This window comes from Jeotgalicoccus halotolerans, from assembly GCF_003387165.1.
Taxonomy (GTDB): domain Bacteria; phylum Bacillota; class Bacilli; order Staphylococcales; family Salinicoccaceae; genus Jeotgalicoccus; species Jeotgalicoccus halotolerans.
On sequence record NZ_QUMW01000009.1, the window covers coordinates 288358 to 519043 of the forward strand.

At 41.7% G+C, this 230686-nt stretch carries 232 protein-coding genes, 1 other RNA gene, 4 pseudogenes and 2 riboswitches (2 of these 239 running past the window's edge); of the genes and pseudogenes, 62 read left to right on the forward strand and 175 right to left on the reverse strand.

Annotation, left to right across the window (positions count from 1 at the left end; all coding sequences use genetic code 11):
* Window positions 1-570, forward strand: partial view of a bifunctional folylpolyglutamate synthase/dihydrofolate synthase gene (locus tag DFR63_RS02695; protein ID WP_115884202.1) — the 3' portion only. Its footprint begins 696 nt before the window's first position; only the last 570 of its 1266 coding nucleotides appear in the window; the start codon falls outside the window, past its left edge; its stop codon occupies window positions 568-570.
* Window positions 571-951: 381 nt separating this feature from the next.
* Here DFR63_RS02695 and mscL read toward each other — a convergent pair whose 3' ends face one another.
* Window positions 952-1338: a large conductance mechanosensitive channel protein MscL gene (gene mscL, locus DFR63_RS02700; protein WP_115884203.1), complete on the reverse strand. Its 387-nt coding sequence runs from the start codon at window positions 1336-1338 to the stop codon at window positions 952-954.
* 276 nt (window positions 1339-1614) lie between these two features.
* On the opposite strand from mscL, the gene acnA reads away from it, so the two are divergent.
* On the forward strand, window positions 1615-4323 hold the full coding sequence (acnA, locus tag DFR63_RS02705; protein ID WP_115884732.1) for an aconitate hydratase AcnA: 2709 nt from the start codon (window positions 1615-1617) through the stop codon (window positions 4321-4323).
* A 154-nt stretch (window positions 4324-4477) separates the two neighbouring features.
* Here the strand turns inward: acnA and plsY are convergent, their stop codons facing one another.
* Window positions 4478-5068, reverse strand: a complete 591-nt coding sequence (plsY, locus tag DFR63_RS02710) for a glycerol-3-phosphate 1-O-acyltransferase PlsY (RefSeq protein ID WP_115884204.1) — start codon at window positions 5066-5068, stop codon at window positions 4478-4480.
* A 199-nt stretch (window positions 5069-5267) separates the two neighbouring features.
* Here plsY and parE point away from each other — a divergent pair, with 199 nt between their 5' ends.
* From parE to DFR63_RS02725, 3 genes are read left to right on the forward strand one after another with little or no spacing between them, the layout of a single operon-like run.
* On the forward strand, window positions 5268-7247 hold the full coding sequence (parE, locus tag DFR63_RS02715; RefSeq protein ID WP_115884205.1) for a DNA topoisomerase IV subunit B: 1980 nt from the start codon (window positions 5268-5270) through the stop codon (window positions 7245-7247).
* Window positions 7234-9654 (forward strand): DNA topoisomerase IV subunit A, encoded by a 2421-nt coding sequence (gene parC / locus DFR63_RS02720; protein WP_115884735.1) that lies wholly within the window; start codon window positions 7234-7236, stop codon window positions 9652-9654. The genes parE and parC overlap by 14 nt, the downstream gene beginning before the upstream one ends.
* A 31-nt stretch (window positions 9655-9685) precedes the next feature.
* On the forward strand, window positions 9686-11149 hold the full coding sequence (locus DFR63_RS02725; protein WP_115884206.1) for an alanine/glycine:cation symporter family protein: 1464 nt from the start codon (window positions 9686-9688) through the stop codon (window positions 11147-11149).
* 82 nt (window positions 11150-11231) lie between these two features.
* Here DFR63_RS02725 and DFR63_RS02730 read toward each other — a convergent pair whose 3' ends face one another.
* Window positions 11232-11900 carry a potassium channel family protein gene (locus DFR63_RS02730; protein ID WP_115884207.1) on the reverse strand — a complete coding sequence of 223 codons (669 nt, stop codon included), beginning with the start codon at window positions 11898-11900 and terminating at the stop codon, window positions 11232-11234.
* 232 nt (window positions 11901-12132) lie between these two features.
* On the opposite strand from DFR63_RS02730, the gene DFR63_RS02735 reads away from it, so the two are divergent.
* The 4 genes from DFR63_RS02735 (at window position 12133) to DFR63_RS02750 (ending at window position 14542) form a co-directional block, all read left to right on the forward strand.
* Complete coding sequence (locus DFR63_RS02735; RefSeq protein ID WP_115884208.1) at window positions 12133-12654, forward strand: NUDIX hydrolase; 522 nt, start codon at window positions 12133-12135, stop codon at window positions 12652-12654.
* A 29-nt stretch (window positions 12655-12683) separates the two neighbouring features.
* The gene (locus DFR63_RS02740) at window positions 12684-12989 is read left to right on the forward strand and encodes a TIGR04104 family putative zinc finger protein (protein ID WP_115884209.1); all 306 of its coding nucleotides are present in this window, start codon (window positions 12684-12686) and stop codon (window positions 12987-12989) included.
* A 96-nt stretch (window positions 12990-13085) separates the two neighbouring features.
* Window positions 13086-14321, forward strand: a complete 1236-nt coding sequence (locus DFR63_RS02745; protein WP_115884210.1) for an MFS transporter — start codon at window positions 13086-13088, stop codon at window positions 14319-14321.
* Window positions 14322-14347: 26 nt separating this feature from the next.
* Window positions 14348-14542: a hypothetical protein gene (locus DFR63_RS02750; RefSeq protein ID WP_115884211.1), complete on the forward strand. Its 195-nt coding sequence runs from the start codon at window positions 14348-14350 to the stop codon at window positions 14540-14542.
* Window positions 14543-14600: 58 nt separating this feature from the next.
* Here DFR63_RS02750 and DFR63_RS02755 read toward each other — a convergent pair whose 3' ends face one another.
* Window positions 14601-15563 carry a DUF1002 domain-containing protein gene (locus DFR63_RS02755; protein ID WP_115884212.1) on the reverse strand — a complete coding sequence of 321 codons (963 nt, stop codon included), beginning with the start codon at window positions 15561-15563 and terminating at the stop codon, window positions 14601-14603.
* Between the two features lie 275 nt (window positions 15564-15838).
* Here DFR63_RS02755 and DFR63_RS02760 point away from each other — a divergent pair, with 275 nt between their 5' ends.
* The 4 genes from DFR63_RS02760 to DFR63_RS02775 all read left to right on the forward strand — a co-directional run bounded on the left by DFR63_RS02760 (window position 15839) and on the right by DFR63_RS02775 (window position 21091).
* Complete coding sequence (locus DFR63_RS02760; RefSeq protein ID WP_115884213.1) at window positions 15839-16600, forward strand: gluconate 2-dehydrogenase subunit 3 family protein; 762 nt, start codon at window positions 15839-15841, stop codon at window positions 16598-16600.
* A gap of 12 nt (window positions 16601-16612) precedes the next feature.
* Window positions 16613-18358 (forward strand): GMC family oxidoreductase, encoded by a 1746-nt coding sequence (locus DFR63_RS02765; RefSeq protein ID WP_115884214.1) that lies wholly within the window; start codon window positions 16613-16615, stop codon window positions 18356-18358.
* 342 nt (window positions 18359-18700) lie between these two features.
* Window positions 18701-19714, forward strand: coding sequence for an LCP family protein (locus DFR63_RS02770; RefSeq protein WP_115884215.1), 1014 nt, complete (start codon window positions 18701-18703; stop codon window positions 19712-19714).
* Window positions 19715-19840: 126 nt separating this feature from the next.
* Window positions 19841-21091, forward strand: coding sequence for a cytochrome P450 (locus tag DFR63_RS02775; RefSeq protein WP_115884216.1), 1251 nt, complete (start codon window positions 19841-19843; stop codon window positions 21089-21091).
* Between the two features lie 61 nt (window positions 21092-21152).
* Here the strand turns inward: DFR63_RS02775 and DFR63_RS02780 are convergent, their stop codons facing one another.
* A complete protein-coding gene (locus DFR63_RS02780) occupies window positions 21153-21938 on the reverse strand; it encodes a hypothetical protein (RefSeq protein ID WP_245954108.1) in 786 nt (261 codons plus the stop codon).
* Between the two features lie 182 nt (window positions 21939-22120).
* On the opposite strand from DFR63_RS02780, the gene DFR63_RS11900 reads away from it, so the two are divergent.
* Both DFR63_RS11900 and DFR63_RS11905 read left to right on the forward strand, forming a co-directional pair.
* Window positions 22121-22351, forward strand: coding sequence for a hypothetical protein (locus DFR63_RS11900; RefSeq protein WP_245954109.1), 231 nt, complete (start codon window positions 22121-22123; stop codon window positions 22349-22351).
* Between the two features lie 15 nt (window positions 22352-22366).
* Entirely contained in the window at window positions 22367-22681 is a 315-nt protein-coding gene (locus tag DFR63_RS11905; protein ID WP_245954110.1) for a YdcF family protein, read from the forward strand.
* Between the two features lie 114 nt (window positions 22682-22795).
* Here the strand turns inward: DFR63_RS11905 and DFR63_RS02790 are convergent, their stop codons facing one another.
* Window positions 22796-23134 (reverse strand): ion channel, encoded by a 339-nt coding sequence (locus DFR63_RS02790; RefSeq protein WP_115884217.1) that lies wholly within the window; start codon window positions 23132-23134, stop codon window positions 22796-22798.
* Between the two features lie 133 nt (window positions 23135-23267).
* Here DFR63_RS02790 and DFR63_RS02795 point away from each other — a divergent pair.
* The 3 genes and pseudogenes from DFR63_RS02795 to brnQ (DFR63_RS02805) all read left to right on the forward strand — a co-directional run.
* Window positions 23268-23405 (forward strand): annotated as a pseudogene (locus DFR63_RS02795) (transposase); the annotation flags it as partial.
* A 238-nt stretch (window positions 23406-23643) separates the two neighbouring features.
* Window positions 23644-24015 carry a branched-chain amino acid transport system II carrier protein gene (locus DFR63_RS11975; RefSeq protein ID WP_115884219.1) on the forward strand — a complete coding sequence of 124 codons (372 nt, stop codon included), beginning with the start codon at window positions 23644-23646 and terminating at the stop codon, window positions 24013-24015.
* Window positions 23991-24962: a branched-chain amino acid transport system II carrier protein gene (brnQ, locus tag DFR63_RS02805; protein WP_115884220.1), complete on the forward strand. Its 972-nt coding sequence runs from the start codon at window positions 23991-23993 to the stop codon at window positions 24960-24962. Before DFR63_RS11975 ends, brnQ (DFR63_RS02805) begins: the two co-directional genes overlap by 25 nt.
* Window positions 24963-25053: 91 nt before the next feature.
* On the opposite strand, the gene DFR63_RS02810 is transcribed toward brnQ (DFR63_RS02805), so the two are convergent.
* The gene (locus DFR63_RS02810; RefSeq protein ID WP_115884221.1) at window positions 25054-26481 is read right to left on the reverse strand and encodes an NAD-dependent epimerase/dehydratase family protein; all 1428 of its coding nucleotides are present in this window, start codon (window positions 26479-26481) and stop codon (window positions 25054-25056) included.
* Window positions 26482-26694: 213 nt separating this feature from the next.
* Here DFR63_RS02810 and DFR63_RS02815 point away from each other — a divergent pair, with 213 nt between their 5' ends.
* Entirely contained in the window at window positions 26695-27969 is a 1275-nt protein-coding gene (locus DFR63_RS02815; RefSeq protein WP_115884222.1) for a M20/M25/M40 family metallo-hydrolase, read from the forward strand.
* A gap of 328 nt (window positions 27970-28297) precedes the next feature.
* Here DFR63_RS02815 and DFR63_RS11980 read toward each other — a convergent pair whose 3' ends face one another.
* Window positions 28298-28390, reverse strand: coding sequence for a type I toxin-antitoxin system Fst family toxin (locus tag DFR63_RS11980; protein ID WP_115884223.1), 93 nt, complete (start codon window positions 28388-28390; stop codon window positions 28298-28300).
* A 172-nt stretch (window positions 28391-28562) separates the two neighbouring features.
* Here DFR63_RS11980 and DFR63_RS02825 point away from each other — a divergent pair, with 172 nt between their 5' ends.
* The 3 genes from DFR63_RS02825 (at window position 28563) to DFR63_RS02835 (ending at window position 31767) form a co-directional block, all read left to right on the forward strand.
* A complete protein-coding gene (locus tag DFR63_RS02825) occupies window positions 28563-29825 on the forward strand; it encodes a Y-family DNA polymerase (RefSeq protein WP_115884224.1) in 1263 nt (420 codons plus the stop codon).
* Between the two features lie 22 nt (window positions 29826-29847).
* Entirely contained in the window at window positions 29848-30102 is a 255-nt protein-coding gene (locus DFR63_RS02830; RefSeq protein ID WP_115884225.1) for a hypothetical protein, read from the forward strand.
* Between the two features lie 243 nt (window positions 30103-30345).
* Window positions 30346-31767 (forward strand): sodium:solute symporter family protein, encoded by a 1422-nt coding sequence (locus tag DFR63_RS02835; RefSeq protein ID WP_115884226.1) that lies wholly within the window; start codon window positions 30346-30348, stop codon window positions 31765-31767.
* Between the two features lie 141 nt (window positions 31768-31908).
* Here the strand turns inward: DFR63_RS02835 and DFR63_RS02840 are convergent, their stop codons facing one another.
* Entirely contained in the window at window positions 31909-32589 is a 681-nt protein-coding gene (locus DFR63_RS02840; protein WP_115884227.1) for a TVP38/TMEM64 family protein, read from the reverse strand.
* 117 nt (window positions 32590-32706) lie between these two features.
* Between DFR63_RS02840 and DFR63_RS02845 the strand changes: the two genes are divergently transcribed.
* The 4 genes from DFR63_RS02845 to DFR63_RS02860 all read left to right on the forward strand — a co-directional run bounded on the left by DFR63_RS02845 (window position 32707) and on the right by DFR63_RS02860 (window position 37241).
* Window positions 32707-33267: a DUF488 domain-containing protein gene (locus DFR63_RS02845; protein ID WP_115884228.1), complete on the forward strand. Its 561-nt coding sequence runs from the start codon at window positions 32707-32709 to the stop codon at window positions 33265-33267.
* Window positions 33268-33460: 193 nt separating this feature from the next.
* Window positions 33461-34303, forward strand: coding sequence for a hypothetical protein (locus tag DFR63_RS02850; RefSeq protein WP_115884229.1), 843 nt, complete (start codon window positions 33461-33463; stop codon window positions 34301-34303).
* Window positions 34304-34417: 114 nt separating this feature from the next.
* Entirely contained in the window at window positions 34418-35197 is a 780-nt protein-coding gene (locus tag DFR63_RS02855) for an acetoin reductase (RefSeq protein ID WP_026859791.1), read from the forward strand.
* Window positions 35198-35510: 313 nt separating this feature from the next.
* On the forward strand, window positions 35511-37241 hold the full coding sequence (locus DFR63_RS02860) for a GMC family oxidoreductase (protein ID WP_115884230.1): 1731 nt from the start codon (window positions 35511-35513) through the stop codon (window positions 37239-37241).
* Between the two features lie 171 nt (window positions 37242-37412).
* Here DFR63_RS02860 and DFR63_RS02865 read toward each other — a convergent pair whose 3' ends face one another.
* Together DFR63_RS02865 and DFR63_RS02870 are read right to left on the reverse strand one after the other, a co-directional pair.
* Entirely contained in the window at window positions 37413-37760 is a 348-nt protein-coding gene (locus tag DFR63_RS02865; protein ID WP_115884231.1) for a c-type cytochrome, read from the reverse strand.
* A gap of 191 nt (window positions 37761-37951) precedes the next feature.
* Window positions 37952-38431 (reverse strand): helix-turn-helix transcriptional regulator, encoded by a 480-nt coding sequence (locus DFR63_RS02870; protein WP_147302194.1) that lies wholly within the window; start codon window positions 38429-38431, stop codon window positions 37952-37954.
* Between the two features lie 562 nt (window positions 38432-38993).
* Between DFR63_RS02870 and DFR63_RS02880 the strand changes: the two genes are divergently transcribed.
* Genes DFR63_RS02880 through DFR63_RS02890 form a run of 3 tightly spaced genes read left to right on the forward strand, consistent with a single transcriptional unit; the run spans window position 38994 to window position 42794 of the window.
* Window positions 38994-40244 carry an aminoacyltransferase gene (locus tag DFR63_RS02880; protein ID WP_115884234.1) on the forward strand — a complete coding sequence of 417 codons (1251 nt, stop codon included), beginning with the start codon at window positions 38994-38996 and terminating at the stop codon, window positions 40242-40244.
* 15 nt (window positions 40245-40259) lie between these two features.
* Window positions 40260-41522: an aminoacyltransferase gene (locus DFR63_RS02885; RefSeq protein WP_115884235.1), complete on the forward strand. Its 1263-nt coding sequence runs from the start codon at window positions 40260-40262 to the stop codon at window positions 41520-41522.
* Between the two features lie 24 nt (window positions 41523-41546).
* Window positions 41547-42794 (forward strand): peptidoglycan bridge formation glycyltransferase FemA/FemB family protein, encoded by a 1248-nt coding sequence (locus DFR63_RS02890; RefSeq protein WP_115884236.1) that lies wholly within the window; start codon window positions 41547-41549, stop codon window positions 42792-42794.
* A 483-nt stretch (window positions 42795-43277) separates the two neighbouring features.
* Here the strand turns inward: DFR63_RS02890 and DFR63_RS02900 are convergent, their stop codons facing one another.
* Together DFR63_RS02900 and DFR63_RS02905 are read right to left on the reverse strand one after the other, a co-directional pair.
* Window positions 43278-44288: a lactonase family protein gene (locus DFR63_RS02900; protein ID WP_115884238.1), complete on the reverse strand. Its 1011-nt coding sequence runs from the start codon at window positions 44286-44288 to the stop codon at window positions 43278-43280.
* A 351-nt stretch (window positions 44289-44639) separates the two neighbouring features.
* Window positions 44640-44735: a type I toxin-antitoxin system Fst family toxin gene (locus tag DFR63_RS02905; protein ID WP_115884239.1), complete on the reverse strand. Its 96-nt coding sequence runs from the start codon at window positions 44733-44735 to the stop codon at window positions 44640-44642.
* A gap of 905 nt (window positions 44736-45640) precedes the next feature.
* Between DFR63_RS02905 and DFR63_RS02910 the strand changes: the two genes are divergently transcribed.
* Window positions 45641-45997, forward strand: a complete 357-nt coding sequence (locus DFR63_RS02910; RefSeq protein WP_115884240.1) for a YflT domain-containing protein — start codon at window positions 45641-45643, stop codon at window positions 45995-45997.
* A 111-nt stretch (window positions 45998-46108) separates the two neighbouring features.
* Here the strand turns inward: DFR63_RS02910 and DFR63_RS02915 are convergent, their stop codons facing one another.
* On the reverse strand, window positions 46109-46654 hold the full coding sequence (locus DFR63_RS02915) for an NADPH-dependent FMN reductase (protein WP_115884241.1): 546 nt from the start codon (window positions 46652-46654) through the stop codon (window positions 46109-46111).
* Window positions 46655-46843: 189 nt separating this feature from the next.
* Complete coding sequence (locus DFR63_RS02920) at window positions 46844-47167, reverse strand: hypothetical protein (protein ID WP_115884242.1); 324 nt, start codon at window positions 47165-47167, stop codon at window positions 46844-46846.
* 134 nt (window positions 47168-47301) lie between these two features.
* On the opposite strand from DFR63_RS02920, the gene pepF reads away from it, so the two are divergent.
* A complete protein-coding gene (gene pepF, locus DFR63_RS02925; RefSeq protein WP_115884243.1) occupies window positions 47302-49107 on the forward strand; it encodes an oligoendopeptidase F in 1806 nt (601 codons plus the stop codon).
* 340 nt (window positions 49108-49447) lie between these two features.
* Here pepF and DFR63_RS02930 read toward each other — a convergent pair whose 3' ends face one another.
* Window positions 49448-50320 (reverse strand): CvfB family protein, encoded by an 873-nt coding sequence (locus tag DFR63_RS02930; RefSeq protein WP_115884244.1) that lies wholly within the window; start codon window positions 50318-50320, stop codon window positions 49448-49450.
* Between the two features lie 187 nt (window positions 50321-50507).
* Here DFR63_RS02930 and DFR63_RS02935 point away from each other — a divergent pair, with 187 nt between their 5' ends.
* The 8 genes from DFR63_RS02935 (at window position 50508) to lysA (ending at window position 59265) form a co-directional block, all read left to right on the forward strand.
* Window positions 50508-52109, forward strand: a complete 1602-nt coding sequence (locus DFR63_RS02935) for an ABC-F family ATP-binding cassette domain-containing protein (protein ID WP_115884245.1) — start codon at window positions 50508-50510, stop codon at window positions 52107-52109.
* A gap of 62 nt (window positions 52110-52171) precedes the next feature.
* Window positions 52172-52350, forward strand: a riboswitch (Lysine riboswitch).
* An 86-nt stretch (window positions 52351-52436) separates the two neighbouring features.
* The gene (locus tag DFR63_RS02940; RefSeq protein WP_115884246.1) at window positions 52437-53414 is read left to right on the forward strand and encodes an aspartate-semialdehyde dehydrogenase; all 978 of its coding nucleotides are present in this window, start codon (window positions 52437-52439) and stop codon (window positions 53412-53414) included.
* A 13-nt stretch (window positions 53415-53427) separates the two neighbouring features.
* Window positions 53428-54315 (forward strand): 4-hydroxy-tetrahydrodipicolinate synthase, encoded by an 888-nt coding sequence (dapA, locus tag DFR63_RS02945; protein ID WP_115884247.1) that lies wholly within the window; start codon window positions 53428-53430, stop codon window positions 54313-54315.
* Window positions 54312-55025: a 4-hydroxy-tetrahydrodipicolinate reductase gene (gene dapB / locus DFR63_RS02950; protein ID WP_115884248.1), complete on the forward strand. Its 714-nt coding sequence runs from the start codon at window positions 54312-54314 to the stop codon at window positions 55023-55025. The genes dapA and dapB overlap by 4 nt, the downstream gene beginning before the upstream one ends.
* A 14-nt stretch (window positions 55026-55039) precedes the next feature.
* Window positions 55040-55756 carry a 2,3,4,5-tetrahydropyridine-2,6-dicarboxylate N-acetyltransferase gene (gene dapD / locus DFR63_RS02955; RefSeq protein ID WP_115884249.1) on the forward strand — a complete coding sequence of 239 codons (717 nt, stop codon included), beginning with the start codon at window positions 55040-55042 and terminating at the stop codon, window positions 55754-55756.
* The gene (locus DFR63_RS02960; RefSeq protein ID WP_115884250.1) at window positions 55756-56907 is read left to right on the forward strand and encodes a M20 metallopeptidase family protein; all 1152 of its coding nucleotides are present in this window, start codon (window positions 55756-55758) and stop codon (window positions 56905-56907) included. Before dapD ends, DFR63_RS02960 begins: the two co-directional genes overlap by 1 nt.
* 17 nt (window positions 56908-56924) lie before the next feature.
* Window positions 56925-57995: an alanine racemase gene (locus DFR63_RS02965; RefSeq protein WP_115884251.1), complete on the forward strand. Its 1071-nt coding sequence runs from the start codon at window positions 56925-56927 to the stop codon at window positions 57993-57995.
* Window positions 57985-59265: a diaminopimelate decarboxylase gene (gene lysA, locus DFR63_RS02970; RefSeq protein ID WP_115884252.1), complete on the forward strand. Its 1281-nt coding sequence runs from the start codon at window positions 57985-57987 to the stop codon at window positions 59263-59265. Before DFR63_RS02965 ends, lysA begins: the two co-directional genes overlap by 11 nt.
* A gap of 296 nt (window positions 59266-59561) precedes the next feature.
* Here lysA and DFR63_RS02975 read toward each other — a convergent pair whose 3' ends face one another.
* The 3 genes from DFR63_RS02975 to DFR63_RS02985 all read right to left on the reverse strand — a co-directional run bounded on the left by DFR63_RS02975 (window position 59562) and on the right by DFR63_RS02985 (window position 61477).
* Complete coding sequence (locus DFR63_RS02975; RefSeq protein ID WP_115884253.1) at window positions 59562-60542, reverse strand: nuclease-related domain-containing protein; 981 nt, start codon at window positions 60540-60542, stop codon at window positions 59562-59564.
* Window positions 60543-60864: 322 nt separating this feature from the next.
* Window positions 60865-61065: a cold shock protein CspA gene (cspA, locus tag DFR63_RS02980; protein WP_026859816.1), complete on the reverse strand. Its 201-nt coding sequence runs from the start codon at window positions 61063-61065 to the stop codon at window positions 60865-60867.
* Window positions 61066-61180: 115 nt separating this feature from the next.
* Window positions 61181-61477 (reverse strand): DUF1033 family protein, encoded by a 297-nt coding sequence (locus tag DFR63_RS02985; protein WP_115884254.1) that lies wholly within the window; start codon window positions 61475-61477, stop codon window positions 61181-61183.
* Window positions 61478-61600: 123 nt separating this feature from the next.
* On the opposite strand from DFR63_RS02985, the gene DFR63_RS02990 reads away from it, so the two are divergent.
* Both DFR63_RS02990 and DFR63_RS02995 read left to right on the forward strand, forming a co-directional pair.
* Window positions 61601-62332: a 5-bromo-4-chloroindolyl phosphate hydrolysis family protein gene (locus tag DFR63_RS02990; RefSeq protein WP_115884255.1), complete on the forward strand. Its 732-nt coding sequence runs from the start codon at window positions 61601-61603 to the stop codon at window positions 62330-62332.
* Entirely contained in the window at window positions 62325-63515 is a 1191-nt protein-coding gene (locus tag DFR63_RS02995) for a toxic anion resistance protein (protein ID WP_115884256.1), read from the forward strand. The genes DFR63_RS02990 and DFR63_RS02995 overlap by 8 nt, the downstream gene beginning before the upstream one ends.
* Before the next feature lie 52 nt (window positions 63516-63567).
* On the opposite strand, the gene brnQ (DFR63_RS03000) is transcribed toward DFR63_RS02995, so the two are convergent.
* The 28 genes and pseudogenes from brnQ (DFR63_RS03000) to DFR63_RS03135 form a co-directional block, all read right to left on the reverse strand.
* Window positions 63568-64881: a branched-chain amino acid transport system II carrier protein gene (gene brnQ, locus DFR63_RS03000; RefSeq protein WP_115884257.1), complete on the reverse strand. Its 1314-nt coding sequence runs from the start codon at window positions 64879-64881 to the stop codon at window positions 63568-63570.
* A 94-nt stretch (window positions 64882-64975) separates the two neighbouring features.
* A complete protein-coding gene (locus DFR63_RS03005; RefSeq protein ID WP_115884258.1) occupies window positions 64976-65170 on the reverse strand; it encodes a DUF6501 family protein in 195 nt (64 codons plus the stop codon).
* Between the two features lie 69 nt (window positions 65171-65239).
* Window positions 65240-66490, reverse strand: a complete 1251-nt coding sequence (gene odhB / locus DFR63_RS03010; protein ID WP_115884259.1) for a 2-oxoglutarate dehydrogenase complex dihydrolipoyllysine-residue succinyltransferase — start codon at window positions 66488-66490, stop codon at window positions 65240-65242.
* Window positions 66491-66508: 18 nt separating this feature from the next.
* A complete protein-coding gene (locus DFR63_RS03015; RefSeq protein ID WP_115884260.1) occupies window positions 66509-69307 on the reverse strand; it encodes a 2-oxoglutarate dehydrogenase E1 component in 2799 nt (932 codons plus the stop codon).
* A gap of 109 nt (window positions 69308-69416) precedes the next feature.
* Window positions 69417-70790 carry a HAMP domain-containing sensor histidine kinase gene (locus tag DFR63_RS03020; protein WP_115884261.1) on the reverse strand — a complete coding sequence of 458 codons (1374 nt, stop codon included), beginning with the start codon at window positions 70788-70790 and terminating at the stop codon, window positions 69417-69419.
* A complete protein-coding gene (locus DFR63_RS03025) occupies window positions 70787-71461 on the reverse strand; it encodes a response regulator transcription factor (protein ID WP_115884262.1) in 675 nt (224 codons plus the stop codon). Before DFR63_RS03025 ends, DFR63_RS03020 begins: the two co-directional genes overlap by 4 nt.
* Window positions 71462-71875: 414 nt before the next feature.
* Window positions 71876-72496: a GNAT family N-acetyltransferase gene (locus DFR63_RS03030; protein ID WP_115884263.1), complete on the reverse strand. Its 621-nt coding sequence runs from the start codon at window positions 72494-72496 to the stop codon at window positions 71876-71878.
* Between the two features lie 93 nt (window positions 72497-72589).
* Entirely contained in the window at window positions 72590-73213 is a 624-nt protein-coding gene (locus DFR63_RS03035; protein WP_115884264.1) for a phosphatase PAP2 family protein, read from the reverse strand.
* Window positions 73210-74286 carry an undecaprenyldiphospho-muramoylpentapeptide beta-N-acetylglucosaminyltransferase gene (locus DFR63_RS03040; RefSeq protein ID WP_115884265.1) on the reverse strand — a complete coding sequence of 359 codons (1077 nt, stop codon included), beginning with the start codon at window positions 74284-74286 and terminating at the stop codon, window positions 73210-73212. Before DFR63_RS03040 ends, DFR63_RS03035 begins: the two co-directional genes overlap by 4 nt.
* Before the next feature lie 101 nt (window positions 74287-74387).
* On the reverse strand, window positions 74388-75953 hold the full coding sequence (locus DFR63_RS03045) for a S41 family peptidase (protein WP_245954111.1): 1566 nt from the start codon (window positions 75951-75953) through the stop codon (window positions 74388-74390).
* Between the two features lie 94 nt (window positions 75954-76047).
* Entirely contained in the window at window positions 76048-76761 is a 714-nt protein-coding gene (deoD, locus tag DFR63_RS03050; RefSeq protein ID WP_115884267.1) for a purine-nucleoside phosphorylase, read from the reverse strand.
* Between the two features lie 13 nt (window positions 76762-76774).
* Entirely contained in the window at window positions 76775-76996 is a 222-nt protein-coding gene (locus tag DFR63_RS03055) for a YozE family protein (RefSeq protein ID WP_115884268.1), read from the reverse strand.
* A 1-nt stretch (window position 76997) separates the two neighbouring features.
* A complete protein-coding gene (gene msrB, locus DFR63_RS03060; protein ID WP_115884269.1) occupies window positions 76998-77432 on the reverse strand; it encodes a peptide-methionine (R)-S-oxide reductase MsrB in 435 nt (144 codons plus the stop codon).
* Complete coding sequence (gene msrA, locus DFR63_RS03065; RefSeq protein ID WP_115884270.1) at window positions 77432-77953, reverse strand: peptide-methionine (S)-S-oxide reductase MsrA; 522 nt, start codon at window positions 77951-77953, stop codon at window positions 77432-77434. The genes msrB and msrA overlap by 1 nt, the downstream gene beginning before the upstream one ends.
* Window positions 77954-77966: 13 nt before the next feature.
* Window positions 77967-78518: a DUF2140 family protein gene (locus DFR63_RS03070; protein ID WP_115884271.1), complete on the reverse strand. Its 552-nt coding sequence runs from the start codon at window positions 78516-78518 to the stop codon at window positions 77967-77969.
* Between the two features lies 1 nt (window position 78519).
* Window positions 78520-78996, reverse strand: a complete 477-nt coding sequence (locus DFR63_RS03075; protein WP_115884272.1) for a dihydrofolate reductase — start codon at window positions 78994-78996, stop codon at window positions 78520-78522.
* A gap of 10 nt (window positions 78997-79006) precedes the next feature.
* On the reverse strand, window positions 79007-79960 hold the full coding sequence (locus DFR63_RS03080) for a thymidylate synthase (RefSeq protein WP_115884273.1): 954 nt from the start codon (window positions 79958-79960) through the stop codon (window positions 79007-79009).
* Between the two features lie 202 nt (window positions 79961-80162).
* Window positions 80163-80603 (reverse strand): BrxA/BrxB family bacilliredoxin, encoded by a 441-nt coding sequence (locus DFR63_RS03085; RefSeq protein WP_115884274.1) that lies wholly within the window; start codon window positions 80601-80603, stop codon window positions 80163-80165.
* A gap of 1 nt (window position 80604) precedes the next feature.
* Window positions 80605-81716 (reverse strand): annotated as a pseudogene (locus DFR63_RS03090) (conserved virulence factor C family protein).
* A gap of 16 nt (window positions 81717-81732) precedes the next feature.
* Entirely contained in the window at window positions 81733-81903 is a 171-nt protein-coding gene (locus tag DFR63_RS03095; protein WP_115884275.1) for a zinc-finger domain-containing protein, read from the reverse strand.
* A 33-nt stretch (window positions 81904-81936) separates the two neighbouring features.
* A complete protein-coding gene (locus DFR63_RS03100; protein ID WP_115884276.1) occupies window positions 81937-82344 on the reverse strand; it encodes a ribonuclease HI family protein in 408 nt (135 codons plus the stop codon).
* A gap of 5 nt (window positions 82345-82349) precedes the next feature.
* The gene (locus DFR63_RS03105; protein ID WP_115884277.1) at window positions 82350-83225 is read right to left on the reverse strand and encodes a 5'-3' exonuclease; all 876 of its coding nucleotides are present in this window, start codon (window positions 83223-83225) and stop codon (window positions 82350-82352) included.
* A 16-nt stretch (window positions 83226-83241) separates the two neighbouring features.
* Window positions 83242-86625: a dynamin family protein gene (locus DFR63_RS03110; RefSeq protein WP_115884278.1), complete on the reverse strand. Its 3384-nt coding sequence runs from the start codon at window positions 86623-86625 to the stop codon at window positions 83242-83244.
* On the reverse strand, window positions 86626-87750 hold the full coding sequence (locus DFR63_RS03115) for a THUMP domain-containing class I SAM-dependent RNA methyltransferase (RefSeq protein WP_115884279.1): 1125 nt from the start codon (window positions 87748-87750) through the stop codon (window positions 86626-86628).
* 102 nt (window positions 87751-87852) lie between these two features.
* Window positions 87853-88245: RNase P RNA component class B (gene rnpB, locus DFR63_RS03120), an RNA gene on the reverse strand.
* A gap of 47 nt (window positions 88246-88292) precedes the next feature.
* The gene (gene gpsB, locus DFR63_RS03125; RefSeq protein WP_115884280.1) at window positions 88293-88619 is read right to left on the reverse strand and encodes a cell division regulator GpsB; all 327 of its coding nucleotides are present in this window, start codon (window positions 88617-88619) and stop codon (window positions 88293-88295) included.
* Window positions 88620-88630: 11 nt separating this feature from the next.
* On the reverse strand, window positions 88631-89170 hold the full coding sequence (locus DFR63_RS03130) for an SLOG family protein (RefSeq protein ID WP_115884281.1): 540 nt from the start codon (window positions 89168-89170) through the stop codon (window positions 88631-88633).
* Window positions 89167-89493, reverse strand: coding sequence for a DUF1798 family protein (locus DFR63_RS03135; RefSeq protein WP_415708145.1), 327 nt, complete (start codon window positions 89491-89493; stop codon window positions 89167-89169). The genes DFR63_RS03130 and DFR63_RS03135 overlap by 4 nt, the downstream gene beginning before the upstream one ends.
* Window positions 89494-89588: 95 nt before the next feature.
* On the opposite strand from DFR63_RS03135, the gene recU reads away from it, so the two are divergent.
* The gene (gene recU / locus DFR63_RS03140; RefSeq protein WP_115884282.1) at window positions 89589-90179 is read left to right on the forward strand and encodes a Holliday junction resolvase RecU; all 591 of its coding nucleotides are present in this window, start codon (window positions 89589-89591) and stop codon (window positions 90177-90179) included.
* Window positions 90180-90190: 11 nt separating this feature from the next.
* Window positions 90191-92602 (forward strand): transglycosylase domain-containing protein, encoded by a 2412-nt coding sequence (locus tag DFR63_RS03145; RefSeq protein WP_115884283.1) that lies wholly within the window; start codon window positions 90191-90193, stop codon window positions 92600-92602.
* Here DFR63_RS03145 and DFR63_RS12065 read toward each other — a convergent pair.
* From DFR63_RS12065 to DFR63_RS03345, 40 genes and pseudogenes are all read right to left on the reverse strand, one after another.
* A pseudogene (locus DFR63_RS12065) lies at window positions 92553-93722 on the reverse strand (transposase). The gene DFR63_RS03145 and the pseudogene DFR63_RS12065 overlap by 50 nt on opposite strands.
* Before the next feature lie 342 nt (window positions 93723-94064).
* The gene (gene brxL, locus DFR63_RS03155; RefSeq protein WP_115884284.1) at window positions 94065-96107 is read right to left on the reverse strand and encodes a protease Lon-related BREX system protein BrxL; all 2043 of its coding nucleotides are present in this window, start codon (window positions 96105-96107) and stop codon (window positions 94065-94067) included.
* 15 nt (window positions 96108-96122) lie between these two features.
* Window positions 96123-98675 carry a BREX-1 system phosphatase PglZ type A gene (gene pglZ, locus DFR63_RS03160; protein ID WP_115884285.1) on the reverse strand — a complete coding sequence of 851 codons (2553 nt, stop codon included), beginning with the start codon at window positions 98673-98675 and terminating at the stop codon, window positions 96123-96125.
* A 26-nt stretch (window positions 98676-98701) separates the two neighbouring features.
* Complete coding sequence (gene pglX / locus DFR63_RS03165) at window positions 98702-102298, reverse strand: BREX-1 system adenine-specific DNA-methyltransferase PglX (RefSeq protein WP_115884286.1); 3597 nt, start codon at window positions 102296-102298, stop codon at window positions 98702-98704.
* 12 nt (window positions 102299-102310) lie between these two features.
* Window positions 102311-105871: a BREX system P-loop protein BrxC gene (gene brxC / locus DFR63_RS03170; RefSeq protein WP_115884287.1), complete on the reverse strand. Its 3561-nt coding sequence runs from the start codon at window positions 105869-105871 to the stop codon at window positions 102311-102313.
* Window positions 105868-106461: a DUF1788 domain-containing protein gene (locus DFR63_RS03175; protein ID WP_115884288.1), complete on the reverse strand. Its 594-nt coding sequence runs from the start codon at window positions 106459-106461 to the stop codon at window positions 105868-105870. Before DFR63_RS03175 ends, brxC begins: the two co-directional genes overlap by 4 nt.
* Window positions 106462-106466: 5 nt before the next feature.
* Window positions 106467-107057 carry a DUF1819 family protein gene (locus tag DFR63_RS03180; RefSeq protein ID WP_115884289.1) on the reverse strand — a complete coding sequence of 197 codons (591 nt, stop codon included), beginning with the start codon at window positions 107055-107057 and terminating at the stop codon, window positions 106467-106469.
* Window positions 107054-107290 (reverse strand): annotated as a pseudogene (locus DFR63_RS03185) (TIGR04540 family protein); the annotation flags it as partial. The gene DFR63_RS03180 and the pseudogene DFR63_RS03185, both read right to left, overlap by 4 nt.
* Before the next feature lie 440 nt (window positions 107291-107730).
* Complete coding sequence (gene nth, locus DFR63_RS03190) at window positions 107731-108369, reverse strand: endonuclease III (protein ID WP_245954130.1); 639 nt, start codon at window positions 108367-108369, stop codon at window positions 107731-107733.
* Window positions 108370-108379: 10 nt separating this feature from the next.
* Window positions 108380-109003, reverse strand: coding sequence for a DnaD domain-containing protein (locus tag DFR63_RS03195; RefSeq protein ID WP_115884292.1), 624 nt, complete (start codon window positions 109001-109003; stop codon window positions 108380-108382).
* Window positions 109004-109060: 57 nt separating this feature from the next.
* Window positions 109061-110350 (reverse strand): asparagine--tRNA ligase, encoded by a 1290-nt coding sequence (gene asnS, locus DFR63_RS03200; RefSeq protein ID WP_115884293.1) that lies wholly within the window; start codon window positions 110348-110350, stop codon window positions 109061-109063.
* A gap of 13 nt (window positions 110351-110363) precedes the next feature.
* Window positions 110364-111548: a pyridoxal phosphate-dependent aminotransferase gene (locus DFR63_RS03205; protein ID WP_115884294.1), complete on the reverse strand. Its 1185-nt coding sequence runs from the start codon at window positions 111546-111548 to the stop codon at window positions 110364-110366.
* Window positions 111549-111580: 32 nt separating this feature from the next.
* Entirely contained in the window at window positions 111581-114097 is a 2517-nt protein-coding gene (locus tag DFR63_RS03210) for a helicase C-terminal domain-containing protein (RefSeq protein ID WP_115884295.1), read from the reverse strand.
* Window positions 114098-114109: 12 nt separating this feature from the next.
* A complete protein-coding gene (locus DFR63_RS03215) occupies window positions 114110-115066 on the reverse strand; it encodes a biotin--[acetyl-CoA-carboxylase] ligase (RefSeq protein WP_115884296.1) in 957 nt (318 codons plus the stop codon).
* Window positions 115020-116240, reverse strand: a complete 1221-nt coding sequence (locus tag DFR63_RS03220; RefSeq protein ID WP_162842263.1) for a CCA tRNA nucleotidyltransferase — start codon at window positions 116238-116240, stop codon at window positions 115020-115022. The genes DFR63_RS03215 and DFR63_RS03220 overlap by 47 nt, the downstream gene beginning before the upstream one ends.
* Window positions 116218-117381: an N-acetyl-alpha-D-glucosaminyl L-malate synthase BshA gene (gene bshA, locus DFR63_RS03225; protein WP_115884298.1), complete on the reverse strand. Its 1164-nt coding sequence runs from the start codon at window positions 117379-117381 to the stop codon at window positions 116218-116220. Before bshA ends, DFR63_RS03220 begins: the two co-directional genes overlap by 23 nt.
* A gap of 252 nt (window positions 117382-117633) precedes the next feature.
* A complete protein-coding gene (locus DFR63_RS03230) occupies window positions 117634-118332 on the reverse strand; it encodes a zinc metallopeptidase (protein ID WP_228063404.1) in 699 nt (232 codons plus the stop codon).
* Between the two features lie 55 nt (window positions 118333-118387).
* Entirely contained in the window at window positions 118388-118969 is a 582-nt protein-coding gene (locus DFR63_RS03235) for a DUF1405 domain-containing protein (RefSeq protein WP_115884299.1), read from the reverse strand.
* Window positions 118970-119014: 45 nt separating this feature from the next.
* Window positions 119015-119815: a menaquinol-cytochrome c reductase cytochrome b/c subunit gene (locus DFR63_RS03240; RefSeq protein WP_115884300.1), complete on the reverse strand. Its 801-nt coding sequence runs from the start codon at window positions 119813-119815 to the stop codon at window positions 119015-119017.
* Between the two features lie 15 nt (window positions 119816-119830).
* On the reverse strand, window positions 119831-120505 hold the full coding sequence (gene qcrB / locus DFR63_RS03245) for a menaquinol-cytochrome c reductase cytochrome b subunit (RefSeq protein ID WP_026858063.1): 675 nt from the start codon (window positions 120503-120505) through the stop codon (window positions 119831-119833).
* A gap of 11 nt (window positions 120506-120516) precedes the next feature.
* Window positions 120517-121017, reverse strand: a complete 501-nt coding sequence (locus DFR63_RS03250; protein ID WP_115884301.1) for a QcrA and Rieske domain-containing protein — start codon at window positions 121015-121017, stop codon at window positions 120517-120519.
* 145 nt (window positions 121018-121162) lie between these two features.
* The gene (locus tag DFR63_RS03255) at window positions 121163-121591 is read right to left on the reverse strand and encodes a DUF2487 family protein (RefSeq protein ID WP_115884302.1); all 429 of its coding nucleotides are present in this window, start codon (window positions 121589-121591) and stop codon (window positions 121163-121165) included.
* A gap of 5 nt (window positions 121592-121596) precedes the next feature.
* Window positions 121597-122073: a YpiB family protein gene (locus DFR63_RS03260; protein ID WP_115884303.1), complete on the reverse strand. Its 477-nt coding sequence runs from the start codon at window positions 122071-122073 to the stop codon at window positions 121597-121599.
* Window positions 122054-123325, reverse strand: a complete 1272-nt coding sequence (locus DFR63_RS03265; RefSeq protein ID WP_115884304.1) for a tetratricopeptide repeat protein — start codon at window positions 123323-123325, stop codon at window positions 122054-122056. Before DFR63_RS03265 ends, DFR63_RS03260 begins: the two co-directional genes overlap by 20 nt.
* Before the next feature lies 1 nt (window position 123326).
* Window positions 123327-124616, reverse strand: a complete 1290-nt coding sequence (gene aroA, locus DFR63_RS03270) for a 3-phosphoshikimate 1-carboxyvinyltransferase (RefSeq protein ID WP_115884305.1) — start codon at window positions 124614-124616, stop codon at window positions 123327-123329.
* Window positions 124613-125659, reverse strand: a complete 1047-nt coding sequence (aroB, locus tag DFR63_RS03275) for a 3-dehydroquinate synthase (protein WP_115884306.1) — start codon at window positions 125657-125659, stop codon at window positions 124613-124615. Before aroB ends, aroA begins: the two co-directional genes overlap by 4 nt.
* Window position 125660: 1 nt before the next feature.
* Entirely contained in the window at window positions 125661-126827 is a 1167-nt protein-coding gene (aroC, locus tag DFR63_RS03280) for a chorismate synthase (protein ID WP_115884307.1), read from the reverse strand.
* A 79-nt stretch (window positions 126828-126906) separates the two neighbouring features.
* Window positions 126907-127353, reverse strand: a complete 447-nt coding sequence (ndk, locus tag DFR63_RS03285) for a nucleoside-diphosphate kinase (RefSeq protein WP_115884308.1) — start codon at window positions 127351-127353, stop codon at window positions 126907-126909.
* Between the two features lie 65 nt (window positions 127354-127418).
* Complete coding sequence (locus DFR63_RS03290; RefSeq protein WP_115884309.1) at window positions 127419-128372, reverse strand: polyprenyl synthetase family protein; 954 nt, start codon at window positions 128370-128372, stop codon at window positions 127419-127421.
* Window positions 128369-129073 (reverse strand): demethylmenaquinone methyltransferase, encoded by a 705-nt coding sequence (locus tag DFR63_RS03295; protein WP_115884310.1) that lies wholly within the window; start codon window positions 129071-129073, stop codon window positions 128369-128371. Before DFR63_RS03295 ends, DFR63_RS03290 begins: the two co-directional genes overlap by 4 nt.
* Entirely contained in the window at window positions 129073-129579 is a 507-nt protein-coding gene (locus DFR63_RS03300; protein WP_115884311.1) for a hypothetical protein, read from the reverse strand. The genes DFR63_RS03295 and DFR63_RS03300 overlap by 1 nt, the downstream gene beginning before the upstream one ends.
* 58 nt (window positions 129580-129637) lie before the next feature.
* Complete coding sequence (locus tag DFR63_RS03305) at window positions 129638-129910, reverse strand: HU family DNA-binding protein (protein ID WP_115884312.1); 273 nt, start codon at window positions 129908-129910, stop codon at window positions 129638-129640.
* A 116-nt stretch (window positions 129911-130026) separates the two neighbouring features.
* Complete coding sequence (locus DFR63_RS03310; RefSeq protein ID WP_115884313.1) at window positions 130027-130746, reverse strand: hypothetical protein; 720 nt, start codon at window positions 130744-130746, stop codon at window positions 130027-130029.
* Window positions 130739-130945, reverse strand: coding sequence for a DUF2768 family protein (locus tag DFR63_RS03315; protein WP_194194244.1), 207 nt, complete (start codon window positions 130943-130945; stop codon window positions 130739-130741). Before DFR63_RS03315 ends, DFR63_RS03310 begins: the two co-directional genes overlap by 8 nt.
* Window positions 130946-130959: 14 nt before the next feature.
* The gene (locus DFR63_RS03320; RefSeq protein WP_115884314.1) at window positions 130960-132012 is read right to left on the reverse strand and encodes an NAD(P)H-dependent glycerol-3-phosphate dehydrogenase; all 1053 of its coding nucleotides are present in this window, start codon (window positions 132010-132012) and stop codon (window positions 130960-130962) included.
* Window positions 132013-132028: 16 nt separating this feature from the next.
* Window positions 132029-133342 (reverse strand): ribosome biogenesis GTPase Der, encoded by a 1314-nt coding sequence (gene der / locus DFR63_RS03325; RefSeq protein ID WP_115884315.1) that lies wholly within the window; start codon window positions 133340-133342, stop codon window positions 132029-132031.
* A gap of 91 nt (window positions 133343-133433) precedes the next feature.
* Complete coding sequence (gene rpsA, locus DFR63_RS03330; protein WP_115884316.1) at window positions 133434-134684, reverse strand: 30S ribosomal protein S1; 1251 nt, start codon at window positions 134682-134684, stop codon at window positions 133434-133436.
* Between the two features lie 69 nt (window positions 134685-134753).
* Window positions 134754-135335 carry a lysophospholipid acyltransferase family protein gene (locus DFR63_RS03335; protein ID WP_115884317.1) on the reverse strand — a complete coding sequence of 194 codons (582 nt, stop codon included), beginning with the start codon at window positions 135333-135335 and terminating at the stop codon, window positions 134754-134756.
* Window positions 135336-135989, reverse strand: a complete 654-nt coding sequence (gene cmk / locus DFR63_RS03340; RefSeq protein WP_115884318.1) for a (d)CMP kinase — start codon at window positions 135987-135989, stop codon at window positions 135336-135338.
* 18 nt (window positions 135990-136007) lie between these two features.
* Window positions 136008-137072, reverse strand: coding sequence for a LysM peptidoglycan-binding domain-containing protein (locus DFR63_RS03345; RefSeq protein ID WP_162842264.1), 1065 nt, complete (start codon window positions 137070-137072; stop codon window positions 136008-136010).
* 179 nt (window positions 137073-137251) lie between these two features.
* Between DFR63_RS03345 and DFR63_RS03350 the strand changes: the two genes are divergently transcribed.
* Window positions 137252-137506 carry a ferredoxin gene (locus DFR63_RS03350; protein ID WP_115884320.1) on the forward strand — a complete coding sequence of 85 codons (255 nt, stop codon included), beginning with the start codon at window positions 137252-137254 and terminating at the stop codon, window positions 137504-137506.
* A 222-nt stretch (window positions 137507-137728) separates the two neighbouring features.
* Here the strand turns inward: DFR63_RS03350 and DFR63_RS03355 are convergent, their stop codons facing one another.
* The 9 genes from DFR63_RS03355 to DFR63_RS03395 all read right to left on the reverse strand — a co-directional run bounded on the left by DFR63_RS03355 (window position 137729) and on the right by DFR63_RS03395 (window position 146188).
* On the reverse strand, window positions 137729-138283 hold the full coding sequence (locus DFR63_RS03355) for an ECF transporter S component (RefSeq protein WP_115884321.1): 555 nt from the start codon (window positions 138281-138283) through the stop codon (window positions 137729-137731).
* Window positions 138284-138298: 15 nt separating this feature from the next.
* Window positions 138299-139939, reverse strand: a complete 1641-nt coding sequence (locus DFR63_RS03360) for a sensor histidine kinase (RefSeq protein WP_245954117.1) — start codon at window positions 139937-139939, stop codon at window positions 138299-138301.
* A gap of 44 nt (window positions 139940-139983) precedes the next feature.
* Window positions 139984-140694 (reverse strand): response regulator transcription factor, encoded by a 711-nt coding sequence (locus DFR63_RS03365; protein WP_115884323.1) that lies wholly within the window; start codon window positions 140692-140694, stop codon window positions 139984-139986.
* Window positions 140695-140712: 18 nt separating this feature from the next.
* A complete protein-coding gene (gene ccsB, locus DFR63_RS03370; RefSeq protein WP_115884324.1) occupies window positions 140713-141918 on the reverse strand; it encodes a c-type cytochrome biogenesis protein CcsB in 1206 nt (401 codons plus the stop codon).
* Between the two features lie 10 nt (window positions 141919-141928).
* On the reverse strand, window positions 141929-143566 hold the full coding sequence (locus tag DFR63_RS03375) for a cytochrome c biogenesis ResB family protein (RefSeq protein ID WP_115884325.1): 1638 nt from the start codon (window positions 143564-143566) through the stop codon (window positions 141929-141931).
* 11 nt (window positions 143567-143577) lie between these two features.
* Entirely contained in the window at window positions 143578-144108 is a 531-nt protein-coding gene (locus tag DFR63_RS03380) for a redoxin domain-containing protein (RefSeq protein ID WP_115884326.1), read from the reverse strand.
* Window positions 144109-144219: 111 nt separating this feature from the next.
* Entirely contained in the window at window positions 144220-144942 is a 723-nt protein-coding gene (locus DFR63_RS03385) for a pseudouridine synthase (RefSeq protein WP_115884327.1), read from the reverse strand.
* On the reverse strand, window positions 144942-145475 hold the full coding sequence (scpB, locus tag DFR63_RS03390; RefSeq protein WP_115884328.1) for an SMC-Scp complex subunit ScpB: 534 nt from the start codon (window positions 145473-145475) through the stop codon (window positions 144942-144944). The genes DFR63_RS03385 and scpB overlap by 1 nt, the downstream gene beginning before the upstream one ends.
* A gap of 2 nt (window positions 145476-145477) precedes the next feature.
* Window positions 145478-146188 (reverse strand): segregation and condensation protein A, encoded by a 711-nt coding sequence (locus DFR63_RS03395; protein WP_115884329.1) that lies wholly within the window; start codon window positions 146186-146188, stop codon window positions 145478-145480.
* 21 nt (window positions 146189-146209) lie between these two features.
* Here DFR63_RS03395 and DFR63_RS03400 point away from each other — a divergent pair, with 21 nt between their 5' ends.
* Window positions 146210-146755, forward strand: a complete 546-nt coding sequence (locus DFR63_RS03400; protein ID WP_162842265.1) for a DUF309 domain-containing protein — start codon at window positions 146210-146212, stop codon at window positions 146753-146755.
* A 612-nt stretch (window positions 146756-147367) separates the two neighbouring features.
* Here DFR63_RS03400 and deoB read toward each other — a convergent pair.
* The 4 genes from deoB to DFR63_RS03420 all read right to left on the reverse strand — a co-directional run bounded on the left by deoB (window position 147368) and on the right by DFR63_RS03420 (window position 150526).
* On the reverse strand, window positions 147368-148540 hold the full coding sequence (deoB, locus tag DFR63_RS03405; RefSeq protein ID WP_115884331.1) for a phosphopentomutase: 1173 nt from the start codon (window positions 148538-148540) through the stop codon (window positions 147368-147370).
* Window positions 148541-148551: 11 nt separating this feature from the next.
* Window positions 148552-149439 carry a site-specific tyrosine recombinase XerD gene (gene xerD, locus DFR63_RS03410; protein WP_115884332.1) on the reverse strand — a complete coding sequence of 296 codons (888 nt, stop codon included), beginning with the start codon at window positions 149437-149439 and terminating at the stop codon, window positions 148552-148554.
* Entirely contained in the window at window positions 149432-149890 is a 459-nt protein-coding gene (fur, locus tag DFR63_RS03415) for a ferric iron uptake transcriptional regulator (protein WP_115884333.1), read from the reverse strand. Before fur ends, xerD begins: the two co-directional genes overlap by 8 nt.
* 81 nt (window positions 149891-149971) lie before the next feature.
* On the reverse strand, window positions 149972-150526 hold the full coding sequence (locus tag DFR63_RS03420; RefSeq protein ID WP_245954119.1) for an NUDIX hydrolase: 555 nt from the start codon (window positions 150524-150526) through the stop codon (window positions 149972-149974).
* Between the two features lie 109 nt (window positions 150527-150635).
* Between DFR63_RS03420 and DFR63_RS03425 the strand changes: the two genes are divergently transcribed.
* A complete protein-coding gene (locus DFR63_RS03425; RefSeq protein ID WP_115884334.1) occupies window positions 150636-151580 on the forward strand; it encodes an alpha/beta hydrolase in 945 nt (314 codons plus the stop codon).
* Here the strand turns inward: DFR63_RS03425 and rnz are convergent.
* A complete protein-coding gene (gene rnz / locus DFR63_RS03430; protein WP_115884335.1) occupies window positions 151531-152457 on the reverse strand; it encodes a ribonuclease Z in 927 nt (308 codons plus the stop codon). The genes DFR63_RS03425 and rnz overlap by 50 nt on opposite strands.
* Window positions 152458-152562: 105 nt before the next feature.
* Between rnz and DFR63_RS03435 the strand changes: the two genes are divergently transcribed.
* Entirely contained in the window at window positions 152563-153408 is an 846-nt protein-coding gene (locus DFR63_RS03435; RefSeq protein WP_115884336.1) for a helix-turn-helix domain-containing protein, read from the forward strand.
* A 328-nt stretch (window positions 153409-153736) separates the two neighbouring features.
* Here DFR63_RS03435 and DFR63_RS03440 read toward each other — a convergent pair whose 3' ends face one another.
* Entirely contained in the window at window positions 153737-154861 is a 1125-nt protein-coding gene (locus DFR63_RS03440; RefSeq protein ID WP_115884337.1) for a M20/M25/M40 family metallo-hydrolase, read from the reverse strand.
* Window positions 154862-154945: 84 nt separating this feature from the next.
* On the opposite strand from DFR63_RS03440, the gene prli42 reads away from it, so the two are divergent.
* Complete coding sequence (gene prli42, locus DFR63_RS12070) at window positions 154946-155047, forward strand: stressosome-associated protein Prli42 (protein ID WP_162842266.1); 102 nt, start codon at window positions 154946-154948, stop codon at window positions 155045-155047.
* 49 nt (window positions 155048-155096) lie between these two features.
* Here prli42 and DFR63_RS03445 read toward each other — a convergent pair whose 3' ends face one another.
* The 8 genes from DFR63_RS03445 to DFR63_RS03480 form a co-directional block, all read right to left on the reverse strand.
* Window positions 155097-155534 carry a BrxA/BrxB family bacilliredoxin gene (locus DFR63_RS03445; protein WP_115884338.1) on the reverse strand — a complete coding sequence of 146 codons (438 nt, stop codon included), beginning with the start codon at window positions 155532-155534 and terminating at the stop codon, window positions 155097-155099.
* 80 nt (window positions 155535-155614) lie between these two features.
* Window positions 155615-156874 (reverse strand): dihydrolipoamide acetyltransferase family protein, encoded by a 1260-nt coding sequence (locus DFR63_RS03450; RefSeq protein WP_115884339.1) that lies wholly within the window; start codon window positions 156872-156874, stop codon window positions 155615-155617.
* 12 nt (window positions 156875-156886) lie between these two features.
* Window positions 156887-157870 (reverse strand): alpha-ketoacid dehydrogenase subunit beta, encoded by a 984-nt coding sequence (locus DFR63_RS03455; RefSeq protein ID WP_115884340.1) that lies wholly within the window; start codon window positions 157868-157870, stop codon window positions 156887-156889.
* The gene (locus DFR63_RS03460) at window positions 157863-158858 is read right to left on the reverse strand and encodes a thiamine pyrophosphate-dependent dehydrogenase E1 component subunit alpha (protein WP_115884341.1); all 996 of its coding nucleotides are present in this window, start codon (window positions 158856-158858) and stop codon (window positions 157863-157865) included. The genes DFR63_RS03455 and DFR63_RS03460 overlap by 8 nt, the downstream gene beginning before the upstream one ends.
* Window positions 158859-158871: 13 nt before the next feature.
* Complete coding sequence (gene lpdA / locus DFR63_RS03465) at window positions 158872-160284, reverse strand: dihydrolipoyl dehydrogenase (protein WP_115884342.1); 1413 nt, start codon at window positions 160282-160284, stop codon at window positions 158872-158874.
* The gene (gene buk / locus DFR63_RS03470; protein WP_115884343.1) at window positions 160277-161359 is read right to left on the reverse strand and encodes a butyrate kinase; all 1083 of its coding nucleotides are present in this window, start codon (window positions 161357-161359) and stop codon (window positions 160277-160279) included. The genes lpdA and buk overlap by 8 nt, the downstream gene beginning before the upstream one ends.
* Before the next feature lie 2 nt (window positions 161360-161361).
* Window positions 161362-162459, reverse strand: a complete 1098-nt coding sequence (locus DFR63_RS03475) for a Glu/Leu/Phe/Val family dehydrogenase (RefSeq protein WP_115884344.1) — start codon at window positions 162457-162459, stop codon at window positions 161362-161364.
* 1 nt (window position 162460) lies between these two features.
* Window positions 162461-163366 (reverse strand): phosphate acyltransferase, encoded by a 906-nt coding sequence (locus DFR63_RS03480; protein WP_115884345.1) that lies wholly within the window; start codon window positions 163364-163366, stop codon window positions 162461-162463.
* Between the two features lie 237 nt (window positions 163367-163603).
* Between DFR63_RS03480 and DFR63_RS03485 the strand changes: the two genes are divergently transcribed.
* A complete protein-coding gene (locus tag DFR63_RS03485) occupies window positions 163604-163861 on the forward strand; it encodes a DUF2627 domain-containing protein (protein ID WP_115884346.1) in 258 nt (85 codons plus the stop codon).
* On the opposite strand, the gene recN is transcribed toward DFR63_RS03485, so the two are convergent.
* From recN to DFR63_RS03560, 15 genes are all read right to left on the reverse strand, one after another.
* On the reverse strand, window positions 163858-165522 hold the full coding sequence (gene recN, locus DFR63_RS03490; RefSeq protein WP_115884347.1) for a DNA repair protein RecN: 1665 nt from the start codon (window positions 165520-165522) through the stop codon (window positions 163858-163860). The two genes, DFR63_RS03485 and recN, sit on opposite strands and share 4 nt — an antisense overlap.
* A 14-nt stretch (window positions 165523-165536) precedes the next feature.
* Entirely contained in the window at window positions 165537-165989 is a 453-nt protein-coding gene (gene ahrC / locus DFR63_RS03495; protein ID WP_115884348.1) for a transcriptional regulator AhrC/ArgR, read from the reverse strand.
* Window positions 165990-166077: 88 nt separating this feature from the next.
* Complete coding sequence (locus DFR63_RS03500) at window positions 166078-166863, reverse strand: TlyA family RNA methyltransferase (protein WP_115884349.1); 786 nt, start codon at window positions 166861-166863, stop codon at window positions 166078-166080.
* A complete protein-coding gene (gene dxs / locus DFR63_RS03505; protein WP_115884350.1) occupies window positions 166841-168733 on the reverse strand; it encodes a 1-deoxy-D-xylulose-5-phosphate synthase in 1893 nt (630 codons plus the stop codon). The genes DFR63_RS03500 and dxs overlap by 23 nt, the downstream gene beginning before the upstream one ends.
* 94 nt (window positions 168734-168827) lie before the next feature.
* The gene (locus tag DFR63_RS03510) at window positions 168828-169706 is read right to left on the reverse strand and encodes a polyprenyl synthetase family protein (protein ID WP_115884351.1); all 879 of its coding nucleotides are present in this window, start codon (window positions 169704-169706) and stop codon (window positions 168828-168830) included.
* Window positions 169696-169905 carry an exodeoxyribonuclease VII small subunit gene (gene xseB, locus DFR63_RS03515; RefSeq protein ID WP_115884352.1) on the reverse strand — a complete coding sequence of 70 codons (210 nt, stop codon included), beginning with the start codon at window positions 169903-169905 and terminating at the stop codon, window positions 169696-169698. Before xseB ends, DFR63_RS03510 begins: the two co-directional genes overlap by 11 nt.
* A complete protein-coding gene (xseA, locus tag DFR63_RS03520) occupies window positions 169898-171238 on the reverse strand; it encodes an exodeoxyribonuclease VII large subunit (protein WP_115884353.1) in 1341 nt (446 codons plus the stop codon). Before xseA ends, xseB begins: the two co-directional genes overlap by 8 nt.
* Window positions 171239-171243: 5 nt before the next feature.
* Window positions 171244-171627: a transcription antitermination factor NusB gene (gene nusB / locus DFR63_RS03525; protein WP_115884354.1), complete on the reverse strand. Its 384-nt coding sequence runs from the start codon at window positions 171625-171627 to the stop codon at window positions 171244-171246.
* A 27-nt stretch (window positions 171628-171654) separates the two neighbouring features.
* Window positions 171655-172005: an Asp23/Gls24 family envelope stress response protein gene (locus DFR63_RS03530; protein WP_115884355.1), complete on the reverse strand. Its 351-nt coding sequence runs from the start codon at window positions 172003-172005 to the stop codon at window positions 171655-171657.
* A gap of 282 nt (window positions 172006-172287) precedes the next feature.
* Entirely contained in the window at window positions 172288-173019 is a 732-nt protein-coding gene (locus DFR63_RS11715) for an Ltp family lipoprotein (RefSeq protein WP_245954120.1), read from the reverse strand.
* Between the two features lie 149 nt (window positions 173020-173168).
* Window positions 173169-173708, reverse strand: a complete 540-nt coding sequence (locus DFR63_RS03540) for a hypothetical protein (RefSeq protein ID WP_115884357.1) — start codon at window positions 173706-173708, stop codon at window positions 173169-173171.
* A 101-nt stretch (window positions 173709-173809) separates the two neighbouring features.
* Complete coding sequence (gene accC / locus DFR63_RS03545; RefSeq protein WP_115884751.1) at window positions 173810-175156, reverse strand: acetyl-CoA carboxylase biotin carboxylase subunit; 1347 nt, start codon at window positions 175154-175156, stop codon at window positions 173810-173812.
* Window positions 175156-175590 carry an acetyl-CoA carboxylase biotin carboxyl carrier protein gene (accB, locus tag DFR63_RS03550; RefSeq protein WP_115884358.1) on the reverse strand — a complete coding sequence of 145 codons (435 nt, stop codon included), beginning with the start codon at window positions 175588-175590 and terminating at the stop codon, window positions 175156-175158. The genes accC and accB overlap by 1 nt, the downstream gene beginning before the upstream one ends.
* A gap of 103 nt (window positions 175591-175693) precedes the next feature.
* On the reverse strand, window positions 175694-176251 hold the full coding sequence (gene efp, locus DFR63_RS03555; protein ID WP_115884359.1) for an elongation factor P: 558 nt from the start codon (window positions 176249-176251) through the stop codon (window positions 175694-175696).
* A gap of 27 nt (window positions 176252-176278) precedes the next feature.
* Window positions 176279-177334 carry a M24 family metallopeptidase gene (locus DFR63_RS03560; RefSeq protein WP_115884360.1) on the reverse strand — a complete coding sequence of 352 codons (1056 nt, stop codon included), beginning with the start codon at window positions 177332-177334 and terminating at the stop codon, window positions 176279-176281.
* Window positions 177335-177449: 115 nt separating this feature from the next.
* On the opposite strand from DFR63_RS03560, the gene DFR63_RS03565 reads away from it, so the two are divergent.
* From DFR63_RS03565 to DFR63_RS03580, 4 genes are read left to right on the forward strand one after another with little or no spacing between them, the layout of a single operon-like run.
* Complete coding sequence (locus tag DFR63_RS03565; protein ID WP_115884361.1) at window positions 177450-178010, forward strand: hypothetical protein; 561 nt, start codon at window positions 177450-177452, stop codon at window positions 178008-178010.
* Between the two features lie 5 nt (window positions 178011-178015).
* Entirely contained in the window at window positions 178016-178933 is a 918-nt protein-coding gene (locus DFR63_RS03570) for a DUF1385 domain-containing protein (protein WP_245954121.1), read from the forward strand.
* Window positions 178930-179148 (forward strand): SA1362 family protein, encoded by a 219-nt coding sequence (locus tag DFR63_RS03575; protein WP_115884363.1) that lies wholly within the window; start codon window positions 178930-178932, stop codon window positions 179146-179148. The genes DFR63_RS03570 and DFR63_RS03575 overlap by 4 nt, the downstream gene beginning before the upstream one ends.
* Window positions 179149-179175: 27 nt before the next feature.
* A complete protein-coding gene (locus DFR63_RS03580; RefSeq protein ID WP_245954122.1) occupies window positions 179176-179562 on the forward strand; it encodes a rhodanese-like domain-containing protein in 387 nt (128 codons plus the stop codon).
* Between the two features lie 166 nt (window positions 179563-179728).
* Here DFR63_RS03580 and gcvT read toward each other — a convergent pair whose 3' ends face one another.
* The 8 genes from gcvT to DFR63_RS03615 all read right to left on the reverse strand — a co-directional run bounded on the left by gcvT (window position 179729) and on the right by DFR63_RS03615 (window position 185095).
* Window positions 179729-180814: a glycine cleavage system aminomethyltransferase GcvT gene (gcvT, locus tag DFR63_RS03585; protein WP_115884757.1), complete on the reverse strand. Its 1086-nt coding sequence runs from the start codon at window positions 180812-180814 to the stop codon at window positions 179729-179731.
* 71 nt (window positions 180815-180885) lie between these two features.
* A riboswitch (glycine riboswitch) is annotated at window positions 180886-180977 on the reverse strand.
* A 66-nt stretch (window positions 180978-181043) separates the two neighbouring features.
* Window positions 181044-181550, reverse strand: a complete 507-nt coding sequence (locus DFR63_RS03590; protein WP_115884364.1) for a shikimate kinase — start codon at window positions 181548-181550, stop codon at window positions 181044-181046.
* 160 nt (window positions 181551-181710) lie between these two features.
* On the reverse strand, window positions 181711-182121 hold the full coding sequence (locus DFR63_RS03595) for a competence type IV pilus minor pilin ComGF (RefSeq protein WP_162842267.1): 411 nt from the start codon (window positions 182119-182121) through the stop codon (window positions 181711-181713).
* Window positions 182093-182350, reverse strand: a complete 258-nt coding sequence (locus tag DFR63_RS11720; protein ID WP_162842268.1) for a hypothetical protein — start codon at window positions 182348-182350, stop codon at window positions 182093-182095. Before DFR63_RS11720 ends, DFR63_RS03595 begins: the two co-directional genes overlap by 29 nt.
* Window positions 182340-182771, reverse strand: a complete 432-nt coding sequence (locus DFR63_RS03600; protein ID WP_115884366.1) for a prepilin-type N-terminal cleavage/methylation domain-containing protein — start codon at window positions 182769-182771, stop codon at window positions 182340-182342. The genes DFR63_RS11720 and DFR63_RS03600 overlap by 11 nt, the downstream gene beginning before the upstream one ends.
* Entirely contained in the window at window positions 182749-183072 is a 324-nt protein-coding gene (gene comGC, locus DFR63_RS03605) for a competence type IV pilus major pilin ComGC (protein ID WP_115884367.1), read from the reverse strand. The genes DFR63_RS03600 and comGC overlap by 23 nt, the downstream gene beginning before the upstream one ends.
* A gap of 12 nt (window positions 183073-183084) precedes the next feature.
* A complete protein-coding gene (comGB, locus tag DFR63_RS03610; RefSeq protein WP_115884368.1) occupies window positions 183085-184140 on the reverse strand; it encodes a competence type IV pilus assembly protein ComGB in 1056 nt (351 codons plus the stop codon).
* Window positions 184103-185095 (reverse strand): ATPase, T2SS/T4P/T4SS family, encoded by a 993-nt coding sequence (locus DFR63_RS03615; protein ID WP_115884369.1) that lies wholly within the window; start codon window positions 185093-185095, stop codon window positions 184103-184105. Before DFR63_RS03615 ends, comGB begins: the two co-directional genes overlap by 38 nt.
* A 226-nt stretch (window positions 185096-185321) precedes the next feature.
* On the opposite strand from DFR63_RS03615, the gene DFR63_RS03620 reads away from it, so the two are divergent.
* On the forward strand, window positions 185322-185570 hold the full coding sequence (locus tag DFR63_RS03620) for a DUF2626 family protein (RefSeq protein ID WP_115884370.1): 249 nt from the start codon (window positions 185322-185324) through the stop codon (window positions 185568-185570).
* A 58-nt stretch (window positions 185571-185628) separates the two neighbouring features.
* Here the strand turns inward: DFR63_RS03620 and DFR63_RS03625 are convergent, their stop codons facing one another.
* The gene (locus DFR63_RS03625; RefSeq protein WP_115884371.1) at window positions 185629-186240 is read right to left on the reverse strand and encodes an MBL fold metallo-hydrolase; all 612 of its coding nucleotides are present in this window, start codon (window positions 186238-186240) and stop codon (window positions 185629-185631) included.
* 98 nt (window positions 186241-186338) lie between these two features.
* Here DFR63_RS03625 and DFR63_RS03630 point away from each other — a divergent pair, with 98 nt between their 5' ends.
* The gene (locus DFR63_RS03630) at window positions 186339-186575 is read left to right on the forward strand and encodes a DUF2759 family protein (protein WP_115884372.1); all 237 of its coding nucleotides are present in this window, start codon (window positions 186339-186341) and stop codon (window positions 186573-186575) included.
* Between the two features lie 59 nt (window positions 186576-186634).
* Here DFR63_RS03630 and argH read toward each other — a convergent pair whose 3' ends face one another.
* From argH to DFR63_RS03685, 11 genes are all read right to left on the reverse strand, one after another.
* Window positions 186635-188008 carry an argininosuccinate lyase gene (gene argH, locus DFR63_RS03635; protein ID WP_115884373.1) on the reverse strand — a complete coding sequence of 458 codons (1374 nt, stop codon included), beginning with the start codon at window positions 188006-188008 and terminating at the stop codon, window positions 186635-186637.
* Window positions 188001-189209, reverse strand: coding sequence for an argininosuccinate synthase (locus DFR63_RS03640; protein ID WP_115884374.1), 1209 nt, complete (start codon window positions 189207-189209; stop codon window positions 188001-188003). Before DFR63_RS03640 ends, argH begins: the two co-directional genes overlap by 8 nt.
* Window positions 189210-189364: 155 nt before the next feature.
* A complete protein-coding gene (locus tag DFR63_RS03645) occupies window positions 189365-190774 on the reverse strand; it encodes a rhomboid family intramembrane serine protease (RefSeq protein WP_115884375.1) in 1410 nt (469 codons plus the stop codon).
* Window positions 190764-191336, reverse strand: a complete 573-nt coding sequence (locus DFR63_RS03650; RefSeq protein ID WP_115884376.1) for a 5-formyltetrahydrofolate cyclo-ligase — start codon at window positions 191334-191336, stop codon at window positions 190764-190766. The genes DFR63_RS03645 and DFR63_RS03650 overlap by 11 nt, the downstream gene beginning before the upstream one ends.
* 86 nt (window positions 191337-191422) lie before the next feature.
* Complete coding sequence (gene phoU / locus DFR63_RS03655) at window positions 191423-192076, reverse strand: phosphate signaling complex protein PhoU (RefSeq protein WP_115884377.1); 654 nt, start codon at window positions 192074-192076, stop codon at window positions 191423-191425.
* Between the two features lie 2 nt (window positions 192077-192078).
* Window positions 192079-192921, reverse strand: a complete 843-nt coding sequence (gene pstB / locus DFR63_RS03660) for a phosphate ABC transporter ATP-binding protein PstB (RefSeq protein ID WP_115884378.1) — start codon at window positions 192919-192921, stop codon at window positions 192079-192081.
* A gap of 21 nt (window positions 192922-192942) precedes the next feature.
* Complete coding sequence (gene pstA, locus DFR63_RS03665; protein WP_115884379.1) at window positions 192943-193821, reverse strand: phosphate ABC transporter permease PstA; 879 nt, start codon at window positions 193819-193821, stop codon at window positions 192943-192945.
* A gap of 2 nt (window positions 193822-193823) precedes the next feature.
* Complete coding sequence (gene pstC / locus DFR63_RS03670; protein WP_115884380.1) at window positions 193824-194750, reverse strand: phosphate ABC transporter permease subunit PstC; 927 nt, start codon at window positions 194748-194750, stop codon at window positions 193824-193826.
* A 71-nt stretch (window positions 194751-194821) separates the two neighbouring features.
* A complete protein-coding gene (locus tag DFR63_RS03675) occupies window positions 194822-195859 on the reverse strand; it encodes a phosphate ABC transporter substrate-binding protein PstS family protein (RefSeq protein WP_115884381.1) in 1038 nt (345 codons plus the stop codon).
* Between the two features lie 148 nt (window positions 195860-196007).
* Window positions 196008-198191, reverse strand: a complete 2184-nt coding sequence (locus tag DFR63_RS03680; RefSeq protein WP_170133373.1) for a peptidoglycan D,D-transpeptidase FtsI family protein — start codon at window positions 198189-198191, stop codon at window positions 196008-196010.
* A gap of 106 nt (window positions 198192-198297) precedes the next feature.
* Window positions 198298-198900, reverse strand: a complete 603-nt coding sequence (locus DFR63_RS03685) for a superoxide dismutase (protein ID WP_115884382.1) — start codon at window positions 198898-198900, stop codon at window positions 198298-198300.
* Window positions 198901-199032: 132 nt separating this feature from the next.
* Here DFR63_RS03685 and DFR63_RS03690 point away from each other — a divergent pair, with 132 nt between their 5' ends.
* The 4 genes from DFR63_RS03690 (at window position 199033) to DFR63_RS11730 (ending at window position 201434) form a co-directional block, all read left to right on the forward strand.
* A complete protein-coding gene (locus tag DFR63_RS03690; protein ID WP_115884383.1) occupies window positions 199033-199776 on the forward strand; it encodes a DUF1189 family protein in 744 nt (247 codons plus the stop codon).
* A 75-nt stretch (window positions 199777-199851) separates the two neighbouring features.
* Window positions 199852-200979, forward strand: coding sequence for a flavodoxin-dependent (E)-4-hydroxy-3-methylbut-2-enyl-diphosphate synthase (ispG, locus tag DFR63_RS03695; protein WP_115884384.1), 1128 nt, complete (start codon window positions 199852-199854; stop codon window positions 200977-200979).
* Window positions 200980-201094: 115 nt separating this feature from the next.
* Window positions 201095-201271, forward strand: a complete 177-nt coding sequence (locus tag DFR63_RS11725) for a hypothetical protein (protein ID WP_162842270.1) — start codon at window positions 201095-201097, stop codon at window positions 201269-201271.
* Between the two features lie 13 nt (window positions 201272-201284).
* Window positions 201285-201434, forward strand: coding sequence for a hypothetical protein (locus tag DFR63_RS11730; protein ID WP_162842271.1), 150 nt, complete (start codon window positions 201285-201287; stop codon window positions 201432-201434).
* Between the two features lie 62 nt (window positions 201435-201496).
* Here the strand turns inward: DFR63_RS11730 and DFR63_RS03700 are convergent, their stop codons facing one another.
* From DFR63_RS03700 to DFR63_RS03720, 5 genes are all read right to left on the reverse strand, one after another.
* Window positions 201497-201910: a Fur family transcriptional regulator gene (locus DFR63_RS03700; protein WP_115884385.1), complete on the reverse strand. Its 414-nt coding sequence runs from the start codon at window positions 201908-201910 to the stop codon at window positions 201497-201499.
* Window positions 201891-202736 (reverse strand): metal ABC transporter permease, encoded by an 846-nt coding sequence (locus tag DFR63_RS03705; RefSeq protein ID WP_115884386.1) that lies wholly within the window; start codon window positions 202734-202736, stop codon window positions 201891-201893. The genes DFR63_RS03700 and DFR63_RS03705 overlap by 20 nt, the downstream gene beginning before the upstream one ends.
* Window positions 202733-203515 (reverse strand): metal ABC transporter ATP-binding protein, encoded by a 783-nt coding sequence (locus tag DFR63_RS03710; RefSeq protein ID WP_115884387.1) that lies wholly within the window; start codon window positions 203513-203515, stop codon window positions 202733-202735. The genes DFR63_RS03705 and DFR63_RS03710 overlap by 4 nt, the downstream gene beginning before the upstream one ends.
* A 113-nt stretch (window positions 203516-203628) precedes the next feature.
* The gene (locus DFR63_RS03715; RefSeq protein WP_115884388.1) at window positions 203629-204534 is read right to left on the reverse strand and encodes a deoxyribonuclease IV; all 906 of its coding nucleotides are present in this window, start codon (window positions 204532-204534) and stop codon (window positions 203629-203631) included.
* 10 nt (window positions 204535-204544) lie between these two features.
* A complete protein-coding gene (locus DFR63_RS03720) occupies window positions 204545-205882 on the reverse strand; it encodes a DEAD/DEAH box helicase (protein WP_115884389.1) in 1338 nt (445 codons plus the stop codon).
* 141 nt (window positions 205883-206023) lie between these two features.
* Here DFR63_RS03720 and DFR63_RS03725 point away from each other — a divergent pair, with 141 nt between their 5' ends.
* Window positions 206024-206986, forward strand: coding sequence for a 4-hydroxy-3-methylbut-2-enyl diphosphate reductase (locus tag DFR63_RS03725; protein WP_115884390.1), 963 nt, complete (start codon window positions 206024-206026; stop codon window positions 206984-206986).
* A gap of 54 nt (window positions 206987-207040) precedes the next feature.
* Here the strand turns inward: DFR63_RS03725 and DFR63_RS03730 are convergent, their stop codons facing one another.
* The 7 genes from DFR63_RS03730 to ccpN all read right to left on the reverse strand — a co-directional run bounded on the left by DFR63_RS03730 (window position 207041) and on the right by ccpN (window position 213677).
* The gene (locus DFR63_RS03730) at window positions 207041-208120 is read right to left on the reverse strand and encodes a Nif3-like dinuclear metal center hexameric protein (RefSeq protein WP_115884391.1); all 1080 of its coding nucleotides are present in this window, start codon (window positions 208118-208120) and stop codon (window positions 207041-207043) included.
* Window positions 208104-208796, reverse strand: a complete 693-nt coding sequence (locus tag DFR63_RS03735; RefSeq protein WP_115884392.1) for a tRNA (adenine(22)-N(1))-methyltransferase — start codon at window positions 208794-208796, stop codon at window positions 208104-208106. Before DFR63_RS03735 ends, DFR63_RS03730 begins: the two co-directional genes overlap by 17 nt.
* Before the next feature lie 59 nt (window positions 208797-208855).
* A complete protein-coding gene (locus tag DFR63_RS03740; RefSeq protein ID WP_115884393.1) occupies window positions 208856-209242 on the reverse strand; it encodes a c-type cytochrome in 387 nt (128 codons plus the stop codon).
* Between the two features lie 97 nt (window positions 209243-209339).
* On the reverse strand, window positions 209340-210446 hold the full coding sequence (gene rpoD / locus DFR63_RS03745; protein WP_115884394.1) for an RNA polymerase sigma factor RpoD: 1107 nt from the start codon (window positions 210444-210446) through the stop codon (window positions 209340-209342).
* A 25-nt stretch (window positions 210447-210471) separates the two neighbouring features.
* Window positions 210472-212223, reverse strand: coding sequence for a DNA primase (dnaG, locus tag DFR63_RS03750; RefSeq protein WP_115884395.1), 1752 nt, complete (start codon window positions 212221-212223; stop codon window positions 210472-210474).
* 4 nt (window positions 212224-212227) lie between these two features.
* Window positions 212228-213052, reverse strand: coding sequence for a pyruvate, water dikinase regulatory protein (locus tag DFR63_RS03755; RefSeq protein WP_115884396.1), 825 nt, complete (start codon window positions 213050-213052; stop codon window positions 212228-212230).
* 7 nt (window positions 213053-213059) lie between these two features.
* Entirely contained in the window at window positions 213060-213677 is a 618-nt protein-coding gene (gene ccpN, locus DFR63_RS03760) for a transcriptional regulator CcpN (RefSeq protein WP_115884397.1), read from the reverse strand.
* A gap of 299 nt (window positions 213678-213976) precedes the next feature.
* On the opposite strand from ccpN, the gene DFR63_RS03765 reads away from it, so the two are divergent.
* Together DFR63_RS03765 and DFR63_RS03770 are read left to right on the forward strand one after the other, a co-directional pair.
* Entirely contained in the window at window positions 213977-215353 is a 1377-nt protein-coding gene (locus tag DFR63_RS03765) for a glycine--tRNA ligase (RefSeq protein ID WP_115884398.1), read from the forward strand.
* 68 nt (window positions 215354-215421) lie between these two features.
* Window positions 215422-216027, forward strand: a complete 606-nt coding sequence (locus DFR63_RS03770) for an SCO family protein (protein WP_211313776.1) — start codon at window positions 215422-215424, stop codon at window positions 216025-216027.
* A gap of 207 nt (window positions 216028-216234) precedes the next feature.
* Here DFR63_RS03770 and recO read toward each other — a convergent pair whose 3' ends face one another.
* From recO to hemW, 18 genes are all read right to left on the reverse strand, one after another.
* The gene (recO, locus tag DFR63_RS03775) at window positions 216235-216978 is read right to left on the reverse strand and encodes a DNA repair protein RecO (protein ID WP_115884400.1); all 744 of its coding nucleotides are present in this window, start codon (window positions 216976-216978) and stop codon (window positions 216235-216237) included.
* 14 nt (window positions 216979-216992) lie between these two features.
* Entirely contained in the window at window positions 216993-217901 is a 909-nt protein-coding gene (era, locus tag DFR63_RS03780; RefSeq protein WP_115884401.1) for a GTPase Era, read from the reverse strand.
* Complete coding sequence (gene cdd / locus DFR63_RS03785; protein ID WP_115884402.1) at window positions 217901-218308, reverse strand: cytidine deaminase; 408 nt, start codon at window positions 218306-218308, stop codon at window positions 217901-217903. The genes era and cdd overlap by 1 nt, the downstream gene beginning before the upstream one ends.
* 12 nt (window positions 218309-218320) lie before the next feature.
* On the reverse strand, window positions 218321-218665 hold the full coding sequence (locus tag DFR63_RS03790) for a diacylglycerol kinase family protein (RefSeq protein WP_115884403.1): 345 nt from the start codon (window positions 218663-218665) through the stop codon (window positions 218321-218323).
* A complete protein-coding gene (gene ybeY / locus DFR63_RS03795; RefSeq protein ID WP_115884404.1) occupies window positions 218661-219122 on the reverse strand; it encodes an rRNA maturation RNase YbeY in 462 nt (153 codons plus the stop codon). Before ybeY ends, DFR63_RS03790 begins: the two co-directional genes overlap by 5 nt.
* Entirely contained in the window at window positions 219119-220072 is a 954-nt protein-coding gene (locus DFR63_RS03800; protein ID WP_115884405.1) for a PhoH family protein, read from the reverse strand. The genes ybeY and DFR63_RS03800 overlap by 4 nt, the downstream gene beginning before the upstream one ends.
* A gap of 280 nt (window positions 220073-220352) precedes the next feature.
* Window positions 220353-221066 (reverse strand): hypothetical protein, encoded by a 714-nt coding sequence (locus DFR63_RS03805; RefSeq protein WP_115884406.1) that lies wholly within the window; start codon window positions 221064-221066, stop codon window positions 220353-220355.
* 13 nt (window positions 221067-221079) lie between these two features.
* Window positions 221080-222087 (reverse strand): flotillin-like protein FloA, encoded by a 1008-nt coding sequence (floA, locus tag DFR63_RS03810; protein ID WP_115884407.1) that lies wholly within the window; start codon window positions 222085-222087, stop codon window positions 221080-221082.
* 18 nt (window positions 222088-222105) lie between these two features.
* On the reverse strand, window positions 222106-222789 hold the full coding sequence (locus tag DFR63_RS03815; RefSeq protein ID WP_115884408.1) for an NfeD family protein: 684 nt from the start codon (window positions 222787-222789) through the stop codon (window positions 222106-222108).
* Window positions 222790-222914: 125 nt separating this feature from the next.
* Window positions 222915-223091, reverse strand: coding sequence for a 30S ribosomal protein S21 (gene rpsU, locus DFR63_RS03820; protein WP_026858185.1), 177 nt, complete (start codon window positions 223089-223091; stop codon window positions 222915-222917).
* Between the two features lie 101 nt (window positions 223092-223192).
* Entirely contained in the window at window positions 223193-223864 is a 672-nt protein-coding gene (gene deoC, locus DFR63_RS03825; protein WP_115884409.1) for a deoxyribose-phosphate aldolase, read from the reverse strand.
* 46 nt (window positions 223865-223910) lie between these two features.
* On the reverse strand, window positions 223911-224627 hold the full coding sequence (locus tag DFR63_RS03830; RefSeq protein WP_115884410.1) for an RsmE family RNA methyltransferase: 717 nt from the start codon (window positions 224625-224627) through the stop codon (window positions 223911-223913).
* Window positions 224627-225562, reverse strand: a complete 936-nt coding sequence (gene prmA, locus DFR63_RS03835; protein ID WP_115884411.1) for a 50S ribosomal protein L11 methyltransferase — start codon at window positions 225560-225562, stop codon at window positions 224627-224629. Before prmA ends, DFR63_RS03830 begins: the two co-directional genes overlap by 1 nt.
* 3 nt (window positions 225563-225565) lie before the next feature.
* Window positions 225566-226690 carry a molecular chaperone DnaJ gene (gene dnaJ / locus DFR63_RS03840; protein ID WP_115884412.1) on the reverse strand — a complete coding sequence of 375 codons (1125 nt, stop codon included), beginning with the start codon at window positions 226688-226690 and terminating at the stop codon, window positions 225566-225568.
* 84 nt (window positions 226691-226774) lie between these two features.
* The gene (gene dnaK, locus DFR63_RS03845; protein ID WP_115884413.1) at window positions 226775-228613 is read right to left on the reverse strand and encodes a molecular chaperone DnaK; all 1839 of its coding nucleotides are present in this window, start codon (window positions 228611-228613) and stop codon (window positions 226775-226777) included.
* Between the two features lie 27 nt (window positions 228614-228640).
* Complete coding sequence (gene grpE / locus DFR63_RS03850) at window positions 228641-229252, reverse strand: nucleotide exchange factor GrpE (protein WP_115884414.1); 612 nt, start codon at window positions 229250-229252, stop codon at window positions 228641-228643.
* Window positions 229253-229255: 3 nt separating this feature from the next.
* On the reverse strand, window positions 229256-230224 hold the full coding sequence (gene hrcA, locus DFR63_RS03855; protein ID WP_115884415.1) for a heat-inducible transcriptional repressor HrcA: 969 nt from the start codon (window positions 230222-230224) through the stop codon (window positions 229256-229258).
* A 93-nt stretch (window positions 230225-230317) separates the two neighbouring features.
* On the reverse strand, window positions 230318-230686 hold the 3' portion of the coding sequence (gene hemW / locus DFR63_RS03860) for a radical SAM family heme chaperone HemW (RefSeq protein ID WP_115884416.1). 744 nt of this gene lie beyond the right edge of the window; the window shows 369 of its 1113 coding nt (coding positions 745-1113); its start codon lies off the right edge, out of view — the gene reads right to left on this strand; the stop codon is at window positions 230318-230320.

Here is a 230686-nt window from a genome sequence, read left to right on the forward strand (position 1 = left end):
GGTGAGGAATTCAGCTTTAAATACGGCAAATTTGACTTTGACGATATTAAGCTGGAAATGCTCGGCCGCCACCAGCAGGAAAACGCCTCGATTGCGATTGCAGCCCTCTTAGAAATGATGGAGCGCGATCTAGTCAAACTCGACGTCAACAAGATGGTCCAGGGTGTGGAGAAAACCTTCTGGACCGGCCGGATTGAGAGAATCAGCGAAGATCCGCTTATTATTTTAGACGGTGCGCACAACAATGAAGCGGTGGACGCTCTAGTGGAGACGATGCGGTCGAATTACGGCGACAAGAAGATCACCGTGCTGTTCTCCGCAGTCAAAGGCAAGCCGCTCGATACGATGGTATCCAAAATTGGTATGCTCGCGGACACTTTCAATGTAACAGAATTCGACTTCTTTAAAGCAGAAGACGGGGAAGTGCTGTTTAATGCCATTGATCATCCGGATAAACACTTCGTGAAAGATTATATAGACTATGTGAAGAATTTTGAGGGAGACCTGCTGCTGGTAACGGGCAGCCTGTACTTTATCAGTGAAGTGAAAAAAGGATTAAGAGAAGAATAAGACTTTTAAGCAGCAGGGGCGGGGGCCTCTGCTGTTTTTTTCTTGCTGGGGAGGTTTTTGGGAGATGCGGATATACATGAGAAGCGGTCACGACTATGCATGGACAAATACGTATACATGACAGCCGCTCACGCCTATGCAACAGCAAATACGTATACATGACGCCCCGTCACGCCTATGCAACAGTAAATACGTGTACATGACAGCCGCTCACGCCTATGCATGGACAAATACGTATATATGAAGCAGCCTCACGCCTATGCAACAGCAAATGCGTAGACATGAAGCAGCCTCATGCCTATGCATCGCCAAATACCTAGTCATGAGCCTCGCAAGAAAATAACCCCACAAAAAAAGAGCACACCATGTGCTCTTCAAAAATTATAAACCAGTACTATCTTTTTTGCTGTCTTCCATACCTTTTAAGGAATCTCTCATTTCGCGTAATAGAACTAACTGTTCGTCTTCAACTTCTTCTTCAACAAATTTGTTTCGAGTTAATTTGTTAACGACTTTAACAAATACGAATACAGCAGCACCGATGATGATGAAGTCGATAATTGCCTGAATAAATACACCATAAGTAATTCCCATGTATACCCAGTCTGATGCGAAATCAGTATCGCCGAAAATTAAAGCGATTAACGGCATAATAATGTTTTCAACGAGCGCCTGAACGATTTTACCGAATGCTGCACCGATGACTACTGCGACTGCCAGATCTAAAACATTGCCGCGCAGCATAAAGTCTTTAAATTCCTGCCACATAATATGACCTCCTGTGTGTTTGAAATAGTAACTTTTTATTATACTACATGAAAACACACTGATTACAAGTGTGATTTTACATTTTAATAATATCTTAACACGACAAAAGCAAGCATTTTATTAATAATGTTTAGTTATGAATGTTATAATTAAAGATAAATAAAGGTTATCCATATCACAAGCTTATTCATATCACTAATTTTTCTGAAAGCATTTACTTTAGCTTCGGAGTAAGTATACAATTAGGATGACTAAATTTAGAGGGGGCTTTTAATGATGTCAAAGAATGTGAAAGACAATTCTCGTCAGACATTATCGGTAAATGGTAAAGATTATACTTATTACAGCCTGCAGTCGCTTGCAGACAAAGGAATGAGCAAATCTGAAAACCTGCCGTATTCAATTCGTGTATTACTTGAATCAGTATTAAGACAGTACGATGGCAGAGTCATCAATGATGACCACATTGAAGCATTGGCAAACTGGGATAAAGGGGAGATTAAAGGTAAAGAAGTTCCGTTTAAACCTTCCCGCGTTATTCTTCAGGACTTTACAGGGGTTCCTGCGGTAGTTGACCTTGCATCACTGCGTAAAGCTATGGATGATGTCGGAGGCGACGTTCAGAAAATTAACCCGGAAGTACCGGTTGACTTAGTGATTGACCACTCGGTGCAGGTTGATGAATACGGCAGCTTAAATGCCTTGCAGAAAAACATGGATCTCGAGTTCGAGCGCAACATGGAGCGTTATGAGTTTCTGCGCTGGGCAACTAAAGCTTTTGACAACTATCAGGCTGTTCCGCCAGCGACAGGTATCGTTCACCAGGTGAACCTTGAGTACCTTGCAAATGTAGTACACTCAAGAGAAGAAGGCGGCGAACAGGTACTTTATCCGGATACATTAGTGGGTACTGACTCACACACGACAATGATCAACGGTCTCGGCGTTCTCGGCTGGGGTGTCGGCGGTATCGAAGCTGAAGCAGGTATGCTTGGACAGCCTTCATACTTCCCGGTTCCGGAAGTTATCGGTGTGAAGATGACTAACTCATTACCTGAAGGTACAACTGCAACTGACCTCGCTCTAAGAGTAACTGAAGAGCTTAGAAAGAAAGGCGTTGTCGGGAAATTCGTTGAGTTCTTTGGTAAAGGGGTAACAGAATTACCGCTTGCTGACCGCGCAACAATCGCAAACATGGCGCCTGAATACGGTGCGACTTGCGGATTCTTCGCAGTTGACGATGAAACGCTCGATTACTTAAGACTGACAGGGCGCGACAGCAACCACGTAGACGTTGTCCGCGAATACTTGAAAGAAAACAATCTCTTCTTCGATCCATCAGTTGAGCCGACTTATACTGACGTTGTTGAGCTTGATTTATCTACAGTTGAATCATCACTTGCAGGGCCAAAACGTCCTCAGGACTTAATCAACTTATCGGATATGAAAGAAGAATACAGAAAATCAGTAACAGCTGAAAGCGGCAACCACGGCCACGGCTTAACTGAAGAAGAATTCGGTAAAACAGGTACTGTAGAGTACAATGACGGCGACAAAGATGAGCTTAAAACAGGTGACCTTGTAATCGCTGCGATTACATCATGTACCAACACATCTAACCCGTACGTTATGCTTGGTGCCGGTTTAATCGCTAAAAAAGCAGTTGAAAAAGGACTGACTGTGCCGAAGTACGTTAAGACGTCACTCGCGCCAGGTTCTAAAGTTGTTACAGGCTACCTTGAAGACGCAGGTCTTCAGCCTTACCTTGACCAGCTTGGCTTCAACTTAGTTGGTTACGGCTGTACAACATGTATCGGTAACTCAGGTCCATTACGCCCTGAAGTAACGAAAACAATCGTTGATAACGATATGCTCGTATCATCTGTTTTATCAGGTAACCGTAACTTTGAAGGACGTATCCATCCGCTCGTGAAAGCGAACTACTTAGCTTCGCCTCAGCTTGTTGTGGCATACGCACTGGCAGGTACAGTAGATATCGACCTTCGCACTGAGCCGTTAGGAAAAGATAAAGACGGCAATGATGTGTACATGAAAGATATCTGGCCTTCAATCAAAGAAGTCAGAGACACAGTAATGTCTACAGTAACACCTGAATTATTCAGAAAAGAATACGAAACAGTATTCGATTCCAACGAAACCTGGAACAAAATCGAAGTTACAGATGCACCATTATACGATTTCGATGAAAACTCAACATATATCCAAAACCCGTCATTCTTCCAGAACTTATCTAAAGAAGCAGGTACAATCGAGCCGTTAAACGGTCTCCGTGTACTTGGTAAATTTGGAGACTCTGTAACGACTGACCACATTTCACCAGCAGGAGCGATCGGTAAAGATACGCCGGCAGGTAAATGGTTAATCGAGCAGGGCGTATCACCGCGCGACTTTAACTCTTACGGTTCACGGCGCGGTAACCACGAAGTCATGGTGCGCGGTACATTTGCCAACATCCGTATCCGCAACCTGATTGCGCCGGGTACAGAAGGCGGCTATACAACTTACTGGCCGACAGGCGACGTAATGAGCATTTACGAAGCATCGCAGAAATACCAGGAAGACGGCACAGGTCTGATGGTTGTAGCCGGTGACGACTACGGTATGGGCTCAAGCCGTGACTGGGCAGCCAAAGGAACGAACCTCCTTGGCGTTAAAGCAGTCCTTGCTGCGAGCTACGAACGTATCCACCGTTCAAACTTAGTAATGATGGGTGTTCTGCCATTACAATTTGTTAACGGTGAAAACGCTGAAGACCACGGACTTGACGGTTCTGAAAGCTTCGATATCAATATCGATGAAAGTGTGACAGCAGGAGAAGTCATCGACGTTCTTGCAACGAAAGAAAACGGCGAACAAGTCACTTTCCAGGCTAAAGTACGCTTTGACTCCGAAGTAGAAGCAGACTACTACAGACACGGCGGCATTCTGCAGCTGGTTCTCCGCAACAAGATTGCATCTGCTTAAGCAGAATTTAAAACAGATTTGAAAAATCCATCAAAGCACTGCTTTGATGGATTTATATTTTAAGGAACAGAAACAAAATCAAACATCCAGGCCCAACAAAAAAACGACCTGAAAGTCTAAACCAGACTTCAGGCCGTTTCTCTTAGGTTACCAATTACATAAATGTAATTTTCGGTTCGGTGCCTTCTTTAATGCGTTTCATATTGGAAATATGTTTTACAATTACGATAATCCCAAGTATAATTCCAAAGCCGATCATAAACAGATCACCTGTAAACAGGACGCTGATCAAGAGAGCAACTGCTGCAAGTACACTGCCGAGGGATACGTATTTCGATAATTTCAAAGTGATTAAAAATGCCGCCAGTACTACAAGAAAGATAATTGGCGCAGCGGCTAAAATGGCACCGCCGCCTGTTGCGACTGCTTTGCCGCCTTTGAATTTTAAAAATATCGAATAGACGTGACCGATGGCCGCGACAACCCCGAAAATAACAACGGGGAAATCGACATCAGTACTGACCAGCATAGCAACCCATACAGGAATCGCTCCTTTTAAGAGGTCGAGTACCAGTACAACGATACCGGCTTTTTTTCCGAGAATACGAAAGGTATTCGTCGTGCCGACGTTGCCGCTCCCGTGTTCGCGCAGGTCAATATTGTAAAACGTTTTGCTGATAATCAGGCTGAATGGAATAGAGCCGAAAAGGTAGCTGAAAATTAATAATAAAATAACTGTATACACTAAATAATCCCCTTTTGCTATCAGGTACTAATAGTTTACCATAAAAATTTATATTCGCACATATTTATATAAGGTAGTCTATAATAATATTATGTAAACTTAATAGATTTTGTTGCAAAAATGCAGGTTTTATATAAAAATAGATAAGTAGATTAATTTAACGAACATACGTTTGTATTGTTTGTAGGAGGATACAGACTTGGCTAAACAAACTGGATATACTGATGAGTCCATTCAAATACTAGAAGGTCTGGATGCTGTAAGAAAGCGTCCGGGCATGTATATCGGTTCAACGGATACGAGAGGTCTGCATCACCTCGTATATGAAATTACCGATAATGCGGTTGATGAGATTATTAACGGCCACGGGAACGAAATCAGCATTACGATTAACAAAGATGAAAGTATTACGATCCGCGATAACGGCCGCGGGCTGCCGACAGGCATGCACTCGTCGGGACGCCCGACAGCGGAAGTTATTTTTACAGTGCTGCACGCGGGCGGCAAGTTCAGCTCGGATAACTACAAATCCGCAGGCGGACTGCACGGCGTTGGATCTTCTGTCGTGAACGCTTTGAGCGAATCGCTAAAAATAAGAGTCTTCCGCAATGGCAAGATTCATGAAATATCATTTAAAGACGGCGGCAAGGTCGATACACCGATGAAGGAAACCGGCAAGACGAAAGAGACGGGGACAGAAGTTACCTTTAAACCGGATCCTGAAATCTTTAAGCAGACGATTGCCTTTAACTTTGAAACGATCGCTGAGCGCATGCGCGAGTCTGCTTTCTTAACGAAAGGCTTAAAAATTACGATTAACGATAAACGGACAGATGAAGAGGAAGTTTTCGAATTCGAAGACGGGCTGAAATCATTCATTGAATTCTTAAATGAGGGCAAGGATGATATCGGCAATATCGTCATGTTCGAAGGGACCTATAATGAAATGATCGCCGAAGTCGCTTTCCAGTTTAATGACCAGTATTCGGAAACGATTATTTCATTCGTCAACAACGTCCGCACTAAAGACGGCGGCACCCACGAAGTCGGCTTTAAAACCGGCTTCACCCGCGCCTTTAACGAGTACGCGCGTAAAATCGGCGAACTGAAAGCAAAAGATAAGAACTTAGAAGGCAGCGATATCCGGGAAGGACTGACTGCAGTCATTTCCATCAAGCTTCCTGAACACTTGCTCCAGTTCGAAGGCCAGACTAAAGGCAAGCTCGGTACATCGGAAGCCCGCAATTTAATGGAAACTCTCTTAACGGAACAGCTGCCGTATTATTTAGAAGAAAATGGCGCCTTATCCACCCAGCTCGTTAAAAAAGCCATTAAAGCGCGCCAGGTGCGGGAAGCTGCCCGGAAAGCGCGTGAAGAAGCGCGGAACGGCAAGAAAAATAAATCGAGAGATACACTTTTGTCGGGTAAACTGACACCGGCACAGAGCAAGAATGCGAAGAAAAATGAACTCTTCTTAGTCGAAGGGGACTCCGCCGGCGGTTCGGCTAAGCAGGGACGCGACAGACGTTTCCAGGCCATCCTGCCGCTCCGGGGTAAAGTCATCAATACTGAAAAAGCAAAGTTCGAAGATATTTTTAAAAACGAAGAAATCAATACGATTATTCATACGATCGGCGCCGGTGTCGGCACAGACTTTAAAGTCGATGATACCAACTATGATAAAATTATTATTATGACCGATGCGGATACGGACGGGGCGCACATTCAAGTGCTGCTCTTAACGTTCTTCTTTAACTACATGCGTCCGCTCTTTGAAGCAGGCAAGATTTATATTGCACTGCCGCCGCTCTTTAAACTCGAGAAAAAAGGCAAGAAAAAAGAAGTGAAGTATGTCTGGACTGAAGATGAACTTGAAGCGGCCCAGGAAGAAATGGGATCTGCCGAACTGCAGCGCTACAAAGGTCTCGGTGAAATGATGGCCGAGCAGCTGTGGGAAACGACGATGAATCCGGAAACGCGGACGCTGATCCAGGTCCGCATTGAAGACGAAGCATTATCGCTGAAACGTGTGACGACGCTGATGGGTGACAACGTTGAAATCCGGCGTAAATGGATCGATTCAAACGTGTCCTTTACGCTGGAAGAAGGCAACAGCATTCTTGATAATCAGGATGTAGAAAAATTAGCAGAGAGTGATGAAGATTATGGCCGAGCATAACCCCTTGCAGCAATTAAAATTAGAAGATGTAATCGGAGACCGCTTTGGAAGATACAGTAAGTATGTCATTCAGGACCGTGCAATACCGGACGTGCGTGACGGACTGAAACCCGTCCAGCGCCGTATTTTATACGCCATGTATAAAGAGGGAAATACTTTCGATAAAAACTACCGTAAAAGTGCCAAAACTGTCGGTAATGTCATCGGTAACTATCACCCGCACGGCGAGAGCAGTATATACGATGCCATGGTCCGCCTCGGGCAGGACTGGAAAATGCGTGAAGAACTCATTTTAATCCACGGCAACAAAGGGAGCGTCGACGGCGACCCTGCAGCTGCCATGCGTTATACGGAAGCAAAACTCGCTGAAATCTCCAGCGAGCTCTTAAGAGATCTCAATAAAAATACAGTGCCGTTTATGGACAACTTTGATGATACAGAAAAAGAACCGTCCGTCCTGCCGGCAAAATACCCGAACCTGCTGGTGAACGGGGCAACGGGAATTTCTGCAGGTTACGCGACGGATATTCCGCCGCATAACTTAGGCGAAGTCATCGATGCCACATTAAAAGTTATCGATAAGCCGGCAGTGTCCATCGATGAACTCCTTGAAATAGTCAAAGGTCCGGATTTCCCGACCGGCGGGATTATCCAGGGTAAGAAAGAACTTAAAAAAGCATATACAACGGGCCGCGGACGCGTTGTTGTCCGGAGTCTAGTCTCTAAAGAAGAAACGAGAGGCAACAAGGTCAACATCGTCATCACAGAAATACCGTATGAAGTCAACAAGGCGAATATGGTTAAAAAGATGGACGAAATCCGTGCCGACAGACAGGTTGACGGTATTATCGAAGTCCGTGACGAAACGGACCGGGAAGGTTTAAGAATTGTGATCGAAGCGCGGAAGGACGCGAATATCGATGCCATTATTAACTACCTGTATAAGAAAACCGACCTGCAGATTTCCTATAACTTCAATATGGTGGCAATCAGCGACCGGGCACCGAAGCAGATGGGGCTGAAAGACATACTGGAAGCCTATATCAAGCACCAGAAAATTGTGGTGACCAACCGGTCGCAGTATGATCTGGAACATGCCGAAAAACGCATGCACATTATCGAAGGACTGATTAAAGCTTTATCTATCCTCGATGAAGTGATCCGCACCATCAGAGAATCAGAAAACAAACGGAACGCCAAGGAAAATCTTGTGGAGCGCTACGATTTCACCGAGCGTCAGGCTGAAGCGATTGTCATGCTCCAGCTGTACCGTCTGACGAATACGGATATCGTGGAGCTTGAAACAGAACAGAGCGAGCTTGAGTACCAGATTAATCAGCTGACTGAAATTTTAAATGACGAGAAAAAGCTGAAAAAGGTTATAAAAGCAGAACTTAGGGAAATTAAGAAAAAGTATGCTTCTGAACGGCTGACTTCAATCGAAGATGAAATCGAAACGATTGAAATCTCGAAAGAACAGCTGATTGCGAAAGAAGATACAGTCGTTTCCCTGACAAAAGAAGGTTACGTCAAACGCACGAGCCTTCGGAGCTACAACGCCTCGAGTCCTGATGAACTCGGCATGCGTGAAGGAGACAAAACACTCTTCAGCGCTATGTCTCATACATTAGAACAGCTGCTCGTCTTTACGAACTACGGCAACTATATGATTATGCCGGTTCACGGCCTGCAGGATATTAAATGGAAAGATATGGGGCAGCATTTATCGTCCCGCTTTAATTTAAAGCATGGAGAAGAGCCGATTTTTGCAACGACAGTCGAGAAATTCGACGAAAACATCAGTGTCGTGACGGCGACTAAAGACGGCCAGGTCAAACAGACTCATCTCAGCGAATTTGAAGCGACGCGTATTTCACGGCCGATTGTTAATATTAAGCTTAAAAATGATGACGAAGTCATCGGCATCTCTATGACAGAAACAGGCAGTGAATCCTTGCTCTTCGTCACAGAAAAAGGATTAACGCTTAAATATCCTGTGTCTGAAGTATCACCGACAGGCTTGAAGTCGCAAGGTGTGAAAGCGATGAATGTTAAAGCGGATGATAAATTAGTCTTCGGAGAACTTATTCCCAAAGAAGGCAATCTCGTTACGGTATCGAATAGAGGTGCGGTCAAACGCACGAGTCTTGATATTTTCGAAACGGGTGCAAGAGCCCAGGTCGGTTCCATGCTGTATAAAGATATTAAGTCAAAACCTCACAGAATTGTCGCAGCGTCAGTCACAGCTTTGGGCAAAGACCAGACAATCGAAATTGTGTCGGAAACGAATACTCACACACTGCGTGCCAATGAAGTGCGTCTCAGCGGAAAATATTCCAACGGCTCTTTTGTCGTTGAAGAAGAAACTTTCGGTGCGGTAACAGGTGCACACTTCAGCGCATTATAATTACAAAAAATATGCAGGATAGGTGAAGCAGATGGAACAAGCATTCAATGTTTTTGAAAGTGCGGTAAATTTCGCTAATGATTTACTGTGGCAGGAAATATTAATCGGCCTCTTAATTATTGCCGGTTTATATTTCTCGGTCACTTCAAAATTCGTTCAGTTCCGCTGGCTGAAGATTATGTTTTCTTCCCTCGGAGAAAAACGGGCGAAAATGCCGGATGGTTCGAAAGGAATTTCATCTTTCCAGGCGTTTACAATCAGTGCCGCCCAGCGTATCGGTACAGCGAATATCGCAGGGGTGGCGACGGCCATCGTCGTCGGCGGACCGGGTGCGGTCTTCTGGATGTGGATTGTGGCACTTTTAGGTGCGGGGACGGCCTTCTTTGAAGCGACGCTCGCCCAGGTGTATAAGGTGCGCGATAAAGAATCGGGCTTCCGCGGCGGACCTGCCTACTACATGACGAAAGGCCTCAACCAAAAAGGCATCGGCTACCTCTTTGCGGTACTGATGACGATTACATTTGGTATTGTTTTCGTTATGCTGCAGTCGAATACAATTGCCAATGCATATGATGAAGCCTTCGGAGTGAATACGACAATCAGCGGTGTTATTGTTGCGATCCTTGTCGGCCTGGTCATTTTCGGCGGCGCGAAATCAATTGCTAATGTTGCAACAGCCATCGTTCCGGTTATGGCCGCCTTATACTTAATATTGGTGACAGCAATATTAGTTATGAACTACGATATGATTCTTCCGATGCTGCAGACGATTGTGAAGAATGCCTTCGGACTTGAAGAAGTATTCGGCGGTGCGATTGGTGCTGCCATTATTAATGGTTTCCAGCGAGGACTGTTATCGAATGAAGCGGGTATGGGATCTGCTCCGAACGCCGCAGCGTCAGCTGCCGTCCGTCACCCGGTCCAGCAGGGACTGATTCAGTCGCTCGGAGTATATTTTGATACGATTATCGTGTGTACAGCAACGGCGATTGTGATTCTTATGTATACAGACTTAAGCTTCGGTGCGGACGCGCCGCAGGGCATTGCAGTCACCCAGGCAGCTATGGATCAGCAGTTCTTCGGCTTCGGCGGAACGATTATTGCAGTCTTTATATTGCTGTTTGCCTTTTCAACAATACTCGGCAACTATTTCTATGCCCAGAGTAACTTAAGTTTTATCGTGGATAACAAAACAGTCACCTTTGTCTTCAGAGCAATTGTCGTCATTATGACAGTAGTCGGTGCCGTACTCGGCGTTCAGCTGGTATGGACCCTGGCCGACCTCTTTATGGCCTTCCTTGCGATTATCAACTTGATGATGGTTGTGGCGCTCAGTCCGCTGGTGTTTGAGCTGATGAGAGATTATAAGGCGCAAAAAGACCGAGGAGAATCTCCGATTTTCTATGCGAAAAATATCACTTACAAATTGCCGGATGACAATGAGTGGGGCGATGAGGACTACCGTAAGGACGACCCTGAAGACTATAATAAGTAAATACATGACATAAATCCTGACTGTAAATAAAAGACTGTCCCGGGCGTATTAGTGCACCCGGGACAGTCTTTTATATTATTATTTAACTTTTAGGCTTAATCATCTTACTCTCAAATATGTTCAGATTTTCAATTTTACCAATTATGACGAGAACATCGTTCTCCAGAATGTTCATCTGGGGATCTGGCGGAACGATGACTTCTTTATTACGCTTAATCGCAATAACATTTAAGCCGAATTTTTCACGTATATCAATATTAATCAGTGGAGAGTTAATGAATCGTTCATTGGCATCATATTCCACTATGGCAGTATCATCTGATATTTCCATATAGTCGACAAGGGACATATTAACCAGCTGATTGGCGAGACGTATGCCCATTTCTGTTTCCGGGTGCAGGACATTGTCTGCGCCGACTTTCTTCAGCATCTTGCCGTGGTGATTACTTTGAGCTTTGGCAGTAATGCTTTCGACACCTAATTCTTTTAAAATCAAAGTACAAAGAATGCTGGTTTGTATATCTTCGCCAATCGCAATAATGACTTCATCATAATGTTCGATACCGATAGTTTTAAGCATATTCTCATCAGTGGCGCTGCCGACGATACATTCAACAGCGTAGTCTTCATAGTGCTTGACCTTACTTTCGGATATATCTATTACAGTGACATCTGCTGAGAGCTTATGTAATTGTTTTACTGCACTGCCTCCAAATTGCCCGAGACCAATGACTGCAATTTCTTTAGTCATACTGTTCACCTGATCATCTTAAGATTTGTAGTATCATTTTTTGATTCTTCTATATTATCCAGTATAACTTTTTCTTCATAAAGAATGAAATGTTCCGGATAGTAGAAGCACACCTGTTTGATGTGTCAGACAGATAAATAGTACTTTAATGTTATTGCCGGCACTTTAATTGCGGTATAAAATTAAGTTGTGGTAAGGTATCTATTATGTCTAAGCATAGAAGGATGCACTTATGGAACTTTGGGACTTATATGATAAACACAGGACACTCACAAATCAGACGATGACCCGGGGCGATGCCATGCTTAAAGATACTTATCATCTCGTCATTCATGTGGTCATCTTTAACAGTAAAAACCAGATGCTGATTCAAAAACGTCAGGGCAATAAAATTGGTGCACCGGATATGTGGGATATCTCTGCAGGCGGGAGTGTCACTGCTGGTGAAACGAGCCAGCAGGGGGCGATGCGGGAAACCGAAGAAGAACTGGGACTCATTATAGATTTACATAACCAGCGGCCGCATTTATCGATTACCTTTGAACGGGGCTATGATGATATCTACATCGTGAACCGAGAAGCGGACCTCGAAACACTGGCAGTGCCGAACGAGGAAGTGTCGGACGCAGCCTGGGCATCAATTGAAGAAATATATCAGATGATCGATGACAAAGCATTTATCTCTTACAGGAAAAGCCTGATTCAGCTGCTATTTCATATGAGATATCAATACGGTGCAGTAAAAAGAGATTAATATAAAGAATTTAATAGAGGAGAGATTACATGACCAAGTGTGCAAGCTGCAATAAGCAGTGGACCGGCATGTTATTATTTAAAGCACATTTTGCTTCGGAGAATGGGGTCGCGTGTGATTACTGTCATGAAAAGCAGTATGTTTCTGAGAAATCGAAAAAACGGATGATTATTCCGCTCTTGCTCGTGACGGCTATGCTGATGATTGGATTATTTGCACCGCCATCTATTACCCAGTACTTCTGGGTGTATATTACGATTACAGCGGTGACGATTATCTTTATGTACGTGAGTCTGGAACTGACGAATGTGCCGCCTGACAAAGAGAAGAAATAAAATCAAAATAACAGGGACAGATTTTCAAATGTCCCTGTTATTTTTCTGAATTATTGATATACTTCTGTAATACATAAAAAGAAGAAGGTTTAATATATGTCCAATCAACTGCGAATCGGCTCGAGTATTTACATCAATTACATATTACTGGGCATGATCAATTTAATTATTGCACTCCATATGGGGTTTTTAACAGAACAGCTGAATACAGATGCAGCGGCAATATCGGCTTTAATATCTGCGATCGGAATCGGAAAGCTGATTGCCTTAACGTTTGCGGGGAAGCTGTCGGATAATCTCGGACGGCGTCCGATGCTGATTACAGCGTGTTTTCTCTATGTGGTTTTCCTCGTTGCGATTCCGTTTGCACCGACGTACACTATTGCATTTATGTTTGCGCTCCTCGCTGGGATGGGGAACTCCATCTTAGACACGAGTTCGTATCCGGCACTGATAGAGGTATTTAGAAAGCGTTCGAGTTCGGCAACGGTACTGGTTAAAGCATTTATGTCGGTAGGCTCGACAATCCTGCCTTTAATGATTACATTCTTTATGGCGCGTGATATGTTTTACGGCTACACCTTCTTTATCATGGCGGGTATTTTCTTAATTAATGCCCTGCATTTAATGACGCTGAAGTTCCCGGAAGCAAATAGGCTTGAGGAACCTAAAGAAGAAACCAAACAAGATAAAAAACCGATCAAACGGTTAATCTTCAAAGAAAAACCGAAGTTTCTGCGCGAAGGCATTACAGTCATTGCGATCGGTTTTACGTCGGTGGGACTGTTTTTAATTATCCAGACCTGGCTTGCGACCTATGCTGAAGAAGTGGTCGGTCTGCCGGAAGCACAGGCGATTAATCTTCTCAGTGTTTACAGTTTCGGCGGCTTTGCAACGGTTATTATTTTAGCGACCCTGCTGGATAGACTGTTCAGACCGATTACGGCTTTAATTATCTACCCGTTAATTGCGATAGCAGCCCTCACGACACTGCTCTTTGTTGAAAGCTATACAATACTAATCATCATTGCGTTTATACTGGGTATGGCAACATCGGGACTCTTCCAGCTGGCAGTGACCCTGATGGCGCAGTTCTTCCCGGAGAAAAAGGGAACGAGCACGGCCTTTGTGACCTTGTCATCGAGTATCGGTTTTATTACACTGCCTTATGTAACAGGACTGATTAATCGTCATATCGGAGTGTCGTATGTATTTATGTTTGAAATTATTATCGCGCTAATTGCGGTTGTACTCGCAGCATTCATATCCTACCGCTATCGTAAGGTGTTTGATCTGGAAGTCAGAAAACCGGTAATGTGGAGAAATCCGTAAACAGGTGTAAGAGAAGAGGACATACAGTGGCAAAGTTATTTAATATCGTATTATTTATTTTAGGAATTTCATCGCTGATAAATGGGTTTTCTCATTTACCATCGAATATCCTGCTTGCATCAGTGAATCTAATCGCTGCTGTAATCTTACTGTATGTAAGCATCAAGATGTTTAAGGCAGGAAAAGAAGTGGACTCAGGTAAATCGAGTAAAACAAAATAATGAAATTAAAGAAACTCCCGAAACATTGATACAGCAATGTTTCGGGAGTTTTCATATATTAGAACAATCCTTTAAAGAATTCTACAATTCTGTCCCAGAAACTTCTAAGTGAATCCATGAAGGAAGAAGCTTCTTCTGAGTTAACAATATCCCGCCCAAGTTCTGTTGCTTTGTCTTTAGCATCCTGGAAGCTGTCGCTTGAGGTAATTTTGTCAAGTAAGTCTTTTGAACTGTTGACCAGTCTGTCTGCTTCCTCGCCGGTAAATAATCCGGAGTCTTTAATGTTCATAATAATCACGATAATCCGGTTAATCTGATCTTGCGATAATATTCCGTCTAGACCGTTTTCTGCTAATTTCTCATCGACGATATCTCTGACCTGATCTTCAGTAACGTCGCCGTTGAAGTTATTGACAATTTCAACTTTAACTTCAGTAATCACTTTGTTCAGCTGAACTTGTGAGAATCCTTCAACATTTGAGTTTTCTTCAGAGATGTCTGAAATGGTTTCGAGTTCATCCTGGGCATTCCGTGTTTTTTCAGGGTCAATCTCTTGACCTTGTGCTTCGAATGCCTTGTAGACACCGGCTAAGGCACTTTCGCCTGTAACGTCCTCGGCTGCTGCGATAGTGACGTCAGCATCTGTAATGCCTGAAGTGAGCAGGGCATTCTGGTAGGTTTCTTCAGAGATTAAAAGAATCTGACCCATGTCTTCATTAATATCAATATTTAAACCGTCACCTTCAGATGTTTGTATAATACGGATACTGGATTTCAGTACACTGTTATCGTAGTTCTGATTGATGTATTGATTAACGTCTTCTGAGTAAACGTAATCGACGATATCGGTATCTTCAACACCGAGTAAGTTTGCTGTTTCATTTTGAAGATTTGAATCCTGTTCCAACGCGGCACCGTAGACGGTCACTGCATTATCCCATTCACTTGCTGCGTTGGCATTTAGGGCACCGAATGGAAGCATTGCAGCGATTAATGCGAATGCAAGTAATTTTCTAAACATAGTGTAAACTCCTAACTGATTTTTTCTTATAATACTATAAATATAGTATCGTTTCTATTTTAAATAATATTTATTAAAAGATGGTTAAAGAAAGATATGAATACTGCTATGTATTTATAAATGAATTATTTGAAATTAATGTATTATATAATATATTTTAAATTTTCAAATTTTTCCTTGAATGGAATTTGTAAAATGATACACTATGGTTACTTTGGAAAATAAATTGGTATTATTCTAGAAGTAATTTCTGTAAATGATATGGAGGTTTAATTATGGCAGACGAAAAACAGTTTTCACGAAGAGATTTTTTAAAAGTTTCTGGAAGCGCTACCGGAGGAATGATTGCTGGCTCTGTGTTAGGCGGGGTAGTAACAAATTCATTTTTAGATGGAAAAAATAACAGGGAACAGAGTAATGAAGAAGATGTTAAAAATGACAATACATCAGCAGATAGTAAAGACTACACAGAAGCAAGAATGTTTTTTACAAGATTTGAAGATTTTCAAGTGTTAGAACAAGCGACAGAAATGATTTACCCGGAAGATGATAATGGCCCTGGAGCTATTGAACTTGGTGTACCTTATTTTATTGATAAGCAGTTGGCAGGGCAATGGGGAGACAATTCAAATGACTACAGGCAAGGACCATTTACGAACAAATCTGTAGATGAAAGTAGTTTAACGCGTGGCCAAATGTTTTTGCTTGGTATAAGAAGAATTAATGAATACAGTAATGAAAAATATAATGAAGAATTCATTGATACAGAAGATGATAATAAAGTTAAAATCCTTCAAGATTTTGAAAAAGATAACGTGGAGATGTCTGTTATAAAATCAAGTATATTTTTTGAGTTATTGAGAAAAGCGACTTTTGAAGGTGCTTATGCAGACCCATTATATGGCGGAAATAGAAATATGGAAGGCTGGAAAATGAAAGAGTATCCTGGCCCTGTAATGAGTTATGAAGATATGATTGAAGAAAGTGAATTTATATTAAAAGAACCTATCAGCTTAACTGACTACCAACAAAAATAGGGGGAGTATATATTGGCAAAAGAATTAGACAAAGTGGACGTGGTAATTGTAGGCTCTGGCTGGGCTGGAGGAATTACTGCTGCAGAATTATCAAAGGAAGATTACAACATTGTTATGCTGGAAAGAGGAAAATCGCAAAAAAGAACAGATTTTGTCGGATCTAAAGATGAACTTAAATATTCCCGCAGAAAGAAAATGTTTCAAGACTTATCAAAAGAATCTTTAACAATAAGGAACACCTTGGATGAAACAGCAACTCCGCACAGAAGTAACGAAATGAATTCAATTAATGGTACAGACACAGGCGGTTCAGGTATGCACTGGAACGGCATGGTTTACAGATGGCTGCCGACAGACTTTGAAATTAGAAGTAAATTGGAAGAAAAATACGGTAATGAGATATTTCCGGAGTATAGTTCTGCACAAGACTGGGGTATTACATACGATGAATTAGATGAATACTATAACAAATTTGAAGAAACAACCGGGATTTCAGGGGAACCAGATCCATTACGACCGGAAAGAACGATGGACTATCCTACACCGCCTTTAAAAGATACTGAAATTACAAGGTTGTTTAAAAGTACAACTAAAGAGATGGGATATCATCCTTACCAAATTCCATCTGCAAATTTATCAGAAACTTATAAGAACCTGGATGGCGAACAGATTAATCAATGTATGTATTGTGCTTTTTGCGAGCAGTATGGATGTGACTTTGGAGCAAAAGCAGACCCGCTGGTGACAGTGCTTGCAACAGCACAAAAAAGTGATAATTTCACTTTAAAAAATGATTCATATGTGACCCGTGTCTTACATAAGAATGGTAAAGCAACTGGTGTTAAATATGTAGATATGTTATCCGGGGAAGAATATGAACAGCCTGCAGATTTAGTAGTAGTAGCGGGTTATACTTTTACCAATACTCGTTTAATGCTGCTATCTGATATTGGAGAAAAATATGATCCTGAAACAGGTGAAGGTGTGATAGGGAAAAATATTACCGCTCATACTGTCAATTTAACCCATACTAGAGTCAGAGGATTTTTCGATGATAAGAAGTTTAATCGCTATGCCGGTGCTGGGGCATTAGGTGCAACAATGGATGATTTTAACTTGGAACAGCTTGATTTTAACGAAGTTGATTTTCTGCATGGGTTTTTAATTCGTGCAACTCAACTAGGGGACAGACCTATTTCAAATAACTTTGTGCCTGATGACTTGGAACTATCTGATTGGGGTCCGGAGTTTAAAGACAAATCTTTATTTTATACAAACAGAAGGATCGATATGCAGCAGCAAAATGGAGTTCTGCCACAGAAAGAAAATTATATGGACTTAGACCCAAACTATACAGACGTTTTTGGAGATCCGTTACTGCGTGTGACTTATAAATTTAGTGATATTGATAGAAACATTGTAAAATATGCTCATCAGCAGTCCAAAGAAATCTTAGAGAAAATGGGAGCAGATTATATTAATGTTCCTGAAATAGATGATTCGGTAGAGTTTGGTAAAAACTCACTATCTGACCATACCGGCGGCGGTGTGATAATGGGAGATGATCCTGCTACTTCTGCAGTCAATACCTATTCTCAAATGTGGGATATGGAAAATCTTTTTGTGGTGGGAGCTTCTTCTTTCCCGCTGCATTCAAGTTCAAATCCTACAGGAACAGTGGGTGCTTTAGCCTATAGAGCAGCTGAAGGGATGAAAGAGTATATGAAGAATAATAAAGTATTAGAAAAAGCAGATTAAATATGAAAATATAATTTTGTGATAAATTCACTTTGGGATTATAGGAGATTTATTTCTGCGGAGTGAATTACTTTCAGTAGTTGTATTCAAGAGGACAAAGAAAATATTAATAAAGGCTCCGTTAAATTTACGTGCAAAGAAAAGACTGGAATATTATTCCAGTCTTTTCTAATTATCTCTATAAATATATACAACATCTCCTGACTTGTAGTATCAATATAACAAGTATGCTGGAGAAGTCACAGATTATATGAGATCGGCATTATATATTACAGCTTTTACTTTATAAAAAATCCAGGAAAGCGTACAATAAATGCTTAAGAAATAATTAGGGGCATCGCAATGGACAAAGAGACGATGAGACGGACTGATAAAGAAGAATACAGTACTGTCACAAAAACTAGAGTAAGAAAAAGAGGCTTTATAATTTTAGGGATTTTTGCGCTGTTTGCAATTATACTTTTATATATTTTTTTCAGTTTTAGATCTGGATTGAATATTGCAAAAGAAAATGGTGTAGAGAACACCGGTGAAGAATTTAATCCAATAGATAATCATGATGGTAAAAAAACGATAATGATTATTGGTAAAGACCGGATGGACGAAGGTGCAGAGCGTACCGATGTCATTATGCTTGGCCAGTATGACTATATGCAGAAGGAAATGAAACTGGTCTCTGTAATGAGAGATATTTACGTAGATATACCTGGTTATCAGAGTTATAAAATTAATGCGGTATACTCGCTCGGCGGAGTGGAATTACTCCGTGAAGTGATGGCACATAATTTTGATATTAATGTAGAAGAATACGTAACGGTGGATTACGACGCCTTTATGGAAACGGTGAATGTCGTCAATCCAAATGGTGTCACTATAGATGTAGAGAAAGATATGTCCGAAAAAATCGATACTGAACTGAAGCAGGGTGAACAACAGCTGAATGGTAAAGACCTCCTTGGCTACGCACGTTTCCGGAACGATGAAGAAGGCGACTTCGGCCGGGTGAGACGCCAGCAGCAGGTGCTCAGTGCAATTCAGGACGAAATTATCAGTGTCGACGGAATTGTTAAGCTGCCTAAGATACTTGGAACAGGCATGGGATATGTTGATACCTCAATGTCAAATAAAGAAATGTACCGGATGATTATGAGCTTTATGATCAGAGGGGATAAGGATATCGACACGATGACACTGCCTCTGGATAACACCTATCAGTTTATGGATACAAGTCATGCCGGTAACGTAATTGATATGGATTTTGAAACGAACAGTACAGCCTTGAAAGATTTCTTGAATAAAAGTGCTCGTAAAGAAAACGAAGAATCTTCTGAAAGCAGTATTGATGAAAATATGTAAAATGAGATAATACAGCTATTAAAGTTATTACGACTTTGGCAGCTGTATTAATTTTGTAAATAGTATACATATTTTAAAGCTCTTTAGGGTAAAACTAATTAAATTATATTAATTAGGAGTGTTTAAATGAATTCAAATATGCCAAAAGATTCTGGTTTTGACAAGACTTTAAGTATTCTTAAAGAGGGTTACGAGTTCGTTATGAATCGTGATAAGGAGCTTGACACAAACATTTTCGAAACGCGTGTCCTCGGGGAAAAGACCATCTGTCTCACAGGCAGTGAACAGGCTGAATTGTTTTACGACAACACCCGCTTCAGACGCAGTGATGCTGCGCCCGCCAGAGTACAAAAAACGCTCTTCGGCGAAGGGGGCGTCCAGGGTCTCGACGGTGATGCGCACAAAAATCGTAAAGCGATGTTCATGTCGCTAATGGATAACAAAGCCATGGATGAGATTGAGGATCTCACAGAGAAATACTGGCACGAATTTTTTGCGGAAATCAATTGGAACGATACTGTGGAGTTATACGAAGCAGCGAAGGTAGTACTTCTGCAGGTTGCCTGCGACTGGGTCGGTGTTTCGCTGGAAGATGAAGATATTGAAACTCGCGCGGGTCAGATTTCTGATTTATACGAGTCGCCTGCAGCGCTCGGAATCCAGCACTGGAAAGGGCGTAAATCACGGTCTGAGGCTGAGGACTGGATTCAGGGGCTTATTGAAGGTGTGCGTAATGGTGAGATTGAAGCGGATAAAGACAGAGCGCTCTATCAGTTCGCTATGCACAAAGATTTAGACGGCGAGCTTTTAGATTCTCAGATTGCGACAGTGGAGCTTTTAAATCTTATCCGTCCGATTAATGCTATTAGTGTCTGGGTTGCTATGATAGGTCTTGCTCTTCATGAACATCCAGAGGCAGCAGAGAAACTGCAAGATGCCAATCAAGAGCAGCTCGAATGGTTCATACAGGAAGTCAGACGCTATTATCCTTTCTTCCCGGTCGCAGTCGCACGTGTGGCGATTGATTTCGAATGGCAGGGCTACGAGTTTAAGGAAGGGACTTTAACGCTGTTGGACTTATACGGTACCAACCGTCATCCTGATGACTGGTCAGAGCCTGAAGTATTTTCTCCGGAGCGTTTTGAAGGCTGGCAGCAGACACCGTTTAACTTTATTCCGCAGGGCGGCGGATCTTATGACTTCGGTCACCGCTGTGCAGGGGAGTTTATCACCATAGTCGTCATGCGGACAACACTCGACTTTCTGGTCAATCACTTGGAATTCGAAGTGCCGGACCAGGATTTCAGCTTTGAATACAACGATATTCCAGCTGTGCCGAATGACAAAGTGAAAATAAAACCGACGCGTTTAAAATAACTGAAATAATCAAATGAAATTGAATGGAGAAGGATGGGGGAAAATATTAACCCCCATCCTTTTATGGAATCATTTCATCTAATAATTGACCGTACATACCAATATTATTTTCAGATAAAAGATGACCGTAATTTTTAAGAATGATTCTTTCAGTTTTCCATCCCTGATCTCTGTAAAATCTTTCACCTTGTTTGCTTGCTGCCAATGCATTAAACGGGTTCTCATCATTAGAATCCCCGGTATCATTCTCTCCAATAAACCAAGTTATAGGGAAACTTCCATCAATTACATCTTCTTTTCTAAGTGAGTCAGTAATACCCTCCGCTGCAGGTGATCCTCCGCCTCCAAATAAAATTACACCGCCGCTTTTTATATCGGTGCGCTTAAGTTTTTCTATCAGCCAATATGTAGTTATTTCAGCACCCCCGGAAAAACCGCTGATCCAAACCTTTTGATGTTCAGGAAAAGTACTTATTAGTTCAATAAGGTATTCAGCGTTATCTTCTCCATTTTCCCACCATGTATCTGCTGAAGGAGTATGCGGGACAATTAATGTTAAATTCTTTTCTTCTGCAACCGCTTTGATTCCATTTTTACCGCCTAAATACTCTTTAGAATACGGGTGTTTAAATTCATATGCTCCGTCACCATGGAGCCATAATAGTATACCTTCTGAATCTGCAGCTTGCTGAATCAGGTAGTCTCCTTCTATACCATTCTCTGATACGAAATTTTTTTTATGTAATCCATTGCTATTAAGAAATAATATTATAATAGATAATAGAAGCAAAACTGTTATAACTATCACTAAAATTCCTTTAACATTTAAATGAATAATGATTTTCACCTGCTTTATTTAAAATTTAACAATGATTTCATTATCTCTTTAGTAATAGATAATGAAAAACGAAAGATAGAACCGCCCGGTTTAAAATGATTCATACAATTCTCATCAGACTTTACTTTCTATTTAAGTTATATGTGCTATTATAATGCTTATTAATGAATCAAGACAATTGGGAGATAACCATGAAAATAAGAATAATAGTCATCATCATATGTATTGCTTTAATGCTGATGATGACATCAGTCATAGACAGCTTTAATCATAATGAGACAGACATACCAGAAAAAGCGGATGTCATTATTATGCTCGGCGGCGGAGATAAGGGGCGCATGGAAAAAGCAGCCGAACTGTATCATGAAGGCTACGCGGACTATGTCATCATTACACCGGAGAGCGAGGATATCTATCCGTAGAGTACAGCATTTGCTGTGGAGCTGGGTATTCCTGAGGATGCCATTATAGAAGAGTATGAAGCAACGAGTACTTATACTAACGCAGTTGAGTCATTTAAAATCATGGATGAACACGGCTTTGACAGTGCTCTTGTTGTCACCAGCGACTATCACTTGAAGCGCTCCAAACTGATTTACGACAGAGTCAGTGACGGGCAGTACGACTTGAAATATATCGCAGCCCTTGGTGCAGGCGGTGAAAAGTGGAACGAAAGATCTTATGCAGACAGAATCTGGTTCAGTGAATTTTACAAGCTGTGGGATACCGGCTCGGTTTGTACAACTTTATAGATGTGCCGGAGGAAGAAACGGATCTGTAAATTATCAGTCAAGCAAAATCACAAAGATTCATATATGAATAAGAGAAGCCAGCCCGAGCCGGGCTGGCTTATTTTTAAAGTTATTTTACTGCTTGTTTTCAATATTATAATTAATGACTTCTTTTGCAATCATAGCGAGCAGACTTATCATAATCCCCACACCAACGAGTAAATACATCATTGTGAATATTTTTCCTGTGCTGGTAGAAGGGCTGACTCCAGTTTCTACACCTGTCGGGATAAGACTGACTACTCCGAAGTAAACTGCATCAAGCACATGCCATCCCTCTACCTGAGTATAAAATAATGTGCCGGACAGCAGTATTAAAAATAATGTAAGCAGCAGGGACTGAAAAACTGGCCTTGCCATGGCTTTCCCGAGGGCTTTAAGTAAACGGGCAGCAGTTAAGAAAAATGAAATCATAGTTTTACTTCCTTTTAAGAAAATGTAATGAATTGTTAAATAATATTATATCATCAGCATATGCTGAAACAAAAGATTTGGAAAAAGAAAATCTTTAAATTTATACGGATAAACGGTGAACTCGGTATAAAAAATGGACATTAAGTTAAGAGGAAATGGGGAATTTATTATGCCAAGAAGAACCTATGATAAACGATTTAAGATTCAAGCCGTTAAGTTAGTTATGGACGGCGAGTTTTCAGTTAAAGAAGTATCAGAACAATTAGAAGTCATCATAATATTTTAGCAGCTACACCTGGGTTCGGTGTTTTATATGCAACTTCCTATTTTTAATCATATTATGTGGCATTTTGCGCTGATTTAGACGATAACTTGTACTATAATTAAGAAGCTTCAATTTTTCAGGTCCTGAGGGGAAAACAGGACAGATGCTAAGCGTGTCAAAATCTCACAGTATTTATGAGAATTTGGACACTGTAATTATTTAAACAAAGTTCAGGAGGCTTATAATGAGTCGAATCAATGTTTTATTTATAGGATTCATGCTTTTTTCTTTATTTTTTGGCGCTGGCAACCTTATTTTCCCGCCTCTGTTAGGCTGGGAATCCGGGGACAATTTCGGGCCTGCGATTACAGGTTTTCTCATCACAGGTGTTCTTTTACCGTTTCTGGCCGTCATGGCTGTAGCACTCGAAGATAACGGTTTAATCTCCATGGGGAGCCGCGTGCACCATATTTTTGGTATCGGCTTTGCTATCATTATTTACCTTTCTATTGGTGCTTTTTATGGAATTCCAAGAGCCTCCAGCGTGGCTTATGAATTAGGTTTCCAGCAAATTTTTAAAATTGATGGCAGATGGGGCGTTTTGTATTTTCACTGATATTTTTCACTATTACATATTTGATCAGTTTAAATCCAAAAAAAATTGTGAATCGCATCGGGCAATATCTGACGCCCCTTTTACTGCTTGTTTTAGCTGTGCTTGTCATCCAATCTTTTATGACATTTGAGAACGTTTCCTCACCAGCTGCTGGAAAGTACGCGACTGCGCCTCTGGTTGCCGGAATCCTGGAAGGATATTTCACGATGGATGCGGTCGCAGCCCTGGCGTTCGGAATTGTCATTATCAATGCGCTGAAAGATAAAGGCGCAGCATCCAAAAAGGAGCTCGTCAAGGGGACGCTTGTCTCTGCTCTTGTAGCCGGTACAGGTCTCGTTGCAGTTTATTTTTCTTTAGGCTGGATTGGCCGTGTGATCCCGGGAGAGACCAGCTTTAAAAACGGCGCTGAAATCTTAACCTCTGCCTCAGGTATCTTATTTGTTACCAGCGGCAATATTTTGTTTGGTCTTATCGTCATGCTCGCATGTCTCACCACATGCGTCGGACTCATCAATGCCTGCTCAAGTTTTTTTAACCAAATATATCCAAGGCTGTCTTATTCCTACTATGTTACTATTTTTGTCATCATCGGATTACTGGTATCCAACTTAGGCTTAAATATGATTTTGCATGTGGCAGTGCCTTTATTGAGTTTCATCTATCCTATCGCCATTATTCTGATTATTCTCAGTTTATTAGAGCATATTACCGGAAAGAGCAAAACAATGTTCCAGCTTGCGGTAGCTGTGACAGCTTTCTATGCACTGTACGAAGCACTGGTCAGCAGCGGATTAGAACTGGAATTCCTCACCGGCCTATTGGATATCGCTCCCTTCTTTGAACAGGGACTCGGCTGGGTGCTTCCCGGCTTTCTTGCAGCTATGATCGGTTACGGAATAGATATAATTAAGAATAAGACCATTGATGAATCCCGGCAGAATCAGTAATTATAAAATCAGTTTGATTACAGTCAGCGCTTTACCTTTAAGCAGATAAAAAATGAGCCTGGTAATGACCAGACTCATCATCAGTCCAATATTAATTCGACGTCGGACTGGAAGCGTATTTCGCATATTTGGAATCTAAGGTATTCGCAAGTATGGCCGTTTCAAAGCCGAAGGCGCGCATGACTAAAAGATGGACTTTCGCCTGGGTCAGCGTATAGACAAACCACGGGAGGGTCGGTTCATATTCATGAATCGCGACCAGCACTTCGTTCGTATCAAGAATTCTTCTGAACTCCAGGCGCGCCCGTCCGTCTTTTCTTTCCTGAGAAAATCTGCCGCCTTTAATATAGTAGAGAATCCGGTCTTCATACGATCGTTCTTCCGAGCGTTCCAGTATCAGAATCGGATTGTTAAAGAAGGGCAGGGTAATGGATGTTTCAGCATCCTGGACCTGTGTGGTAATAAACTTGCCGCCGATCCTCGACAGCCAGTTGACGTAATAGTCCGCTGTGTCATCGATGGACCACTGTTTAGGAATCCGGATACGCTGGACAGATTTCACATCATTTTTTTCAAGATCTTTTCTACTCACAAACTCCGGAGCAGACGGGGTATTCTGATCCATTTCTCCGTCGAGCGCCATACGGACACTCTCCTTAAAGGTCGTCCGCGTATTAGAAATCCCTTCGACATAATTCTTTTTGCTCATGACCATATTATGCGTCAGACTTTCAAGTAACGGATAGACCATTTCTTTTGGTTTCTGGGCAATCAGCCGTACCCATAACTTCGACAGAAAGATGGGAATAATCGGCAAATCCATCATCGGCAGTTTTTTGCCGACTTCTTCTGCGGTTTCCTGAAACAGCTCTTTATAAGTTTTCTCTTCAGGTCCGCCGATATCGATGGACTCATTTTCTTCCGGCTGACGTTTTACCACTTTGGATAAGCCTGTTATCACATCTTTTAAAGCAACCGGATGCGTGCGGTTATATGCCCAGGCCGGCAATACTAAAGCCGGCAGCCGTTTAACAAGATTATAGAGAATCGGGAAGGACGAGCCTTTTGGTCCGACAATGAGACCCGCTCTTAAAGTGGATACCGGAATCCCGTAGGAACCGAGAATTTTTTCGCACTCGAGCCGGCTGGATAGGTGTTCTGACAACTTATCGTCATCCGGAATAATACCGCTTAAGTAGATAATCCGCTTCACACCTTTTCGTTTCGCTGCCCATGCAAAATTATCTGCGAGGATGGCGTCCATATCTTTAAACTTCGCCTGGGAGAGTTTGGAAGACGGCTGCATGGAGTGGACTAAATATATTGCGATATCAATATCTTCCATTACATTTTCTATATCGATCTGAGAATATAAATCCGCTTCCTTCCAGGTTACATTCTGCTCATCTTCTTTATTTTTTGTATTTCTGGATATGGCCACAACTTCGTAGTCTTCTTTTAAGCTTTGCAGTAAATTTCCGCCGATGTAGCCCGACGCACCAGTTAACAGTATTTTCATATACTCACTCCTTAAACTTAAATATTTAATACTTATACCCGTATTTTTACAGAACAGTCTTTTTTCCGGAAGACACCGGCGAAGACGCAGCACTTAAATTTGTTATTGAAAACTATGGAGAGGGTTTCTAAATATTTAAATATTTTTCTGCCATTAAGCTTAAATTATAGTAATATTATGACAATTAGTATTATAACGTAAAGGGGAACTGACATGACACTTGAAAAGATGGATGATTTTATTCTAAAGCACCGTGACGACTACCTGAATCAGCTTTTTAACCTGCTTAAAATTAAGAGTATCAGCACTGATGAGGATGAGATTCGGCATTGCGTTAATGTGTTGAAGAGTGAAATGGAAATCCTCGGCCTCGATACCGAGCTGATCGAAACCGGCGGCAATCCCGTTGTCTACGGCGAGCTTCTAAACGATAAAAACCGCTTCACCTTGCTGATCTATGGCCACTATGATGTCCAGGCTGTGGAACCGCTTGAGCTGTGGGATTCAAATCCTTTCAAACCTGAAATTAGGGACGGCAGAATATATGCACGAGGTGCCGGGGATAATAAAGGCCAGCTGATGGCTCAGTTGCTCGGACTGAAGACTTATCAGGCGCTCTACGGCGAGCTTCCCATTAACGTGAAGTTTATCTTCGAAGGGGAGGAAGAACTGGGCAGTGTGCATCTGGCGGAGTTTGTGGAGAATCACAAGGAACTGCTTGAAGCGGATTTAGTCTATACGTCGGATGGTTCATCTCACAACAGCGGTAATCCATTAATTCTGCTCGGTGTCAGAGGGGTGCTGACGCTTGAAATGACGGCGAAAGGGGCGGATTTTGATAACCATTCCGGCAATACGGGCAATATCGTGCCGAATCCTGCGTGGAAACTGATGCGGCTGTTGAACACGATGCGGGATGATGACGGGAATGTGCTGGTAGACGGTTTTTACGATAATATTCGAAAGCCGGGCGGCAAGGAAATGGAACTCCTGAAGCGGCTGCCTTATGACCAGCAGGATATCGCAGAGAAAATCGGTTATGAGGATCTGGATATGGACGGGGCGTCGTATTACCATAAGCTGACCATGGAACCGACCTTTAATATTGCGGGCATAGAGAGCGGTTATACAGGTAAGCATGCGAAAACAATTATCCCGTCGACGTCGACGGTCAATATGGATATTAGACTGGTGGCGGACCAGGACCCGGAGTATATATTTGAGAAAATTGAAGAACATGTGAAGAAAGTGAGCCCGGACGTGGATGTTAAATATAAAGGCGCCATGCGCCCGTCGAGAACACCGGCAGAACTGGGAATTGTTCAATTAGTGACGGATGCGGTTGCTCATGCCTACGGGAAAGAACCCTTAGTCCAGCACAACCATTCACCCAACGAGAATTTAAAAGTGGAAAACTTTTTGAATGGTATTAAGTGTACGTGTAATTTAGTGAGGACACTCGGGGAGAGATATAGTAAAAACTTTTAGGATATCTGTCAAATTGGAGAAATTCGCAGTCTTGCAGCAGCTGTATTACTAAATGCAAGTATAATCTGCAGTAACGATTTTGAATTAGAGAAGTTATTGAAGACTCAGAGGTTCTCATATCTGAAGACGAAGCAAAAGAAAATGTATTGATTACACAAGACATTCTTGAAGACTTCTGCTGCTGGAAAGAGCCTCCTGGCTGTTAATGTCTTGTCATTTTACTTTTTACTATGATATAATTCAATTAACAAAAAGGAAGTCCATTGCAACACCGAACCCCCAATCTATGCCAGTAGATTGGGGGTTTTTTGGTGTGGTTTTTCGCCTATCATTCATTACGTTTGTCCAACCAGCAGACAAAGATCGCAACCAGGCACCCGGTGATTACAGGTGCTAAAATTTCTACAAAAAGAAAGTCCATTTTCTCCACCTCCTCCCGGTCAATATTTCGCCCGGGATAGATAGGCGATATACTAATTATACCGAAAATAGAACGTTTGTTCGATTGTTTTTAGAAAATCAAAATTAAAACCCGTATTTTTTGGCACTCTTATGCTAATATAGAACATATGTTCTGTATAGGGGTGGTATTTATGTATGACTATAATCTGTGTCCGCAGTACGATATTCTGTGCATTGATTTGAAAAGTTTCTTTGCGAGTGTGTCATGCAGACTAAAGGGGCTGGATCCAGAAACGACCAAGCTCGCCGTTGTCGGGGATACCAAGAGCATGGGGTCTGTTGTGCTGGCGGCAACGCCTGAATTAAAGAAGCTCGGTATTAAAACAGGATCCAGGCTGTTTGAGATTCCGGCACGCAGCGATATTTTTATCATCAATCCTTCCATGAAAATCTATTTGGATTACTCTATGAGAATTACGGAAATTGCCCTCAAATACGTTGCACCTGAAGATTTTCACCAGTATTCCATCGATGAGTTCTTCATGGACGTCACACACAGCTATCACTTGTTTGCCGCTTCACCGAGAGAGCTTGCCAGGAAGATAAAAACCGAAATATATGAAGAGACCTTAATCGAATGTGCCGTCGGAATCGGTGATAATTTGCTGTTAAGCAAGGTGGCTCTGGATATTGAAGCGAAGCACATGCCCGACGGGATTGCCGAATGGCGCTACGAGAATGTCGTGGAAAAAATGTGGCATATCAAGCCTTTAAGTAAATTCTGGGGCATTAATAAGAAGAGCGAAAAGAAGCTGAATCAAAGGGGGATTTTTAATATCGGAGATCTTGCTAACTATCCGCACGCGTACCTGAAGCGGGATTTTGGCATTATCGGTGTCGACTGGCATCTGCACGCTAACGGCATCGACTTCAGCAAAATCAGCGAAAAACATAAAGTCCATTCGCCGTCGATCGCAAAAAGCCAGATTCTCATGCGCGATTACAAGTTCAGCGAAACGTATGTTGTTTTGTTTGAACATGTGGATGAAGTGACGCACCGTATGCGGCTCATGCACCAGCTGGCGAAAACAATCCAGTTTTCCGTCGGCACGAAAGACGGGCATATTTACCGCAAGCAGTTTACGATTAAAGAAGGCACCAACAGTGAAGATGTGATTATGAAAAGACTCTGGCAGGAGCTGAAGAAAATCGCAGATCCGTATGCGCTCTACCGGACGATCAGCGTCACACTGACGAACTTTATCCCGGACAGCCAGAAACAGGTCTCACTCTTTCAGGACGTCGATAAAATGCTGAAAGAAGAAGCGCTGATGAAGACCATCGATGCACTGAAAGTGAAATACGGCCAGCTGAGCGTTATGCGGGCCATCAGCTGTACCGAAGCCTCTACACTCAAACTCCGGGAAGGTTTAATCGCCGGCCATAAAAGGTAGATTATGGATAAGGAGTGATATGATGCGGATACTGATGCTTATTTTATCAATACTGAACTTAATCTACTTGATTACGGCGATCGCAGCGAATGAAACGGGCAATATTTACCTGTCACCGATGGGCCTGCCGTATTATATAGCCATTGGTCTTGCGATATTAAGTGTGGTCATCCTCTTAATCACGCAAACCGGCGAAGGCAGAGCGAAGAAACTGAGTTTGTCAGCGATCCTGGTTAACGTTGCAGGGATATTTTTAGTCAGCATATTGTTTATGTAGGAATAGATGAAGCGTCCGGTGAGTAGCCGGGCGCTTTTTTAGTATGGTTAAGATAATTAAAAATGAGCGATATCAATTGAATGACTTTAGTGAATGTTTACTTGCTTAAACTTTGCAGTGATTTAATGCTTTCTGTGGCAGTATGGGTGGTTCAGGTTAAGATATGATATTATTAAAAAGATGCTTTAGCAGCATAATTCATTACACCCATGACAATTCAAAATTAAGGAAGCGAGTGGTTATTTGTTTGATGGAAATGAGAGAATCATCTTATCAGTTATTGTTTTTGTGTACTTCATATTATTGATTTTGCTGGCTCTGTATATCAACCGAAAGACGAAAACATATGAGGATTATAATGTTGCCGGCAGAACTGTTTCATTCTTCCCTTTAATCCTGACATTCATCGGTACCGGGGTCGGGGGATCGACCTTGCTCGGCTACATGGAGAATGGTTACAGCCTCGGCATGGGCCAGCAGTGGATACATATTACTATGTTTACGTGCGTTATCATTTTTGCATTGTTTGTCCTCAATCGTGTCCGAAGTCTTGGAGAGACTTATAAGATGGTCACAATCGGTGACTATACTGCAATGCGTTATGGTGAGAAGGCGCGCATACCGACAGTCATCAGTATACTATTTTCATATTGTGCGATGACCGGTATGCAGTTTGTCGCCATCGCGACGATATTGAACGTGACTCTCGGCCTGGATGTTACGATTGGAATGATCATCGGCTGGATACTGCTCACGCTTAAAACTTATTTCGGCGGCCTGAAGACCGTCATCTGGCAGGATACTTTCCATGGAATTATTCTTGTGCTCGGTATCGTCCTGCTGTTTGCATCAGTATTGATAGCTGCAGGAGGCTGGGGTTCGATTGCGGACCGGGCCGCATCTGCCGGTGAAGGCGATATGCTCAGCGTGATGAATATTACACCGGGTGAGATAATGATTTATCTTCTCACGCTTGCAGTCTTCCAATTTGTCAGGCAGGATCTCTGGCAGCGGGTCTGGGCAGCCGACAGTATAAAAATAGCAGGCAGCGGATATATTATTTCCATGATCGTCGCGGTAACGATCGGTGCGGCTGCTGTCGCCATCGGTGTACTCAGCCGCTACGGCCTCGAGCTTGGAAATATTGATCCAGTTCTCGTCTATTACGGCGTCGTTGATGAAGTCTTTCCTTTTCCGCTGGTCGTCTTTATGATTGTCGTGCTGCTCGCAGCCGTCATATCCAGTGCGGACTCTTTCCTTCTGGCAGGGTCGTCTTCGCTCGTCAATGATATCATCAGACCGAACTTTTCACATCACGGTGATAAAATGATGCTGTTATGGAGCAGGTTGTCGGTATTGATTATATCCGTTATTGCACTTGTGCTGGCACTCACCATTCCTGGACTCGTCAATCTGATGGTGACCGGTACGGCGATGACAGTCTCAGGTTTGTTTGCACCGGTAATCTTTGGCATGTTCTGGAAAAAGGTGACGAAGGCCGCTGGTCTTGCTTCCATGTGGAGCGGACTGATTATCGCCGTCCTCTGGCAGATTGCAGGACATCCTTTCGGTTTACATCCCATCTTCATTGGGCTGCCGGTGTCTGTGATTATACTGCTTGCAGTGACATTCATCACAAATGGTAAAGAAACAGTTAAAGCATAAAAATTAAATGCAATCAAAATGGCAATATCATTAACTTAAGAATATTGATAGACAAAGGGTTCAGTGTTTGAGATCATCATCTCTAGCACTGAACCCTATTTTTAATCACCTGTGTCTGTCCTTTCTGTGATTTTTAGACGGTTATTTACTATCCTTACGTTTATTTCGCCAGTAACGGTAAGAAATCCAAATGGCTGCGAGCGTCGTAATCCAGGCTGTAACCAGGATGATGCCGTTAAAGAGAGACTGATGGGCTGCGAAGGCGCCAAGGGAGACAAGTGAAACCTGCCCCGGGATGGAAGCAATCAAGGTTGCTGACAAAAAGACGTACTGGCTGATACCTAAAGCACCTGCGCCGTAATTGACTGGCCAATAGGGCAGTCCCGGAATCAGTCGTGCCGTACACATGGCTAAGAAACCTGCATTATTCAAATATTTTTCAACCGTCGGTCCATGTCTGCCAAGGAGTTTGAATGTCAGGTTTTTACCTGTGAGTCTCGCTAACCAGTAGCCAATCCAAGAACCGAGTAATATACCGGTAAAAGAAAATAAGCTGCCGGCTATAACACCATATAGAGAACCTGCGACTAAGGCTGGGATAGTGATAGGGATCGGGGTAATAGCAATCAGGGCTGTAATGCCGATAAAAACCAGCCAGCCAGCCCAGCCGTATCCCTGAATTATCTCTTTTAAAACTGCAGGCTTTGGAATATGTACATTAAAACTTAACCATATCAATATGCCTATGAATACTACTAAAGTTAATAGGGAAATGATTGAACGGAGAGAAAAATCATCGGTATAATCTTTTTCTGAATTCATTATGTTTCCTCTTTCCTCGAATTTTTATCGGATGATATATCTCTTTACTTTAACTAAGGTCTCAAGAAAAGGGAATAGATATTTAAAAATTTTAAAATTACAGGAGGAGTCTGGTCTATGCGTATTTATACTGTCGGTCATTTTGATTATTCACTCGATAAATTTCAGGAAATGCTGCAAACAGCAGATGTGACATTCGTGATGGATGTGCGGGCATTTCCTGACAGTAAAAGCCATCCGCAATATAATCAAGAATCATTTCAGACGTGGCTAGAAGATAGTGATGTAAAATATTTTCATAATAAGCTGCTCGGCGGACGACGAAAACGGTCAGGCACTGTAGGAGAAAATTTGAATGAAGGCTGGAAAAATCAATCATTTCATAACTACGCAGACTACACGCTGACAGACGACTTTAAACAAGGCATCAAGGTGCTGATGGAAGATGCGAAAGAAAATACAGTCGCTATTTTATGTGCTGAACGTCATCCATCCAGATGCCACCGTTTAATCGTTAGTAACTGGTTAACTGCCCATGATGTGGATGTTAATCATATAATAGTGAATAATAAAGGTGAAATAGAAATAATCCCGCATCAGCTGGGACAATGGGGTGCCATGCCAATTATAGAAGATGATGGGGAAGTCGTTTATCCTAAGAAAACAACGAATAAGTAAATTTAAAAGAATTGTATATTGATAATGCAAGACCTGCCTAAGTCACAGGACGGGTTTTTATATATGGGACTCATTTGAAGAAGATATGACTAAAACCGGGGATTCGAAGCCGTTTATATCAATTGCTCACATAAATGTATAGTATATATTATAAGTAATAGACCAAACTTAATCTGAGAGAGGAAGAAGCTACTTGAAAAGAATCAGTGTGTTACTTATGATTCTGTTTGTCAGTGCCTGCGGTGATGAACAGGCTGAACAAAGTGAAGCGGACAGTCAGGAAGAAACAGCGTCAACCGAAAAACAATCCAATGATGAGTTGACGGAATTAGAAAAAGAAAATGAAGAGCTGCGGAAAGAACTGGCAGAGAAAGAAAAAGAAGAAGCCGAAGAAAATACGGCTAGTGAAGCGGATAAGGCAGAAGACTCAGAAGGTGAAGCGGCATCGCAGAATGACAATAAGAAAACTGCAGCTGTTGAAGAAGAAACAGCTGAACTCGCTGTACAAGAGTTCACTATGGAAGAACAGCAGGAAATGACCCAGCACTTCTATGACTGGGCGATAGAACGCGCCGAAATTGGAAATATGGCAGTAACCAATATGTACTTCAGTCATGGAGCAGCAGGACACGGGGATTGGTATGCTATGACGCCTGATGGTGAAGTACAAACTCAAAATCAGGATAACCCCGGCTTCGATCATTTTGATATACATGCTGTCGGCGGCGTGGCATTTTATCAGCCTGCAAGCGGAGACTTTGGAGAAGATGCGGACGCACCATTCCCGGGTACAGCTGAAGGCTACTCCAGATTAGCGCTGCCGGATACAAATATCCACAAGTATATGCTGGCCGACAACGGTGTGGTTTATGAACTGATTGGTAAAAAAGAAAATATGAGTTTTTCATCAGGATTCGGTGAGTACGATGATGAAGGTACATATGGAGAATACCCACCAAGAGTAGAATTTGAGATATCTGGAGACCAGGATGCGCAGCAGGAGTGGAAAAGAATACTGGGGATGTATCAGAGATAGTTTTTTGGAAGGGAACATTTAATATCCGCATCTTAATTGAGCGAAAATTTAGTAAATACAACATAAAAAGTATATAATATTATATATAAACAAACTAATTGGAGGCTATATATCATGACATTAGACAGAGTTGCAGTAATTACAGGTTCAGCTCAAGGTTTAGGTAAAGGTATTGCAGAAAAATTAGGCGAAAACGGCTTTAAAGTTGTCTTAAGTGATATTAATGAAGAAGTGCTTAATGAGACTTTAGAAGAACTTAAAGGTAAAAACTACGAAGTGACAGCAAAAGTCGCGGATGTTTCAAAACAGGATGATCACACTGCCCTGGTTAAACATGCAGTAGATACGTTTGGTAAATTAGATGTTTATATAAATAACGCTGGTGTTGAAGGCGCAGTTGAGCAGATAGAGAATATTACTGAAAAAGATATTGATTTTGTTTTAGATGTTAACGTTAAAGGTGTCCTATTTGGAATTCAGGCAGCAGCCAAGCAGCTGAAAGAGCAGGGCCACGGCGGAACGATTATCAATGCATCAAGTATTGCCGGGCACGAAGGTTTCGACTTCCTGTCAACTTACAGTGCATCTAAATTCGCAGTGCGCGGCTTAACTCAAGTTGCGTCGAAAGAATTTGCCAAAGATGATATTACCGTTAATGCATATTGCCCTGGTATTGCTGCAACTGGAATGTGGGAACGTTTAGATGAGAAATTTATGGATGTTATTGGTACTAAGAAAGGCGAAGCATTAGAACAATACGCTTCTTCTATTTCTTTAGGACGCACTCAGGAACCAAAAGATGTGGCGAACTTAGTAGCATTCCTTGCTTCTGAAGATGCAGGATATATTACTGGTCAGGCTATCTTAACTGATGGCGGTATTGTCTATAGATAATCTTCAAATTTTTAATCTGTAAAAGCGAAGCACCCCTAATCAGATATCTCTGATTAGGGGTGCTCTTTGATATTTGAGGTATAGCAATGAAAATAGTCAGGTTAACACTACTGGGGAAATGCTGAGCCGAATTGCTCAAGTTTTCATTAAACATGGTAATAATATTTTGTGATGATAATTATCAATTTAAACTTATATTTCTTTGAACTCTTACATAATATATTAATAATGTTACAATAATCTATTGTAGGATACATTTGGAAATGCGATTTTTATGAAAAGATACGGGTATAAATAATAGGAGGATAAAGAAATGGCAAAAGAGTTAGATAAAGTAGATGTTGTAACGATTGGAGCTGGCTGGACAGGCGGAATTGTTGCTGCAGAAACTGCGAAAGAAGGATTGAAAGTTAAAAGTTTAGAGCGTGGACCTTACCGGGATACCACTGATTATCAGCATGTGCATGATGAATTAAAGTATGCCCAGCGCTATGAACTGATGCAGGACACTTCAGTCGAAACTTTAACTTTTAGAAATTCGAGAGACGAACGTGCACTGCCTGTTCGTCGTTTAGGTTCATTTTTACCTGGCAGTGGACGCGGGGGCGCCGGGACGCACTGGAATGGTCAAACTGACCGTTACATGCCGTATGACTTTGAAATTAAGACGATGACAGAAGAAAAATACGGAAAAGATAAACTTGGAGAAGATTCTGGACTTCGTTATCGCGACTGGGGCATCACCTTTGATGAGATGGAAAAATACTATGATAAATTCGAAAAAACTGCCGGAGTCAGCGGTGAAGAAAACCCGCTCGGTGAGGAACGCTCCAGCCCATATCCCAACCCGCCTATGCTGAAAACAAAATCTTTAAGATTGTTTGAAAAAGCAGCCAAAGAGTTGGATTTACATCCTATTATGATGCCGTCTGCCAATATGTCACAGAGTTATGAAAACCCCGACGGTGAAGTATTAAATCAATGTCAATACTGCGCTTTCTGTGAACGTTTTGCATGTGAGTATGACGCTAAAGCGACTCCTGACGTGACAGTATTAAAAACAGCAGAAAAAACTGGGAACTATGAAATACGTTATAATTCAAACGTTACTGAAATTGTTACTGATAAAGATGATGATAAAAAAGTAACTGGTGTGAAGTTCATAGACACTATGACGCGTGAAGAATTTTTCCAGCCAGCAGATGTTGTTGTACTAACAAGCTTCTTATTTAATAACTATAAGCTGCTCAGAGTTTCAGATATTGGAGAACAATATAATCCTGAAACAGAAAAAGGGACACTCGGAAGTAATTACTGTTACCAGACTGGTTTAGGTGCAACCGGTTTCTTTGATGAACAGTTTAATACATTTATGGGTGCAGGTGCACTGGGTATGATTCTGGATGATTTTAACGGCGATAACTTTGATCATGATGATCTTGATTTTATTCACGGCGGATCAATCCACTTTACTCAAACAGGTGCCCGTCCTATTTTATCGAACACAGTTCGTAAAGATACGCCTGAGTGGGGAGAAGAATTCAAAGAAGAATCAATTAAAAACTTTACAAGAACATTAGAAGTATATTCTATGGCACATACAGGACCGCATAAAGATCATTACCTGGACCTGGATGAAACATACAAGGATGCATTTGGAAATCCGCAGGTCATGCTCACTTACAATTGGACAGAAGAAGACAATGCAAGAAATAAATATCTGACAGGGAAATGTAAGGATATTATGGAGAAGATGGGTGCAAAACATATAGATGTATCAAATGATGATATCGGTGCATATGATATTGTGCCTTATCAATCAACAAATATTTCAGGTGGTACTCCAATGGGTACAGAACCTGAGAACAGCGTAGTTAACACTTGGCTGCAGCATTGGGATCGTGACAACTTGTTTGTTGCAGGATCCAGTACGTTTGTACACAACTCAGGAAACAACCCGACAGGGACAGTCGGCGCGATAGCGTATCGTTGTGCTGAAGGAATAATTAAATATCATAAAGACAACCAGAGATTAGAAAACTAAGACAGACAAAAACACACGCAAATTTTGCGTGTGTTTTTTTTATCTTTTCAAGTTAATAACTTAATTAGAAAGCAGGAAATCATCGGGTCGTCTTTTTGTAATGATTTCAAGAGAAAACTCCGCCTAAAGTGTCTGCTTTAGGCGGAGTTTATTAAGAAAAGGTCTTTCTTTTTACTGTTCGCTGAAGAAAGTGTGAAGTGCAGTGAGTTCTTCATCTTTAATTTGATCTTCGCTGAAAGCAGGCATCTGTCCTTGACCGTTTCGTACGATTTCGCTGAACTCATCTTCGCTGAGACTCATACCCGCAAGCGCTGGACCCATACCGCCTGAGAAGTCTTGACCATGACATGAAGCACAGTTATCACGAGCGATACCTTCAGCATCGACATCACCGCTTGAAGCGCTGCTGTCTTCTTCTGTTGCAGGCTCTTCAGAAGCCTCTTCCTCGCCACTCCCGCAAGCACCCAGAAGAAGCACCATAGAAAGACCGCCGGCCATTAGAAATTTCTTCAAATTCATAAACTGACCCCCTCAAAATTTTAAATACTGATACACCTTTAATATATCACAATTTTAAGCATTACCGAAGAATATTTGCAATCGTTTTCATTAACTTTGGATTTATTCGACCGGATCATGAATGTCATTCTTAAAATCTTTAATATGTATAGAAATAAAAACCGCTGTCAGCTATTCTGACAGCGGTTTTTCTATTCCAGTTCGTAATGGGTTATAACGTAATCAATAATTTCGGTTAGCTGTTTGACCCGGGATGCATGTACATGTTTGGAAATAGTCGACACCGATCGCTTTGTCAGCTTTGCGATTTCCTTCTGAGTAATACCTGTTAAATAATACTGCATGACTTCCTGCTGCAGCGGGGTTACCGTCCTGAAAATATCAGTTGCATACATTAATGCAATTTCGATACCCTTCGGCATATCCGGGCATGAAAAATCCTGGACTTTTGATTTTTTTATCGTTTGCAGTGACTCTCTGACTGCTTTTATAGAAGGATGATCCCAGCGGTCAGGATAGTATTCAGGGTAAGAGTCGTCGACAGTATGGAAACTGCACTTTAATGGAAAGTCTGAAGCAGGCCATAATGATTTTGCATAAAATGCTAAAAGAATAGAGTAATGCGGCTGTGACGATAAGATAAACAGCTCTTCGCCTATGTGATATTTCATATATAATTTATTATCAAACGTATTCAAATCCTGCAGTTTTCGTTCAATGCGGGAGAGATGGTTGTATATCTCAGGTGGTGCCTTAGTACTGTTGGACACATCCAGAATCAGCATGGAAATTATGAAAACCAGCTCCTTTAATGTAATAACTACATTGTATAATAATTCGTCTTAAAAGGCGAACTGGATATACTAATTCGCTTATATGGGCGAATTTTATCGGTAGAAAGATTGGAGGACATGTTAACTGTTGACTCTAAAATTAATAAAAAAATCGTTGAAAACTTAGCATTAGAAGGTATGAAAGTTTCTGATAAACAAATGTTAGCTTACGTTTTTAATATTTTTATAACTAAATCTACAAGAAAACAAAATTTAAAGTACAACGGTCATTCCCCGTTGTACTCCAAGCGGCCAATTTGACTCACGCATCGGAATTATATCGTAATATATAAAGAAGTTAGTTTGATTCATGCGGCTTCCGTCTATGTAATTAGATGAAACACACACTGAAATCTGTTATTATATTAGAGATTGAGAATTGATGAACGGGAGTGCCATTATGCAATTTACAGAGTTAACACTGGAAGAATTCAATGACTACACGGCTAAACATTTCAGTCATTTCACCCAGACAGAGCAAAACTACACACAAAAAACAGATAGCGGGATTGAAACGTATTTAGTCGGCGTGAAAGATGCTGACGTTGTGAAGGCGGCCTGCCTCGTAACGCTGACACCTGTGATGAAAGTATTTAAATATGCATATACGAATAGAGGACCGGTTCTCGACTACAGTGACGAAGCTGTATTCAAGGCGTTCTTTGATGGATTGACGAAATTTTTGAAACCGAAGAAAGTCATGTACCTGCGTGTTGACCCGTATGAAGTGATTAATAAACGCAATCACGAGGGCGAAGTTATTGAGAGTATGGAGAACGATTATATCTTCGATCAATTTAAAGCACTCGGCTACGACCACGACGGTTTTCAAAATGGTTTTGACCCGATTGTCCAGGTGCGCTGGCATTCAGTGCTGGATCTTGCAGGGAAAGATAAAAAGACAGTATTCGATGAAATGGACACGCTCCGTAAGCGTAATATTAAGAAGGCGGAGAAAAACGGGCTTCATATTAAGTATCTAGATATCGATAATATCGAGATTTTCAGTAAGTTTATGAAGGATACGTCTGAAATGAAGTCGTTTTATGACAGAGGTCAAAGTTTCTATGTTGAAAGAAAACGTTACTTTAAAGATCAAGTCATGATTCCGATGGTGTATGTGGACTTAGAGGATTATAACGCATCTATTGCGCAGGATAAGAAGAAGATGGAAAAGAGTATCAAAAAAGCGGAACGTGCGTTAGAGCGTGACCCGGATAACGAGAAGAACCAGAATAAAATTAAAAACTTGAGTGAGCAGCTTGAGAACATCGATGCGAAGCTGACTGAAGGCGAAGCCTTACTGAAAACTCACGGCAAGGAACTCCCATTGTCGAGTGCGTACTTTATAGTGACACCGCATGAAGTGACTTATCTGTCAGGGGGAACGGACAATGACTTCCGCCACTTTGCAGGCAGCTACTTAATTCAGTGGACAATGATTCAGTATGCCTTGGACCAGGGCATAGACCAGTACAACTTCTACGGAATCAGCGGAGACTTTACTGAGAATGCTGAGGACTACGGTGTAATTCAGTTTAAGAAAGGGTTCAATGCTGTAGTGAATGAGTATATCGGGGACTTTATCAAACCGATTAATGCGCCGGCTTACAAGGCGTATAAGACGTTAAACAGACTTCGTAATAAATAAGAGAGAGTGAATCGCATGAAGTTTTTAGAATTGACTGATGAAGAATATGCGGCGTTTATAGAGGAAGGCCATGAGGCGGCTTTCTTCCAGATGCTTGAAAATAAAACCAACCGTGAAATGAACGGCGAGACTGTTAAACTGCTCGGTGCTAAGGATGATGCAGGTAAAGTAGTTGCTGCTTGTCTGTTTACCCTGCAGCCGACAGTTATGGGCAAATATTTCTATTACTCGAATAGAGGGCCGGTACTCGATTACCATAATTTAGAGCTGGTACGTTTCTATTTTGAAGGGTTAACGGAATATCTTAAGAAGAACAACTGTTCATACGTTAAAGTCGATCCGAACTGGATTTACAAGAAGTATGATAAAGATGTAGTAGAAAAAGAAGAATACCCAGCTCAGGATGCGTTAATTGAGCTCCTGGAGTCTCTCGGCTACGCTCATGAAGGATTTACACGTGGTTATTCTAAAACGTCACAGGCACGCTGGATGAGCGTTTTAGATATGACTCCGTTTGAAGATGAGAAGGCGCTCGTTAAGTCATTCGACTCACAGCGTAAGCGAAACATGAAAAAAGTAGAGAAGTACGGTGTCGGGTTTAGGTTCCTTGAAGTTGATGAGATTGATAAGTTCGTTAAATTATACGCTGATACTTCAGAGCGTCAGGGCTTCTTTACTCACCCTGATCCTAAGGGATATTTCTCACGTTTTAAGAAGTCGTACGGCGATAAGGTCTTAATCCCTTATACGTATATTGAACTTGATAAGTATGTGGCGAATCTGACGAAGGAGTTAGATGATGTTAGTGCGCGCCTGGAGACGATGCAGGCGAAAGAGAATAAGAATGATAAGACTTTAAACAAGATAAAAGAAATGGAAAAACAAGTGACGAATCTTACGGGTGATCTTGAAGAGGCGAAAGTCATTCATGAGAAAGAAGGCAACGTGCTGGATCTTGCTGCCGGCATTTACTTCGAAACACCGTATGAGCTTGTCTATAACTCAGGGGCGAGTACTTCTGAGTATCCGCAGTTTGTCGGACCGTATAAAATGCACCTTGAGATGATGAAGTATTGTATCGAGCATAATATTTCACGCTACAACTTCTACGGCGTGAGTGGTGACTTCTCAGAGGACGGGGAAGACTACGGTGTTTACAGATTTAAACGCGGATTCAATGCAGAGATTGAAGAGCTCGTTGGCGACTTTGTTAAAGTAATTGCGCCGATGCAGCATAACGTTTATAAGGTAAAAGCGAAACTTGGACTGAATAAGTAAAGCATAGAAAGGTTTGATCCAGCGATGGAAGTAAAACCAATAACAGAAGAAGCATTTAGATTATTTGTAAAAACATATAACGGGCATATGCACTATTTCCATGATGAGATGTTTTACGATTATATATCACGTGTGAATGAAACACATCTGCTCGGGCTATATGATGGTGAAGAATTGGCAGGAGTGTCATTACTCAGTGCGACTTCAGTGCTGAAGAAGTTCAGACTGTTTACGTCACATACGGGACCATTGATTAATGACTTTTCGAATGAGCGTTTGAAGTTCTTCCTGGAAGAGATCGATACGTACGTGAAGAAGAACGGTGCTTTGCAGATGATTCATTCTCCGTATACTATTTACCAGATGCGTGACCATGATGGTAATGTGGTTGAGTCGGATGAGCGTAATAACCAGGAAATTGTTTCTATATATGAGAATCTCGGTTATAACCATCACGGCTTTACGACAGAGCTTATTACTGAAGAGCTGTTACGCTATCAGGCAGTCATTGATGTTGATAAGCCGCTGGATGATATTTTGAAGCAGATGGATGTAACGACACGTTACAATACACGTCAGACAGAAACGATGCCGCTTGAGTTAAAGCTGCTGGATGAAGATGAGTACGATAAGTTTATCGATATATATAAAGAGACAGAAGAACGCATCGGTTTTGATCCGGTACCGGCAGAGAAAATTAGAAATCTGCTGAATACGCTGAAAGACCGGATGTTTTTAGTGCTGACACATGTGAATGTGGATAAGTATCTGGAGCAGCTGCAGGAAGAACGTGAAGCGGAACTGGCTAATATCGCGGAGATTGAAGAGAAAACCGCGAACGGTACGGCGACGAAACGCGAGAAGAAACGTGTGAACGAACATAAAGAACAGCTTCTGAGCAAAGATAAGCGGATTCGGAAAATGGAAGAATTCAAAGCGGAATTCGGGACGGAACTCGATTTGTCAGCAGGCATGTACTATTACAACAACCACGAGATGGTTTATCTGTTCAGCGGCAGCTATCCGGAACTGTCATTTTTTAAAGGTACGAACTTTGCGACTTGGGAAATGATTAAGAAAGCGAAGGAATTAGGCGTAAAGCGGTTCAACTTCTTTGGCCTGACAGGCGACTTTACCGATCAGGCGCAGGACTACGGCGTTTATCGTTTTAAACGCGGCTTTACACCGTATATCGAAGAACTGCCGGGCACCTTTGATAAGGTATTTAACAAACCCGTGTATACGATAGCGAAAAAACTAGGGAAGATATAAAAGAATCCGCCGCGCATGGGACTGGCTGCAGAAATATATGAATTTATTAAACTGCTGTTGAGTATTGTGTTTAATAATTATGTGATCTGGTATTTGGTATTGCCGGGAATAATAGCAGCAGCGATTATTAAACTTAAAAAACAAGAAAACACGCCGTATTTTAAATCGATTCTTAAATTTTTGCTTATTTATTATGCGGCGAGAACCATAGTTGTGATATTCTTTTATTAAAATAGGAGCGCAGGCAGCACTTTCGAAGTGCTGCCTGCGTTTTTGTTGGATTTGTATGCTCGCGCGCCATTGTGGAAATGACAATGGCACAGTAAGACGTCCAGCGCGCCATTGTGGAAGTGACAATGACCGGGCAGCTCGTTTATCCCGTCACTGTGGAAGTGACGATGACTGGACAGCTCGTTTATCTCGTCACTGTGGAAGTGACAATGACCGAGCAGCTCGTTTATCTCGTCATTGTGCTGTTTATTTTTAAAGGAAATCCACGAAGATTCCTTCCGGAACTTCGATTTCGCTGTCTAAACGAGAGATTGTGCCATCTTCATTAATTTTAAACAGCACAAGGTTGTGGGATTTCTCATGGGCGCATACTAAGTACCCGCCGTCCGGTGTAATATTGAAGTCTCGCGGCCAGTTGCCGTCGGATGATTCAATTTGCAGACGATCCAGTGACTGACCGCCATCTTTAATTTCAAATACTGCAATACTGTTATGGCCGCGGTTAGTCACGTAAATATATTTACCGTTCGGATGCTTGCGGATGGTTGCTGCCTGAGAATGTTCAGTGAAATTTTCCGGCAGAGTGGAGTAAGCAGCAACCGGCGTGAACTTACCATTAACATATTCTGCTGCAATTACTTCGTTGGATAACTCCGTGACGATATATGCATAATCTCCGGCATCGCTGAACACCAGATGACGCGGGCCGCTGCCAGGCGCGACTTTAGACTCCGCTACTTTAACGAGACGTCCTTCTTCTATTTTAAATGTAATGATTTTATCTGCACCTAAATCGACAGCAGCGAAATATTTGCCATCCGGCGTTTCCGTAACGAAATGCGAATGGGCATGATCCTGTCGCTCGTGCGGACCGCTACCTTCAACCTGATAAACATCCAGACGTTCAGTGACTGCGCCGCGGTCGTCCATTTTATATAAACGCACCTTGCCTGTGCTGTAAACGGCATCGAGCATATACTTGCCGTCAGAAGACGGACTTAAGTAGCAGCCGTTTTCAGCTTCCGGCAGACATTCTTCGATGAGTTTAAGCTCGCCATTTTCAATCTCAAACGTCACAATACCTGCTGTATCGCCGTCCTGCTTTAAGGAATATAATTTATCATTCTGTAAATTTAAATATAAGGGGCCTTGAAATTCTTTAATTAAGTCGCCGCCGCTCAATTGACCAGCTTCAGTATCTAAATTAAAACGATAAATACCCTTACTTTTTTCCTGGGTATAAGTGCCTATATATCCAATCATTTAATCTCCTCCTGATTTTAAGCGATTAAATTGTTACGTTACTGTATACCCTGAATATGAAATTTAAAAAGGGGAATAGTGAAACTGATTAAAAAGGGCGTACTGGATGAGGAATGGGTGTAAAAACATGGATTATGAAAAAATATTAACCATGAAGCTTTGGATAACCTTTTGAAAGTGCAGTTTAGCTGTGCAATAGGAGAATATCTAACTATCAATTTGTTTCATTTTACAACAGTAAAACCAGATGGTATAATGTACTTACAAGTAAAGTGCTGAGCATGAAACACCGAAACCCCAATCTATTCCAGTAGATTGGGGTTTTTTAATGGTGTATTGGCGGCTGTCCGGCTATTCATCATCATTGTTCAGCCAATAAGTGAACAGTGAGACAATCACACCGACAAGTAACGGCGCAAACAGTAATTCCAGTAAAGTGCTTTGCATGATAACACCTCCTTCCATGCTACCGGCACGGAAGTGAATTGGACAGCCTTTCTAATTTTACCATAAATCATACCTCTTACATATGTAATAATAGGGCGGATATTAAAGAAGAATATAATTAATTATAATATTCTGACAATTAAAGTCGATAAAATCCGAATCCAATTGTAGTTCTCATAAGATGTGAATTTAATGAATTATGGAGAAAAACTGTCAAAATTGATGCATATACGTATCATCAGGAAGAAATCCAGCCATCATTAGAAATCAGATGAAATGTACGTAAAACTTAGATTTAAAGTTAAAACTGGAAATATCCGTATATAATCATATGAATAAGGAAATACATAATTAAGGTAAAATCAGCTCAATCTGAGAATGATTTTAAGGATGCAGCTGAAGGATTATCCATAGCAAATGATTAACTAGGCTTAGAATGAGCCTGGCGGATGACAGGCAGATTGAGCTGCACAGAGACAGACGAAAAGGAAATGCGATCTGCAGCTGAGCAGACAAAAATTAACCAGTTAAATATATAAATGAATTAAGTTAAATCAGCATATAAAAACACATAAATTTGATAGATATTTTATTATACACACTAAAGTTTACATAACATATATTATAGGAAGTTGTGTATACAGTAGAATATCGGGTGTACAGTGACCTATTTCGGTAGGCATATCTTAAAAATATATTATGATACATAATTCACATACTATGTTTTGCTCTTTTATTTGATAACGAGCTCTATTTATACACGGCTGCTCCCGCTGCAGTATCCGACGCACCTGCATCGTGCCACGAGATCTTTATCTTTTAATCACTCACTATGTTTAAAACTTTCGGCCACGGATATATACAGTAATGTGTTCAATGAACAAACTATTTGGAGGGATATTATTATGGCACCATTTATTAAAACGTATCATGATGATGACAAAATCCAGGAAGCAATTGAAATTCTAAAATCCAACAAGGTAGATACTAAAGACGTCTACGTTGTGACCCACGATGATGATCGTACGAAGCGTATCGCAGACAACTCCGGTGCTAATACTATCGGTATGAGCGAACAAGGTGTTGCTGACGCTGTTAAAACTGCTTTCAAGAAAAAAGGCGATGAATTACGCAACAAATTACAAAACATCGGTTTTGATGAAAATCAGGCAAAACAATATGAGGCTGAGTTAGATAAAGGTGCCGTACTTCTAATTGTCACTGAAGCGTATGGTGTAAACTTAGATACCCTTTTAGCTTAGCAGAATATAAAATTTACAGCTGTGTCCCCCACTATGCCGGGCGACGCAGTTTTTTGTGCAGAAAAATTCCTCCGTTCTGAAATGTTTAATCAAAACGGAGGTTTATCATCCCTATTGATATCTTTTTATCAGTTCAACGAAAGCATCTACAAATGTCTGCAGGAACTGAATCGTATCTTCATTAGTGATTTTATCATTTTCGTCGAGTAAATTCTGCGAGTTCGCAAGATAAACTTCCGGCTGCTGAACGACCGGCATGTTCAGGAAAACGAGGGATTGGCGTAAATGATGATTTGCACCGAAGCCGCTCAAATTACTGATCGACTGGCTGATAATCGCCGCCGGTTTCATATCCCACACACTTTCACCGTAAGGTCTCGAACCGGTATCGAGCGCATTTTTCAAGGCAGCTGACACGCTGCGGTTATGCTCGGGAGTAACAAATAAAATTGCATCCATTTCTCTGACTTGTTTGCGGAATGCTGTATATTCTTCGGGGCTGTCTTCATCGTAATCCTGGTTATATAATGGAAGGTTTGCGATGTCTATAAACTCCGGTTCATAGTCCGATGGGAATAAAGGAGCGACATTTTCAGCAATTTTTCTCGAAAAAGATTCTTTTCTCGTACTGCCGACAATAATACCAACTTTAGCCATATTAAATCATCCTTTTCTTTACAAAATAATATTCCAGCGTCAGTTCAATAACAAGGTCTACATTATATTGCTTACCCTATTTTAAGGATAGTATTCAGGATGAATGATGTGAATCCGGTCGGTATAACTTTGCATACCCCGCTGTACACCACAAAAAGACACCGGCCGCGGCCGGTGTCAAAAATCATCTTATATTTCCTTTTTATGTTCTGCTTCGTCGATAGTTTCACCGGGTCCGTTCCGGAGTTCCTTAGCGCGGCGGCGGTTTCTCTTAACTACCCACATTGACATTGAAACTACGAATGACAGAACTGCTAAAAATGCTGCGTACCCAGCCAGCGGCTGCCATTCGAGGTTGTCGTAAAAGTTTGGCAGCACAAAAGCTGCGATTCCCATAAAAACCAGCGTTAATACCGGCATAATAAAATATCTTTTCGTAAAAAATCCGACAGCCATTGATAAAATGATTACTGCTAAAATAGTATATATATAAAACTGTACATCATTGACCATATCCTCACCTCTCTATAAATTATTACCCATTTCTCTGAAGTTCACTCGCAGTTTCTAATGAATATACAATATTCAAAATCTTATGTATAATAAACTGTGTAACAAAGGGATAAAAAAACCAGGGAGATGATTTAATGTCAGAGTTACAAAACAGACAGGATGTCGATGTCAATTACACATGGGATCTCAGTCCTTTATTTAAGGATGATAAAGCATGTGAGTCGGCGATTGATTCTGTTAAAGAAAAAATCGATTCTTTTGAATCGGAATTCCAGGGACAGATGGACGACGTCAGCTCTGCTGTTAGAGCAATTGACAGCTACCGTGATATTTTAGAGCAATTCGTCCTAATCAGTACATATTCGAACTTGCGATTATCGGGAGACCGCGGAGATCAGCAGGCACAAAAACTTGGTGCACTGGTCGGCAATGCGGGTACTTCTTTAAGTTCGAAAACAAGCTTTTTACAAAGTGAGTTATTAGCAAAAGATGAATCTTTCTTGCATGATATCGCTAAAGAGAAAGAGGAATATACAGGCTTTATTGAAGATTTACTGCGCAATAAACCTTACCAGCTGGATCAGAAGGTAGAAAAAGCACTGGCTTCCTTCTCTTCTGTCTTTAACGGACCTTACGATTTATATCAGAAAACAAAACTGCTCGATATCGATTTCGGTACGTTTACTGCTGACGGCAAAGAGTATTCTTTATCGTATCTTGCATTTGAAGGCGTCCTTGAATCGAATCCGGACAAGGAAGTCCGCCGTGCTGCCTTTAAAAAGTTCTCGGAATCGCTGCGCCAGTACCAGCATACAACTGCAGGCACTTACGACATTCATTTAAAACAGGAGAAAGCGGAAGCTGACCTCCGCGGCTACGATTCTGTATTTGACTACCTGCTCCACGGCCAAAAAGTTGACCGTGAGCTGTACGACCGTCAAATCGACGTAATTACCGAGGAACTCGCTCCGCATATGAGACGGTACGCTAAACTTCTTCAAAAAGTCCACGGACTCGATAAAATGCGTTATGAAGATTTGAAGATTCCTTTAGACCCTGCGAGTGAGCCGGAAATCAGCGTGGAGGAATCGCGCAAATATATTTTAGATGCGCTTGGTATTATGGGTGAAGACTATACGGATATGATTAACCGCGCCTATGACGAACGCTGGATTGATTTCGTTATTAATAAAGGGAAATCGACTGGTGCTTTCTGTTCGAGCCCTTACGGATCACATCCGTTTATCTTAATTTCATGGTCTTCTTTAATGGAAGAAGTTTTCGTTCTTGCCCATGAACTTGGCCACGCGGGGCATTTCTATAATGCCAACCGTGCGCAGAATATTTTTGATACGCGACCGTCGATGTACTTTATCGAAGCGCCGAGTACGATGAACGAAATGCTGATGGCTAACCATCTGCTGAAAAACTCGGAAGATCCGAAATTTAAACGCTGGGTAATCAGTTCAATTATTTCACGCACGTACTATCATAACTTTGTGACCCACCTGCTGGAAGCAGCTTACCAGCGCGAAGTGTACAAACGCGTGGATAACTACGAAACTGTAACTGCAGAATCGCTGAATGAAATTAAACGCGGTGTGATTGAGAGATTCTGGGGTGACGATGTTGAAATTACTGAAGGTGCGGAACTGACTTGGATGAGACAGCCCCACTACTACATGGGACTTTATCCGTATACGTATTCTGCAGGATTAACAATTGCGACGGAAATGTCGCAGCGTATTCTGAATGAGGGACAGACCGCAGTTGATGAATGGCTGAAAGTTTTAAAAACAGGCGGCAAAGAAACACCGGTTGAACTGGCGAAAATGGCAGGCATCGATATTACGACAGATGCTCCCTTGAAAAACACAATTCAATACATCGGCGAACTGGTGGATGAACTGGAAACGCTGACGGAAGAAATAGAGGGATAAAACAGATTTAAATAGCGGAGGGACATGAGTCCCTCCGTTTTTGTTTGTCTTTTTGAGGGTTCAAGTGATTTTTCTATATTAGTGCCAATGAGCGTTGCTCATAGTCACGTAGGAGCGTTTAAGTGCCAATGAGCGTTGCTCATAGTCACGTAGGAGCGTTTAAGTGCCAATGAAGGTCGCTCATAGTCACGTAGGAGCGTTTAAGTGCCAATGAAGGTCGCTCATAGTCACATAGAAGCGTTTAAGTGCCAATGAAGGTCGCTCATAGTCACGCAAAAGCCCCAAAAGCCCAAAAAACCAAAAAAACGGAATCCCTCCCAGGGGTTCCGTCAATACAAGCTTATTTCTTCAAATGAGTTGCGCCGTTTACAAATTCGATCTTGCCTTCTTTTAAAAGTCCGCCTAAAGCGCGTTTAAACTGACCTTTCGACAAGTTAAATGCGGCTTTGATGTCTTCTGGTGAACTTTTGTCCGTAAATTCCATCATGTCGCCGTGCATCTCCATATATTCTAAAATTCGTTCGCCGTCCGTGCCTAAGCGTTTGTAGGCTTTCTCCAAAAAGGAGCCGTTAACTTCGCCCTTGTCGTTGATGCCGATTACGCGGAAGTTTACTTCCTGGCCGAGGCGCGGTTCTTGTTCGCGTTCTGTCTCGTGGACAAATACTTTATAGCCTTCTTCGGATAAAATAAATGTGCCGACGCGGAGCAGACGGTAAGGACGCCCAGTCAGCCATTTGTTGCCGAGTGTTTCGTAGTCTTCTTTTTTCAGCGGCTGGAATTTTTCATCCACCTCTGTTTCTGTAATTAAGCGCCCGAACAGCTGATCATCTGCCTCGACGCGAATCGTTGCATAGACCATATCGCCGACCTGCGGCCATACTTCTTTCTTCCGCGGCAGATCGATCCACGGAATTAAAATTTCGCGCGGTGAGCCGATGTCGAGATAAGCACCGTCGCGGTTAACTTCACTGACTCGGGCATAGCCGAATTTAGTCGCGGTAATGCTCGGCAGATTCGGTGTCGCAAACAGTTCACCCGAGCGGTTCGGGTAAATAAAAACGAGGACTTCTTCATCGATGTCGTAGTCTTTATCCCCTTCGATTTCCGAACGGTTCATACGGATATACTTTTCGTCTTCTGTAACGAGAGTGTACGTCGAACCCTCTTTTTTAATCACTTTTAAAAATTGTGTAGTACCTGAAATTTTTGTCATATAGACTCCTCATTAATATTGTTTCTATTGTGTATTATTCATTTATCGGTTAATGTTTAATATTGTGGTTTTTAAATAGTAAGCATACGGATGAACATACTGATATATTTAAATAATACCATATTTATGGTATTATCGCTTATGAATGTAAACTAAAACGATTGTTTTAATATAAAGGAGAATGCACATGCTGCAAGTTAGCGACGTGAGTCTGAGATTTGGAGACAGAAAATTATTTGAAGATGTAAATATTAAATTCACCCCGGGAAACTGCTACGGTTTAATCGGTGCGAACGGTGCCGGGAAATCTACTTTCCTAAAAGTCCTGACAGGTGAAGTTGACTCGGACGGCCACGTTATTTTAGGAGCGGACGAGCGTATGGCTTTCCTCCGCCAGGATCACTTCGGCTACGAAGATACGCGCGTACTCGATATGGTAATGATGGGTCACGAAAAATTATGGTCTATTATGAACGAAAAAAATGAAATCTACATGAAACCGGATTTCTCAGATGAAGACGGCATCAGAGCTGCAGAGCTCGAAGGCGAATACGGCGAAATGGGCGGCTGGACTGCTGAAAGTGACGCTGAAACACTCCTTCACGGTCTTGGTATTCCCCATGAGCTGGTCGATAAAACAATGGGTGAAATCGACAACACGGCAAAAGTTAAAGTCCTGCTTGCACAGAGCCTGTTCGGCAACCCGGACGTGCTGCTCCTGGATGAGCCGACCAACGGTCTCGATATCGAAGCGGTACAGTGGCTGGAAGAATTCCTCATTAACTTTGAGAACACAGTGATTGTTGTATCCCACGACAGACACTTCCTGAACAACGTATGTACGCACATTGCGGACCTCGACTTCGGAAAGATTCAGGTCTACGTCGGAAACTATGACTTCTGGTATCAGTCAAGCCAGATGGCACTGCAGATGTCTCAGGATCAAAATAAGAAAAAAGAAGAAAAGATTAAAGAGCTGAAAGACTTCGTTGCACGTTTCAGTGCCAACGCTTCAAAATCCAAACAGGCAACTAGCCGTAAAAAGATGCTCGAGAAAATTGAGCTTGAAGATATTAAGCCGTCATCACGCCGTTATCCTTTCGTCGGCTTTACAGCTGAAAGAGAAATCGGCAACGAGCTGTTAACAGTCAGAAATCTGACGCATTCAATCGACGGAGAAACGGTACTTGATAATTTAACGTTCACGCTCTCTCCTGACGATAAAGTTATTTTAACAGGCGGTTCTGAACTGCAGCGCACTACCCTGCTCCGCATTCTTGCTGGTGAAATTACGCCGGATTCAGGAGACGTCAACTGGGGTGTTACAACTTCACAGAGCTACTTCCCGAAAGATAACTCGGAGTACTTTGAAGGCGTTGATTTAAGCCTGGTTGAATGGCTGCGCCAGTACGCTCCGCCTGAAGAACAGACAGAAACCTTCCTCCGCGGATTCTTAGGAAGAATGCTGTTCAGCGGTGAAGAAGCGAAGAAAAAAGCAAGCGTCCTCTCAGGTGGAGAGAAAGTCCGTGCGATGCTCAGTAAAATGATGCTGTCACAGGCGAACGTCCTCTTAATGGATGAGCCGACGAACCACCTTGACTTAGAGAGTATTACTGCAGTCAACGACGGACTGAAGAAATTTAAAGGATCAATTATCTTCACTTCACATGACCTGGAGTTTATCAATACAATTTCAAACACAGTGCTCGATATCAGCAGCAACACAGCACTTGTGAAGGAAATCGGTTATGAAGATTACCTTATTGAAAAAGGAATTATAAAGAATTAGAAATTATCTGTTTACTTTGAATACTTTGTTATGTATAATGACATTCAACATCAAAAACTGAATAGAACGGATGAGGCGCATCAATCAATAGTACTCATATACTTAACTTCTGCAAAGTGTATATGACGAAAGGGTGAGATGCCGAAATAGTTAGCGGTGCAGCCGTTAGCTTTTGGATCCAGTGGTTAAGAGCTATGGATTTGTCATTATTTGTTATGAATAATGGAGGGCATCGCTTGTATATAAATTTAAAACAAGTCCGGTACCCGGGCTTGTTTTTTTATTTATAAATTTTTATTCAGATAAACTTTTAGGAGGCTGTATTTTATGAAACTCGCAATTGTCGGTGCAACAGGTGTCGTCGGTACAAAAATGCTCGAAATGGTTGAACAGTATAAAATTCCTTATAGCGAACTGGTACTCTTCTCTTCCAAACGTTCCAGCGGCAAGGAACTTGAGGTGAATGGTGAAACATTTACAGTTCAGGAATTAACTGAAGACAGAACGAAAGACGGTTTTGATTATGTAATTATGAGTGCCGGCGGTTCAACGAGTGAAAAGTTCGCCCCGCTCTTTGAAGAAGCCGGTGCAATTGTTATCGACAATTCAAGTTTCTTTAGAATGCATGAAGATATCGATTTAATCGTTCCGGAAATTAATACACCATCATTAAACCGTAAAATTATCGCGAACCCGAACTGTTCAACAATCCAGTCGGTCATCGCTTTAAAACCTCTATACGATAAATTTGGCGTAAAACGCGTACACTACGCAACATATCAGTCAGTTTCAGGTTCGGGTGCAGGCGGTATCAGAGACCTCGAAGAAGGCGCGAAAGGTGCTGAGCCGACGACATATCCGAAGCCTATTTACAATAACGTGATTCCGCAAATCGATGTCTTTTTAGATGACGGCTATACGAAAGAAGAAGTCAAAATGATTGATGAAACGAAGAAAATTCTCGGAGATGATCAAATTGCGGTGACGGCAACATGTGTCAGAGTGCCGGTTATCTCAAGCCACAGCGTACAAATTAACGTCACGCTTAACCAGGATGCGACAGAAGAAGAAGTCAGGGACGCGTTCCGCAATATTCCTCACATCGTCCTGATGGATCATCCTGCTGAAGGTGTTTATCCTACTCCGTATGAAGCGACAGATGAGAACGAAATTTACGTCGGCCGTATCCGCAAGGATCCGACGCTCGAAAACACTTTCCACGTATGGTGTGTCGGGGACAACATTCTTAAAGGCGCAGCGCAGAATACAGTGCAGATTCTAAAATCATTAATAGATAATAAATAAGGAGCGGATATATATGAGTCCGATTTTTGAAGGTATCGGAGTGGCGATGGCCACGCCGTTTAGAAATAATGAAGTAGACTACGATGCGTTCAGAAACCATATTGAATATTTAATCGACAATAATGCACAAAGTTTAATTATTAACGGCACGACCGGCGAATCCCCTACTTTATCAGCAGAAGAAATTAAAGAACTACTCCGTGTCGGCGTTGAAACTGCTGGGGGCCGGGTTCCGGTAATTGCAGGCACAGGCACGAACTCAACTCGGCAGTCAATTGAATTATCGGTGTTCGCTGAAGAAACGGGTGCTGACGGTGTTATGCTGATTACGCCCTACTACAATAAAAGTAACCAGCGCGGTCTGATTGCACACTTTACAGCGATTGCAGACAGTATTAATATTCCGATTGTTTTATATAATGTGCCGTCCCGTACAAATATGTCCATCGACCCTGAAACAGTATTAGAATTAAGCAGACACAAAAATATCGTCGCTCTGAAAGATGCGGCCGGCGATTTAAACTATACAATTAATGTATTAAACCTTGTAGATTCTGAATTTTCATTATACAGCGGGAACGATGATAATCTGCCGGACTTTACAGCACTTGGCGGCAAAGGATTAATTTCAGTAGTCGGCAACGTCATTCCGGGTGAGATGCAGGAAGTATATGAAGGTATGAAAAATGGCGAGTCATCAGCAAGACAGCGATTCTCATCACTGATGCCTGTCATCAGTTCTGTACAGATTGATGTTAATCCGATTCCGGTCAAAGCACTAACTGCAGAGCTCGGCTTTGGTGAATACGAGCTTCGACTGCCGCTCTTGCCGCTGGAAGAAGATGCGAGACAATCTATTGTTGAAGCCTTCAACGAATTCAGAAAAGGTGTGAGAGTATGAGAATACTCTTAATCGGCTACGGGACGATGAATAAAATCGTTGCCCGTCTCGCAGTGGAAAAAGGTCATGAAATTGTAGGAGTCATTTCATCCGGCACAACAGACTACCCAGCATATACAAATATCGATGATGCGGGCGCAGAGGTCGCGATCGATTTCTCGAATCCCGAACGCATTCTGCCTCTCATTGAAAAACCTTTCACCACTCCCCTCGTTGTGGCAACGACAGGGAAAAAAGAAGAAATTGTAGCAGCATTGAAAAAACGTGCGGCATCAGCTCCGATATTTTTCAACGCCAATATGAGTTACGGTGTACACGTTTTAAATAACCTGCTCCGTGAAGCACTGAAACAGCTCGACGGCTTTGATCTTGAACTCGTTGAACGCCATCATAAGCACAAAGTCGACGCCCCGAGCGGTACGCTCGTTAAACTCCTTGATACGGCACTTGACGTTAGACAGGGCAGCTATCCTGTTTATGACCGATCAGAAGCGAATGAAGAGCGGTCAGATGATGAAATCGGCGTCAGCGCTATACGCGGCGGCACAATTGTCGGCGAACACGATGCAATCTTTGCAGGACACGATGAAGTTATCGAACTGAAACATATAGCACAATCGAAAGATATATTTGCAAACGGTGCAATTGGCGCCGCAGAAAGTCTTATACACAAAGAAAACGGATTTTACGACTATAACAACATATTTTAAGGAGTTTTTACACAATGGAAAAATTTACAGCTGAAGAGATTATTCAGTACATTTCAGATGCGGAGAAAGCAACACCTCTAAAAATTTATATCAACGGTAACTTTGAAGGTGTTGAATTCGATGAGTCATTCAAAGTATTCGGGACAGAGGATTCAAAAACTGTATTTGCGGATGCGCGCGACTGGCAGGCTTTCTACCCTTCAATAGAAGATAAAGTCACGGATATCGTCATCGAACAGGACCGCCGCAACTCGGCTATTCCGTTAATGGACTTAACAAATACGAAAGCGCGTATTGAGCCTGGTGCCTTTATCCGCGAACATGCGGTAATCGGTGACGGCGCGGTTGTTATGATGGGCGCGTCAATTAACATCGGTGCTATCGTCGGCGAAGGCACGATGATCGATATGAATGCGGTAATGGGCGGCCGTGCAACGACAGGCAAAAATGTCCATGTCGGTGCCGGTGCAGTGCTTGCAGGCGTAATCGAACCGCCAAGTGCTTCTCCTGTTATGATTGAAGATGATGTATTGATTGGAGCCAATGCTGTAATTTTAGAAGGCGTAACTGTCGGTAAAGGTGCTATTGTTGCAGCAGGTGCTGTTGTTACAGAAGACGTCCCGGCACGCACAGTCGTCGGCGGTACACCGGCACGCGTCATTAAGCAGGCAAGTGAAGTCACTGGCTCTAAAAAAGAAATCGTTCAGGCGCTCAGAAAGCTGAATGACTAATGTCTTCCGAATATACAGAAGAGCTTAAGTTCGTTACAGAACACAGGAGATATCTGCATCAGCATCCGGAATTAAGTCTAAAAGAATATAAAACGACTGAATATATTATTTCTGTTTTAGAAGAAATCGGCCTATCGCATTACCAGGTGCTGGATACGGGGGTCATCGCCGAGCTCGAGGGAAACAGCGGTCAGACACTCGGCTTCCGTGCCGATATCGATGCCTTGCCGGTACATGAACAGAATGAGATTGAGTATAAGAGCAGCGTGGATAATGTAATGCATGCATGCGGACACGATGGGCATACTGCTGCCCTTCTTTTGTTTGTGAAACGTGCAAAGGCACTCGCTGACAAAGGAATGTTAAAGCATAATTGCGTCTTTATCTTCCAGCCGTCAGAAGAAGCGAATGCCGGTGCGAATTTAATGATCAAAGCCTGGGAAAACCGTCCTGATTTCGCTGCGATTTTCGGTGTGCATTTAATGCCGGATGAAGATGAAGGACTGGTCCTGTACAGAGATGATGAATTAACAGCGAGCGCAACGGAATTTCATTTTACTGTAAAAGGCGCCAGTGCACATGTGGCCCAGAAGCACCAGGGCATTTCAACTCTTGAGACAATAGTTAAAATAGCCGGTGAAGTCGGCAATATCCAGCAGTTCCACCTGGACGGACTCAACCGCAACATTATTCATATGGGTAAAATCAGCTCGGGTGAAGCGGTCAATACAGTGCCTGCCAATGCCCGTTTGAGCGGAACGATCCGTACGTACGAAGCGTCTGATCTTGCTGTGATTAAATCTCAGATGACTAAAATTAAAGAAGCAGCTGAACTGCTGTACGGTGCATCTGTCGAGCTGCATTACACTGAAGGTTATCCTGCAGTGAAAAATGATGCGGGCTTAAATCAGCTTGTTGAAACTTCGATAAGCGCTGCGGGACTCCGTGGAATAGAAAAAGATAAACCGTATTTATTCGGTGAGGACTTCAGCTTTTACAGTAACATCGCAAAAACGTACTTTGTCTTCGCAGGCTCGCGCAACCTTGAAAAAGGCTACGCATCAAGTCTGCATACCGATACGTTTAACTTTGATGAGCGCGTGCTGATTAAAGTTGCGGATTATTATGAAGCATTGTTAAACAATTACTAAAACAGGGAGACATGGCAATGGGCGGTATTTTTCAAACCGATGAAGCAGAGTTTATTAAACAGGCCAGACAATTTCAGCTGCCGGGCCAAACGATCGCGGTCGTTAAAAATAATGCATATAACTACGGACTGGAATTTGCGGTCAAGGCCTTTGCAATTTCAGGCATCCGCGCATTTGCAACAACGTCGATGGATGATGCGGTTAAAATACGCCAAATGTGCGGAGACAGCGCCGATATTATTCTAATGAATCCGACGACGGACTTTAAACGGGCGCGTATGTTTAATCTTCATATCACCCTGCCCTCTTCCGGTTATTATGATACATATAAACACGAACTTCAGGGTCTTAATATTCATATTGAATATGCCGGACTGTTTAACCGGTCGGGATTAACGGATATTAATGAACTCGAGTATATTTTAAAGGATATGAAAGCGTCAGGTATCGAACTGAATTTCACAGGTCTCTGGACACATTTCGGCTACTCCGATGAGTTCGACGGCATCTATGAAAAGGAAAGCGGCATGTGGCTGGAGTTTGCTCGCGAGGTCCGAAAGCTTGGCCTCACCCCTGAGATGATCCACGCACAGAACAGTGCGAGCTATGTGCGGGACGGTATCTTTGATGGACATACTCATGTCCGGCTCGGCATCGGTCTCTATGGTTCGAAACCGTACGCTGAATTAGATGATAAAGACTTTATTCAGAGCTCGACACTGTCAGCACCGATTATCCAGTTCAGACAGCTGACTGAGGGAATGACACTCGGTTACGGTGCGGCTTTTAAGGCGGACAAAGACTGTACAGTGGCGGTCGTGGATATCGGCTACGGTGACGGAGTGCTCCGTGCGCGTGCGGGATATGAATGTGAAATTGGCGGAAAAGTTTATCCGATTGTCGCACTGATGATGAGCCATATGGTCGTCCTGGTTGACGATGATGTCCGGGCTGATATGCCGGTTTATCTTTATAACAGCAAGCTTCGTATCGATAAATATACGAAGCTCGGAGTCGGTGCCAACTCGGAACAGCTCGGGGCTTTAAATTACCAATCATTGGGGAGAGAAATTATTTATGACGTTTAATTATTCAGCGGGAGAACTTCAAGTCAGAGGGCATAAAATTAGTGATATAGCAGCACAGTACGGCACACCGGTTATTATATACGACGAAATGTATATGACCGGTATGATGGAGAGATATCACAAAGTCTTAAAAAGCCATAGCATTCCCTACTCTGTGTCCTACGCTTCAAAAGCGTTCAGCAGCGTCCAGATGATAAAACTGCTCGAGAGCCAGAATATGGAGCTCGACGTCGTATCAGTCGGTGAGCTTTACACGACTCTGGCTGCGGGATTTCCGGTGGAAGACATTCACTTTCACGGCAATAATAAGACCGCTGAAGAGATTGAATATGCTTTAGATCATGGCGTGCGGTTCTTCATTATTGACGGTCTCGACGAAATTGACCTGATTGAGGGCTTAGCTTCCGGACTTTCTGATGATGACGGTGTGAACGTGCTGATCCGCATTAATCCGAGTGTTGAAGTGAACACGCATGATTATATTTCGACGGGACAGGAAGACAGCAAATTTGGACTGTCTCTCACGAACGGGGCGGCGAAGACGGCCATCGATAAAATTCAAAAGAGCAGGTCTTTAAACTTTAAAGGCATCCACTATCATTTGGGATCCCAGCTCGATGACAGCACGCCGTTTATCAATGCTGTAACGAATGTCTACAGCTGGCTCGATGAACACCAAATTGATCTGGAGATTTTAAATATGGGCGGCGGCTACGGTGTGAAATATACTGAAGGCGATGTGCGCTTCCCGATCGAAGAAGGATTCGATGCGATTCTTAATCACTTAAAAGAAGTTACAGCAGCATCAGGACGCAAACTTCCTCACGTCATGATTGAACCCGGCCGCTCGATTGCCGCCGAAGCAGCAATTACTGTCTACGAGGTCGGGACTATTAAAAATATCCCGGGCGTTGCCAAGTACGTTTCTGTAGATGGCGGCATGAGCGATCATATCCGGACACCACTGTATGGTGCCGAATATGAAGTTGTCCCTGTGACTGAGAGCGTTTTGGACACCAGTGTGTCATCGCACGTGGTTGGGAAATTATGTGAATCCGGAGATATCATCGGCAAAAATAAAATGCTTCCGGATGATTTGAAACGCGGCGATCTGCTCGCGGTGAGAACGACCGGCGCTTACCACTACTCCATGGCATCAAACTACAACCAGATGAGAAAACCTGCGGTCGTATTCGTCGGTGAATCCGGCGTGCGCGAAGTCATCAGACGGCAGACACTCGACCAGCTGATTGAAAATGATGTGAGATAAAGTAAGCTCTTCTGAAAAGTGAATTTCAGAAGAGCTTTTTATTATTCATAATGTCTTTTTATCTGTTCGAAGGCTGATATTTACTCTGATTCTTCTCTGATGATGCTGCCGTTGTGAATCAAACGCCTCCGGATCACAACACCATTTCGCCGTTGTGAATCAAACACCACCGGATCACAACGCCATTTCGCCGTTGTGAATCAAACACCACCGGATCACAACGCCATTTCGCCGTTGTGAATCAAACGCCTCCGGATAACAACACCATTACGCCGTTGTGAACCCCTTCCAATATTCTAGGGTCTGCTGTCCCTATATCGTTTATATACATCTGATTTATTAATCGCATCATTAAAATCATAATATTTAAATGTATAGTGACTCGTATTTCCCCTTTTGTGTTGGAAACAATACTTATTCACGAATCTCGAAACTGTGTATTGAGGTATTTCATAATCGATAAACTTCAATAGTGAATTTCTTGTCATCGGCTGATTATAAAATAAAAATTTATAATCGCTCATAGCGCGAAGCAGATGGGTTTCATTGCATTCGGTGCTGCCGCATTTGTTACAGTTCAAATGAAATCTCTTTTTACTGAGGTTAAAACTTCCGCACCAGCCGCAATACAAGCCGAATTTCAGGCGGGTTTTATCGACCTCTGGTTTAAAGTAAGGATTTTCAACTATACTGCTGCTGATTAGCCGTGAAATATATTGCGCTTTATTCCCAGCCGCAATTCCTGATTGATTAAACTGGCGGAAATAGTTGCGCAGACCGGAGCGAAGTGTAATTTTACTCCAATTCGATTGGTCATCAGAATGAAAAGTGAAATTGTCATTAGGAAAAATGAGCTTCCAGGACACCTTAAAATCACTCCGAGATGCATTCCTAAGTTCCATTAATTTTCCGACTGCACGGTTCAGCTGACTGAAAGCGTCATTCGGAATTGAGAAATTCCCTCTATACCAGCTGCCGTCACGAACCGTGATACTGCCGGAAAAATTTTTGATTTCATTCGAAATAATACCACTATCACTAATTATCAAAGTATCGTACTGTGTAACTGAGCCGTCAATGCTGAGAAAAAGATCCCGATAAATCAATACGTTGCCATGACCGATACTGTCAAAAATCTGATCGTACAGCATTTCGCCTTCATAACCTTTCTTCACATTCCCGAACTTTGCTGACTCTTGTTTCATCAGCGAAGTCCTAGCAGACAGTGCTTCGTAATAAATTAACTCATGCGGTTTTGTTCTTTCATTGATAAACAATATAAGACCCCCTTTTAAAATAAAAACCCTTCTACCCTCTATATAGGTGAAAAGTACAGTTTCCTTTTAAAAAAGTTACTTAAAAACAAAAATAGCAAAACTGGTTTACAATTTACACAAGTTTCATTACTAATGGAATTATATGTATGCAGATGTAAAATATATTTCCATAAAAAGTATTTTCTTAATTTTACATTTAAGAGATAATAAAAGGTTAAACATATTTGTTACAATGCAATCCCCGCTCAAAAAAACAAGCACCCGGATAAAATCCGGGTGCTTGTTTAGAAGTTACAAATTATTCAAATGAATCAATTTATAATTATAGTTTAGCAACGTTTGCAGCTTGTGGACCGCGGTCGCCTTCAACTACTTCAAATTCAACTGCTTGACCTTCTTCAAGAGACTTGTAGCCTTCTTGGTTGATTGCTGAGAAGTGTACGAATACGTCGTTTTCTCCTTCAATTTCGATGAAGCCGAATCCTTTTTCTGCGTTAAACCATTTCACTGTACCTTGTTTCATTAATAAAATCCTCCAAAAGACGTAAATTATCAATAAGAAGAACTTACTGATGATTCATATTATACAACATACTTCATTATATTGCAAATGTGTTTCTAACAATTGTGTGACGTTTTTACAAATTATTATAAAATTCATTATTTTTTGTCATTATCGGCGTGTAGAATATTTGCACGTCTTCATCACACTCTTCGCAAAATTCGATTTCACATGCGTTAAAAAATGCGCATAAATCATATTTACCCTGAATATAGCTGCTGTAATCATTTTTCATCTGTTCAAGAATTGACTTGTAGCCTGACAGCATCTGAGCAGTGTCATTAAACTGATGCCTGTTAATAATGTTGTCCTGCCAACCGTCGAAGAGCCACCAGCCCTCATAATCCGCTTTAACGATTACGACTTCATACATGTTTAAAACTCCATTCCCTGGCCGATATTATTCATTATTATAAACGCGTATAATTAGCATTATCAAGCATAACGCTTTATAATTGTACTAAATAGGCACATCTATACTAAGGGGTTTTGAACAATGAAGAGTAATTATTCACATTTCATTGCTTCTGTGATTGCTGTACCGGCCGGCCTCCTCGCTTGGGTACTGTCGTCTAATATATTCGATATTCATATGTTTTTAGACGTCATCGTCGGCATCGGCGGTTTTGGTGCATCATACCTGCCCGCCCAGCGTATTTCACATCATAAGCATTTAGAGAAATTGAAACTCACAAACAGTGAGTACAAATATATAAAAGAACAGCTCGCTCAGGCGAAAGAGCATACGAATCGTTTGCGTTCCAGCTATATGAATATCAGGTCGATAAAAGACGCGAAGATGATATTCGAGATTAACCGGATCGTTAAAACGATTATTTCATCTGTAGAGGAAGACCCTAGGCAGTTTTACAGCGTACAGCAGTTTTTCCATTCTAATCTGGAAACTGCGGTCAATACGATTGAAAAATACCTTTATCTGTATAAGATGCCGGGGAAATCAAAAGATGAACGTATTCAGCTGCACGAGACGCGTTTATCAATGTTAGAATTGAAGCGTACGCTGCAGTCGAACCTCTCGCACATGAACCAGCGGAGCTACCAGGATTTAAATGTTGAACGCGATTTAATTAAGATGAACTCCGCCCGCGCCAAAAAACGCCAGGCAGCACTTGATAATAAGCTCGGCAAAGAAAAAGTGAATTTGAAGCAAAAACGACACACTGAAAAAGAAACAGAAAAAGTACACCGGGGTGAAGGAAATGGCTGAAGAAAGAAATCTTAAGGACGAACTTTTAATGGATCCGTTTAAAGAAGCTGATGACAGTAACGACAGTTTAATACTGCAGCCGGAAGAAGCTGCGGCAGCAAAACCGAAAGACAGCGAAGTGCTGACGACGTTTAAAGATCAATTCAGTGAATCAGATCTTAAATCTATCCATGAAATTAAAGATAAAATTGAACCGCTGAATAACGATGCACTGATTACTTACGGAGCGAGTGCACAGCAGGCAATGTCTAAGTTCTCTCATCAGATGCTGAGCGAAGTGCAGTCGAAAGATGTCGGCCCTATCGGTGAAACTCTTGAAGAACTGATGAAAAAATTAAAAGAGATTGATCCGGAAGAACTGACGAATGAGAAAAGTAATATTTTCAAGCGTATGTTCGGGCGTGTAAAACGTTCCGTAAATGAAATGATCTCGAAACATCAGAGTATTGCGTCACAGGTCGACCGTATTTCAATTCAGCTTGAGCATGCGAAGGAAGTATTGATTAAAGACGTGAATATGCTTGATGGGCTGTACAATCAGAATAAGGACTATTTCGATGCGATTAATATATATATCGCAGCAGCAGAGCTTAAAAAAGAAGAACTGGAGCAGGAAACACTGCCGCGCTTAAAAGCTGAAGCAGATGCTTCCGGCAATCAGATGGATGTACAGGATGTCAACGATATGATGCAGTATATCAACCGTTTAGAGAAGCGCGTGCACGATTTAAAACTGTCGAGACAGATTACACTGCAGTCGGCACCGCAAATCCGGATGATTCAAAATATCAACCAGACACTCGCTGAAAAAATCCAGAGCTCGATTCTCACGAGTATTCCGTTATGGAAAAACCAGATGGCTATTGCCCTTACCCTGCTCCGTCAGGAATCGGCATCGAAAGCCCAGCGTGAAGTAACAAATACGACGAATGACCTGCTCACTAAAAACAGTGAGATGCTGAAACAGAACTCATTGAGAACTGCAGCTGAAAATGAACGCGGCATCGTCGATATTGAAACGCTGAAAACCACTCAGGAAAATCTGGTTACAACCATTGAAGAAACACTCAGAATCCAGTCTGAAGGTACCGATAAACGTAAATCTGCAGAGGCTGAACTGGTAACGATGGAAAAAGAACTGAAAGAACGTCTCCTTCAGATTAAAGATAAACACAGATACTAATGATATAGACAAAAAATCACTTCTCCCATACGGAGAAGTGATTTTTTTATTCTTATGAGTATTCCACTTTTGGTTTCTTCATGCCGATTAAATAGCCTAGAATGTAGCCGACAATCATAAATGGTATCCACTCAAAACTGCTTGAGAACAGCGGCAGTGACTCGATCCAGCTCATTTCAAACCAGCCGTTTCTGTGTACTACTGCGATCACAGATAATATAGACACTAAGAATACCGGAATTTGCAGACTGAGTCTCGGTGACGGTAAGAAATAAGTCAGTATTAAGAGTAAGACAGTAGTCATTGCGACCGGATAAATAATAGACAATATCGGTACACTTGTAGCAATAACCTGATTCAGACCCTGGTTAGCCAGACCGAATGAGATGAGTACAAACAGGATAACCCATACTTTATAAGGCACTTTCGGTAAAATACTGTTAAAGTATTCCGAAACAGATACGATAAGTCCTGTTCCTGTAGTGATACAGGCAAATAATACAATTAAACCGAGCAGTATCGGTCCAAAGATACCGAACACTTCATCACTCATAAAGGTCAGCAGGAAGGTTCCAAGGTTTTGGTCATCGACAACGGCACCGCCAAGATCAACTCTGTTTGCAAGCCATCCGAGTGAAATATAAATGGCAGCTAAAAGTACGGCAGCAAGCAGTGCTGATTTAATGGTTCCGATAAGTAAATCTTTACGGTTGGTTACACCAAGCTGACGGATTGAGTTAAGCACAAGGACGCTGAACGCAATCGCTGCGATGGCATCCATAGTTAAGTAACCCTTAGTAAAGCCGGTTGTAAATGCTGAAGAACCTTCAAATGTTTCAACAGCCGGGTTAATTGGATTATTGAAATATGTATATCCTGCAACGGCAATTAACAGTACGATTCCAATTAATAGCAGCGGCGTTAATACTTGCCCGATACTGTTAACCAGTGTGCCGGGTTTAAGACTTAATAATAAGACTACGATAAAGTAAACTAAAGAGAAAATTAACAGCCACATACCTGTATTTTCACTTAAGAACGGTACGATTGACATTTCATAAGCAGTTGTTGCTGTTCTCGGTATTGCAAAGAACGGCCCGATTGTTAAATAGATTGCAACCAGGAAAGTGACTGCGAATGCAGGATGGATATTCTTAAGTGATTCTTTATATCCGTCTTTTGAAATTGAACCTACGATAACTCCGATTAAAGGAAGTCCTACTCCTGTCAGGACAAATGCAATTATTGCGGTCCAGAAGTATTCCCCGCTTGAAAATCCGAGTGCAGGCGGGAAAATTAGGTTACCAGCTCCGAAGAACATGGCAAATAAAGTAAACCCTACCATAATGACTTGTTTTGTACTCATGGGCATCGCCTCTTCTATTATAATTAATATGCAACAATTCTACCTTACTCCAGCAGAAAAATCTACAAGTATTTTAAATTATCTGACTTTTAAACTATGAAAAATACGTTTTGTAGTAGCCGCCTACTTTTCCTGAATTATCTTTGACGAAAATGTACTCTTCAGTTTCATTAACTACTGTATATTCTTTGCCGACTGTAAGCATGTCAGATACTTTATATTTCTCAGCATCCACATGTTTTACCGTCACTGTTCTGATATTATTGTTTTCCCATTCATTTTGAAGCATAATTTTTCCTCCTAAGTAAAAAAAGAAAAGGTATCGCGAAGATACCTTTTCTTATTAAATTGTTATATTTTAACCTTCTAATAATAAATCTTCAGGGTTTTCAATTAATTCTTTAATCGTCTTAAGGAAGCCGACTGACTCAGCGCCGTCGATAATCCTGTGATCATAGCTCAGGGCAATATACATCATCGGACGGATTTCAATATCGTCACCTACTGCTACAGGACGTTTTTGAATGGTGTGCATGCCGAGAATTGCCGCCTGCGTACCGTTGATGATTGGTGTAGACATAAGTGAGCCGAAAACTCCACCGTTAGTAATTGTAAATGACCCGCCCGTCATATCGTCAATAGATAACTTTTTATCTTTTGCTTTTTTAGCAAGTTCAGCAATATCATTTTCAATTTCAGCAAATGTTTTGCGGTCCGTGTCGCGGACAACCGGTACAACTAAACCTTCATCGGTAGATACTGCAATCGATACATCGAAGAACTCTTTGTAGATCAAGTCCGTACCATCGATTTCCGCGTTCACTGCCGGGTATTTACGGAGTGCAGCTGTAGCAGCTTTGGTAAAGAATGACATAAATCCAAGTCTGGTACCATCGTTACGCTCCTGGAAGCTTTCTTTTTTACGTTTTCTAAGTTCCATGACATTCGTCATATCAATCTCATTAAACGTTGTCAGCATAGCAGTATTTTGCGACACATCAAGAAGACGTTTGGCAATAGTTTGTCTGCGTCGTGACATTTTTTCACGTCTGACCGGTTTTTCAGGTGCCGCATCAGCTTTAGGTGCTGCTTTCTTTGGCTCTTCCTGTTTGCTTTCAGCTTTAGGTGCAGGTGCATTGCCGTGGTTTTCAACGTCCTGGCTGCGTACTAGACCGCGAGGATCAGTAGGATTGATATCCGAGATTTTAATGCCTTTTTCGCGGGCAAGTTTTCTTGCTGAAGGTGTCGCAACGACAATTTCGTCGTTTTCATCTTCTTGTGCAGGCGCTTCTTTTTCTGCCGGTTTTGCTGATTCTGCGCTCTCTGCTTTGGCATCCGAAGCTTCTTCTTTTTTATCAGCAGCTGGTGCGCCTCCGCCTTCACCTAGAACAGCGATAACCTGTCCAACTTCAACAGTGTCGCCTTCTTCGGCTTTAAGCTCTGAAATCACGCCTGCTTCTTCGCTGACGATTTCAACGTTTACTTTATCAGTTTCAAGTTCGAGTACGTTTTCTCCCTTTTCCACTGAGTCCCCTACTTGTTTAAACCAAGTAGATATTGTACCTTCCGTGATTGATTCTGCTAATTCAGGCACGATAATTTCAGCCATATTATAATTTACCTCCTATTATTTTAAAGCTTTCTCAATAATACTTTGCTGTACCAGTTTGTATGATCCGCCGTTGCCTTCCGAAGTTGAAGCGCTCGGTTTTCTGCCGATATAGTTCAGTTCTGCTTTCTTAGGAACGATATCGAGCAGGTAAGGCAATGCAAAATGATATGAACCCTGGTTTTGCGGTTCTTCCTGAACGAAGCGTACTTCTTTCAGATTTGTAATATCATCTAATACTTCTTTAATTGATTCAGCCGGGAACGGGTACAGCTGTTCCAGTCTGATGATTATTACTTCGTCGTTTGGTGTTTCAGCTTTAGCTTGTGCTTCAAGCAGATCAACAGCGACTTTTCCGCTGGCAATGACTGCTGTTTTCACTTTTGATTTCTTGTATTCAGGTACGATGACTTCGTGGAAACGGCCCTGAACAAATTCGCTGACCGGCTGGCTTGCTGTAGTGTTACGCAGCAGACTTTTCGGTGACATAACGACTAAAGGACGCATTTTTTCAGTATTTAAATACTTCGCCTGACGTCTTAAGAGATGGAAGTAGTTGGCACTGCTCGATAAGTTTACAACTGTCATGTTGTTTTCAGCACAAAGCTGTAAATATCTTTCCAGACGTGCAGATGAGTGCTCCGGTCCCTGACCTTCCTGTGCGTGCGGCAGAAGCAGCGTTAAAGCAGTTCTTTCGCCCCATTTGGAATGTGCAGATGATACGAACACATCAAAAATCGGCTGAGCCATGTTGGCGAAGTCTCCGTACTGTGCTTCCCAGATAGTCAGCGCGCTGTTGTTTTCAACGTTGTAGCCGTACTCGTAAGCAACAACAGCCATTTCAGTTAACGGCGAGTTGTACAGCTCAAAGGACGCCTTCGCATCGCTGATGTTATGGAGCGGCGTGTGTTTCTTACCTGTTTCAGGGTCGTGAAGTACAGCATGGCGGTGTGCGAATGTTCCGCGCTCAGCATCTTCACCTGTGAAACGAATCGGTGTGCCGTCCTGGTTGATCGTTGCAAAAGCAAGAGCTTCCGCGTGTGCCCAGTCGACGAGAGCTGTGTCATCTTCAAATGGCTTTTTACGTCTGGATAATACGTTGTTTAATTTTTTAAGCGGTGCGAATCCTTCTGGATATTCGAGCAGTTCATCGTTTATTTTTTGAAGACGGTCGCGTGTAATATCTTCTTCTGTTTCATTAGCCTGGCCTTCGATAATTTCTTTTGGCGTCTGAATATCTTCAGTGACAACAGTATCCTTTTTATCAATCTTATCATGTTCGGCTCTTAATTCATCCTGAATTGCCTGCATAATACTGTCTTTTTCTTCCTGTGTAATAACACCTTCTTCGACAAGTTTATCACCGTAAAGGTTATCGATTGAAGGATATTCATGAACTTCGTTGTAAAGATTCGGGTTAGTCGTCATCGGCTCATCCATTTCGTTGTGGCCGTAGCGGCGATAGCCGATAAGATCAATGACTAAATCTTTTTTGAACTTCTGACGGTACTGAATCGCAATATCGATAACGCGGAGTACATATTCAGGACGGTCAGCATTGACGTGGAAAACAGGCATATCGAAACCTTTGGCAATATCAGATGCATACAGTGTTGAACGTGCATCCCACTCCTCTGTCGTAAAACCGATGCGGTTATTAGTAATAATATGCATAGCACCGCCGACTGAGTAGCCTTCAAGATTCGATAAGTTCATCGATTCCGGATTTACGCCCTGTCCCGGGAAGGCAGCGTCACCATGAATAATTACACCAAGTGAATTATCTACATCGTGAACTGCTTTGCCCGCCTGGTCAGTTTGTTCCTGCTGAGCACGCGTTCGTCCCTGAACGACAGGTCCGACAATTTCAAGGTGTGACGGGTTGTTGGCAAGTGTCACTGTCTGTTCGATACCTTTGTCTGTTCTCGTCTTAACGCCGCCGAGGTGATACTTTACGTCACCCATCCAGCCGTTGGTAAGCACGAGAGAACCATCTTCCGGCAGGAATTTCATCGGGTCTGTCGACATGAATTCACTCAGCATCATAGCGTACGGTTTTTGAAGCGTATGCGTCAGCACATTTAAGCGTCCGCGGTGAGCCATACCAATCTGCAGATGCGGAATGTTTTCCTCTGCCATACGTCCGAGCAGGTGGTCGAGCATCGGCACAAGCGAGTCCACCCCTTCGATTGAAAAGCGTTTGGCACCGACAAAGTTTTTGTGAAGATACTTTTCAAAACCTTCGGTCTTAACTAATTCTTTAAAAAGATAAACTTTCTTATCGCTGGAGAGTTCAACTTCTCCGAGTCCTTCGATGGTGTTCTGCAGCCAATTTCTTTCTTCAGTGTTATTAATATGGGTGTATTCATATGATAACGGTGAAGTGTAGATTTTTTCCAGGTAACGTGCTGCTTCAAGGGCGTTGCCGAATTTATCGGCAATCGCTTCAGAAACGATACCTGCCGGCAGGTTTTCAAGATCAGCATCTGAAAAACCGTAGGCGTTAAAATCAAAGTCAGGTGCGTTGTCAATTTCCGGTGAATATACCGGATAGACATCCGCTTTTAAATGACCATACTGCCTGATGTCATTTAACCATTGCAAGATACCTTTGATTTTATCCTGTCCGGCCGGAGTAAGAGCCTTATCTGAATGACGAGTATTGCTTCCTTCGTTAGAAGAAATGCTGTCGAATAATAACTGCATCTCTTCTGACACTGAATCCGGGTCTTCTTTGTACATGTCAAAATACTCAAGAATCATGCCTAGATTTGTTCCAAACCTTACAGGAGCATTCTCAACTTCATTTTGTTGCATTGTACTGCCACCTCTTTATAATTTTTAAATACTCTTTACATATCAAATTTTACCATTTAACACTGCTTCTTGAAAGCGCAATTGTCGATTGTCACTAATCTTTTATAAATTAGTTTTTCAGTTTTGGAAATTTGATATGAACTGTCGTTGACTTTCCTTCTTCGCTAGATATCCATACATTTCCGCGGTATAATTCGACGATTTTTTTAGCTATCGATAAACCGAGTCCGTTTCCGCCCTGATCGCGGCTTCTTGATTTGTCCACCCGGTAGAATCTGTTGAATACCTGATCGATCTCCTCTGCCGGGATACCGATTCCGGAATCCGTAATCGCAATTTCGATGCCGCCGTCTTTAAGACGTTCCGACGATACAGTAATGTGCTTATGCTCCGTATCGAATTTAATCGCGTTATCGAGGAAGATAATCAGCATCTGTTCAAAATGATAATTATTAATCGGATACATCAGCTTGCTTTTATCCAGTTTCGCTTCAAAAGTATAATCCGGATGAACTTTATCGAGACTTTCAATACGGCTCATTATCTCATCGTTTAAATTAATGCTTTCAGTCTGAAGATAATCCGCCCCTTCATTTTTAGTAAGCAGGAGGAGTTCCTCGACAAGCTTGTTGATGCGCTTCAGCTCTTCGATTGAAATACCGAGAGACTCGTCCAGCACTTCAGGGCTGTTCCTGCCCCACCGGTTAATCAGCTGCAGATGCCCCTGAATAATCTGGAGCGGCGTTCTGAGCTCGTGGGACGCATCTTCAACGAACTGCTTCTGCTGATTATAGGACTCCTCGAGCGCCTCCATCATATTATTAAACGATTCAATCATATAATCGGTTTCAATAATGTTCGTTTTTAAATCGAGCCTTTCGGCGAAGCCCTGATTTTCAATTTTCTTCAGCTGGCCGGTAAATCTGCCAATCGGCTTGACCATCTGAATCGAGAAGAAATAACTGATAATCGATGTGAATGTAATCGATAAAAACCCGATAATCGTTGCGATAAACAACATCATCCGGATAATCGTATTGTACTCGTTCAGCGGATGGACAACGGAGATGTAACCGTACCAGTAATCCGACTGCAGCATGCGTGTGCCGACGAGATAATCATCGCCGTCGACACTCGCTGGTTCAATGACAGGATTTAAGTTCGCTTCAAAATCCGTATCGATATTCAGCTGAGTGCGGATCGGCCAACGGTAAACCTCTTCGCCGCTGAGCGTGTAGAGACCCATCTGCTGATTATCGTACAGACTCGTATAAATATCACGTTCAGTAATCGAGTTGAAAGGCTGGTTCTCATACAGCGAGCTGACATCCGTCAGACTCCTCGACACTGCGCGGTACTCCTGGTCTTTTAAATAGACGCTCGTCGCGTAAATCAGGAGCGAGCTGAACAGTATATAAGTAATAGTAATAATTAAAATGGACAGTTTCAGCCACTGCGTTCTGAGAGATTTCACGCGGTTCATTGTCTGATCACATATCCGACTCCGCGGACAGTTTCAATCAGTTTATCCTTACCGAACGGTTTTAATTTGTTGCGGAGATACCTGATGTACACATCGACAACATTCGTTTCCACTTCGCTGTCGTAGCCCCAGATAATATCGAGAATCTGTTCGCGTTTCATAACGATACTCATATTTTTAACGAGCAGATGGAGCAGTTCGTGCTCCGTTTTTGTAAGCTCAATCGGCGTGCCGTCAATCGCGACAGTATAGGCCGACGTGTCGATAGAAATGCCGTGCAGTTCGAGTGTCGAGTGACTCGTCTCCGCAGTTTTGTTGCGGCGCATAATCACCCGGAGGCGCGCGAGCAGCTCCTCAATCTCAAACGGCTTCACGATATAATCATCTGCTCCGTAATCGAGGCCGACGACTTTATCGTATGTATCACCTTTCGCTGTAATAATAATAATCGGCGTATCCTTTGTTTTGCGCAGCCGTCTGCACACTTCGAGACCATTCAGTTTCGGCAGCATTAAATCCAGCAGAATGACATCGTAATCATTCTCACTCGCCATATTAAAACCTTCCTGACCATCCGCTGCCAGCGTTACACTGTAACCTTCGTGGCCTAACTCCAACTCTATGAAACGGGCTAAATTCGTTTCGTCTTCAACAACTAATACTTTCGGCATAAGCCTCACCTACTTTGTCTACATATTATCATGAAATTATACCGGATTAAAAATTAAAGGTGCGGGATGCGGGGGTTTGCGGATGATTTGCTGATTTTACTGGTTATGATGGGGATTTTGCGAGGTAAGGGGTTGATTGGGAGGACTGGATGTGAGGTGGATGCGCATGTGAGATTGACATGGTAATTTAAAGGGGTTTGGATGCCCATGTTGAATTGACATGGTAATTTAAAGGGGCTTGGATACCTATGTGAGATGAACATAGTAAATTAATATAAAAAAGCGATAAAGTAGCTGCAAGTACTTTATCAATTCAACAACGTTCATACAAAACCATACACCTGTAATACAAAACAACACAAAAAACCGGACACCCTTTCTCAAAGGTCCCCGGCTCAAATTAAATAAATATGGTTAGCTTACAATTGTATTTGGTGTGTCCATCATATAGCTTTGCTGTTTAATGAGTAGATTCGTTTTCACTTCGGGCCATTCGTCATCGATAATTGAATAGATTATTAAATTGCGCGGAACACCGTAGAGCGAGCGTTCTTTACGTATCACGCCTTCTTTGGTGAAGCCGATCCGTTCAATTGCTTTGTTGCTGCGCTCGTTTCTTTCATCTGCGCGCACTTGGACGCGCATGAGCTTTAACACTTCGAAGCAGTATTCAAGCAGTAGGAATTTGCTGTCTGAGTTAATGAAAGTACGCTGGGCTTTGGTGCCGAACCAAGAGGCGCCTATTTCGCAGCTCTGACGTTCATAGTCGATATGCTGAATGCGCGTGGCACCGACGACTTCGCCTGTTGCTTTTAAGACGACAACAAACGGTATCGATTTCAGCTGGTTGCGGAGCTCAATGGCACTTTGAATCCATTCGCTCATTGCTTCTTCAGTTGTGGCTTGAAAAAGCATATAGGTCCAAATACTGTCGTGATTAATAGACTGAAGTTCTGCGGCGTGGCTCAGCTGCATGGGCACGAGTCGAATTCTGTCGTTTTCAAGCGTAATGTTTTCATATAAATTTATTGCCATATCATCACCTGCCGTCTTAATAATACCCAAAGTAATTTCATTATAATTCCTCGGAAAATATTAAGCAATGAAAATATTTCAAAATAAATTAACCTAAATTAAAACCGCCTTTTTGAACTTCTTGTGAAGCAGTGCACTCGTTCCAACCACTACTGCGAGACCGATGACAACGCCTGCGAGAACGTCTGTCGGATAGTGGACGCCGAGGTAGACGCGGGATGATGAAATCATCAGGATAAAGGTCGCGCACACCGTCATTAAGAGCGCCTTGTTGTTTAAATCTGTATGTTTAATTATCGCCCCGAGCGAGCCGAAGAATATCGTTGACCCCATTGCGTGTCCGCTCGGGAAACTGAAGCCGGAAATTTCGATCAGACGGAGCATCGACGGACGTTCCCGGTCGAATGAATTTTTTAAGACGGGAATTAAAATACTTGATGCAATCATCGAAATTAAAATAAACAGCGTGTGCACCTTCAGTTTATACAGCATTAGAATTGATATCAGAATAAGCGACATTACGATCATGGACAGCACTTCGCCGAGCTGGGTAAAGCCGAGCATGAGCGCTGTCGTTATAAAACTTTCAGATGCGTAAATAAATTCATAGACTTCACGGTCAATCCAGCGCCCGAGCCTTGATTCATGAAAGATGGCAATCACGCCGAATATTAAAGTGAAGACTAAAAATAAGGACATTTTCTTGCTCCGGCTCACACTGACGCCTCCCCGATTAGTTTATCTGCAAGTTCGGCAGGATTAAAGCCGTGTTTGAACTGTGTCATCTTAGACGTAATATCACCGTAGTTCTCTTCGATAAACTCCAGTTTCTCCTGTAAGTTTTCAAGATTTAAGTCTTCTTCCTTCAGAACTTCCGCATAACCCTCTTTTTTAAAGTGTTTTGCATTTTGAATCTGATCACCGCGGCTCTGGTCGAGACCAAGCGGAATTAAAATCATCGGTTTTTTCGCGAGGAGCAGTTCAAATATTGCATTCGAGCCGCTGCGTGACAGCACGATATCACTGATGGCTAACAGATCAGCCAGTTCATCACCGGCAAATTCGAACTGTTTGTAGCCCGCCTTCTGGATCTTCTTGTTCATATTGCCTTTCCCTGTTAAATGGATAAGCTGATACTTTTCTGTGAGAACATCAATATGTTCATGGACAAAATCATTGATTTTTTTCGCACCGAGCGAACCGCCCATAATAATAACTACAGGTTTATCAGAATTAAAGCCGGTTAAAGCATAGCCTTCATCCTTGTTTCCTTCCTGCAGATCAGGCCGGATGACCGGGCCGAGATACTCGGCTTTTGCATCTGTAAACTGTTCTGCCGTCGCTTCAAAGGTGCAGAATACTTTTGTTGCAAACTTGCTCGCAATTCTGTTGGCAAGTCCCGGTGTTAAATCCGATTCGTGGATATAAACCGGCACGTCTTTTGCAGCTGCTGCCAGGACAACCGGGACCGACACGAAGCCGCCTTTTGAAAAGACAAACAGCGGCTGTTCACGTTTTAAAATTTTCTTAGCGTCGGTGACACCTTTCAGCACTTTGAAAATATCTTTTAAATTTTCAAATGATAAATACCGGCGCAGCTTGCCGCTCGAAATTTCATGGTAAGGAATATCGAGCTCCGAAATGATATCTTTCTCTATGCCTTTTTTCGAACCGATATAATGCGGTTCAATATTTTGCTTTTGAAATTCAGGGATTAGAAGTTTGTTCAGCATCACATGGCCGACTGTACCGCCGCCTGTCAGCATTACTTTTTTACTTTCTGAAACCATAAGCGCCCTCCATAATACTTAGTGACTTTACTTTAAACTATTTACAAAATGTCTACAACAAAAAATTCCGTACAGGCGTGAACTGTACGGAATTTGATGTCTTATTCTTCTTCATCATTTAAATTCTGTTCATCTTCAATGACCGGCGGGATATGCGGTGCATTATCGCGCGCCTCCTGTTCAATTTCCTTAATTGACATGTCACCGTTAATATAATCGATTAAATAATTCAGCTGTGCATCGTTGTCGTTGATCTGGTCGCGAATATCCGACAGAATACCCGTTGTTGTTTCTCCGGTCACAATACCGTCAGCTTCGAAATTTTCATCGTTCTGATATGCCATTACGGCTTTAGTCAGTTCAGCATCAAACTTATCATTAAAATTGGTAATGTCGTAGCCGAGCTCATCGAGTGCGACTTTAATAGACAGCACTTTTTCACTGGTCTGGCCTTCTGCGAAGACTTCGTCTTCGGTCAAGAGCTCGATGCGGTAGTAATCCGGGTTAATCAGTTCGATATCCGGTGTAATACCTTTATCCTGCACCCAGGTCTTGTCCGGAGTCAGCCATTTGGTATTCGTATATTTCAGCATCGAGTTGTCTTTAAACTCGCTCGTGCGCTGGACGACACCTTTACCGAAGGAAGTCGTTCCCGCAATTGTGACATCTGTTAGATCATCGAGTGCGCCTGTAAATACTTCAGAAGCACTTGCAGAGCCTTCGTTAATTAAAATGTACACTTCGTCAAATGATTCAGCATTCGGATTTCTCTCATTTTCTGTGAGTATTTCCTGCTGATTGCCCTGGTTATCTTCAAGGTACAGTGCAGCAGTATCCGGTTCAATGAACTGATTAATCAGTGTGATTGCTTCATTCAAAAGGCCGCCCGGGTTGTAGCGGAAGTCGACAATCAGCTCGTCGACATCGTCCTCTGCCGCCTGGTCAATAAATCCGCTGAATTCATCGGTTGTGCCCTGCTGGAACCGGTTGACACTAATATGACCGACACCTTCGATTTCTTCATACGTCACACTGTCGATATGAATCGTATCTCTCGTAATCGTAATATCCGACGGGCTGCCGCTGCCGCGCTGAATAGTAAGCACAACATCAGTGCCGCGTTCGCCGCGGATCAGCTGGACGGCTTCCGTCGTCGTCATGCCTTCGAGCGATTCGCCGTCAACAGCAAGAATCTGGTCGCCAGGTTCAATACCGGCCTCTTCTGCAGGAGAGCCCTTCATTGGACTTGAAATAATAATTTTACTGCCTTCCTGCATCACTTCGGCACCGATGCCTTCAAAGTCTCCGGTAATACTTTCTTCGAACTCATCAGTTTCGTCGATATTCATATATTCGCTGTACGGATCTTCCAGGCCTTCGACCATGCCGCGGATGGATGATTCGATTAAAGCGTCCGAATCGACATCTTCATAATAATTTTCAGTCAGCGTATCGTATACGCTGTACAGTTTTGCAAACTCGGTTCTTGTATCCGTTCCGACGTTGACTGCACGCTCCTGATTATTTGATATGGCGACGGCTGTAATTACTACACTGGCAATTATCGTCGTTAAAATAATGACGATAAACCAGAATATATTCATTTGAACGGACCGCAGCTTATGCTGGACGTTCTTATCATTGTTTTCTTCGCTCAAGATATGCACCCAATTTCTACCTATGTATTACTCATATATTATCAGTTTACTTGATTAAAGAAAAGAAAAGAACAGTGAAATCACTGTTCTTCAAATTAATCTTCTATTTTCCGATAAATGGCACTGCTGCATCGAGTGCAACTTCAATCATATCATTGAAAGTTGTCTGTCTTTCTTCGGCACTTGTTACTTCGCCTGTAATCAGGTGGTCAGAAATTGTCAGAATAGCCAGCGCACGCGCTTTGTATTCCTGGGCGATAGTAAACAGAGCTGCAGATTCCATTTCAACTGCGAGAACACCGTAGTCAGCAAGCTGCTTAGTATCTGTTTTAGAATCGTAGAACGAGTCTGCTGTGTAGACGTTGCCGACTTTCACATCAAGACCGCGTTTTTGAGCTTCGTTATAGCTTGCTAAGAGCAGTTCGAAGTCTGATGTTGGTGCATAGCTTACGTTTTCAAATAATTTAACGTTCTGATAAGAGTCAGTTGTTGCACTTTGTGCGATAACAACGTCACGTACTTTAACTTCTTCTTTTAAGGCGCCTGCAGTACCGACGCGGATTAAGTTTTTAACGCCGTAGTCGCGCATCAGTTCATGAACGTAAATTGAAATAGACGGTACACCCATTCCTGTACCCTGAACTGAAATTCTCTTGCCTTTATAAGTACCTGTGTAGCCGAACATATTACGGACTTCGTTGTAGCACACAACATCCTCTAAAAATGTCTCGGCGATGTACTTCGCACGGAGCGGATCTCCCGGCAGTAAAATAGTGTCGGCAATATCGCCCTGTTTCGCATTAATATGAATACTCATATTTTCATCTCCTCTATGATTGTAGCCATTCTCTGTAGTCTGAAAAACTTTCATCGAACGTATCTAATGATATATTAAGATACGGGTTCTTTTCAAGATAATCCGAGATTTCATCGTAATTATTTGAGTATTTCGGGAAGGACATGTCATCTGCAATATAATCTGCGAGTTTCCCGACAGCGGTCTTTGCCCCGAGCTGTGTTTTCATATATTGATAATATGGACGGTCTTTCATACTACTCCTCTGAATTTAAGAGATTGACGTATTCCCCGTAACCTTCTTTTTCAAGGTCCTGTTTAGGGATAAAATCAAGCGCTGCAGAGTTGATGCAGTATCTTAAGCCGCCGAGTTCCTCTGGTCCGTCAGGGAAAACATGGCCGAGGTGCGAGTCCGAAGTTTCGCTGCGGACTTCTGTACGGCGCATGCCGAATGACGTATCGACATGCTCGGATACATCATCTTCAGACAGGGACTGGGCAAAGCTCGGCCAGCCGCATGAAGAATCGAATTTATCTTTTGACGTAAACAGCGGCTTGCCGCTCAGTTTATCGACGTAAATACCCTCTTCGAAATGTTTCCAGTACTCGTTTTCAAATGGTGCTTCCGTGCCATTTTCTTTCATCACGTTTCTTTCAAGTTCTGTTAATTCACTGATATCTTTTCTTGCCATTATTTTTCACCCCACACATTTTCTACGAATCCTTTACGTCCGGATCCTTTATAGTACGCATTATAGTGTCCTGCATTTTTCTTGTAAAAGTCCTGATGCTCATCTTCTGCTCTGTAGAAGTTTTTATAAGGCAGCACCGGTGTGTTAATTGGCGCATTGAAAACATTTGCTTCATCAAGTTCTTTAATTACGTCAAGTGCTGTATTATGCTGCGCTTCATCGTGGTAAAATATCGCCGGCATATACTGCGGTCCGCGGTCGCCGAACTGGCCGCCGGTATCGGTCGGGTCGAAAGTCTTGAAAAATACTTCCAGCAGTTCGCGGTAACTCATCACGTCTTCGTCGAATTCAATCTGCACAGCTTCGATGTGTCCTGTCGTTCCTGTTGAAACCTGTTCATAAGTCGGATTTGGTTCATCACCGTTCGAATAACCCGAGACGATTTCTTTTACGCCGTCCCACTGGTCAAACGGTTTAACTAAACACCAGAAACATCCGCCTGCTAAAGTTGCTGTTGCCATAAATAAATTCCTCCTAGAAAGTGTTGTTTACTGAAAAATACCACGCATTGTCCTCATAGTCTATTTTATCGGCTTGAAGTTCTACACCGAAATATTGTTCAAACAGCGACATGTCGATGACAAGTGCGCGTTCTGTTTCACTCATCGCTATGCCGTCAGGTAAATCGACGAGCTTCCTAAGTGCTGTATACAGGGCATCTTCCGAGAGAGGCAGCCCTGCTAAATTCAAATCTGTTAAGTGAATAATAATATTACTGCCGCTGACGACGGGTTCGCCGGAAATACTTGAATTGATGGAAAATCCGAGCACTTTCTGTTTAATATCAACCGTAATACCTTCAGTATTAATATTAACAGTAAATTCGTCATATGGAATATTATCATTAATTAATGTTTCAACTGTACTATTCGTTAAAATAAACTCGAGCTCCTGGGGTTCTTCCGGCGGCGTCCCGCCGCTTGTCTGTTCGTAAGACTGATTGAAGAAAGACACGGCAATAATAATTACCGCTATATTTACCGCAAGTAAGACAAAGAACAGAATCATCCATATATTCTTCTTCATATTACAGCTCTCTTGTCAGATGCAGGAACTTGTGCGGATAACGGTTTTTCTCGTCTTCTGGACCGTCCTCTTCTGATTCCACAGTCCATTCGCTTATCCTGTAGTCAGGGAAAAACGTGTCGCCGGCAAAAGTTTTGTCAATCACTGTAATATACATCTCGTCGATTAGATGCATGGTCTGTTCATAAAGCGTACTGCCGCCGAAAATAAACACTTTACCCGGCAGGTTTTTAATCTCATCAATTGAATGGATAACCTCCGCGCCCTGTGCTGAAAAATCCTTATTCGATGTGAGCACGACATTTTTTCTGTTCGGCAGCGGACGTCCAAGTGTTTCAAATGTTTTACGGCCCATAACTATAGTGTTCCCTGTGGTCAGTTTTTTTAATCTTTTTAAGTCTGCGGGCAGGCTCCATGGCATATCGCCTTTAAAACCGATGACGTTCTGGTCTGCATGAGCAACTATTAATGATACCATCTGTCTCCTCCTATACTGCAATCGGTGCTTTGATTGCCGGGTGGGATTCGTAGCCTTCAATTTCAAAGTCTTCATATTCAAGTTCGAACATCGACTTGTCCGACTTAATTTTAAGCTCTGGCGGTGCGTAGCTTGTCCGGGACAGCTGAGTATTGACCGCCTCGAAATGATTGGAGTAAATATGCGCATCCCCTATCGTGTGCACGAATTCGGCAGCTTCCAGATTACATTCGCGTGCGACTAAGGCTAAAAGCAGACTGTAGCTTGCGATATTAAACGGAATGCCGAGGAAGATATCCCCGCTCCGCTGATAGAGCTGCAGGCTTAATTTGCCGTCTGCGACATAAAACTGGAACAGCGTATGACACGGCGGCAGCGCCATCGTTTCAATTTCCGCCGGGTTCCATGCGCTGACGATATGACGTCTCGAATCGGGCTTATTTTTAAGGCCGTCGATAAGATTCTTCATCTGATCAATGACCTCACCGTTTGGACCGGCCCAGTGACGCCACTGTTTGCCGTAAACATTACCGAGTGTTCCGTACTTCTTGCTGAAATCATCATCGTTCAGCACTTTCTCTTTAAAAGTTTTCATTTCAGCTTTATACTGCTTGTTAAATGCTTCGTCCTCTAGCGCCCGGTGACCGAAATCCGTCATATCCGGTCCCGTGTAGTCATCCGACTCGACATACTTTTTAAAGGCCCATTCGTTCCATATATTGTTGTTATACTGGAGCAGATATTTAATATTCGTATCGCCGCGGAGGAACCAGATCAGCTCGGTTGCCACGAGTTTAAAAGATACCTTTTTAGTCGTGAGAAGCGGGAAACCTTCACTTAAATCAAAACGCATCTGATGGCCGAAGACAGATTTAGTTCCTGTATTGGTCCGGTCAGTTTTTTCAGTGCCCGACTCCATGACCTGGTTCATCAGCTTGTGATAGGCATTATCAAATGAATTCATTAAAATCACCCTTTTCTTTTATTGTGCAGTTCTATATAATTAGTATTAATGAGACGAGAAAAATAATTGTGATCGGAGTGTTCATAATGGAAATTTTATTCACAATCGGTTTGACTTTACTTGCAGGCTACATGATTACAATGTGTATCTACGAGTAGGCAGCGACTTATAAAAAAAGGAAAGGGTGCGCCCTTTCCTTTTTTTATTTTGCACAATATTCGTCAAAATCCGCTTTCAGATCCATCATAATATCTTCAATACTTCTATTTTCAATGTTTTCCCGTCCTGTAAATGAAACGAGTTCTTTTCCTTTAAATAAAGCGAAGGAAGGGCTTGACGGTTCAGCCGTAATATATTCACGCATAGCAGCTGTTGCCGGACGCTCCTGGCCGGCAAAGACTGTCGCGAGACGGTCGGGTTTAACCGGATTCTGATTCGTGACTGTTACTGCAGCGGGTCTTGCGAGCCCTGCTGCACAGCCGCAGACGCTGTTAATCACGACGAAAGTCGTATCATCTTCCCCGGCGGCCTTCATAAAATCATGCACCCCTTCAGGTGTCGTTAACTCTTCAAAATTATAATTTGTCAGTTCCTGCCTCATAGGTTCTGCAATTTCTCTCATATATGCCTGATATGCATCCATGTTATCGCTCCCTGTTCTGCATTTGTTTCCATACACTGCCGAGTGCATCTTCGCCCTCTTCAATACGGGCAATCGCCATTTCAATTTGCAGTCTTACATCGTATTGCGGATCATGCTGGTGCGCTTTTAATACTCCGAGACTGTCCTCGTCACCTGTTTCGTATATAAACATTGCCGCACGCCAGCGGACAATCGGGCTTTTATCGCCGAGTGCTTCATACATATCGGAAAGGCCTTCTTTAAAACCGAGATCGCTGTATGCGTCAGCCGCTGTTCTTCTGACCGGAATTGCCCGGTCTGCCATCGCAATTTTTAAAAATTTGAGCGTTTCCGGCACTTCAATCATCGCAAGAAGGCTGACACTCATCCGTCTGACCTGCATTTTCTCATCAGAAAGCGCGTACTCGAGGAGTGGATAATCGCTCTCATCCGGGGTATCAAAGTGATTGAGCATATAGAGCCGCTCTTTCCAGTCTTCTGTATTTTTAAATTCATCAAGCGAGACTTTAAAGTATTTCATCGGCGCCGGCTGCACACGGTTTTTCGCTTCTTCGACGAGCTCTCTCAATACAGCCACTGGATAAAGTGCTTCAAGCTCTTCAATAACCTCTGAAAATACTTCATCCGGTGTACCGTAACGGGTGCTTAAAGTTTCCCATTTGCGGTCGAAAATAATATTATCTTCGGGGAGGGCTGCTTCTTCAACAGCTTGAGTAAAACGCACGGGCAGTTCACGCCGGTGCTCCCCGCCGTCATTTAACTTGACCTGATAAGGAATGCCTTTAAACATGAGCACCTGAGTGTTCACTTCACCAAAGTTCGACTCAGGTGTCAGTCTTTTTTTACTTCACCAGCATCCTCATTATTAAAAGTAGCCTCTATTTTCGGAACCAGTATTTCCCAGTCAGCTTTGGCACTTTTGTCTACAGAGATAAAGTCCAATGCATGGAAGACGCTTGTGACATCTTCAAGTTCCAGCACACGTGCAATAAATGGCGGTGTATCCTCTGTGATTTCTTTATAAGTTGAAGATTTCATTTCTTCTTTTGTTTCATTGACAGTGATTTTCATAGTATTCGGGCTTGGTGTCGGTTCAATTCTTACGATTTCCATAATCGCGCCTCCAGTATTATAGTTTATTGCCGTGCATTTTCATTTCAATGCCGACGGAACACTCCGTAATGCAGAATGAATGCGCGCTTGATTTCGAACCTTCGGTTCTGTTGACTTCTTTCAAGAGACATCCTCTGCAGTAAGTGCGTTCAAGATGATTAATTTTATCAAGGACTTTCGTATTCATTATCATACCTCATTACTTAAAATTGCAAAACAGCTAATTCAGATTGAATTTTTTGCGTTCTTTGTATAACCGGTCTTTAGCCAGTTTATCCGCACCGCGGTTATTTTTTCTCGGTGTATGAGTAATTATAAACATATCGAGCACGTTTGTTAAAGGAAGCACTCTGTCGTAGTAAGATTTAAATTTTTTATTTTTGACATATTGTTTATCAAACGTGTCGACGATAATTTTAGAGTCCGTATAGACAATCAGCGATGTCAGCTTCAATTCCTCTGCTGCTTTCAGGGCAAATTCAAGTGTCGCCCATTCCGCTTCATGGTTATCCATTTCACCGAGCAGGACAGTTTCCTGAAAATCGAGGTCCGCATCTTTAATAATCACCCCGCCGCAGGCAAATTTCGGTTCAAAACTCGCTGCCGCATCGATATATACTTTCGCCATTCATATCACCCTAAATTTAAAGTTGATAAATACTTCTCCGCGAGACGAAGGTCATGGTCCTTCAAAACTTTGTTAACATGTGCGGTATCGAAATTAAGCGCGCTCTCGTCCATCAGTCCGTCGAGTTTAATCGGCACATCCGTAATAATTTCGGCCAGACGCTGCGACATGCGGAGAGATTCCATATCACCGGTAATCTTCTCCTGCATTTTCGGTGTCAGCATATGGAGGTTATCGAGAAGCGCCTCAACCGAACCATGAGTCTGAATCAGTTTAAGCGCGGTCTTTTCACCTATACCCTGAACACCTGAATATCCATCACTCGCATCCCCCATCAGCGCCTTGACGTCGATAAACTGCTGCGGTGTAATTCCGTATTGTTCTTTAAAGGCTTCATAGTCATAATAATGATATTCCGTATAGCCTTTTTTCGTCAGCCAGATCCGGTTGGTCTCGTTAATCAGCTGCAGGAGGTCGCGGTCGCCGCTGACAATTGTCAGATTATCGACGTGCTGTGCAACTGTGCCGATAACATCATCCGCTTCATAGCCTGCAATGCCATCCTGGTAAAATCCGATATCGTGCATGACTTCTTTGATCATATCAAATTGAGGCACCATTTCTTCAGGCGGTGCCACCCGATTTGCTTTATATCCTTCGTACCATTCATTCCGCACCGACTTCGACCCCATATCCCAGGCGATAATCACATTATCCGGCTGAGTCAGGTCGAGCAGTTTGAAGGTATGCCTCAGCATGCCCTGAACACCATTCGTCGGGAGTTCCTTGTTATTGTACATGAACTGATTGCGGAAACTCGTCGCGTAAAAGTGTCTAAAGAGTAAGGCCATGCCGTCTATTATTAAAGTATGCTGTGTCAAAAAGTTCCCTCCATGGTTATATAGAGATGTGTTGTACTGCTTTAAGCAGAGCTCGGTCTCTATCGTAATCCGTACGTGATATTTCTTCAGGCTCTTCTTTAAGCGCTGCGGTTATCTCTCTTCGGTCTGCTGACAGCTGTCTGTCGAGCAGTGCCGTATATTCTTCTGCCAGTTTTTCCATCTGAGCTCTTAAGTCGTTTTGATCCACTGAACGAACAAGTGTTTCTGCAAGCTCCAGCAGGGACTCTCGGTAATCTTGTGTTTTATTTCTGTGCTGATAAAGAATTTTGCCAAAAGGTTTTAATACGTCCGTATCAACACGAACATAAGGCTCCTCTATTTTGGCACTCGTTACAGACAAGGTACCCGGTGTACCTGATAAGGCAAGACGTTCGTTAAACTGCGTAATCATCTGCAGCGTTTTTTGATCCGCCTGCCGGTAGACTGTGTTAAAGGCAATACTCGTCTCTAGCGTCAGGAAGTCTTCGATATTCCGTACGAGTACAGAACTGTTGTCTGTTAGATAATGCCTGTCGCTCATATGCGATACTGTCAGCAGACCTTTTAAGTGGTCGTACAGCTGAAGTTCAAGCCGCTTCGTCAGATATGTGAGGATAATATCAATTTCCTGCTTCAGGGTTTCATTAAGACTGTCTGCTTTAATACTCCCAATATCTCTTAACAGATTCTGTCTTAAGTCGAGCAGTTTACTGCGCTCTTCCCCGTTATCTTCAAACTGGCGTATATTGCTTTCCAGTGTATTCAAGAGCTGCTGGCGCGTTTCCTTCAGTGTCTGGTATTGGACGTTTCCAGACTGCCGGTCGGCAATTTCCTTAATCTCTTTCTGTGCTGTATTGAAATAACCGTCTCCCCCGTCAAGTGCCCGTTTACTGGAAACAGGATACAGGACATGTTTAATATGCATAGTATTTAAAGCATTCTGCATATAGTCGAGTACTTTTTCTTTATCCGCTTCAGACTTCATTAAATCCACCGCGTTAATAATGAAAATAATCGGGAAGTCTTTACCTTTCAGCGACTGGATATACTGCAGGAAGGTTTCATCCGAGCGCGAAAAGACGTGATTATAGTAAGAAACGTATATAATCATATCGCTCTCTGTAATAATATCTCTCGTTTCTGACGTATGACGGGCGTTAATAGAGTTAATCCCCGGCGAGTCTACCAGCGTATAAGCTTCTGTCATTTCATTTTCGAGTGATACATTCGCCTTATGGATAAAGGTCGAATCTTTATCATTGCTTATTTTTTCTATAAGCACATCCGTATCGATACTCACCGTCTGACCTAAATCTTCTTTGTACTTGTCGTAATTCTCGAGAATTCCCGACAGAAGCGGTTTATAGGTTTCATCAACTTTTGAGATATTTTTATTAATCCATTTCTTGTAACCGTCCGCTGTCTTATGGTCTTCCCCGGACAGTGTCTGAAGCATTTCTGTTAAATCCGCTTCACTCTTATACACGACTGTACTGGTGTCATCATTATTAATTTCGGTGATCGTTGCGGTCGTCGGATTTGGACTCGTCGCTAAGTACTTATCACCGAGCAGGGCGTTAATAAAAGTAGTTTTCCCGGCACTGAAGCCGCCGAAGACACTGATATTGGCTTTACCGTTATCAATTCGTGAAAGCTTATCGTTTAAGAGGCGCTGATAGTCCGTATAGCGCGGTGAGTCTCCAAGTAAATCTCTGAGTTCGCGGAAGGCCTGTAAATTCATGCGGTCTTCATTGTTAACTGTAAATTCGTTATGTCTACTTTCTTCCGCTTCTGTCTGCTTGTCCTCATCGTACGCCAAAGTAATCTCTTCCAGCAGATTCAGCTTATCGATCTCGTCATCCAGATGAATGTAGAAATGGCGGTAATTTTGTGTATCGAGCGACTCTATCAGTTCGAGCAGATCTTTTGCTTTAATATAAAAAGCTTTCTCTCTCGTGAGCGTCGTCTGCGCTTTTACCTCTCCCGTCTCTTCAGGTGTCAGCGTCTCTAGATGCGAAACGCTCCGCTCGGAAACTTCCTGAGTCAGACTGCTCTTCAGCTTATCGAAGTAATTGCTTATATACGTCTGGTTCAGGGAAGTAATCTTTTCGTTGCCAAGGAGCGCACGATTCCATTCAAATTTAAACGGTTCACCGATTAAACCGAGCGACTGAAAGAAACTGTTAATGTTCGCATTGATTTCAGTATGTATGACCGGCTGAATCGCCTCATCTACTTGAGCAAGAGTGTCTTCTAACAGCGCCTGTTCTTTTTTCTTTTTGCCGAACAAGCCCCCTGCCTTCTTCTCCCCTGCCATAACCTTTAAATATTCCGTTATGGCGTCTTTCACCTGATGCGGGAATAAGTAGCTGTCTTTAACGAGTTTTTTAACGGACTCTTTCACGTGGGATCTTAATTCATTTTCGTCGCTCCGGAGATGATCGATTTCCGTTTTTTCGATTTCCTTGTTTAAATAGTCAATACGTTCTGCTGCCCGTTCCTTCGTCAGCGGATTATCAAGCTGCAGTTCGTCTGTCAGCGTCTCGAGCTCATCGCGTAAATATTCGAGCTGTTTATCTTCTATATTCTTTGTAATACGGGTGTCATAAGCCGCTTCAAGTTCAGCACGTTTCTTTTCCATCTCTTTAATAAAAGCTTTTAATTCGTCTATATGGTTGTATGGCGACTCGTAGATTGACGTTGTAAACAGATGCTCCGGATAAATATTCCAGTTCGTGAGCGTCGTCTTAACGCGATTTAAGAAGGTGTCGAGCGTAATCTCTTGGTCGTCGTGTTTATCGATCTGATTAATAATTAAAACGAGCGGAATACCGAGGCCGGCAATTTCTTTTAACAGCGTTAAATTGTGCTCGCTCTCCACGTGGTTGTATTCTACCGTAAAGAAGATTAAATCGCTGTTCAGTAAAAATCTGTTAGCCGCTTCCTCGTGGCTGTCCGTATTGGAATCCACACCCGGTGTATCCTGGAAGACTGTATTCTGCTGATAGTCATCCGACTGAATGTCCATCGTAATCGCCTGGATATCCATATCTTTAGTATTGAGCGCTTTTAATTCTTCGTAGTTATCGACTGAGGCATACTGATACTGGTTGATAAAGGCCTGGATTCCGCTCTTATTGCCGATCTGTACTGAGACGGTATTGCTTGTCGTCGGCACCGGTGATGAAGGCAGGATGTCCTGATTTAAAAGATAATTAATCAGGCTCGACTTCCCTGCAGAGTAATGGCCGATAAATGAAAATACCAGCTGGTCGTTATAGGTCTTCTGAATCGCGTGGTCAATTTGTGATACGAGTGTATCGTTATTCGACTTCAGAATTTCTTTTTTTAGTTTATACAGCGTATTAAGTGTCTGTCTGTTTTTCCCTTGTGATGACAACTATTCTTTCACTCCCCAATATTGGTAGAAGGTTGTTTCAATGTAGCCGTTAAACAGCTTTCTGCGTTTTGTTGCTTTTTTGCCGATGATTTCTTCGAACTCTTTGTTCGATGTCATTAAATAAACGTTCAGCGACGGATTTTCTTTCATCAGTTCGCCGACCTTCGCGTACATCGACTCCACGGCTTTCGCTTCTCCAATACGTTCGCCGTATGGCGGGTTGGCTACAAGCTGTGCGTTTTTATCGAGCGTGTCAAGATCGTGCACATCGAGTGTGCTGAATTCAATATCTGCCTCCAGACCGACTTCTTCCGCGTTTTTAACCGCGATATTAATCATATCGGGTTCAATGTCTGTCGCGTAAATTTTAACATCCTTGTCGAAATCTGCTTCGTGCTCGCACTGTGTACGGACTTCCGTCCACAATTCTTCCGGGATAATATCCCATGACTCGCTGTCGAAGGTGCGGTTGGAACCCGGAGCGATATTGCGGGCAATCATCGCCGCTTCAAGCGCTATAGTGCCCGAACCGGTAAACGGATCATACAGCGTATTGTCCCCTGTATAGTTGGCAAGCTTCAGCATGCTGGCAGCGAGCGTTTCTTTAATCGGCGCATCCCCCTGGGCGAGTCTGTAGCCGCGTTTGTGTAAAGCGTCTCCGCTCGTATCTACAGTCAGCACCGCTCTGTCTTTTAAAATATTAATATCAATTTTATAACGGGGGCCGTCTTCAGGCAGTTTGCCTGTCATGCTGAACGCTTCTTTTAAATGTTCAACAATGGCTTTTTTCGTAATACGCTGCACATCGGGTACACTGTATAGGGTCGACTTATGGGAGCGTCCTGTCACCGGGAATTCTGCATTCGGCCCGAGAATATCCGACAGCGGCAAAGCTTTTACCGCTTCAAACAGCTCGTCGAACGTTTTTACAGTAAAGTCGCCGAGGACAATTCTGATACGGTCGACCGTGCGGAGTTTCAAATTGGTTTCGACGATGGTGCGTTCATCGCCTTCGAAATAGACGCGGCCGTTTTCTAAAGTAGTGTCTAGGCCGAGCGCTTTGATTTCATCCGAGACGACGCGTTCAAGTCCCATCGGTGTATTGACTATAAATTTAAAGTTCATATTAAGAAGCTCCTAAAGTTAGATTTGTTTACATTATAGTATGAATATAGGCATAAAAAAAGCTCTCCTCATAAGTGGAGAGCTTTTTGTCTAGTCCGGTTTCTCTATAAGCCATGTTCTGTCCCGCTGTGCTGCCGGCGTGCACTAGTATACACTCGCACATTGGTGATAATCATCTGTCTATATTAAATGAATAATATCTCTCCGCCAGTTGAATTCCCGTTGGAAAGTGCTCCTACCTAATTTGGATTGCTCACTCGAGGGGTTTACCGCGTTCCATCTTCATCATTTCTTCTGAAGCTCGTTTCTGTGGCACTTTTAAAGCTACTCTATCCGTATGTTTACACACTTAGAATATTTCGCAGCCGTCAAGATATAAAATATCATTGCCCAGACTTATTGTTTCGTCTGGCACGAACACTACGGCCGTCTCAGGTCCGTGTGAGCATGGACTTTCCTCTATGCAGGCATACTGCATAGCGATTATCCGAGTTACCGTCTGTTTATTTTAAAGTTCTTAAAATACATGCATATAATCTGTCTTACTGTTTTGCTGTACTGCCGAAAACCTGCTTTTCGAGACTCGACAGACGTTTTAAAATATCAATCTGCTGACTCTGTCCATTGCCGCCTTGGGTGCGTGTGTTTGTTGCCACCCTGATGCGGAGGTCTTCAACTTCTTTTTTTAATCTTGCATTTTCTTCTTCAAGTTTTTTAATATTGTTGTTCATGTCTGCCATTTTCTGATAATCACTGATAACGTCGTCAAGAAAACTATCTACTTCTATCGGTTTAAAACCTCTTAGTGATTTTTCGAATTCTTTCTCGAATATATCTTTTGCAGACAGCTTTAGCGTATAGTCACTCATACTTACACCTCTTAACTATCATATCTGTCATTAATAAAGTCATTAATATCATCAAATTGTATTCTTTCAATATTATAATGACTTTTCTCGCTTAATTCAAGCATAACACTGTATATATATTTTAAATTTGTTTCCGTCTCGCTGTCGTAGACAATCAGACCGTAATCTGTGTGAGCGGTCAAAAACTGATTAATCGCTTTAAACATCCCCGGGTCCCCGTACTCTCTCTCAAAGATAAACTGATGAAAATCCGCATGCTCGAGTATATTGTTTAAATTAATTTTATCGGATTCATTGTAGCGGTCATCGAACTTATGGAACGGCTTTAAGACACCGAGTTTAATATCGTAGTCCGCTTTCAGATCGATAATTTCATTGGCGGCATACATTTCTATGCCCGTATAGCCCTGGATGATAAACCACTCCGCGCCTTCTTCTGCGAGATTAATAATGCGGGCGCGTAAAAAATCGCGCAGCACTTTGACTTCCGGCTGCGAGTCTTTAAAGATGCCGAGCTCGTAATGCCGGTAGCCTGTAATCAATACTCTCACAGCAATCCTTCTTTCCCGGCGTGATTGACCCACATATTAATATATTTGAATTTTTCATGATACAATTTTAAGCTGAAGCGGGAAACGTGGCAGCTCATTAAGAGTTCCATCAGCTCGTCGCTCATAATTTCTCTGACCCGTTCAGTCAGCCGCTCATCGGTTTCTATATGAAGCAGCTGGTCTGCGAGTTCTTTATTTTCATTTAAAAAGGGTTCTATTTCAGTTTTAAAATCAAACTCGTAACCCGCTCTTGCCTTGTCATAGCGTCTCGCAATTTCTTCGAGCATGGCCCGGTAATCGCTGTACGATGCATTTCTTGACAAATTGGACACACCACCTATAATAATGAAATGTTAATCAAACTTTAATTAATATATAATAAACAGTATATATAATAATAGTTTGGAGTGCGAATTTAATGAAGTACCCTCAGGGAGTCAAGAGAAACAAATCCAATATAACGCGTGCGAATAAAGAAATTAACTACGGCCAGCGCGGCATGACACTGGAAAAAGATCTCGATAAGACCAATCAGTTTTATCTGGATACGAAACGGGCAATCATTCATAAAAAGCCGACGCCGGTACAGATTGTCGACGTGGATTACCCGTCACGGAAAAAAGCTAAAATAACGGAAGCTTACTTTAAAGTACCCTCGACGAGTGACTATAATGGTATATATAAAGGAAGATATATCGATTTTGAAGCGAAGGAAACACGCAACAAAACACGCTTTCCTTTTATTAACATTCATGGCCATCAGGTCGAGCATATGCGCGCCTGCCATAATCAGGGCGGCCTTGTTTTTATCATTCTCAAGTTTACCGTTCACGACGAAGTCTACCTTTATCCGTTTGAACATTTTGTTAAACACTGGGATAATTTCTTAGGTGACGGAAGAAAGTCTATCACCTATACAGACATTAAGAAGGAGAGTATTTTACTACCATTAAAATACAATCCGCGTTATGATTATTTAGCTGCAGTTGACGAATTTTATTTTGAATAGGGAGAATATATATGGAATCGAATTTTAAAAGGAGTAAACAGTCCGGTGCGAAATCCGAACAGAAAAAGCAGTCGAAATCCAAATCATCAATTATTAAAAAAGTGTTTTTATATGCTGCACTGCTTGCACTGATCGGTCTTGTTATCGGAGCGGTGCTGTTTGCCTATTACGCATCACAGGCGCCCGCTTTCAGCGATGAAAAGCTGAAGGATCCTGTTCCCGCTGAAATTTATGACCAGAACGATGAACTGGTTACCACCCTCTTTCAGGGTCAAAAAAGGGAATATGTCAGTATCGAAGATGTGCCGGCACATGTGTCGGACGCGGTGCTTGCAATAGAGGATAACCGGTTTTACGATCACGGTGCGATTGACTTTATCCGTCTCGGCGGTGCGGTCATCAGCAACTTTACGGACGGCTTTGCCTCTCAAGGGGCGAGTACGATTACCCAGCAGGTCGTTAAACGCGCCTTCCTGACTGAAGAACAGACAATCGAACGTAAAGCCCAGGAAGCGTATCTGTCCTACCGCCTCGAGCAGGAGTATTCAAAGGATGACATTCTCGAAATGTACCTGAACAAGATTTACTACTCAGACGGCATCTACGGCATCCGTACAGCAAGCTTATATTATTTCGATAAAGAGCTCGCTGATTTAAATATCGCGGAAAGTGCCTACTTAGCAGGTCTGTCGAATCTGCCGAACGTGTATAACTTATACGAGGATTCTGAAGCGGCGAAGAGCCGGACAGACACGGTCTTATACATGATGCTGGAACACGAGAGGATTACGCAGGAAGAGTACGATGAGGCAATGAATATCGATATTACTGAAAACCTTGTGGCCCGCGATGAAGCGGAACGCTTCTCGACAGAACAGGAAAATCCGGAATATGCATCTTATATTAATTACATTAAAACAGAGCTTCAGTCACATGATGAATTCCGCAATAGAGACATTTCTGAAGTACTATCAAGCGGCATACAGATTTATACGAATATGGATTCAAACGTTCAGTCATATCTACAGAATATGACGAATAACAGAAACTACTACTATAACGATAAATTCCGGAGCGATGATTTTAATATCGCATCGACGATTCTCGACACATCAACCGGCGGTCTTGTAGCAATTTCAGGCGGCCGCGATTATCAGGAAGTTGTCGACCAGAACTTAGCACTCACCCAGCACAACGTCGGTTCCACGATGAAACCGTTCCTGGCATATGGTCCGGCAATTGAGCACATGGAATGGGCAACGAATCAGACCATCCAGGATGAACAGTCGTACACGCCAAAAGACAGCCCGAACAACACGGTCTACAACTACGATAATCAGGGACACGGCAATGTGACGATGCGGGATGCCCTGCGCCAGAGCTTTAACGTCCCGGCCGTAAAAGCATTCGAAGCGGTTCAGGAAGAAGCGGGCTACAATGCACCGGCAGAATTTGCAGCTGAAGCGGGCCTTGACTACTCAACGAAAAATGAGGGAGATTATACCGTATCATTTAACGACGTGCTCGGCGGCGGAGAATCACGCTTCAGTCCGCTGCAGATGGCCCAGGCTTACGCGACACTCGGCAACAATGGTGAATTCAATGAAGCGCAGTCCATCCGCTACATCGTTACAGCAGAAGGTGATAAAATTGAATTTGACAACGAAACACACGAGGCTATGAAAGACTCTACAGCCTTCATGCTGACAGATATGCTGAAAGATACATTCGAAAATCAGGGAAGCGCCGACTACATTCAGATGAACAGTCTGAATATCGCAGCGAAAACAGGAACCACTTCGCTTGATACGAGTATTCTGGAAGAAAACAATCTGCCGAGCAACAGTGCAAAAGACGCATGGATCGTCGGCTATACCCCTGAATATACGATGAGCGTATGGACAGGATTCGATAATGCATCCGCAGGCTACTCTGAAGACAAAGTATTTGTCGGTACTGATGAACACATTACACCGCAGTGGTTCTTCAAAGATATCATGCAGTATATCAGTACATTCAACGGGCAGGACTTTGAACAGCCTGACAGCGTTGAACAGATTAACGGCAATGAATTTAGAGTTGCCGGCGGCGGCGGTTTCTTTAACAACGGCGGCAGCAACAACAATAATAGTAATAATAACGGCAGTAATAATAGCAGCAATGGTAATGACAGCGGCGGCAGTACAGGCGGCACATGGAGCTGGGAATATAACGAAGACGGTGAAATAGAAACCGAGGGCGATGTACCGGACAGCGAACTGCCGGACGACGCGGAACTCGCTGAACCTGAAAGCAGCAGCGAGAACGAAGACCCTGCACCGGAAGAAGACGAGCCGGCGGCTGACGAAGACGCGGCAACAGAACCAAGCGGCACTACAGAAGACGCAGAACAAGCTGAAGACGAAGCGGCTGACGAAGAATAATATTATTGTTTAAATGAAACGGGGCTGGGACAAAAGCCCTGAAGAAATAAGAGAAACGGCTTGGAAATCTTGAGTTTAAGATTTCCAAGCCGTTTTTTGCTGGTTTGAGTATAGTCAGTACAGATTGCCGGACGAGTTCTCTGAGGTTCACCGCCATTAAAGCGATGCCCAATTCGTTACGAACCGGATTATTCCCCCGGACAGACATCCGAGTGAACCCCAAATTCGCCATCAAGTTTCCAAAAGTCGTTTCGACATCGATTTTGCGTTGCGCATAGCGTTGTCGACCTTCCGGGCTTGAAAGCGTCTGGTTCATCTGTGCTTTGAAATACTCTAGGTTCATATTTTTTTGAATACGTTCCGGTTGATCCGGTGCGGATGTTTTACACAACGCCATCAACGGACAATCATGACAATCTTCGCACTCATATATTTTTAAACACCCGCTGATAACCATACTTGTCTGTTCGAGTCGTGTGACTTTTTAAAGGCAACCAGCGGCGGTTCGGACAGACATAGTAATCATCGATTTCGTTATATTCCCAATGATTTGGATGCATCTCATCCATTTTATAACGCTTCTTTTGTTCTTTATAATAAGTATTGTAGGGAATCAATGCCTGACGTTCATATTTATCGGCCACATACTCATAGTTGGATTCACTGCCATACCCCGCATCCGCCACAATATATTCTGGTAAATGCTGAAATGTGTGCTGCATCGTATGGAGAAACGGGTCGAGTGTGCGTGTATCGGTTGAATTCCAATAAATATCATAGCCTAGAACAAACTGATTATTCGTCGCAATTTGTAAGTTATACCCGGATTTCAACTGATCGTTCTGCATATGATCATCTTTCATCCGCCCTGCAGTAAGGCTTCAATCTTACGGCCGGAGAATGCGGATTGGCTGTATGCACAGAGTAAAATTTTGAGCATCATTTTGGGGTGATATGACGATTGTAACGATGCACCTTGGGATTGCCTGAAGCCATTGAATACATCTTCAGGCATACTATCGACCAACGTGTGAACGGCTTTCGATATATCATTGTCTGGAATCAGGATTTCAGTTTCAAGTGGCAGTGTGATTTGGTTCATGTTATAATTTTTGTACATAAGGTCCCTCTTTTCCTTTTTGGTTGTGGTAACTACATTGTATCTGAGGGTCTTATTTTTTTGAATTAATATCCTATTAAAAAATAAAAAAAACTGCCTCAGGAGCAATTGAGCTCCTGAGGCAGTTTTTCGTTTAGAGTCAGGACTTATGTCCCAGCCCCTTTTTTTGTATGTGGGGATGTTTATGTCCTTGCTGAGGAATTCATTAATGAAGAAATATTGGAATATAATAATATATTGTTAATTCTAGTGCTTCTTTTGAAAAGCATGAGATAATTATAAACGCACCACTGTCAGCTTTGACACCAGCAAATGCTCCATAAATTAAATGGACTGCTTTTACTAATTCACACCTAATGCTTTATAAACTGCATCAATAGGATCTGAGTAAAAAATCGGTTGAATTTTAACTAATAAATCGGATGGGACTGTTTGTAAATCTTGAACGGAAGATGATGGCAATAAGACGCGTTTGGCTCCTGCATCTACACAAACTTGCAAAATATTCGCAAATTCTGGCACTTTAGATATAGTTCCGCCCATCGTCATATTTCCTATCACTACTAAACTTTCCTGAATTGGCCTATCCAAAGCAGCTGAGCTTAAACCAATTAATTCTGCTACAGCTAATTCTTCCGTTAAACCAATCCCTTGCATATCTTCAATATGCATCAAGTAATCCTTTGTTTTGACACTGATAGAACTACTAATACTTTTAATATTGGCAGTAAAATACCGAAAAGCCGTATCTAAACTCTCTCTAGCAGCTCGATCACTTCCTACGCCAGATTTTTCATGCTTCCCTGTACCGCTCACAACTTGATTCTCAAGCTTATAGATTCCAATCATGCTAGAGCTCCCTCTTCCCGCTACGTAGACATGACCAGGTTTATTCATACCTTCTGGAATCAATTTGCCGCCACCTTGTTCAGGGACAGAAGTATAATGCTCTTCTGTAGTTTCCTTATCGATATAAGAGAACATGACATCATAGAATTCCATGCCCCCAATCTTTTTCAATTGCTCTTTGACTCTTCGGCGACCTTCTAAAGCGTACTCCAGAACTTCTTCTACTTCTTCCTTCGTAAATTTACCATGAGGATAAATTAATTTTAATAAGCCGGACACGGTTTTTCGGACACCAATCGTATCTCGTTGATTTAAATTATTTCCTAAATAAAAATACTGATCGATTGCATCAGCATATGAACGCTTACGCATCTCACGCATAAATTCTGCTAGGTAATCCGCAATAAATCCAAAGCGATCAGTAAAGAAGGTCGGACGGTATTTAGGTATTTCCCATCCTGGTAAGTAATAATGAATGCGGTCAAAGAAAGCTGCATCATTTCTCATTGCATCTGGAAATGGCGCAAATAAATGAGATGTCTTAACCAATGAATCGACACTCTGATTAATATTCCCTACAAAGACCATTGATGCAGAAGCAGCTTTTTCTTCTTTCCCACGACTAAAAGATCCAGAAGCCATATAATCTTTCATAATTTGAACGCCATCTTTATCTTTAAAATTAATCCCTGCGACTTCGTCAAAAGTAACTGTATCCCATAAGCCTACTAAACCTACTTGTCTTGTCGACATGTTATAAAATAAATTCGCTACAGTTGTTTGTCCTCCAGAGACTAAGATCGAGTTGGGTGATAATTCTTTGTACACATGTGATTTCCCCGTCCCTCTAGGCCCCAACTCAACTAAATTGTAGTTGTTTTCGATCAAAGGAACTAACCTCAAGAGAAGGTGCCATTTTACGCGTTCTTCTAACTGAGTAGGCTCCATACCAATCGATCGGATCAAAACATCAATCCACTCTTCTTTTGTAAATTGATCGCGTCCTTCAAATATTTCAGCCATATCCATATTCGGCATTTGAATGGGCTGTAAATTTGAGATGATAAATGGATTATTATCTTTTACTTCTTCATCAAAATAATAATCCAGTTTAATCATGCACCAAATTCCACCAGCTAAAAGTTTGTCATATTGCTTTACGTAAGCAGAGGTCATTGGAACACCTTTTAAACCAAGATTTGAGAACTCTGATTCATAAACATCTTTTTTCGAATTAAGGCGGACAGTAATTTTATCAATTACGGTGTATTGTCCTTGTTCTCTAATTCGCGATTTAATTTTTTCAGCTTCATCTGGACGAACATAGTTTTCAGAAAGGATATTTTTTACTCGATTCACACCTTCTTGTATGCTATCTTCATCATCAGTAGCCGCAAACATCCCTAATAAATACTCCAATACAAATGTTGGAACATTCGCTCCTTCTTTAATAAGCTGGGTCAGGTCTTTTCTAACGACCCGACCAGCAAAATGTTCATTCAATTTATCATCTAAATCTAGTGATGCTTTTTCCAACCTTACACCTCATTCTTAAAAGAAATCATTGACGATACCTAAATTGATTTTGAATGGAATCTTAGCTGTGTATTGATTAGTTTCCGTATCTTTAATGACCAAGAAGTAATCTTTCTTACGGTCAAATTCCATAGTTTCTAAGGCAAACTGTTTACTAAACATGCGTTCTTCTGAATTTTCATTTATTTTATTCGCAATAATGGTTTCAATATTTGAGATGATGTTGCCATTCTCATCTTCCATATAAATATTTACTGTTCTTGCAATGTTTTTGTTCTTCACTTTTTCACTCTGGAAGAATTGAAGTGTAAATAGTTTATTGGTAATTGAGCGGGTGCGACTCGTTAATTCTACATTCACTTTTTCGACTGTCTCTGCCCCTTTTTGTGTTGTTCGTCTATTTTTGAATGTAATCAGAGGGATAACAACTTCTTGTAGACTCGCACCACCATGTACAAAATTCGCCCCTGGACCTTGAATTCGATTGCGAATCGATCCATTCGGAATATATAACTGTAAGTCATTCTCATTATTTAAAACGGTTCCGGTATTTATACGGATTTGACCATTTAGTTCTTGTTCTTTATTGGATAATGCATATCGTCTTGAAGATTCGACAGGTTTATCTAACTCTTTCGCAATTTTCTCACTTTCATCTAAAGGACTTCTTTGATACAAGAAACCGTGATCAGAAGTGACATATATATTTGTCCCACTCAAGTCATTTCGAATTGAATTAATCAAATCAAATAACTCAGAAACAGAGCTATCTGCCTCATTAAATACTCGATTTTCAGTAGCTGCATTGTCACCTATACCATCAATTTTATCATGATAAATATAAATTAAATTGAGACCTTTAAAGGTTTCCGATTTTTCAGTCTTACTTAAAGCCACATAGTCTGAATATTTATAAACAAGACTATTTTCTATTTTATTCTCTATGAACTTCTTACGTGCACCGTAACCTTCTATCGGCTCCTCATCTACCATGACTTTCCCTGAAGAATCAATATCTAAAGTACGATACGGCAATAAAGAAGCCATACCTAATTTTGTAATAGAGGGTACAATCCCTAGCATAGGTTCGATACTAGTAGAGCCTATTGTTTCAGTATTTAATCGCTCGACTAAATCAGTCGCAATTTCATAACGCATCGCATCAGAGATAATCACAAAAATACGTTCACCTTTTGAAACTCGAGATGACACATGCTCTCTGTAGAAACCTTGCTGTTTTTTCACACCCGTAAGTTTCCAGTCCTCAACCAAATCTGTCCGAACCGCTTGAGACCAGTTTGCTCCCAATTCACCAATAAACCAGTGCGTATAGAGGTATTCGACTTTTTCTTGAAGCTTGTTTACAAACTCATATTTGTCGCTCTTATCATAAGCCAAGTAAAATTTACGATAGTTTTTATCCATGCGGTAATAAGATTTTTCATACGCATTGAATATATCTTCTGCTTTTCCTTGAGGTAAGCCTTGGTCAAACTCTTTTCTAAACTTTAAACTTTTAATTGTATAATACAGAATGTCGTAAAGATTCTCATACTTTTTAAAGTAATATTTCGAACGTCTATTTTCAATAATCATCAAGTATTTATCAAAATCTTCTAAGTCTTTTAAAAGAGCATTAGCTATATGAAGGATAATTTCTTGATCAATTACTGGAAAAATATCTACATTTTCATATTTCTCAAGCGATAGTTCTTGAATTATTTCTTGTAAATTAATTTCTTTCTCTATTTGTCGTGCATACTCTTCGAATTTCGACGCATCTACTTGATTCTGCATCCAATGGTCAATAAGAATATAGCAGTCCCCTGTATGACTTAAAGCAATAAAGTTTTCTAACAAGGCTAAATCTTCTTCATCCATTTGGAAGCTTAAAGCAGAAATGATTAAATGCATGAAGAGGGTCTTTAATGACTTCTCTTCACGAGTATAGGCATAATGACTGCTTACCAAATCCCGGAAGCGATCGATATCAAAAAACTTTCTGATAGCTTCTAGATACTTATTATCATCTTCTAAGGACTCGATCAAGATGGTTCTTAAAGCTCTCTCAAAACTTGGAATATCTAAATTACATAAAACACTAATCATACGAAGTTCAATGGCAGATGCAGACCCTATTACTCCTGAATAACTTTTAAACTTTCGGTACCGGACTTTGTTGTCAAAGAATACTGCATATTTTTCCATCGTTGGGCGTAAATTACTATCTATTTGTAATTCATTCATGATTAAATCAATTCGACTGGCTTTAAACGTTTGCGCATAAAGAACCATATCAAGTAACCAATTGTCTTCAGACTGTAAATCTAGATTCGAGTAAATTAAATAACTCGAATCTAAATCTTCGGCCTCTAATAGATGTTTTACATAGAATTGGTTATCATTGGTTAGTTCTTGTAATTTTACATCCTTCAATTCGATAGAATCCCAATCATCTTTGAATTCCTCTTGTTGATCCTCCCAAAAAATAATTCGTCGCTTTTCATAATTTTCGAGCGGTTTATCCAACATCTTTTGTAATGTGGATTCGATTTGATTAAGATCCATCCCTACACTAACCTTTCCTTGTTAACCTATACTTTTTCAACTAACCCTTTAAATTTCGGATAATTGACTTTAAATCCGTCATCTAAGTCAATTTCTATCTGTTGATCCGCCATATGACGTAATTTTTCATCATAAGCGATTAACTCTGCTAACTGCTTTTCAACAGTTTTCATTTCTTTTCTTGCTCTATTCAATTCTGTCGTACTTGCATCACTATTTAAAATTTGATCCAAATCAATTTTTCTTGTTTCTAATCGTTGTTGGACATCGTGTAAATACTCCGTACGGATACGAGAAATCGTTGTTTTGTCATAACGATGCATATAGATAAAGCAGTTAAATGCATTCTCTCTACCAGAAGTAAACTTCCAATAAATCGGACGTCTTCCACTACCAGTAACACTGTACATTTTCGCATGATCTTTAAAGAAATCTTTTAAGAAGTAACTATGAATAGTGTCTCTAGCTGTTTCATTCTTTTTCTGACCCAATGCTTCAGCGATAAAGTTTAAGTTTTCTTCAAGCGTTTCTTTGCCATAGACTGTTTCAACAAATTCAATAAAACGATTGACCAAATCATCTTCTAAATAAACATCAGAAGTAATTGGAATAATATTATCTTCAACTACACTATATGTTTCGTATCTAGAAGAATCAAACTCTCCCCCAGCATAAACTAACCCTTCTTCATCTAACGAATAACGACCAAACATACAACCTACTGCATAAGAAATGAACTGTTGCATGACATCTTTTTTCGTCAGTATATATTGATTTCCTTTAATTTCTTCAGGAATATCTTTTACATCATCATAAATTTTGGTAATCGTAATGTCTCGATCACTTACTTCAGGAGTCAATTCATCTTGTAAACCATAAATATCGATGAAAATACGATTTAATTCTTCTTCATTTTCTTTGAGTTGATTAAACTGATCATCTATAAATTTAACCCAAGTATTATAACTTTTTCCTATTAATCCAGAATCTTCATCGTATTCGATTATAGGCAATCTTTCAAAATCCCATGAAGTTTCAAAGGAATTCCAGTCTGTTTTTGCTATGTTTATAGATGTTGTTACCAATTCGATGACAGAACCCATACTAAATCTTTCAAATAATACTGGAAATAAAGTGAAATAACCCACTGATAAATGAATTGTTGGATTAATCATTTCGAAAACATACTGTGAGACTTTCGTAGAAAGTATACCCATAAGATATAATAATTTATTCGAATCTTCAGAATACGCTGAATTCCCTGTAGAATCATGTATACTTCCCTTCTCTCTGTATCGGATGGAAAAACCATCGCTTGTCACATCTGACCATGTAATAGCTTCTCTAAAATAATAATTTGGATTTCTTACTACTGATCGCTGTTTACCATTTGAATCTGTAAAATTCTTAATTTCATATCCATCATTCTCCCAATTAACAACATAGTCATTATTTCCATACCATTGTCTTCTCATCCCTCCTTTATTATGGGGTACCCATTTTTTATCGCTTGTCAATAATTCACTAGCATTATTAGAATCATACTTTATTCTTAAATGTGATGGTTCCCACCATAGTTTTAAGAATCTGTTGTTATCACCGGTTTGAAGCCCCACCTTAGCATCTACTAAGTCACCTATTTTATCTCCTTTATTAAAAGCTTGTATTATTGCTTCATGTGCCCAATATGCAATTGGACTGTCTGGGATCTCTTTAAAGTTATTTTGGTCGAAAGTATATCTATATGTAACTCCTGGATTTGCTACCGCTTTTTTTGCTTTGTTAGATTTTAGTGCCGAATTGTTGAAATCAACTAACCTAATATACGTTCCAGGGAGATCATCCATTAGATTATTTCTTAATACAAATGCGGTCGTTTGGACAACTTCTCCACCAATCTCTTCAAAAGCACGTGTACCTAAATGGAGCATAGAATCTATCTGTTTTGATGATACAATGTGTTTTCTGAGTTTCTCAAAACTGGATAAAAACATCCAAGAATGCATATTAATTGCAGCATATAAAGCCTTACCATTTAGTAGGTGGTCCAATTCCATAAATGTAGCAAACATATCTGATTTTGATCTTGGATATTCTTTATTAATAAATTTCTTAAGTACATCATTCATTGAAGATGAACTCATGTATGGTGGATTCATAACTAAAACATCAAACTTGCCATTCAATATTTCATTTTGTTTAATTAGTTTAGGTACTTCATGAATAATATAATCGACAGCTTCAATAATCAGTAAGTCTTCTAAGGGTTGGAGTTTAATTTTATTTACTCTATCTTCAATAAAAGATGTATCTTTAATACTTGCTTTGATTAAGGAACCATAAGTTTTTGCATACTTATATTGATTAAAAAACTGCTCCACCATTTCGTGATGTTCTCCAGAGACTTCTTCTGCCAGAACATCAATAGTTGATTGCGGTAGAGTATTTGTTTCTTGAATAGCAGTGATATTCATATTCAGTGGTAGTCTTTGTATCTTATTTAAAAAACGATTGTCATATTGTAATGCTTTCATAACTAATGAGAAACTGGCTAACTGATAGGCTCGATCATCTATTTCTATGCCATATAAATTATTTTCAAGTATAAGTCTTGGTATTTCATTTCTAGTGTAGCCATTTTCTATGTAAATCTTGTATAATAAATCAAATGCATACACTAATATATGGCCACTACCCATAGCTGGATCTAACACTTTTAGTTCTTCTATTTCTATATTTTCATCTACAAAACTTGGTGTTTCTTCTTGATATTCATCGTCTTCATGGTTTATATAATATTCCCAATTTTCGGCTAACTCCTTATGTTCTGGATGAGCTTCTATCCATTTCCGTCCAACTGAGTTTTGCACTAAATACTTTACAATCCATTCAGGAGTGAACAATTGCGTAGCAGCTGGAATATCCTTTGAATCATATTTACCTTTTTCACTAAAAACACGATCTTTTTCTTCAGAAATATAAAATTGATACAGCCATCCAATAATCTCTACTTGGTCCCAATTTCCTTCTGGGAATACATCTATATCTGTCATTTTTCTTACAAAAGAATCAGTATTCAATAATCCTTCTGGGAAGAGGATTTCAGTGTAATCTTCAATCGTACCGAACATGAACGGCAGGTAATCATTTAAGTCATTACAATGAGAGATAATCAAGTATTTGAAAAGTTCATCGTCTTGGTTATTTAATTTCATTTCATAAACTTTTTCAGTATCTATATCAAGACCTAGTGACAAAGCTTCTTTCATCATGTCTGGTTCGTTTCCGCCATCTAAAGAAGATAAAACACGAACTCTTGTTGGTAAGTAATCATTGACCTCCATAAAGCGTAAAGCCATAAAACGATTAAACCATGTATAAGCTGCTTCTTCCATCACTTGTTCAAAGCTCGTTTCTTCGATTCTACGAATTAACTTGTCTCGTTGCGTACGTTCGTCTTTTGATAAATGTTGTCCATTAATAATTAAAGCATCCGAACTTTCTACTGTAGCTTCATTTATACTATCTTCGGTGACACCGATTTTTCTAGCTTGAAGAGCTACTTTTTCAAGTAGCTCTCTACGCGCTTCAACTGCAAATGTTTTTAATTTCCCCTGATTCATGAGATCACCCTTCTAATCTACTAATTCGATAATGTGGTTCATGTTAATATGTCTTTTTAATTCTCGTGATAATTCATTTAAGTAGTCTTCAATATCTTGTTCTGTTTCTAATTTAGTTGATTTTACAAGACTTGCTACTCTCACTTGTCGTACTGGCTTAGACTCAAAAATAGTCGTTGGATATCCTTCATTCCCGCTGTTTTCTTGACTGAGTTTTTCCATTTCTCGTCTGATTGTTAATTCAATGTTATCCCTTGCATCACTACTATAAACAGTTAGAGCATCCACCCGATGGATATCAGTCGTCTCGTCAACTTGTTTCAGGTAACTTGTCCAAGCTTGATCAATTTTTGTTCTTGTTTGATCAGAAACTCCCTCTTGACTACTTAAGTTCTTCAGAGTTTCAAAATCAGTTTGTAATTTCTCTTTCGCTTTGTTTTGTCTATCTTTTAGAATCTCATCGAAAGTTTGTTTAAAAATATCAACCAGCCCTGGAATATCTTTAATTTCTGAATATGGGATAGGATTTCTTATTATTCCTTTCAACTCTTGTACACTATTTTCAATTGTTTCATTCATCTCATTTTCGAAGAACAATTGATCTCGCTCATATCGATTGAGTATTTCTAAGCCATTATCAAAAAGATTTTTTTGATTTGATTCAAAAAATCCTTTAACAAGCTCAAAGTCATCATCCCACTGAATTAAGTCGTCTTCCATCTCAACCAATTTATTAAAATAAGTCACATTGTCTAATTGATTCGTAAAATGGTCGAAGAGCTCTATGCCTTTTTCTAACAGACTCAACCCTGGATAGTTTTTATTTGTATAATCTTGTTTGTACGTCTTAATTTCGTTCTTTTTATTATTGATTAACTCTTGAATACCTAACATCATACCATCTTCGTCTTGCGGCAAACTAACTATGTCAAAGAGACTCCGTGCGATTCGCCTTACTTTTGAAATTAAAGCTGCATCTACTTTTTCACGTTTAAGAATAATGCCTTTCGCACTTTCTGTATTGTTCGTAAAGACATCCATTAATTCTTTTTGAGACTCTTGCATATTTAAATAAATTGTATTGTATCGTAAGCGGATTTTTTCATCTTTTAACAAATCTACCAGCATTCCTGCAATATCTAAAGCTTTCCAGCCAAAAGGAACTGTGCCAAAATGATCATAAATCAGCTTCACTGTAATTTGCTTGCTCATTTGAGTTTGCAACTCAATGTATTGTTCAATCTCGTTCATTGCCGATATATTTGGATAGGTAGAGTCATCCATTTCAAGTGCTAAAGATCCAGTATCATTAGAAGTGATTTTTTGTTTTAAATCTCTTTCACTGTCAATATGGTCTTTCACTAAACTAAGTTTATTATAAGTATTTTCCACGAGATAAGATAATCCATGATTGATACGTTCACGAGCCGTCGAACCGTTTGTTATAAGTTTTTGACCATTCGAATAAAAATCAGCCTCTTTTACGGAGGCCTCCAGTAAATCTCTTACTCTGCGTCGACGTTCACGGACCTCAGCCTGTTTATTATTCAAGATATTTTGTTTTGTCTCAGATAAATCATTCATATTTCGCCGTCTGCGATACTGTTCAATCTTTAGAACTTCTTCCATTTCTTCAATATAGGAAGCGTCTCCTCCTAATCGAACAATCAGGTCACGTGAATTCATCGTCTGCATTTGAAGTTCTTCATCTGCTAAGTCACTAGTTGAAAGTGCCGTCAGGACAGATAAATTAATACCTGCTGTTTGTCTTCCACGTTTTACAGTGTCGAGTTCTTCATTAAAATTAAATTGATAGTGATTCGAGAATTTAAATTTTTTCTCCGGATAAATATCTTCAAATAAATACTCAGAGAGTGCATTAATGATATCCATTTCGTCAACGGAAATACTTTGGATTTCTCGGTTGATGTCCTGTTCTTCGTCCGTCAAGAAGATATAATGCTCACCATTCTTTTGAATTAAGCGTTCTTGGCGAAGCTTGTTTAAAGATTCTGTAAGATTTTGTTTGAGGGTAGTTTTATCGTCATTTACATTTGTCAGTATTAAAGTTGCTAAGTTATCAATGTTTCCAGGAATTTCCTCAATATATTTAATCATAAAGAGCACTTTTAAAAGATTTACATGGAATTCATCATCTGATAGATTTGGATTATTTATTGCTCCATTAATCACTCGGGTAATAGTAGGATTTAAAAATTCACTCATTGTATTATAAAACGCGTATAGTGGTATGAGTGCTCCTTCCTCTTCATCTCCATATTGTTGTGCAGCTTCTTGATAAGCAGACAACAGTGACCGCTCTCCTTCTGAAAGATGTTTTCCAGAAGATCCATGTTTTCTCACTTGCTCAAAGATATTTTGAAGTAACTTAAATTGATAAGGGACAAATGGATAATCTTGGGCAAACTCTATTCCATCGTTATATCCTCTATAATTCCCTGGGGTGCCTCGAAAACTAATTAGATTATTCAATATCGGACCTTGTTCTGGGTAAACCGCCTTGAGCCGCTCAGTAACAGTTGGTTTTTTATCTAAAATTCTTTTCTTAATCACTTCATCTGCAGAAGTAGATGATAAGGACAGTCTTGTATCGAATCTTCCTTGGATTCTTGAGAAGTCATCACCTTTAACTTTGATAACATCATCAATGCTCTCTTGTGAAGTTACAAGAACCCAAACTTTACCTAATGAAGTCGTCCCTAGAGTTTCTACCACAGTTTGCAAATTCAGCATTAAGTTTCGATTATCCCCTATGTATTGACCAATTTCGTCTACTAAGAATACTAAATGGAAATTATGATCTTTACTGTCAATAAACCCCTTTACTTCAGCTGCAAATGATTCAATGGTTAGATCATCTGCCTGATCAATTTTACTAAACCAGTTTCTTGCACTGTCTTCAGACATATTCGAAGCGTGAGCAAGCGCTTGAATAATCTCTTCCCCTCTAAAATAGAAATTACTTTGATTACCTTCCCATGGTTCCTGTGCTAATTCTTCATACTTTTTCTTGAACAATTTAAAATTACCTTCATCATCCAAAAACTTCTCCATTCTTGAAATAGCTGGGTTATCTCCATAGTATCCTCGATGTTCATCAAACACCTTTTTGAACACACGCAAAATCGCATCTCTGCTTGTATAACTCGTGTTACTCTTTGCATCAATGTTAAATAAAATTGTATCTGTTTCAACAGAAGCAGATTTTTCCATTAAACCGTAGACCATAGGGTCATTAATCTTCTCTTCAAAGAAATCAACTGGTCTTTTTCCATTTACCAGCTGATTATTTAGTAAATAAGATAGAATCTTCAGGAAGTGGGACTTACCAGAACCAAAGAACCCGCTGATCCATACACCCATTTTATCTGTTGGTTGATCCACACTACGAGCATAGTTTTCATAGAAGTGCGAAAAGTGCTTTTTCAACTCTTTGGTAACTACGTACTCATCCAGTTCTTGATAGACAATTTCTTCATCTCTCTGCTGTACTTTTACTACGCCACGTATATCACGGTTTATATCTTTTAAAAACATATCTTTAATAATCAAAACTCTTCCCCCTCAAAATTATCGATTAGGCGAAATGCACGATAGTAATTTTCTGATTCCAGTTTATTAAATAATTGCAAATCTTGTTCACTGTATTGTCCAGGATAGAATAAAATAACAGGCATTTTATCTTCTAAAATATCTTGAAGATTATTTAATATATTGTGTGTTCGGACAAATGGGTATATTTGACCGACGCCTGTAATAAATATTACGTTATGATCGTCAATTTCATTTTTAATCCTATCTAAAAATATTTCCGGTCTTGCGAAAGTAGTTAAAGCTCGGTATAGAAAATTTTTACCTTGTTTTTGTTCCATATCAAATATTTGATTATAAATATTCTTTTCTTTAGCTATGTCCAGGAACATTTCATAGAGATTAAATTCAATAATTTTCCGCTTATGATGAGGCGCTTTGAAATAATCATTAATTAGATAGTATATATGATCTCTTACTTTTAACTCATCTTTCGGATCGTAATCAAAAATATAAAAGCTAATTTCATTTCCAAGGCCCTTGCCATTAACGAAGGTTTCTTCATGAATTTTATCTTTGATTAAATCTAGCCGTTTATCTATTATGCTCATAAATGCTATCCTTCCATTGCCTCAACGTATTTTTTATCCCCTATTCTTACTAAATGATCGCGTAACATATCATCAACTTGAAGTGGTATCAAGTCTATTGAAATTAGTTCAATTAAATAACCCATTTCTAATAAAAGCCGATTATATGAGCTTTTTAAACGTTTCAATGTTGACTCACTCCAATCAGCTATTTGTTCATTAGCCTCTGACTTTTCTTTGAAAAAGATATTTATATCTTTTCTTTCATAAATTAAATCATTATCTTGGACTTTACTCTTAATCACTTCATCCATAAATTCATAAAATAATAAGTCAGTCTTCATAATAGCGTAGAAATTAACTTGTTTAGCCATTTGAGTTGGTTCATTTAGGATATACTGCCTTAATTGATTGTCTAATACTCTTGCTCTGTTTAAAATATAAGGGAGGCTTCTTTTTGTACTTGAAGCTTTCTCCTGAAATAAATTTTCTTCAAGTACTTTTTTTCTAATTTCTCCATCTGTTAATCCTTTTTCTATCAGATTAACTACTAATTTAAATTCGAAAAATCTAAAGCCAGCACCAGTTAGTGATGTGGAATATACTTGATCTATCATAGTCTGGTTATCTCCTCAGCATTAAAATCAATAATTTTAGAAACAACTGCTAATCGGTTTTTTCCGCATTGTTGTCTTAGTATTGTAGTATAATTTTCATTCTTTATAATCTTATCTTGATTATTTTTATACATCATCATTAAATTCACTTCTAATTCTTCATCTGATAATTTATCCACCCAATAGTCATCCACAATTTCATTAATTACAGATGCAACCTCACGCTGGGTACGGTAAAATTTTTTAACTTCCCCAGAATCACCTTTTTATTAAATTCTTACTTTTATTATACTTTAGATATACTTCACTATCCATCACTCAATTAAAGGAAAAAATAATATCCCTCTTAAATATTTTTATATTGAATGAACTACATTAGAAATTTGACTTAGATTACTTATCCCGAGATATTTACGATCAATATACTTTATGATTCAATAATTAAGTACTTCTATTTTCAAAGAAATCTGGATTGTTAATTATCTATTGCTTTTGAATTTAGTAAAATCTTTTGAACTACCGGATTCATACTCAATATATCTATAACTTTCCCCTCTATATCATACGTATTTTTTGTCCAATTAAATTCTTAAAGCTCTCGCTCTTGCTAATATTTACTCCAAACCACTCAAACAAAAACCGCACCTCCTCACAGGAAATGCGGCTCCAATCATTAAATTTTAACCAATCCTTTTTTCAAACGTTTCTGCCCTTCCCGGCATTCTGCCAGTAAAGGACATTCGTGACATTTGGGATTGCGGGCCAGACAGTGATAACGTCCGAAAAATATTAACTGATGGTGTGTTTTGCTCCAGCGTTCAGCCGGGATTTTACGCATCAGTGTTTCTTCGACCTCGAGCGGTGAGTCTTTATAACGCGCAATACCGAGCCGCTTTGAAATTCTTTCAACATGCGTGTCGACTGCGATTCTCGGCGTATCGAATGCGACGGATAAAACGACGTTCGCAGTCTTCCGGCCGACACCCGCGAGCGACACTAAATCATCGTAGTTCCCCGGAATTTCGCCATCGTATTTATCGATTAGATCACGGCAGAGTTTTTGAATATTTTTAGCTTTTGTACGATATAAACCAATTGTTTTAATGTATTGTTCGATCTCTGTAACATCGACTTCTAAATAATCTTCCGGAGTTTTAAAGCGCTCAAACAGTCCCTCAGTCACCCTGTTTACCCCGACGTCTGTCGTCTGCGCGCTTAACAGCACAGCAATGGTCAGCTCAAACGGGTTTGTATAATTAAGTTCTGCTTCAGCATCCGGAAACATCTCCGCGATAACATCGATCATTTCCATCGTTTTTTTCTTACTTGTTGTCAAGTCGGCTACCTCCATCCAGCCATGATATAACAGGCAGTCCTGTCCCTTTTACCGGTTCGCTTTTCGACGTGCTGCTCAAAATACGCTCCACGTACTGCAGCGATGTAATATTGCTTTTATACGCGATATCCACCGCATCCTGAATGGCTTCCGGCTGATAGTTTGAAACGTTCATCCAGCTGTTCAGGCGCTCGTACTCGTTCGGACTGATCGCCCTGCCGTACAGCTGCTCAATATATTCGAACAAACCGCGCAGCGTCGTATCGTCTTTGACCGGTGCTTTCTCTTCAAACATGATAAAGTCCTCGAGCTTATTATACAGCGGTTCAAAGTTATACGTTTCGGTGTATTTGCCGTCGATTTGATGCGTATCGAGTTCTAGCAGGTTTTCTTTTATCAGCGACTGAATAATATGAGTCAGTTCACTCTCGTTTAAAGTCGTGCCGGCAAGCAGCTCGCTGAAATTAAGCGGCGTATTATGTGTGCGGTAGCGTTCGAGCAGCTTGATTAAAATAATGACACCGGCTTCATCAAGCCCTATTTTTGCATAATTATCCAGCAGTATTTTATTGACCGGAATCGTAATATATTTTAAATAATCGTTAACCATATATTTCCCTCCAACAGCAGAATGGAGACATTAGGTAACCTAACATCTCCATTGATTTTACGGGTATAAACGATTTAATAATCTTGGGAATGGTGCAGTTTCTCTGACGTGCTGAACACCTGAGAACCAGGCAACTGCACGCTCGAGACCGAGTCCGAAACCTGAATGCGGTACACTGCCATATTTACGCAGGTCAAGGTACCATTCATAAGCATCAAGGTTCAGTCCTGACTCCACAATGCGCTCTTTCAGCTCATCGTAGTCGGAAATACGTTCACTGCCCCCGATAATTTCTCCGTAGCCTTCAGGCGCGATTAAATCGGCGCAGAGCACTGTACGAGGATCTTCCGGGTTCGTACTCATGTAAAATGATTTAATTGCTTTCGGATAGTTGACGATAAAGACCGGCTTGTCGAAGCTGTTCGCAATTTCAGTTTCATGCGGTGAACCGAAATCATCGCCCCACTCGATATCATCGAAACCTTTTTCATGCAGCAGATCGATTGCTTCCGTGTATGAAATACGCGGGAACGGTGCTTTAATTTTTTCAAGCGCTGTCGTATCGCGTCCGAGCGCTTCTAAATCGAGTTTGCAGTTTTCAAGTACATTTTTAGCCAGGTATTCAACATACTGCTCCTGTACTACCAGGCTGTCTTCGTGATTGTAAAAAGCCATTTCCGGCTCGATCATCCAGAACTCGATTAAGTGGCGGCGCGTTTTTGATTTTTCAGCGCGGAAAGTCGGGCCGAAAGTAAAGACTTTGCCGTGTGCCATAGCAGCCGCTTCAGCGTACAGCTGACCGCTTTGTGACAAGTAAGCATCTTCATCGAAATATTTAGTATGGAATAATTCCGTCGTGCCTTCAGGAGAACTGCTCGTTAAAATCGGCGAGTCAATTTTCTTAAAGCCGTTGTTGAAATAAAAATCATGCGTGCTTTTAATAATCTGATTTCTGATATTCATCACTGCATGCTGTTTTCTCGAACGCAGCCATAAGTGTCTGTTATCCAAAAGAAATTCAGGACCGTGTTCTTTCGGTGTAATCGGATAGCCTTCTGCAGCCTGAATAATTTCAATATTTGAAACTTCCATCTCGTAGCCGAAAGAAGAACGTTCGTCCTCTTTAATAGTTCCTGTAACATACATCGATGTTTCCTGGTGCAGTCCTTTAGCTGTGGCAAACAAATCTTCATCATTAGCTTTGACTACAACACCCTGCATAAAACCTGTGCCGTCACGGAGCTGAAGAAACTGCAGTTTTCCGCTGCCTCGTTTTTGCAGCAGCCAGCAGCCAATAGTAACTTCCTGTCCTGTATATTGTGGTGCCTGGTTAATAGTGATTTTCATAACTTCTACATCCTTATGCGTTAGTTTTTTCTTCGATAAATTCTTTAATGCGGGAGATTGCTTCGTTAAATTTCTCTTCACTCAGCGAATAGCTGATTCTTGCATATTCCGGAGCGCCGAAGCCGGATCCCGGAACAAAAGCAACATGTTTTTCACGGAGTATGTTTTTCACAAATTCATTCACTGTTTCATAACCGCATGCTTCTGCACATGTTTGCATGTGAGGAAACAGATAAAACGCACCCTCCGGTTTAAGGCATGTCACATGCGGCAATTCAGAAATTTTTTTGTATGCATTATCACGGCGGCGTTCAAATATCGCCCTGTAAGCTTCAGTTTCTTCAGGGTCCATATTGTATGCTGCAATAGCACCGTACTGCGCGGGTTCTGCCACACTCGTAGTAGACTGTGATGTTAAAGCTGCAAGGGCAGAAATAAGCTCGGCATCGCCGCAGGCGTAGCCGACTCTCCAGCCTGTCATAGAATGCGACTTGCTGACGCCGTTAACAATGATAGTCCGGGCTTTAACTTCATCACTGAGAGATGCGATTGAGACGTGTTTGGTCCCGTAAGTAAGCACCTCGTAAATTTCATCGACGACGATGATGATGTCAGTGTGAGCGAGCACATCTGCAAGCGCCTGCAGTTCCTCTTTTGAATAGACAGAACCTGTCGGATTGTTCGGACTGTTTAAAACGAGCATCTTCGTTTTTTCAGTCAGGTGAGCTTTTAGGAGCTCCGGAGTTAATTTAAAATGAGTATCTTCTCCGGTCACTGCAGTGACCGGTTCGCCGCCGACCATTTTAATCTGTTCAGTATAACTGACCCAGTAAGGTGACGGCACAATCGCTTCATCTCCCGGGTTCAAGGTTGCGAGAAAAATATTGTACAGCACTTGTTTGGCACCGTTGCCGACATATATTTCAGTTGAATCATACGTCAAATTATTATCGCGCTGCATTTTTTTAGCAATAGCTTCGCGTAATTCCGGCAGACCGGCAGAAGCTGTATATTTCGTATGCCCCGCTTTAGCAGCAGCATTCACAGCATCTATGATTTCATCGGGAGTGTTAAAATCAGGCTCCCCGGCTGACAGACTGATAACATCGACGCCTTCAGCTTTTAATTGTCTTGCAGTATTAGTAATTTCTATAGTTTGGCTGGGCGTGATTGACTTTACCTTTTTTGATAATTCCAAGCTGCAGTCTCCTAACAATTATGTTTTCCTTATTATAAACCAAAAAGCAGCGCTTTAAAAGTTTCCCTCGTGTCATGAATAATATTTTCTTTAGGAAAATATTTTAAAAATGCCTGCCTGTACGGCTTGGTCATAATCCTGTCATCGAACAGGAGTACGATTCCTTTATCTTCTCTGCTCCGCTTGACCCGGCCGATAATCTGTCTGAAATGAATGACAGCTTCCGGCAGGTCTGCCGTATAGAAATCTCTGAAACTGTCGCCTTTAGGCACCGGGAACGGAAGTTTTGTCAGCATCAGCGCCTTGTCCTGATCGCTGACGAGATTAATCCCTTCGGTAAAAGTGTAAGTTCCGAGCAGGAGGCACTGGCTCAGCTGGTTGTACTGGCTGAGCAGTTTTTCATTATTTGAATTATGAGACTGGCGGAGAACGGGAATCTGTTCAAACAGTTCAATATCTTCAGTAAAGCTGTACACCCGCTCCAGCAGTTCGTAATTTGAAAATATAACGATGAGCTTCGAGTTCGTTTCACTTAAATACAGTGCAATATAATCGAGAATGTCGACGATATAGGCACTGTCATGCGGGTCATAGCTGCTGATATCATTCGGTATAAATAATTTAATATCTTTATACATTTCTGTCCGGTTCATGACCGTTGTCTTAAAGTCATAATCGCCGAACCAGTATTTTAAATGCTTAAAGCTTTCGTGCACTTCCAGCGTGCCGGAAAGGAGAATCTGACAGGGAATGGATCTGAGGGCATCAGCCAGTGTGTCAAGGACATCTGTCCGGATGGTTACTTCTGTTTTCTGGAAGTTTTTGCTGTTTTTAATATGATAATCATCATAAGCGAGCGCATAGCGCAGATTCTTCAGGGAATCATCGAAATAATGCATGTGATTATACAAAGCCTGATAATTATCAGTGCCTCGTACGGTGCTTAAAAACATATCGGTAAATTTTATGAGACTGTCGAGTGTTTCGAGCGCCTCACTCACTTTTTTCCGGGACAGCTCCTGAAATAATAAATCGATATTTTTATTCAGATTAATTACAAGATCCTCAAGCAGATACATAGATACTGCACTGTTGGTTTTACTGTATTGGCTGAGCAGTCTGTCCTGATTAATCAGACCGACCTGGCCGATAAAGAACTTCAGTTCAGGATAGCTGAACTTTCTGCGTTCCTTCAAATCCAGTGCCTGTTTCAGCTGATGAGCCTCGTCGATAATCAGCGCCTGAATGTCTTTAAGATTATTGAGACAGTCGTTTAAAAAGTAATGATTGGTAACGATAATCGGTACTTTCCTTGCGTTTGACAGCGCACGCTTAAAATAAAAATGGTGCTTTTTATCCCCTGCCTGAATCAGCATGGTTTCATAATACGATTTTTCCGGCCCGCGGAGATTTACTTCTGACAGATCGCCGGTTTCTGTTTCAATGAGCCAGACGAGCATGCGCATCTTAAGAAAGCATATTTCAGGATTTGCATCATCGAGTCCGAGCAGCGCTGTAAAAGCGTTAAGGTCAACATAGTTGAGCCTGCCTTTTAAGAGCGCAAACGGCGTATCGTATGACACTACTTTTCTGAGCCGCATCAGCGACTCTTCAATCAGCTGATTTTGCAGTATCTTCCGCGAGGTCGACACGACGACCTGACCGTCGTAAGCCGAATAATAGCTGAGAGCCGCTATTAAGAATGCATCGCTTTTCCCGAGTCCGGTATAAGCTTCTATCGCATGATAATTTTCTTCGACCAGCGAGTCGTAAATTAACAGCGCAAGCTTGTACTGATCTTCCCGGTAGTCATTCCCCGTAATGCTGAGATATTTATGATACAGATCATGTACGCTCACAGGATCTATTGATTTATGGGTAACACTCGTATCCTTAATATAAAATTGGTTGTAGCTGATAATATTGTCATCGTTATCATCTGTATACCGGTTTAATATTGAGAAAATCAAATCGGTCAGGCTGGTCCGCATCATCTTCGACAGATGGTAGATTTTTATCAGCGTTTCACGGTGCAGGCCGATCATTTTTTGCATGATAAATATCAGCGCTTCGGCTGTGGCATAGGCATCCTCATCCGCCCGGTGCGCCTGAGACAGTTCGATGCCGAGATGTTCCGCAACGAGATGAAGCTGGTAGCCGGATACAGACGGCAGAAAGATACGGACGAGTTCGACCGTATCAAGTTTGTGCATGGGCTTGTAGGACAGACCTTGAGACTGGAAGGCAGCCTGCAGGAAAGTCAGATCAAAATCAACATTGTGTGCAACGAAAACCGCATCTTCAAGCTGGCTCAGCAAATCTTCTGCAAGGTCTTTAAATTTTGGTGCGCCGACCAGCATGTCTGAAGAAATATTCGTCAGTTCGCGTATAAACGGTGACACAGCTGTTTCATCACTTAAAAAAGTATTGTACTGTCCTGTAATTTTCAAATTACGTACGAACACAATACTTAATTGAATGATATTATCTTTTTCCAGATTATTTCCAGTCGTTTCCAGATCGACGACTGCGAATGTTTTGTTTAACATTATATCACCAAGTTAAATTTCAATATCGGCACTGATTACCTTATGTATGTTCTGGTCCCCGTCTAAAATGACCAGGTAGCCTTCATCAGTAATATCGAGAGCTTTGCCTCTCAATTTTTCTTTGACAGTCGTGATTGTCAGCTCGCGGTTAAAAATGATTGCCTGACAGAGCCAGTCTTCTTTTATCGAGCTGAATGACGCGTGTAAAAACTTATCGTAGTAATACTCTATTTTGTCAAACAGCACCTCGGTAAAATGATTGACATCAAATTCTCTGCCGAGCTCACCGGCAATCGATGTCGCGGTCCCGAGAGAACCGGTTACAGGCGAGGGATTAATATTGATGCCGATCCCGCAGACAATCGTATCTACGATATTGTCCGCACTGATGACCTCCGTTAAAAATCCGCACACTTTTTTATCGTTGATAAAAATATCATTCGGCCATTTTATACCGCTTTTTAAACCTGTCGATTCACGTATTGCGCTGCTGATGGCAAGCGACATAAATAAATTAAAGACAATCATTTCCTGGTTAGTCACGTTGGGCCGGAGCACAAGCGACATATAGAGCCCGGTGTCTTCCGGCGACAGCCACTCGCGTTTAAAGCGGCCGCGTCCCGCGGTCTGCTGACCGCTGACAATTACTATATTACCATCATACCGGTCTAAAATCCTGAATGCATGATTCTGCGTGGAATCGATGGTTTTTTTGAAAATCAGTTCTTCAAAGAGATCGGATTTCTGCACCGTGCCGGCGAGCAGTGTTTCATTAATTCTGCCCGGCGGTTCAAGCAACCTGTAGCCTTTGTTTGTTACAGCTTCAATATTATAGCCGTCACTTTTCAGCTTTTGAATATTTTTCCAGACTGCAGTCCGGGAAACATTCAGTTCCTCTGCGAGCCGGGCGCCCGACAGATAATTACCTTCCATCAGTAAAGACAATATTTCCGTCTTCGTTTTTGACATGTAAATTCACCCAATTAACTATTTCTTTTTCGTTATTGTTAAGATTTCCGAGGAGCACTTCTTCCTCAATTGCATTCAGACACTCGCTGAGCCAGGGTCCGCCTTTTGCATTTAAGGCGGTCATCAGAGTATTGCCGTCGGCAGCGAGTTCACTCCTGTTCTTTAAAGCGAGCTGCGGACGCGCATCAATGGCTGCCTCAAGATGATCTTCAAGGTCAGCACTGACGAGTGCGTTTAATTTTATTATATCATTTACACCATTTAAAATGTCCTCTTCATAACGGTAAGCTAAAAGCTTTGTATTCATGCCGTTTTCCAGCGCTTCGATTGCTTTCAAAGATTCTTTTATCACTGTTTTCTGACGGTTAGCCAGTTTCAGCGTGCCGAGATGTTTCTCTAAAGCGCTGTCTCTGTAAATATGAACGACAGCTTCCTGCTCCAGCGACAGCGCTCTCGACTGAATATACTGTTCTTTATCGATATATTGAAAGAATGGGAGATAGCTGAGCATATCTGTTTTTGCGATAACATCTTTTGCACTTTGAACATTGATGCCGCAGTATAATTTACGAAGCTCTGCTGTAATCCGCTCGACGGCAATATAGCGGAGCATGCCGGCGTGTTCTGCAACGGCTTTTTCTGTCTCAGAAGTAAGCTTAAAATTAAGCTGCGACATAAAGCGGACAGCACGGAGCATGCGGAGTGCGTCTTCATCGAAGCGTTCTGAAGCTGTGCCGACTGTATTGATCAGCCTGCTTTTGAGATCTTTTAAGCCGTTATAAGGGTCGTACAAGTCCATATCAGCAGTCATCGCCATCGCGTTAATTGTGAAATCCCTGCGGCTTAAGTCTTCTTTCAGATGCTGAGTAAAAAAAACATTATCCGGTCTCCGGTGATCGGTATAAGTGCCTTCGACACGGTAAGTCGTCACTTCAAACGGAAGTCCGTCCATCAGGACAATTATCGTGCCGTGCTCTTTACCGACATCGATTGTTTTATCGAATAAAGCTTCGATTTCATCAGGAAGCGCGTTCGTCGTAATATCGACATCGCTGACAGCGTGGCCGAGCGTATAATCCCGAACCGCCCCGCCGACAAAGTAGCCCTCATAATTATTTTCTTCCAAACGCTCTATAATTTTGGCGCCGATTTTAAATAGATTTTGTTCCGTCATTGTCTGCACCTGCCAAAAGTCTGGTATAAAGATTTTCGTATTCGGTAACGATACTGTCCATGTTAAATCGTTTTTTAACATCTTTCAGCATCTTGTCCTGCATCTCTTCGTACAATGTATCATCGCTGAGCAGTTCTATCAGATAGGCTGCTGCCTGCTTATAATCGCCGACCTCTACGACATAACCTGTTTCCTTATGTTTGATTACTTCGGATATACCTCCAGCTGTCGAGCCCACTGGCACGGCACCGCAGTACATTGCTTCAAGCATAGCGAGACCGAAACTTTCCTTAGCACTCAAAAGCAAAAAAGCATCGCTTAATTTGTAATATGAACTCACATCCGACTGCTGACCGGCAAAATGCACACGGTCCTCAATGCCGAGACTGCTGACGAGAGATCTGATGCTGTACATATCAGGACCATCTCCGACAAAAACCAGATGGCAGTCGATTTCTTTTGAAGTCTCATAAAAGGTGCGGACAATATCATCAGCATTTTTAATTTTCCTGAAATTCGATGTGTGCATAAGCACTTTAGAGTTCTTTGGAATATTGAGCTTTTCTTTCAGTTTTTGTTTAATTTCATCTCTCTTGCCGGTATTAAAACGGGATTCATCGACGAAATTATAAACAGTCTCAATCTCGCTTTCAGGCTGTATTAACCCATAAGTCTCCTCCGTCAGGCTGCTGCTGACAGAAGTCGTGATATCGGAGTTGTCGATGCCGAATTTTATGGCGCTGACGAGCGACATATCGTGGCCGAGAACTGTAATATCTGTGCCGTGCAGCGTCGTGACAATACCGACATCTTTCTTTTTTGACATTTGTCTCGCAAGTATACCGCAGACTGCGTGCGGAATTGCATAATGCATGTGAATAACATCTAGCTCGTAACGGTCGATAATCTCTGATATTTTACTCGATAAAGTAATATCATACGGTGGATATTTAAAGACGCTGTAGTCATTAACCTCTGTCCGATGCGTGTATATATTATCATAATTATGCTCAAGCCTAAACGGCACACTCGATGAAATAAAGTGCACTTCGTGCCCGCGGCGGGCCATTTGAATACCAAGTTCCGTAGCGATAACACCGCTGCCGCCGACACTTGGATAACATGTAATTCCAATTTTCATAATCATGCACCTCTAATGCTTATAGTATCGTTTATCAATATTAATTATAATGAATATGAGAGTATAAGGGAAATGAATCTGTTTACATTGATGATATAAGTTTGGAAAGCTGTGTTTTAATAAAAATTGCGTATGAATCAGGCGCTTAGAAACTCCATGAGCTCATATGACCGGTACAACACTGACCCTAAACTCAACAAAAAAAGCTGCACCATCCTGTAATCAGGATTCTGCAGCTGCTTTTAAAAATTATTAATTTGAGTTTCTTGCAATCATGATAAAGCGTAACAGTTCGGCTACAGCTACTGCTGTTGCGGCAACGTAAGTCATTGCTGCAGCGTTCAGCACTTTTTTAGCGTGGCGGTATTCTTTACTGTTCACGATGTTCAGTTCTTCAATCTGGTTCATTGCCCGTCTCGATGCATCGAACTCCACAGGAAGTGTAACGATCTGGAAGAGTACGGCAAAGGCCATTAATCCGATACCTGACCAGAGAAGTATTTCACCAAGTCCGCCGCCTGCAGCGCTTTGTGCCGCTGTCAGAATGATACCTGCAATAATCAGGAAGTACGAGAAGTTGCTTCCGAGCTGTGCGAGCGGGAACAATGCTGATCTGAAATTTAAAAACTTATAGCCGGTAGCATGCTGGATTGCGTGCCCGACTTCGTGTGCGGCTACTGCGGTGCCTGCAACACTCGGGTTGTCGAAGTTGCCGGGAGACAGAACGACTTTTTTGTTTTTCGGGTCGTAGTAGTCCGTGAGAACACCCTGCCCGCGTTCAACGGTGACGTCGTATATTCCATTTTCCCGGAGGATATCTTCTGCAACCTGTTGTCCTGTCAAACCGCTTGTTGAGCGTACTTTGGAGTATTTGTTAAAGGTGGATTTGACATTCATCTGTGCAAGCATTGGTACAATCATTAAAATTACAAAATAGATTATAAGATACAAGTTAGTCCCTCCGTCTGTTTCATAACACTATTTTACTAAACTGTTTTTACTTTAGTCAATTATTACGTCTAGCCGCAAGCTTATATAGTAGCACGAGGACAATGACTGTCAGCCAGAAGGCAAGATATCCTATTTCTTGTGCATACGGATGAAGATTGCCGTATTTCGGATACTGCATATAGACGTAATCAATGACATCGTTGTGAAACAGCCAGACGGCTGTAACGTAAAAATGCCAAGGTTTAATCTCAATATAAGGCAGGAACATAAATGCCATCAGCGCCATGGCAGCATGTGAAGCGATAAGCATGAGTCCGATCCAAGACACAAACCCCATATCGATAAAGTTCCAGATATTCATAATTACTGCCCATACTCCATACTTTATCAGCGTAGTAAAAGCCAGGGCATCGATCAGGCCGAATTTTTGATTGAATAATATTAAGACAATTAATATACATAAAAACAGAGTGGCTGTCGGGCTGTCAGGAACGAATGGATAAAAATACCACGGTGTAATAGACAGCTGGCCGCCGTACCATATATAACCGTATATTGTTCCAGCGATGTTGCAAATCAAAAGAAAGACCAGGAAGAGTCTGTTAAACATCAGTTTATATAAGTTATATATCATCATTTCACCTATAAGAAGACCCTTCTGTTGCCAGAAGGGTCATTATTATTATTCTGCTGATTCTTCAGTGTTCGCTGCTTCATCTTTTGTTGTCAGTTCGAGGCCTGCAACATACTCAGAAATTGCTGTAATTTCATCATCTGTTAATTGACCTTCGAAGGCCGGCATTTCTTCTGTACCGTTTCTAACAAAAGCTTCAACCATTTCTGGAGCTAGTTCCGGTTCAATCAGGTTAGGACCCGATCCACCGGCAAGCTCTCCCCCGTGACAGCTCGTACAGTTTGTACGAATCAAATCGTTAAAGACAGGGTCTTCAGCATCTAAGTTTGAGAAGACAATCTGTCCCTGCTGATTTTGCTGTTCCCAGTCATGGTAAGCTACCGATTCCCAAGTTGTATAGAAAATTATACCAACTGCAATCAGCATCATTCCAGTTGCTACCGGGCGTTTTTTCCAGTGGCGTTCTTTTTTGCCGTCAAGCCAAGGTGCAAGAAGTAAAGCACCGAAAGCAATACCAGGAATAATCATGGCACCGACAATGTTGAACGGACCTGAAGCGTATGTGTATTTAAGAATCTGATAAAGGAAAAGGAAATACCAGTCAGGTAATGGAATATAACCTGTATCAGTTGGATCTGCCATACGTTCAAGCGGCGCCGGATGAGCGACCGTCAAACATAGGAATCCGATTAAGAACACTGCTCCGACCAACCATTCTTTGAGCAGATAATCGGGCCAGAACTCCTCTGTACGACCAGGGAATTCTGAATAGTCACGATTTAATTTTGGTTTGTCATATTTTTGAATTCGTGAGTCACCGACAAAAGTGAGACCTTTACCGCGTTTCATATATTTTCCCTCCCCTTATAGTGGTCCTGAGATACCTTGTCTACGTATTAAGATAAAGTGAATTGCCATTAATACAAATAGTGCAGCAGGCAGGAAGAATACGTGGATGGCAAAGAACCTTGTAAGTGTCTGTGCACCGATAATAGTTGAATCACCTGCGAGAAGTGTCTTAATCCATTCTCCGATGAACGGAACACTCTCAGCAATATCCAAGCCTACTTTAGTAGCGAATAATGCTTTCATGTCCCATGGCAGTAAGTAACCTGTGAAAGCCAGACCGAGCATCACTGCAAACAGCAGAACGCCTACGACCCAGTTTAATTCACGCGGTGACTTATAAGCACCTGTAAAGAATACTCTGAGAGTATGTAAGAACATCATAACCACTACTAAACTTGCACCCCAGTGGTGCATACCTCTGACAATAACGCCCGCTGCTACATCCTGCTGCAGGAAGTATACAGAGTTCCAGGCATTAATAATGTCCGGCACGTAATACATTGTTAAAAACATTCCAGATAAAATCTGAATGACTGTAATAAAGAACGTCAGTCCTCCAAAACAGTAGACGAAAGCTGAGAAGTGGTAGGCAGGGTTAACATGCTCTGGCACTTCGTGATCAGCTACGTCTCTCCAGATCGGCGTGATGTCAATTCTGTCATCAATCCAATCATAAATACGATTTAGCATTTAATTCCCTCCTATACCAATTCATTCTCGTGTATAGCACCAATTGTCAGGTAGCCGTCTGATTCTCCGACTTCGAACATATCAAGCGGTCCACGAGGCGGTGTTCCCGGTACGTTAGCACCGTTCTTTTCGTAAAGCCCGTTGTGACACGGACAGAAGAATCTATCCGGGTTAGCGGCATCACTTGCCCATGAAACCGTACAGCCTAAATGTTTACACACAGGTGATAACGCTATGATTTCATCGCCTTCGCGGTAAACCCAAGCGAAATCCGTTACCTCACTCACATACCAACCATCTTCTTGTTCGAATGTGAAGTCTACACTGACCGGTTCCTCTGTGATGTCATCAATCTTTACACTTGTAGTAATCATGTCACCTGCAGAAGATTCCTGGAAAAGCGGATCGAGTGCGAATCTTCCCATTGGCAGAATCATACCTGCCGCCATGAACGACCCTACACCCATTAATGAGTAGTTCAGGAACTGGCGTCTTGTTACTTTTTGCGACATTTTTCTTTCCCCCCTCAAACGCACATACTTTTACATATAATATAACTAGGACATTTCAATTTTAGCTCATTAAAACTAGGCGGTCAATACGGTTTTCAAATAATTGACACATGTTATAAACAGAAATGTGTAATTATACTTTTAATTATTGATTCCACACTCCGATTATCTGTTTGATCACTGTTTTAACTTCATCGTTAATAATTGAAATTTTCATTTCATTGTCCATATCACTGATTGGAATGCTGTTAATTTTTATATGATCGACGCCTTCTATGTCGATGGAATCAAACGACAAGCTGACTACATGTTTAAAACCGTAGCCCGTAAGCTGGTCTCTGTACGTTTCAAGCGCCGAACTGTCCCCGCCTACATTTGTTAAAGCTGGAGTAATCATCAGGCGGCCTTTCAGCTGCTTTTCAAGCTGGATGGTAATAAGCTGAACCAGTTCCAGATTATTTGCATGATGCAGCAGATCGCCGTCAAAATCAATCTTGGCAAAAGGAACGATTGCCGTATCGACAAATTCAATTTCATCTTTTAACACACGTAAATCGCGATTATTATAAAGCACAAATACTAACCTCTTTTATCATTTAATTTTTGGAGTTCATCTGTCAGTTCGAAAAAGCGTTCTTTATCTTTTGACACGAGCGCCTCATCGATTAAAACTTCGAGTTCTTTAATATCTTCCAATAGAATTTCATCGTTTTTCATCAGTTCTTCAGTTTTCGCCTGATTGTAGCGGACATCGTTTTTTGAGAAGATAAATTCGACGTACAGCTCTTCGGTTTTGTTCAGGTTGAGCTCATGGAAAATCGTCTCGCCGTCGGCGGTTACCGTGCCGTTCTTTTCAAACATTAAAGTCGGCCGGTTTGTTCTCTTTTCAGCAATACGGAGCTTGCGGCTGAGTCCCGATTTTGTAAACGAAATATTATGCGTTATTAGAGGATGGGATTTTATAAAATTTAAAATCCACACTGCAGTATGGTCTTTGAATTCATAATTATACAAACAATAATTTATAAAATCTTTTTTAAAACTCGTCTTCCTCACCTGCTATTCGCTCGTAATCCAGCTGCCATTCCAGATTATCGGGTTCTAGTTTGATTAATTTTTCGAGTACTTCTTTTTTCTTCGGATGATTGATTTCAATCAGATAGTAATAGAAATCGGCGTAAAATTCTGCTGATTCTCCAATCAGTGCTTCCGCATCTTCGTAATACTTAAGTGCTTTTTCGTCATTTTCATTCTCTGCTTCAATTTTCGCAAGAAGGTAAATGGATTCCCCGCTCAGCGCATTGATATCGAGATGTTTAACATACTCATCGACCGTCTCAGTTTCGCCAGTTTTCAGGATGCTTTCAAACAGCATGAGATAAGCGTCATCGTAGTCTTCATCGAGCGATGTGGCAATAGTGAAGTTTTCGATGGCTTCTTCCGGTTTGTTCTGCCTGAAGTAAAGGCGCCCGATATGGAAGTATATCAATGCGTTTTTATCATTTTCACGCAGGTAGCGGAGCAGCGTTTCCAGGGCCTCATCGAGATTATGCTCAGTTTCATAGATGTTCATCAGAAGAATGTAAGCATTGATAAAGTACGGTTCATTATCGATAACTTTATCGAGAAGAGTTTTCGCACGGTCGTATTCTTTTAAATTGTACTCGAGCAGTGCTTCTTTATAAAAGTCTTCATTTCCGTAGCTTTCGTCCGGCACGTTGTCAAAATATGCGCGTGCGTCATCGAAGTTTAAAAGATTTAGGTTAATATCCGCAAGGCGCAGGCTGATGATGATGCCGTTGACTTCCTCAAGACCTTCGTTCAGCACTGTTTCGTAAAAACGAATCGCTTCTTCAAGGTCTCCGAGCGTGTAGTAAAGCTCTGCGATTGCAAAGTCGATAATAATATCATCCGTCATCGTTTTCGCTTCGAATAAGAGACGGACAGCTACATCATTTAAGTTCATCTGCTGGAAGATTTCAGATTTCAGCATCAGCACCGTCGGTGTTTCGGGACTGTTATTAATCAGTGTCAGCGCTTCGTCGAGACGCGCTTCATTGATATACGAATCAACGAGATAGCTGATGACGTAATCATCGTGATCAACATTGTCGTTTAAATGTAGGAAGACCTGTCTTGCCTGATAGTCGAGCCCTGCATTCTGCAGCGCATCACCGAGTAAGAACAAAGCCTCCAGCGATTCATCCGAGTGAAACTGCTCTAAACTGTTCAGTATATAATTTAAATCTTCTTCGGGATAAGTCCCCTGCCGGAGCTTATCGATTATACGGAGTATTTCTTCCTGCATATTACCGGTCCTTTCTTAAACCCTCAAGATCACTAACAAACGAAGGGAACGATACGTCTATTGCGCTCTGGTCATCAATTTCAATATTTGTATTCGCAGCTGCCGCCATGACAATCAGCATCATAATTATACGGTGGTCATGATAGCCTTTAAACAGTTCATCCTGTTTAACTTTTTTATATCCGGGTTTCACTTTAAAACCGTCTTCGTACTCTTCAAATGATACACCGAATTTTGTCAGCTCCGCAATTACAGCTGTAATGCGGTCTGTTTCTTTAAATCTTAGTTCCTCCGCACCGCGGACAGTGCTCTCACCGTCAGCAAATACTGCAAGCACCGTGAGAATCGGAATTTCATCAATCAGGCGCGGAATAATATCGCCGCTGATATGGAAAGGTTTTAAATCAGGTGTATACTGCACTCTGATATCTCCGAACTTCTCACCTTTAGAATCGCGTTCGGTAATTGTAAGCTTGCCCCCGCATGCCTTCACGACGTCGATAATACCTGACCGTGTTTCGTTCAATGAGACATTTTCAATAGTAATATCAGCATCTTTCGTAATCAGTGCGAGCACGATTAAAAATGCCGCCGATGAAATATCCCCCGGCACGGTCACGTCCGAGGCTGAAAGCTTTTTGCCACCCTGTAATTTAACAGTTGTCCCCGAGACGGAAATGTCCGCACCGAACTGCCCCATCATAATCTCTGAATGATTGCGGGACTGGTGTGTTTCACGCACGATAGTCTCCCCGTCAGTAAACAGTCCAGCAAAAAGTATTGCACTTTTCACCTGGGCAGATGCAACCGGCATATCGTACTCCAATGGTTTTAATACTGCCGGATGAATATTTACCGGCGGATATCTGCCGTCTTTCAGAGAAATATCAGCACCCATTTCCGACAGCGGTATAACAACGCGGTCCATCGGCCGTTTAGCGATTGTTGCGTCACCTTCAACCGATGCAGTAATATTATTAAGACCGGCGAGCAGGCCTGTAATCAACCGTGTTGTTGTGCCGCTGTTGCCTGTATACAAGACAGCATCAGGTGATATTAAATGGTCATGCCCTTTTGAGACAACTTTAAAATCATCGCCTTCCTGGGTCACTTCCGCGCCCAGCTGACGCATATTTTCAAAAGTTCTGAGCGTATCCGCGCTGATTAAGGGGCGGTAAATCTGAGTTGTTCCCTCACTCAGTGCACCGAGCATAAGAGCGCGGTGTGTGATTGACTTATCGCCGGGGACTCTTACAGTGCCTTGAAATGTTCCATTCAGTAATTGTTTCATATGCGCTCCTTTAATGCTGTCAGCATATTTTGCAAATCTTCGATTTTTATATCCGTGACAGCAGGGGTATTTTTATCTTCGAATACAACATAGCTTATATAATCACTGCGGTGATTTTTTTTATCTTTCTGCATAAAGTGCATCATCTCGTCAATATCCATCTCTTTAAGGAGCTGAACCGGATAGCCGTGACGACGTATATAGGCAATGTATGCATCAAGGTCAAAACCGGCGCCGTTCAATTCGTTAGATATATAAAGCGCTGCAATGATTCCGAGCATAACTGCCTGCCCGTGGGGAATTTTATATTTATATTCCACAGCATGGGCCAGCGTATGTCCTAAATTTAAAAACTTGCGGCTGCCCGATTCATGCTCATCTTCGATAACAATTTTCATTTTTGTTTCGATGCCTTTAATGATATAAGGCGGAAGCGCTGTAATATCGATACTGTTCTCTGTCGCCGCCATAAGTTCATCCAGCAGTGCGGGACTGTGAAGCATCGCATGCTTGAAAACTTCTCCGAAACCGCTCAGCACTTCATCTTCCGGCAGCGAATCAAGAAATTCAAGATCATAAATGACAGCCCGGGGGCGGTAAAATGCGCCGATTAAGTTTTTACCATGTTCGGAATTAATCGCAGTCTTGCCGCCGATAGCGGAATCGTGTGCGAGGAGTGTCGTAGGCACATGAATATAATCCACACCCCGGAGAATAATGCTTGCGATAAAACCGCCGGCATCCCCCGTGGCGCCGCCGCCGATAACAACAAGCAGAGAATTCCGCTTGATCCCGGATGCGAGCAGTGCTTCCATAGTGTGCATTAGAGGAGAAACGTATTTAAACGATTCTCCTCCTGTGACGACCAGCGGCGATATTATAAATGATAATTTTGAATCCTTGTATATATCATAGATATTCTCATCGATAATATAGTATACAGATTCGTATTGTTTGGTATAAGTCTGAAGAACATTTTTTAAAATATTCCGGTCAACGTGGATTTTATAATTATTATCTTTATAGGCCGTCGAAATGTCCATATTAATACTCGCTTAAACGTTTGTTGTATAGTTCGAGAGAAGCTTTCAGATCACCGAAGTCATCGCTTGGGAATTTGTCTAAAATTGCTTCCGCCACTTCGATTGCGACCATGTGTTCAGCGACAATAGATGCAGCCGGCACCGCACAAGGGTCACTGCGTTCAATCGTTGCGGTAAATGCTTCTTTCGTTTCGATATCGACACTCATCAGCGGTTTGTAAAGCGTCGGTATCGGCTTCATTACTCCGCGGACAACAAGCGGCATTCCCGTTGTCATGCCGCCTTCGAAACCGCCGAGATTGTTCGAACTGCGGTAAAAACCGTCTTCAGAGTCGAATTTAATTTCATCCTGCACTTTTGAACCTGGAGTTTCAGCCATCTTAAAGCCCATGCCGAACTCGACACCTTTAAATGCATTAATACTGACGATGCTGCGTGCAATTTTTGCATCGAGTTTACGGTCGTAATGCACGTGTGATCCCAAGCCTACTGGAGGATTTTCAACGATGACTTCAACGACACCGCCGAGTGTATCTCCTCTCTTCTTCGCGTCATCAATCGTATCTTCAGCCTGTTTTGTTGCCTCATCTGAAATCATACGCACACTTGAGTCAGCCGATTTTTCACTTAATTCATCGAAATTGTATATACCATCATCTGTAACTTCGCCGATTTTAGTCACGCGGGAAGTAATATTTATATCGAGAGCATGCAGCAATTCTTTACAGAGGGCACCTACAGCAACACGTGCAGTTGTTTCACGGGCAGAAGAGCGCTCAAGAATATTGCGCAGATCACGGTGGTTGTACTTCATTCCGCCGACGAGATCTGCATGTCCCGGACGCGGTTTCGTAATAATGCGTTTCATTTCCGCTTCTTCTTCTTCTGTAATCGGCTCGGCTCCCATAATATTGACCCAATGTTTAAAATCATCGTTATTGACTTCCATCATAATCGGACTGCCGAGTGTTTTGCCGTGGCGGACGCCTGAACCGAATTCGAACGTATCTTTTTCAATCTGCATACGGCGTCCGCGCCCGTATCCGCCCTGGCGTTTAAACAGCTCCTCCTGCATGCGTTCTTTGTTAACAGGAAGGTTTGAAGGGAATCCTTCGACAATGGCGTTGACTTTCGGGCCGTGTGATTCTCCTGAAGTTAAAAATCTCATTGTAAGCACCTCTATCTGAATTATTTATATATATGAAAAAAAGACTGAGTAATGTTATTACCCAGCCTGGTTGCAAGTTTTAGTAAATCCAAGCGCTATTAGATAGGTCGTAATCTAATACTTCAGATTCGTCGAAGAATAAGTTAATTTCTCTTTCAGCACTTTCAGGTGAATCTGATCCGTGAATAATGTTTTTACCGACAGTTAAACCGAAATCTCCGCGGATTGTTCCAGGAGCAGCTTCCTGAGGGTTTGTAGAACCGACAACTAGACGTGCAGTTTTAATAACATTTTCACCTTCAAGAACCATTGCGAAAACTGGACCTGAAGTGATGAAGTCTACAAGCTCGCCGAAGAAAGGTCTTTCGCTGTGCTCACCGTAGTGAGTTTTAGCAAGATCTTCAGAGACCTGCATTAATTTAGCACCGACAACTTTGAAACCTTTGTTTTCTAATCTTTCAACGATAGGTCCGATAAGATTTCTTTGGACACCATCAGGTTTAATCATAAGAAATGTTTTTTCCATTATAGTAAGCTCCTTAAATGTGTTTTCGAATATCATTTTATCATTATGTACAGTGTGTTTACAAACTAATTTCGCCTGTTTTTCAACATACCGGCAATTTCCGTCAGATAATGTCTAACCGGCTCATCGATATTGCTGATTTCAGCCTCGGCAAGTTCGAGATGTTCCGTGCTGACAGCAAGTGCCTGGTCCACTGCATCGCTTTTTAATATATAGTCAATTAAAGCGCCCGGATTTTCCTTTGTCAGGGAAAACTGTTCGAGCATCGATTTAAACTCGGAATCCGAGTCTCTCAAAAGCAGTACAGGCAGCGTATAATGCCCGTTTTTAATATCCGAGTAATTCGGTTTGCCGAGCGTTTTCGTACTGCCGGTAAAATCGAGGCAGTCATCGATAATCTGGAAGCTCATGCCGATATGATAGCCGTAAGTCCGGAGTTTCTCCATCAACTCAGCGTCCAGTTTCGCCGCATGAGCGCCGAGTTCAATACTGAGCACAATCAGCAGCGCAGTCTTGCGGTAGATTTTTTTGAAATAATCATCCAGTGTCTGAGCGGCATCAAACTGCGTATCAAACTGGACGAGCTCCCCCTTCACAATTTCCCTGATGCCCGAAGAATAGACTGCATGGAAGGCAGGATTGTTTATTTTACTGACTATCTGCAGGGCAGAAGAAAGCAAATAGTTGCCGGTATTAACTGCCTGAAAATAGCCTTCTTCATAAAATACAGTCGGTTTGCCCCGGCGGAGCTCACTGTCATCGATAATATCATCATGGACCAGTGTCGCCATATGCAGCAGTTCGAGGCTCGCACTTGTTTTCAGTACATCATTATAATGTTCTTCTCCTCCCAGTTTACCGGCAAGTATCGTAAACATGGGACGAAGTTTCTTTCCCCCAGAGTTAAACAGCTCGAAACTCTTATCGTTAACTATCGTGCCATTTGGTTTCAGTTCCTCTTTAACAATTTTTTTAACACGGGTCAGTTCTCCCGCCATAAATTTTTTTAAAGATTTCACATTGCAGCCTCTAGCGGTTTGTAGCCGATATGAGTTGCTGCAGTACCAAATGTATGAGGGATTACTTTGATATTTATATACCCTGAGCGGTGCATCATCATTTTCAACTCAGCTTTTGTTAAAAAGCTGCTCGTCGATTCATACAGCCAGGTATATTCCTGTCCGCTGCCGGCAATTTTCTGGCCGAGAAACGGCATGATTTTACCGAAATAAATATTAAAACCGAAATTAATCAGGCTGTTTTCAGGATTGGAAGTTTCGAGAATCACAAGCTGGCCGCCCGGTTTCAGCACGCGGTAAAACTCTTCGACTGCACCTTCATAATCAGGCAGGTTGCGGAGGCCAAAACCGATTGTAATAATATCAAATGAATCATCCCCATAGGGAAGATCCGTAGCGTCGCCCTGCACCAGTGTAACATTTTTAAGATCAGCAGTTTTTTTGTCTGCGACTTTCAGCATGTTCTCGCTGAAATCGAGTCCGGTAATATCAGCGTCTTTATTTTCTTCGGCAAGCTGGATTGTCCAGTCTCCTGTGCCGCAGCACAGGTCGAGCACCTGATGGCCCGGTTTCACAAAGATTTCCTTGTTCGTCTTGTTGCGCCATATCGTATGCTGATTAAAGCTTATGATATCGTTCATGTGATCGTAATCATCTGAAATGGAATTGAAGATTGTCTGAATTCTATTTTCTGTTTGCATTAGCTTTCACCTTTTGTATTTATTATGTATGCCAGCTCCGAACGGTTCATGTTTTTAATAAAACAGCCGAGTACGTCATCGAGGTCAGACTTCACATACCCATTATCTATTAAATACAAAAGCGGTGCAAATAGCAGGTACTTTAATTCGCTGTCGGAAAGTTCAAGCTTGTGTTCGTACTGTCTGGATTTTTTAGAAGCCAGATTTTTCGAGATTTCAACCATATCGTGAACAACCTGCATTTCTCCGTGGCATGCAAGTGCCGAATAGAACTCGCTGAAATAATAGTCCCCTGTCAGAACATGCTGTTCGCGCTTGTCCGCAGATGGTATTCTGTCGAGCTGATTTAAAGCATATGTAAATAAAAGAACCGCATCACAAATGTGTCTTTTATAAATTATATTTTTATTATCTGAAAAAAATTCAGTAATTTCATTTTGATCCAGCTTTTCAATCAATTCCTGAAGTGTCGAATCGTTATAGGTTTCCGTGGCTGAATATTTCATAAATATCACCTTATAAATGAATAGACCTAACGTTTCAATGTTAGGCCTAGTAGATAAATTATTTAACTGCGTCTTTAAGTGCTTTACCAGCTTTAAATGCAGGTACTTTAGATGCTGGAATTTCGATTTCTTCACCAGACTGCGGGTTGCGGCCTTTTCTTGCAGCACGGTCACGTACTTCAAAGTTGCCGAATCCGATTAACTGTACTTTTTCACCGTTTTGAAGTGAAGATTGAATTGATTCAAAAACTGCGTCTACTGCAGCTCCTGCTTCTTTTTTTGTAAGGTCAGCTTTGTCGCTGACAGCGTTGATTAAATCTGTCTTATTCATCTGATAGACCTCCTATAATCTGTATAATGATTTTATCATTATGTTTTGACTTTACCATACGGCCGTAGGGACTGCAACGGATTTAAACGTTTTTTACTTTAAAAAAAGGGCATAAATTAACTTTTATGCACACTCGTCATAAATATGGCTTCGTTATTCTCGTCAACTGTCATTTCAGGCGCATATATCGGCACTATCGGGGTAAGCTCATAAAGAACTTCACGGATATCCTCGCCCGTTTCAAATTCGAGGCCTTCGTTTTCAATCATCAGATTCAGATCATCTCTGTAATCGACGACAAATTCCTCACCGCCGCTGTAATAGACATTCAGCTCGCGTCCGGTATAAGGGCTGGTGACAGTCGGATTCTCAGCGAGATTGTAATGTTCCAGGTCAAGCTGATAAACGTTCGGACCAATCTGTTCTCCGAGTTCGACGTGCTCGCCCATACCATTAATGCGGAGGCTCAGCGAACGCAGCTCTTCGATAATGGCAAGATCCGCAATTTTTACCGTCGGATTATTTTCTGCATCGAGTATAACATATTGAAAGTTCCCGCCGTTTTCGTACGCTGTTACCGGAATCTCACTTAAGTACTCGGGTACAATTCTGGTAAATTCAACCGGGTATTTTAAATACTCCGCAGAATCCTCAGTGGTTTTAATCGGCAGGATACCGCCTTCCTTTTCCCTGAAGTTTTCGACTGCGTTCTGTACATTGTCTATATCGGTTTCAGGCGGAATATTGCTTCCTGCGCGCTCGTCATCAGGATACATGCACCCGGTTAATACGAAGAGCGCCAGTGCTGCAGTTAAAATATAAGTCAGTTTACGCATGTGTGGATCCTCCGATAACTAAAATCATCAGGAGAAAAGCGAGTATTAAGAGCACCCACGCCACTAAAGAAACGATAACGCTGACAAAACGAATAGTAATAACAAATCTTGCCAGATATATTAAGACCGCCGCAAGTGCCATAAAGCCGATTGACACAAATGACACCCACATTAAGTCCATTCTTGAAATATCAAACATATATTTACCTCTAACTATTTACTATTTTTTATTTGACTCTCCAGTAATTGTTTCAAACCTTCTGATTCCGAAGTTTTTTCACGCTTCATCAGTGCAGTGAATGCTTCATCTTCGCTGATGCCGTTAAATAAGTAACCGTACAGAACTTTCGTAATCGGCATCTCAACATCGTGCTGTTCAGAAAGCTCATAAGCGGCTTTGGTCGTATTGACGCCTTCGACCACCATACCCATTTGTTCTGTCGCTTCTTTAAGAGTTAACCCGCCTGCAAGCATCTGGCCGCAGCGGTAGTTTCTCGAGTGCTGGCTGGTCGCTGTAACAATCAGATCTCCCATTCCTGCCAGGCCGAGGAAGGTCAGCGGATTTGCCCCGAGTTTCGTACCGAGACGGGCGATTTCATGGAGTCCGCGTGTAATAACCGCAGCTTTAGGATTATCGCCGAAACCGTAGCCTGCCAGTGCACCGACAGCGAGAGCAACTATATTTTTCAGCGCTCCTCCGATTTCCACTCCGACCATATCGTTATTAACGTATACTCTGAAATAATCCGTCATAAAGACATCCTGAATAATTTCAGCACCTTCTTCTGAAAGAGATGCTGTGCTGACAGTTGTCGGCTGCTTCAGAGCAACTTCTTCTGCATGGCTCGGTCCGCTGAGCACACAAATATCAGAGACACGTGCTTCATCGAATACTTCTTCGAGGACTTCCGAAACGCGTTTGTAAGTATTTAATTCAAGTCCTTTTGCTACATGTACTACAAGAACCTGTTTATTTAATTCTTCGAGGTATCCGTTTAAGTCGGAAGCGACTGAACGCATCGCATTCACCGGTACCGCAAGCACTAAAAGTTCAGCATGTGCTGCAGCTTCTTTTAGTGATGCTGTTGCTGTAATAGTTTCAGACAGCTTGATATCTTTTAAATATCGGCTGTTGGTGTGTCTTTCATTTATTTCCTGGACAGTATCTTGATTTCTCCCGTACATCATTACTCGATTATTATTGTCATTTAAGACCATCGAGAGGCTTGTACCAAAACTACCTGTTCCAATGACTGAGATGTTCATATTGATACCCTACTTTCTAATTTCGTTTACGGCTGATAATGTGAATCGGCGTGCCGGTGAAATCAAAGGCTTTTCGCAGCTGATTTTCTATATACCGTCTGTAGCTGAAATGCATCAGCTCCACGTCGTTCACGAACAGGACGAAGGTCGGCGGGCCGACGCTCACCTGCGTACCGTAATATATACTTAAACGGCGACCTGTTGAGTCTGTCGGCGTTGGATTCATGCTGACACTGTCTACAAGTACTTCGTTCAGTGTGCTCGACTTTACGCGCATATGACTTGATGCGTACGCTTGTTGAATAAGCGGGAACAAAGTTTTAAGACGGACTTTAGTCATAGCAGAGACGAAAGTAATCGGTGCGTAGTCCAGATACTGGAAGTTCGATCTGATTTCCAGTTCAAATTTGCGCATTGTCTTTTCATCTTTTTCGACTGCATCCCATTTGTTGACGACAATTATAATCGCTCGGCCCGCTTCATGTGCAAGACCTGCAATTCTTTTATCCTGTTCGCGGATGCCTTCCTCACCGTTCAGCACGACGAGAACAACATCGGAACGTTCAATCGCCCGGGTTGCACGGAGCACTGAATATTTTTCGGTTGCTTCATATACTTTACCGCGCTTTCTCATACCCGCTGTGTCGATTAAAGTGTACGGTTCATCTTCAAAAGTATACGCTGTATCGACCGCATCGCGCGTCGTGCCTGCTATATCGGAAACAATAACTCGCTCCTCGCCGAGAATAGCGTTGACCAGGCTGGATTTACCAACATTCGGACGGCCGATTAAAGATACTTTAATCGACGGGTCTTCTTCGACTTCTGTTTCCAGATTTTTAAAGTGCTGGACGACTTCGTCGAGCGCATCTCCAAGTCCGAGACCATGTGATCCGGATACCGGCCAGGGTTCTCCGAGCCCAAGCTGGTAAAACTCGTATATTTCACTGCGCATTTCATAGTTATCAATTTTGTTTACAGCAAGGACGACGGGTTTTTTTGACTTCTGTAAAATTCTCGCAACGAATAAATCATCGCTCGTCACACCGTCTCTGCCGTTTACAATCATTAAAATAACATCTGCTTCAAGAATTGCGATTTCCGCCTGCATTTTAATCTGCTGCTGAAACGGCTCATCTTTAATTTCAATACCGCCTGTATCAATTAAATTAAAAGTATAATTTAACCAGTCACCTTCGGCGTACAATCTGTCTCTTGTAACGCCCGGAGAATCTTCGACAATTGCCTTTCTTTCCCCGATAATTCTGTTAAAAAGTGTGGACTTGCCGACATTCGGCCGACCTACTACTGCTACTGTTGGTTTATACATTGTTACCCTCCCTGTATGCACATATATTTTAACACAAATAAAATAAAGAGCGATAGTATCATCGCTCTTTATTCATTAATGAGTTCTAATATTATAAGTCTAAGTTTTTAAAACGATCGCCGAACATGTCTCCTAAAGTAGGTGCATCGTCTTCAGTATCATCAGTGTAAACGCGTGCGTTTTCTTCGCGCTTAGGCTGTTTTGATTTTGGCGGAGCAGATTCCAGAGCCTTGATTGACAGTGAAATCTTTTCGTTATCTTTGTCTAAGTCGATGATTTTCACTTCAATTTCCTGATCTTCTTTCAGTACATCGCCAGGTACATTTACATGTTCATGTGCAATTTCTGAAATGTGAACCAGTCCTTCAACACCAGGTTCTACTTCAACGAAAGCACCGAAGTCAACGAGACGTTTAACAGTTCCCGTCAGCACATCGCCTGTGCTGTGAGCATCGATAAACTTATTGAATGGTGATTCGCCGGCTTGTTTCACAGAGAGGCTGATGCGTTCCTCTTCAGGATTAACATCAAGAACTTTCACTTTAACTTTTTGTCCGATTTCAACTGCGTCTTCGACGCTGTTAACACGGCTGTAGCTCAGTTCTGAAATGTGTGCAAGACCGTCTGCGCTGCCGATATTAATGAATGCACCGAAAGAAGTCGTGCGTACAACTTCACCTTCGATAATGCTGCCGATCTCCAGGTTTTGAAGTTCTTCCTGGCGCTGTTTTGATTTCTCACCTTCAACGATGCGTTTGCGGTTAAGAATTACTCTGTTTTTCTCCTGATCGATATCTTCGACTTTAACTTCCAGAGTCTGACCGTTGAACTGTTCAAGGTCTTCAATATATTCATCAGAAAGAAGTGATGCAGGAATAAATCCTCTCACGCCGACGTCTAGTACAAGACCGGCCTTAACTGCTTCTACAACAGTACCTTCTAGCGTTGCATCAGCATCTTGTTTCTGTTTTAAATCTTCGTATGCTTTTTGTTCATCGAGCTTGCGGATTGAAATGATGATGTTTTTAGCATCATCTTCCACTTTGATAACTACTGCAGTGATTGAATCATCAAGTGCAATAATGTCATTCGGGTGCTCGATGCGTTTGTTTGTAAGCTGACTGATTGGAATTATGCCTTCGTAGTCAGAATCATCCACTTGAACTTTTACAAACTTGTCTTCGATGTTAAAGATTGTACCTGTTACTGTGTCACCAACTGCAAACGGACTGTTATCAGCCGTTTCAGTTTCATTCTGTAAATCTTCGCTGTTGTCAGGTGCATCGTTTACTTCTCTTTCTTCAATGTTTGATTCTTCGTTCTTAATGTCTTCTGTCGCCATGTGCTTGCCTCCAATTACTATACAGTGTATATAAATAACTTCTTACAATTCGTGTCTTTTGTCAAGTGATTATTCAGAAAATAGTAAATTGTTAAGATTTTCCTCTAATTTAAGCGTTAAATCTTTGCGTGTATTGCCTGCCTCTAAAAACTCTTTCGTATCGATCGGCTTGCCAAATACTATTGTAACACCTTTTTTTCGATTATACTCGCCTTTAATAATTACAGGGACAATCGGTGCTTCTGATTTGCTGGCGATAAAGCTCGCCCCCTGCTGAAGAGGCTGTAATTTTTTAACGTCTTCTTTATTGCGGCTGCCTTCTGGAAATATTAACAGACAGCGGTCTTCTTTTAATGCATTAATAGAAGTTTTCAGAGCAGCTCTGTCACTCTTCCCGCGAGATACGGGAATCGCGTTCAGGCTCGGGAATATTTTACCGATGACCGGCAGTTCGAATAACTCCGATTTTGCAAAGAATGACAGCTGGCGTTCCAGAGCGAGACCGATCAGCGGCGGATCGAAATCCGAAATATGATTTGAGACCAGCATAACCGGCCCCGATGACGGTACTCTGTCTTCGCCGATTACCGTTATTTTAAATCTTAATTTGTAATAGCATTTAACTAAAAACCTCGCGCTTTCATATAACATTTACTGTACCTCCAGTTTATCTTCCGCCAGCTGAATTATCTTTGCTTCAGCTTCTTCAATCGACAGCTGACTTGTATCGAGAAGGACTGCGTCATGAGCCTGAACGAGCGGTGAAATTTCTCTCGTGCTGTCAATTTCATCGCGGCGGATGATTTCCGCAGTCAGTGTGGCTAAATCTATGTTGTTGCCGCGTGCAGTCTCCTCGAGCAGCCTGCGCTCTGCTCTGACTTCTGGCGAAGCCATCATAAAAACTTTCAAGTCCGCATCTGGCAGCACAGTCGTGCCGATATCCCTGCCGTCCATTACAACGCTGCTCGTTCTGCTTATTTCACGCTGCATGTCAACGAGATATGTTCTGACCTCGCCGGCTGCCGCAACACGGCTGACGTTATTTGTAACTTCCGGCGAGCGGATTTCTTTTGAGACATCTTTATTATTTAAGTATACTTCGTCGTTGATGCCGAATGTAATGTGAATGTGCGAAGCGATATCTTTAATAATATCATCGCCGTGTTCAAGCACATACAAAGTAACTGCACGGTACATTGCACCGGTATCGATATATAAAAATCCTAATTTTTTTGCGACGCGTTTTGCAATAGTACTCTTGCCGGCAGCAGCCGGCCCGTCAATTGCGATGCTGATGTGTGACATTTAATGGCCTACTTTCATTTACGGTATTATAAGTTCCTGTCCAACGGTCAGATTATCCGGAGTAACGCCGTTTGCTTCCATGATGCGCTGTACATTTTCTGCGCTGCCCTCGCCGTAGTACTGAATAGCAATACGGTATAAGTTATCTTCGGATGTGACGACGTGAGAAGCATTGGCGTTTTCTGTTTCATCTGAGACGGAGTCTGTATCTGTTTCTGTATTTTCTTCCGTTTCGTTTTCTGTACTGTTACCTGCGGTTTCTGTACTGTTACTTGCGGTTTCTGCCTCCGAATCAGTTTCTGAGTTTTCTTCCGACTCTTCCAAAGCTGACTGATTCTCTTCCTCGGAACCGTCTTCCTTGCCGCGGATTGCGCTGAGTGCAGCTTCTTCAAGCTCTTGAAGTTCTTCCTGAGAGTAATTTGTTTCCATATTTTTTGCAGTTAAATCTTCATTGCGGTTTTCAGCCAGCCGTCTTTCGTGTTCTGCTTTCTGGGCTTCAAGTTCCTCGTTAAAAGCCTGTTCTTCTTCTGTCTCTTCACCGTCTGCGATTTCTTCTGAAGTGTTTTCATCGGCCACCTTCATTTCATCGTTCAATGACGGCCAGAAATTCGAAAATATTAAAAATGCCAATAAGACTGTAATAGGAATTAAAACGAGTATGGCAAGTACCCAGGGAAGCATGCGTTTCTGTCCGCCGTCTTTCTTTTGTTCGGGTTTTTTATCAGCTGCTTTTGCAGCACCGATGCCGCCGAGTTTTTCTTTGGAAATTTTAATTTCCTTGTTAATGCGCTGTTTATATGAGGATAACTTTCCTGCAAACAGCGCCTTGCCTTTTTCGGCATTTTCCCGGCTGAAGTACCCTTTCAGCTTATCTGTAAAATTATTATCTTTCGGCTGCTGTTTTTTCGGAGCTTTTTTCTCCGGCTGTTTACTGTCAGCAGCATCTTTAGTTTTATGACGCGCACTGCGGCTTAAAGTTTCGCGTTCTCGTTCTCCAGACTTTTTGTTACCTGCACTTGTTTTACCAGACTTCTCATCCTGTGCTCGCTTATGGTTAATATCTTTGTAAAAATCATCTTTCATAGCGCATTCTCCTAGTAACTGCATTCTTGGTTTAATTATATATTGTTTGTATGGACATTTAAAGAGTAATCATACTTACGGTGGATTGTTAACAAATTCGATTTTTGTTCATTGATAAATTTTTGATTTTCTCTTAGTATTAGTTATGAACTAATCGTAAACGTTAAGAGGTGAAATATATGTGCGCAAAAAAGTACACAATTGTTGATCAAGATACTTGTATCGCATGCGGTGCATGTGGTGCTGCAGCACCAGATATATATGATTACGATGACGACGGCATTGCTTACGTCATTTTAGATGATAATAAAGGCGTTACGGCTGTGCCTGAGGACCTGCTTGAAGACATGGAAGACGCATTCGATGGCTGCCCGACAGACTCGATTAAAGTTGAGGATGCACCATTCGACGGCGATCCATTAAAATACGAATAAATTGATTTAAATATCAAGAACGGAATCATTGATTCCGTTCTTTTTTTGTCTGGAAAGAATTTACGGATTGAGCGCCTACGAATAGCATCGCAAGGCCGCCGTTGTAAACCGGACCGCTTCGGACAACAACACCATTTCGCCGTTGTAAACCAAAGCTAACATCTTAACCAGCTAAATACTCCTCCAAATAAAAAGTCACCCGGATATCCGGATGACTTTCATTTACTGTCTGTTCATCAGAACAGGAACCGCCTTTTTATAAATTACATAACAGATCAGACTTAAAATAATACCTTTAACGATATTAAACGGAATAATTCCCGCTGTAATTACCGTACGGAGGTTATTGAAAATATCTGTCTGGTCGACAATCAGGCCGTATGCCGGCAGCAGTACGAAGTAGTTGAGTACCGCAAGGGCCAGCGTCAGCACGACAGTCCCTGCTATAAAGCCTGCAATCAGGCTTTTCGCTGTTTTTCGCTTGTAATAGAAAAAATATACAGGCAGCAGAAATGAAAATGCTGCGAGCAGATTTGCTATCGGTCCGATTGGCTCACTTGCCATTAAAATGCTGTACAGTACTATTTTCATAATGATGATTAATGATCCGCCGATGCCTCCGAACAATATAAAACCGATAAAGGCCGGTATGTCGGATAAATCGAGCATTAAGAATGGCGGCAGAAAAGGCAGCGGAAATTGAATCAGCATCAGAATGAAGGCGAGTGCACTTAATATACTGATGTAAATAATTTTCCGAAGTCGCTGTCTGTCCAAATGGCTCATTCCCTTCTATTTTCTTGGCAGTTTAATAGTGAATACTGTACCTTCGCCGAAAGTACTGTCTGCAGTAATCGTTCCGCCGTGTTTTTTAATAATATTGCTGACGATGTAAAGACCGAGACCGGTGCCGTGTTTTCCTCTCGTCCGTGCTTCATCGGCTTTATAGAATCGTTCAAATATATGTTTCAGATTCTCACGCTTAATACCTGTACCGGTGTCACGGACTTCGATGCTTACATAGTCTTCATGATCTTCTGCAACATTTATTGTAATCATATCTCCTCGTGATGTATAGCGTATTGCATTATCGATTAAGTTAGTAAAGACCTGATTCAGTTTATCGTAATCAAAAGGGAACTGCACCGTCTCACTCCCGGCCTCTATAACCAGCTCAATATTGTTATCTTTCAGCTTATAATCAAAGCGCTGATGAAGTTCATCAAGCAGCATAGTAAAGTTCTGTACTTTAATATCGTACAGCACATCATCAGAATCCATGCGGGCAATAATCAGCAGTTCACTGACCAGCTTGTTCATACGGTCGGATTCGTCTTTTATAATCGATACCATTTCTTTAACTTCTTCGGGTTCGGTTACTATATCATCGAGCAGAGCTTCTGAATATCCGCTCAGCATCACCATCGGCGTTTTAAGCTCATGCGAGACGCTCGAAATAAAGTCCGTCCGCATTTTTTCTGTATTATATTCATCCGTAATATCCCGGATGAGTACCGTGACCCCATTCTCTTCTTCAAGCGATTTAACTGGAGACATGGCAAGCTGCAGGTGCAGATCTTCAATATCGAGCCGCTCGAGATGGTTTTCATCCGACCTCGAAACTTCTTTGATCAGCGATTTAAAGGATTCGAATTCTTCTTGATTCTGCTGGAACAGCTGGTAATAGCTCTGTCCCCTGTCATTAGAGTAGACAGGTTCTGCTGATGTATTAAAATATATAATTCCGTTCGACAGTGACAAAAAGACAGTTTCTCTTAAATTCTTTTCATGAGTCAGTTCTGTAATTGTATTTTTAATATTGTTATTCATCTTATTAAATGCTAGTGTCAGCTCGCCGATTTCATCTCTCGAGGTCACTTTAAGCTGATTGTATTTCCCTCCGGCTGTTGAGAAGGATGAATTTTTTAAGGCTATCAGCGGTTTAGTAATTCTTGAAATTAAGAAAAACGCAAAGAAAGTTGTCATTAAGAAAAGAACCGCCGCGCTGATTATCAGAATAATTAAGACTGTTAAAAATGACTGGTTGAGACTGTCAAGATCACTGTATTTTATAATTGCTGTATCCGACTCGAAGAACTCGCTCAAATCAGACACCTTAACCATAAATTCCCGTTCGTTTATATCGTTGACGATAAAAGTGCTGGAAGTCAGATCAGAAGTAATAATTTCGCTGTATATTTCTTCAGCCATTTCGCTGTCGCCGGCAATGAAATGGCCATCGGAATAAATAATCAGGTTTTCTTCAGCTGCGAGGTACGAGTCGTTTAAATCAAGTGTATGCGTCGACAGCACTACATTTTCAATCCGGCTCAGTTCGTCTTCCAGGTGTTCTTCTGTACTGCTGAGCGCATAATTTCGGAAATAAAAACTCAAAATGATCGATAATATAATTAAAACTGTAGTTACTATCATTAAGATAGTAAACCACAGTTTAGTTACAACGCTGGAGAAAAAACTCATTTGTCATTAACCTCGAACTTATAGCCGATACCCCAGACTGTGTGAATCATCTGGCTTGCTTCCGGAGAAACTTTGTTCAGTTTCTCGCGGAGACGCTTAACGTGCGTATCGACTGTTCTTAAATCGCCGTAGAAGTCATAGTTCCACACTTCTTTCAGCAGTTCTTCCCGGTTAAATACTTTATCCGGACTCTTCGCTAAAAATAATAACAGCTCGTATTCTTTCGGTGTTAAATTAACCTTTTTGTCATCGGCGAGGACGCGGTGAGCGTCGTTGTCGATAACAAGATGTTCGTACACGATTATATCTTTGGCTGATGAATCGTTCTCGATAAAGGCCGTTTCAGAAGAACGGCGCAAGATTGCTTTTACTCTCAGCACGACTTCGCGGGGCGAGAACGGCTTCACGATATAGTCGTCAGCACCGACTTCAAGTCCCTCGACACGGTCAGCTTCTTCACCTTTTGCTGTCAGCATAATAACGGGCGTTGATTTTTCTTTGCGCAGTTCTTTTGCGACTTCAATCCCGTTCATTTCCGGCATCATCAAATCGAGAAGAATACAGTGGAAATCATTGTTTAATGCAAACTCCAGTGCTTCTCTGCCGTCTCCTGCTTCAGTAATTTCATACCCTTCTCTCGTCAGGTACAAGTTAAGCAATTTACGAATACGTTCTTCATCATCGACTAATAATATTTTTTCTGCCATAATTACCCTCTTTTCATATTATGCGTAGGAATGCAGGCCGGCTACAATTAAGTTAATCGCAATCAAGTTAAACAGAATAAGAATGAACCCGCCTACGGCTAACCATGCAGACTTTTCGCCTTCATAACCGCGGTTTAAGCGGAGGTGAAGGAAGATTGTATAGAACATAAATGTAATGAAGGCCCACGTTTCTTTCGGGTCCCAGCCCCAGAATCTGCTCCACGCCATCTGAGCCCAGATTGCAGCGAAGAAAATACCTCCGAGTGCAAACAGCGGGAATCCGATAATAACAGAGCGGTAGCCTATTTCATCCATCAGCGCAAGGTCGGCTTTTTTAGTTAAAGGTTTAACCAGTGAAAACAGACGTTTTCTAATAATCAGACGTACAATCCCGTAAGTAATTAAACCGATAATAATCGACCATACTACTGTATTTAAAGTATGTGCTTTAATAACCGGAGGCAGGTCAATTCCAAGGTGGAAGTGGTCGGCAGGCTCATATTCATTGTTGCCTACGTGCTCTACCGGTATTGCATCATTGTAATTAATCAGGCTTGGAAGATGGTATTCAGCAATAACCTGCTGGCCCTGCTGGTCGGTATAGTAGAACTCATCATTGTAGCCGATAATGTTCTGCATAAATACCGTTGTCACCATATACATTACAACAGTCAGAATCGCTATCATGACTGCTTCCAGCCAGCGTGCGCGCCATGAATTTTCATCTGCAGGAATAGCTTTTATTAAATAGATCAGTCCTGCAACTGCACTCATGGACAGTATACCATAAGACAAGGTAACAGTAATAACGTGAATAGCCAGCCAGTTACTCTGCAATGCCGGAATCAGCGGCTGAACGTCTGTTGAGAACAGACTGCCGTATCCGAGAAGGAGCAGTGAAACCGGAATGGCGAATAGACCGAACACCTTCGTTTTGAAATAGTGATAGGTAATTAAAAATCCGCCTATCAGCATAATAGAGAACATCGCTATAAATTCATACATGTTTGAGACCGGCGCGTGGCCCGTTGCGAGCCAGCGCATTACAAAGTAAGAAAGTTCAAGTATAAACGCAATCACAATCATCCAGATTGCAAGTTTTTCATATTTTTTCGATTCTGATTTTGATTTAATACTTATGCCAAGCGGTAAAAGTGCAATCAGCAGTATAAGAAACGCAATAAATATAAATGTGTTACTGAGTGATAAAAAGGTTGATTCCATAATTTAAACACTATCCTTTCATCTTGTCATTTTCCTCTTTTTCCTGTTTATCGAATACTTCGGGAAGGTCGTAGGATGCAAGTGCTGCATTCATTTCTTTCTTCAGTCCGAAGTAGTTTTTGTTAGTGTGAGCGGCTATCTTCATCGTGTCGCCTTCTGCATTAATCCAAATTCTGCGGTGATTAATGTATGACCCGATAAATAATCCGATGAGGAAAATCACAAATCCGGTTGCAATAATCGGCATTGATAAATCTTTTTTCAATGTCAGTACACTCGCCATATGCTCTTCGGCTTCGACGAATTTAATACTGTATTCGTTATCCTGTGTAATATCCGTTGAATTCATAATCTGCAGCAGACTGAGTTCCGAAGTATCTCCTGCTGCGACTTCAAAGACGAAGGCCGGATTTGTAGGAACCGGTGTTTCGGATATCAATGTTCCATTTTCATCGATTTCTAAAAAGTCGGGAGAATAAGCTTTCATGTTAATCGTAATATCTTCAGTTATTTCATAGCTGTCTGCAGGATCATCGAGACTGACTGTGAAATTCTCTCCGAGTACATTGCCTTCTGAATCTTCAAGCCTGAAGGTCATCGATTTCATTTGCGAGTTGTCGTAACTTGACTGATACAGCTCGTAATCGTCAAAGTAATACGGGTGGTTCACACGGATACTGTAATTTTCTATTTCTTCAAGATCCGGTGATGAACCGACGATATCTGCTGTTTTGTTCTCAAACATCGTAATATCTGTCTGGAAGTTGCTGATTGTCATCTCCATATTGTTCTGCAGTGACTGATCAAAAACCGTTCCAGCATCTTCATCGTATGTATCCAGCGTGAAACCGTCGTTACGCATGTAATACTGTCCGTCGGTAGTCGGTATGCTTACTGTCTCGCCTTCCTGTGCGTAAATGATTTCATCAATGTATACACCGGGGAAGAATCTCAGCATACTTCCTACAAGTAGAATAATCAGTCCTGTATGGTTAATGTAAGGGCCCCATCTTGACAGCCGGCCTTTTTCAAGGAGATAGTGGTCACCGTCAGTTTTTAATTTATATTTTTTGTTTTCAAATGTCTCGGCAAGTGCTTGAGCATTTTCATTTGATTCATATTCTTTAAATAAACGCTGGCGCTTGAAAAATGAAGCATGTTTTTTAGCACGCTGATTTTTTAGTGATTTGTACAGCGGAACCCCTCTGTCGACACTCGCTGCAATCAGACTGAGGGCAAGGAGCCCTATCAGCAGCACGAACCACCATGATGAATAAAGCTGCGTAAAGCCGAGTTTGTAGTATAAGGTGCCGAATGTACCGTACTGTTCTGTATAGTGCTGCAGCGGATCTGCACCGATTGGAATAAAGTATTCCTGAGGCAGGATTGTTCCGATAGCAGCAGCTATTGCGATAATCGCAATGATTCCTACGCCGACTTTAATAGAGGTGAAGAAGTTCCATATCTTATCGAAAATACTTTGTGAACGAACCTTTGAACGCACTGCACTTCCGTCATAGCGCATCAGGTCTTTAATTTTTTTCTTGTCGTAATCTTCATTGATCATCTTACCGCACGACTGGCACAGCTGGGTGCCGGGAGGGTTTACATGACCACAATGATTACATTTAATTTCCTTGAGTTCCATATTAGGTCATCCTATTCCAGAGATTCATCTATAAATGCGTAGATATCCTCTTTAGTCAGTTGATATTCCTGTTTTTTAACGACGACACCTTCTTTATTAACAGCGACAGTCGTCGGCAGCGGTCCGATATTATAAGCTTTCGTTACACTGCGGTTTGAATCCAATGCTATCGGATAATCGAGATCTTCAGATAATCCCGAAAGAAACTGCTCAATCTGCTGCTTGTTTTCAGAAACGTTCACAGCAATAATTTCATAATCCTCATGACCTTCGTTATACACCTGGTTCATTTCCGGCATTTCTTCGCGGCAAGGTTTGCACCATGTTCCCCAGAAGTTCAAAATAACGCCGTTTTCGGCAGTTAATTCAGACAGCTGAATTTCTTCACCGTCCAGTGTCTCCAGTTTAAAATCCACTGCCTCGTCTCCGACATTGACAGTTTGAGAGCCGTCCCTCAAATTTAAATAAAGTGTAATGCCGAGCAAAGCGGCGATTGTAATAATTGTACCTGTACGAATAATTTTTCTAGTTCCTTTTTTCAACGTCAGGCCCCCTTTCCACATTAATATAAACCGCAATAAAATGCGTACGCAGCACCAATTATAACACTACACATTTTATTGCGGTTTGACAGTATTATGACATTTAAACGCTTACTTCTTACTGTTCGCAATCAACTTTTTGACTTCATGAGGCTTCAGGAAACGGTAGTCGCCCTCTTTTAAGCCGTCGAGTGTCAGGAAGTCGAAACGGATGCGTGTCAGCTTTGTGACATTTAAACCGAAATGTTCAAACATTCTTCTCACCTGACGGTTGCGTCCTTCATGAATTGTAATTTCCAAAATCATATCTTTGCCGCCCTTGTCGCGAATTACTTTTAAATCACAAGGTGCAGTTTTGCCGTCGTCGAGTCTGATGCCCCGGCGCATTTCATCCTGCTGATGGCGGAGTAAAATTCCGTCTGTTTTAACTCGGTATGTTTTCTTCATTTCGTATTTTGGGTGGGTCATGAGCTGGGTAAATTCACCATCGTTCGTAACGAGTAAAAGCCCTGAAGTATCGTAGTCGAGCCGTCCTACTGGATAAAGACGCGCGTCGATATCGTGAAAAGCGTCTATCACTGTATCTCGCTTTTTATCGTCTTCTGCAGCAGAGATTTCACCTGCCGGCTTGTAGTATAAAATATGGACCGGCTCTTCTTTGGTCAGCTGCACGCCGTCGACAGTCACCTGATCTTTGTCAGTCACTTGAAGTCCGAGTTCAGTAACTTTCTTGCCGTTAACGAAAACGCGGCCCTCTTCTATTAGTGTGTCCGCTTTTCGCCGTGAAGTAATGCCTGCATCTGCAATTTTTTTATTTAACCGTGTAGTTTTCATTAATTTTGCTCCTTTAAGCTATTGAAGAACAAGTCGATTTCTTCCTGTTCTGCTATCATATCATCTGCCGGCAGGTCATCTAAAGATTCCAGACCGAATATTTCCAAAAAGCTTTGAGTGGTTTCGAAATGCTGAGCGCGTTCGTCACTAATATTTTTCTTTTTCACCAGCCCTTTATTGACCAGTGTTGCAATTGGACCGTCCGACTGAATGCCGCGAACGCTTTCTATGCCGTTCCTCGAAATCGGCTGATTGTAGGCAATTATTGCAAGCACTTCAAGCGCCGCCTGGGATAACTTCTTCGTCGGCCGGTCAGCGAGCACTCTTTTAATATATTTCTCCATATTATCCGTCGTTTTTAAAAAGTACATGTCGCCGTGACGGGTAATTGTTAAATGCTCTTTATCGTATTTTTTCACTTCGGCCTCAAGCTGCATTTTAGTAATCGGCACGTGCATCATCAGTGTTTCTTCACTTAAACCGAGATCACCGGCAATATATAATAAACCTTCAATGATGTTTATTTTTTCCAAATCTAAGCCAACCTTTCGAGCTCAAAATCATCTTCATCAATGCGTGTAATCTGATAGAGATTTTGACTGATATAATCTAGTATAGTAATAAATACTTGCACTACTTTGCTGCGGGGTTCATCGAAAGTAAGAATCTCGGTCATTTTTAAAGATTTTCTGTCTTTAAATTTCGCGGCGATAAAAGTCACTGCCTGTTCCTTCGTATAAACTTCGCGCTGCACGACGACGTAGGACTCTTCGTTAAGAGAGACGCGTGACTTTACTTTGCTGTATGCTTCAAGCAAGTCGTGAAGACTCAGCTCGAGAGTGCCGGAATCTTCGTACTCATCTTCGAAAGCATGCGGTGCTTTGATGAACTGGAGACTGTTCTCCGCTTTCAGCTTATTCAATTCTTCAGCATATAATTTATAATTTTGATATTCTATTAGCTGGGACATCAGCTGCTCGCGCGGGTCTTCATAATCATCATCAGGCATGGGGGGTTCCGGCAGCAGCATGTGGCTTTTAATTTTCACAAGCTCGCTCGCCATAACGAGATAATCGCTTGCAACATTAAGCTCAAGTTCTTTCATCTGATTAATATATTCCATATACTGTTCAGTGAGCATTTTCATCGGAATATCGTAAATATCGATTTCAAGTTCTTTAATCAAATGAAGCAGCAGATCGAGCGGTCCTTCAAAAACATCTAATTTCACTTTATAAGCAGTCATTATAAAACCTCAATTTCAGGAGTGATACGTATCGATAAAAAAATACTCTTACAATTCTTTAACGAATTAATTATAAAGCAAGATTACTTCGAATGCCATGAAATCATGGAAGATGCATGGAAAGACAAGGGTGACTTTACGAAAGAAGACGCTGAAGTGTTCTTCGTGCTAATTGTGACCGGTGAATACCATTACCGAAGAGACAATGTTATCGGCGCAGCGACATCTTATAAACGCGCGCTGAAACTTTATGGGAAACACGAGTATGATGTGACAGCATTCGGTTTTACTGAGCAGTTAATCAGCCTGCTTCAGGAACGCTACCAGCACCTGGCAGATACACCCTTTAAACCGATGAATTTTCCGGTTCTGAACTGGGTATACGAGTCTCTTTATGATATGCATCAGGATGAGTATGAATCGTACAGCGCATTTACTCTGGATATTTTAGAACGCTTTGAAAAAAATGAAGAAATAGTCCACAGACACCGGCTGCGCGACCGCGAAGATGTTATTGAAGCGCGGCTCGAGGCGCTGAACCGGAAATTGGAACAGCGGAAAAGATGAGTATGGTGCCTGTTTTGATGTGAAGACGCATAATTATCTAATTGTCTAAATGTGAGATGTTCAATGAGAAAAATGTATATAATCATCCCATGGCGGTTTGCTCTTTGGGACCAAAGCTTTTTATAGCCTCAATGAACATGTCCCTCATACGATCGAATATAAGTTATCAGCCTGATATGACATTTTCATTTGGTCGATAAACGAATATTATGTTGGAGAGTCGATTTTGGACTCTCTTTTTTGATGGAGAATTTTATTATGGGTTAAAATCTGCTCTCATGTATACGTATCATCTTATGCATATACATGAGCAACCCTCACGCCTACGATAATCAGATTACATATACATGAGCAACCCTCATGCCTACGATAATCAGTTTGCATATACATGAGCAACCTTCACGCCTACGATAATCAGATTGCATATACATGAGACCTCCCTGCTGCCCTCTGAAAACAAAAAAAACAGCCCAAACACCTTAAAATAAAGGGGTTCAGACCGTTTATCCATCTTTCTTATTTAACTTAAACAACAAATATCCAATAGATGAATCCCCATATAATACTCATAAGGAGGATGCCGAAAAAGATAATATATTTTGCTTTATTCATTTATTTTAATTCCTTTAAGAAACTTTGCCCGTGTGTTTCGTAGTCCACGCCGAAGTTTTCAGCAATGGTTGCTGCGATATTGCTGAAGGTGCCGCATTGGTTGATCTCACCAAAGTCCAGGTCTTTGCCTGTCGTGATTAAAAGCGGAACATATTCTCTCGTGTGGTCTGTCCCTGTGTAAGTAGGGTCATTTCCGTGATCTGCTGTAATAATTAAGAGATCGTCTTCTGTCAGTTTGCCGGTAAGTTCAGGCAGTCTGTCGTCAAAGGCTTTTAAGGCATTGCTGTAGCCTTCAGGATCACGGCGGTGACCGTATTCCGCGTCAAAGTCCACCAGATTCAGGAATGATAACCCGTTAAAGTCGCGGTCCATGACCTCGAGAAGTTTATCGACTCCGTCATCGTTATTTTTTGTGCGGACTGCATCTGTGATTCCGCTGCCTGTAAAGATATCGTTAATCTTGCCGATTGCGATAACATCTTTGCCCTCATCTTTAAGCGCGTCCAGCACAGTTTTGCCGAATGGTTTCAGCGCATAGTCATGACGGTTTTCGGTACGCTTAAATTCACCTTTTTTAGAACCGACAAACGGACGTGCAATAACACGGCCGACTAAAAACTCTGGGGCTTTTGTCATTTCACGTACTTTTTCACAGATTTCGTAAATTTCCTCAAGCGGAATCACTTCTTCATTCGCCGCGATTTGGAGAACAGGATCGTTTGATGTATAAATAATCAAATCTCCTGTTTCTATCTGATGCTCACCGTATTCTTCGATAATATCGGTACCGCTCGCCGGTTTGTTGCCGACGATGCCGCGTCCTGTTGCTTCGGTGATTTTTTCCAGCAGTTCATCTGAAAATCCGTCGGGATAGACTTTGAAAGCTGTATCGATATTCAGACCGGCAATTTCCCAGTGCCCGGTCATCGTATCTTTACCTTTCGATACTTCCTGCATCTTAGTGTAAAAACCTGTTGTATTTTCAGTTTTTTCAACACCTGGCAGTGCTTCGATATTGCCTAGCCCGAGTTTCGCGAGATTCGGCAGCGTATTCGGATGTGCTTCCAGCGTATGTTTTAAAGTATGCGTTCCGGTATCACCGAAGTCTTCAGCATCCGGAGCTTCCCCGATACCGACAGAATCTAGAACGATTAAATGAATTTTTTTGTACATTATAAATTTACCTACTTTCTTGGATGGAACTGTTTATACATCTCTCTGATTTTGCTTGCAGAGATTTGTGTGTACACCTGTGTGGTTGATATATCAGAATGACCGAGCATTTCCTGAACCGCGCGGAGATCTGCGCCGTTCTCAATTAAATGCGTGGCAAAAGAATGCCGGAATGTGTGCGGCGTAATATTTTTATTGATGCCGCTGATCAGTACATACTTTTTAATGGTCTTCCATAATCCCTGACGGGTGAAACCTTTACCTCTGTTCGTAAGAAACAGTATATCAGTATTTTCATGCTTTAATAATGTTAAACGCTGATTTTTTATATAATTATTTAATTTATCTGCAACATATTCGGTCGTCGGAACGATTCTTTCTTTATCACCCTTGCCGTATACACGAATAAAACCCATGTCCAGATTCAAGTCGCCGAGCTTTAAATTAATCAGCTCGCTGACTCTGAGTCCGCTCGCGTACAGCAGTTCCATTATTGCGTTGTCGCGTATGCCCTGGGCAGTCGAATCAGGAGAATGCAGCAGCGTTTCCATTTCTTCAACGGACAGCACAACCGGCAGCTCGCGTTCTTCTTTAGGCGTATTGAGCCGGAGTGCAGGGTTCGTATCAATCACTTGCTCAATCTGCAAAAACTGATGAAAATTTCTGAGTGTCGACTGGATGCGTCTGATGGTTTTGTTGCTTTTACCGCTGAGCGATAAAAACTGTAAAAATGTTACGAGGATTTCTGCCGTAATCTGTTCGACACCCGTAACATTTTCATCAGTTAAATATTGATTGTATTGTTTTAAATCCTGTTTATATGATGATATCGACGCGTTGCTTAAACCTCTCTCGATTTTCAGATAGGTCAAGTATTCATCGATATAACGGTTAAGCATCTGTGCTTCCTTCTTTCCCTTTGCATAACTTGCAGACACCGTGGAAAGTTAAACGGTGGTCGATAATGTCAAAGTTAAAATCACGTGAAACGATTTTTTCAACATCCGTCAGTAAATCTTCTTCGATTTCTTCCACCGAGCCGCAATGTATACAAATTAAATGATGATGAAAATGCTGGGCACCTTCTTTTCTGAGGTCGTATCTTGAAACGCCGTCGCCAAAATTAACCTTATCGAGTATATTCAGTTCATTTAAAAGCTCCAGTGTGCGGTATACTGTTGCCAGCCCGATTTCCGGGTATTTATCTTTTACTTTCATAAAAACATCTTCAGCACTCAAATGAGAGCTCTCATTTTCAAGCAGCACTCTCACAGTGACCTCCCGCTGTGGAGTTAGTTTATACCGAGCATCGTGCAAGGCTTCTTTAATGCGCTCAATTCTTTTTTCCACAACTGCACCTTCTAACCTTCATAATCTTATTGATAACAATTATACATAACTTCTCAGTATTTTAAAAGTTATTTATAATAATTACAAATAACCTCTGGACAGAAGCACATGGTGGACAGCAACTAGTGTTTTACCGTCTCTGAACTGGCCGTTATGCAATTTCTCTTTTAATTCTGTCAGCGGAATTTTAACGATATCTAAAAATTCGTCATCTTCCAATTGAGAATCACCAAAGGAAACTTCGTTTGCTTCATATAAATGAATTAATTCACTTGAGAATCCGGGTGAAACGTAAAATTCATACAGTTTTTTTATATCGCCTGACTCGCCGCCGATTTCTTCTTTCAGCTCTTTTTTTACTGTGTCATCGGGATGTTCATCAATTTCAATTTTTCCTGCCGGTACTTCAAGCAGTACTTCTTCAGTTGAAATTCTGAACTGTTTAACGAAATACATACATTCACTGTCGGTCGCAATTACAGCGACCGCCCCTTTATGGTAAACGACTTCTCTGTGTGCTTCCTTGCCGTTCGGTAATTCCACCGTCAGTTTTTTGACATCGATTATTTTACCATCATATATGTCTTCTTTGGAACGTGTTTTCTCTATTAAATGCTCATTAGAAATATTAATCACCGCTTTTCAATAATTATATTAAATATATCACATTAAGTTGTAAAAATAACGATTTGAAATTTTTATACAGGTGATATAATAATTGTTGTTATAAGAATGGAGGATCACAATGAAAAGTTTTTTCAAATGGCTTACCGCCCTCTTCATGTCGGCAGCTGTGATGTTTATATCGCTCGGCTACTTTGCTTCGAGCCAGATTATGTTTTTTAAACTGAGAGACGTTGAAATTATTAAACGCCGCGAAACGCGTGCGAAACGGATGAATATGGAAGAGTACGAGCAGCTTCCTAAAGACATCGTAAACGTACCGTCAAGATTCGGCTATGATATCAGCGCCTCCTTCATTTACCCGAATGAGACAAACAAATGGATAGTTATTTGCCACGGCGTATCCGAAAACAAGCTGAGTTCAACCAAATACGTCAATTTATTTAAAGATATGGGCTTTAACTGTGTTGTTTACGATGCGCGCCGTCACGGCGACTCTGGCGGTGTCGATTCAACTTACGGCTTTTACGAGAAGTTTGACCTTGAAACAGTTATTGAATACCTCCTCGACAATTACGGTGATGATATTGAATTCGGGGTGCATGGTGAATCTATGGGTGCCGCAACCACGCTGCTGTATGCGGGCGAACTGTCGAACAAAGCAAAATTTTATATATCAGACGCATCTTTTGCGAAGTTCAGAGATCAGCTCGCGCATATCTATACTTCGTATTCCCGGGTTGCATCACCGGTAGTACTGCTGTTTACCTATGTTTTCCTGAAATTAAGAAGCAAGTTCAGCTTGTACCACGTATCACCGGTTAAAGTTGTCGATAAAATAGAACAGCCCGTTCTGTTTATCCATTCGAAACGGGATTCATTTATTCCCTACGAAGCAAGCATCGAGCTCTATAACAAGAAAAAAGGACCGAAAGAACAGTGGTATCCGGAGCGCGGCAATCACGTAGAAAGCTACAACCGCAATCCGAAACAATACCGTCAGACGGTCGCCGATTTTATTTCACGTTACGCGGGATGGGAAGTTCAAAATAGTCATAAGCAATAACTGCGCGGCCTTCAAGCAAGGCTGAGACTTCTTTAATATCCTCATCAGTATAGCGGCTGCTTATATGCACAATTAGGAGCTCTTTGTAATTAATATCTTTAAAAATATCCAGCACATGATTAACTTCCGAATGGAAATAATCATGTGCTTTTTCTCTTTCATTTTTTAAAAATGTAGCTTCGTGAACAACGAGGTCAGAGTTCCGGATTAGATTCAAATACTCCTCATCACTGTTTAATCGTGTATCTCCGTGCACTGTAATCTTGCGTCCTCTTATCGTTTCTCCGATAAAATCCGCTGACTTATACACTGTATTATCGACAGTAAAAGTTTCAGCCGACTTAATCTCTCCGTAAACAGGGCCAGGTTTTAAGCCGATTTCGCGGAGTTTATCCGTCTGAAGCTCTCCTATTTTGTCATCTTCTTTAAAAATGTAACCGAAAGACTCAATACCGTGTGATAAAGGCAGCACGTGAACATCAAAATTGTTCAGACGTATCTTCATATGAGCTTCGACTTCGATGATTTCAAGCGGATAATTGAGCGTGCTCTCGGAAATACGGAAAGTCGTCTCCAGCCATTCCCGGAGGCCCCGAGGCCCGTATATTTTAAGAGGAATTCCTTCTCCACCCTGAAAAGCTCTCGACGATAAAAATCCCGGCAGACCGAAAATATGGTCGCCGTGCAGATGCGTTATAAATATATTTTTTATCTTAGATGGTTTAATATGAGTATGAAGGATGCGGTGCTGCAGAGCCTCACCGGCATCGATTAAAATATATTCATTGTATTCAAGCACGCAGTCAATAACAAAACTCTGCGTATTTCTATCTTTAGACGGAAGCCCTGCCCCCGAACCCAAAACAGTAAATTTCATTTCGACACCTCGTTAATTAATTGTTTTATTATATCATATAATCAGTTGTGTTTTTTACCCGCGGGTGGAATAATAAATAAGAGCATATTAAGTATAGGTGATGACATGGAAACGATCAGATTTGTAGAAAGATTTATCGTATATATAGAAGACCACCTCAGAGAAAATATAGATTTTGGTGAGGTTTTGGAAAATATGGGAGTGGAACAGAAATCATTTATGACGATATTTACTTCACTCGTTGGAATGACACCATACCAGTATCAGGAAAAACGATGCATGACGGAAATTGCCTACGAAGTTTACCAGGGACACAGACGCCTCGTTGATATTACTAAATATTACGGTTACCGCGATATTGATGCTTTCAAAAAAATATACAGAAGAACCTTCGGTATTCCAGTGCACGAAACAGAACGTCATATTAAAAAGATGGACCTGCTGGATTATATTTCCTTTGAAGTGGTGCCGACGAAAAAACCAAAATATCCTTCTCACAGAAGCTTTGTCGAAAGCTTTCGGCTGATTGGCATTGCTCAGTATTTTGATATTAACTCATATCAGCCCGACTATAAATACAAGTTTCTAAAAATTCTTGAGCGCGATGGACTGATTGATGAAATCTTAAGATACAACGACGGTTTTGTAAAAGGAATCTTTGTCCAGGAGCGGTTTATCGACGGAGAAATGGAAATCTTCGTCGGGACGGCAAGCTATCAGCACACCCCCTTTGACGAAACTTTTACCGAATCTATGAACTATGAAATATTTGAAACATCCGGCGATCCGAGTGCTGCCATCGATAAAGTGTACGAATATATATTCAGAAGATGGCATTTCCGTGAAGATGTTAATATGACATGTGACTTTTCACTCGAATTAATTAAACCTACTTACTCCTTTGAAGACCCCGGAACAAAAATCCAGGTGTGGCAGGCTTTAGATGAATAATTGATGAAACCCGCTGAAAATCTTATAATTTTTAGCGGGTTTTGTTGTTGTACGACTCAAGCCGGTTCCTTTATGCGGTTGATTATTGTTTATCAGCCTGAAGTGAGTGGCAGCAAACGGTTCTCATGTATACGTATTTCCGTTTCCGTAGGTATGACGGAATCTCATATATACGTAAATCCTTAATCGTAGTCATGAACAAGCCTCACGCCTATGTATTTCTTTTTACATATACATGAAGAAGTCTCATGCATACGTATAAAGAAATACATATACATGAGGACGAAAATCCCAGATAAAAAGCCGGGACCTCCGCCCCGGCTCAAAATTATTTATTCTCATTTTTATAGTGCACTTTAACAATTTCAACAATCAGTTCCGTCATTTTGTACAATTCTTCAAGCGGCATACGTTCGCTTGTCGTGTGAATATATTCGTATCCCACTCCTAAAATTGCCGTTGGTACACCCTGGCCGTGGAAGATATTGCCGTCACTGCCTCCCCCGAGACTGATAATGTCAGTTTCTCTGCCGATATTCTCAATTGCTTCTGCTGCTGTTGTGATAACAGGGTCTTCTTTTGGTGCGTGCAGTGACGGGTACATAAGATCAACCTTGACATCAGCGCTGCCGCCGTATTCCGCTGCTGTTTCTTCAAAGGCGGTTTTGATTTTCTCGGATTCTGCTTGAAGTTTTTCATCTGATAAACTGCGCACTTCCGCTAAAATCTCCACATTATCAGCAACGATATTCGTCGCCTGGCCGCCCTGGATCGTTCCGATGTTTGATGTCGTTTCTTCATCGATACGTCCGAGATTCATCTTGCTGATTGCTTTGGCAGCAAGGTTAATTGCACTGATACCTTTTTCAGGTTCGATGCCGGCATGTGCTTTTTTACCATAAATCTGCGCTTTAATTTTTGTCTGAGACGGTGCACGGTTAACAATTGTACCGACTTCACCTGTCCCGTCGACAGCGTAGCCGAACTTACTTTTAATATTTTTAATATCCAGCGCTTTCGCGCCGACTAAACCTGTTTCCTCGCCCACTGTAATAATGACTTCAACATCACCGTGAGGAATATTTTCTTCTTTCAGCACGCGTACCGCTTCGATGATTGCAGAAATACCCGCTTTGTCATCAGCGCCTAAAATTGTTGTGCCGTCCGAATATACATAGCCGTCTTCGATGTGCGGTTTAACTCCGATTCCCGGCGTAACTGTGTCCATATGCACCATAAATGCTACCGGCGAAATGTTTTCTTCGCCTTTAAGAGTAAAAATTAAGTTGCCTGCTCCGTAGCCTGTTACATCCTGTGTGTTATCCTCGAAACCTGCAAGATCGAGTTCGGTCAGAAGATTAAGCAGGTAGTCCGCTACTTTTCTTTCCTGTCCTGAGACTGAGTCTATTTGCACGATTTCTAAAAATTGTTCTGTCAGACGTTCTTTATTCATAAAATTATGCCTCCAGCAGTTGATATATTGAATTATCTTCATGTATAGTTATTGTAACAATAAATTCTTAAAGGTGATGGGCGCATGCAAAATAAAAAAGTACAAAGATATATAATCTGGTTTATGATTATACTTATAGTAGTTTCCGGCCTCTTAATGGGTGTCAGCTACTTAACTTCATTTTAAAATCAGTGTAAAAACACCCTCAATAAATAGTTGAGGGTGTTTTATTTTCTTATGCTTCTTTACCGTATTCTTCAAACCACGCTTGCAGTCCGGTAATAACGCTCATGATTTCATGGCCTTCAATTTCGTGGCGTTCAATCATATCGACGATTTTACCGTCTTTAAAGAACGCAAATGATGGAGATGATGGTAAATAATCAGGTGCTTTGTCACGCATCTGTTCAGTTGCTTCTTTATCCTGGCCTGCAAATACTGTCAGAACCTGATCCGGAAGCTTGTCGTAATTTAACGAATGAATGGCTGCAGGACGTGCAATACCACCGGCACATCCGCACACAGAGTTCACCATAACAAGTGCGGTTCCCTCTTTGTTTAAGTGTGCTTCGACGTCATCCGGTGTAAGCATTTCTGTATACCCGACGTCTGTTAATTCTTTACGCGCATTCTGAACTAAATCCTGCATGTATAAATTAAAGTCTAAATCCATTTTGAAAATCTCCTTTATACGACTCATTAAAAGTCATGTCAGTAATCTTTATTTTAGCGAGCGTATGAGTGTTTGTAAAGTTAATAAACCGAATCTGCATCCGGATTGAGATTCTCAATTTTTTCTTTCACAGCTTTAAGGAACTGCCCTGCGACTAATCCGTCGAGCACACGGTGGTCGATTGACAGGCACAAATTAACCATATGGCGCGCTGCGAGCATATCTCCGATAAACACCGGTTTCTTCACAATGGATTCCACTTGCAGAATTGCCACCTGAGGCTGATTAATAATTCCCATCGACTGAATTGAACCGAAGGCGCCTGTGTTATTCACCGTAAATGTTCCGCCGGCCATATCGTCACCCGTTAATTGGTTCGAACGGGCTTTATGTGCGAGCGTGCTGATAGATTTCGCGATGCCTGTTAAGGAGCGTTCATCGGCATTTTTAATCACCGGTACGAACAGCTTATCTTCATTCGCGACTGCGATGGATAAGTTAATATCATCGTGGACAGTAATCGTATCGCCGTCCCACGAACTGTTCAGAATCGGATAGTCTTTCAGCACTTCCGACACAGCTTTTACGAAAAAGCTGAAGAAAGTTAAATTGTATCCTTCCTGCTCTTTAAAACGTGCCTTGTGTTTATTGCGCAGATTAACGAGATTCGTTGCATCCACTTCCATCATCAGCCAGGCATGCGGTATTTCAGTTTTCGACTGAACCATGCGTTTGGCAATTTCTTTACGCACGCCGGATACTTTAATCGATTCGCCGCTTTTAACCGATGATTCTCTCTCAGAGACCGCTGGTCTTTCTTTTTCAGCTGCCGGTGGATTTACAGCTTGATCAGGCTGTTTAATCGGTCCTTCAGCGAGATACTTCTCGACATCTTTTTTAGTAATACGCCCGTTAAAGCCGGTTCCCTCGAGTTCCTCGATATCGATACCGTGCTCACCGATTAAACGCATGACGACCGGCGATAATCTCCGGCCGGCTGGCTGCGCTTTAACATCAGGCTTATTTGATCTAACCCCTTCTTCTTCAGTTTTATTTTCAGCGGTTTCAAATACTTCTTTCGCTGCCGGTTTTCCGTCAGCTCCGCCGTCAATATCAATTTTATAAATTGGTGCGCCGACATCGACAGTCTCACCTTCGGCCGCAAGTATTTCCGTAATGACACCGTCATGCACCGACGGCACTTCAGCTGTTACTTTCGCTGTATTGACTTCACAGACCGGGTCGTATTCGCTGACTCTGTCTCCTACTTTAACCAGCCAGTTTTCTATCGTTCCCTCGGTCACGCTTTCCCCGAGTTTAGGCATTGTAATTTCCGTCATGTCTGTCACCTCTTAATACTCGCTGAGTTCGAGCATTTTATTGTAAATTTTATCGGGATTCATCATAAAATAATCTTCCATCGGCGGTGCATACGGCATCGACGGCACATCCGGCCCCGCAAGGCGCATAATCGGCGCATCGAGATCGTAAAGACAGTTTTCACCGATAATTGCCGATACTTCACTGATCAGGCTGCCCTCGAGATTATCTTCAGTTACCAGCAGCACTTTCCCTGTTTTTGAAGCTGCTTTAATAATTGCTTCTTTATCCAGAGGATAAAGGGTGCGTAAATCAAGGATTTCCGCTTCGTATCCTTCTTTTGAAAGCTGTTCTGCCGCCTGCATAGCGTAATTGACGCACAGTCCGTAAGTAATGACAGTAATATCATCACCTTCGCGTTTAACGTCCGCTTTACCGAGAGGGATCGTATAATCACCCTCGGGCACTTCGCCTTTTAAAAGCCGGTAAGCTTTTTTGTGTTCAAAGAATAAGACCGGGTCGTTGTCTTTAATAGCCGCCATCAATAAACCTTTCGCATCTGCCGGTGTAGAAGGTACGACAACTTTCAGTCCCGGTGTAGAGACGAAGATCGATTCGATCGACTGCGAATGATACAGAGCCCCATGAATACCACCGCCGAACGGCGCGCGGATAACCATAGGCGCATTCCAGTCGTTATCCGAGCGGTAACGGACTTTAGCCGCTTCATTTAATATCTGGTTGACTGCGGGCAGAATATATTCTGCAAACTGGATTTCAGCGACAGGCCTTTTACCCATCATTGCAGCGCCGACACTCGTACCGACAATATTGCTTTCAGCAAGCGGAGTATCGAGGACGCGCATTTCTCCGAATTTCTCCTGCAGTCCTTCTGTGACTTTAAAGACGCCGCCTTTTTTACCGACATCTTCACCGAGTACAAATACATTATCATCCTGTTCCATCGCAACAAACAAGGCATCGCGAATTGCATCGAGATAAGACAATTTAGCCATTGTTTACCTCCTCATAAACGTGTTTTAAAGTATGTTCAGGTGCTGCATAAGGTGCAGCTTCGGCGGCTTTCGTTGCCTTGTTTACAGTATCTTTAATTTCAGCTTCTACTGTTTGAAGCCATGCTTCGTCGATAATTTTTTCCTCGAGCAGATAGAGCTTAAATGACTCCAGACAGTCATCTTTTTTATTTTTCTGAAGCTCATCAGCTTCACGGTATTTATCGTCATCGTCTGATGAGTGCGGTGTTAAACGAATGGACATTGCTTCGATTAAAGATGCGCCTTCGCCGTTAACTGCCCGGTCTCTCGCTTCTTTCATCACTTTGTAGACAGCGATTGGATCGTTGCCGTCGACTTGTTCCCCGTGCATGCCGTAGCCGACTGCCCGGTCCGATAATTTGTCTGCACCATACTGGAGATGTACCGGTACGCTGATTGCATATTTATTGTTTTCAATCAGGCAGATAAACGGCAGCTTGTGCACACCGGCAAAGTTTAATCCTTCGTGGAAATCACCCTGCGATGTTGAACCTTCACCAAGCGTTGCAAGAGAGACACGTTTTTCACCGTTCATTTTAAAGACGTAGCTTGCGCCGACTGCATGCGGGATCTGAGTCGTTACAGCAGATCCCTGAGTCATAATATTGCTCGCTTTCTTGCTGAAATGCCCCGGCATCTGGCGTCCCCCGCTCTGCACATCTGCACCGCGGGCAAAGGCTGACAGCATCGTTTCTTCAGGCGTCATGCCAAAATGTGTCACGAGCGCAAGATCCCTGTAGTAAGGGTTGATAATATCGACATCTTTATCGAGTGCGAAGGCCGCACCGACCTGAGTTGCTTCCTGTCCCTGGCACGAAATGACAAAGGGCAGCTTGCCTGCGCGGTTTAAGAGCCACATCCGCTCATCAAGACGGCGCGATAGCAGCATTGTTCTGTACATTTCCTGTAAATCTGTTTCTGATAAATCTGTTTCTTTATGTGATAACAAGAATTTCACCTTCCTAAACGTGAATTGCGATACCTTCGGCATCAAGTCCAATTTCTTTAATAATTTCTCCGACAGATGGATGGGCAAATACCGCGCTCGACAATTCAAGCGCCGAAGCATCCATAAATTTCGCGAGCGACAGCTGATTAATCAGTTCGGTCGCATGCGCACCTACTACGGAGGCGCCGAGAATATCTCCTTCGGGTGAGACGTTCAATTTAATGAAGCCTTCCCCGCCATCTTCGATGACTGCTTTCGCTATTGCCGAGAGTGGCAGTTTATGTGTTTTAAACTCTGTATTATTTTCTTTTAGCTGCTTAGTGGTCAGACCAATCGAAGCAACTTCCGGTGATGTATAGATACATCTCGGGACATTGTCATAATTAAGCTGAAGCGGATTATTGTCCGTAATATGCTCTGCTGCAATCAGAGCTTCTTCAATAGCAACATGTGCAAGCTGCTGGGATGAAGTAACATCTCCAATCGCATAGATGTGCGATTCACTGGTCTGCTGGAATTCATTAACTTCAATCACACCGTGATCCATTTTAACTTTGGTGTTCTGAAGTCCGAGTTCTTCCGTGTTTGCTTTTCGTCCGATTGCAACGACTGCTTTATCGAATACTTCAGTGTTCCCGTCAATTACGAGACCCACGCTGTCTTTTTTAATATCGATGCCTTCAGCTTCCAGTTTAACACCGGTCTTAATAACAACTCCACTATCAGACAGAGATTTATGAACAGCTTGTGCTACATCTTTGTCTTCTGCCGGCAGAATATGCTCGGCCGCTTCAAGCACAGTGACTTCTGAACCGAATGTATTCAAGATTGTTGCGAATTCAACGCCGATAACACCGCCGCCGACAATTGCAATTTTCTTTGGAATATCTTCCATATACATCAGATCATCACTCGATAAAATTACTTCACCGTCAAACGGCATAAAAGGGAGTTCTGCAGGCTTCGAACCGGCAGCGATAACGACGAAATCGTTAACGAGTATTTCACTTTCTTTTTCTTCATCTTCATAGCTGACACTGACAGCGCCAGCCAGGGGTGAGAACAATGACGGACCGAGAACAGTTGCTGTCCCTTCGTAAATATCCACCTTGTTTTTATCGAGCAGGTATTTTATTCCGGCCTGCATTTTATTAACGACATTATCTTTCCGGCTAATAATATTTGACATTTCAAATGAGGGCTTATGTGGTGTAATACCGTATAGCTCTGCATTTTTCATCGTGTTAATGACTTCTGCACTTTTTAAAAAACTTTTCGTCGGAATACATCCTTTGTTTAAACATGTACCGCCGAGTTTGCTTTTCTCTACAACGGCGACCTGGTGGCCGAGCTGGCTGAGTTTAATAGCAGCGATGTATCCGCCTGTACCGCCGCCGACGATCACTGTATCGTAATTTTTAGTCATGAGTTTCCTCCGCTCTGTAAGTCTTCAGCAAGTTTCTGTCCTGTTCTACTGTATATGCACCGTAGGCCAGTGCTTCCATTTCAAGTTCGCCCGGGTAAACCATTATTGGTGCGAGAAATGAAATATAGGGTCTGATTAACTCCATTACGTAACTGCTGTGGCTGATACCGCCTGTAAAAATAATGTGGTCGATTTCACCGTGCAGTACAGCGGCTTTAGCGCCGATTTCCTTGCCGATTTGAAAAGCCATAGCGTTAAGCACTTCTTCGCTATTCTTGTCACCGTGTTCAATATCAGCTACTATATCGCGGATATCTTCAGTGTTTAAATGAGACAATAGCCCGCCCTGTTTAGAGATCAGTTTATTTATATCTGAAAGAGACAGGCCGGAGCGTTCTATATATTTAAGCAGGCCGTCGGCCGGAATACTGCCGGCGCGTGTCGGACTCATCGGTCCGTCACCGTTCAGGCCGTTGTTGACATCGATCACCTTTCCAAGGTGATGCGCACCGACTGTTATGCCCCCGCCCATATGAATAACGATTAAATTTAACTCTTCGTAGTCTCTCTTTATACTTTCAGCATACTTTCTCGCCACTGCTTTTTGGTTCAATGCGTGGAAAATGGAAGTTCTTTTGACATTTTTTAAGCCGGTATACTGAGCTTCTACACACAGTTCATCGACGACAACCGGATCTGTAATGACAGCTTCGATTTTGTAGTTTTCAGCAAAGTCAGCAGCGAGTATGCCGCTTAAGTTTGATGCGTGATCTCCGTAGCGGCCTTCCGTTAAATCTTTAAGCATATCTTCGTTGATTAAATACGTGCCGCCTTCAACAGGATGAAGCAGACCGCCGCGTGAAGCGACAATGCTGACTTCTTCCGGCCGAACACCGCATTCACAAAAAAACATCATCAGCGTATGGTAGCGTACAGCTTTCTGTTCGTTAATATTCTGACTGATTAGTTCCTTGTCATGGGAGTAGGTCTTAACTATATGGCAATTTAAATCCCGGAAGAGCGCAACTTTAGTCGTTGTACTCCCGAGATTTAATACAAGTATAAACTTTTTCATTACTATTTTCTTCCAGAAAGGATATTTTTATCAGATTGAGTGTATACACTCTTCACATTCTGGATCGCTTTAATACGCGCTTCTGCAAGATGATCTGCCGCGTGCTGCGGTGAAATATTTTGTTCTTTTGCAATCGTAAAGATTTTATCTATCTGGTTATATACATCTTTGACTTTTGCTGTTGCACGTTCTTTGTTGTAGCCTTCCAGTTCATCAGCAACATTAATCACACCGCCGGAGTTTACCACGTAATCCGGTGCGTAAACAATGCCCGCATCCTCGAGTGCCTGGCCGTGTTTTTCAATGTCCAGCAGCTGGTTGTTCGCACTGCCGCAAATCGCTTTAACCTTCAGCTGTGGAATCGTATCATCGTTTAAAATTCCGCCGAGTGCACATGGTGCAAAGATATCCGCTGCGACACCGTAGATCTCATCAAGACCGACAGCTTCCGCGCCGAAATCATCGACCGCACGCTGCACTGCAGCTTCGCTGATATCCGTTACGATTAATTTTGCCCCTGCTTCATGCAGATGCGCACACAAGCTGTACGCCACATTGCCGACACCCTGAACTGCCACAGTTTTACCTGCAAGATCGTCGCTGCCGAAGGCTTCTTTAGCTGTACGCTGAGTCGCAACGAATAGTCCGAGAGCTGTAAACGGACTCGGGTTGCCGCTCGAACCGTAGGCTTCGCTGACGCCGCATACATAGTCAGTTTCCTGGTAAATGTAATCCATATCTTCAACAGTTGTACCAACATCTTCTGCTGCGATGTAGCGTCCGCCGAGATTGTTAATGTAACGTCCGAGCGATCGGAAGAATGCTTCTGACTTGTCTTTTGATGCATCTCCGATAACAACAGCCTTGCCGCCGCCGAGGTTGAGTCCTGCTGCTGCGTTTTTGTAAGTCATGCCTTTAGCGAGACGGAGCACGTCCGTAATTGCTTCATCTTCATGTTCGTAATTCCAGAACCTGATGCCCCCGAGTGCCGGCCCAAGTGTCGTATCGTGAATACAGATAATTGCTTTAAGTCCGCTTGCTTTATCCTGGCAGAATACTAATTGTTCATAGTCGCCCTGTTCCATTTCAGTAAAAATCATATTAAACATCCTCCTGATTGTGTTCCATCATTTTAATTGCCAATTTAATTGAATTATACTTCTCTTCTTTTGAATCTGCACGCGAAGTCAGTACGAAAGGGACTTTAAGTCCGGCGATCATACCCGCTACGTGAGCGCCAGCAGTCGTCACGAGTGCTTTATACAGTATGTTTCCCGCATCGATGTGCGGCATAATCAGTATATCTGCATTACCTGCGACAGCTGAGTCGTACCCTTTAATTTCTGCAGCGGATTTTGACAGTGCAAGATCATACTGCATAGGCCCGTCGATTATTGCCTCTTTAAAATTACAGGCCCTCACTATTGTATCATTTGTGACGGTAGAAGCTATTTTTTCATTCACTTTTTCGACTGCAGAAATGAGAGCAATTTTAGGTTCTTTAATACCGAGCTTGCCTGCTGCGGTAATAGTATTTTCTATTATTTTAATTTTGGTTTCTGTATTCGGATCGATATTCATCGCCGCATCGCTGATAATTACCGGCTTGTGGTATTTCGGCAGGCTGAACAGTGCAATGTGAGATAAAAGGTCCTGTTTCAGCAGCTTTAATTCTTTATTTAATACTGCTTTTAAAATAACACTTGTTGAAATAAGACCCTTCATCAGAACCTCTGCCCCGCCGTCAGCAATAAACTGGCCGGCCTTAGCCGCTGCATCCTGATCATTTGTACTGTGGTGAATCGATATATTATGTATTGTATAATCAAAATTTATTTTTTTGAACATTTCTTTTATCTTGTGTTCATCATCAAAAAGATGCCATTTTATACCGAGTTCCCGTTCTGTATCAATGACCAGTTCAAGCAGGTCGTCTGAGGCCGCTCTGACGAGTGCTATTGATGCTTCGGTGCCTGTCTTAATCTGTAATATTTCATCAAAATTCATGAATTCGCCTCCTCAGAATTATTATACAATATTTCGGATAAATACATTTACCAGACCCCTTTTGAAAGCCCTTACAAAAATCATACAATTATTTTTCGAAAATGAAAAGTGTATCAAAAAATGTTTAATAATTAAGAATATTCAAGGTCTAATTTCATACATGTTTCATAAATCGTAAATTTTACTTTCCGGGTTTTGTTGTATAATATTATTTAGAAATGATTTTAGGAGAAGATTATGCTTAAAATAGTTGCTTTAATAATACTGGTTATTCCCGGCATCATTGCGGGAATCGGAATAAAACTGATGCGGGACAGCATATTTGGTATCGTAATTGATCCGTTTACCTACACTGCCCTGCAGTTTTTTGCAGGTCTGATTATGACTGCACTCGGAATATGGTTTATCGGCGGATATCTTTTGTACCGCGAACGCAAAAATAAACGTGCCCAGGAACGTTTCATGAAACAAGCAAAAAAATCCGGTGAAGATTAATCTTCACTGGATTTTAATAATTCTGCCGCATTAAGCCGGGCGGCTTCAGTAATTTTAGAGCCGCTGATCATGCGTGCAATTTCTTCGATTTTATCTTCATAATTCAAATAAGCTGCGGTTGAGTGCGTACGTTCACCTTCAGTGTCTTTTTCTACATGGAGAAGATGGTCTGCAGTTGCTGCTGCCTGCGGCAGATGAGAAATCGCCAGCACCTGGCGCTGTTTGGACAGAAGTTTCATTTTCTCGACCATGCGGGCAGCCACCTGTCCGCTGACTCCCGTATCAATTTCATCAAAAATAATTAAAGAATCGCTGTCGAATTCAGAGAAGATAGTCCGCAGGGCAAGACTGACCCGGGACACTTCCCCGCCTGAAGCAATTTGCTTCATAGGTTTCAGCGGTTCGCCTTTATTCGTCGCAATTAAAAACTCAACATCGGTAAAACCGAGCGGATTAAAATGAGATTCTTTTAAGCTGATTTCAAACTGAACGTTCGGCATTTCGAGTTCACTGAGTTCGCGGCGCAGCTTGCTTTCTAAGAAGTGTTTGCGCTCGTTCCTGTATGTGTGAAGCTTCATTGCGGACTGCTCCATTTTCTCATACAGTTCTTTTTGCTCATCTTCCAGCCGTGTGAACGACTGTGAAATATTTTCGAGATCATCGATATCTTCCTGCAGTTCCTGCTCGAACTGAAGCAGCCCGGGATAGGTTTTTGTGAATTTGCGCTTCAGCTGATTGAACTGATTCAATCTGGACTGAATCGTATTTAAACGTTCTGCATCGTAATCGATCGAAGACAAATCATTCGACACATGGGAATTCAGCTCGGTTAAAAGGTAATATGCATCCATCAGCGTATCTTTATAAGATGTATATGATTCGTCGAACTTAGTAACTGTATCGAGTGACTGATTAATATCATACAGCATACCCTGCGGCGGATATTCGCTCACAAGCAGCGACTTAATCTGGCTGAGTGCTCCGTGAATATTTTCGTAGTTGGATAAAAACTCTAGCTCATGTTCAAGTTCTTCTTCCTCATCTTCTTTCAGCTCAAGGGCTGAAATTTCAGCATGCTGCATTTTTAACAGTTCCAGCTGTGTCAGGCGGTTGCGGTCTTTGTATTCGAGTTCTTCAATGCGTTCTTTTACCGACTGATAAGCTTGGTAGTGCTGCTGGTATTCGGTAAAAATACTTTCTTTGCCAAGGCCGATATAGCGGTCGAGGTATTCAATCTGTTCATTTTTCTGCAGTACTTCAGCTTGTGACGACTGCGAATGAATCGACAGCACAAGTGCCATAATCTGTTTTAAATTATTCAGCGTAATCATCTGATTATTAATTTTAATTAAGCTTTTACTGCTGGCCATCACTTCGCGTCTCACGATATACAATTCATCTTCTTCAATACCGAGTGAATTAAGCATACTGCTGAGTTTATCATTGACAGGAAAATCAAAGACACCTTCAATGACAGCGCCGCTGCTTCCGTACCGTATGTCATCTGCGGATGCGCGGCGTCCTTCCAAATAGCTGATGGCTTCAATAATTTTAGATTTACCGGCACCTGATTCACCTGTAAATACAGTCATTCCTCTGGAAAAATCCAATTCAATATTTTCAAGCACGGCAAAATTCTGCACACTTAATCTGAGCAGCACATTAAACACCCCAGTTAAATAAGATTAAAAATACGATCTTTAATTAATTGCTGTGATTCTTCATCACGGCAGATCAACAGACATGTATCGTCCCCGCAAATTGTGCCGACAACTTCTTCCCATTCGAGCTGATCGATAATTGCTCCGATCGACTGGGCGTTGCCTGGCAGTGTTTTTAAAACGAGGAGATTGCCTGTAAAGTCCAGTTTAACAAAACTGTCCATCAGGTAGCGTCCGAGTTTTTCAAGCGGATGGTACTGTCTGTCTTTTGGCATGCTGTATACATATTCTCCGCCCGGTGAAGGAACTTTAATCAGCTGCAGTTCTTTAATATCCCGGGATACTGTTGCCTGAGTAACATTAAACTTATGTTCGATAAGCTTATCTACGAGTTCTTCCTGGGTTTCAATCCGGTTATTAGTAATGATTTCTCTGATTTTAATTTGTCTGATTGATTTATTAGACATTAAAATCCCCCCTTTTATAAATAGTTATTGAATATTTATTCATTATATTATCATAAGCCGCTCTCTTTGCATAGCAAAAACAAAGACATCAGCCGTACACGACGGCTTTGATGTCTTTGTCTGTTACTGCATATTCATTTGGTTCGGCCGTCAGATAAAAGAGATATTCTCTATTGCCTTTAGTTCCCGTAATCGGAGAACGTTCAATTGCTGACAGATTAAAACCGAGTGTTTCGCATTCTTTTTGCACACGCCGAAGGACCTGATAATGCGTATCGAGATTTGTAATAATACCGCTCTCTTCCCGTTCTTCCAGATAACTTTCAAATTGAGGCTTAATTAAAGCTGCAATTTCGATATTATGGGTAAACAATGCTTTTATATGACGGAGAATCGGTACAATTGATGTGAACGATACATCGATTGAAATGACATCCGGGAGAGGATCGAAATTTTCGATTACAGTCTCTTTAAAATTGGTCTGCTCCATCACGGATACCCGCTCGTCAATTCTCAGCTGGTAGGCGAGCTGGTTAGTACCGACATCGACAGCATAGACGTATTTTGCCCCGTGCTTGAGTGCGCAGTCGGTAAAACCGCCCGTGGATGAGCCGATATCGAGCATTACTTTACCCTTTAAATCCAGTCTGAAAGAATCGATGGCGTGTTTTAACTTTAAGCCCCCGCGCGAAACGAACTGCTTCACATTTTTAAATCTGACCTGAGCTTTTTCGGGTGAAATTTTATCTGAAGCTTTATAAACAGGTTCATTATTGTTTAATACTTTCCCTGCCATAATTAATTTTTGTATATCATCTATTGAACCGACATTAAAATGTTCGAAAATATATTCATCGATTCGCATTTTCTTCATAAGATGCCCCTGTCAGCTGTTTAGTCCGTTGTGCAATATTTTCTGCTGTAATGCCGATATCACGGAGCAGCAGATCCACATCGCCGTGTTCGATATATTCATTATCAATCCCTAGACGCTGAATTTTATTCGTGTACAGTTCATCGTTCATATAGGTGGACACCATGCTGCCGAGACCGCCTGTAAGCATTGCTTCTTCTATAACAAATACAGGGATTCCGCTCTCTCCGAGAGAATTAAGGAGAGCAGTATCCATCGGCTTAATAAAGCGTGCGTTTATCACTTTAACTTCAATGCCCTCTTTACCTAGTGAATCAGCAGCTTCCAATACAGTGTAAAGCGTTGGTCCGTACGAGATTAGTGCGGCATCACGGCCTTCACGGAGCACTTCCCAGCTGCCGATTTCAAGCGGTTTTCGGTTTTCTTTCATATCGACACCCTGGACATTGCCGCGCGGATAGCGGATGGCCATTGGGCCTTCAGTTTCAAATGATAAATCAATCATCATCTCAGCTTCTTTTTCGTCTTTCGGCATCATTAATGTGATATTAGGGAGGGGGGCAATAAAGCTGATGTCAAAGACGCCCTGATGAGTTTCACCATCCGCACCGACAAGACCGCTCCGGTCGATACCGAGAAGCACATTGAGATTTTGTCTGTCAACGTCGTGCAGAAGCTGGTCGTAACCGCGCTGCAGGAAAGTTGAATAGATTGCAAGGTACGGTTTCATGCCTGCAGCCGCTAATCCTGCTGCCATTGTCACGGCATGCTGTTCGGCAATACCGGTATCAAAAAAGCGTTCCGGCAGTTCATTCTGGAATTTGGTCAGTTTGCTGCCGACAGGCATAGCCGGTGTCATTGCAACAATTGTCTCATCTTGATGAGCGCGGTCGAGTACCGTGTTCGACATAAATGCACTCCACGATTCTGTCTTCTTCGTACCAAGCACTTCGCCGGTATTGATTTTATACGGCCCGAGTCCGTGCCAGATACCGAGTTTGTCATGTTCTGCAGGATGATAGCCTTTCCCCTTCTTCGTAATCACGTGAATGAGGACGGGACCGTCGTATTCTTTAGAAGTTTTAATCGCTGCACCGAGATCTTCAAAATTATGGCCATCGACAGGACCGATATATTTAATGCCGAGTTCTTCAAAGAAAATACCATCGACAAACATATATTTTGTACTGTCTTTAAAACGGTCAGCGAGATCGCGGAGCGTTGTGCCGACCTGAGGCAGACGTTCGATAAACCCTTCGGCACCGTGTTTAAATTTGTTGTACTGAGCATTCGTCCTCATGCGTCCGAGCATATTGTGAAGTGCGCCGACGTTTGGCGCAATGCTCATTTCGTTATCGTTTAAAATAATCGTCATATTCGTCTTGTCGCTGCCGATATGATTCAGTGCTTCAAGCGCCATACCGCCGGTCAGTGCACCGTCGCCGATTATCGGAACAACGTGATTTTTTTCACCTTTAATATCGCGTGCTTTTGCAAAACCCATCGCAGCTGAGAGCGATGTCGATGAATGGCCCGCTTCCCATACATCATGCTCGCTTTCACGCATTTTTGGAAATCCGCATAATCCTTTATATTGTCTGAGCGTGGCGAAATCCGCACTTCTGCCCGTTAAAATTTTGTGTATATATGCTTGATGTCCTACATCGAAAATCAGTTTATCCGACGGTGAATCAAAGTACTTATGAAGTGCAATTGTCAATTCAACAACACCTAAGTTTGCTCCGATGTGGCCGCCTGTTACTGCACATGACTCGATGAGAAATTCTCTTATGTCACTTGCTAGCTGTACGAGCTCTTCTTCATTTAATTTTTTCACAAATGACGGCTCGTCAATACTATATATATTCATATAGCAACCACCTTTAAATTTACTAGTAATCATTATAACACTATACTGTTCGGACCAAAAAGAAAAATGATAATTCATACTGGCATATGAATTATCATTGATCTCTTTCAGCAAACATCTGAACGATTTTACGTAACCCCGCTGTCGCTATTAATCCATCCAGACTGTCTAGGATGCCGTATGCCTCTTCTTCTTTATCATTCAAGGCAGCCTTAGCACCTTTTAACCCAAGTTCACTCACATAGGTCACTTTGCCTTTTTTCGCATCGCTGCCCGTATTCTTACCTGTAATTTCAGGATTGCCTTCAAGATCCAAAATATCATCCTTAATCTGAAACAGGACGCCGATAACTTCGCTGAATTTTTCAAGACGCGAGTTCACCTGAGGTTCCGCACCGGCAATAATGCACGCTGCTGTCACAGGTGCTTTAATGAGCGCACCGGTTTTGTAAGCATGAATTTTTTCGAGTTCATCAAGCGATGTTTTTCGTTTCTCCGCTTCGATATCGAGCATTTGTCCGCTGATCATGCCTGACTGTCCGCTTGCAGAAGAAATTATCTCAACGAGTTTAATTCTTACTTCTGCTGATAATGCTTTGTCTTTCGCAAGTACATTAAAACTTTCATTGAGCAGGTTGTCGCCGGCGAGTATCGCCGCCGCTTCACCGAAGACGACATGATTTGTCGGCTTGCCGCGTCTCAGTTCATCGTTATCCATGGCAGGCAGATCATCATGAATCAGCGAGTAAGTATGAATCATCTCAATCGCGGATGCTGTACTGACACCTTTTGAGACGTCTGTGTTAAGTGCCTCCAGCGCAGTAAATAACAACAGCGGACGGAGTCCTTTGCCGCCGGCTTCAACAGAATATTTACTCGCCTCGTAAATTGTTTCAGAATGTTGATATTCCTTCAGATGCAGAAGTATATGGGATTTCACTTTATCGATATAAGCTTTGTTTTTATTCTCCATCGTTATCAGTATCCTTATTGAGTTCTTCAACTTTTAACTCGGCATTTTTCAATATATTATCGCATTCCTGTGAAAGTTTAATACCTTCCTGATAAAGTTCCAGCGACTTTTCCAGGGATACTTCCTCTTCATCGAGCGATTTAACGATTGTTTCCAGTCTCGTCATTTTCATTTCAAAAGTCTGATCATTTTTAGTCATCTGTATTCACCTCAGTTACTTTCGCGCTGACTGTGCCTCGATTAAATGATGTTTCAATAACATCGCCAACTTTTAAGTTTTTTGCTTCCGTTACTATTCTATTATTAAACGTTGTATAAGAATAGCCTCTTTTTAATATTTGAACCGGACTGACTGATTCAAGCACATTAATGTTTCCTGAAAGGTGTTCCATCTTCCGGCCGAGCACCGCTTTTATCCGACGTTTCAGCTCATCTTTTGTTCTCAGAAGTTCGGCCTGCCCATTTCTTATAAGAGGAGACGGACTGCTGTAGGATAATGCAGACATATGCCTGTCCAGCATGTGCCGGTTTTCGAGCAGCGAGGAAGACATATAATTATCAAGTGACGCGGTTAAATCTCGCAGCCTTTCAGTCTCTTCTGTATATAATAAATTCGGATTTTTAAACTTGTAGTAATTCGCCAGCCCTTCCAGCTGTTTTCTGGACCGGTCAATTTTTGTCATTATCAGATTATCCGCCTGCCTGCCGAGCTCGCCTAGACGGAGATTTAAATCTCTGATATTAGGCACAGCCTGTTCTGCTGCAGCAGTCGGTGTCGGCGCCCGGAGATCACTGACATAGTCAACGAGCGTAATATCTGTCTCGTGGCCTACCCCAGTTATTACCGGCGTATCCATATTAAATACTGCGAGTGCGACTTCCAATTCATTAAAGGTCCACAGATCTTCAATCGATCCGCCGCCCCGGGCAAGAATTACTGTGTCCGCGCCGAGTGAGTCCGCTCTTTTAAGATTTGTAAGAACACTCTCCTGGCTGCGGCCGCCCTGGACATATGTATTTAATAAAGTAACCTTAACGAGCGGATATCTGCGGGTTAAGGTGGTGATCATATCCTTAATCGCTGCACTCGTCGATGAAGAGACGATGGCGATATGTTCCGGGAAAGCAGGAACCGCCTTTTTGTGCTCCGGATTCAAGTAGCCCTTTTTCTTCAGCAGCTCTTTGTTCTGTTCCAGCTTTAAAAACAGCTGGCCGATACCGTCAATCTGCATTTCTTTAACGTAAATCTGGTATTGCCCGCGGGCTTCGTACAGAGTAATATTTCCTGCCAGAAGGACATTCTGCCCTTCTTCGGGCTTGAAATTCAGTTTTTCAGCATCGTATCTGAACATCACCGCACTGATGACGGATCTGTCATCTTTAACAGAAAAATAAATGTGGCCGTTCGTATGATGTTTCACATTCGACAGCTCACCCTTAAGAAAGACCCGTTGCAGGTACGGGTCTTTTTCAAATTTATATTTAATATATTTTGTTAAGGACTGAACTGATAAATACTTTGTACTATCCATTTTACCTAACCTTCATTCTGTACGGCAAAGTTCTTCAATACCCCGTTAACGAAACGGTGGCTGTCTTTGTCACCGTAGTTTTTGGCGATTTTCACCGCTTCATCAATGACAACTTTTACAGGTGCACCATGACTCTGCAGTTCAGTGACCGCGAGACGTAATATATTTCTTTCTACTTTGGATATACGATCAATCGTATACCCTGTTAAGTAACGGCTGATCTCATCATTTACCTGATCTTGATTCTGGATATAGTAATCGATCACCGATTTAACAAATGTTTCAGTCTGATAGACTTCGTAAAAACGGGCATTTCTCAGCTCAACAACGTTTTTATCTATTTGAAATAACAGCTGAAATGCTTTCTTTCTTTGTTCATGTCTCTTCATGCTTACACCTAAACCTATTCTATTAACTTATTTAATAATATTAACGATGTGCACGTTAGTTTCGTTAACTGTGACTTCGAGCATATCATTTACAGCTTGTTTAACATTTTCCTGAATACGTTCAGCTACGCTGTGAACGTTTCTGTCAGTTGATAATACGACGTAAATCGCAATGTGAATCTGACCATCTTTAGTCTCGACTTTCACACCGCGGCCTCGGAATTTCTTCCCAATCTTTTCGATATTACCACTGGCAAAATTATTTTGCAATGAGTGAACGCCTTTAGTTTCTTCAACCGCAATGCTTGCGATTACTTCAATGACTTCACTGGAGATTTCGATGCTGCCCAAATTTGTATTATGATTTTGTAAAATCATACAATCACCTCACTCTTTTATTATATCACGTGACGCGGGTAATATTAAATGGTTTGCTGAATGGATCGATAAACCGCTGACTCCGTTCGGAAAAGTCTTTAAGCTGTATTTTGTTACTTTAAATATATGTTTATTTACGGTTCCAGTCAATAAGATCCGTAATACAGAAGAGTGTATTGAATTCAGCTGCTTTTGACCGCGCTGATGGGACTTCATTTCAAGTTAAATGGGCCTGTTCCGAAATAAAAATGGCCCGCTTAAAAAAGCCGGCCAATAAATTTGTTATTCTAGATTATCCACTGCATATTGCGCTTGTTCCGGGGTGAATTTTTCTCCGTATTCGGAAACGAGCTGATCATAAATTGCTGAATGTGACATATCCATTAAATCTTGATAATTCTCTGCAGACTTTAATGCATTTTCATTCCAATCAAATTCAATATTATCAATCGCATATTGTGCAGCTTCCTCAGGAAAGGCTTCTCCATATTCAGAAACAAGCTGGTCGTAAATTCCAGCTTTAGACATACTCATTATTTCAGCATAATTGTATGCACTGTTTAGAGCGGATTCCCACTCCCTTGGAACATCGTCTGAATCAGAACCGGAAGATGCAGTTTCTTCTTCTGCAGTTTCATCTTTCTCATCTATTTCTGCAAGTTCACTCTCTTCAACTTTCGATTCAGCCTCTTCCAGACCAGTTTCCAAGCTTGCTATCTCTTCATTTTTATTGGAAATTTGATTCTCCAAATCCTCCACCTGATCAGTAAGTTGTTTATTCTTCTCTTCTAACTCTGCTAGGTCACTATCGTTTTGTTTTTCAGAGTTTTGCTGTTCCAGTTCGCTTATCTGCTGTTCTAGATTTTCAACTTGCTGATTCAGCTGTTCATTTTCTTCTTCTAAAGCTGAGACATCGATATCAGTCGCAGTAGTTTCTTCACTTTCGTCTCCTGTTCCGCACGCACTAAGTAATAGTATAGAAGATAGACTACTAATTACTAGAATTTTCCTCAAAATACTTCTCTCCCTTAAATTCAATATATTTACATTAATTATAGTGAATTTGAGTGGAGAAAGCTATTTTATTTTAGATTTTTCAGATAATTACATACTGGATATAATTTTTCAAATTAACGAAGATGGTCAGTTGAAGATGACGATTCTCACCTTTTTCCAATATATCTCGCCAATCGCCCTATATGCTTTTCCAGCACCTTATCAAACTGATTGGATTCAACGACGCCGTCTTTATCTTGATATGGAATACCGACTAGATCATCTTTATCAGTATCTGCAGCAGATGTGTGTTTATCTTCAAAATAATAATAGTTGCCGTTGTCATTAGTTTGTACAAGCATATCCGGCAGCTGCAATTTACCGCCGATTCTAATTCTGTAGGCCGCAGGAACATTTGAAGATACTTTATTTTTCTGCAGCTGATAGGATATCGCAGTGCTGTCTTTGTAATTTATCGTAATCTCTTCCTCTACTTTATAATCTTTCGGACTTTTTATCTCTGCAGTGTTATCAAATTTTTGTTTAATCACTTCAATTAGCGGTTCGTAAATCTCAGAGATTTTACCCAGATCCCTTTCAATTTCTTCCAAATAATTATCATCGTGCTGTATTTGAGAACTCTCATCCTGTTCCTCATTTTGCACTTTTTTTAGCTCATCATTAAATACTTCAAGGAAATTATTCATTTATAAATCCTCCTTCTGTGATTTACTGATATCTACCCTAAAAAGAAAAAGATAAAAACCGTCTCCCTATTCCAAATGGAATAAAAAGACGGTTAAAACTGCTACTTCATAATATCCTGTTCTGCAAGGAAATTCGTATTATAATCATTGTTTAAAAATGCGTCATTCAATAAGATGTTCTGGTGGAACGGAATTGTCGTATCGATACCTGAGATCTGGAATTCTCCGAGCGCGCGTTTTGCTGTCTGTACTGCTTCGTCACGGTTTTTACCGTGTACAATCAGCTTCGCAATCATTGAATCGTAGTACGGCGGAATGACATAGCCTGCATACGATGCAGTGTCCATTCTCACTCCAAATCCGCCCGGCTGAAGGAATTCTGTTATCTTCCCTGCCGACGGCATAAAGTTTTTATACGGGTTTTCCGCATTGACTCTGAATTCAAAGGCGTGACCCTCAAATTTAATGTCTTCCTGTTTATAAGGAATCGGTTCGTGCATTGCCACACGTATTTGCGATTTCACAAGGTCTACGCCAGTAATCATTTCCGTTACAGGGTGTTCAACCTGAATACGTGTATTCATTTCCATGAAGTAATATTTATGGTCGTTTAAATCATAAATAAACTCAATCGTGCCGGCACCGATATAATCGATGCTTTTCGCTGCACGGACTGCAGTTTCTCCCATTTCGCGTCTCGTCTTGTCACTGATGACCGGACTCGGCGCTTCTTCTACAAGTTTCTGCATACGGCGCTGAACTGTACAGTCACGTTCACCTAAATGAATGACATTGCCGTGATAGTCTCCGAGGATCTGAATTTCAACATGACGGAAGTTTTCAATATATTTTTCAATATAAAGACTCTTATTGCCGAAGGCACTTTCGGCTTCCTGCTCTGTTAATTTATAATTCTGTGTCAGCTCATCTTTGTTACGTGCGACTCTGATTCCTTTACCGCCGCCGCCGTGGCTTGCTTTAATAATAATCGGATAACCGATGTGTTCAGCAATTTCATAAGCGTCATCCAGTGATTTTACTACACCGTCGCTGCCCGGCACTGTCGGAACATCCGCTTCAATCATCGTTTTCTTCGCGACATCTTTTACGCCCATTAGAGAAATCGTTTCAGACATCGGTCCGATAAAGATCAAGCTCGATGATTCACACATCTCTGCAAAATCGCTGTTTTCAGCTAAGAAACCGTAACCCGGGTGAATAGCATCGCAGCCTGTTGACTGAGCAATGGTAATAATCCCGATCATATCCAGATAGCTGTCTTTTGAAAGTTTTGGTCCGATACAATAAGATTCTGTCGCTAGTTTCCGGTGTAAACTATCCTGATCTGCTTCGGAGTATATACTGACAGTTTCGATTCCAAGTTCGTGGCAGGCACGGATGATTCTTACCGCGATTTCACCGCGGTTTGCGATTAACACTTTTTTAATCATCGTAATTTGAATAATGGCTGATTGTACTCAACCATATCTCCGTCATCTACTAAAATTTCTGTAACTTCACCGGACACTTCTGCCTGTATTTCATTGAATAATTTCATCGCTTCCAAAATACAAACGACTGATGTGCTGCTTACTGTGTCTCCTACTTTAACGTACGCTTCAGCTTCAGGTGAAGGTGCTTTGTAGAAAGTCCCGACCATCGGTGCTCTGACAACAAGGCCTTCATCTTCAGGCTGAGATTCTTTAGCCGGAGACTGCACCGGTGGTGCGCTTTGTGTCTGTACAGTCTGAACTGCTGGTGCAGCCTCCGGTGTTAATTCTCTTTTAAGTTTAATATCCACATCTTTGTCTTTATATGAAATTTCAGTAAGCGATGCGCGCTCCATTTTTTCAATTAAAGAATCGACTTGTTCTAAATTCATTAGTTTTACTCTCCCATAAAATAATATGTCTATATTTTACATAGGTGGTCATACCAATTCAAGTATTAATTAAGAGCAGTAAATCCGACTGCTCTTAAAATGACTACGCTCTTGAAACGTAAGATCCTTCTTCAGTGTTAACAACGAGCATATCGCCCTGGTTAACAAATAAAGGCACTTGCAGAGTAACCCCTGTTTCAAGTGTTGCTGATTTAGACGCACCGCTCGCAGTGTCGCCTTTGATTCCCGGTTCTGTTTCGATAACTTCAAGCTCAACAGTTTTCGGAAGTTCTACTCCGAGTGTCTCGCCTTCATACATCATAATTGCGACCGGCATATTTTCTTTCAGGAATTTTAATTCATATTCCAGCTGGCTGCCCGGAATTTCAAGCTGTTCGTAAGTGTTGTTATCCATGAACACGTAGCTATCGCCATCCGCATACAGATATTGCATTTTATGGTTGTCGATCTGAGCTCTGCCGACTTTTTCTCCTGCTCTGAAAGTTTTTTCCTGTGTTGCGCCTGTACGCAGGTTTTTTAATTTACTGCGGACGAAAGCCGCGCCTTTCCCAGGCTTAACGTGCTGGAAGTCTAAAACTCTCCAGATACCGCCGTCTACTTCTACTGTAAGACCAGTTTTAAAATCGTTTACTGAAATCATGATTTTCCTCCTAATAATCTGTCCGTCTTATACGATAAACAGTTTTTTACTGCTGTGTGTTAATTTTTTAAGTCCGGTTTCAGTGACAATTGTATCATCCTCGATACGCACGCCGCCAAGACCGTCTACATAAATACCCGGTTCTATAGTCACGCACATCCCAGGCTCTAGAGTCATTGTACTTTTTTGTGCAAGGCCTGGCAATTCGTGAACTTCGAGACCGAAGCCGTGGCCGAGTGAGTGGCCGAAGTTTTCACCGTAGCCGTAGCTCTTGATAACGTCTCTTGCTACTGCATCTGCTTCGCTGCCGGTCATGCCCGCTTTAATTTCTTCGAGCGACTTCAGCTGAGCTTCCAGGACGACGTTGTATATTTCTTCCATTTCCGGAGAGACAGAACCGACACCGAAAGTACGTGTAATATCGGATGCATATCCTTTATAGTAGGCACCGAAATCCAGTGTTACCATATCTCCGGATTCAATCACTTTATCAGAAGCAACACCGTGAGGCAGTGCTCCTCTGTGACCGCTTGCAACTATCGTATCAAAACTTGGCCCGCTTGCTCCAAGTTTGGTCATATGCGCTTCAAGCTCATTTTTAACTTCCATTTCAGTCATGCCTTCTTTGACATAAGTTAAAATATATTCGTAAGACTGGTCTGCAATTTCACATGCTTTCTGAATTAAGTCCACTTCTTCTTCTGTTTTAATTAAGCGGATTTTTTCTACTTCGCCTGTTAACGGCACCACTTCAAAATCGTCTTTAATCTTACTGTATGTATTGTAGTTTACGTGTTCCCCTTCGAAACCAATACGTTTAATGTTTTTCGATTCCATAAATGATGCGATGAAATCAATCAGGCTTCCTTGCTGCAGTACAAATTCGAAGGCCTCGGCCTGTTCAGCTCCTTGTGCTTTATACCTGAAGTCGGATATTAAGTATCTTCTCTCCGGTGTAATAACAAGTGCCCCGCTCGTTCCGGTAAAATTACTTAAATACCGTCTGTTGTAACTGCTCATTACAAGTAATGCATCAAGTTTTTCTCTCTCCAACAACTGCTGTACTTTATCAAATTTAATCATTTCTCCGTCACCTCTCCATTATCATTTTACATGAAATTAATATCTATTTCATTTTCTTTTTATATTTTAACGCTAACATGTTAAAATAGTCTAATGAAATATAGGAGAATGTGCGATGAAACTTAGATTATCTGCAACGATACTAATATTACTGGCTGCGGGATGTTCAAACAGTTCACCGGAAGAGACTCTTATTGAACAGGAGGAGTACAAGAGTGAACTGGAGGGACTGCTGCAGACTGAACAGGTGCGCAATCAGCAGCTGGCTCTGCATTTGGAAAACCTCGATACGCAGATTGTAAATTTCGAACGCGACCGGGATAATCCCAATGTCGAAAAATATGTGGAGACCGTCACGGAATATGCTGGCGGGATTACTGAAAATCTGAATAAAATGGACGAACATATTACTGCCTACCGGAACGGCGAGCAGCTCAATACAGGAGATGTTGTAAAAACCAGAGACGCTGTAGCGGATACTGTCGAGAAGTATGAGGCTGCTGTCGGTGAACTGGAACTTACCGATGTGCTTGAACGCGAACATTCCAATGTTGTACTCGCCAATGAAGAAATTACTGAAGCTGTAAACCAGATTGCGGATGCACTGGCCGCTGAAGATGATGAGCTGCTTAACGAAGCTATTGAAAGGCTTCAGTCGGCGACAGAATACTTGTAGAAAGAATGAAGCCTATGACTAAACCGATATACGGCGGCCAGGCAGTGCCTGAAGGCGTCATGTTCCAGTCAAAAACCCATATGTCGACAGCCATCCGGCGGACAAATGGAGAAATCGACTATTTCGATATGCCGCGGCCGGATAAGCCGCTTTTGGCCAAACTGAAAAAAATTCCGCTTCTCCGCGGGAATGTTGCGATACTCGAAGCCAGTGTATTCGGCATGAAACATATGGACTTTGCAACAGACCGATACGACCGGAATCCGGCGGAAGACTATAAAATAGCAGAAGAAAAAAATTCGCAAAATACAGCGAAAGTGGTGTTTTCCACTGTGATTATCGGTATACTTACCTTTTTGATCGGTAAATTTGTGCTGACACTGGTACCGGTGTTTGTCGCGGAAGTATTTTCCGGTGTGATTACTGGGAAATTCGGACAGGTAGCCCTTGAAACACTGATTAAGCTGATTATACTGCTGGGGTATATCTATTTGTTGTCGCTGACACCTATGGTAAAAAGACTGTTCCAGTACCACGGTGCTGAACACAAAGTCATTAACTGCTTCGAAGAAGATAAGCCGCTGACGGTTGAAAACGTTCAGGCACAGTCGAGACTGCACTACCGGTGCGGAAGTTCCTTTGTACTGTTTACCGTACTGGTCGGTTTCATCGTTTACATGTTTGTTCCCGTCGATCCGCTTTACGTGAGAGTAATCAACAGAATTCTGCTGATACCCGTCGTCCTCGGGCTTTCTTTTGAAGTGCTGCAGCTGACGAACAAACTGAGAGAGGTGCCCGTGCTGAAGTATCTCGGGCTGCCGGGCTTGTGGCTGCAGTATTTAACGACAAAACAGCCGGAGAACGACCAGGTTGAAGTTGCAATACATTCATTCAACCATCTTTTAGGGAGTGATAAAAAGTGAAAAGAGCTTTGGTGATTATCGTTTTGATTGTTGCAGCAATCGGGCTTCTGATGAATCTTGATCTCGTGCTCGGTATGATTGTCAATTCATTAATTTTTCTTTTAGTGATAGCTGCAATTTTATACGGCATTTATTATTTCTTTATCTTAACTGAAGATCAGAGAAAATATAAAAAAGCATTACGCAAAGCAAGGCGGAAACAGCGGAGAAAATAATACACATATATAAGGAGAGGTTTTTAAGTGGAAAGCTGGATTATTGCTTTAATTATTCTGGCAGTTGTCATCATCGCATTGGTGATAAATGCATTTTTAAGTATGAGAGGCGTGAATATGCTGTCTGAGACAGAATTCAATCAGGATTTGCGCAAAGTGCAGCTGATTGATTTACGCGAGAAGGAAAAATTTGAACACGGCCATATACTCGGAGCGAGAAATATGCCGATATCGTCATTCCAGTTAAAAAAAGGCGGCATCAGAAAAGATAAGCCGGTTTACTTATATGATCAGAACGGACGTACTGCTTTGCGCGCGGCCCGTATGCTGAAAAAAGACGGCCATAAGGACATCAATGTTCTAAAGCAGGGAATTGCTAAATGGACAGGTAAAATTAAATCTAAAAACCGTTAAAATAACAAGGAGACGCCTGAACGGCCGAGATCAGACGTCTTTTTTGGTTTTTCTGAGTATTTTGAGTTATTCGTCCAAACGAACAGATTACGTCGGGACAATGTAAAAGTATCAGACAAAAAAAGCCTGCAGCATCAAGCTGCAGGCTTTTAAAATAATTAATCATTTAGTTTTTGTGGAATGGTGTTTTAACGAATTTTGCAGGCACATCTTTATTCCGCACTTTGATTATGAATTCTTTATCCAGTTCATAAAAATCAGTATCAACTAAAGCGAAACCGATTGAACGTTTCGTTGTCGGTGACTGCGTTCCGCTTGTTACGTACCCTACTTTGTTTCCTTCGGTGTCATAAACTTCATAGTCTGTACGCGCGATTCCTTTGCCCGTAATTTCAAAGCCCGACAGACGGCGCGGTGCACCATTTTCTTTTTGTTCTTTTAAGGCCGGCTGACCGATAAAGTCGCCCTTATCCACTTTCACAGCAAATCCAATACGTGCTTCAAGTGGTGTAATTTCAGGTGACAGATCCTGGCCGTGAAGCGGAAGTCCCGCTTCAAGACGCAGTGTATCACGGGCGCCGAGTCCGCACTCGAGAGCGCCGTTGTCTACAAACAGTTTCCACAGGTCCACTGTATCTTCCGGTTTGCAGTAAAGTTCAAATCCGTCTTCTCCTGTGTATCCGCTCTGTGAAATAATTACATCTTTGCCGTCTACCTGAACGTCAGTTACGAAGTTGAACATTTTAAGGCCGGATAAATCAGTTTCTGTGAATTTCTGTACCAGTGCTCTTGCACTCGGTCCCTGCACTGCAAGCTGACCGTAGTCTGCTGATACGTTTTCCACAACTGCATCGTATCCTTCGATAGCTTTAAGCCAAGCGAAGTCGCTTTCAGTATTGCCTGCGTTTGGAATCAGCAGGTAATCATTTTCAGCGAGCTTGTATATAACAAGGTCGTCAATGACCCCGCCTTTTTCGTTAGCGATTGTAGTGTATTGAGCTTTTACATCTGTTAACTTTGTAACATCGTTAGTCAGTGCATAGTTTAAGAATTCTTCAGCCTCGCTGCCTGTAACACGGATTTCTCCCATGTGACTGACATCAAAAATACCGACATCTTCTCTTACTGCTGTATGTTCTTCTTTGATGCTTGAGAATTGAACGGGCATTTCCCAGCCGCCAAAATCGACCAGTTTAGCACCGTGTTCGTGGTAGTACTCATTTAAAGGTGTTCTTTTTAACTCACTCATTATAATTTCCTCCTCAAATAAATAAAACAGGACAGTGAATAATCGCTGTCCTGTTGAAATAATCTTCAGGATTACGTCGCAACACTGTCCTTTTGCCTGAGAGATTCACCCCGCAGGGGCTTGCTCCTTCGGCGACGCTGAACGCGTTCTCTCCAGTATTATTCATCCGTAACTGTCTTGTGAATCCGTATTCATTATACTCATAATTTATTTAAAATGGCAAGCTGAACACTTAGGCTTTAAAGTTCCCATCATCTATATAGTTTATGATTTCAGCTGCTGTATCTGCAACAGTCTTTGAAGTGCTGATTTCCCTGTCAGCAAGCGCTGAATATTTATCCAGTCTCGAATTGTAAAGTCCCCGGACTTTTTCAATATCCTGATTGCCCAGCGGACGGTTATCATCTTTCTGAATCCGGCTGTACAGATCATCGAACGGTGCGTTTAAGAAAAATACCGGGATGTCTGTCAGTTCTTTCAGCAGCGCATATGATTTTTCATAAGTAACGACTCCGCCGCCTGTGGCAATAATAGCATTTTCTTTCAATATCGACTGAAGCGCCTGAAATTCGTATTCTCTGAATGCCGCTTCTCCTTCAGCCGCAAAAATTTCCGGAATCGGCTGTCCCGCAATTTTTGGAATCACATCATCAAGGTCTATTGTTTTTTTATTTAACTGTAAGCCGAGTTCATGTGCGATTGTCGTTTTGCCGCACCCCATAAAACCGATTAATATCATATTATCATTCACCTAATTTATTATTTGATCAATTCTTGAAATATAAATTTCAATTAAATTCATACGGATATCCAGCACCAGCTGAAACCTATTATAGTAATGATAGTATACTCCGATTAAATATATAAGTAAAAAGTAGACTGACAGGCTGAAAAATCCGTCATTTTTTGAAGATAAATGTCTCATCGGCTGCTCCTTTCAGCTCCAGACTTACCGCTTCTTTTGTTTCAGCAGTAATAAATTCCTCGATATTAAACATTAAAGTAACAAACCCCTCGTCTTCGATACTTTTAATAATTCTGCCGTTGGAATATCTGTAGGTAATCTTTCCTCTGTCAGTTGTAAAGTGAACAGCTGTGCCGGCAGCTTCAATTTTTCGGGAGGACTTATATGTCTCCATAATATCCAGTGTGAAGATATCAGTGTCGTAGTAATCCTCTTGCAGCTCGAGTGTTTGAAACAAAGCTATCACCGCTGGCATGACTGCCATAATCAGTGCTGCAGTCATAAGCGACAGCAGCATTTCCATAAAGGTAAAACCGTCAGCTGCATATTTTTTTGAGCCGTTCATCACATGGCACCTCCGCTTTGTTAAATAGTTCTGCAGCCTTACTGATATAATCGGCGGAGGAATCATACCGGCTGCTTAAAGTATATAGTTCGCGGTAAAATTTCAGCTGTGCCATGCTGTCTCCGTCGAGAACGGAAATGTCTATAAGACCAGGCAGCATCAGAACGATGACTGTAAATATTAAAAGTGCAAGCATGCTGTCGTAGAGAAGAAAGCCTTCATTGTTCAATACGGAACCTCCCTTTCAATATTTGAAAAATAAATTTAACGTTTTTCTCTCCGCATGATAAATACACTGTGCCAAAAGCACTCGTATCTCCGCTCGTCCTGTAGGAAAACTGCTTCATGCCGAAATCTTCGAGCCGGCATGCATGCAGCTCATAATGTGAAATAACAGTGCGTGCTTTATCGCGTACTGTAATAGACTGGTTATTATATTCCATAAATACTGTATATGACTCTTGTTTTGCCAGTGCATTCATTTGGGCGCCTTGGAATACATAGCTGATATTTTCGATTTCATCCGCAAGATCGTGCTGCCGGTATACAGGTAGATGCGGCAGGGATATCGATAAAATGATACTGACAATCATCAAAGTCAGCATCATTTCCATCATGGTAAAGCCGCTACTGTCTCGTGGCTTCGCCATTATTTATCGTAATTGTATCGCCGTTTTGGCAGCTGACCTGTTCAGCTGTTAAATAGTCAGGTACAAGATCTTGAATTGTTGCAGGTGTTCCGCCTTCGTTCAGCGTATAAGCTTCAATCTGGCTCTGGACCATGCGCACCTGCGCCTCACAGCCCGTGTCCTGCACGTTTCTGCTCTGGGCGGCGATGTTCGGAATAATAAGTATAATCAGCACGGAGATAACGAGCAGGACCAGCAGCATTTCAATCAGTGTAAAGCCTTCTTCCCTGTTTTTAAATTTACGGTTGATTGTTTTTCTCATAATATTTTCCTCCTATTTTATCGAACTGAGCATATTGAATATCGGTAATACGATGACTAAATATAAACAGACAATCAGAAGCCCGAGAATTAAAAATATGACGGGCTGGATTTTTTTCGTTAAGCTTTCAACTTTAATAATGATATTTTCTAGAGAGTATTCGCTGTAAATAATCAGTTCCTGTCCAACATTGCTGTTGTACTCGCCGTGATTGACAAATACCGCGAGCCGTTTATCGAGCATGTCCAGCTCTTCTATCGCCTCCCCGAGCGATGTGCCGAAAAGAAGCTGCTCTTCTATCGTTTCTGCAGCGAGGCTTAAATAACGGTTGATTGTCTGCGTTTTAAACAGCAGTATAATTTCTTTCACTTCGAGACCGTTATTTAAAAAGTAGCCGAACTCGCGCGAGAAGCGGTAGGTGACATAATATTTAAAATAAGTTTTAACGACAGGTATACCGAGCAGAAGCTTTGCAGCGAGCTTTGTATTTTTCAAATTCAGTATCAGCAGTATTACGAAGAGTATAAGAACCGCCGTCCCTAAAATACTGAAAGCCGCATACGGCAGATAATTTAATATGAGCGTGAGCATGCTGACGAGTATCGTCTTATCTGCCTGCATTGCGCTGTACAGCTCATTAAACTGCGGTATTACTGTGTAATTCAGCAGCACGAGCATAATGATGAATACTGCAACGAGCACGAGAGGATACTGCAGTGTTTTAGCCAGCTGCTGCGTTGTCTGCCGGCGCGTGTTTAAATATTCCCCCGACTGTTCAAGATTTGAAATGATCTCACCGTGTATTTCAGCGAATGATACCTGCATAATAATCGATTTAGAGAAGCCGAGATATTTCAAGACGGCGCTCAGCGATGCACCGCTGTCAATCAATTCTAAGAGCTTTCTTCTATCCGGCTCTTTAATGACCTCGTACTGTTCGGTTAAGAAGGTTAATGCTTGCTGCATCGTAAAACCGTTCCTTAAAAGACCGGCGAGTTTGATTAAAAAATGAGCATCGTATTTGCCGAGTTTACTGGAAGGACCGATTGTAATGTTTATATTCTTCATCCGTCAGCGCTCCTTCCCTGTGCAGCTCGATGAGCTTATCCTGGATAGTCGGATACGTTACTGTCCTGCCGTTTAAATGCTTCCGTATCATCTCTTTGTCAAGATGTTCATACACGATAAACGAGCCTGCTTCAGTATGAATCAGCCGCTGGTTGACAATGAGTGAAATACTTTCTGCCATCTCTTCTTTGTAGAGACCGTAATCTTTCAGCCGGGTCAGCGTACTGAGAGCACTTTTGCTGTGAAAAGTGCTCAGCACCAAATGTCCTGAAAGACTTGTTTTCAGCAGCTCTTCTGCGATGATTTTGTCCCTGATTTCACCGAACATAATGATGTCCGGGTCGCACCGGAGTACTCCCCGGATAAGAGGCGCATAACTCAGATTCGCTTTATCGTTAATTTCGACCTGGACCAGTCCGCTGATATCAAATTCCACCGGATCTTCAATACTGATAATCTGTCTGGTACCGTCTTTTGCGGCATCTGTTGCGAGTCTGTACATAACTGTACTTTTCCCCGACCCTGTAGGCCCTGTAAAGAGAATCAGCCCTTGTGACAGCTTCATGTGCGAAGCGAGAAATTTGTAATCTTCGTCTTTATAAAAAAGACTTTCGGAAGATTTTGCTGCACTTGTGTTCAGCAGTCTGATGACTACAATTTCTTTCATAATTGTGAGCGGAAGTGTACTGACTCGGATATTGCACTGCAAATCCCCGATATAAAAACTCGTCCGGCCGCTCTGGGGCACCTTGTGCTCGTTAATATCCAGTTCCGCAATGAACTTCAAATAGTTAATCAGCCGTTTCAGCATATCGAGTTCCAGGGTGCGGACGGCTACCATCTTTCCGCGGATACGTTTTTTTACCGATCCTTCAGTTTTTTCGAACGTAATGTGAATATCACTTGCGCCGCTGTCATATGCATCCTTAATTAATGTTTCTGCCAAGCTTTTCAAAAAAAAACACCTCCTACCCTATATATAGGCCAAAAGTGCGATTTCCTTTTAAAAAAGTTACTTAAACACAAAAATAGCAAAACTGGTTTACTTTTTACACAAAATTACATAGTTTTGGAATTTATTTACATCAAAATAAATGTAATTACTATTTACATTAGCCGTTGTATTATCTATAATTGAATTTAATGATATGTAAAATTATTCAGGTGGGAGGATGTAACACATGGATAAAGTATTTAAAATGATTGGGTTCTGGACAGCGATGTTTGCCATTCTGTTCTATATCGGAGATATGGTAACAATGTCATTATTCTTCGTTGCACAGACAGGACTTTTTGTCTTACTAGGCTATATGAAATTAACTGAAAGAATGTACTTGTACGTATTTGCTGCCTACTTGATTCTGTTCTTTGTCGGCTTTACATATTACACAACATTCTTACTGGAACCATCTTTTGGAAACCAGCATTAATTAAAAAAAGAGCAGGAACACACCGGTGTTCCTGCTCTTTTTATTTGGCTGCTGCCTATTAACGCACGTAGGGATTATTCTCTTTTTCATCTCCGATGGTTGTGGGTACATTATGTCCTGCATAAACAGTTGTTTCCGGAGCGAGCTTGTACAGTTTTTCCCTGATAGAATGCATCAGTTCAGGTGTGCTGCCGCCATAAAGATCTGTGCGCCCCACTCCTTTGTTAAATAAGACATCGCCGGAAATAACAAAATCTTCAAATTTATAGCTCAGCGATCCGGGGGAATGTCCTGGTGTATGAATCACATCGAATTTAAAGGCCCCTACAGCTGCCGGGCCTTCTTTTAGGATATTTGGGCTCACTGATGAAGTAATCTCCTCAGTAAAGCGGACTGAGCCGTTTTTAGAGGTGTCTGTCAGCCAGTCTGTTTCGATATCCGACATATAGACTTCAGCATCTGTAAATTCCTGAACTTCATCCAGTGCTCCAAAATGATCGTAGTGCGTATGAGTTAAAAGGATGCCGTCCACAGGCAGTCCGATATCTTTCAATTTACCGGTAATTACATTTGCTTCCGCCGACGGATCTACTACCAGTACGCTTTCTCCATTGCTCACAATATAACAGTTTGTTGATAAAGCCCCTAAAGGCAATCTTGTAATTTTCATTAATAATCACTCTCCAAAATGTTCTCGACAAAACTATATATTAATTATACAATATTGTTAAGTGATTGTTTAAAGAGAAAGATTAGGGGGTCAATATAATGCCTTTCTTCGATACAGGAGAATTATTTAGTATTGGTGGACTGACTATTAGAATCGGAGTTAATGCTCTTGCAATTTTAATGGGCTTAGTTGCAGTATTTGGAATTATCGGGCTTTTAAACTCGATGAAAGCTAAAAACATCCTGGCTGCCGCATTCAGTGCAATAACAGTTCTGGTCTTTGGACTTTGGGCGCTTGCAACTATATTTACATTCGGCTATCCGGATCTCGGTTAATTAATGAATAACGAAAAAGAAATACTCCTTCTGGATTTCCCAGAAGGAGTATTTTAATGTTACATATGATTTTTAGCGACTTCCAGCTGCTGTTTAACAGACTCTGTACCTGTTGATCCGTAGCTGATTCTTCTATTGACGACAACTTGAGGCGACAAGATGCTGTAGATATCTTCTTCGATTACATTGCTGGCTGCTTTAAATTCCGGCAGCGGCAGATCTTTAAGATAAATCCCTTTATTAATGCATGACAGTACCAGTTTTCCGACAATTTCATGAGAGTCCCTAAAAGGAATGCCTTTAGCAACTAGATAATCCGCGAGTTCCGTTGCATTGGAAAAATCTTCGGTTACAGCTTCTTCCAGCACTTCTTCGTTAATCGTCAATGTTTCAAGCATGCCATTCATAATTTTAAGGGAGCCCTTTATGGTTGTCAGTGAATCAAACAGGCCTTCCTTGTCTTCCTGCATATCCTTGTTATACGTCAGCGGCAGCCCTTTTAAGAGCATCAGCATAGACATGAGATGCCCTGCAGTCCGTCCGCTTTTTCCGCGGATCAGTTCGGCCATATCGGGATTTTTCTTCTGCGGCATCATCGAAGAGCCCGTCGTAAACGCATCGCTCAGCGTGACGAAATTCGCTTCATCCGTCGTCCAGAAAATCAATTCTTCAGATAATCTCGATAAATGCACCATCGAAAGCGAAATATTCGCCAGCGTTTCAACGATGTAGTCCCTGTCGCTCACCGCATCCATGCTGTTGTGGTATATACCTGAAAAACCGAGCTCGTCTTTCGTCTGGAAACGATCGATATTAAACGTTGTGCCGCTGATTGCTCCTGCACCTAATGGAGAAACGTCAATACGTTTTAAAGCATCGTTAAAACGAGATTTGTCACGTTCCAGCATCCAAAAGTAGGTCAGTATATGATGAGAGAATAAAATCGGCTGGGCACGCTGCAGATGAGTGTAGCCGGGCATAATGACACCGATGTGATTTTCTGCAAGTTCGATAATTGTCTGCTGCAGCAATTCAATACTCTCAATAACTGTCTTAACTTCTTTTTTAACGTATAAATGCATATCTGTCGCAACCTGATCATTCCTGCTTCTGGCTGTATGCAGTTTGCCGCCTGCTGCGCCGATTTTCTCAATCAGTTTTGCTTCGACATTCATATGAATATCTTCCTCTGATACGCTGAAGACCAGTTTATTATTGTTGTAGTCATCTAAGATGCTCATCAATCCATCTTTAATCAGGCTGTTTTCTTCTTCGGTAATAATATTTTGGGCTGCGAGCATATTAGCATGTGCAATACTGCCGTTAATATCCTCTTCAATCAGGACTTTATCAAAATGGATGGAAGCATTAAACTCTTCCACCCATGAAATTGAATCCTCCTGGAATCTGCCGCCCCAGGCTTTTTTACTCATCCACAGCAACTCCCTGTTCAAGCATCGCTTTCACTTTAGTAGGCAGTCCGAAGATTTCTATGAAGCCGACAGATGCTTCCTGATTGAAGGCGTCTTCTTTCGTATAAGTTGCCAGTTTCTCATTGTAAAGACTGTTTTCAGATTTGCGTCCTGTAACAGTGACGTTTCCTTTATATAATTCAACACGCACATCACCGCTGACCGGCTGCTGCATATCTTTCAGAGTCGCTCTCAGCGTTTCGGATAATGGTGTAAACCATAAGCCGTTGTAAACCTGTTCTGTATATTTCTGTTCAATTACCGGTTTAAAATGAGCGATATCTTTCGTTAAAGTAATCGTTTCCAAATCGTGTTTAGCAGTTAAAATTACTTTTGCCGCCGGTGTTTCGTAAATCTCTCTTGATTTAATGCCCACCAGTCTGTTTTCTACATGGTCGATTCTGCCGATGCCGTGTTTGCCCGCGACTTCGTTTAAATGCAGGATTAATTCATGCAGTTCGAACTTCTCGTTATTGATAGCGACCGGCAGTCCTTTGTCATAACTGATTAATAATTCTTCAGCCTCCTCCGGAGCATCTTTAATATTTACAGTAAGATCGTAGGCATCTTCCGGCGGTGCTGCCCAAGGATCTTCAAGGATACCGCATTCGTTGCTTCTGCCCCACAGATTCTGGTCGACAGAATATGGAGAATCAAGATCGATAGGAATTGGAATATTATGCTCTTTCGCGTATTCGATTTCCTCTTCTCTTGACCATGTCCATTCACGGACAGGTGCGAGTACTTTGATTGACGGATCGAGTGATTTAATAGCCACTTCGAAACGCACCTGGTCATTCCCTTTACCTGTACAGCCGTGTGCAACGTAATCGGCATTTGTCTCGTGTGCAATTTCCACAAGTTTCTTAGAAATTAACGGACGGCTGAGTGCAGATACGAGAGGGTATTTCTCTTCGTACATCGAGTTGCCGTAAATTGTATATGCAACGAATTCTTCTGCATATTCTTTTTGTGTATTTATGATGTGACATTCGCTGGCACCCATTTTTAGTGCTTTGTCATGAACCTGTTCAAGATCTTTGCCTTCACCGACATCAAGACATACCGCTACTACATCAAAACCTTTATCGATAAACCACTGAATCGTTACGCTTGTGTCCAATCCGCCTGAATATGCTAATACTACTTTTTTCTGTGCCATATATGTCACCTCATAAGTTTTTTTAATTAATTGATAATTTAAATACTAACATCATAAAATTACATAATCAAGTATAATTATACATATAATTAATATACTTCTTGAAAACATAAAAAAAGAGGCCGTTATCAGCCTCTTTAATGCTTTTCTATATATTAATTCGCTTCATCAATTAAAATCTGCAGTTCCTCATCTTCGACTGGTGTTTCCAGTTTGTCTATGGCTGCATTCATATTGTCATAGTCCTGATTCTTGCGGAACTCGAGTATTTTTTCTTTTGCCGCAAGTTCATTGGACGGATCCATCTCATAGCTTTGATCGACGTACTGCTGGCCTTTTTCCTCGTTTCCTGCTTCTAAATACAGCTTTCCGAGTAAATAGTAAGTCATATCTGTTGCCGCATCTTTGTTAATCGAATTATTAACAACTTCAAGCGCGGCGTCGTAATCGCCTTTTTCATAATAGTACAGCGCTTCGTCGTCCATAGGATGAATCGATGTCTGCCGGTTCATGCCGTAATGGCTGAACATGGTGAATAAAATCAGCACTGCCGCAGCAATAATCGTATATTTTAATTTAACACGGCGGAAATTAAATATTACCCCGAGGAGTACGCCTGTAATCAGACCGCCGATATGTGCATAATGGTTAACATTTGCTACAAACATCGATAAGACTGAAACTGCTGCGAATACTGCGATAATCTGGATAAGCAGTTTTGCTTTGATTTTTCTCGTAATTAATAAATGTACAATGATTAAACCGAGCAGACCGTAAACCGCCCCGCTCGCTCCGAGGGAAATTCCTTCTGTAATAAATACGAGAGAAAAAAGACTCGAAATCGCACCTGCTGCAAGATAAGTTATCAGCAGATGCCACGGTGTATATATTCCTTCAACGAATTTGCCGAGTATATACAGCGCAAAAATATTAAAAAGAAAATGACTGACTCCGACGTGCAAAAAGGTGCTCGTAACCAGCCGGTAATATTCACCGGATGCAACTTCGTAATGGCTGACTGCGAGAAGATTGGTCAATCCATAAGTATTAAACAGATGAACAAATATCAAATTAATTAACAGGACAATGGTATTTAATGTTACGAACAAGAGCGTCATCGGTGTAAATTTAATCATATACTTTTCAAAAGGATGGCGCGACATTAATCTTCGCTTATAAAATGCATCATCTTTCGGTTTTTTATATTTCATATCAATTTTATAAAATGGATTTGATATAATTTTCTCGAGATTACTGACTGTTCTGTGATTGACTCTCAATGTTTTCGACTTAAACTTGCGCGTGAATTTTTTTTCAGTTAAATGGTACAGGTTAATTGTCTTAACAGGAAAACCTGCAATTGCTGAAAGATTATCCGCGGAGTTGAAGATGTTATCAGTAATCGACTCCAGTTCACGATCGGATAAATCCATATCCAAAAGGCACAGCAGTGTTTTCTTTTTGCGGTCTTTCAGCCAAATCATGTCTGTATCCTGGTCATAATGAAGAAAATCATAGTTTGTATATTTCGCAACTTCAAATGCTGCCTGCCATTTATTCTTCATGTTCTCTCACTGCTTTTACACTCAATATCTCTTTGTCGGTAATCAGCGTATCGACAGGCAGGTCATGTTCCATGACGATAGTCTCTCCCAGCTGTTCGCTGAAGATTAAAGAAGCCGTACTGCCTTTAAAACTCGTCAGGAAACGGTCGTAAAAGCCCCCGCCGTAACCGATCCGGTATCCGTCCGTGCTGAATATCAGCCCCGGTACAATCAGCAGGTCCACATCGTTGTTGACCGGTGCTTCGGGATTTGGAATCGGAATATTTTTCTCATCAAGCGTGACTTCTTCTTTTGACGTCAGGCGGTGGAAAGTCATCGATTTGTCATCGTAATGACACTGCGGGGAGTATACCTCAATACCTGAGTCAAGCAGTTCATCAATTAATTTCCAGGTATCGTATTCTATTTTCATCGGCAGGACTATCCCCACACTTTTAAAAGCATGCTTTTGAATAAAATCTTTAGCGTGCGCTGTAATGCTGTCTTCAGCTTTTGATTTGGCATCTTTGTCCATAGATTTTAAAGTGCTGATCATATTTTGGCGCAACTCTTTTTTAGACATATTAATAACCCCTCACTATTTATTTCTTTCTTACAGTTATTCTATATGAATATAGAAAAAACCTCCAGAATTACTGGAGGCTGTTCTTATTCGCTCTTGTATTTTTCATATGGGTCGCCGGTGTGAATATAGTAAATGTGTTCCGCAATACTTTTAATGTGATCGCCGATACGTTCAAGATATTTTGCGGTCAGCTGTATCTGACCTGTTAAAAAAGCATCGGACTCTTCAAAAATATCCGAAGTGGTAATCTGAACGAATACCGCATCGATATCCTGGTCTCTTAAAATAATTTCATCGAGCAGATCAAGATCCGATTTTTTAAAGGCGGTGTAAACGTCTTCCAGCATTAATGACGCCAGACGTTCCATTGTTTTAAAACGGAGGAGCGTCCGTTCATTTGTAATTTTAATACGCTTTCGGACTTCTGCCACATTACTTATATTATCCCCTATCCGTTCGAGATTATCAGCAATTTTAATGCAGGAAATAATCGTTCTTAAGTCCGTGGCAACAGGCTGCTGTGTAGTAATTAAATTAATCGCATGAGCATTTACGTCAGCTTCCATTTTATTAATCTCAGCATCATTGCGGACGACTTTCCGTGCATCTTCGATATCATCTGCAAGAAGTACTTCCACAGTTCCCGCAAGTCTTTTATGACATTCTTCCCCAAGTTTTATACATTCGCCAATCAATGCGTCCAGTTCTTCCTGGAATTTTTCACGATAGACAGTCATTTTTAGCCGAATCTGCCTGAAACGTAATCTTCTGTACGTTTATCAGAAGGATTCTCAAAAATCACATTCGTATCATCTGATTCAACGACGTAGCCCTGGTAGAAGAAAGAAGTTCTGCCGGATACCCGTGCAGCCTGCTGCATGTTATGCGTCACGATAATGATACTGTAATCTTTTTTAAGTTCCTGCATTAAATCCTCAATTTTAGTTGTTGAAATCGGATCGAGAGCACTTGTCGGCTCATCCATTAAAATAACCTCAGGCTCTACTGCGAGTGCACGTGCGATACATATACGCTGCTGCTGTCCGCCTGATAAGCCGTATGCATTGTCATTAAGACGGTCTTTGACTTCGTCCCAAATCGATGCGCTGCGGAGTGATTTCTCTACTACTTCATCGAGAACAGATTTCTTTTTAATACCGTGAACACGCGGACCGTAAGCCACATTATCATAAATTGATTTAGGGAAAGGGTTCGGTTTTTGGAAAACCATGCCGACCCGTGTTCTTAATTCTTCCACGGACATGCCGCTCGTGAAAATATCATCCCCCCGGAACTGGATATCACCTTCTGTACGGACAATAGGCACTAGTTCCGTCATACGGTTTAAAGATTTAACAAAAGTCGATTTACCGCAGCCTGACGGTCCGATGATAGCATTGATGTCGTTTTCGTGGAAAGTTAAATTAATATCCTGAAGTGCATGGTTGTCACCGTACCAGAGATTAAAGTTGTTAGACTGAAAAACAATTTCTTTATCTTCCTGAATGATTGTTTGTCTTTTTGCGTCCGCTGCCTGAGTACCGATGTTTACTTTAGTTTTAACACTGTTTAATTCTGCCATTTATAAAACTCCTCTTAAAAATTAATATCTTTTCGAAAACTTATTGCGGATAAAGATTGCGACTGAGTTCATCAGCAGCAGGATGACCAGAAGAACGATAATTCCTGCTGCTGCGATATACTGGAATTCTTCATTCGGCATTTTAACCCAGCTGTAAATCTGCATCGGCATTGCCTGGAATGAATCGAATATGCTGTTAGGTGTTACGAGCAGCGTCGTTGGCACTCCAATAACTACGAGGGGTGCTGTTTCCCCGATAGCACGTGAAATAGCTAAAATAATACCCGTGATAATACCGGGGATTGCCGCCGGCAAGATGATTCTTGAGACTGTCTGCCATTTAGTGGCACCCATGCCGATTGAAGCTTCCCGGACTGAGGCAGGTACTGCGCGTATTGCTTCCTGTGATGCAACAACAATCACGGGCAGAATCATTAAAGCGAGCGTCAGACCTGCCGCAAGGACAGAGTTGCCTAGCGCAAGTGCCCTCACGAACATTGCAAGACCGAGGAGACCGAAGACGACTGAAGGTACTCCTGCGAGATTTGATATATTTATTTTTATGAAATCTGTAAATTTATTTTTTGGTGCATATTCTTCTAAATATAAAGCTGTGCCGACTGACAAAATGATAGCAACCGGTGTGGTCACGAGCATCAGCCAGAGTGAACCGACTATAGCACCGAAGAAACCTGCATTCTGAGCTCTGCTGGAGTTAAAGCTCGTTAAGAAATCCATATTCAGCCGGTCCCAGCCATCCATCAGCGTGTCTGTAATCAGCATAATCAGGACTGCGAGACCGAACATCGTACACAGGAAGAATAGCCATTTAAAAATTTGGTTTTTAGATTGTCTGCCGGAACGTTTTCCTGCAATAATATCTTTATCTATCAACGTCATTATTAGTACTCCTCCTTAAATTTCTTCGTAAACCACGATGCAATAACGTTCATTAAGAGAGTCATAACGAACAGCGTCATACCGACCGCAAACAGGCTGTAATATAAGTCAGTGCCGAAAGCGGAATCTCCGGAAGTGATCTGAACGATAAACCCTGTCATCGTCTGCAGGGGCTCTGTGACATCAAAACTTGCATTCGGTGTTGAACCGGCCGCGATGGAAACGATCATTGTTTCACCAATAGCGCGTGAAATTGCCAGTACAAATGAAGCGATAATTCCGGAAAAAGCTGCCGGGATAACTACCCGGACTGCCGTTTCGAAGCGCGTTGCACCCATACCGAGCGAACCTTCTCTCATATCTCTTGGCACTGAACTCATAGCATCTTCACTTAAACTTGCGATCATCGGGATAATCATAATACCGACTACTATCCCGGCAGAAACTGCATTGTATAAACCAAAACCGCTATATATACCCTGGAGGATAGGGTTGACAAAATTAATTGCAAAGAAACCGTAAACTACTGTCGGAATACCCGCAAGCACTTCTAAAATAGGTTTAATAATACGTCTGACTCTTTCAGTTGCGTATTCACTCAAGTAGACAGCAGCGCCAAGGCCGATCGGCACAGCGAAAATAACTGCAATGACTACAATTTTAAGCGTACCCATAATGAGTGCCCATATTCCCCACTCCCCGTCACCGACGTAAGGCTGCCATGTAGCTGAAGTCAGGAATTCAGTAATAGGCACCCGGGAGAAAAACTCAAATGACTCTGAAAGTAACGTGTACAGAATACCAATAGTAGCGAGAATGGAGATTGAAGTTATTAACAGTAAAATGACTGGAATCATTCTCTCGAACACACTGGATTTATTTCTTGTATTTTTAATGATTTGTTCTCTGATATTTTTACTGCTCATCATAAGCCTCTCTTTACTTTAAAAATGGACGGGATAAAAGCCTCCCCGTCCATCTGTTATAAGATTTTATCTTCTTATTGTTCCAGGTTTGGAAGTTTAGAAAGTTCCTCTTCAAGCGCTTCGTCTTCAAGTGGTACATATCCAACTTCTTCTGCAGCAGACTGCGAGTTCTTAAGTGTGTATTCCAGGAATGTGTGGAATGTCTCGTTGTCTTCCATTGCAGTATTGTCAGCATAAATGTAAAGCGGACGGGATAATGGGTAAGAGAAATCCATTACGTTTTCGAATGAAGGCTCAACAGCTTCTTCGCTGTCAGGACCTGTAATCGAAACCGGTTTTAATGAATCCTGGTTTTCCTGGTAGAAGCTGTAACCGAAGAATCCGATTGCATTCTGATCTCCGACGACAGATGAAACAACCTGGTTGGTATCCTGGATCAGCTGACCCTGAACACCTTCTTCATCCATTACTTCTTCGTTAAAGAAGTCGTGTGTACCGTGTGACTGGTCCGGTCCATATGCAGTAATCGGCTCTTCAGGGAAGTCTTCGCGAACGTCAGACCAATTCTCAGCTTCGCCTGAGTAAATCATTTTGAGTTCGTCGAATGTTAAATCTTCTACAAAGTCGTTAGCCGGGTTAACTGCAACAGTCAAACCGTCAGTAGCTACTAGGAATTCTGTCCATTCAATGCCTCCGTCTTCAAGAGCATCGATTTCTTCCTGCTTGATACCGCGTGATGCGTTAGCAAATTGTGCAGTACCTTCGATCAGTGCACTGAAACCTGAACCGGTACCGTTACCGCCGAGTTCAACAGCAACACCGTGGTCAGCGTTAAAGTCTTCAACTAAAAGATTAAGTATAGGGAATACCGTAGATGAACCTTCACCGGCAATCTGGTCGTCATCTTCGTTTACATTACCTGTAACGTCTGCAGATGACCCCGATTCTGAACTTGCATCTTCAGTATTTTCTTCGTCTGTGCTTTCTTCGGTACCTTCTTCAGTTGAAGCATCTTCGCTGCCAGTATCTTCTTCTGATCCTGAATCAGAACAAGCCGCCAGAATGAACATTAAGCTCATTAACAGCGCAGCAAGAAATAAATTCTTCTTCATAGCTAAAATTCCTCCAGTTAATTGTCTAGTAATTTATCTTACATACTTATTCTAGCGGACCATTGTAAATGTAAAATTAATGAATTGTTAAGTTTATGTAAATATGAAAAAAAGACCTTAATCCGGGGATTAAGATCTTAAAAAATAATCAATATTGTCCATATTCCAGCTTTGAATAAAAGTCAGAAGCATCATAATTATACAGCGATTCTTCCGCTTGCCCGTAATAAATTTCATAATATTTCTGTATAACATCCTGGCCCATGAACTGAGCCGGGAAAAACGGCACTGTACTCGGCATAGTCGGGAAGATGATGGAGAATGCCATATCCGGATTATCGTAAGGCGCATATCCGAGATAAGTCTGATTTAAAACAGAATCTCCGTCTCTGAAACTCTCGGCTGTACCTGTTTTCCCAGCAGCTTTCGGTTCAAGTTCATGGTAGGCGTCCCACCCCGTTCCATACATATCTCTCCCCTGATCGTGCGTGTTAAACACATCGTAGAAGCCTGCTTGTATCTGGGACAGTTCACTGTCTGAAATCGGAATTGTATTCAGCACATTGGTACCGTAGGATTTTAATATGGGACCTTTATCATTTGCATCACTGCCGCGTATTTCTTTTGCGAGATGCTGCTGCACGCGTTTGCCATCTGCTGCAAATGTCGACATATACTGTGACAGCTGCAGAGCTGAATACGTGTCATACTGGCCGATACTTAAGTACAGATAGTTCATCGGGTTCGTCAGCTGCGGTGCCAGACCCCGAGCTTCGTTCGGCAGGTCAATGCCTGTCGACACACCGAGACCGAACTGGTTCAGTCCGTTCCTGAGCGCGTAGCCGGCTGCGGTTACATCGGTCGGCAGCGGCATGTTCGCACTGTACTCCTCGCCCATAATCGCGAGGGCGATTTTAAACATGTAAGTGTTTGAAGACACCATAAGCGCGCGCTGGTCATCGACCGGCACCTGATCATTCCGGTTAAAGAAGGAACTGACAGTATCTGTGCCGGAAAATGTCATCGGCTCGTCAATTAGTGTTTCTCCGACTTCGAGAACATCCTCCTGATAGCCTGTAGCAACAGTGGCCCCCTTGACGGATGAACCGGGCACGTATGTTGCAGTCAGCGTACCGTAATCGTAATCAACGATATCGCCGTCTTCATTAATATGTTTTCCGACCATGGCGAGAATATCACCATTATTCGGATCCTGGACGACCAGCTGTACGGTATCGATATATTCCGGAATAATAGTATAGTCGATATCACCGCTGTTTTCGTCCCTCGCAACAATTTCCTCAGCCAGTTCCCTGATTCCTGTTAAATGATGTTCTGCGATTTTTTCAAGTTCGAGCTGCAGCTCAATATCTATAGTCAGATACAAGTCGTCTCCGGCTTTCCCTTCTTTAATCGTTTCCTCACCGGTCACTCTGCCGGACTTATCCGTCGTATATTTCACCTGCGGTTTTTTACCGCGGAGAACGTCTTCGTACTGGAACTCAAGATAGGATTTTCCTACTCTATCGTTGCGCGAGTAACCGAGCGCCTGGTAATATTCAACGAGTTCTCTCGGCAGTCCTTCATCGTTCGTCGATACTTCACCGAGCACTGTACGAAGTGCCGAATCGTAAGGATAGTCGCGCTGCCAGTCGAGGCCGGTCGAAATCCCTGTCAGCTGATCCAAGTCTTCATTAACTTTGGCGAACTCTTCTTCAGTAACATCTTCACTCTTAATAATTACAGGATTAAGTTCACTTGCTGATACCATTTCTACATATACAGCAATAATATTTAAATCCTCGTCACTTAACACCGAATCTGCAAATTCTTCATCGATTATGTTATAAGCATCTTCATTAAAATCATTTTGGGAAATCCCGCCGTTTTCAAGCAGTGTAACCTGCTCAGGCATTATTGCCGACAGCTCTTTCGGATAATTGTTAATAATGTAATCCTGTTTATCGCGCAGCGATAAACTTTCAGTATCCATATCTATATATGTACTGAGTGTTTCTGCAACGTCCATTATTTCGAAATTTGACATATTTCTGTGTCTGGTAAAATAAACAGCCTTCTCGGCAGTATTGCCGACAAGAAGATTGCCGTTTCGATCGTAAATCTCCCCGCGCGGCACACTCTGATTAATTTCTACATACTGCGCATTTTCAACCTGTTCCTGATATGTATCACCGAGAACAATCTGCAGGTAGCCGAGACGTATAATAAGAATTAAAAATAATATAAAAATTATAAGCATAATAATATTTATACGCGACTTCAGCACCTGTTTATTTATAGCATCCAAGCTTTTAATTTTTGCCCGTTTCAACCTGCATCAAACCCTTTTATAAAGTCCACATCATTTTAACATATTTTAGACCCGGTATACTAAAATAAAAAAAGACGGGGAGACATCCCCGTCTTTCAATGCTGTATTATTTAGCAGCCTGATATAATTCGTTAACTTTGTCCCAGTTTACTACATTCCAAATCGCACTTAAATATTCAGGGCGTTTGTTTTGGTATTTAAGGTAGTAAGCATGTTCCCAAACGTCGACTCCGAATACTGGAGTTTTACCTTCAGATACAGGGTTGTCCTGGTTTGGAGTACTTGTAATTTCTAATTTACCATTGTTAACTACAAGCCATGCCCAGCCTGAACCGAAACGGCCAGCTGCTGCTGCTTCAAATTCTTCTTTAAATTTGTCAACTGAACCGAAAGCAGATTCAATTGCTTCTTTTAATTCACCTGATAATTCTTTTTTCTCTGGAGAAAGCAGTTCCCAGAAGATTGAGTGGTTAAGGTGTCCCCCACCGTTGTTACGTACCGCAGTCTTGATGTTTTCTGGTACAGCGTCTAGGTTTTTAACAATTTCTTCGATCGATTTAGACTCGAGATCAGTACCTTTAACTGCGTCGTTTAATTTTGTTACATAAGTGTTATGATGCTTAGTGTGGTGAATCTCCATCGTTTCTTTGTCGATATGAGGTTCTAAAGCATCATAAGCATATGGTAATTTTGGTAATTCAAAAGCCATAATTAAAAATCTCCCTTCAAAATTGTTTACATCCTAAATATAGCAATTTGATGTTAAAATAACAATTAGATTGCTTAAGGTTTTTTTAAATAAGACTAAGGTCTTATTATTACACGCATTAAGGATGAGAGAATGAAATATTTTAACTTTATTAAACGCCTGGTTACATTTAAAAAGTATCCTCTATTTCGTACTGTACCCTTCAGGTACCTGCTGTTAAACATACTGCTCGTGTCGATTTTTATCTCTCTGCCGTTTATTACGTCGTTGCTTGCTACGGTAAATACTTTCGGGCATCTGTCGGAAATAGGCGATGAAATTCCCGAATTTCAAATTGAAGGCGGTGAATATCAGGGAGAAGAAAAAGAGCTCAGCTTAAATGAACATCAAATTCTGTTTACATCGGATATTACACGTGATGAAAGTGATACACTCGATGAAGCTGTACTGTTTGGCTTTCTCCGGGATGGTATATACATAAGCGAAATTCAAAACGGTACTTTCAGCTACAGTTTTATAGGTGATATTATAGATAATGAATCGCTGGAACAGTTTGTATCCAGTCAGATGTCGAGTTTATACTTCTATATATTTATCTACATTACTCTATATATTGTGGTCATTTATTTCTTTATCTTTACGCTGATGCTGTTTCTGTCGCTCTTGTTAAGTTTTATTGCAAATTTCGCCGGCAGAAAAACAGATTATATGAACTGGTTTAAAATCGGTTCCTATATAATGATGATTCTTACTCTGCCGATCGGTCTTTTTGCTGTCTTTACGGAAAACTTCTACTGGATTATACTGATAATCGCTCTGATACCGTATATTTATTACTTTAAAAAGCTGCCGAAGCAAAAGAAAACGCATTCGTAATGCAAGATGGTTACATTTGTTTCGGTTTTTTATTATAATAAGATTATAAAATAGAAAGAATTTTAGATTAGGGGCTTGTATATGTCTGGAATTACACATCGTACACAAACTAGAAAAGTTAAAGTTGGCGATCTTACTATCGGCGGAGCCGATGAAATTATCATTCAAAGTATGACAACAACGAAAACACATGATGTTGAAGCTACTGTTGCTCAAATTAACGAGCTTGAAGAAGCAGGTTGTCAGATCGTTCGCGTTGCATGTCCAAAAGAAGAAGATGCGCTCGCTATCGCAGAGATTAAAAAGCGTATTAATATACCGCTTGTTGTCGATATTCATTTCGACTATAAACTGGCGTTAATTGCAGTAGAAGGCGGCGCGGATAAAATCCGTATCAACCCGGGTAATATCGGACGCCGTGAAAAAGTGGAAGAAGTCGTAAAAGCCTGTAAGGCTAAAGGCATTCCAATCCGTATCGGTGTTAACGCAGGAAGTCTTGAACGCCATATTATTAAAAAATACGGCTACCCTACTGCGGACGGCATGGTTGAAAGTGCCTTGCACCATATTAAAATATTAGAAGACCTCGATTTTCATGATATTATCGTTTCCATGAAAGCATCAGACGTTAATCTTGCTGTAGAAGCATACGAAAAAGCAGCTGAAGCATTTGATTATCCGCTTCACATCGGTATTACCGAAAGCGGTACGCTGTTTGCGGGAACTGTTAAGAGTGCTGCAGGTCTCGGTACTATTATTTCTAAAGGTATCGGAAACACAATGCGTATTTCCTTATCGGCAGATCCAGTTGAAGAGATTAAAGTATGTAAAGAGCTGCTGAAGACTTTCGGTCTCGCAAGTAACGCAGCAACACTAATTGCCTGCCCGACTTGCGGACGTATTGAAATTGATTTAATTTCAATCGCAAATGAAATGGAAGAATATATTTCACATGTCAAAGCACCGCTTAAAGTTGCTGTACTCGGCTGTGCGGTAAACGGTCCAGGTGAAGCGCGCGAAGCTGATATCGGTATAGCCGGTGCCCGCGGTGAAGGATTGCTCTTCATGCACGGTAAAACGGTACGTAAAGTGCCGGAGGAAACTATGGTCGACGAACTGAAGAAAGAAATCGATATTATGGCTGAAGCTTACCACGAGAAAAAACGTCTTGAAAAAGAAGAAGCCGAAGCTGAAGTTAAATAATATTTTAAACCCGCTGCGATATGCAGCGGGATTTTTTGTCTTTGCTATTTTTGAGATGTGAATATATAGTAAATACCGAATTTAATTTATTACAATAAAAGTCAGGTGCAGTTTTATGAAAAAAGTTTTGAACATAATATTTTTGACCGTTATCGGTCTGATACTCATGACGGTTCTCGGTTTCTGGTTTACAGATACAAGCATACGTCCGTCGATTACCGTACTTTTGGTTGTTATACTTGCGGTTTCAGTACTTGTTAAGAACAGACTGAACCGGGAAACTGAAAAATGAGCGGGTCCAGTTTATGGGGTCCAGTTTAGCGTGCTCAGTGCGCCACTATGAAAGTGACAATGGCACGGTAGAAGGTCCAGTGCGCCACTGTGAAAGTGACAATGACACGGTAGAAGGTCCAATGCGCCAATGTGACAATCACAATGGCACGGCAGTCACCTAAAAAACAAAAAACCAGTCCGCAACTCCTCAAAAAGAGCCGCGGACTGGTTTATTTTATCTATCTTACCGGCATGCTTCACACAGACCGTATAGTTCTACTTTGTGGCTGTTGATTTTCACGCCGTTCAATTCTTTTTCCCAAGTTTCTACCGGACAGTAGTGAACGACTTTCGTTTCACCGCAGCGTTCGCATATAAAATGATGATGGTGGTGATCAGTACAGGAAATTTTATACTGCATTTCTCCGCCAAAGGTTGTCTGCTCAAGTACGTTGATATCTTTCAGCGTATGAAGATTCCGGTATATCGTATCGTAACTGATACCGGGATATTCCTTATTCATCATTTCCTGAATTTCCTTGGCAGATAAGTACCGTTCGTCTTCCATGAACAGTTCTATCATGCGCAGACGTTTTTTAGTTACTTTAAACTTAGCTTCTTTAAGCATTTCTTTGTAATCAACTAGTTCTTTGTGCATTCCTAACAACTCCTACACGATTTAATATCAGCGTACATAATAAGATAGCGATAGAGACAAGTACTATCGTCCCGCCGGGCGAGATATTCAAATGAAATCCAAGGAACAGCCCGGCTATTACCGAGATTTCCCCAAAAATTATGCTGACTATCATAAGCTGCTTGAAACTCGATGTGATTCTCATTGCACTTGCCACCGGCAGTGTCATCATGGCACTGACCAGCAGTATACCGACAATCCGCATCGAAGCGCTGATTACCAGAGCAACAAGTACGATAAATATAATGTGAATGTATTTGCTCAGCTTCATAACATCAGCGTATTCTTCATCAAACGAAATGAAAAACATTTCCTTGTAAAGAAAGAAGACAAACAAAACAACAATAGCACCGATAATTATAATTAAAATAAGATCATTAAAGCTGACGGCGCTTATACTTCCGAACAGGTAGCCGAATAAATCCTGGTTAAAGCCGTTGGCTAATGACAGGAATAAAACGCTTAGTGCAATACCGAGACTCATTATTATCGGAATTGCAATTTCTGAATAGTGTTTATACAGTCCGCGCAGCTTCTCGATCCCGAGCGCACCTATAACGGAAAACACGATACCGGAAATTACCGGATTAATGATAAAGTTAAAGACCGATGTTAAATAAACGCCAAAAGCGATGCCGCCGAGTGCCACATGACTGAGTGCATCTGCAATCAGCGACAGCCTTCTTACAACGATAAAAGTTCCGAGGAGCGGTGCAATCAGGCCGACAATCAGACCGCTTATAAATGAATATTTCATAAAGTCATAATTTAATATTGCCTCTATCATTTACAGCACTCCCTCTGGTGATTGTGCGACACGAGCTGCAGCGGGAAACCGTAAATTTTGGACAGTTCTGCTTCACCGAGATTTTGAAATTCCTTATTCGTACCATGAAAGTGCAGATGCTCGTTCAAGCATGCGACTTTATCGGCATTGTCGACGACAACACCAATGTCATGAGTTACGAGCAGGATTGTTACCTCTTGTTCTTTTAATTTCAGAAGAACATTATAAAAATCTTTAACATGCTTGCTGTCGATTCCTTCCGTCGGTTCATCGAGAACTAAAATTGAAGGTTCGTTAATTAAAGCCCGTGCGATAAACACCCGCTGAGCCTGCCCTCCGGACAGGTTTGATACGTTCTGATGTTTAATATGACCAATATCAAGAAGCTTTAAAGTTTTATCCAGCTGTTTATTATCTTTTTTATTGAATCTTTTAAACAATCCCTTTTCTTTTGTCAGTCCGCTCAGCACCACTTCTTCTACAGTAGCGGGAAATCCCTTCGCATGAGCTGCCGCTTTTTGGGAAACGTAGCCGATTTCCTGCCAGGCATTAAAAGATTTGCGGCTCTTGCCATTAATCAGTATATTGCCCTGCTGAAGCTTATAAACACCGAGGATTAATTTCAGCAGCGTGGATTTTCCAGAACCGTTCGGGCCAACAATAGCCAAAAATTCTCCCTGGTGAATCGAAAAGGATATATGCTGGAGAGCCGGTGTCGCTTCCAATTTATCTTTATATTCATATGTTACGTCTTTAATTTCAAATACAGGCACACTCATTAACAAGACTCCTTTTATTTATCTCCTGATTTATTTTACAGTAATCGTTACGATTTGTAAATAGGAATGATTACGAAAAAAGAGCACCTGAAAGAGGTGCTCCTTGAATTATACTATTCTAATTCCGATACTGCCGGATTAATTTTTACTAATAAACCGGGATCGAATTCCCCTGATTTGATCATATCTATTTCGTGTTTATACGGTGCGAAACGATTTTTCTTATCCGGACCGACAAATGGAGTTTCTAATATTTTTGGTACGTCAGTGAACTCCGGATGATTAATAATATAAGTCAGTGCATCAAATCCGATATGACCGAAACCGAAGTTTTCATGTCTGTCTTTATGAGCACCGGCAGGATTTTTAGAGTCGTTCATATGAAGAATTTTAATGCGATCAATACCGACAATTTTATCAAACTCATTTAAAACGCCGTCAAAATCATTTTTAATATCATAGCCTGCATCGTGAACGTGACAAGTATCAAATGTTACACTTAAGCGTTCATTATTTGTTACGCCGTCCATAATATGTGCGATTTCTTCAAATGTACGGCCGATTTCGGAACCTTTGCCAGCCATTGTTTCAAGGGCAATCTGCACATCGTTGTCATTCGACAGAACTTCGTTAAGTCCTTTAACAATTTGCCTAATTCCCGCTTCACTTCCGGCACCGACATGTGCACCTGGATGAAGTACAATCTGTTTTGCACCGAGAGCTTCAGTACGCACGATTTCTTCCTGTAAAAATTCAACGCCTAAATTAAAGACATGATCTTTTTCAGTATTTGCGATATTAATAATGTATGGAGCGTGCACGACGAAATTTTTAATGCCGAGTTCCGCCATAGCTTTCTGTCCATTTTCGATATTCAGATCTTCAATTTTTTTACGGCGTGTATTTTGCGGTGCACCGGTATAAATCATAAATGTAGATGCACCATAACCTGCTGCAGTAGTTACCGACTCTTCCAGCATTTTCTTACCGCTCATCGAAACATGTGATCCCAATAGCATTTACATCAACCTACTTATTATCTTTTTTATTTCTCTTCTTCTCGTTGCGTGATTTAGCTTTTGCATAGCGTCTTCTTTCCTGGCGCTCAAGTTCTTCTTTCTGGAACTTAATTTTCTTTTTATAGCCCGGTTTTACTTTTTTAGGGCTGCGTACTTTGTAATTTTGCGTTTTATTCGTCTTGCTGCGTGTATTTCTCGCTGCGCGCTGCGTGCGGTCTTTAATTTCTTTCAATTCACCGCCGCGGATATCTTCATGATTGAAAACATATCCTTTACCTTCAAGTGCATCAATTTCGTTTTGTTCACTCGGTTCGTAAAGTGTAATCGCAACGCCGCTGTACTGTCCTCTGCCGACACGGCCTACTCTGTGCGTAAAGAATTCTATCTGCTTTGGAATATCGTAATTAATGACATGGGACGCACCGTCAAAATCAAGTCCTCTTGCTGCAAGGTCGCTTGCAACAACCCAGTGATAATCAAGACTCTCGATTTTTTTAATTTCCTGTGTTCGTTCACGCGGTTTTAAACCGCCATGGAATAATCCCACATTAATGCCGGCTTCTTTTAAGTAAGCAAATAATTCATCGGCACGGTCCCTTGAATTGGCAAAAATTAAACCGATATACGGCGTAATATTTTTAGTCAGTTCAAGTGTTTTTTCTAATCTGCTCGATCCTTTAACAGGCACGAGACTGTAATGGATAGATGCTTTATTAAGCGGCGTATCAATTACGATAATTTCCGTTTCGCCAATATATTTTTCCATAAAATGTTTTAACGGGTCAGGGATAGTGGCAGAAAATACCAGGAACTGGCTTGAAGTCGAAATACGGTTAGAAATATAGTCGACATCTCCCATAAAACCGAGATCGACCATTAAATCGGCTTCATCGATAACAACAGATTTCGCTGCATGAATATCAAGCGCCTGATTATCGATTAAATCCTTGATTCTTGTCGGCGTACCGATTACAAGCTGCGGATTTTGACGTGCACGCTCTTCATCGCGTTTCATTTCCGTGCCGCCGATAAATGCCCGTGCACTTATATCTTCATATGATTCGAGAACTTTTTTAGCCATATTCTCAAGCTGCTTGGCAAGTTCTCTCGTCGGCGCCAGGATTATAACCTGCGGTGTTTTCTCTTCCGCGTCGATATTGTAAATAAGCGGCAGTAAAAAAGCATGGCTTTTCCCGCTGCCTGTTGCTGACTGTGCAACGACATTGCTGCCTTTTAATATACGGGGGATTACGCGTTCCTGCACCATCGTCGGATGTGTAAATCCTACTCGCTCTATTGCACTGAGCATTTGTTTGTTAAATTCAAATCTTTTAAATGCATTTGACATATATGTCACCTGTCCCTTTCAAACTCCTTATCAATTATAACTAAAAATGCATATTTACGCTATAATAATCGTTCAGTCATTTGGATGATTTGAATATCAGCAAAAAGTAAGTATAATCAGATGTAAGGAGGAGTTCAACTTATGGATATTATTAAAATCTCACCGCGCGGTTACTGTTACGGCGTTGTTGACGCAATGGTGATTGCGCGCAATGCTTCGCTTGACCAGTCGCTGCCGCGTCCTATATATATTTTAGGTATGATTGTACACAATAAGCATGTGACGGATGCATTTGAAGAAGAAGGCATTATCACACTAGACGGACCGAACCGTCTTGAAATCCTCGAACAGATCGAAAGCGGTACTGTTATCTTTACAGCACACGGCGTTTCGCCGCAGGTAAAAGCACGTGCTAAAGAGAAAGGACTCGTATGCATCGATGCGACTTGTCCTGATGTAGAGTTTACACACGATTTGATTCGAGAGAAAACTGCGGATGATTACGATGTTATATATATCGGTAAAAAAGATCATCCTGAACCGGAAGGCGCTGTCGGTGTCGCACCGGATCATGTTCACTTAATCGAAACTCCAGAAGATGTTGCAGCCCTGCCGGACTATCTTTCAGACAAGAAATTAATCGTGACGAATCAGACGACGATGAGCCAGTGGGATGTCAGCCATCTTATGGACGATCTTAAAGTCAGATATCCGCACATTGAGGTGCACAAGGAAATCTGTCTTGCAACACAGGTTAGACAGGAAGCTGTTGCCGAGCAGGCCGGAGAAGCTGATTTACTCATCGTAGTTGGAGATCCGAAGAGTAATAACTCCAACCGTCTTGCTCAGGTTTCTAAAGAAATTGCGCACACTAACGCCTACCGCATCAGTTCATTAAATGAACTTAAAAACGAATGGCTGGAAGGTGTGGAGAAAGTTGCAATTACAGCAGGCGCCTCTACTCCGACACCGATTGTAAAAGAAGTCATCGACTATATTAAAAATTATAATATTGAAGCTCAGGCTGCACCGCAATCAGCAGTGCCGATGACTAAGATTTTACCAAAAATCAAAAAACCAACACCTGTTAAAGTGATGGAATAATAAGCAAAAAGCTGCGGAATCTGAATATCCAGATTCCGCAGCTTTTTTCATCATTTATTCAAATGGGTTTGTTGATACTTTTGAAGGCTGTACCGGCACATCAATCTGCTCTTCGATCAGCGCAGCAAGATATTTAGTCATTAAAACTTCAATATAATGGCCGGCATCGATAATATTCTGACCGCGGTCTTTTGCATCATAAGCTTCATGATACTTAACGTCGCCGGTGATCAGCACATCTGCCCCGCTGTGAAATACAGCCTCGCTGTAACTCATCCCTGCTCCGCCGATTACAGCGACGGTATTGATAATCCCGTCGCCTGCTTTCACGATATTAACCGGCTTAAGGCCAGTTTTGTTTTCTATCAGCTTGACGAGAGCCTCGAGCGTATCTCCGTACTTAAATTTAACGCCGAGTCCGGTATCGGCCTTTCTGTCGAGACTGTATATATCATACGCAGGTTCTTCATACGGATGATATTTTCTGACTGCATCAATAACAGCTCCCTGTTCCCTGCCGTCAAAAATGCATTCTATAACATACTCATCCACATGTTCCAGTTTTCCTGCTTCCCCGATGGTTGGATTGGCCCGGTCTTCAGGTCTGAACTGGCCGTGAACCCTATATTCATAACTGACTTCCGTATAATCCCCCATATCACCCACCGGTGCATTTTTTAAGAGATTTTCTTTGAATTCTTCTTTATTTTCCGTGTTGATATTCACCCTGAGTTTTTTAAAGTTACCTTTTTGAGGCAGAAGAATTTCTGTTTCAGGATAACCGAGTTCCGACGCTATCATATGACTGACGCCATTTTTCTGATGGTCGAGGTTTGTGTGCATCGCAATCAGATTAATATCATTTTTAATTAATTTACGGATAACAGCACCTGGTCCTTCGTTCACCACTTTTGAAATCTCAGGGAAAATTAAAGGATGGTGGCTGATAATAACATTGGCATTCTGCATAACAGCTTCATCCACAGTACCGGCGCTGCAGTCGAGCGCAGTAATAATACCTGTAACGGTATCGTTCTCGTTACCTACCAGCAACCCAGTATTATCCCAGTGTTCACTATCTGAAAACGGGGCAATTTTATCCAGCTTTTTTAAAAAATCACTTATCTTTAACATTCTCCAGCACCTCATCGACATATTTAAGATTAGATTCAAGTCTCACAACTTTATCTATATTCTTTTCCCTATCGTTGATACCATTTAATATTTTTTCTATATGACTCTTTTCACGTTCCAGCTGTGCGATAAACACCGGTTCCCGTTTATCAATATTTACAGGACCAAAACGCAATTCCGCTTCACTGTATTCAACAGTTTCTTCGGTATAATCAAAGACAATAATATCGTAAAAATGAGGACCGTCTTTTAATTGCAGCTCGTCTGTAATTTTATAATTATGCTCAGCCATTATTTTTCGAATCGGATATGGATAAGTATTTGCCTGCACAATAAAGCGGGGTGTACCACGGACGAACTTCATCCCTGTTTCAATTATACTCGCTATTAACGGCCCGCCCATGCCGCAAATTGTAATGGTATCTGCATCATCCATGCTGCGGAGTACAGATAAACCATCTCCAAGGCGTATTTTTATTACATCGGATAATTGATTCTGCTGGACATTTTTAACAGAAGAATCATAAGGCCCTCTCGCGATTTCTCCGCATATGGCTGTCTTAATAATCTTTTCGTTTACAGCATATATCGGTAAGTATGCATGATCCGATCCGATATCAACAAGTGCATCTCCAACGATATAATCCGATACTATCTTAAGTCTTCGATTTAACATATACTCACTCCTGTATTAAAAAAAAGACCCCCAGCATTGAGAGTCTTTTTTATAAAAAATTATTGTTCAGAGAAAAACTGGTATAAAGCTGTAAGTTCTTCATCTGCAATCTGATCAGTTGAGAATGCAGGCATAGAACCTCGACCTTCACGTACAGTTGTCGTGAAATCTTCCTCAGCAAGACTAGTTCCAGCTAATGCAGGTCCCATTCCGCCGCTGAAGTCCTGGCCGTGACATGAAGCACAGTTATCACGAGCGATACCTTCTGCATCTACGTCACCGCTTGAAGCTTCATCTCCGCCTGATTCTTCAGAACCTTCAGATCCTTCTTCTGTTGCAACGTCTTCCTCGCCATCATCAGTTGAACCTAATCCAGAAAGTAAGAATACAAGTCCGATCCCTAAGAAAATAATCAATAAGAATGGAACTATAGGATTTTTATTCATAATGTTACCTCCCTCATCTGTTATTCATGTTATCTCATATATAATTGTATCTCAAATTGTGTCAAAGTCAAAACAATTTTGAGAAAATTTTACACTGTTAATCCATAAAGTCTTTTAATTTCTTGCTTCTCGATGGATGTCTCAGTTTACGAAGGGCTTTCGCTTCAATCTGTCTGATACGTTCGCGGGTAACACCGAATACTTTCCCTACTTCTTCCAGTGTGCGTGTACGGCCGTCGTCGAGACCAAAACGGAGACGGAGAACATTTTCTTCACGATCCGTTAAAGTATCGAGCACATCTTCAAGCTGTTCTTTTAACAGCTCATAAGCTGCGTGATCCGACGGACTCTGTGCTTCCTGGTCTTCGATAAAGTCCCCGAGGTGGCTGTCATCTTCTTCACCGATAGGTGTTTCAAGTGATACAGGCTCCTGGGCAATTTTAAGAATTTCACGTACTTTTTCAGCAGGCAAATCCATTTCCTCGCCGATTTCTTCCGGAATCGGTTCGCGGCCTAAGTCCTGCAGCAGCTGACGCTGTATACGAATCAGTTTGTTAATCGTTTCGACCATGTGCACAGGAATACGGATTGTTCTCGCCTGGTCGGCAATAGCGCGTGTAATCGCCTGACGAATCCACCATGTTGCGTAAGTCGAGAATTTAAAACCTTTAGTAAAGTCGAATTTTTCTACCGCTTTAATCAGACCCATATTACCTTCCTGAATTAAATCGAGGAAGAGCATACCGCGCCCGACATAACGTTTTGCAATACTTACAACAAGACGGAGATTCGCTTCTGCCAGACGGCTTCTCGCGATGTCATCGCCCTGTTCGATGCGTTTAGCCAGTTCGACTTCTTCAGCAGCTGTCAGTAAATCAACGCGCCCAATCTCTTTAAGATACATACGGACAGGGTCGTTAATTTTAACACCCGGAGGTGCACTCATATCGGAGAGATCGAGTTTTTCATCTGTATCAGCCGAATCTTTTTCATTAATCATCTGGATTTCATTTTCGTTCAATTCTTCGAAAAATTCGTCCATCGCATCAGAGTCCAGTTCAAAGTTCGCTAATTTATCGGCAACTTCCTCATGGGACAGCTGGCCATCTTTTTTACCTTTTTCAAGCAGGTATGCCTTTGCCTGTTCGACAGTTGTGAAATCAATTTCTTTAATGTCAGCTGTAATTGCTTTTTTCTTCGCCATACTGTGCCTCCTAGTTATCAAAAAACTACATTTTGTAAATCCGGTTAAGCTCAATCAGTTCCTGAGTCAGCTTAATTTGCAGTTCTATATCGTTTTCCCGTTCCGCAATTTCAAGCCTGCGGTTTAATTCCTGCTTTTTGTTTTCACTATTTCTTATACCACTTAAATCTTCCAGATAATCATTTATTTCACTATGTGAGACATCTTCATGAATCGACATGCCGTCGAGTTCTATCAGTGTGTCCGTCAGTGCAGGATCAAGATAATTAAGGGCAAGAGAAAGATCGAAAACTGTATGCACCTCAAAATAAGCACAAAGTCCTCTTATTATATCATAATAAGGCCCGTAAGTTAAGACATTCGCATCGAGTGTTCCCCTGTATTCCAGCAGGAATTCGCGGTTTGTCATCATAATTCTCGTGACGTAACGCTCTTTTTTCTGGCGCAGCGATAATTGCTGTTCTACAGGTCCGGGTACGGCGTAATCGGACTTTTGCCGGACTGGTGCCGGAATTTGTCCGGACAGCGCATGCTTATTCACTCCGAAAATAGAGCTGATTGTTGCAACCAGCCGTTCTGCTGTTAAAGAATCTGTGATATATTTCAGATCATTTGCCAGAAGAGTTAAATTCTGCGTAAATTTCATATCGTTTTCTTTCGATTCATGGCGCAGAACTTCTGCTTTAAAGTGCAGATAATGCTGCTGCTCATCTGCGATAAACTGCTCAAACTTTTCTTTTCCGTACGTTTCTATATATTCATCAGGGTCCATTTTCTTAGGAATTTTCTGTACGTAAACATTCATCCCCCGCTTGAGAAGCGTGTCGCCGACTTTCAGAGTGGCGTTCTGTCCCGCAGAATCCCCGTCAAACATAATTGTGACATTCGAGGAGAGCCGTTCCAGCAGATTTAAATTTTCCTGGCTGAGCTCCGTTCCCATAGTCGCAACAATGTGCTGCACTTTAGTCATTTTAACTTTCAGTACATCGAGATGGCCTTCCATTAAAATGATATTATCGAGCTTCCTGATATGTTTTCTTGCATCATTTAAGTTAAAGAACAGTTCCCTTTTTTTAAATATTTCAGTTTCAGGCGTATTTAAATATTTTGGCTCACTGCCGTCGATGCTTCTCGCTGTGTAGCCGACACGGTGACCCTGATGGTTCTTTATCGGAATCATAATCCGGCCGACAAAACGGTCGTAATACGAAAAGTTTTCCTCGTTTCTTGACAGCAGGCCTGCCTGATATGCCGTTTCTTCGTTATAGCCCTGTTCAAGCAGGGCATTTTTTGCAAAGTATGACATATTCGGCGCAAAGCCTATTTTTTCAGAGCGGATAAGTTCCGTGCTGAAGCCGCGGTCGAGCAAATACTGCAGCGGTTTTTCACCTTCGCTCGTGTTCATAAGCAGATGATGGTAAAGATCTGTCATATAGTCATGCATACGGATCAGCGTCATGTCGCTTTCTTTTACGCTGCTCGTTTCTGTATCTATTTTTATATTCAGCGGTTCTCCGAGTTTTGCAGCCGCTTCAGCGAATGACATATTCTCAATTTCCATCAGAAACTGGAATACGTTCCCTCCTTTTTTACAGCCGAAACAATGTGCAATCTGCTTGTCCGGACTGACGGAAAAGGACGGTGTTTTTTCATCATGGAACGGACAGAGACCAACATAGTTGCGCCCTCGCCGTTCAAGTTTAATATAACTTGCAACTAACTCGGTAATGTCGGTCTCATCTTTTATTTTCGCTATGGTTTCCTCGGGTATTCTCAAATTATCACCCTCTAATATTACTCTCGCTGTCCACATACTTCATAATGGCATTCGCAGTTTCCTCGATTGCTTTATCCGAAACATCTATAACCGGACAGCCTATTTTGCCAATAATTTCATCAAAATAAACCAGTTCATCTTCAATGCGTGTGCTGTTCGCATACATCGCAGTGTCTTTTAAGCCGAGCTGACTTAAGCGCTCTTTGCGTATTTTATATAAAGTTTCCGGATTAATTCTGAGTGCCACACATTTCTTTGGATCGACATCGAACAATTCAGCCGGCGGCTTTACTTCCGGTACCAGCGGCACATTCATTACTTTGTATTTTTTCAATGCTAAAAATTGTGACAGCGGCGTTTTAGATGTTCTCGAAACACCAAGCAGAACGATATCCGCCTTGTCAAGACCGCTTGTGTCTTTGCCGTCATCGTATTTTACAGCAAATTCTATCGCTTCTATTTTTTTGAAATAATCTTCGTCGAGGCGGTGCACTCTGCCGGGCTCATTGTACGGCTCGAGTCCTGTAGCCTTCGCTATTTCATCCATCAGCGGGCCCATCACATCGATATAGGAAATATTTTCTTTATCGAGTTCCGCGGCCATATATTTTCTTAAGTCAGGTGTAATTAAAGTATAGACGACTAAAGCATTTTTGCTTTTTGCTAAATCTATTACATCGTCGACGTCGTCCGGGCTGTCTACGTACGGATAACGGTCGATAACATTATCGGGCGCGTCGATTTTAAATTGTGACAGGGATGCTTTCGTAACGAGTTCGCCTGTTTCTCCGACCGAGTCTGATGCAACAATTATTTTAAAATTCGACATTGATTATTCACTCCATTAAATTTACAAATACTTTTGTAATATTGGTTTTTGTAATTCTGCCTATCACTTCAATTCTGCCGTTAACTTCTTTAACAACGGGCAGAGAATCAATCTGTCTGTCGATAATTTGTTTGGCCACATATAAAAGAAGATCATCCGGATAACACATCGTAATGTTGGGTCTCCGGGTCATCACTGCACTGACCGTCGTGTTTTCTGTATCTTTGAAACTCATCGTCCCTTTTAACAGATCTTTTCTTGAAATAACACCGGCAAGCGATTGTTCATCATCGATCACGTACAGGGTGCCCACATCTTCTAGGAACATTTTGACGATGGCATCATAAATACTGGTTCCGGTCGTAATTAAAATCGGCAGACTCTGAACATCACGGACTAATATATTATTTACTTTAAGCGCGATAACATCATTCGTTTCTTTGCCGGTATAAAAATATCCGACACGGGGTCTAGCATCGAGAAAGCCGGACATCGTCAATATAGCCAGATCCGGACGTAAAGTTGCACGGGTCAGGGAGAGCTGTGCTGCAATTTTACTACCCGTAATCGGCCCGTGCTGTTTAACTATGCTTAATATTTTTTCTTGGCGTTCATTCAGTTCCACGTTCTCACTCCCAACATATAATATTATATAATATTTGCCGGGATAAAGAAATATCATCGTACTTGCATTCATTCTGTTCTGATTATATAATAGCCGTAAGCGAGTTAAGGACGGTGTGAGCTTAACAATTTAAATGGCGCAATCATTAACTGACAAAAGCAATTAATTTATATTTAAAAGCGAGTTTTCTTACTAAATTGGGTGGAACCGCGGGCAACGCTCGTCCCTGGATAGCATATTTCTGCTGTCCGGGGACTTTTTATATATAAATTAATAATAAAAAAGGAGCTGCATTAATAATGAACATGGACACAATTGTAAACCTGGCAAAAACAAGAGGTTTTGTATTTCCGGGCAGTGAAATCTACGGCGGTCTTGCCAACACTTGGGATTACGGTCCGCTTGGTATTGAGCTGAAGAACAACGTTAAAGCGGCATGGTGGAAAAAATTCATCCAGGAGTCACCTTACAACGTGGGACTTGATGCTGCAATCTTAATGAACCCGAAAACCTGGGAAGCTTCAGGTCACTTAAATAACTTTAACGACCCGATGATCGACTGCAAACAGTGTAAATCGCGTCACCGTGCCGACAAACTGATTGAAGATGTTATGCAGAAAGAAGATGACACTTTCGTTGCAGACGGTTTATCATTTGAAGCAATGAAAGAAATCATCGATGATAAAAACATCGACTGCCCGACTTGCGGCGCTCATGACTATACTGATATCCGTCAGTTCAACTTAATGTTTAAAACATTCCAGGGTGTAACAGAAGGTTCGACTAACGAATTATTCCTTCGTCCTGAAACTGCACAGGGTATTTTTGTTAACTACAAAAATGTTCAGCGCACAATGCGTAAAAAACTGCCATTTGGTATCGGCCAGATTGGTAAATCATTCCGTAACGAAATCACACCGGGTAACTTTACGTTCAGAACACGTGAATTCGACCAGATGGAACTCGAGTTCTTCTGCAAACCGGGAACTGAAATGGAATGGCAGAGCTACTGGAAAGATTTCGCTGTTAACTGGCTGAAAGATTTAAACTTAAGCGAAGATAGAACGCGTCTGAGAGAGCATGATGAAGATGAATTATCACACTACTCCAATGCAACAACTGATATTGAGTATAAATTCCCGTTCGGCTGGGGTGAACTCTGGGGTGTTGCGAGCCGGACAGATTATGATCTCCGTCAGCACATGGAACATTCGAACGAAGATTTCAGATATCACGACCCTGAAACTAACGAGAAATATATTCCATACTGCATTGAGCCGTCACTCGGTCTTGACCGTATGACACTTGCTTTCCTTACAGATGCTTATGATGAAGAAGAACTTGAATCAGGCGACTCACGCACAGTACTGCGTCTGCACCCTGCTCTTGCACCGTTTAAAGCGGCTGTCCTGCCTTTATCGAAAAAATTAAGCGCTGATGCTATGGGAGTCTACAGTCTTCTGGCAGCAGACTTTAATATTGAATTTGACGAGTCGCAGTCAATCGGTAAACGTTACCGCCGTCAGGATGAAATCGGTACACCGTACTGTATTACATTCGACTTTGACTCAGCTGAAGATAAAAAAGTAACTGTAAGAGACCGCGATACGATGGAGCAGTCGCGTATTGCAATTGACGAACTTCACGATTTCCTGTCATCAAGAATCAAGTTTTAACTGCTGCGGTGCCTCAATTTATTGGGGCACCCTTTTATACATATATTAAATTTTAATGGAGGATGCTTATGTTCAGAACTACTCTGCTGCTTTCACTGGTGCTGATACTTGCTGCATGCGGCAGCGATGAAGTTGAGCCGATGTCTTACTACGGCAATACGCTCGAGAATTTTGAAGCTGTGAACCAGCATGACGAAACATTTACATCCGAAGATATGGACGGAAAAGTCTGGCTCGCCAACCTTATTTTTACTGAATGTGTGACAGTATGTCCGCCGATGACGCAAAATATGACTGAACTGACACAGGAACTTGCCGAAGAAAATATCGAAGATGTCGGTATCATCAGCTTTTCGGTAGACCCTGATACGGATACACCTGAAGTGCTGAGCGAATATATGAGCTGGTATAACCCTGCGGATAATATCGAGTGGCAGCTGCTTACAGGATATGACTTTGAATACCTGCGGGATTATGCCCTTAACAATTTCAAATCGATTGTAAAACTGCCTCAGGACGGCTCCAATCAGGTATTACACGGGACAGCAATATATTTAGTCGATGAAACCGGCAAGCTGATTAAAGACTACACAGGCGTTGATGCAGGAGATAATACATTCGAGACAGAAGAAATTGTCGAAGATGTTAAAACGTTGACTGGTAATTTAGATTAATAGTTTATTTTAAAAAGCACTTGATTTTCAAGTGCTTTTTATTTTGCGTATACATGAGACCTCGTCATGACTACGCAAGTTGCTATCCGTATACATGAGACCTCGTCATGACTACGCAAGTTGCTATTCGTATACATGAGTCTCTATCATAACTACTGAAAAAGAAATACGTATACATGAGTCAATCTCATGTATACGTATTTATCTTTACTGCGGATCTATTAATTTCCTGCTTCTGAAATATACACCGCTGTATTCAGCGTACAGCATTTCAATAAACTTAAGCAGCTGTTTGCCGATGTCTTTAGATATTTGAATGCTGTTAACATCATCGAGTTTCACCGATTTCAAATACAGCGCAAAATACAACACTTTGTTGCTGACAGGTATGGCGCGTTCCAGCGTTTCTTCGGTCAGACAGTCATGACAGATAACATTGTGATATTTAAAAGAATAGTGGCTGTATTTTTTATAATCACTTCTGCCGCATACTGCACAGCTGTCTAAATTCAGCTGCCCGCCGTAGGCAGGCAGCATTTTTATCAGCACAAGAGAAGTTACTCCAAGGCTTTCATTGCCGTCATCCAGCAGTTTGAAGCCTTTTTTCAGCAGTCTGTAAAAACCGGGTTCTGCTCTGTCATCTTCCAGCGCTCTCGTAATTACTTCCAGTATATAACTTGCGTGTGTATATAAATCAAAATTACCGTTCACATTCTTATACCGTTCGGTCACATCGACATCGTTCAGTGTGCCCATGCCCTTAAAGCGGTTATAGGTAAAGAGTGCTTCAAGGTAGCCCTGCCGCAGCGTAATAAACTGATTCTTAGGTTTGTTAAAGCCCCGTGCCATCAGCGGAACCTGTTCTCCGCTTTCAGTCAGTATAGTAATAATCCGGCTGGACTCGCTGTAGCTTGTCTGCCGGATCATCATACCAGTCTGTTGATAGATCATTATCTCACCCAGTTTTAATATTCTTCGTCTTTATACCCGAGAGATCTTATAAAGGTCGGTTTATTGCGCCAGTCTTTCTGTACTTTTACCCAAAGCTCGAGATACACTTTGCTTCCGAGCAGATTTTCGATATCCATACGCGCTTCGCGTCCGATTTCTTTCAGCATCTTGCCGCCTTTACCGATAACCATTCCTTTTTGCGACTCGCGTTCAACGTAAATAAGCGCTTCGACTTTTACTTTGCCGCCGTCATCGTCGCCTTTCATTTTCAACACTTCAACCCCAATTGCGTGAGGCAGTTCCTGGCTCAGCTTATGCAGAGCCTTTTCACGAATCAGTTCGCTCACGATAAAATGCTCGGGATGGTCAGTGATCCGGTCTTCCGGATAATACATCGGTCCTTCAGGAAGATGCGATTCGATAACCGACAAAAGACGGTCAATATTATTACCCTGCAGCGCTGAAATCGGCACAACATCACTGAAGTCCAGCTTGTCTTTGTAGACCTCAATCTGTTTGATTAAATCATCCGGATGAATTAAATCGATTTTATTTAGCACTAAGATAATCGGTGTCTTCGTGTTTTTAAGCATATCGATAATAAATTCATCGCCGCGTCCGATTTCTTCAGCAGCGTTAATTATAAACAGGATAACTTCTGTTTCACGAAGTGTATTCCGCGCGACTTTCATCATATGCTCCCCGAGCTGGTGTTTCGGCTTGTGTATCCCCGGTGTATCGATAAAAATCATCTGGGCATTGTCTTTTGTATATACCCCTTGTATTTTATTTCTTGTTGTCTGCGGTTTATCCGACATAATTGCGACCTTTTGACCAAGAACCTTGTTCATAAATGTAGATTTACCTACATTCGGCCGTCCAATGATGCTGACGAAACCTGATTTAAAACCGTTAAAATTCATTAATCCATATCCTTCCCGCTAAAACCGAGCGGCAGCAGATCATCTACCGTCCGTTTTATTACTTCACCGGATTTGCTCGTTAAGTAAACCGGCATCTCATCATGGCATAATTCTTTCATTACCTGCCTGCAGACACCGCAAGGGCTCGCAGGTTCAGGTGCGTCTGTAACGATTACAATCGCTTTGAACTTTCTCTTATTATTAGCATATGCGCTGACAAGCGCAGTGCGTTCTGCACAGATCGAGGCAGGATACGCAGCATTTTCAATATTCGTTCCGTAAATGTACTCATCATCTTCAGTAATCAAAAGAGCACCTACGTTAAACTCAGAATAAGGTGTGTATGCCCGCGATTGCGCTTTTTGCACTTCAGCCAGCCATTCTTCTTTAAATAATCCATCATTCATCTGACGTCCCCCTTATATAAAAAAATACGGTATGAGGATAACCATACCGACGATTACAGCATATACACTTGCAAGCAGCACTGCCGCTGCTGCAATATCTTTCGCATAGCGGGCAAGTATATGGTAATCGCCGGTAACTAAATCCACCGTGTATTCAATTGCACTGTTTATTGCTTCTGTAATCAATACTAAAAAAACAGCAGTTATTATAAACAGCCATTCCACTGCAGTGATATTGACTGCAGCACAAATACAAATGGCCGCAGCTGCAAAAATCAGATGCAGTAAAAACTTTCTATCCTTTTTAAACAGCTGAAAAAGTCCATGGAGAGGATGCTTAAACCGGTCCGGATTAATCGCGTGTCACACCGAATGCATTTAATATTTCTTCTTGTTTACCGTTCATTACAGCTTCGTCATCGCTCTCCATATGATCGTAGCCTAAAAGGTGCAGGAATCCATGTAGTGCGAGGAAAAGAAGTTCACGGCGATAGCTGTGACCGTAATCTTCCGCCTGTTCTTTTGCACGGTCTGTACTGATTACAATATCTCCGAGAGTACGAGGCGCCTCGGCATGAATAATATTCATGTCATCTTCCTCAAGCGCAAAAGAAATTACATCTGTTACGCTGTCTTTATCCCGGTAATCCCTGTTGATATTTTGAATTTCTTCATTTGAAACGAAAGAAACAGATACTTCTGCATCGCCTTCTTCTTCAAGATGGCCGTAGGCGAAGGTTAACAATTCCGATACTTCTTTAAGCTCAGCATCATTGACAAAATTATCATCGTTAATAAAATCTATATTAATCATAGCTGTGTATCCTTTTCATACGCAAGAATTATTTTAGAAACAAGCGGATGTCTGACAACATCTGTTTCATCCATGCGTTTAATAGCGATTCCTTTAATATTCTCAAGCCGTTTTACAGATTCAACCAGCCCGCTTTTTGTGGAGCCCGGCAGGTCAATCTGTGTTTCATCGCCGGTAACAATCATCTTCGAGCCGAAACCGAGCCGGGTTAAAAACATTTTCATCTGCATTTCAGTCGTGTTCTGCGCTTCATCGAGAATAACAAAAGCTTCATTCAGCGTACGTCCGCGCATATAGGCAAGCGGAGCAACTTCAATCACGCCGCGCTCAATTAAGCGGTCAGTCGTTTCGACACCGAGAACTGCGTGAAGACCATCGTACAGCGGTCTCAGATAAGGATCCACTTTTTCTTTTAAATCACCCGGCAGAAACCCGAGATTCTCGCCCGCTTCTACTGCAGGACGCGTCAGCACGATGCGCTTAACCTGGTTTTCACGAAGCATCTGACAGGCGATTACAACAGCTAAAAAAGTTTTCCCTGTACCTGCAGGCCCGATACCGAAAGTTAAGTCATGCTTTCTTATACTATCGACATACTGACGCTGCCCTGTAGTTTTCGCTTTAATACTTTTACCTTTAACATCTTTAGCAATTTCCTCGTTATAAAGATCTTGTAAATATTCGATGGTATCATTCTTTGCCATCATCGCAGCAGACTGTACATCTCTTAATGAAATCGACATACCCCGCTGGATTATTTTTAATAAATGAAGCAGCACATCTTCAGCGAGTTCGACATTCTCTTCATCATCGCCGCTGACAGTAATTTCATTGCCGAGCGTATGAATTTTAACGCCGAATTCCTCTTCCAGGTATGTGATGTGTGAATCATTTGCACCTATTAAAGCCTGAGCTTCGTCAAGGCTGTCTATATTAATAATATTAGGCATTTACAAACCCCTTTATAATAAACTTGTCTATTTAAATTTACCACTATCAATAGCGTACTGCAATTATTTCAGACACATATGAGCGGCGGTCAAAGCGATGGGAGCTGGAGTAGACATGAGACTATCAAGCCAACCCCAGAGCGCCCGGATACGCATGAGACCCAATCATGCTACCCCGCAGTCTCAAAATACAAAACAGTTCCTGCCGCCAAGAAAATCAGCTGTAAAAATTAAAAACCGGACGGGGAATCCCATCCGGTCAGCGCTGTGTTTATAATCATCAGCCAAGCTTCTTATTCGTTTTCTGTTTAGATTTCGGTTTTCCGAGAATCTCCGACATAATAATACCGTTAACAAATGATTTTGAATCAAAGGATAGATCATCAGATGATATTGAAGTATCGGAGGCACTCTGCCTGCCGTGTTTATGCATCTGATTGGCGTCATCATCATATGAATAGCGTACTTCATCTGCAATATCACGTCCGAGGCCTGCTGTTTTTTCAGTACGCTCGTCGTAACCTTTAGTATACACATTTTCTTTTGCTTCCGAAGCACGTTTCGCATGCTTTGAACGGTCTGTAATACGTTTTTCAATATCAGAAATATTCTGGGATGAATTCGCGCGTTCGCGCGCGGTCTGAATTGTTTCTCGCACCGGCCGCTCTGAAGCTTGTCTTTCCGGACGACTGTTTGGAGCCGTTTCGCGGCTTCTGGATGGTTCTCTCGGCGAGGGTTTAGATTCTGTGCGTGTCTGTTGTTCCGAGTTGTTGAATTCTTCATCAAATGCCTCTTGCAGCGTCTGGAAGAATCCTTTTTGTTCATTTGTTGTCGTCTCACGGTCAGGCTGCCTGCTGCGCGGCGCAGTGTTTTGTCTTCTATCCAGTTTAGAAGTATCAATATTGCGGTCGCCTTCTTTGTCTTTGTTGTTTTTACTGCCGATGATTGAAGAGACTATACCGAGGACGATAATTAGTAGTGGAATAAGTTCCATACTATATCACACCCTATTCTTCTTCGTTAAATTGTGTAGGGTTTGTCATTTTATTTATTGAATCTCTCATGCTGGTATCTGCTTCAACATTCTTCAGATCGTAATAATCAGTTGCTGAAATATTTCCGTCTTCTAATGCTTTGGCAAATGCAAGAGGTACTCTGGATTCTGCTTCTACTACTTTCGCTCTCATTTCCTGTACGCGGGCTTTCATTTCCTGTTCCTGCGCTACAGCCATTGCACGGCGTTCTTCCGCTTTAGCTTGTGCAATATTTTTATCTGCAACAGCCTGTTCAGTCTGAAGATCCGCACCAATGTTTTTACCGATATCCACATCTGCAATATCGATTGAAAGAATTTCAAATGCAGTACCTGCATCTAAACCTTTCGATAAAACAGTTTGTGAAATACGTTCCGGATTTTCCAGCACTTCCGCATGCTTGTTGGAAGAACCGATAGTTGAGATTACCCCTTCACCGACCCGGGCGATGATCGTTTCTTCACCGGCACCACCGACAAGGCGTTCGATGTTTGCTCTCACTGTAATTCTTGCTTTTGCTTTAACTTCGATACCATCAACAGCAACACCAGCAATGAATGGTGTTTCGATAACTTTCGGGTTGACACTCATCTGTACTGCTTCAAGCACGTCACGGCCTGCAAGGTCGATTGCAGCACAGCGTTCAAATGTTAAGTTAATATCCGCACGCTGAGCAGCGATTAAGGCATCGACAACACGGTCGACGTTACCGCCGGCTAAAAAGTGAGATTCAAGCTGATTCGTCGACAGCTGAATACCCGCTTTGTGCGCTTTAATCATCGGCTCGATAACACGTTTAGGTTTAACACGTCTTAAACGCATACCCACCAATGTAAAGATACCTACTTTAACACCAGCAGCAACTGCTGAAATCCATAAACCGATTGGAACAAATGACAGGATAAATGCAGCAACGATAATAATTACTACGAAAATCAGTAATGTTACGAGTGCACCGCCTGTAATAAATGCTAAATTCATTCTCCACTCTCCTTGTTTTTAATCTTCCGTTGGTCTGACAACAATTCTCGTACCTTCCACAAAAATAATTTTAACCTTTACATCACTCGGAATATACGATCCTTCGGCAACAGCATCGATTCTTTCATCACCGAGACGGATTGTCCCGGAGGGTCTTAAAACCGTATGTGTCACCGCCATTTTACCGACTAAATGCGAGCGGTCATCAAATGATGTATACCCCGATTCCTTGTCCGTTGCATCATTTAAAATCAACCGATTTAGAAAAGAAATTTTACGTTTCTTATGTTTCACAAATATCACCCACTCTATTATCACCATAATTAAAATTACGGCTAAGAAAATACTGTATAGAACTGCATTGCCGCTGACTGTTAATATACTTACTCCAAATACGATAATTCCGATAAGCCCGAGCAGTGTTCCAATAACAAAAAATTCAATTAGAATAAGAAAACCGCTGAGCAGAATCAGGATTAATGTCAGCATATTGCCGCCGCCAGTAAGAAGGTGACCCGAGAAAAAGATAAATATCGACAGAACAGCAAGAATGCCGATAATATTAACTCTCTGCGAGAAGAGCTGATACACCACACCAAGGAAGAATATTGATAATAATAGAAATGCAACAACGGGTGAAGTTACAACATCTATATAAAATTGAATTGAGTCTTTAATTATATATAAATATGAACCGCCCATGTACATCCCTCCTGCTTCCGATTATACATTAACTGCGGGTAAATGAGAAATGTAGATACAAAAAAACAGCGTACAAAATGTACGCTGTTTTTATAATATATCACTTATCAGAGGGAAGAGTGATATTACTTGAACTTACGCTTACGCGCAGCTTCAGATTTCTTCTTGCGTTTTACGCTTGGTTTTTCGTAAAACTCTCTTTTACGTGCTTCTTGAATCGTACCGTTTTTAGATACTGTACGTTTGAAACGACGAAGAGCATCTTCAATTGGTTCGTTTTGCTTAACAACTGTTTTTGACATTTGTTTTCCCTCCCTCCGATAATGCAAAAGGCTAATTCACATAGACTATACTATGTACTTTAATATTATAATATACTAGATTTGTTTCAGTCAACTGTAATTTAATAATCGCTCTCTGAAACTTCTCCATTAACAATTGCGATTCCGCTTGAAGCGCCGATTCTTGTAGCTCCGACTTCAATCATCTTTTTGGCATCCTCATAAGATCGTACGCCGCCGCTTGCTTTAACGCCCATGTCTTCGCCTACTGTCAGGCGCATAAGCGCAACAGCTTCCACACTGGCTCCGCTGCCATTAAAGCCGGTAGATGTTTTAACGAAATCCGCACCTGCTTCTTGTGCTAATCTTGAAGCAGTCACAACCTCATCTTCTGTAAGCAGTGACGATTCAATAATAACTTTAACAAGTGCTTCTTTATTAGCAGCATCTACGACGCTTTTAATATCTTCTTTTACGTAATCAAAATTGCCTGCTTTAAGCTGGCCGATATTAATTACCATATCCACTTCATCAGCACCGTTTGAAATAGCATCTTTAGTTTCAAATGCTTTAACTTCTGATGTAGTTGCACCGTGAGGAAAACCGATTACTGTGCATACTTTAACTTCGCTCTCAGCAAGCTTTTCTGCGGCAGTTTTAACCCAAGACGGCTGGATACAGACGCTGAAGAAGCCATGTTCATGCGCCTCGTCACACAGTACTGAAATCTCTTTATCAGTAACTTCCGGTTTTAATAATGTATGGTCGATATACTTTGCTGCGTTCATTTTAATGACACTCCTAATAATTTATATTCATCGTAATGATACCACAAATGAGTTATTCATAGTAACTTCCAATTACAGAAAGTGCATAGAGCGGCGCTGTTTCCGCTCTTAAAATTCTGCGTCCGAGTGCGATATTCTCATAAGTTTTAAAAATATCAGCTTCTGTTTCGGTAAAACCGCCTTCGGGCCCAAACACAACAGCAATCGTCTTTACACTGGTGCGCGCGAGAATATCTTTTATTGAACTGCCGGTAAGATTGTTATCCTCATAAGCAAATAATACAAGATCATATTGTGTGAAATCAATAGTTTTCAGTGCTCCGACAAATGAAATGCCAGGTATTTTAGTGCGTCTGCTTTGTTCAGAAGCTTCTCTCGCAATCTTTTCATAGCGCAAAAGCCTGCTCTTTTCTTTTTTAGCATCCAGTTTAACGACGCTGCGTTCAGCTTTATACAAGATAAAGTGATGAACCCCGAGCTCGGTCGACTTCTGAATGACAAGATCCATCTTGTCTCCCTTTAAGAAGGGTGAATACAATGTAATATCTACCGGAAGCTCCACTTCACTCTCTATTTTTTCTATCACTTCATATGATACCGGTTCAAGATCAGTCAGCAGGACGAGATAAGCATTGCCCTCCCCGTCGACTACATTAAACTTATCTCCGGCTTTGGCGCGCATTACATTTCTAATATGATGCACATGCTCATCGTCCATAACAAACGTTTCATTAAGCGAGACTGTTCCTTTGATAAAATACCGCTGCATTATGCCACCTTCAGAGCCGATATTGCGACCCAGCCTTCTTCTTCAAGAACATCAGTAATTGAGAACCCTGCCTGTTTCATATGCGTGATAATATCATCTCGTTTTTCAACGATAATGCCGGACGCGATAAAACGTCCGTTATTATTCAGCAGTTTGTAAGCATCATCAATCATATCATCTATAATATGTGCAAGAATATTTGCTACGATAACATCATAATTTTCGGTTTCATCTTTTAACAGATCGGCAGGCATGACCGCAATATCTTCCCCGCAGTCATTTAAAGCAAAGTTCTCTTTTGAAACCTGCAATGACAATTCATCAATATCAGTTGCTTTAATATCTCTTGCGCCGAGTAAATAAGCACCAATTGATAAAATCCCGGAACCCGTACCGACATCAATTACTTTGTCCGCTGGATTTATTACATCTTCAAGAAAAGTCAGACACATGCTCGTCGTGGCATGATCGCCAGTTCCGAAGGCCATGCCGGGATCAATTTTAATCACTTTATCGCTGTCGGCAATTTCAACATCAGCATACTCCCATGAAGGAACGATTAAGAAGTTTCTGCCGACTTTGAAATTATGAAAATATTTCTTCCACTCATTTTCCCAGTCCATCTCATCTATGATGCTGGTGCTGATTTCAATTTCTTCTTTACGAACAAGAGGTGTTTCACTGATAAACTGTTTGATTTCACTAAGCTTGCCATCGATATCATGTGTTTCATCAAAATAAACGAGTATACGTATGTCACTGTCCGGATAGTCTTTCGGATTCAGCCGGAATTTCTCATCAAAATCCTCAGTTTTAGCTTTTAATATATCAACAGAATGTTCGATTGAAACACCTTTTGCGATTGTATTTAAGAATATTGAAAACTGTTCTTCGTTCTCTTCTTTAGTGCTGATACTGACTTCATGCCATTTCATAGTTTACTCACCTTTAAAGAATCGTTTTGTTTTATCAAAAATATTTTCCTGCTGCTCACTGATATTCTCACCGTTTATATCTGCCAGTTTCTTAAATACTTCCCGTTCCTGTTCAGACAGTCGCGTAGGCGTAACAACAGTCACTGTTACATACTGGTCGCCGTAGCCGAATCCCTGGACGTTTTTCACACCTTTTTCTTTCAGTCTGAAGCGTCTTCCGGACTGTGTGCCGGCAGGTATGGTCAGCATGACTGACGAATTGATTGTCGGAACTTTCAATTCATCACCGAGAGCGGCCTGGGCGAATGAAATTTTAAGCTCATAATGGATATCATCGCCGTCACGAGTAAATTTAGCATCCTGCTTAACTCTGAATACGATATACAGATCTCCTGCAGGTCCGCCGTTAATACCAGGTTCACCTTGACCCGACAGACGTATCTGCTGGCCGTTGTCAATACCTTCCGGCACTTTCACTTCGATATCAACATTTTTCTGAACTGTGCCGTGACCTTTACACTTATCACACGGGTGTTCGATTTCCTGGCCCGTGCCTCCGCATGTAGGACATGTGCGCTGTGTCTGTACACGGCCGAATGGTGTATTTTGTTCTACTGAGACGTTACCTGCACCTGAACATGTTTTACATGTAGATTTTGACGTACCGGGTTTAGTACCTTCGCCGTCACAGACGTCGCAGACTACATCTTTTTTAATCGTGACTGTTTTAGTCGCGCCGAAGACAGCCTCATCAAAAGTAACCGTCATCGTATACTGGAGATCGTCACCTTTTCTAGGAGCATTCGGATCTCTCTGGCCGCCGCCGCCGAAAAACGAACTGAAGATATCTTCAAAACCGCCAAAGCCTCCGGCACCGCCGAATCCTCCACCGCCGCCGAAGCCGCCCTGGGAATTCATACCCTCATGTCCGAAACGGTCGTACTGCGCACGCTTATTGTCGTCAGACAGCACTTCATACGCTTCAGATACTTCTTTAAATTTTTCATCAGACCCGTCTTTCATGTCCGGGTGATATTTCTTTGATAATTTACGATATGCTTTCTTTATTTCATCTTGTGTTGCGTTTTTATCTAAACCGAGTATTTCATAAAAGTCTCTTTTAGCCACAATTTTTCCCTCCAACAGTCAATATAATACCATTTAAAAAAGTCAAAGCCAATGCGTTTGGCTTTGACTTAAGTGTTGAAGATTTTATTTTTTATCTTCTTCGTCATCTACTTCTTTATAATCCGCATCGATTACATCGTCATCAGCATTATCTGCTTCTGCACCTGCATCCGCTGCGCCTTGCTGCTCTTCGGCCATTTGTTCATAAAGTTTAGTTGTAACTCCTTGAACTGCCTGCTCAAGCGCTTCTTTTTTAGCTTTGATTTCATCTAAGTCAGTACCTTCAAGAGCTGTTTTCAGTTCTTCTTTAGCACTGTCGATTTGTTCTTTTTCTGATGCTTCAACTTTGTCGCCGAGATCTTCGACAGCTTTGTCAGCAGAGAAGATTAACTGGTCAGCTTCATTACGGAGCTCAGCTTCTTCTTTTTTCGCTTTGTCAGCATCGGCATTTTCTTCAGCTTCCTTAACCATTCTGTCGATATCTTCATCAGTCAGGTTAGAGCTTGATTCGATAGTAATCTTCTGTTCTTTGCCTGTACCTTTATCAGTAGCAGTAACGTTTACAATACCGTTTTTATCGATGTCAAAAGTAACTTCGATTTGCGGTACACCTTTTGGTGCTGGCGGCAGATCCGTTAACTGGAAGCGTCCTAAAGTTTTGTTGTCGCTTGCCATCGGTCTTTCACCTTGTACAACGTGAATGTCTACTGCAGGCTGGTTATCAGCTGCCGTAGAGAACACTTGTGACTTGCTTGTAGGAATTGTCGTATTTCTTTCGATAAGAACTGTAGATACATTCCCCATCGTTTCAATACCTAGTGATAATGGTGTAACGTCTAGAAGAACTACGTCCTGAACATCACCTGTGAGCACACCGCCCTGAACTGCTGCACCCATCGCTACTACTTCATCAGGGTTCACACTGCGGTTAGGTTCTTTGCCTAGTTCTTTCGTAATTGCATCCTGAACTGCAGGAATACGAGTTGAACCGCCGACTAAAATAATTTCATCAATGTCAGATTTGCTGATACCAGCATCTTTAAGCGCCTGTCGCACAGGTCCCATAGTTCTTTCAACAAGTCCGTGAGTCAGTTCTTCGAACTTCGCACGTGACAGAGTGGTTTCAAGGTGCAATGGTCCTGCTTCGCCCGCTGAGATGAACGGTAATGAGATTTGTGTAGATGATACACCTGATAAATCTTTTTTAGCTTTTTCAGCTGCATCTTTCAGACGCTGCATTGCCATTTTGTCTGTGGATAAGTCAATGCCGTTTTCAGCTTTGAAAGTGTCGACCAGGAAATCGATAATTAAATCATCAAAGTCGTCACCGCCGAGACGGTTGTCACCTGCAGTTGCAAGTACATCGAATACGCCGTCGCCAAGTTCCAAAATAGAAACGTCAAACGTACCGCCGCCAAGGTCAAATACTAAAATGTTTTCTTCTTTATCCTGTTTATCGAGACCGTATGCAAGAGCTGCTGCAGTCGGCTCGTTAATAATACGTTCCACTTCAAGTCCTGCAATGCGGCCAGCGTCTTTTGTCGCCTGGCGTTCTGAGTCATTGAAGTATGCCGGAACTGTAACGACAGCTTTCGTTACTTTTTCGCCTAAATAGCTTTCAGCAGTTTCTTTTAAGTTTTGTAAAATCATCGCTGAAATTTCCTGCGGTGTATATTCTTTATCTTCTACTTTTTCAACATGGTCTGTACCCATATGTCTTTTAACTGACATAATCGTGTTCGGGTTTGTAATTGCCTGGCGTTTAGCTACTTCGCCGACCTGGCGCTCACCGTTTTTAAAAGATACTACAGAAGGCGTTGTACGGTTACCTTCAGCATTTTGTATTACTTTAGGTTCTCCGCCTTCTAAAATTGATACTACTGAGTTAGTTGTTCCTAAGTCTATACCGATTACTTTACTCATTTATATATTCCTCCAATTAATTTATTATTATTCGCTTACTTTGACCATTGTCGGTCTGATGACACGGTCTTTTAATATATAACCTTTTTGGAATTCTTCAATCACAATATTACTCTCTGTATCAGACTCTTCGGTCATCACTGCCTGATGGAAGTTCGGATCGAATGGCTGGTTTAGAGCCTCAATTGCTTTAATCTCATGTTTTTCAAGTGTTTCAACAAGATTGTTGTACACCATTTCAACCCCTTTGTGGAGAGCGTTGAAACTTTCATCTGTTCCTTTAATAGCGAGCGCACGTTCCAGATTATCGATTACCGGCAGCAAGTCTTCTGCAAACTTCTGATCTTTATACTTATTGTTCAGTTCAGTTTCCTGACGGTTGCGGCGTTTAAAGTTTTCAAACTCAGCATAGAGTTTCAAATACTTGTTCTCGCTTTCCTCAAGCTGCTCTTTCATAGAAAGAAGTTCGTCTTCTGCTGATGGTTCAGAGTTTTCTTCAGAAGTTTCCTCTGCTGATATCTCTTTTGCAGTATCCTCTGGTTTTGTGTTCTCTGTTTCAGTTTCTTCCTGCTTCTTTGTTTCTTCAGCAGCAGTTTCAGCAGTTTCGTCAACTTTTTCTTTTTCTTCTTCGTTAGTCAATGCCTACACTCCTTTTTTAAATGAGTGGAGTAATTTAATAACATGTTTGTAGCCCATCAGTTCCGGGCCGACAACAATTAAATTACCACTCAGTCCAGCGTGGTCAAAATTAGTTGTAATGACTGAAAGTGATTTATAACTTTCATCCAGTTCATCACCGAAGTAAATATTCACATCGTTTGATGCGAGCTGCTCAACAGATTTATACAGCGCTTCCGATTCGATATCGCCGTATAAATGCTCGAGTGTTTCTACTTCGTTTCTCATGTCCTGCAGTAAATAATTAAAACCCGCATGACCAATCGTTCGTTTCTGCACTTCAACTGATGCCATAATTTGTGCAGTCACCTGGTCGTACAGATCTTTTATACCCGGCGGGACGTGAGGATTGTTCTTTAAGATGACACGGGTGTCGCCAATATTTTTATCGAGCAGCAGCTCGTTAAAAATATTGCTCAGTTTCTGGAAATCATCAATCGTTATATCACGGCCCATTTTAACAGGCATCTGCCTGACTGTTCCGCTGTTTAATACGATAATAGCAATGCTTGCAGTATCAGTCAGCGGAGTTATATAAAGACCTTTAACAGTTTCATTATCCGCTGTGAGCGACACCTGAGTTAAATACTTCGTCCTGTCGCTGATTGTCAGTGCAAGTTCATCGGTTAAATTCTCCAGATTGTCCGTGTCAGAAAAAAGCTCAAAGGACTTTGCCGGTGATTGTTCAATATTCAGTTTAAGTTCTTCGATGTAAAATTTCAGTGCTTTTCTCGAGGGCACACGTCCGGATGACGTATGCGTCTTAATTAAAAAGCCTTCTTTTTCAAGTGCAGCCATTTCATTTCTGATCGTCGCGCTTGAAACATCGAAATTATATTTGTCCAGTAAATATTTAGAACTGATAGGTGTCATTACATTTAAGAAATCATCTACGATAAATGTAAGTATGATTTCCTGCCTTTCTGTCAGCAAAGAATCACCTCTTTAGCACTCTTTCTTCCCAAGTGCTAATTATAATTTATCAAATAGGTCAAAGAATGTCAACAATTAAACACGCTTTCTTTTTTACAGTAAAAATTCTGCGAAAACATCGTTGCCAATCATACGTCCCGCTTCGGTTAAGGATATATAACCGCTTCGTCTGTCCAGCAGTTTGCGTACTAATAGATTCTCAAGTACTTTGCCGTATACCGCATCGACCGGGAGACCGTATTTTTCTTTAAAGCGCGCTTCCGAGACACCCTTGTTCAAACGCAGTCCCAAAAACATTTCCTCTTCAAACTTATCATTTTGAGTCAGTTTTAACTGTTCTTTAATGACGGAACCGTGCTCGTTCATATTATTAATATAATGATTCACCGGTTTTATATTGTAGTATCTGGATTCCCCTGTGTAGCCGTGACTCCCAGCGCCGGCACCGATATAGGGCTCGTT

What these genes read in the sequence shown, in the direction of transcription:
- mscL (WP_115884203.1), bottom strand. Translation starts at nt 1,338, where the DNA reads ATGTGGCAGGAATTTAAAGACTTTATGCTGCGCGGCAATGTTTTAGAT.
- acnA (WP_115884732.1), top strand. Translation starts at nt 1,615, where the DNA reads ATGTCAAAGAATGTGAAAGACAATTCTCGTCAGACATTATCGGTAAAT.
- parC (WP_115884735.1), top strand. Translation starts at nt 7,234, where the DNA reads ATGGCCGAGCATAACCCCTTGCAGCAATTAAAATTAGAAGATGTAATC.
- DFR63_RS02725 (WP_115884206.1), top strand. Translation starts at nt 9,686, where the DNA reads ATGGAACAAGCATTCAATGTTTTTGAAAGTGCGGTAAATTTCGCTAAT.
- DFR63_RS02730 (WP_115884207.1), bottom strand. Translation starts at nt 11,900, where the DNA reads ATGACTAAAGAAATTGCAGTCATTGGTCTCGGGCAATTTGGAGGCAGT.
- DFR63_RS02735 (WP_115884208.1), top strand. Translation starts at nt 12,133, where the DNA reads ATGGAACTTTGGGACTTATATGATAAACACAGGACACTCACAAATCAG.
- DFR63_RS02740 (WP_115884209.1), top strand. Translation starts at nt 12,684, where the DNA reads ATGACCAAGTGTGCAAGCTGCAATAAGCAGTGGACCGGCATGTTATTA.
- DFR63_RS02745 (WP_115884210.1), top strand. Translation starts at nt 13,086, where the DNA reads ATGTCCAATCAACTGCGAATCGGCTCGAGTATTTACATCAATTACATA.
- DFR63_RS02755 (WP_115884212.1), bottom strand. Translation starts at nt 15,563, where the DNA reads ATGTTTAGAAAATTACTTGCATTCGCATTAATCGCTGCAATGCTTCCA.
- DFR63_RS02760 (WP_115884213.1), top strand. Translation starts at nt 15,839, where the DNA reads ATGGCAGACGAAAAACAGTTTTCACGAAGAGATTTTTTAAAAGTTTCT.
- DFR63_RS02770 (WP_115884215.1), top strand. Translation starts at nt 18,701, where the DNA reads ATGGACAAAGAGACGATGAGACGGACTGATAAAGAAGAATACAGTACT.
- DFR63_RS02775 (WP_115884216.1), top strand. Translation starts at nt 19,841, where the DNA reads ATGAATTCAAATATGCCAAAAGATTCTGGTTTTGACAAGACTTTAAGT.
- DFR63_RS11900 (WP_245954109.1), top strand. Translation starts at nt 22,121, where the DNA reads ATGAAAATAAGAATAATAGTCATCATCATATGTATTGCTTTAATGCTG.
- DFR63_RS02790 (WP_115884217.1), bottom strand. Translation starts at nt 23,134, where the DNA reads ATGATTTCATTTTTCTTAACTGCTGCCCGTTTACTTAAAGCCCTCGGG.
- DFR63_RS11975 (WP_115884219.1), top strand. Translation starts at nt 23,644, where the DNA reads ATGAGTCGAATCAATGTTTTATTTATAGGATTCATGCTTTTTTCTTTA.
- brnQ (WP_115884220.1), top strand. Translation starts at nt 23,991, where the DNA reads ATGGGGCGTTTTGTATTTTCACTGATATTTTTCACTATTACATATTTG.
- DFR63_RS02810 (WP_115884221.1), bottom strand. Translation starts at nt 26,481, where the DNA reads ATGAAAATACTGTTAACTGGTGCGTCGGGCTACATCGGCGGAAATTTA.
- DFR63_RS02815 (WP_115884222.1), top strand. Translation starts at nt 26,695, where the DNA reads ATGACACTTGAAAAGATGGATGATTTTATTCTAAAGCACCGTGACGAC.
- DFR63_RS11980 (WP_115884223.1), bottom strand. Translation starts at nt 28,390, where the DNA reads ATGGACTTTCTTTTTGTAGAAATTTTAGCACCTGTAATCACCGGGTGC.
- DFR63_RS02825 (WP_115884224.1), top strand. Translation starts at nt 28,563, where the DNA reads ATGTATGACTATAATCTGTGTCCGCAGTACGATATTCTGTGCATTGAT.
- DFR63_RS02830 (WP_115884225.1), top strand. Translation starts at nt 29,848, where the DNA reads ATGCGGATACTGATGCTTATTTTATCAATACTGAACTTAATCTACTTG.
- DFR63_RS02840 (WP_115884227.1), bottom strand. Translation starts at nt 32,589, where the DNA reads ATGAATTCAGAAAAAGATTATACCGATGATTTTTCTCTCCGTTCAATC.
- DFR63_RS02845 (WP_115884228.1), top strand. Translation starts at nt 32,707, where the DNA reads ATGCGTATTTATACTGTCGGTCATTTTGATTATTCACTCGATAAATTT.
- DFR63_RS02855 (WP_026859791.1), top strand. Translation starts at nt 34,418, where the DNA reads ATGACATTAGACAGAGTTGCAGTAATTACAGGTTCAGCTCAAGGTTTA.
- DFR63_RS02860 (WP_115884230.1), top strand. Translation starts at nt 35,511, where the DNA reads ATGGCAAAAGAGTTAGATAAAGTAGATGTTGTAACGATTGGAGCTGGC.
- DFR63_RS02865 (WP_115884231.1), bottom strand. Translation starts at nt 37,760, where the DNA reads ATGAATTTGAAGAAATTTCTAATGGCCGGCGGTCTTTCTATGGTGCTT.
- DFR63_RS02870 (WP_147302194.1), bottom strand. Translation starts at nt 38,431, where the DNA reads ATGAAATATCACATAGGCGAAGAGCTGTTTATCTTATCGTCACAGCCG.
- DFR63_RS02880 (WP_115884234.1), top strand. Translation starts at nt 38,994, where the DNA reads ATGCAATTTACAGAGTTAACACTGGAAGAATTCAATGACTACACGGCT.
- DFR63_RS02885 (WP_115884235.1), top strand. Translation starts at nt 40,260, where the DNA reads ATGAAGTTTTTAGAATTGACTGATGAAGAATATGCGGCGTTTATAGAG.
- DFR63_RS02890 (WP_115884236.1), top strand. Translation starts at nt 41,547, where the DNA reads ATGGAAGTAAAACCAATAACAGAAGAAGCATTTAGATTATTTGTAAAA.
- DFR63_RS02900 (WP_115884238.1), bottom strand. Translation starts at nt 44,288, where the DNA reads ATGATTGGATATATAGGCACTTATACCCAGGAAAAAAGTAAGGGTATT.
- DFR63_RS02905 (WP_115884239.1), bottom strand. Translation starts at nt 44,735, where the DNA reads ATGCAAAGCACTTTACTGGAATTACTGTTTGCGCCGTTACTTGTCGGT.
- DFR63_RS02910 (WP_115884240.1), top strand. Translation starts at nt 45,641, where the DNA reads ATGGCACCATTTATTAAAACGTATCATGATGATGACAAAATCCAGGAA.
- DFR63_RS02915 (WP_115884241.1), bottom strand. Translation starts at nt 46,654, where the DNA reads ATGGCTAAAGTTGGTATTATTGTCGGCAGTACGAGAAAAGAATCTTTT.
- DFR63_RS02920 (WP_115884242.1), bottom strand. Translation starts at nt 47,167, where the DNA reads ATGGTCAATGATGTACAGTTTTATATATATACTATTTTAGCAGTAATC.
- pepF (WP_115884243.1), top strand. Translation starts at nt 47,302, where the DNA reads ATGTCAGAGTTACAAAACAGACAGGATGTCGATGTCAATTACACATGG.
- DFR63_RS02930 (WP_115884244.1), bottom strand. Translation starts at nt 50,320, where the DNA reads ATGACAAAAATTTCAGGTACTACACAATTTTTAAAAGTGATTAAAAAA.
- DFR63_RS02935 (WP_115884245.1), top strand. Translation starts at nt 50,508, where the DNA reads ATGCTGCAAGTTAGCGACGTGAGTCTGAGATTTGGAGACAGAAAATTA.
- DFR63_RS02940 (WP_115884246.1), top strand. Translation starts at nt 52,437, where the DNA reads ATGAAACTCGCAATTGTCGGTGCAACAGGTGTCGTCGGTACAAAAATG.
- dapA (WP_115884247.1), top strand. Translation starts at nt 53,428, where the DNA reads ATGAGTCCGATTTTTGAAGGTATCGGAGTGGCGATGGCCACGCCGTTT.
- dapB (WP_115884248.1), top strand. Translation starts at nt 54,312, where the DNA reads ATGAGAATACTCTTAATCGGCTACGGGACGATGAATAAAATCGTTGCC.
- dapD (WP_115884249.1), top strand. Translation starts at nt 55,040, where the DNA reads ATGGAAAAATTTACAGCTGAAGAGATTATTCAGTACATTTCAGATGCG.
- DFR63_RS02960 (WP_115884250.1), top strand. Translation starts at nt 55,756, where the DNA reads ATGTCTTCCGAATATACAGAAGAGCTTAAGTTCGTTACAGAACACAGG.
- DFR63_RS02965 (WP_115884251.1), top strand. Translation starts at nt 56,925, where the DNA reads ATGGGCGGTATTTTTCAAACCGATGAAGCAGAGTTTATTAAACAGGCC.
- lysA (WP_115884252.1), top strand. Translation starts at nt 57,985, where the DNA reads ATGACGTTTAATTATTCAGCGGGAGAACTTCAAGTCAGAGGGCATAAA.
- cspA (WP_026859816.1), bottom strand. Translation starts at nt 61,065, where the DNA reads ATGAAACAAGGTACAGTGAAATGGTTTAACGCAGAAAAAGGATTCGGC.
- DFR63_RS02985 (WP_115884254.1), bottom strand. Translation starts at nt 61,477, where the DNA reads ATGTATGAAGTCGTAATCGTTAAAGCGGATTATGAGGGCTGGTGGCTC.
- DFR63_RS02990 (WP_115884255.1), top strand. Translation starts at nt 61,601, where the DNA reads ATGAAGAGTAATTATTCACATTTCATTGCTTCTGTGATTGCTGTACCG.
- DFR63_RS02995 (WP_115884256.1), top strand. Translation starts at nt 62,325, where the DNA reads ATGGCTGAAGAAAGAAATCTTAAGGACGAACTTTTAATGGATCCGTTT.
- brnQ (WP_115884257.1), bottom strand. Translation starts at nt 64,881, where the DNA reads ATGAGTACAAAACAAGTCATTATGGTAGGGTTTACTTTATTTGCCATG.
- DFR63_RS03005 (WP_115884258.1), bottom strand. Translation starts at nt 65,170, where the DNA reads ATGCTTCAAAATGAATGGGAAAACAATAATATCAGAACAGTGACGGTA.
- odhB (WP_115884259.1), bottom strand. Translation starts at nt 66,490, where the DNA reads ATGGCTGAAATTATCGTGCCTGAATTAGCAGAATCAATCACGGAAGGT.
- DFR63_RS03015 (WP_115884260.1), bottom strand. Translation starts at nt 69,307, where the DNA reads ATGCAACAAAATGAAGTTGAGAATGCTCCTGTAAGGTTTGGAACAAAT.
- DFR63_RS03020 (WP_115884261.1), bottom strand. Translation starts at nt 70,790, where the DNA reads ATGAACCGCGTGAAATCTCTCAGAACGCAGTGGCTGAAACTGTCCATT.
- DFR63_RS03025 (WP_115884262.1), bottom strand. Translation starts at nt 71,461, where the DNA reads ATGCCGAAAGTATTAGTTGTTGAAGACGAAACGAATTTAGCCCGTTTC.
- DFR63_RS03030 (WP_115884263.1), bottom strand. Translation starts at nt 72,496, where the DNA reads ATGGCAATAAATTTATATGAAAACATTACGCTTGAAAACGACAGAATT.
- DFR63_RS03040 (WP_115884265.1), bottom strand. Translation starts at nt 74,286, where the DNA reads ATGGTTTCAGAAAGTAAAAAAGTAATGCTGACAGGCGGCGGTACAGTC.
- deoD (WP_115884267.1), bottom strand. Translation starts at nt 76,761, where the DNA reads ATGAGTATTCATATTAATGCGAAACAGGGCGATATTGCCGACACTATT.
- DFR63_RS03055 (WP_115884268.1), bottom strand. Translation starts at nt 76,996, where the DNA reads ATGAAAGACCGTCCATATTATCAATATATGAAAACACAGCTCGGGGCA.
- msrB (WP_115884269.1), bottom strand. Translation starts at nt 77,432, where the DNA reads ATGGCAAGAAAAGATATCAGTGAATTAACAGAACTTGAAAGAAACGTG.
- msrA (WP_115884270.1), bottom strand. Translation starts at nt 77,953, where the DNA reads ATGGCAACAGCAACTTTAGCAGGCGGATGTTTCTGGTGTTTAGTTAAA.
- DFR63_RS03070 (WP_115884271.1), bottom strand. Translation starts at nt 78,518, where the DNA reads ATGAAGAAGAATATATGGATGATTCTGTTCTTTGTCTTACTTGCGGTA.
- DFR63_RS03075 (WP_115884272.1), bottom strand. Translation starts at nt 78,996, where the DNA reads ATGGTATCATTAATAGTTGCTCATGCAGACCAGAACGTCATCGGTTTT.
- DFR63_RS03080 (WP_115884273.1), bottom strand. Translation starts at nt 79,960, where the DNA reads ATGAATTCATTTGATAATGCCTATCACAAGCTGATGAACCAGGTCATG.
- DFR63_RS03085 (WP_115884274.1), bottom strand. Translation starts at nt 80,603, where the DNA reads ATGGATGCATATCAGGCATATATGAGAGAAATTGCAGAACCTATGAGG.
- DFR63_RS03095 (WP_115884275.1), bottom strand. Translation starts at nt 81,903, where the DNA reads ATGAATACGAAAGTCCTTGATAAAATTAATCATCTTGAACGCACTTAC.
- DFR63_RS03100 (WP_115884276.1), bottom strand. Translation starts at nt 82,344, where the DNA reads ATGGCGAAAGTATATATCGATGCGGCAGCGAGTTTTGAACCGAAATTT.
- DFR63_RS03115 (WP_115884279.1), bottom strand. Translation starts at nt 87,750, where the DNA reads ATGAACTTTAAATTTATAGTCAATACACCGATGGGACTTGAACGCGTC.
- gpsB (WP_115884280.1), bottom strand. Translation starts at nt 88,619, where the DNA reads ATGAGTGACTATACGCTAAAGCTGTCTGCAAAAGATATATTCGAGAAA.
- recU (WP_115884282.1), top strand. Translation starts at nt 89,589, where the DNA reads ATGAAGTACCCTCAGGGAGTCAAGAGAAACAAATCCAATATAACGCGT.
- DFR63_RS03145 (WP_115884283.1), top strand. Translation starts at nt 90,191, where the DNA reads ATGGAATCGAATTTTAAAAGGAGTAAACAGTCCGGTGCGAAATCCGAA.
- pglZ (WP_115884285.1), bottom strand. Translation starts at nt 98,675, where the DNA reads ATGGATCTTAATCAAATCGAATCCACATTACAAAAGATGTTGGATAAA.
- pglX (WP_115884286.1), bottom strand. Translation starts at nt 102,298, where the DNA reads ATGAATCAGGGGAAATTAAAAACATTTGCAGTTGAAGCGCGTAGAGAG.
- DFR63_RS03175 (WP_115884288.1), bottom strand. Translation starts at nt 106,461, where the DNA reads ATGAGCATAATAGATAAACGGCTAGATTTAATCAAAGATAAAATTCAT.
- DFR63_RS03180 (WP_115884289.1), bottom strand. Translation starts at nt 107,057, where the DNA reads ATGATAGATCAAGTATATTCCACATCACTAACTGGTGCTGGCTTTAGA.
- nth (WP_245954130.1), bottom strand. Translation starts at nt 108,369, where the DNA reads ATGGAAATGATCGATGTTATCGCGGAGATGTTTCCGGATGCTGAAGCA.
- DFR63_RS03195 (WP_115884292.1), bottom strand. Translation starts at nt 109,003, where the DNA reads ATGGTTAACGATTATTTAAAATATATTACGATTCCGGTCAATAAAATA.
- asnS (WP_115884293.1), bottom strand. Translation starts at nt 110,350, where the DNA reads ATGAAAATCACTATTAACCAGGCACCACAATATACAGGACAGGAAGTT.
- DFR63_RS03210 (WP_115884295.1), bottom strand. Translation starts at nt 114,097, where the DNA reads ATGTTAAACAAAACATTCGCAGTCGTCGATCTGGAAACGACTGGAAAT.
- DFR63_RS03215 (WP_115884296.1), bottom strand. Translation starts at nt 115,066, where the DNA reads ATGTCAAAAACGAAGACGGAAATATTGTCTTTACTGATGGAAGGTAAT.
- DFR63_RS03220 (WP_162842263.1), bottom strand. Translation starts at nt 116,240, where the DNA reads ATGACGGAACAAAATCTATTTAAAATCGGCGCCAAAATTATAGAGCGT.
- bshA (WP_115884298.1), bottom strand. Translation starts at nt 117,381, where the DNA reads ATGAAAATTGGAATTACATGTTATCCAAGTGTCGGCGGCAGCGGTGTT.
- DFR63_RS03235 (WP_115884299.1), bottom strand. Translation starts at nt 118,969, where the DNA reads ATGATGATATATAACTTATATAAACTGATGTTTAACAGACTCTTCCTG.
- DFR63_RS03240 (WP_115884300.1), bottom strand. Translation starts at nt 119,815, where the DNA reads ATGAAACGCGGTAAAGGTCTCACTTTTGTCGGTGACTCACGAATTCAA.
- qcrB (WP_026858063.1), bottom strand. Translation starts at nt 120,505, where the DNA reads ATGCTAAATCGTATTTATGATTGGATTGATGACAGAATTGACATCACG.
- DFR63_RS03250 (WP_115884301.1), bottom strand. Translation starts at nt 121,017, where the DNA reads ATGTCGCAAAAAGTAACAAGACGCCAGTTCCTGAACTACTCATTAATG.
- DFR63_RS03265 (WP_115884304.1), bottom strand. Translation starts at nt 123,325, where the DNA reads ATGCAGGAAGAAATACTCCGTATAATCGATAAGCTCCGGCAGGGGACT.
- aroA (WP_115884305.1), bottom strand. Translation starts at nt 124,616, where the DNA reads ATGAAACAATTACTGAATGGAACATTTCAAGGCACTGTAAGAGTCCCC.
- aroB (WP_115884306.1), bottom strand. Translation starts at nt 125,659, where the DNA reads ATGGACATTTCGACGGCCTATAAAGATAATAATTATAAAATCCACGTT.
- aroC (WP_115884307.1), bottom strand. Translation starts at nt 126,827, where the DNA reads ATGAGATTTTTAACTTCAGGAGAATCACACGGCCCGAAAGTCAACGCC.
- ndk (WP_115884308.1), bottom strand. Translation starts at nt 127,353, where the DNA reads ATGGAAAAAACATTTCTTATGATTAAACCTGATGGTGTCCAAAGAAAT.
- DFR63_RS03295 (WP_115884310.1), bottom strand. Translation starts at nt 129,073, where the DNA reads ATGCAAACAGAAAATAGAATTCAGACAATCTTCAATTCCATTTCAGAT.
- DFR63_RS03300 (WP_115884311.1), bottom strand. Translation starts at nt 129,579, where the DNA reads ATGAAATATTCAGCCACGGAAACCTATAACGATTCGACACTTCAGGAA.
- DFR63_RS03305 (WP_115884312.1), bottom strand. Translation starts at nt 129,910, where the DNA reads ATGAATAAGACAGATTTAATCAACGCTGTCAGCGACAAAGCTGACCTT.
- DFR63_RS03310 (WP_115884313.1), bottom strand. Translation starts at nt 130,746, where the DNA reads ATGCGTAAACTGACTTATATTTTAACTGCAGCACTGGCGCTCTTCGTA.
- DFR63_RS03315 (WP_194194244.1), bottom strand. Translation starts at nt 130,945, where the DNA reads ATGTTTGATATTTCAAGAATGGACTTAATGTGGGTGTCATTTGTGTCA.
- DFR63_RS03320 (WP_115884314.1), bottom strand. Translation starts at nt 132,012, where the DNA reads ATGAACATCTCAGTCATTGGAACAGGTAGTTTTGGTACAAGCCTCTCG.
- der (WP_115884315.1), bottom strand. Translation starts at nt 133,342, where the DNA reads ATGTATAAACCAACAGTAGCAGTAGTAGGTCGGCCGAATGTCGGCAAG.
- rpsA (WP_115884316.1), bottom strand. Translation starts at nt 134,684, where the DNA reads ATGGCGACAGAAGACATTAAGAACGAAGAATCAAACATTGAAGAAAGA.
- DFR63_RS03335 (WP_115884317.1), bottom strand. Translation starts at nt 135,335, where the DNA reads ATGTTATATGAAAGCGCGAGGTTTTTAGTTAAATGCTATTACAAATTA.
- cmk (WP_115884318.1), bottom strand. Translation starts at nt 135,989, where the DNA reads ATGTCACACATCAGCATCGCAATTGACGGGCCGGCTGCTGCCGGCAAG.
- DFR63_RS03345 (WP_162842264.1), bottom strand. Translation starts at nt 137,072, where the DNA reads ATGAAAGATGATTTTTACAAAGATATTAACCATAAGCGAGCACAGGAT.
- DFR63_RS03350 (WP_115884320.1), top strand. Translation starts at nt 137,252, where the DNA reads ATGTGCGCAAAAAAGTACACAATTGTTGATCAAGATACTTGTATCGCA.
- DFR63_RS03360 (WP_245954117.1), bottom strand. Translation starts at nt 139,939, where the DNA reads ATGATAGTAACTACAGTTTTAATTATATTATCGATCATTTTGAGTTTT.
- DFR63_RS03365 (WP_115884323.1), bottom strand. Translation starts at nt 140,694, where the DNA reads ATGGCAGAAAAAATATTATTAGTCGATGATGAAGAACGTATTCGTAAA.
- ccsB (WP_115884324.1), bottom strand. Translation starts at nt 141,918, where the DNA reads ATGGAATCAACCTTTTTATCACTCAGTAACACATTTATATTTATTGCG.
- DFR63_RS03375 (WP_115884325.1), bottom strand. Translation starts at nt 143,566, where the DNA reads ATGGAACTCAAGGAAATTAAATGTAATCATTGTGGTCATGTAAACCCT.
- DFR63_RS03385 (WP_115884327.1), bottom strand. Translation starts at nt 144,942, where the DNA reads ATGAAAACTACACGGTTAAATAAAAAAATTGCAGATGCAGGCATTACT.
- DFR63_RS03395 (WP_115884329.1), bottom strand. Translation starts at nt 146,188, where the DNA reads ATGACTGCTTATAAAGTGAAATTAGATGTTTTTGAAGGACCGCTCGAT.
- deoB (WP_115884331.1), bottom strand. Translation starts at nt 148,540, where the DNA reads ATGTACAAAAAAATTCATTTAATCGTTCTAGATTCTGTCGGTATCGGG.
- xerD (WP_115884332.1), bottom strand. Translation starts at nt 149,439, where the DNA reads ATGCTTAACCGTTATATCGATGAATACTTGACCTATCTGAAAATCGAG.
- DFR63_RS03425 (WP_115884334.1), top strand. Translation starts at nt 150,636, where the DNA reads ATGAAAAGTTTTTTCAAATGGCTTACCGCCCTCTTCATGTCGGCAGCT.
- rnz (WP_115884335.1), bottom strand. Translation starts at nt 152,457, where the DNA reads ATGAAATTTACTGTTTTGGGTTCGGGGGCAGGGCTTCCGTCTAAAGAT.
- DFR63_RS03435 (WP_115884336.1), top strand. Translation starts at nt 152,563, where the DNA reads ATGGAAACGATCAGATTTGTAGAAAGATTTATCGTATATATAGAAGAC.
- DFR63_RS03440 (WP_115884337.1), bottom strand. Translation starts at nt 154,861, where the DNA reads ATGAATAAAGAACGTCTGACAGAACAATTTTTAGAAATCGTGCAAATA.
- prli42 (WP_162842266.1), top strand. Translation starts at nt 154,946, where the DNA reads ATGCAAAATAAAAAAGTACAAAGATATATAATCTGGTTTATGATTATA.
- DFR63_RS03445 (WP_115884338.1), bottom strand. Translation starts at nt 155,534, where the DNA reads ATGGATTTAGACTTTAATTTATACATGCAGGATTTAGTTCAGAATGCG.
- DFR63_RS03450 (WP_115884339.1), bottom strand. Translation starts at nt 156,874, where the DNA reads ATGACGGAAATTACAATGCCTAAACTCGGGGAAAGCGTGACCGAGGGA.
- DFR63_RS03455 (WP_115884340.1), bottom strand. Translation starts at nt 157,870, where the DNA reads ATGGCTAAATTGTCTTATCTCGATGCAATTCGCGATGCCTTGTTTGTT.
- lpdA (WP_115884342.1), bottom strand. Translation starts at nt 160,284, where the DNA reads ATGACTAAAAATTACGATACAGTGATCGTCGGCGGCGGTACAGGCGGA.
- buk (WP_115884343.1), bottom strand. Translation starts at nt 161,359, where the DNA reads ATGAAAAAGTTTATACTTGTATTAAATCTCGGGAGTACAACGACTAAA.
- DFR63_RS03475 (WP_115884344.1), bottom strand. Translation starts at nt 162,459, where the DNA reads ATGATTTTTACTGAAATGGAACAGGGCGACTATGAACAATTAGTATTC.
- DFR63_RS03480 (WP_115884345.1), bottom strand. Translation starts at nt 163,366, where the DNA reads ATGAATTTTGATGAAATATTACAGATTAAGACAGGCACCGAAGCATCA.
- DFR63_RS03485 (WP_115884346.1), top strand. Translation starts at nt 163,604, where the DNA reads ATGCTTAAAATAGTTGCTTTAATAATACTGGTTATTCCCGGCATCATT.
- ahrC (WP_115884348.1), bottom strand. Translation starts at nt 165,989, where the DNA reads ATGTCTAATAAATCAATCAGACAAATTAAAATCAGAGAAATCATTACT.
- DFR63_RS03500 (WP_115884349.1), bottom strand. Translation starts at nt 166,863, where the DNA reads ATGAAGAAAATGCGAATCGATGAATATATTTTCGAACATTTTAATGTC.
- dxs (WP_115884350.1), bottom strand. Translation starts at nt 168,733, where the DNA reads ATGAATATATATAGTATTGACGAGCCGTCATTTGTGAAAAAATTAAAT.
- DFR63_RS03510 (WP_115884351.1), bottom strand. Translation starts at nt 169,706, where the DNA reads ATGGAGAATAAAAACAAAGCTTATATCGATAAAGTGAAATCCCATATA.
- xseB (WP_115884352.1), bottom strand. Translation starts at nt 169,905, where the DNA reads ATGACTAAAAATGATCAGACTTTTGAAATGAAAATGACGAGACTGGAA.
- xseA (WP_115884353.1), bottom strand. Translation starts at nt 171,238, where the DNA reads ATGGATAGTACAAAGTATTTATCAGTTCAGTCCTTAACAAAATATATT.
- nusB (WP_115884354.1), bottom strand. Translation starts at nt 171,627, where the DNA reads ATGAAGAGACATGAACAAAGAAAGAAAGCATTTCAGCTGTTATTTCAA.
- DFR63_RS03530 (WP_115884355.1), bottom strand. Translation starts at nt 172,005, where the DNA reads ATGATTTTACAAAATCATAATACAAATTTGGGCAGCATCGAAATCTCC.
- DFR63_RS03540 (WP_115884357.1), bottom strand. Translation starts at nt 173,708, where the DNA reads ATGAATAATTTCCTTGAAGTATTTAATGATGAGCTAAAAAAAGTGCAA.
- accB (WP_115884358.1), bottom strand. Translation starts at nt 175,590, where the DNA reads ATGAATTTAGAACAAGTCGATTCTTTAATTGAAAAAATGGAGCGCGCA.
- efp (WP_115884359.1), bottom strand. Translation starts at nt 176,251, where the DNA reads ATGATTTCAGTAAACGATTTTAAAACTGGTCTTACAGTAGAAGTAGAC.
- DFR63_RS03560 (WP_115884360.1), bottom strand. Translation starts at nt 177,334, where the DNA reads ATGATTAAATTTGATAAAGTACAGCAGTTGTTGGAGAGAGAAAAACTT.
- DFR63_RS03565 (WP_115884361.1), top strand. Translation starts at nt 177,450, where the DNA reads ATGAAACTTAGATTATCTGCAACGATACTAATATTACTGGCTGCGGGA.
- DFR63_RS03570 (WP_245954121.1), top strand. Translation starts at nt 178,016, where the DNA reads ATGAAGCCTATGACTAAACCGATATACGGCGGCCAGGCAGTGCCTGAA.
- DFR63_RS03590 (WP_115884364.1), bottom strand. Translation starts at nt 181,550, where the DNA reads ATGATATTAATCGGTTTTATGGGGTGCGGCAAAACGACAATCGCACAT.
- DFR63_RS03595 (WP_162842267.1), bottom strand. Translation starts at nt 182,121, where the DNA reads ATGAACGGCTCAAAAAAATATGCAGCTGACGGTTTTACCTTTATGGAA.
- DFR63_RS03600 (WP_115884366.1), bottom strand. Translation starts at nt 182,771, where the DNA reads ATGGCGAAGCCACGAGACAGTAGCGGCTTTACCATGATGGAAATGATG.
- comGC (WP_115884367.1), bottom strand. Translation starts at nt 183,072, where the DNA reads ATGAGAAAAACAATCAACCGTAAATTTAAAAACAGGGAAGAAGGCTTT.
- comGB (WP_115884368.1), bottom strand. Translation starts at nt 184,140, where the DNA reads ATGAAGAATATAAACATTACAATCGGTCCTTCCAGTAAACTCGGCAAA.
- DFR63_RS03620 (WP_115884370.1), top strand. Translation starts at nt 185,322, where the DNA reads ATGGATAAAGTATTTAAAATGATTGGGTTCTGGACAGCGATGTTTGCC.
- DFR63_RS03625 (WP_115884371.1), bottom strand. Translation starts at nt 186,240, where the DNA reads ATGAAAATTACAAGATTGCCTTTAGGGGCTTTATCAACAAACTGTTAT.
- DFR63_RS03630 (WP_115884372.1), top strand. Translation starts at nt 186,339, where the DNA reads ATGCCTTTCTTCGATACAGGAGAATTATTTAGTATTGGTGGACTGACT.
- argH (WP_115884373.1), bottom strand. Translation starts at nt 188,008, where the DNA reads ATGAGTAAAAAAGCCTGGGGCGGCAGATTCCAGGAGGATTCAATTTCA.
- DFR63_RS03640 (WP_115884374.1), bottom strand. Translation starts at nt 189,209, where the DNA reads ATGGCACAGAAAAAAGTAGTATTAGCATATTCAGGCGGATTGGACACA.
- DFR63_RS03645 (WP_115884375.1), bottom strand. Translation starts at nt 190,774, where the DNA reads ATGAAGAATAAATGGCAGGCAGCATTTGAAGTTGCGAAATATACAAAC.
- DFR63_RS03650 (WP_115884376.1), bottom strand. Translation starts at nt 191,336, where the DNA reads ATGTCTAAAAAAGAGTTGCGCCAAAATATGATCAGCACTTTAAAATCT.
- phoU (WP_115884377.1), bottom strand. Translation starts at nt 192,076, where the DNA reads ATGACTGTCTATCGTGAAAAATTCCAGGAAGAACTGGACGCATTGATT.
- pstB (WP_115884378.1), bottom strand. Translation starts at nt 192,921, where the DNA reads ATGGCAGAATTAAACAGTGTTAAAACTAAAGTAAACATCGGTACTCAG.
- pstA (WP_115884379.1), bottom strand. Translation starts at nt 193,821, where the DNA reads ATGACGTTGATAGATAAAGATATTATTGCAGGAAAACGTTCCGGCAGA.
- pstC (WP_115884380.1), bottom strand. Translation starts at nt 194,750, where the DNA reads ATGATGAGCAGTAAAAATATCAGAGAACAAATCATTAAAAATACAAGA.
- DFR63_RS03675 (WP_115884381.1), bottom strand. Translation starts at nt 195,859, where the DNA reads ATGAAGAAGAATTTATTTCTTGCTGCGCTGTTAATGAGCTTAATGTTC.
- DFR63_RS03685 (WP_115884382.1), bottom strand. Translation starts at nt 198,900, where the DNA reads ATGGCTTTTGAATTACCAAAATTACCATATGCTTATGATGCTTTAGAA.
- DFR63_RS03690 (WP_115884383.1), top strand. Translation starts at nt 199,033, where the DNA reads ATGAAATATTTTAACTTTATTAAACGCCTGGTTACATTTAAAAAGTAT.
- DFR63_RS11725 (WP_162842270.1), top strand. Translation starts at nt 201,095, where the DNA reads ATGAAAAAAGTTTTGAACATAATATTTTTGACCGTTATCGGTCTGATA.
- DFR63_RS11730 (WP_162842271.1), top strand. Translation starts at nt 201,285, where the DNA reads ATGGGGTCCAGTTTAGCGTGCTCAGTGCGCCACTATGAAAGTGACAAT.
- DFR63_RS03700 (WP_115884385.1), bottom strand. Translation starts at nt 201,910, where the DNA reads ATGCACAAAGAACTAGTTGATTACAAAGAAATGCTTAAAGAAGCTAAG.
- DFR63_RS03705 (WP_115884386.1), bottom strand. Translation starts at nt 202,736, where the DNA reads ATGATAGAGGCAATATTAAATTATGACTTTATGAAATATTCATTTATA.
- DFR63_RS03710 (WP_115884387.1), bottom strand. Translation starts at nt 203,515, where the DNA reads ATGAGTGTGCCTGTATTTGAAATTAAAGACGTAACATATGAATATAAA.
- DFR63_RS03715 (WP_115884388.1), bottom strand. Translation starts at nt 204,534, where the DNA reads ATGCTATTGGGATCACATGTTTCGATGAGCGGTAAGAAAATGCTGGAA.
- DFR63_RS03720 (WP_115884389.1), bottom strand. Translation starts at nt 205,882, where the DNA reads ATGTCAAATGCATTTAAAAGATTTGAATTTAACAAACAAATGCTCAGT.
- DFR63_RS03725 (WP_115884390.1), top strand. Translation starts at nt 206,024, where the DNA reads ATGGATATTATTAAAATCTCACCGCGCGGTTACTGTTACGGCGTTGTT.
- DFR63_RS03730 (WP_115884391.1), bottom strand. Translation starts at nt 208,120, where the DNA reads ATGTTAAAGATAAGTGATTTTTTAAAAAAGCTGGATAAAATTGCCCCG.
- DFR63_RS03735 (WP_115884392.1), bottom strand. Translation starts at nt 208,796, where the DNA reads ATGTTAAATCGAAGACTTAAGATAGTATCGGATTATATCGTTGGAGAT.
- DFR63_RS03740 (WP_115884393.1), bottom strand. Translation starts at nt 209,242, where the DNA reads ATGAATAAAAATCCTATAGTTCCATTCTTATTGATTATTTTCTTAGGG.
- rpoD (WP_115884394.1), bottom strand. Translation starts at nt 210,446, where the DNA reads ATGGCGAAGAAAAAAGCAATTACAGCTGACATTAAAGAAATTGATTTC.
- DFR63_RS03755 (WP_115884396.1), bottom strand. Translation starts at nt 213,052, where the DNA reads ATGTCGAATTTTAAAATAATTGTTGCATCAGACTCGGTCGGAGAAACA.
- DFR63_RS03765 (WP_115884398.1), top strand. Translation starts at nt 213,977, where the DNA reads ATGAACATGGACACAATTGTAAACCTGGCAAAAACAAGAGGTTTTGTA.
- DFR63_RS03770 (WP_211313776.1), top strand. Translation starts at nt 215,422, where the DNA reads ATGTTCAGAACTACTCTGCTGCTTTCACTGGTGCTGATACTTGCTGCA.
- recO (WP_115884400.1), bottom strand. Translation starts at nt 216,978, where the DNA reads ATGATCTATCAACAGACTGGTATGATGATCCGGCAGACAAGCTACAGC.
- era (WP_115884401.1), bottom strand. Translation starts at nt 217,901, where the DNA reads ATGAATTTTAACGGTTTTAAATCAGGTTTCGTCAGCATCATTGGACGG.
- cdd (WP_115884402.1), bottom strand. Translation starts at nt 218,308, where the DNA reads ATGAATGATGGATTATTTAAAGAAGAATGGCTGGCTGAAGTGCAAAAA.
- ybeY (WP_115884404.1), bottom strand. Translation starts at nt 219,122, where the DNA reads ATGATTAATATAGATTTTATTAACGATGATAATTTTGTCAATGATGCT.
- DFR63_RS03800 (WP_115884405.1), bottom strand. Translation starts at nt 220,072, where the DNA reads ATGCCTAATATTATTAATATAGACAGCCTTGACGAAGCTCAGGCTTTA.
- DFR63_RS03805 (WP_115884406.1), bottom strand. Translation starts at nt 221,066, where the DNA reads ATGGAACTTATTCCACTACTAATTATCGTCCTCGGTATAGTCTCTTCA.
- floA (WP_115884407.1), bottom strand. Translation starts at nt 222,087, where the DNA reads ATGAATTTAGCATTTATTACAGGCGGTGCACTCGTAACATTACTGATT.
- DFR63_RS03815 (WP_115884408.1), bottom strand. Translation starts at nt 222,789, where the DNA reads ATGGGCGGTTCATATTTATATATAATTAAAGACTCAATTCAATTTTAT.
- rpsU (WP_026858185.1), bottom strand. Translation starts at nt 223,091, where the DNA reads ATGTCAAAAACAGTTGTTAAGCAAAACGAACCAATTGAAGATGCTCTT.
- DFR63_RS03830 (WP_115884410.1), bottom strand. Translation starts at nt 224,627, where the DNA reads ATGCAGCGGTATTTTATCAAAGGAACAGTCTCGCTTAATGAAACGTTT.
- prmA (WP_115884411.1), bottom strand. Translation starts at nt 225,562, where the DNA reads ATGAAATGGCATGAAGTCAGTATCAGCACTAAAGAAGAGAACGAAGAA.
- dnaK (WP_115884413.1), bottom strand. Translation starts at nt 228,613, where the DNA reads ATGAGTAAAGTAATCGGTATAGACTTAGGAACAACTAACTCAGTAGTA.